The organism is Xanthomonas sp. NCPPB 2866, assembly GCF_041475745.2.
GTDB classification, from domain to species: Bacteria; Pseudomonadota; Gammaproteobacteria; order Xanthomonadales; family Xanthomonadaceae; genus Xanthomonas; species Xanthomonas arboricola.
In genome coordinates, this window is the sequence record NZ_CM192975.1 from 1084287 (window position 1) to 1309865 (window position 225579).

A 225579-nucleotide genomic window follows, 5' to 3' on the forward strand; every position below is an offset into this window, starting at 1 on the left:
TCTTCATGCTGGCGGCCATCGCCGGCCACGTGATCATCTCGCGGGTGCCGGTGATCCTGCATACCCCGCTGATGTCCGGCTCCAACTTCATCCACGGCATCGTGCTGATCGGTGCGATGGTGGTGCTGGGGCATGCCGATACCACGCTGGAAAAGGCGCTGGGATTTGTCGCAGTGATGCTGGGTGCGGGCAATGCGGCCGGTGGTTACGTGGTGACCGAGCGGATGCTGGATATGTTCAAGTCCAGCAAGAAGCCGTCGGGCGGGGACGCGCCATGAACGTCTCCACTGCCGAGCTGCTGGCATGGCTGGTGAAGTCCAGCTATCTGGTCGCGGCGACCTTGTTCCTGCTCGGGCTGCAGCGCATGGCGTCGCCGCTGACCGCGCGCAGCGGCATCCGCTGGGCCGGGCTGGGCATGCTGATCGCCACGGTGGCGACATTCTTCCTGCCCGAGCTGCATAACGTGCCGCTGATCCTGGCCGCGCTGGCGATCGGAACCGGGGTGGCGTGGTGGTCGGCCAGGAAGGTCGCCATCACCGACATGCCGCAGATGGTGGCCTTGTACAACGGCATGGGCGGCGGCTCGGCGGCGGCGATCGGGGCGGTGGAGTTGCTGCGCTTTGCCTTCTTCGCCAACCGCGACACCACCCACTGGAGCGCCCAGGCGATCGCCGAACTGGCGGCGCGGCGGCCGGACACCACCACGGTGGTGCTGGCGGTGGTGGGCTCGGGGATCGGCGCAGTGTCGCTGTCCGGGTCGATCGTGGCCTGGGCCAAGCTGGATGGCCGGCTCGACCGTCGGGTGACCTTTGCGGGCCAGCAGGCCTTCAATCTGCTGGTGGCACTGGCGGTGCTGGTGCTCGGCATCTGGGCGGCCAGCAGCCTGCAGCCGCTGGCGATCATCGCCTTCTTCGTGGTGGCGCTGGCGCTGGGTGTGTTGATGACGCTGCCGATCGGCGGTGCCGACATGCCGGTGGTGATCTCGCTGTACAACGCATTCACCGGCCTGGCGGTGGCTTTCGAAGGCTATGTGCTGGGCAACGAGGCGCTGATCATCGCCGGCATGACGGTCGGCGCGGCGGGCATCCTGCTGACGCGCCTGATGGCCAAGGCGATGAACCGGCCGATCAGCGGCGTGCTGTTTTCCAACTTCGGCGGCGGCGGGCAGGCACAGGAGATCGCCGGGGCGCAGAAGCCGATCGAGGCCGGCGACGTGGCGGCGATGATGGCGTTCGCCGAGCGGGTGGTGATCGTGCCCGGCTACGGCATGGCGGTGGCACAGGCGCAGCACAAGATCTGGGAGCTGGCGCAGCGGCTGATCGCGCGCGGGGTCAAGGTGAAGTTCGCAATCCACCCGGTCGCCGGGCGCATGCCCGGGCACATGAACGTGCTGCTGGCCGAAGCCGGCGTGCCCTACGACCTGATCGCCGACATGGACGACATCAACCCCGAGTTCGCCAGCACCGACGTGTCGCTGGTGATCGGCGCCAACGACGTGGTCAACCCGGTGGCCAGGACCGATCCGGCCAGCCCGATCTACGGCATGCCGATCCTGGACGTGGTCAATTCGAAGAACACGGTAGTGATCAAGCGCGGCAAGGGCACCGGCTTTGCCGGCATCGAGAATGCGCTGTTCTACGCCGACAACACCCGCATGCTGTACGGCGATGGCGCGGAAGCGGCCGGCGCGCTGGTCAGCGAGCTGAAGGCGCTGGACGGGGGCGGGCACTGAGGCGTCGTGCGGCTGACTTGGCGGATGAATTTGCGAAGCCACTTGGTCGAGGGGGCGGTGTTCTCGCTGCCAGTTCCTTGCAGCTGAGCCGCAGATCGGCTGCTTCACGAACGCTCTATCCGCACCATCCGGCCAGTCTTATCAGCCAGCCCGAAACAAGCCACCGAGCTTTTGAGTCACAGCAGTGCTTAGTGACAGTCAAACGCTCGGCTCTTCGAGTGCGCGGTGCCCTCACCGCTTGCGGGACACGCCGTGAATCCGTCCGTGGAGGCTCCTTGGCGGCATCCATGCCGCCAAGGGTCCCGCAACCGGCAAGGACACCGCACCAGGAAGTTGGTCGGTGGTCGAATGAAAAGCTGCCTGTTGCGATTGCAAGTCTTGCGTTGGGACGCTGAAACGTTTGCAGGTTGCTTTGTTGAGCCGCTGCCGTTACCCGGTTTGCGCTGGAAAGCCGATCGAACGCACGGTGATCCGAACAACACACACCATGCTTTGCTTGCAACCAAACCACCGACCATCTCGACAGGTCCTTGCCGGCCCATCGTCGCGGGACCTTACGCGGCATGGATGCCGCGTAAGAGCCTACATGGACGTACTTGCGGCGTGTCCTGCGATGGTGGGCCGGCAAGGGCCCTGCAGCAAACTCGCAGCGTCGAGGGCGCGGCGAGGACACCGCACCGGTTACCGGTTGCTCTGTCGAAAACCATGTACACCGACTATCTCGACTGGTCCTTGTCCGCTCACCGTCGCGGGACCTTACGCGGCATGGAAGCCGCGTAAGAGCCTACAAGGACGTACTTGCGGCGTGTCCTGCGATGGTGGGCGGGCAAGGACCCCGCCGCTAAGCCGCACAGCTCCCTGGATATCGCTGCGTCAGGAAAATAAAGCGCCAGCGCTAAGCAGGAGCGGCGTGACTTGCGCTGTGTACATGAAGCATCAGCTTCAACGGATGCCGAGTGGCAGCCGTTGCGAACGCGTCCGACTCAGCGCGCCGCCCACCACGCCAGGACCAGCGCGGCGGCATAGCACAGCAGGTCGAAACCGTTGTTGGCCAGTTGCAGCAGGGTCCAGGCCAGCCCGGTGCCCATCTTCTGTGCCGAGGTCCACGGGTCCAGGCCCAGTGCGCCACCCAGCTGCGCCGAGGCGATGCCCCAGTTGGCGCCGACGATGATCAGCGCGGTCGCCACGACCGCGATGCCGATGCGCAAGGGACCGGCGCCCAGCGTGCCCAGGCGCAGCATCCAGACGATTTCCAGCGCCACCAGCACCGCCATCCAGCCGGCCTGGTTGCCCAGCGCGAGCGCGATGAGCATCCAGGCGATCAGGGCGGTGACGCATCCCAGCAGCAGGAGCGGGGGCCAGAGCCAGTGGGCGGTTCTGGCGGACGCGGTGGTAGGCGGCATTGGAGCTCCTGACAGTGCGCACATGATAAAGCGCGCGCTGTACTTTGCGCGGTGATGGACGCGCCGATGGAATGCAGCGTCGTCGCCGGCTCCATCCCGCAACGGCAGCGGCCTTGCCGTGGTCGGCTAGAATGGCGGACTTGCGCGCATCCGCCGCGGCCCCATATCCAGCCCATGTACTCCCGTAGCAGCGAACCCGTCCAGTTCGAACGCGATTGCGATGCCGTCATGGTGCCGCAGGGCGATTCGGTGACCCTGCCCGCAGGCAGTTACGGCTATATCACCCAGGCGCTGGGTGGCAGCTACACGGTCTTTGTCGAAGGCAACCTGTTCCGCATTGCCGGCAAGGATGGCGATGCGATCGGCAAGGAGGCCCCGCCGGGGCTGGAATTGCCCGCCGATGCCAGCGACGAAGAGGTGGAGGCACTGGTGTGGCAGCAGCTGCGCACCTGCTTTGACCCCGAGATCCCGTTCAACATCGTCGATCTGGGTTTGGTCTACGAGGCGGTGGTCAGCCATCGCGAGGAAGACGATCAGCGCCGGGTGGACGTCAAGATGACCCTTACCGCGCCCGGTTGCGGCATGGGCGAGATCCTGGTCGACGACGTGCGCAGCAAGGTGGAGATGATTCCGACCATTGCCGAGGCCGACGTCGAGCTGGTCTTCGACCCGCCGTGGGGCCGGCATATGATGTCCGAAGCAGCCCGTCTCGAGACCGGCATGCTCTGACCGTCAGGCGCCATGTCCAAGAGGTGGCGCCGCGTCCTTTCGCCCGCCATACAGGAATCTTCCGGTGTCCGTGTCCTTCGCTTCCACCCGTTCCCCGTCGCCGCGCAGTGCCGACGAGCTGTCCGTGATCCTGGCCGCGCCCGGCTTCGGGCTGCATTTCACCGACCACATGGTCGCCATTTCCTGGACCAACGAGCTCGGTTGGCACGACGCGCAGGTACGCGCGTATGGCCCGCTGCAGCTGGATCCGGCCGCCTCGGTGCTGCATTACGGCCAGGAAATCTTCGAAGGCATCAAGGCCTACCGGCATGCCGACGGCTCGATCTGGACCTTCCGCCCGCAGGCCAATGGCGAGCGGCTGCAGCGCTCGGCGCGGCGGCTGGCGCTGCCGGAACTGCCGGTGGACCTGTTCGTCGAATCGCTGCGCCAGCTGGTGGCGGTGGATGCGAGCTGGGTGCCGTCGGCCCCGGAAACCAGCCTGTACTTCCGCCCGTTCATGATTGCCGACGAGGCGTTCCTGGGCGTGCGTGCGGCGCACAAGGCCTCGTACTACGTCATCGCAAGTCCCGCCGGTCCGTATTTCGCCAAGGGCGTGGCACCGGTGTCGATCTGGTTGTCCACCGAGTACGCACGTGCGGCCAAGGGCGGCACCGGTGCGGCCAAGTGCGGCGGCAACTATGCCGCCTCGCTGCTGCCGCAGCAGAAGGCCTATGCGCAAGGCTGCTCGCAGGTGCTGTTCCTGGACCCGGTGGAAGGCAAGTACATCGAAGAACTGGGCGGCATGAACGTGTTCCTGGTCTACAAGGACGGCACGCTGGTGACGCCGGAACTGTCCGGCAGCATCCTGGAAGGCATCACCCGCGACAGCATCCTGCAACTGGCACGTGATCGCGGCATGCAGGTGATCGAGCGCAAGGTCGCCATCGACGAGTGGAAGCAGGGCGTGGCGTCGGGCGAGATCACCGAGGTGTTCGCCTGCGGCACCGCTGCCGTGGTCACCCCGATCGGCGAGCTGAAAGGCGATGGCTTTGCGGTCGGCGATCTTTCCGCACCGGCCGGCGAGGTGACCATGTCGCTGCGCCAGGAGTTGACCGACATCCAGTACGGGCGCGTCCCGGACCGCCACGGTTGGCTGGTGCGTCTGTCCTGAGCCAGCGCATCGCGTCAAAGAAGGCCTCTGCGCGGTCGCGCAGGGGCCTTTTTTTTGGGGCAACGCAGCAGGTGTGTGCCAATTCCTGTCCGGATATGTCGTCAACTGGCTGAACGGTGCCGTACGGTGTCACAAATCTGATATTTAATTTTTCGAAAGTGCGAACTTCTTATTGTCCAGTCTGGTTGTAGTGCGGTAGGTTCGCTGAACGGATCGATAACAGGGGATCGGTCCGGGACCTCGGTGCTGACCTATGGAAGGCGGCACCGGCTACCACCGCTACGGCGGTTCTCTTTGATCTAGAAGGGAATTCGATGTCGAACGAGTCTTTCCGCAAGCGCCCCCGCGCACTGACCATCCTGAGCGCAGCTGCGCTGACCTCGTTGTTGCTGGCAACCCCGGCCTTTGCCGGCGAGGTGTATCTGGATGGCCTGGCCACCGCCCAAACCCACCAGAAATTCATCGTGACCTATAAGGACGGCAGCACCGCGCTGGCCAGTCCAACCGCGCTGAGCACCTCGCTGCGCACCGCCGCGCGCGCTGTTCCGGCCAAGGCCGGCAAGGCGTTGGGCCTGAACTCGGTGCGCCGCCTGGCGCTGGGACCGGAGCTGGTCAAGGCGGACCGTGCACTCGACCGTGCCGAAGCCGAGACCCTGATGCGCCAGCTGGCCTCCGACCCCAACGTGCAGAGCGTGGAAGTCGACCAGATCCTGCACGCCACGCTGACCCCGAACGACACCCGTCTGTCCGAGCAGTGGGCCTTCGGCACCACCAATGCCGGCCTCAATATCCGCCCGGCCTGGGACAAGGCCACCGGCGCCAATGTGGTGGTGGCGGTGATCGACACCGGCATCACCACCCATGCCGATCTCAACGCCAACATCCTGCCGGGCTACGACTTCATCAGCGATGCCGCCACGGCGCGCGATGGTAACGGGCGCGACAGCAATCCCGCCGACGAAGGCGACTGGTACGCCGCCAATGAATGCGGCTCCGGTATTCCCGCCGCCAACTCCAGCTGGCATGGCACCCATGTGGCCGGCACGGTGGCCGCAGTGACCAACAACACCACCGGCGTGGCGGGGACCGCCTACAACGCCAAGGTCGTGCCGGTGCGCGTACTCGGCAAGTGCGGCGGCTCGCTGTCGGATATCGCCGACGCCATCATCTGGGCCTCCGGCGGCAGCGTCAGCGGCGTGCCGGCCAACGCCAATCCGGCCGAAGTGATCAACATGTCGCTCGGCGGCGGCGGTACCTGCTCGACCACCATGCAGAATGCGATCAGCGGTGCGGTCTCGCGCGGCACCACGGTGGTGGTGGCGGCAGGCAACGATTCTGCCAACGTGTCCGGTTCGCTGCCGGCCAACTGCGCCAACGTGATCGCGGTGGCAGCCACCACCTCGGCCGGCGCCAAGGCCAGCTATTCCAACTTCGGCACCGGGATCGACGTGTCGGCGCCGGGCTCGGCGATCCTGTCCACGCTCAACAGCGGCACCACCACCCCGGGCAGCGCCAGCTACGCGTCCTACAACGGCACCTCGATGGCGGCGCCGCATGTGGCCGGCGTGGTCGCGCTGGTGCAGTCGGTCGCGCCGAGCGCACTCACCCCGGCCGCCGTGGAAACCCTGTTGAAGAACACCGCACGTGCGCTGCCGGGCGCCTGCTCGGGCGGCTGCGGCGCCGGCATCGTCAATGCCGATGCGGCGGTGACTGCCGCCATCAGTGGTAGCAATGGCGGCGGCGGTGGAGGTACCGGCAACACCCTGACCAACGGCACGCCGGTCACCGGACTGGGCGCAGCCACGGGTGCGGAACTGAACTACACCATCGCAGTGCCGGCCGGTAGCGGCACGCTGACCGTGGCGATCAGCGGCGGCAGCGGCGATGCAGACCTGTACGTGCGTGCCGGCAGTGCGCCGACCGACACCACCTACACCTGCCGTCCGTACCGCAGCGGCAATGCCGAGACCTGCAGCATCAGCGCGCCGTCTGGCACTTACTACGTGCGCCTCAAGGCGTACAGCACGTTCTCCGGCGTGACCTTGCGCGCCAGCTACTGAGGCACGTCGGCACTGCCTGGCCCCGGCCAGGCAGTGCCGATCCAATCCGCTGCACCCCATCAGCGACCTATTGCCACGTCTGCCGCATCGGCAGGCGCCGGCTGTGTGTTGCCGCTCGACCGGAATGGACATCGGTCAGTCGTCTCGCCGGGCGCCCGCGCCCGTGCACTGCCTGACCCGATCCGCAGCACGTGGAGCCGGTTCGGCCATCTCGCCGCAATTGCGGTACCTCTCAATTAAGGAACGATCGATGTCCAATGTGTCGCAACGTCGTGCGCCCACGCGCGCGCTGGTGGTTCTAGGTGTGTCCGCGCTGACTTCGCTGCTGGCAGTGCCGGCGTTTGCTGGTCAGGTCAATCTTTCCGGGCTGGATTCGCAGCCCACCCTGGACCGCTTCATCGTCAAGTACAGGGACGGTTCCAGCGCCGCGGTGAGCCCGACCTCGCTGCGCGCATCGCTCAATTCGGTCGCCACCGCCGTGCCGGCACGCGCCGGCCGTGCGCTGGGCCTGAATCACGTGCGTCGCACCGCGCTGGGGTCGGAGGTGCTCAAGACTGACCGTGGCCTGGACCGTGCCGAGGCCGAGACGCTGATGCGCCGGATCGCCGCCGACCCGAGCGTGGAGTACGTGGAAGTCGATCAGATCATGTACCCGACGCTGACCCCCAACGACACCCGTCTGTCCGAGCAGTGGGGCTTCGGCACCACCGCCTCGAGCATCAACGTGCGTCCGGCCTGGGATACCGCTACCGGCACCGGCGTGGTGGTGGCAGTGATCGACACCGGCATCACCAGCCACCCGGACCTCAACGCCAACGTACTGCCGGGCTACGACTTCATCAGCGACGCGGCGCGTGCGCGTGACAACAATGGCCGCGACAACAACCCGGCCGACCAGGGCGACTGGCGCGCAGCCAACCAATGCGGCTCCGGCGTGGCAGCGGCCAACTCCAGCTGGCACGGCACCCATGTGGCCGGCACCATTGCCGCGGTCACCAACAACAGCACCGGCGTGGCGGGGACCGCATTCAATGCGCGCATCGTGCCGGTGCGTGCGCTGGGCCTGTGCGGCGGCACCACCTCCGACATTGCCGACGCAATCGTGTGGGCATCCGGCGGCACCGTCTCCGGCGTGCCGGCCAATGCCAATCCGGCCGAAGTGATCAACATGTCGCTGGGCGGCAACGGCACCTGCTCGAGCACCTACCAGAACGCCATCAATGGCGCGGTATCGCGCGGCACCACGGTGGTGGTGGCGGCCGGCAACAGCAATGCCAACGTGGCCAACTTCACCCCGGCCAGCTGCGCCAACGTGATCTCGGTGGCGTCGATTACCTCGGCCGGTGCGCGTTCGAGCTTCTCCAACTTCGGCAGCACCATCGACATTTCCGGCCCGGGCTCGGCGATCCTGTCCACGCTCAACAGCGGCACCACCACCCCGGGCAGCGCCAGCTACGCCTCCTACAACGGTACGTCGATGGCGGCACCGCACGTGGCCGGCGTGGTGGCGCTGGTGCAGTCGGCGGCCAGCCGTCCGCTGACTCCGGCGGCGGTGGAAACGTTGTTGAAGAACACCGCGCGTCCGCTGCCGGGCGCCTGCTCGGGCGGCTGCGGTGCCGGCATCGTCAACGCGGCCGGTGCGGTCAGCCAGACCCCGTAAGACGCCTCGCGGTGCCAGCGGCCGTGCCGTTGGCACCGTGTCGTCCTGCGTGATGCGCCCGACCGTGTCAGGTCGGACATCTCCCACTGCCCCGCCGATGCGGGGCAGTGCCGTTTGCGGCGGCGCACGAGCGGGGCGGCATGGCTCCGGCAGCTGGTCAGCGCCGCAACTGGCTTAACCGGCGCTGTGGCTTGCTCGGTCTTGCCGGTGCACCAGGCTCAGGTCCGTGTCTGGGCGGTCGATAGCCTGGGCAGGTCGGCAACGACGCCAGTCGGCGCGCCCCACCACCAGGTGCGCATCCGCGCACCCCGGTCTGCACCACGACATCCTTGGGAGGGGTCGATCCATGCGTTATTTACCGTTCAAGGGGCTGCGCCATGTCGCGCTGGCCTGTGCACTGCTATGCGGCACTGCGCCTGCATTCGCTGGCGACGTCAGCCTGCAGGGGCTGGGGTCGGCATCGGCCCATCAGCGTTTCATCGTCAGCTACAAGGACAGCAGCGCCGGCAACCGTGGGCGCCTGAGTGGCTCGTTGCGCGAGATCGCCCGTGCGGTGCCGGCGCGGCGCGGGCGGGCGCTCGGCCTGTCGTCGTCGCGCTGGCTCGGGGTCGGGCCGCAATTGCTGGTGGCCGATCGCGCGCTGGACCGGGTCGATGCGGAAACCCTGATGCGTCGTCTGGCGGCCGACCCGGCGGTCAAGCGGGTGGAAGTGGACATGCTGCTGCGCCCGATGCTGGTGCCCAACGACAGCCGCCTGTCCGAGCAATGGGCGCTGGGGACCACCAGCGCCGGCATCAACGTGCGCCCGGCCTGGGACAAGGCCACCGGCAAGGGCGCGGTGGTGGCGGTGATCGATACCGGCGTGACCGCGCATCCGGAGCTGTCGGCCAATGTGCTGGCCGGCTATGACTTCATCAGCGATGCCTTCATTGCCCGCGACGGCAACGCGCGCGACACCGATGCCGCCGATCCGGGCGACTGGGCCGCGGCCAACGAGTGCGGCAGCGGCGCAAGCGCGTCCAGTTCCAGCTGGCATGGCACCCATGTGGCCGGCATCGTCGCGGCCGCCGCCAACAATGGCGCCGGCACCGCGGGCGTGGCGTTCAATGCAAAGGTGCTGCCGGTGCGCGTGCTGGGCCGTTGCGGCGGCTACCTGTCCGACATCGCCGATGCGATCGTGTGGGCCTCCGGCGGCACGGTGTCCGGCGTGCCGGCCAATCCGACCCCGGCCAGGGTGATCAACCTGTCGCTGGGCGGCATCGGTTCCTGTTCCACCACCTTGAGCAATGCGATCGCCAGCGTGGTGTCGCGCGGCACCAGCGTGGTGGTGGCTGCCGGCAACAGCAATATCGACGTATCCAAAAGCGTGCCGGCCAATTGCCCGAATGTGATCGCGGTGGCGGCGACCACCTCGGCCGGGGCCAAGGCCAGCTTTTCCAACTTCGGCCAGGGCGTGGATATCGCCGCGCCGGGGCAGGCGATTCTGTCCACGCTCAACAGCGGCAGCGCGGCGGTGGGCACCCCAGGTTACGCGGTCTACAGCGGCACCTCGATGGCGGCGCCGCATGTGGCTGGCGTGGTGGCATTGATGCAGTCGGTGGCGCTCAATCCGCTCAGTGCGGCCAGCGTCGAAGCGATGCTCAAGAGCACGGCGCGTGCATTGCCGGTGGCGTGTCCGCAGGGGTGTGGGGCAGGGTTGGTCAACGCCGATGGTGCGGTGGCTGCGGTGATCGCCTCGACCACTCTGACCAGCAATGCAGCACGCAACGGCCTGGCTGCAGCCACCGGTGGCTCGCTGTATTACCAGGTCAACGTGCCCGCAGGCACGCGCAGCCTGCGGGTGGCGCTCAGCGGTGGCAGCGGCAATGCCGATCTGTCGCTGCGTGCCGGTGCATTGCCGAGCGATACCGCCTACAACTGCCGCACTGCGGTGGTGGGCAATGCCGACAGCTGCACGCTGAGCGCGCCCGCGCCAGGGGTGTATTACGTGCGGCTCAAGGCCACGCTGGCGTTTTCGGCGGTCACGCTGGTGGCCACGTACTGAGCGTGCCCGGAGTCCTGCGCCGGTGGGGTGCAGGACTTCGGTCTTCCTTGGGGCGTGATCTTGCATCGGCCATGTGACGCCGGCGAACCCATCACGCCGCAGCGGAGGTGCGTGATCGCTGCCGCGAACCGGAGCCACCTTTGGATTTCCAGATGCCGGCTTGCGTCAGCCGGCCACGCGGCGCGGTGTCTCGCCGCGGCTAGTCGCAAACACTGCAGGGCCGCGCCTTCAATGCGGCAACGATGCCATCGCCCGGCAATTCCAGCAGCAAGCCGCGTTGCCCGGCGTTGATCCACAGCGACGGGGCATCCAGTGCACTGGCTTCGATCAGGACCGGCGCCTGGCGTTGCTGCCCCAGCGGGCTGATGCCGCCGACCTTGTAGCCGGTGCGACGCTCGGCATCGGCCACCTCCATGATGCGCGCCGACTTGCCGTTGCAGGCACTGGCCAGTTTCTTCAGCGACACCCGGCGATCGCACGGGATCACCACGCACACCGCCTGGTCGTCGACCCAGGCCATCAATGTTTTCAGCACCGTGTGCGGCGCCAGTCCCAGGGCGTTCGCCGCCTGCACGCCCTTCGCGTCGGCATCGGCCTGGTAGGCGTAGGGGTGCAACACATAGGCCACGCCGGCGGCATCCAATGCCTTGGTCGCGCGGGTGGCCTTGCTCATGGCGTCAGAGCGATTCGAAGCGGTTGGCGGCGACGTTCTTGCGCACCTTTTCCGGATTCCAGATGCGCCCGTTCATGGCGATGTACACGCCCGCCGGCAGCGACTGCACCGCGCCGACCGCGCAGCCGATGTTGAACTCGGCATCGGAGCCGCGAAAGCGCGCCGGATTGAGCGCGCCGGTCATCACGATGGTCTTGTCTGCGATCGACTGCAGCACCTTGCCGGTTTCCACCATCGAGTCGGTGCCGTGGGTGATCAGCACGTGGCGGGTCGGCTGGGCGGCGATGGTGGCGCGCACCAGTTCGCGGTCGGCATCGGTGATGTGCAGCGAATCCTTGCGGATGATCGGAATCACCGAGAAGCGGAAGGTCACGCCCAGCTCCTTGAGGATCTGGCCGATCTGCGGGTCGCCGATCTGGTAGTCCGATTTGTCGTCGAAGTAGATCTTGTCGATCGTGCCACCGGTGGTGACGATCAGGAGGTCTTCCATTGCTGCGGGTCCTTCAAACGGGCGCGGTGCAGGCCGCGCGAGGGCCGTCATGATACGACCCCGGCGCGGGTGCTGCCCAAGCGGGTCAACGTGGAGGGCGCTTGCGGCCGAAGCGCGCCGCCATGCCGGGGCCGCCCACCAATGCCACCACCAGCAGGGCCAGCAGTACTTCCAGCCAGGCCAGCCCACGTGCCTGCGGCTGGCTCCAGGCGGCCATCACGCCGTGACTGAACCAGCCCAGCGCGAACACGCCGGCCCAGAAACGCGCACGTGCGCTGCGCAGCGCCAGCGCGGCCATCAGCGCTGGCGGCAGTGCGAACACCAGCAGCGCCGCGGTGCGGTGGCGGTCGTCGTGAAACCAGCTCACGAACAGCACCGTCAGCGCGATCAGCGCGGCAGTCAGCAGCCAGTGCGTGGCACGCACGCTCATGGGCTGGCCAGGCGCCGGGCGATATCGGCCACCCGGCGACCCAGCGCACGCGCCAGCAGCGCTTCGTCCTCGCTCGGTTGCGGGTCGCCGCCGGCGCCGGAGACATGGCTGGCGCCATAGGGCGTGCCGCCGCTGGTGGTATGGCTGAGCGCCGGCTCGGTGAACGGGATGCCGACGATCAGGCAGCCGTGGTGCAGCAGCGGCAGGTGCATCGACAGCAAGGTGGATTCCTGGCCGCCGTGCATCGAGGCGGTGGAAGTGAACACGCCTGCCGGCTTGCCGGCCAGGGTGCCGCTGGCCCACTCGGCGCCCAGGCCGTCGAGGAAATGCTTCATCGGCGCGGCCATGTTGCCGAAGCGGGTCGGGCTGCCCAGCAGCAAGCCGCTGCATTCGGCCAGATCGGCCTTGTCCACGTACGGCGCGCCCTCGTCCGGCACCGGCGGGGCGCTGGTTTGGGTCACCGCCGCCACCGGCGGTACCGTGCGCAGCCGCGCGCCCATGCCCGGCACTTCGCCGATGCCGCGCGCGATCTGCCGCGCCAGCCGCGCCACCGAACCGCCACGGCTGTAATACAGCACCAGAATCTCCGCCATCGCGCATCTACCGCCTGTGTGAGTTGCCGCAGTATCGGCCAAGCCACCGCCTGCCTGCACGCCGCAGTTGCGGCAAGGCCGCGATGACGGCGCATCGGGTACCCTTGCGCGATGTTGCGCGTGAACAAAATCCACCAATGGAAAGAACGGCTGCGCGACCGCGCGCGGACGGTCAGCTTCGGGCGCTTCCTATGGCGCCGCTTTCTCGATGACCGCCTGTTCCAGGCGGCCGCCTCGCTCGCCTACACCACGGTATTTGCGCTGGTGCCGCTGGCGATCGTGGTGTTCGGGGTGCTGTCGGCGTTCCCGGCCTTCAACGAGTGGAAGGACGCGCTGACCGACTTCATCTTCAACAACTTCGTGCCCGGTGCGGCGCGCTCGGTGCAGAACTACCTCAATCGTTCGCTGGAGGATCTGGGCAAGTTCACCGTGGCCGGTATGGTCGCGCTGGTGGCCTCGCTGCTGATTACCCTGCATAGCATCGAGCAGACCTTCAACAGCATCTGGCGGGTGGCCGCCGCACGGCCGAAGGTGACACGCTTCCTGATCTACTGGACGGTGCTGACCCTGGGCACGATGCTGGCCGCCGCCTCGATGGCGATGGCCGCCTACGTGTTCGCGCTGCCGCTGTTCCGCACCACCGAAGGCCAGTGGCTGGCCGAATTCGCCTGGCGGCTGGCGCCGATGGCGGTGGAATTCGTCTGCATCGTGCTGATCTACCGCGTGGTGCCGCAGCATGGGGTACGCCTGCGGCATGCGCTGCCGGGCGCGTTGCTGGCGGTGATCCTGATGGAAATCGTCAAATGGGGCTTCGGCTTCTATCTGGGCAATTTCCAGACCTACCAGCGCATTTACGGTGCGCTGTCGGCGCTGCCGATCCTGCTGTTGTGGATCTACCTGAGCTGGGTCTCGGTGCTGCTGGGCGCCTCGCTGGCCTCCTCGATGGCGGCATTCCGCTACCAGCCCGAAGCGATGCGGCTGCCGCCGGGTTTCGAGATCTATGGCCTGCTGCGCCTGCTCGGCCGCTTCCGCCAGGCACGCATCCACGGCAACGGCCTGGATGAAGACCGCATCCTGGCGCTGGAGCCGATGCTCACCGACACGCTGATGCAGGAGTTGCTGTGCGAACTCAAACGCATCCGCCTGTTGCGCCGCGACGAGCGCGGCCAATGGCTGCTGGCGCGCGACCTGGACGTGGTGCCGCTGGCCGAACTCTACGAAAGCTGCCAGCTGCGCGTGCCGATCGAAGACCGCCCCCTGCCGTGCCGCGACGATGCCTACGGCCAGGCCGCTGCCGCTGCGCTTGAACAACTGCGCCAACCCTTGCGCAGCGTGCTGGCGCAACCGGTCGGCGACCTCTACACCCACCTTCCCGGAGACCTCCCATGACCGTGCGCCTTGTGCGCGGCGCCTGTGCGCTGCTGTTGCCGCTGTTGCTGCTGACCGCCTGCAAGCCCACCGGCGAGGGCACGCCCGCCGCTGGCGGTGCAGCGCCGGCGACCACCGCACAGACGCCGCAAAAGCCGGCCGCTCCCGCCGACCCGGCCAGCCCAACCGACACCTCGGTGGTGCAGCAGACCGCCGAGATGCCCAAGCTGTCGCTGCCGACCGTGACCGGCGAGGCCTACGACCTGGCCGCGCATCGCGGCAAGTGGGTGGTGGTCAATTTCTGGGCCACCTGGTGCGCGCCGTGCCTGAAGGAAATGCCCGAGCTGTCGGCGCTGCACACCATGCGCGACACCGTCGAAGTGGTGGGCCTGGCCTATGAAGACATCAGCAGCGCCGATATGCAGGCGTTCCTGAAGGACCACCCGGTGTCATACCCGATCGCCATCCTCGACCCGTACCAGCCGCCGCAGGACTTCGCCACGCCGCGCGGCTTGCCGATGACGTATCTGATCGGGCCGGACGGCAAGGTGGCCAAGCAGTTCCTCGGCCCGGTGACTGCACGCGACATCGAGACGGCGGTGGGCATCACCGGCAAGGCCGGCTGATGCAGGCGGCGCGCTTTACCGTCACCGGCGTGGTGCAGGGCGTGTGGTTCCGCGCCTCCACCCGCGAGCGTGCGGTTGCGCTGGGCCTGCGTGGGCATGCGCGCAACCAGCCCGACGGCAGTGTGGAGGTGGTCGCTGCCGGGCCCGCCGTCGCGCTGGATGCGCTGGAATCCTGGTTATGGCAAGGCCCGCCGGCGGCCAGGGTCGCGGCGGTGACCCGCACGCCCTGCGCGCCGCCGCCGACTGAAGAATTTGTAACTGGCTGAGTCGCTGCCAGTCGAGCAGGCCAACAGACTTGCGATGCGTCGCCGATAACCTTGTCAGCGCGATCAGGCGTGCAGGGGGAATATATGGCCGCTCCATCTCAAGATCACACCGACGGGCAGGAACTGCCTACCCGCAACCGTCGCCTGGCGCAGCTGGCGCCATGGCTGTACCTGGGCGTCCTGTCGGGCAGTGGCTGGCTGCTGTTTCTGCAGCCGCAGACCCGCGTGCTGCAGCCGGGGCAGGCGGCCACCAGCTGGCTGCTGGCCTGGATCTTCGGCGGCATCGTGATCGCTGCGGTGCTGTGGAGCCTGAAGCTCGCACGTCACGGCCTGGGCGCGTCCGCTGCCAGCTATCCGCTGTCGGCGCGTCTGCCCGATTCCTGGGCCGACGCCTACGCAGCCCTGTTGCGCCCGGCCCCCGCGGTGCCGCTGTCGGTCTCCAGGCCGGATCCCGCCGGCACCCAGCGCGGCGCAGCCTGGCACCGTTTCGGCGGCGGCATGCTCAACGTGGAGAATTTCGATCCCAACGACGCCACCCGCGCGCCCTGGGACACCCTCGATGCCCAGGCCTGCATCGCGCGTCTGGACGATCTCCGTCCGGCCTGGCAGAACGCCACCGCCAACCGCGCGCTGCAACAGGAGCGTCGCTATTGGCTGGACGTGGTGCTGTCGCTGCTCGACCACGGCGTGATGCGCCCGCTGCAGGACGGCTACCTGCCCGACACCGCCACGCTGCGCACCGAACGTTTCCTGCTTGGCGCCGATGCCGGCCCGATCGTCCTGGCCGAAGTGCCGGCACTGTTCGCACGCCGCCTGGCGCTGGCGATCGAGACCATGCCGGCCCCGCAGCGCGAGGCCGCCGGCGTCCAGTGGCGTCTGCTGCAGCAATTGCACGGTCTGGTTGCCGAGAGCCGCATGCTGGACGAGCGCTCGCAGGTCATCCAGGTGCTGGCGTGGAATCCGGATGTGGACCTAGACCAGGTCGAAGTGGCCTACATCCTGGCCGCCGAGTACCGCCAGGGCATGCGCGACTGGTTGCGCCGCGCCGCGCTGGTGCGTCTGCCCGACAGCGCGCTACGCCTGGACGAAGTGCTGCTGTCGTCCTGCAGCCCGCTCGGTGCGCAGGCCGACGACGTCGACTACATCGAAGCAATGCGCCCGCTGCACCGCGGTTTCATGCAGCTGTTCAGTCAGCGCCTGAGCCAGCTGGTGCTGCAGGCCGAGCAGGCCGAACGCCAGGCCGGCCTGTATCCCTTGCCGCGCGCCACCGCGGCCAGCGACGAGATCTCTCAGGACTGGCCGGCGTAATCGTCGATCGGTTCCAGCACGCCGTAACGTTCCTTGTGCGGCTTGCCGTCCAGTGGCGGCAGCTGCAGCGTGTCATCGGGCACCGCGGTGTCCGGGAGCCGATCCAGCAGATTGCGGATCAGGCTCAACCGGCCGCGCTTCTGGTCGTTGAAATCCACCAGCGTCCACGGCGCGTCCGGCGTATGCGTCACCTCGAGCATGCGCTCACGCGCGGCGGTGTAGGCCTCGTACTTGCTGCGTGACTGCAGGTCCACCGGCGACAGCTTCCAGCCCTTGAGCGGATCTTCCTGGCGTTCGGCAAAGCGCTGTTCCTGCTCGGCCTGATCCACGCACAGCCAGTACTTGAACAACAGGATGCCGTCGTCGACCAGCAGTTGTTCGAAGCGCGGCGCCTGCTCCAGGAACGCGTCGTATTGCGCGTCGGTGCAATAGCCCATCACCCGTTCCACGCCGGCGCGGTTGTACCAGCTGCGATCCATCAGCACCAACTCGCCGGCCGCTGGCAGGTGCGCCACATAGCGCTGGAAATACCATTGCGTGCTTTCGCGATCGTTGGGTGTCGGCAACGCCACCACCCGGCACTGGCGCGGGTTCAGATGGCTGGCGATGGCCTGGATCACACCGCCTTTGCCGGCGGTGTCGCGGCCTTCCACCAGTACCAGCGCGCGCTGGTTGGTATGCCGCAGCCAGCGCGCCATGTTGACCAGTTCCAGCTGCAGCGGTGCCAGCAACTTCTTGTAGGCCTTGCGTTTCAGGTGCGACATGCGCGTTCCAACAGCGATGGAGCGCGCAGGCTATTCGCCCAGACGTGGACGCAGTGTCGCCAGATTGCAGGGCTTGGTCCGCGCATCCAGCTGCGCACGCACGATCTTTTCCCAGGCCGTGCGGCAGGCCGAGGTGGAGCCGGGCAGGCAGAACACGAAACTGTGATTGGCCAGCCCCGCAAACGCGCGCGACTGCAGTGAGGAGGTGCCGATTTCGTCGACACTGACCGCGCGGAACAACTCGCCGAAACCGGGCATGGTCTTGTCCAGCAACGGGGTGATCGCCTCCGGCGTGCTGTCACGGCCGGTAAAGCCGGTGCCGCCAGTGATCAGGATGCCGTCGACCTGCGCATCGGCGATCCACGCAGAGACGATCGCGCGCATGCGGTAGCGATCGTCCGGACACAGGGCGCGCTCGTGCAGCACGTGACCGTCGTGAGTGAGGGCATCGACCAGATAGTCGCCGGAGCGATCATCGGCCAGCGTGCGGCTGTCGGACACCGTCAGCACGCACAGGTGCAAGGGAATGAAGTCGGGATTGGAAGGCATGCCCCAAGCCTAGCGAGCTGGAACGACCGGGTACAGCACCACGGCGTGAAGCCGCACAACATTGATTGCCAGCGGGGTTCGCTGACACTGGCAATTAGCAACTGACAGTTCGTGGCAAATCGACCAATCGCTCTCCCTGCGGGCGAGAAGGCGCAGCTTGCGCGCCACTGGTGTGCGTTCCGCCGAGCGCCCACGCGGCAAGATTGGACGCCGGTCTCCCACCGGGAGGAGGGGGTGGGGTGAGGGTACGGCGAAGCAAGATGCCTGTCGGTAGTCGCTTCGGTGAGGGCGGCAGCGCGGCCGGGGATCGGCTCCTCGGCTCGGCAGACATCCTGTCTGACTCGCCGCCGCGGCACATCCGTGTGCCGCTCTCCGCCAATCCCCGGCCACGCTGCCGCTCTGCACGTTGTTTCCATGACCTGAAAAGGTCTCGAAGAAACTCAATGACGCTTTCAAGCACCTCTCCCGCAGGGACGAGGAGGGACAGCTGGGCGCGCGTGCCTTGGAGCGCCCGCGCCGCAAGCGCGGGCCGGGGCACGGACGCGCGGGTTGGGATGGGGTACAGCGGAGGACAGCCATCGACCTTGAAAAGGCAAGCAGCCCGCTAGTCACCCAACCAACCATGTTGGCGCGCGAGTGCTTGCATCAGGTCCGCGAACCCGTCGGCAAACCCATCCATATCGAACACGCCCGACTCGCGCCGACGCTCCGCCACCCGCGCACGCAACGCACTCAACGCCGCTGGGTCAGTCGCCAACGCCACCGCCTTGGCAACGAACGCAGCGTCATCGGCCACATTCATCTCATCCAGGCCCAGATGATGATTCAGGCTGCCGGCCACGCGCGCGGCAAATGTCTCGCCGGGCGTGGTCAACACCGGGCAACCGGCCCATAAGGCATCCGATGCGGTGGTATGCGCGTTGTACGGATGCGTATCCAGGAACAGGTCCGCATGCCGGTAGCGCGCCAGATACTGCGCGTGCGGCAGCTTCGGCATGAACACCAGGCGCTGCGCAGCCACGCCTTGCGTCTGCGCCACCGCACGCAGGCGTGCATCGGCCTCGCCCGGTCCGGACAACAGCCACAGCACGCTGCCCGGCACCGCACGCAACACCGCCAGCATGCGCGCCATGCTGCGGGGATTGAGCTTGTAGCTGTTGTTGAAGCAGCACAGCACTACGCCATGCTCGGGCAAACCGCACTGCGCCCGCGACGGCGGCTCGGCGACCACGCGCGAGGTGTCCGACGGCTGAAACGCACCGTTCAGGCGCAGCACGCGCTCGCGGTAGAACGGCTCCAGCGACGGCGGCAGCGCAAACGCATCGCCCAGCACATAGTCCATCCACGGCGCGCCCGACGTGCCCGGATATGCCAGCCAGTTGAGTTGCAGCGGCGCCGGCCGCAGTGCGAACACTTCCGGGCGCCCGCCACCGCCCCACCCGCGCAGGTCGAACAGCAGATCGATGCCCTGGTCGCGGATGTGCTGCGCGGTGGCCAGGTGCCCGAGCGCGGTGACATCGTGCAGCGTGGTCGCTTGCGCCAGGCGCGCGCGGATCTCGCTGCGGTCGTCATGGCTGGTGGCGAACAGATGCAGTTGCAGCGCCGGCTGCCGGCGCTTCAGCGCTTCGAACAGCGCGACCGTCAGCAAGCCGGTGGGGTGCGCACCAAACCCGTTGGAAACGAAGCCGAGCCGCAACCCGCCCTGGCTGCGCATTGCAGTCGGCGGTAACGGGCGCAACATCGCAGCGACTGCCTGCGCGCGTGTCCGTGCACATGCCAGCTGTTCGGCAGCGCTGGCGTCCTCGCTCAGGAAGGCGAACGGTTCCACCGCGGCAGCGCCCTGCGCCACGGCACTGCGCACCTGCGCAGCGAGCGCATCCAGCTCACGCCAGTCGCACAGGCGGCGTCGCCAGTTGAGCAGTTGCGCAGCGATATACGGCTCATCGGGCAGCAACTGGTGCGCACGCGTATACGCGGCCGCGGCAGCTTCGGCCTGGCCTGCATCTTCCAATGCATGCCCCAGCCACAGCGCGATGCCCGGATGTTGCGGCACCAGGTCCGATGCCTGCTGCAACAACGCTGCCGCGTCGGCATGCCGTTGCTGTGTCCAGCGCACCCGGCCAAGCCGCGCCACCGCTTCCGGATGGCCCGGCTGCAGTGCAAGCGCGCGTTGCACCGCGGCCTCGCCTGCAACGATTGCGCCCATGCCGAGCTCGGCATCGGCCAGCATCAGCCAGGCGATGAAGTCGCCCGGCTGGCGTCGCACCGCCTCGCGCAGCTGCAGCAGCTCGCGCGGGACCTGCGCACTCACGGGCTGTCGCTCAACCGTGCCAGTTCGTCGGCCTGATGCTCGTGCAGCAGTCGTGCGATCAGTGCATCCAGATCGCCTTCGATGATGTTGGGCAGGTCGTACAGCGTCAGGCCTTCCACGCGGTGGTCGGTGATGCGGCCCTGCGGGAAGCTGTAGGTGCGGATGCGCTGGCTGCGGTCGCCGCTGCCGACCTGCAACTTGCGCGTCTGCGCTTCAGCGGCGGCCGCCTTGCTGCGTTCGGCTTCCACCAATTGCGCCTTCAGCCGCTTCATCGCCTTGTCGCGGTTGGCGTGCTGGCTGCGTTCGGTCTGGCATTCCACCACCACGCCACTGGGCACATGGGTGATGCGGATCGCCGACTCGGTCTTGTTGACGTGCTGGCCGCCGGCACCGGACGAGCGGAAGGTGTCCACCTTCAGGTCGGCCGGGTTGATCACGATCTCTTCCACATCGTCGGCTTCGGGAATGATCGCCACCGTCGCCGCCGAGGTGTGGATGCGGCCCTGCGACTCGGTCGCCGGCACGCGCTGCACACGATGGGTGCCGGATTCGAATTTCAGCCGCGAATATGCGCCGCGTCCGACCACCCGTGCCACCACTTCCTTGTAGCCGCCGTGCTCGCCGGGGCTGTCGGATTCGATTTCCACCTTCCAGCCCTGGCGCTCGGCATAACGCGCATACATGCGGAACAGGTCGCCGGCAAAGATCGCCGCCTCGTCGCCGCCGGTACCGGCGCGTACTTCCAGGAACAGGTTGCCGTCGTCGCGCGGGTCGCGCGGCACCAGCAGCAAGGCCAGTTGCGCATCCAGTTCTTCCAGGCGCGTCTGTGCGGCGGCGATCTCCTCTTCGGCCAGCTCGCGCATCTCCGGATCGTTGCGCATCGCTTCGGCCGCGCTCAGGTCGGCCTTGGCGCGCGCTTCGTCTTCCAGGGCCACGGCCACCGGCTCCAGCTGCGACAGTTCGCGCGACAGCGCGCGGAACCTGTCGTTGTTGTTGACCACATCGGGGTCGGAGAGCAGGTGCTGCAGTTCTTCGCGGCGCTCGGCCAGCGCTTCGAGCTTACGGCGCAGGGTCGGCGTCATCGGTCCTCACGATCGGGGTGGCTACAGGGGGATGTCGATAACCCGGCTTTTCCGGGAACAGCCGGTCGGCCGCGTTGGTCAAGTCCAGGTCGTTGTTGAGCGCGGCATCGCGCAGCGCGGCGGTGGGCGGATGCAGCAGCCGGTTGGTCAGCGCATGCGCCAGCTGTTCCAGTACTTCGTCGGCCGGCTTGCCGTTGTGCAATTGCTGGCGCGCCTTGGCCAGCAGTTCGTCGCGGGTGCTGTCGCCGAACGCGCGCAAGCGCTTGAGCGGCGCCTGGCGCGCGTTGGCCTGCAAGGTCTCGACATAGCGAGCCACCTGCAGGTCGATGATGGCTTCGGCCTGGTCGGCGGCTTCACGGCGGCCGCGGCGGTTGTCTTCCACCGCGCGTTCCAGGTCGTCCACCGTGTACAGGTAGGCGTCGCCGAGTTCGGCCACCGAGGCTTCAATGTCGCGCGGCACCGCCAGGTCGAACAGCAGCATCGGCTTGCGCTTGCGCGCGCGCAGTGCCTGTTCCACCTGCACCCGCGTCACGATCGGCTCGCGCGCGGCAGTGGCCGAGAACACCACGTCGGCTTCGGCCAGATGGCGGTCCAGATCGGTCAGCGGCAGGGCGTAACCGCCGTGCTGGCTGGCCAGCGTCTGCGCATGCGCAAGCGTGCGATTGGCGATCAACAAGCGGCGCACGCGGCCTTCGCTCAGATGCTTGGCCGCCAGCTCGATGGTTTCGCCCGCGCCGATCAGCAGCACGGTGGATTCGTTGAGCCGCGCGAAGGATTCCTGCGCCAATCGCACCGCGGTGGAGGCCACCGACACCGGATTGGCACCGACGCGGGTATCGGTGCGCGCCCGCTTGGCGACCGAGAAGGTCTGCTGAAACAGGCGGTCCAGCCCGCTACCCAGCGCGCCATGTGCACGGGCCACTGCCCAGGCATCCTTCACCTGGCCCAGGATCTGCGGCTCGCCCAGCACCATCGAGTCCAGCCCGGTGGCGACGCGGAACAGGTGGCGCACCGCCGCTTCCTCCTGATGCTGATAGAGGTAACCACTCAAGCCCGGCGCATGGGTTTCCAGCCAGCTCACCAGGCTGTGCGGGTCGTCGGACATCGCATACAGCTCGGTGCGGTTGCAGGTGGACAGCAGCGCGGCCTCGCGTACCTGCGGCAACGCGCGCAGGGATTCGAGCGCGCGCGGCAACGCGTCACCTGCGAACGCCGCGCGTTCGCGCAGGTCCACAGGTGCGGTCTGGTGATTCAGTCCGAGCACCCACAACGTCATTGTTCAGTTGCTTGCGATAAGCTGGCGGCCATTCAGGGCCCCATTTTACGGCCCGGTTGCCCCCGATGCCTGTACCGATTCGCATCCTGTGTGTTCTTTTGCTGGTCGCAGTCTCCGCCAGCGCCACTGCAGCACCCAAGAAAGCACCGCCCGCGCCGCCGCCCGGTCGCGCCGGCGCCACCTCGCTGGAGCCGGTGCTCGCCGGCGAATTCGCCTTGCAGGCCGGGCAGTTGGACGATGCCGCCCGCGCCTACCTGGACGCCGCCAAGGCCGAGGCCGGCGACGCCGGGCTGGCCGAACGCGCCGCCCGCATCGCGATGCTGGCCAACGACGACCCGCGTGCGATCGAGGCCCTGGCGCTGTGGCGCTCCCGCGCACCCTCGTCGATGTCCATGCGCAGTACCGAAGCCTCGCTGGCGTTGCGCCGCAACGACCTGCGTACCGCCCGCCGTGATCTGCTCGGCCTGCTCAAGGAGCCAGACCCGCGCGGCTGGCGCTTCGCCCTGATCGCCCTGGCCAATGGCGGGCGCGAGCCGGAAGCCTCCGCTGACGTGCTCGAGGACCTGGTCAAGGCCGGCGCCATCCCCAATCAGATCGAAGCCTGGCAGGAATTCGGCCGGCTCGCCCTGCGCATGGAGCGCCCGGCGCTGGCCAAGCGCATCGTCGACGAAGTGGTGCGCCGCTTCCCCGAAGAGCCGCGCGTGGCCTTGTTGCACGCCACCCAGCTGCAGCAGGAAGGCAAGAACGACGAAGCGCTGGCACTGCTGAAGAATGTCGAGCCGCAGGCGGTCAAGGATTCCGAGCTGCGTGGCGCGCTGGCGTTTGCCTACGACGCCATGGGGCAGACCGAAGCCGCCGCACGGGTGTTGTCGACCGGGCCGCAGGACACCCAGACCTACGGGCTGCGTGCCTCCATGCTGGCCAAGGAAAAGGATCGCACTGCGCTCGAGGCGCTGTACGGCGAGCTCAAGAGCAATGCCGCCAAGCCCGACCCTGACCGCCGCCTGCTGCTCGGCAAGATCGCCGAATTCCTCAAGCGCTACGACGAGGCGGTGGAGTGGTATCGCGGCGTGCCCGGCGGCCCGCAGCTGAGCGAGGCGCGCCTGCGCGCCGCCAGCGCCCTGTACGAGCTGGGCCGCAAGCCCGAGGCGCTCGCCGAAGCGCGCGCATTGCAGAGCGATGCCAGCGCCGACGACGACGCGCGTCGCGACGCCTATGTGCTCGAAGCCGAGCTGCACCAGCGCGCCGACGATGCAGCGGGCGAACTGGATGCCTTCGAGCGCGGCCTGGCCGCCTATCCGGACGACGGCGCGCTGCTGTACGCCCGCGGCCTGGCCTGGGAGCGCCGCGACGATGTCGCGCGTGCCGAGGCCGACCTGCGCAAGATCCTGGTGGCCGAACCGGAAAACGTGGCGGCGCTGAACGCGCTGGGCTACACCCTGGCCGACCGCACCACCCGCTACAAGGAAGCGCTGGCGCTGATCGACCGCGCCCGCACCGCCGACCCGGACAACCCGGCCATCGTCGACAGCTACGGCTGGGTGCTGTATCGCATGGGTCGCACCAAGGAAGCCCTGGTGCAGCTGCGCCGCGCTTGGGCGCTGGTCAAGGACCCGGAAATCGCCGCGCACGTGGGCGAGGTGCTATGGGTCAGCGGCAAGCAGGAGGAGGCACGGCGCTACTTCGATGAGGCGCGGCGTCTGGATCCGGACAACCGCGCGCTGCAACGCGCCGTGGAAAAATTCGGACTATGAGCGGGACGATCCGAACACTGGCCCTGAGCGGGCTGGTGCTGGTCGGGCTGTCGGCCTGCGTCAGCGTGCCGCGCGGGCAGGGCGGTGGCGCCGCAGTGGTCGCGCAGGTTTCCGAGGGTGCGCGGCAGGCCGAAGCTGCACGCCAGGCCTGGCTGCAGGCGCATCCGGCCTGGTCGTTCCAGGGCCGGGTGGCGATCAGCAAGGGCAGCAATGGTGGTAGTGGCCGCATCGACTGGCAGCAGGACGGTGCGCAGTATCGCGTGCAGCTCAGTGCGCCGGTAACCCGGCAGAGCTGGGTGCTCACTGGCGACACCGCCAGCGGCGCCGGACGCCTGGAAGGGCTGGAAGGTGGCCCGCGCAGCGGTCCGGATGCCGAGCAGGTGCTGCTGGAAGCGACCGGGTGGACCATCCCGGTCAACCAGATGCCGGACTGGGTGCGCGCGCTGCGCATCGCCGACGCCGGTGCCGAACGCGCCGATCTGGATGCGGCCGGGCGGCCGCGTACCGTGCAGCAGGATGGCTGGACGATCGACTTTCTCGCCTGGGCGCCGGCCGGCGCCGGGCAACCCGAGCTGCCGCAGCGCATCGAAGCCCGCAACGGCGAGGCCAAGGTGCGCCTGCTGGTCGATCAATGGACGGTATCGCCCTGATGTCCGCGGTGGAGACGGGCTGGTCGGCGTGGCCTGCGCCGGCCAAGCTCAACCTGTTCCTGCAGATTGTCGGGCGCCGCGCCGATGGCTACCACCTGCTGCAGACCGTGTTCCGGCTGCTGGACTGGGGGGACACCATTCATCTTCGTGTGCGCAACGACGGGCTGATCCGACGCATCGGCGACAGCCTGCCCGGTGTGGCGGAAGACGATGACCTGGTCATCCGGGCCGCGCGCCTGCTGCAATCCAGCGCGGGCACGCAGGCCGGCGCCGACATCCGGGTCGACAAGCGCATCCCCGCCGGCGGCGGCTTTGGCGGCGGCTCGTCAGATGCCGCCACCGTGCTGGTCGCGCTGAATGCCTTGTGGGGCCTGGGCTTGCCGGTCCAGACGCTGGCCGAGTTGGGGCTGCGACTGGGCGCCGACGTGCCGGTGTTCGTGCGCGGTCACAATGCCTGGGCCGAGGGTGTCGGCGAGCGACTGACCCCGATCGGTCTCCCGGCGGCGTCCTACGTGCTGGTCGATCCGGGAATTCACGTGCCCACCCCGGTCTTATTTCAATCACGGGAATTGACGCGGGATGCTGCGCCCGTGAAAATAGCGGACTTCGCTTCGGGTTCCCTGCTCGACAATGCGTTCGAGCCGGTCCTGCGGCGCCGTGAACCCGCCATCGAGGCAGTGTTCCAGGCGCTGTCCAGGATCGGGACGCCGCGTTTGACCGGGTCGGGGAGCGGGTGTTTCGTCGAATTCGCCACGCGCGCTGCTGCAGAGCAGGCCATGGCGCAGTTGCCGGACAACCTGAGGGCGTGGGTCGTGGAAGGTGCAGCGCACTCGCCACTGCTCGACGCGCTGGACGCGAGACAGGTTTGATGCAGGGGCGTCGCCAAGAGGCCCAAGGCACCAGGTTTTGATCCTGGCATTCGTAGGTTCGAATCCTACCGCCCCTGCCAGTTGTTGATGCAGGTCCCTCTGCAACAGCCCGCACATCCATGTGCGGGGATTCAACGAAAAGCCCGGCATTTGGTCGGCTTTGTCCAGCTCCATCATCGCCCGCACGCTCTTTGCCGCCGCCCGAGAGATCCCATGCAAGACCAACGTAACCTGCTGGTGTTCTCCGGCAATGCCAACAAGCCGCTTGCCCTGAGCATCTGCAAGGAGCTCGGCGTCCGCATGGGCAAGGCGCTGGTCACGCGCTTCTCCGATGGCGAGGTGCAGGTCGAGATCGAAGAAAGCGTGCGCCGGCAGGAAGTGTTCGTGATCCAGCCGACCTGCGCGCCGAGCGCGGAAAACCTGATGGAGTTGCTGGTGCTGATCGACGCGCTCAAGCGCGCCAGCGCCGCGTCGGTGACCGCGGTCATCCCGTACTTCGGCTACTCGCGCCAGGACCGCCGCATGCGCTCCTCGCGCGTGCCGATCACCGCCAAGGTCGCCGCCAAGATGATCTGCGCAATGGAGGCCGACCGCGTGTTGACGGTCGATCTGCACGCCGACCAGATCCAGGGCTTCTTCGACGTGCCGGTCGATAACGTCTATGCCTCGCCGCTGCTGCTGGCCGACATCTGGCGCGCCTACGGCACCGACAACCTGATCGTGGTATCGCCGGACGTGGGCGGCGTGGTGCGCGCGCGCGCCGTCGCCAAGCGCCTGGACGATGCGGATCTGGCCATCATCGACAAGCGCCGTCCGCGCGCCAACGTCGCCACGGTGATGAACATCATCGGCGATGTGCAGGGCAAGACCTGCGTGCTGGTCGACGATCTGGTCGACACCGCCGGTACCCTGTGTGCCGCCGCCGCAGCGTTGAAGCAGCGCGGCGCGCTCAAGGTGGTGGCCTACATCACCCACCCGGTGCTGTCCGGCCCGGCAGTGGACAACATCAACAATTCGCAGCTCGACGAGCTGGTGGTCACCGACACGATTCCGCTGAACGAAGCTGCGCGCACCTGCGCCAAGATTCGTCAGCTGAGCGTGGCCGAACTGCTGGCCGAGACCATTCGCCGCATCGCCTTCGGCGAGTCGGTGAGTTCGCTCTACGTCGACTGATGCCGCATTCGGTGCCCGGAGTTCCGGGTGCCGGTACCACGTCTCGCCTGGTCGCGGGTGAGACGCTTCATCGCCGCGAGGCGGTATTCCAATCTAGGTAGTGAAACAACATGGCAAAGACTCACGAAATCAAGGTCGAGCGCCGCGCGAACGAGGGGAAGGGTGCGAGCCGCCGCCTACGTCACGCTGGCGTCATTCCGGCCATCGTTTACGGTGGCGAACTCGAGCCGGTCAGCATCCAGCTCAACCACGAGCAGATCTGGCTTGCCCAGCAGAACGAGTGGTTCTACTCGTCGATCCTCGACCTGAACCTCAATGGCGACGTGCAGCAGGTGCTGCTGCGTGACATGCAGCGCCATCCGTTCAAGCAGCTGATCATCCACATCGACTTCCAGCGCGTCAGCGCCAACGAGAAGCTCAGCGCCGCCGTGCCGCTGCACTTCATCAACGAAGCGGCCTCGCCGGCCGGTAAGTCCAGCGAAGTGGTCGTGACCCATGAACTCAACGAAGTTCAGGTGGTCTGCCTGCCGAAGGATCTGCCGGAGTTCATCGAAGTGGACCTCGGTGCCCTGGAAGTGGGCAATGTGATCCACTTGTCCGAGATCAAGCTGCCGGCCGGCGTGGAAATTCCGGAACTGAAGCTGGGCAAGGAGCACGACGTGGCGGTGGTTGCTGCCAAGCACGTGCGGATCGAGGAAGAAGACGCTGCCGGTGAAGAAGGCAGCGAAGGCGCCGAGACCAAGTAAGCCGTCGGCCGATTCCTCGCGCTGCGCGGGATCGGCTGCGGTCACTGGCATGTCTGCACTCCGCCTGATTGTCGGACTCGGGAATCCCGGTCCGGAACACGCGCAAACCCGGCACAACGCCGGGTTTCGTTTCGTCGATGCCCTCGTCGAACGCCATGGCGTGCGCTGGGGGCTGGACGCCAAGTTGTTCGGCGAGACCGCAAAGGTCGAGATCGCCGGGCAATCGGTCTGGCTGCTCAAGCCGGCCACCTTCATGAATCTCAGCGGAAAATCGATCACCGCCGCGTTGCGGTTCTGGAAGATCGAGCCGGAGCAACTGCTCGTTGCACACGACGAACTGGATCTTGCGCCGGGCATCGCGCGGCTCAAGTTCGATGGCGGTCACGGCGGCCAGAATGGCCTGCGCGACACCATTCGCCTGCTGGGGCACGGTAAATTCCATCGCTTGCGGATCGGCATCGGCCATCCCGGCCACAAGGACCGCGTGGTGCCTTGGGTGCTGGGACGGGCAGGGCGCGACGACGACGCGGCAATCGGCGCTGCGGTGGACGCGGCCATCGATGTCCTGCCGCTGGCACTGCAAGGTAATTTCAACGAGGCGATGAAGCGCCTGCATACGGAAAAATAGAGAATGGGGAATCGGGAATGGGAGGAGCGTTGCTCTTGCCATTCTCGATTCCCGATTCTCCATTCACTGGAAAACCCATGGGTATCAAATGCGGCATCGTCGGCCTGCCCAACGTCGGCAAGTCGACCCTGTTCAATGCGCTGACCAAGGCGGGCATCGCTGCGGCCAATTTTCCGTTCTGCACCATCGAGCCGAACGTCGGCATCGTGCCGGTGCCGGATCCGCGCCTCAATCAACTGGCTGAGATCGTCAAGCCGCAGAAACTGATTCCGACCGCGGTCGAGTTCGTCGATATCGCCGGCTTGGTGGCGGGTGCGGCAAGCGGCGAAGGGCTGGGTAACAAGTTCCTGGCGCATATCCGCGAAGTCGATGCGATCACCCACGTGGTGCGTTGCTTTGAAAACGACGACGTCATCCATGTGAACAACAAGGTCGACCCGATCAGCGATATCGAAACCATCGATACCGAACTGGCATTGGCCGATCTGGACAGCGTGGAAAAGGCGCTCAACCGTGCCGAGCGCAGCGCCAAGGGTGGCGACAAGGATGCTGCGGCGCGCAAGCCGGTGCTGGCCAAGTTGCAGGCCGCGCTGTCCGATGGCAAGGCGGGGCGTGCAGCCGGCCTGGACGACGATGAAAAGGCGCTGGTGCGCGATCTGTTCCTGTTGACGCTCAAGCCGGTGATGTACATCGCCAATGTGCTTGAGGACGGTTTCGAGAACAATCCGCACCTGGACGCGGTGCGTCGGCATGCGTTGGCCGAAGGTGCGGAAGTGGTACCGGTCTCGGCGGCGATCGAGGAAGAGCTGTCGCAGCTCGACGACGAGGACCGCGACACCTTCCTGGCCGACCTGGGTCTGGACGAGCCGGGTCTGAATCGCGTCATCCGTGCCGCCTACAAGCTACTTGGCTTGCAGACCTACTTCACCGCCGGCGTCAAGGAAGTGCGTGCGTGGACGGTCAGGGCTGGCTCGACCGCGCCGCAGGCGGCAGCGGTGATCCATACCGATTTCGAGAAGGGCTTCATCCGCGCCGAGACGATCGGCTTCGACGACTTCATCAAGCACCGCGGCGAAGCCGGTGCGCGCGATGCGGGGCGCCTGCGTCTGGAAGGCAAGGAATACCGCGTGCAGGAAGGCGATGTGCTGCACTTCCGCTTCAACGTCTGACCGGTTGCGCGCGACCCCGATGGTCGCGCGTCTTCGGCACTGACGATCTGCTCAAAATTTTTGTTGACACCGCATGCATCCCACAGCAAAATAACGGGCTGCTTCACCCCGAACCGAATTCGCCTCATCGCGCACCGGTCCGGTAGTAAAAGCTGGAGGGATACCCAAGCGGCCAACGGGGGCAGACTGTAAATCTGCTGGCTTACGCCTTCGGTGGTTCGAATCCACCTCCCTCCACCAGTTTCATGTTGTGGCATGCAGTTCCCGGCGCGGGAGTAGTTCAACGGTAGAACCTCAGCCTTCCAAGCTGATGGTGCGGGTTCGATTCCCGTCTCCCGCTCCATTGAACGCAAATGCATGGCATAATACAAAACTCGCTCACGTAGCTCAGTCGGTAGAGCACCTCCTTGGTAAGGAGGAGGTCGAAGGTTCGATTCCTTTCGTGAGCACCACTACTCAATCGTCTTCAACTCCAAACGATTACCGAGACACGCACCCATGGCAAAAGCTAAATTTGAGCGCACCAAGCCGCACGTGAACGTCGGCACCATCGGTCACGTCGACCATGGCAAGACCACGTTGACAGCCGCGCTGACCAAGATCGGTGCTGAGCGTTTCGGTGGCGAGTTCAAGGCGTACGACGCGATCGACGCGGCGCCGGAAGAGAAGGCGCGCGGCATCACGATTTCGACCGCCCACGTCGAATACGAGTCCCCGACCCGTCACTACGCGCACGTCGATTGCCCCGGCCACGCCGACTACGTCAAGAACATGATCACCGGTGCGGCGCAGATGGACGGCGCGATCCTGGTGTGTTCGGCTGCTGACGGCCCGATGCCGCAGACCCGCGAGCACATCCTGCTCTCGCGTCAGGTTGGCGTGCCGCACATCGTGGTTTTCCTGAACAAGGCCGACATGGTCGACGACGCCGAGCTGCTCGAGCTGGTCGAGATGGAAGTGCGCGAGCTGCTCAGCAAGTACGACTTCCCGGGCGATGACACCCCGATCATCCACGGTTCGGCGCGTCTGGCGCTGGACGGCGACCAGAGCGACATCGGCGTGCCGGCGATCCTGAAGCTGGTCGAGGCGCTGGATTCGTTCATTCCGGAGCCGACCCGTGACGTCGACCGTCCGTTCCTGATGCCGGTCGAAGATGTGTTCTCGATCTCCGGCCGCGGCACCGTGGTGACCGGTCGTATCGAGCGCGGCATCATCAAGGTCGGCGACGAAATCGAAATCGTCGGCATCCGCGACACCCAGAAGACCACCGTCACCGGCGTGGAAATGTTCCGCAAGCTGCTCGACCAGGGTCAGGCAGGCGACAACGCCGGTCTGCTGCTGCGCGGCACCAAGCGTGACGACGTCGAGCGCGGCCAGGTGCTGTGCAAGCCGGGCTCGATCAAGCCGCACACCGAGTTCGAAGCCGAAGTCTACGTGCTGTCCAAGGACGAGGGTGGCCGTCATACCCCGTTCTTCAAGGGCTACCGTCCGCAGTTCTACTTCCGCACCACCGACATCACTGGCGCTTGCCAGCTGCCGGAAGGCGTGGAGATGGTGATGCCGGGCGACAACGTGAAGATGGTCGTGACCCTGATCAACCCGGTCGCGATGGACGAAGGTCTGCGCTTCGCCATCCGTGAAGGCGGTCGTACCGTCGGCGCCGGCGTGGTTGCCAAGATCATCAAGTAAGTGCCTGCATCCAGTCGCCTCGCGGCGGCTGGTGCCAAACGAATGGCGGGCCGGCTGAACCGCGGTCCGCCTTCGTTGTCTTAGGGTTTGCGGTAAACGAGTACATACGCCAGTAGCTCAATTGGCAGAGCAGCGGTCTCCAAAACCGCAGGTTGGGGGTTCGAGTCCCTCCTGGCGTGCCACTCCTCTTTCCGGCCCAGCGATTCGGGTCAGATCGGTAACTAGAGCCGGATGAATAGCAAAATCGAGCCTTCCAAAAGCGCGTCTGCTGCCAGCGCTGATATCGTGAAATACGTCATCTCCGCGCTCCTGGTGATCGCGGGGTTGTTTGTGTGGTTCTGGTTTTCTGCGCCCGAGCGCGCCACCCAGTTTGGTGCCTGGACGCCGCAGTTGCGTGCGCTGGCAGTGATCGTGGGGCTGGTGGCCGGCGCATTCGTGTTTTTGGGAACCGGCAAGGGCCGGGAAACCCGTGAATTCATGTCCGAATCCAGGTTCGAGTTGCGCAAGGTGGTCTGGCCGACGCGTCAGGAAGCCATCCGCACCACTTGGGTCGTGATTGTCGTTGTGATCATTCTGAGTTTGCTGTTGGGCGGCTTCGACTTTGTCATCCAGAAGCTCACGCAGTGGTTCCTGGCTCGTTGAGGAGAATCAAGCAGTGAAGCGTTGGTATGTCGTTCACGCCTATTCAGGCTTCGAAAAATCTGTTGCGCAGGCATTGCGTGACCGTATCGCCCGTGCCGAGATGGAAGACCGTTTTGGCGACGTCTTGGTGCCGACCGAAGAGGTCATCGAAATGCGTGCCGGCCAGAAGCGTCGGTCCGAGCGCAAGTTCTTCCCCGGCTACGTGCTGGTGCAGATCGAGACCCACGAAGAGGCCGGTATCCCGCGCATCGACAATGAAAGCTGGCACTTGGTGAAGGAAACTTCCAAGGTGATGGGGTTCATTGGCGGCACTGCCGACCGTCCGCTGCCGATTCGCGACGAAGAGGCCGATGCGATCCTGCAGCGTGTGCAGGACGGTGTCGAGAAGCCGCGTCCGAAGGTGTTGTTCGAGCCGGGTCAGATGGTGCGCGTCACCGACGGTCCGTTCAACGACTTCAATGGCGTTGTGGAAGAGGTCAATTACGAGAAGAGCAGGCTGCGGGTTGCCGTGCTCATCTTCGGTCGCTCCACGCCGGTCGAGCTCGAGTTCGGTCAGGTCGAGAAGGGCTGACACCGGCCGGGCGCCGTCTAGGCGCTCGACTTGAATGCTGCTATAGTGCGCGGCTCGCTGACCTAGCGAACCGCCGGGAACCAATGGCTGCCGCATGGCAGCCATCTGCGTGTGGTCAAAAACGTGAAGCCGGGACACGTGATTTCCCGGTCCGATGGGGAGCCTGCAGTCAAGGCGCTAGCACCCGGAGAGTATTGAAATGGCAAAGAAGATAACTGCTTACATCAAGTTGCAGGTCAAGGCCGGCCAGGCCAATCCTGCGCCGCCGGTCGGCCCTGCCCTGGGTCAGCGCGGTCTGAACATCATGGAATTCTGCAAGGCGTTCAACGCAGCGACGTCCAAGCTGGAGCCGGGTCTGCCGACGCCGGTGGTCATCACCGCGTACTCCGACCGTACCTTCACCTTCATCACCAAGAGCACCCCGGCCAGCGTGCTGCTCAAGAAGGCTGCAGGTGTGAGCTCCGGCTCCAAGCGCCCCAACACCGACAAGGTGGGCAAGGTGACGCGCAAGCAGCTGGAAGAGATCGCCAAGGTCAAGGAAGCCGATCTGACGGCAGCCGAGCTGGAAGCGGCAGTACGCACGATTGCGGGTTCTGCCCGCAGCATGGGTTTGACGGTGGAGGGCTAAGACATGGCACAGAGCAAGCGCGTTAAGGCCATTGCGGCCGCTGTCGTTCCGGGCAAGACCTATGCCTTCGAAGACGCAATCAAGATCCTGAAGACCGTGACCAAGGCCAAGTTCGTCGAGTCGATCGACGTTGCCGTGCGCCTGGGCGTTGACGCCAAGAAGTCCGACCAGCAGGTGCGCGGTTCGACCGTGCTGCCGGCCGGTACCGGCAAGAGCGTGCGCGTTGCGGTGTTCGCGCCGGCCGGTGCCAAGGCTGACGAAGCCCTGGCCGCTGGTGCCGAGGCGGTGGGCATGGACGACCTGGCCGAGAAGATGCAGGCCGGCGATCTGAGCTACGACGTGGTCATCGCCACCCCGGACGCGATGCGCGTCGTCGGTAAGCTCGGCACCCTGCTGGGCCCGCGCGGCCTGATGCCCAACCCGAAGGTCGGCACCGTGTCGGCCAATCCGGGCGAAGCGGTCAAGAATGCCAAGTCGGGTCAGGTGCGTTACCGCACCGACAAGGCCGGCATCATCCACTGCACCATCGGCAAGGCCAGCTTCGATGACGAAGCGCTGAAGTCGAACCTGCAGGCGCTGTTGCTGGACCTGATCAAGGCCAAGCCGGCTACCTCGAAGGGGACCTACCTGCAGAAGGTGTCGGTCAGCTCGACGATGGGCCCTGGCGTGACGGTCGACCAGTCCAGCCTTGCGCTGAAGTGAGTTGAGGGGTCGGGCCTGTCATGGGCCTGACCCGTCTGTGTAGTACAGCATCGTTTTTCCGGCCCGGGTCACCGTGTGCTGGGAGTCCGTTCCCTCCTTTGGGGTAACGGACATTTTGAAGGCGATCGCCGGCATGTCCGGCGGTAGCCGTCAAAGACCGCAGGCGCGGTCAGCGCAGATCGACGACGGGCATGGATGCTCGCTTTGGCAAGGAGTCGCCGTCGATGCAGCGGGATCGCTTAATCAGGTTCGCAAGAGCCGGCCGGCGTAGATGGTGTCGCCCTTCTGGAGCTTTCTGGTTTACGCGCGTCTGGGACATCCCGGATCGAGCCCACTCCAGGTCTAGAACGGCCACCAAAGGAACATCGGTCGATGTTCCCGGCTTCCAGGAAGGAGGCTGCCCTGGACCGCAACCGGCAGGAGCCGCGAGCGGAGTAGTTTGAAGCTGGGATTGGAGATTCGGCATTGGGGATTGGCAGAAGCGGCTTCATCAGCTCTCGCGAATCCCGAATCGCTAATCCCGAATCCCGGCTTTAACGGAGGAGTGCAATGGCTCTCAATCTGTCTCAGAAGCAAGAAGTAGTCGCCGAGCTGGCAGACATCGCCGCCAAGGCTCACTCCTTGATCGCCGCCGAATACGCTGGCATCACGGTCTCCCAGATGACCGCGATGCGCAAGCAGGCCCGCGAAACCGGCGTGTTCTTGAAAGTTGTCAAGAACACCCTGGCTGCGCGCGCCGTTGAAGGTACTGATTTCGCTGTCGTCGCTGACAAGCTGGTCGGTCCTTTGCTGTATGCGTTTTCGATGGAGGAGCCCGGCGCTGCCGGTCGCCTGATCAAGGAATTCGCCAAGGGCAACGACAAGTTGCAGGCCAAGGTCGTGTCCATCGGCGGGGAACTGTTCCCGGCTGGCCACGTCGACGTGTTGGCTTCGCTGCCGACCCGCGATCAGGCCCTGGCCATGCTGGCCCGCGTGCTGTCCGAACCGGCTGCCATGTTTGCCCGTGCCGTCAAGGCCGTGGGCGACAAGCAGGGTGGTGGCGACGAAGCCGCCGCGCCGGTCGCCGAGACTGCCGAAGCTTGATGTCCTAGCGTTCGCTAGAACCCCAATCCAGAAAATCATTTAAAGGTAATCACAATGTCCCTTACCAACGAACAGATCGTCGACGCCATCGCCGAGAAGTCCCTGATGGAAGTGATGGAGCTGGTCAAGGCCATCGAAGAAAAGTTCGGCGTCTCCGCCGCCGCTCCGGTCGCTGCTGCTGCAGCTGGCCCGGCTGCCGTGGTCGAAGAGCAGACCGAGTTTAACGTGGTGCTGACCAACTGCGGCGCCAACAAGGTCGGCGTCATCAAGGCCGTCCGCGCCGTGACCGGCCTGGGTCTGAAGGAAGCCAAGGATCTGACCGAAGCCGGTGGCATGCTGAAGGAAGGCGCGTCGAAGGACGAAGCCGAGAAGATCAAGAAGGAACTGACCGAAGCTGGCGCGACTGTCGAAATCAAGTAAGCAGTCCCTTGCATCGCCAGCGTTTCACGGTGATGCACTGAAGGCTGGGAGCGTAAAGCTCCCGGCCTTTGGCCGTTGATGGAAAGCCGGGATTTGAGAGGCGGAATTCGGGATTCGAAGGCAATCTTCGCGCATCCCCAATCACGCGATTCCCAATCCCCGCTTCACCGAGTTGGTAGTTGGAAGTAGCGGGAGAAGGCGTGCTGGTGCCGGCAATACCAGCGACTTCCAACTGACAATTTTGTTATTTCAGGGCCGCCGCGACGCGGCCCCCGCAGCCTAGGGTGAAGACTCATGACGTCTTATTCGTTCACCGAAAAAAAGCGTATCCGCAAGGACTTCGGCAAGCAGCGCTCGATTCTCGAAGTGCCGTTCCTGCTTGCCATCCAGGTCGATTCCTACCGCGAATTCCTGCAGGAAGACGTGGAGCCGAACAAGCGTAAGGACCTCGGTCTGCACGCGGCATTGAAGTCGGTGTTCCCGATTTCCAGCTACAGCGGCAATGCCGCGCTGGAATACGTGGGCTATAAGTTGGGTCAGCCGGTGTTTGACGAGCGTGAATGCCGTCAGCGTGGCATGAGCTATGGCGCGCCGCTGCGCGTGACCGTGCGCCTTGTGATCTACGACCGCGAGTCGTCGACCAAGGCCATCAAGTACGTGAAGGAGCAGGAGGTCTATCTGGGCGAAATCCCGCTGATGACCGACAACGGTACCTTCATCGTCAACGGCACCGAGCGCGTCATCGTCTCGCAGCTGCACCGCTCACCGGGTGTGTTCTTCGACCACGACCGTGGCAAGACCCACAGCTCGGGCAAGCTGCTGTACAGCGCCCGCATCATTCCGTACCGCGGTTCCTGGCTGGACTTCGAGTTCGACCCGAAGGACGCGCTGTTCACCCGTATCGACCGTCGCCGCAAGCTGCCGGTGTCGATCCTGCTGCGCGCGCTCGGCTACAGCAACGAAGAGATGCTGGCCGAGTTCTTCGAGATCAATACGTTCCACATCAATCCGGACGAAGGCGTGCAGCTGGAGCTGGTGCCGGAGCGTCTGCGTGGCGAAACGCTGAACTTCGACCTGGCCGATGGCGACAAGGTCATCGTGGAAGCGGGCAAGCGCATCACCGCCCGTCACGTCAAGCAGCTCGAAGCCGCCGGCGTCGCCGCGCTGGCCGTGCCGGACGACTATCTGCTCACCCGTATCCTGTCGCACGACGTGGTCGATGGCTCCACCGGCGAACTGCTGGCCAATGCCAACGACGAGATCACCGAAGACCAGCTGGCAGCGTTCCGCAAGGCCGGCGTCGATGCGGTCGGCACCCTGTGGGTGAACGATCTGGACCGCGGTCCGTACCTGTCCAACACCCTGCGGATCGATCCGACCAAGACCCAGCTCGAAGCGCTGGTCGAGATCTATCGCATGATGCGTCCGGGCGAGCCGCCGACCAAGGAAGCCGCACAGAACCTGTTCCACAACCTGTTCTTCACCTTCGAGCGCTACGACCTGTCCACGGTCGGCCGCATGAAGTTCAACCGTCGCGTCGGCCGTAAGGACGTGCTGGGCGAGTCGGTGCTGTACGACAAGAAGTACTTTGCCGAGCGCAATGACGAAGAATCCAAGCGTCTGGTCGCCGAGCACACCGACACCTCCGACATCCTGGAAGTGATCAAGGTGCTCACCGAGATCCGCAACGGTCGCGGCGTGGTCGATGACATCGATCACCTGGGCAACCGTCGCGTGCGTTCGGTCGGCGAAATGGCCGAGAACGTGTTCCGCGTGGGCCTGGTCCGCGTCGAGCGCGCGGTCAAGGAACGCCTGTCGATGGCCGAGTCCGAGGGCCTGACCCCGCAGGAACTGATCAACGCCAAGCCGGTGGCTGCGGCGATCAAGGAATTCTTCGGTTCCTCGCAGCTGTCGCAGTTCATGGATCAGAACAACCCGCTGTCGGAAGTCACGCACAAGCGTCGCGTCTCCGCGCTGGGCCCGGGCGGCCTGACCCGCGAGCGCGCCGGCTTCGAAGTGCGCGACGTGCATCCGACCCATTACGGCCGCGTCTGCACCATCGAAACCCCGGAAGGCCCGAACATCGGCCTGATCAACTCGCTGGCCGTGTTCGCCCGCACCAACCAGTACGGCTTCCTCGAGACGCCGTACCGCAAGGTGCTGGACGGCAAGGTCTCCGACGACGTCGAGTACCTGTCGGCGATCGAGGAAAACGAGTACGTGATCGCCCAGGCGAACGCGCTGACCGACGCCAAGAACATGCTCACCGAGCAGTTCGTGCCGTGCCGGTTCCAGGGCGAGTCGCTGCTCAAGCCGCCGGCCGAAGTGCACTTCATGGACGTCTCGCCGATGCAGACCGTGTCGGTCGCCGCGGCGCTGGTGCCGTTCCTGGAGCACGACGACGCCAACCGCGCACTGATGGGCGCCAACATGCAGCGCCAGGCCGTGCCGACGCTGCGTTCGCAGAAGCCGTTGGTCGGTACCGGTATCGAGCGTGCGGTTGCGCGCGACTCGGGTGTGACCGTCAATGCCTTGCGTGGTGGCGTGATCGAGCAGATCGACGCGGCCCGCATCGTGGTCAAGGTCAACGAGGCAGAAATCGGCGGCGGCACCGATGCCGGCGTGGATATCTACAACCTGATCAAGTACACCCGCTCCAACCAGAACACCTGCATCAACCAGCGTCCGCTGGTGAACGTGGGTGACGTGATCGCACGCGGCGACGTGCTGGCCGACGGCCCGTCCACCGACATTGGTGAGCTGGCGCTGGGTCAGAACATGCTGATCGCGTTCATGCCGTGGAACGGCTACAACTTCGAAGACTCCATCCTGCTCTCCGAGCGCGTGGTGGAAGAAGATCGTTACACCACGATCCACATCGAAGAACTGACCTGCGTTGCGCGCGACACCAAGCTGGGGCCGGAGGAAATTTCCGCCGACATCCCGAACGTGTCCGAGCAGGCCCTGAACCGTCTGGATGAGAGCGGCGTGGTGTACATCGGTGCGGAAGTGCGCGCCGGCGACATCATGGTCGGCAAGGTCACGCCGAAGGGCGAGAGCCAGCTGACTCCGGAAGAAAAGCTGCTGCGTGCGATCTTCGGTGAGAAGGCGTCCGACGTGAAGGACAGCTCGCTGCGCGTGCCCCCGGGCATGGACGGCACCGTCATCGACGTGCAGGTCTTCACCCGCGACGGCATCGAGAAGGACAAGCGTGCGCGTCAGATCGAAGAGTCCGAAATCAAGCGCGTCAAGAAGGACTTCGACGACCAGTTCCGCATCCTGGAAGCGGCCATCTACGCACGTCTGCGCTCGCAGATCGTGGGCAAGGTCGCCAACGGCGGTCCGAACCTGAAGAAGGGCGACAACGTCACCGACGCGTATCTGGACGGGCTGAAGAAGTCCGACTGGTTCCAGCTGCGCATGAAGGACGAAGACGCTGCCGATGCCATCGAGCGTGCGCAGAAGCAGATCCAGGCGCACGAAAAGGAATTCGAGGCACGCTTCGCCGACAAGCGCGGCAAGATCACCCAGGGCGACGACCTCGCACCGGGCGTGCTGAAGATGGTCAAGGTGTTCCTGGCAGTGAAGCGCCGCATCCAGCCGGGCGACAAGATGGCAGGCCGCCACGGCAACAAGGGTGTGGTCTCCAACGTCGTGCCGGTCGAGGACATGCCGTACATGGCCACCGGCGAGCCGGTCGACATCGTGCTGAACCCGCTCGGCGTGCCGTCGCGTATGAACATCGGCCAGATTCTGGAAGTGCATCTGGGCTGGGCCGCCAAGGGCCTGGGTCGCAAGATCCAGCGCATGCTGGAAGCCCAGGCCGCGGTCAGCGAACTGCGCAAGTTCCTGGACGACATCTACAACCACGACAGCGCGATCAATGCACAGCGCGTGGACCTGTCGCAGTTCAGCGATGAGGAGTTGCTCAACCTGGGCAAGAACCTGGTCGATGGCGTGCCGATGGCCACCCCGGTGTTCGACGGTGCCAGCGAAGCGGAGATCAAGCGCATGCTGGAACTGGCCGAACTGCCGCAGAGCGGTCAGACCCAGTTGTACGACGGTCGTACCGGCGAAGCGTTCGATCGCAAGACCACGGTCGGCTACATGCACTACCTGAAGTTGAACCACCTGGTCGACGACAAGATGCATGCACGCTCGACCGGTCCGTACTCGCTCGTCACCCAGCAGCCGCTGGGCGGCAAGGCGCAGTTCGGTGGTCAGCGCTTCGGTGAGATGGAAGTCTGGGCGCTGGAAGCCTACGGCGCGGCCTACACCCTGCAGGAAATGCTGACGGTGAAGTCCGACGACGTGCAGGGCCGCAACCAGATGTACAAGAACATCGTCGATGGTGAGCACGAGATGGTCGCGGGCATGCCGGAATCCTTCAACGTGTTGGTGAAGGAAATCCGCTCGCTGGCGATCAACATGGAACTGGAAGAGTGATCGAGCTGGATCCCGGCGCCGCGATGCGGCGCCGGGATCCGGAACGTAAGGCCCTCGGTTTCATCTCAGCTACGAAATTCCTCCGACCCGGAGATATCAAATGAAAGACCTGCTCAACCTCTTCAATCAACAGCGCCAGACGCTGGATTTCGACGCGATCAAGATCGCGCTGGCATCGCCTGACCTGATCCGTTCGTGGTCCTACGGCGAAGTGAAGAAGCCCGAAACCATCAACTACCGTACCTTCAAGCCCGAGCGTGACGGCCTGTTCTGCGCCGCCATCTTCGGACCGATCAAGGACTACGAGTGCCTGTGCGGCAAGTACAAGCGCATGAAGCACCGCGGTGTGGTCTGCGAAAAGTGCGGCACCGAAGTCACCCTGGCCAAGGTGCGTCGCGAGCGCATGGGTCACATCGACCTGGCCTCGCCGGTCGCGCACATCTGGTTCCTCAAGTCGCTGCCCTCGCGCATCGGCCTGATGCTGGACATGACCCTGCGTGACATCGAGCGCGTGCTGTACTTCGAAGCCTACGTGGTCACCGAGCCGGGCCTGACCCCGCTCGAGCGCCGCCAGCTGCTGACCGAAGAGCAGTACCTGACCGCACGCCAGGAGTACAACGACGACTTCGACGCCGCCATGGGCGCCGAGGCCGTGTACGAGCTGCTGCGCACGATCGACCTGCAGTCGGAAATGACCCGCCTGCGCGAGGAAATCGCCAGCACCGGTTCGGAAACCAAGCTCAAGCGCCTCACCAAGCGCATCAAGCTGATCGAAGCCTTCCTGGAATCGGGCAACCGTCCGGAGTGGATGGTCATGACCGTGCTGCCGGTGCTGCCGCCGGACCTGCGTCCGCTGGTGCCGCTGGATGGTGGCCGCTTCGCGACCTCGGATCTGAACGATCTGTACCGCCGCGTGATCAACCGCAACAACCGTCTGCGTCGTCTGCTTGAGCTCAATGCGCCGGACATCATCGTGCGCAACGAGAAGCGCATGCTGCAGGAATCGGTCGATGCGCTGCTGGACAACGGCCGTCGCGGCCGTGCCATCACCGGCACCAACAAGCGTCCGCTGAAGTCGCTGGCCGACATGATCAAGGGCAAGCAGGGCCGGTTCCGTCAGAACCTGCTCGGCAAGCGCGTGGACTACTCCGGCCGTTCGGTCATCACCGTCGGTCCGTACCTCAAGCTGCACCAGTGCGGCCTGCCGAAGAAGATGGCGCTGGAGCTGTTCAAGCCGTTCGTGTTCGCCAAGCTGCAGCGTCGCGGCCTGGCCACCACCATCAAGGCGGCCAAGAAGCTGGTCGAGCGCGAAGAAGCCGAAGTCTGGGACATCCTGGAAGAGGTGATCCGCGAGCATCCGGTGCTGCTGAACCGTGCGCCGACCCTGCACCGTCTGGGCATCCAGGCGTTCGAACCGGTGTTGATCGAAGGCAAGGCCATCCAGCTGCATCCGCTGGTGTGTACTGCATTCAACGCCGACTTCGACGGTGACCAGATGGCCGTCCACGTGCCGCTCTCGCTGGAAGCCCAGCTGGAAGCGCGTGCGCTGATGATGTCCACCAACAACATCCTGTCGCCGGCCAACGGCGAGCCGATCATCGTGCCGTCGCAGGACGTGGTGTTGGGCCTGTACTACATGAGCCGCGCCCTGGAGAACAAGAAGGGCGAGGGCATGGTGTTCGCCAACACCAGCGAAGTGAAACGCGCCTACGACAACCGCGTGGTGGAACTGCACGCCAAGGTCAAGGTCCGCATCACCCAGGTGGACGTGGAAGCCGACGGCAAGCGCAGCAGCGGCACCTCGATCGTGGACACCACGGTCGGTCGGGCGTTGCTGAGCGAAATCCTGCCCGAAGGCCTGCCGTTCCAGCTGGCCAACACCGAGATGACCAAGAAGAACATCTCGCGTCTGATCAACTCCAGCTACCGTCTGCTGGGCTTGAAGGACACCGTCGTGTTCGCCGACAAGCTGATGTACACCGGCTATGCCTACGCAACCCGCGCAGGCGTGTCGATCGGTATCGACGACATGCTGATCCCGGACGAGAAGAAGGGCATCCTCACCGAGGCCGAAGCCGAAGTGCTGGAAATCCAGGAGCAGTATCAGTCTGGTCTGGTCACCGCCGGCGAGCGCTACAACAAGGTCGTGGACATCTGGTCGCGTACCAGCGAGCGCATCGCCAAGGCGATGATGGACACCATCGGTACCGAGAAGGTCGAAAACGCCAAGGGCGAGACCATCGACCAGAAGTCGATGAACTCGCTGTACATCATGGCCGACTCCGGTGCGCGTGGTAGCCAGGCGCAGATCCGTCAGCTGGCCGGCATGCGCGGCCTGATGGCGCGTCCGGATGGCTCGATCATCGAGACGCCGATCAAGGCGAACTTCCGCGAAGGCCTGAACGTGCAGGAGTACTTCAACTCCACCCACGGTGCCCGTAAGGGTCTGGCCGATACCGCGCTCAAGACCGCGAACTCGGGTTACCTGACCCGTCGTCTGGTCGACGTGGCGCAGGACGTGGTGATCACCGAAGTCGATTGCGGCACCACCGAAGGGTTGATCATGACCCCGATCGTGGAAGGCGGCGACGTGGTGGAGCCGTTGAGGGAGCGCGTGCTGGGCCGTGTGGTGGCCGAGGACGTCTACCTGCCGGGCAACGACGAAGAGCCGATCGTCACCCGCAACACGCTGCTGGATGAAGCCTGGGTTGCCAAGCTGGAAGACGCCAGCGTGCAGTCGGTGAAGGTGCGTTCGACCATCAGCTGCGAGTCCTCGTTCGGTGTGTGCGCACGTTGCTACGGTCGCGATCTTGCACGCGGTCACCAGGTCAACATCGGTGAAGCGGTCGGCGTCATCGCCGCCCAGTCGATCGGCGAGCCGGGTACCCAGCTGACCATGCGTACGTTCCACATCGGTGGTGCGGCATCGCGTGCGGCGGCAGTGGACAACATCACCGTCAAGACCACCGGTTCGGTGAAGTTCAACAACCTCAAGTCGGTGGCGCACGCCAGCGGCGCGTTGGTCGCTGTCTCGCGTTCGGGCGAACTGTCCGTGCTCGACGGCCACGGCCGCGAGCGCGAGCGTTACAAGCTGCCGTACGGCGCCACCATCACCGCCAAGGACGGTGATGCGGTCAAGGCCGGACAGAGCGTGGCGAACTGGGATCCGCATAACCACCCGATCGTGTCGGAAGTGGCCGGCTTCATCCGCTTCATCGACTTCGTCGACGGCGTCACCGTCATCGAGAAGACCGACGAACTGACCGGTCTGGCCTCGCGCGAAATCACCGACCCGAAGCGTCGCGGTGCACATGCCAAGGAACTGCGCCCGATCGTGCGCATCGTCGATGGCAAGGGCAACGACCTGACGATCCCGAATACGGATCTGCCGGCCCAGTACCTGTTGCCGCCGCGCTCCATTGTCAACCTGCAGGACGGCGCCGCCGTCGGCGTGGGCGACGTGGTTGCCAAGATCCCGCAGGAAGCGTCCAAGACCCGCGACATCACCGGTGGTCTGCCGCGCGTTGCCGACCTGTTCGAAGCACGCAAGCCGAAGGATCCTGCGATCCTGGCCGAGCGCTCGGGCATCATCAGCTTCGGTAAGGACACCAAGGGCAAGCAGCGCCTGATCATCAAGGACACCGACGGGTCGGAACACGAAGAGCTGATCCCGAAGTACCGCCAGATCATCGTGTTCGAAGGCGAGCATGTGACCAAGGGCGAGACCGTGGTGGACGGCGAGCCGAGCCCGCAGGACATCCTGCGTCTGCTGGGTGTCGAGCCGCTGGCTGCGTACCTGGTCAAGGAAATCCAGGACGTGTACCGCCTGCAGGGCGTGAAGATCAACGACAAGCACATCGAGGTGATCACGCGCCAGATGCTGCGCAAGGTCGAGATCGTCGACCAGGGCACCAGCAAGTTCCTCAACGGCGAGCAGGTCGAGCGCCAGCGCGTCATCGAGGAAAATGCACGCCTGGTCAAGCGCAACGAACTGCCGGCCAAGTACGATCCGGTGCTGCTGGGTATCACCAAGGCCTCGCTGGCCACCGAGTCGTTCATCTCGGCGGCCTCGTTCCAGGAGACCACCCGCGTGTTGACCGAGGCTGCCGTGCGCGGCACCCGCGACAACCTGCGCGGTCTGAAGGAAAACGTGATCGTGGGTCGTCTGATCCCGGCCGGTACCGGCCTGGCGTATCACGCCGGACGTCGCAAGTCGTCGGGTCTGACCGACTCGGAAATGGAAACGCTGTCCGGCAAGCCGGCGGTGGCCGAACCGGTCGCAGCTGTGGCCGACGCTGGCGCGGACGAGGAGTAAGCGCTCCGACGGCGGTCGCAAGACCGCCGTAAGCCAAGCGAAAAGGAGGGCAGGAGGCCCTCCGTTTTCCGGCCTTGGATGGGCCAGCAGGGTTAGAATTCCGTGAAGTTGACGGAGTTTCGTCCTGCCAGCTATACTTCCCTGTCTCGGCGGGCCGTTTTTCGGCCTGCCTTTGTTTTCGTGCAAGGCCGTCTCGGCCTCTCAATCAGAAGAATCAACTGATGACGACGATCAATCAGCTGGTCCGCAAGCCTCGGCAAGCGACCACCTACAAGAGTGCCTCCCCGGCACTGGACAAGTGTCCGCAGCGCCGTGGCGTCTGCACACGCGTCTATACCACTACCCCGAAGAAGCCGAACTCGGCCCTGCGTAAGGTTGCCAAAGTGCGCCTGACGAACCAGGAAGAGGTCATCAGCTACATCGGTGGTGAAGGCCACAACCTGCAGGAGCACTCCGTGGTCCTGATTCGTGGTGGCCGCGTCAAGGATCTTCCCGGTGTGCGTTATCACACCGTCCGTGGTTCGCTGGACGCCGCCGGCGTCGCAAAGCGCCGTCAAGGTCGTTCCAAGTACGGCGCCAAGCGCCCGAAGAGCTAAGGAAACACTCCAATGTCCCGTAAAGGTTCTACTCCGCAGCGCACCGTCCTGCCTGATCCAAAGCATGGCAGCGAAACCATTGCCCGCTTCATCAATATGGTGATGCAAAGTGGCAAGAAGTCGGTTGCTGAGAAAATTGTCTATGGCGCGATGGACGTCATTGGCGAAAAGAATCCGAATGCCGTCGAGCTGGTGCAGAAAGCACTGGACAACGTGGCCCCGGCTGTCGAAGTTAAATCGCGTCGCGTCGGTGGTGCTACCTATCAGGTGCCCGTCGAAGTGCGCTCCTCCCGTCGCATGGCGCTGGCAATGCGCTGGTTGATCGACTCCGCGCGCAAGCGTGGCGAGAACACCATGCCGCGCAAGCTGGCTGCAGAACTGTTGGACGCCTCGGAAAGCCGCGGCGGCGCGATCAAGAAGCGCGAAGAGACGCACCGTATGGCGGAGGCGAACAAGGCGTTCGCACATTACCGCTGGTGACCTCGTGGGCCTTGGTAACGGGGCCCTTCAGCACCATCTGAGTGCTGTTTGCGACGCGTTACGCGTCGCATCCAATCCGAAGGCCGCCGAAAGGCGGCGTTCGGCCATCCGAAATCCAAGAAATTGAGAGGCTCCCCGTGGCCCGCACCACCCCTATCGAGCGTTACCGCAACTTCGGCATCATGGCCCACATCGATGCCGGCAAGACCACCACTTCCGAGCGCATCCTGTTCTACACCGGTGTCAGTCACAAGATCGGCGAAGTCCATGACGGCGCTGCAGTGATGGACTGGATGGAGCAGGAGCAGGAGCGTGGTATCACCATCACCTCCGCTGCGACCACCGCGTTCTGGTCGGGCATGGACAAGTCCATGCCGCAGCACCGCTTCAACATCATCGACACCCCCGGGCACGTTGACTTCACCATCGAAGTGGAGCGCTCCTTGCGCGTGCTCGACGGTGCGGTGTTCGTGCTGTGCGCCGTCGGTGGCGTGCAGCCGCAGTCCGAGACCGTGTGGCGCCAGGCCAACAAGTACTCCGTGCCGCGCATGGCCTTCGTCAACAAGATGGACCGTACAGGTGCCAACTTTGACAAGGTCGTCGAGCAGCTGAAGGCCCGTCTGGGTGCCTACGCCGTGCCGATGCAGGTGCCGATCGGCGCCGAAGACGGCTTCGAGGGCGTGGTCGACCTGCTCAAGATGAAGGCGATCCATTGGGATACCGCATCGCAGGGCACCACCTTCGAATACCGTGACATCCCGGCCGATCTGGTCGAGATCGCGACCGAGGCGCGTTCGTTCATGGTCGAGGCGGCTGCAGAAGCCAGCGAAGACCTGATGGACAAGTACCTCAACGAAGGCGACCTGAGCGAAGAAGAGATCCTGGTGGGTCTGCGCGAGCGCACCCTGAAGGTCGAAATCGTGCCGGTGTTCTGCGGCTCGGCGTTCAAGAACAAGGGCGTGCAGGCCATGCTCGACGGCGTCGTGCACCTGTTGCCGTCGCCGGCCGACCGTCCGCCGGTCCAGGGTATCGATGAGGACGAGAAGGAAGACACTCGTCCGGCCACCGATACCGCGCCGTTCTCGGCGTTGGCGTTCAAGATCATGACCGACCCGTTCGTGGGCTCGCTGACGTTCTTCCGTGTCTACTCGGGCACGTTGAACTCCGGCGACCAGGTCTACAACCCGGTCAAGTCGAAGAAAGAGCGCGTGGGCCGCATCCTGCAGATGCACTCCAACAATCGCGAAGAGATCAAGGAAGTGCGTGCTGGTGACATCGCCGCTGCCGTGGGTCTGAAGGACGTCACCACCGGCGACACGCTGTGTGCGCAGGACAAGGTCATCACCCTGGAGCGCATGGTGTTCCCGGAGCCGGTGATCTCGATGGCGGTGGAGCCCAAGACCAAGTCGGACCAGGAAAAGATGGGTATGGCCCTGGGCCGTCTGGCGCAGGAAGATCCCTCGTTCCGCGTCAAGACCGACGAAGAATCCGGCCAGACCATCATCTCGGGCATGGGCGAGTTGCACCTGGACATCATCGTCGACCGTATGCGTCGCGAGTTCAACGTCGAGGCCAACGTCGGCAAGCCGCAGGTGGCCTATCGCGAAACCATCCGCAAGTCCGACGTCAAGTCCGACTACAAGCACGCCAAGCAGTCCGGTGGTAAGGGTCAGTACGGTCACGTGGTGATCGAGCTGTCGCCGATGACCGAGGAAGATCGCAAGAGCGACAACGTCAAGGACGATTTCCTCTTCATCAATGACATCACCGGCGGCATCATTCCGAAGGAATTCATCCCCTCGGTCGAAAAGGGTCTGCGCGAGACGATCACCAGTGGTCCGATCGCTGGCTTCCCGGTGGTGGGCGTGAAGGTCAAGCTGGTGTTCGGCTCGTACCACGACGTCGACTCTTCAGAAATGGCGTTCAAGCTGGCCGCGTCGATGGCGTTCAAGCAGGGCTTTGCGAAAGCCAGCCCGGTGTTGCTGGAGCCGATCATGAAGGTCGAAATCGTCAGCCCGGAGGATTACCTGGGTGACGTGATGGGCGACGTGAGCCGTCGTCGTGGCGTGCTGCAGGGTCAGGACGACAGCCCGTCGGGCAAGATCATCAACGCGATGATTCCGCTCGGTGAAATGTTCGGCTACGCGACCTCGCTGCGCTCGATGAGCCAGGGGCGCGCGACGTTCTCGATGGAATTCGACCACTACGAAGAGGCACCGGCCAACATCGCCGACGCCGTCACCAAGAAGGGCTGAGTTCGCTCAGCCGCTTCTCACAAATTTTTCAATTAGAGGTAGTTAGTCATGGCAAAAGCTAAATTTGAGCGCACCAAGCCGCACGTGAACGTCGGCACCATCGGTCACGTTGACCATGGCAAGACCACGTTGACAGCCGCGCTGACCAAGATCGGTGCTGAGCGTTTCGGTGGCGAGTTCAAGGCGTACGATGCGATCGACGCGGCGCCGGAAGAGAAGGCGCGCGGCATCACGATTTCGACCGCCCACGTCGAATACGAGTCCCCGACCCGTCACTACGCGCACGTCGATTGCCCCGGCCACGCCGACTACGTCAAGAACATGATCACCGGTGCAGCGCAGATGGATGGCGCGATCCTGGTGTGTTCGGCTGCTGACGGCCCGATGCCGCAGACCCGCGAGCACATCCTGCTCTCGCGTCAGGTCGGCGTGCCGCACATCGTAGTGTTCCTGAACAAGGCCGACATGGTCGACGACGCCGAGCTGCTCGAGCTGGTCGAGATGGAAGTGCGCGAGCTGCTCAGCAAGTACGACTTCCCGGGCGATGACACCCCGATCATCCACGGTTCGGCGCGTCTGGCGCTGGACGGCGACCAGAGCGACATCGGCGTGCCGGCGATCCTGAAGCTGGTCGAGGCGCTGGATTCGTTCATTCCGGAGCCGACCCGCGACGTCGACCGTCCGTTCCTGATGCCGGTCGAAGACGTGTTCTCGATCTCCGGCCGCGGCACCGTGGTGACCGGTCGTATCGAGCGCGGCATCATCAAGGTTGGCGACGAAATCGAAATCGTCGGCATCCGCGACACCCAGAAGACCACCGTCACCGGCGTGGAAATGTTCCGCAAGCTGCTGGACCAGGGTCAGGCAGGCGACAACGCCGGTCTGCTGCTGCGCGGCACCAAGCGTGACGACGTCGAGCGTGGCCAGGTGCTGTGCAAGCCGGGTTCGATCAAGCCGCACACCGAGTTCGAAGCCGAAGTCTACGTGCTGTCCAAGGACGAGGGTGGCCGTCATACCCCGTTCTTCAAGGGCTATCGTCCGCAGTTCTACTTCCGCACCACCGACATCACTGGCGCCTGCCAGCTGCCGGAAGGCGTGGAGATGGTGATGCCGGGCGACAACGTGAAGATGGTCGTGACCCTGATCAACCCGGTCGCGATGGACGAAGGTCTGCGCTTCGCCATCCGTGAAGGCGGTCGTACCGTCGGCGCCGGTGTGGTTGCCAAGATCATCAAGTAAGTGCCTGCAATCCTGCGGCTTTAGTCGCTGGATCTGCAAGAAGGAGGGTCGGCGCAAGCCGGCCCTTTTTTTGGTCCGGGGCCAGGGCTCGCAGACGTCCTTATAGGGCAGGGTGCTTGCGCGACCACAATCACGCCGCTATAATGCGCGGCTCGGTGTCCCTGGGTAGGGCGCTGAGTTACAGCGAAAAGAACGGCAGGATGCCGCTCGTGTTCGCCAGACCGGGAAGGTCGCGTTGCATGGAGCACTCAACAACTCACATGTTGTTGACCGTGCTCTTGTTGCGCACTATACTTTTCCGTCTGGGCAGGCCGGTTTACCGGTCTGCCTCAGTTTTTGGGCGGAGGAAATGCCCTCGCTAGCAGGATGCGCGGCGATTTCATCTACGTCAGGAATATCGGGGCAGGTATCCCAGAGGCCTTGCCCGTCGCTCTTTTAACGAAGGAAGCTTCCGTCATGTCGGAACAAAAGATCCGGATTCGGTTGAAGGCGTTCGATCATCGTTTGATCGACCGTTCGGCCAGCGAGATCGTCGAAACGGCTAAGCGGACCGGCGCGCAAGTGCGTGGCCCGATCCCGTTGCCGACCAAGATCGAACGTTACACCATCCTCGTATCCCCGCATGCCGACAAGGATGCGCGTGACCAGTACGAAACCCGCACGCACAAGCGTGTGCTCGATATCGTCGACCCGAACGACAAGACCGTGGACGCGCTGATGAAGCTCGAACTCGCGGCTGGCGTCGACGTACAGATCAAGTTGACCTGAGGACTACGACCATGACGAAGAAATATTCGTTGGGCTTCGTGGGCCGCAAGGCTGGCATGAGCCGCGTCTTCACTGAAGATGGCCGCTCGGTGCCGGTTACGCTGATCGAAGCAACTCCGAACCGCATCGCGCAGATCAAGACCGTTGAAACCGACGGTTACAGCGCAGTGCAGATTACCGTTGGCGCGCGTCGCGCCGCACTGGTCAACAAGCCGGCCGCTGGTCACTTCGCCAAGGCGAAGGTGGAAGCGGGTCGCGGCTTGTGGGAATTCCGCGTTGAAGATGCGCAGCTCGGCGATTTCGCCGTCGGCGGCGAAATCAAGGCGGACATCTTCGAGGTCGGCCAGAAGGTCGACGTCCAGGGCGTCACCAAGGGTAAGGGTTTCCAGGGCACCATCAAGCGCTACAACTTCCGTATGGGCGATGCAACTCACGGTAACTCGCTGTCGCATCGCGCGCCGGGTTCGTTGGGTCAGCGCCAGACCCCGGGTCGCGTTTTCCCGGGTAAGAAGATGTCGGGCCACATGGGCGCCGTGCAGCAAAGCACGCAGAACCTGGAAGTGGTCAAGGTCGACGTCGAGCGTGGTCTGATTGCTATCCGCGGCGCCGTGCCTGGCGCAGCTGGTGGCGACGTGATCGTCCGTCCGGCGAGCAAGGCATAAGGAGAGATGACGATGGAACTCGTTATCACGGGTAGCAACAACAAGGTCTCGGTCTCCGATGCCGTGTTCGGTCGCGAATTCAGCGAAGATCTGGTTCACCAGGTCGTCGTCGCTTATCGCAATGCCGGCCGCGCTGGTACCAAGGCTCAGAAGACGCGTTCGGAAGTTGCGGGCACGACCAAGAAGTCGAAGAAGCAGAAGGGCGGCGGTGCGCGTCATGGCGCGCTGACGGCTCCGATCTTCATCGGCGGCGGCGTGACCTTTGCGGCCAAGCCGCGCAGCTTCGAACAGAAAGTCAACCGCAAGATGTACCGTGCGGCCATCTGCGCGATCTTCTCTGAGCTTAATCGCCAGGGTCGCCTGATGATCGTCGATGCGTTCGACGTCGAAACCACCAAGACCCAGGGTCTGATCGAGAAGCTGAAGGGACTGGACGTGGGCAAGCGCCCGCTGATCGTCACCGAGGAAGCGTCCGAGCACCTGTATCTGTCCGCCCGCAATCTGCCGTATGTGCAGGTGCGTGATGTGCAGGGTCTGGATCCGGTCGCTCTGGTCGGGGCCGATACGGTCGTGATCACCGCCGATGCGGTCAAGAAGGTCGAGGAGTGGCTGGCATGAGCAGCAACGAAAAAATCTTCAGCGTGCTGCGTGCTCCGCGAGTCTCCGAAAAGACCGCGCGCCTGCAGGAAATCTCCAACCAGTATGTCTTCGAAGTTTCGAACGAAGCCACCAAGGCCGATGTAAAGGCCGCGGTTGAGCAGCTGTTCGACGTCAAGGTCAAAGCGGTCAACGTGGTCAACGTCAAGGGCAAGAGCAAGTCCTTCCGTAACCGTGCTGGCAGCCGTGGCAATTGGCGCAAGGCGTACGTCCGCCTGGTTGATGGTCAGTCCATCGACGTAACGGCCAAGGCCTGAGGTCCATCCCATGCCATTGATGAAGTTCAAACCCACCTCTCCCGGCCGTCGTTCCGCCGTGCGCGTGGTCACCCCCGATCTGCACAAGGGCGCACCGCACGCGGCGCTGCTCGACTCGCAGAGCAAGTCCGGTGGTCGTAACCACCATGGCCGCATCACCGTGCGTCACGTCGGTGGTGGTCATAAGCAGCACTACCGCATCATCGACTTCAAGCGCAACAAGGAAGGCATTCCGGCGCGTGTGGAGCGGATCGAATACGATCCGAACCGTACCGCTCATATCGCCCTGCTGTGCTACGTCGACGGCGAGCGTCGCTACATCATCGCCCCCAAGGGCCTGAAGGCTGGCGATCAGGTCATTGCCGGTGCCAACGCACCGATCAAGACCGGCAATACGCTGCCGCTGCGCAACATCCCGGTCGGTACGACGGTCCACGGTATCGAGCTGAAGCCGGGTAAGGGCGCTCAGATCGCACGTGCTGCCGGTGCAGCCGTCCAGCTGGTCGCTCGCGAAGGCATCTATGCCACGCTGCGTCTGCGCTCGGGCGAAATGCGCAAGGTGCCGGTCGAGTGCCGCGCCACCATCGGCGAAGTCGGCAACGACGAGCACAACCTCGAGAAGCTGGGCAAGGCTGGCGCCAAGCGCTGGCGCGGTGTTCGCCCGACCGTTCGCGGTGCGGCCATGAACCCGGTCGATCACCCGCACGGTGGTGGTGAGGCCAAGGCTGGCCAGGGTAATCCGCATCCGGTCACCCCGTGGGGTGTTCCGACCAAGGGTTACAAGACGCGCAAGAACAAGCGCACCCAGCAATTCATCGTCCGCGATCGTAGGGGCTAATCGACCATGGCACGTTCACTTAAGAAGGGCCCGTTCGTCGATCACCACCTTGCAAAGAAGGTGGAGTCCGCTGCGGGTAGCAAGAAGCCGATCAAGACCTGGTCGCGCCGTTCGATGATCCTGCCGGAAATGGTAGGCATCACCATCGCCGTGCATAACGGCAAGAACCACATTCCGGTGCTCGTCAACGAGAATATGGTCGGCCACAAGCTCGGCGAATTTGCCGTCACCCGGACCTTCAAGGGTCACGGTGGCGACAAGAAGTCGAGCAGGTAAGGAGAGATGACGATGGAAGCGAAAGCAATCCTGCGCACCGCGCGCATCTCCCCGCAGAAGGCCCGCCTGGTCGCTGACCAGGTGCGTGGACTGTCCGCCGAACGTGCGGTCAATCTGCTGAAGTTCTCGGACAAGAAGGCTGCGCACCTGATCAAGAAGGTTGTGGAGTCGGCTATTGCCAATGCCGAGAACAATCAGGGCGCGGATGTCGACGAGCTGAAGGTCAAGACCATCATGGTTGATGAGGGTCCCTCCCTGAAGCGTTTCATGGCGCGGGCGAAAGGCCGCGGTACCCGCATCCTCAAGCGCACCAGTCACATCACTGTGATTGTCGGCGCCGCCAAGTAAGCGGAAAGGAAAAGACCATGGGTCATAAAGTTCATCCGACTGGAATTCGCCTTGGCATCGCCAAGGACTGGAATTCCAAGTGGTACGCAAGCAAGGCCGACTTCGCCGCCTACCTGGCAGCCGACCTGAAAGTGCGTGAAATGCTGCGCAAGAAGCTCGCGCAGGCAGGTATCAGCAAGATCTTGATCGAGCGCCCTGCCAAAACCGCCCGCGTGACGATCCACACCGCCCGTCCGGGCGTGGTGATCGGCAAGCGTGGCGAGGACATCGAAAAGCTGCGTAAGGAAGTGAGCGCGATGATGGGTGTTCCTGCCCACATCAACGTCACCGAAGTGCGCAAGCCGGAGCTGGATGCGCAGCTGGTCGCCGAGTCGATCGCGCAGCAGCTTGAGCGTCGCATCATGTTCCGCCGCGCAATGAAGCGCTCGGTCGGCAACGCGATGCGCTTGGGTGCCCTGGGCATCAAGGTCAATGTGGCTGGCCGCCTCAACGGTGCAGAAATTGCCCGTTCGGAGTGGTACCGCGAAGGCCGCGTGCCGCTGCACACGCTACGTGCCGACATCGATTACGGTTTTGCCGAGGCGTCCACGACGTACGGCATCATCGGCATCAAGGTCTGGATCTATAAGGGTGAGGTCTTCGACTTCTCCCAGGTTGGCCAGGAGAAGCAGGACGACAGCCCGCGCAACGATCGTAACGATCGCGGCGACCGTGGTGACCGTCCTTCGCGCCCGGCTCGTGAAGCGAGGTAACGGCAATGTTGCAACCCAAGCGAACCAAATATCGCAAGATGCACAAGGGCCGTAACGACGGCCTGGCATGGAGCGGAAACGCCGTCAGCTTCGGCGAGTACGGCCTCAAGGCAACCGCGCACGGTCAGCTGACCGCGCGTCAGATTGAAGCAGCACGTCGTACGATCAGCCGCCACGTCAAGAAGGGCGGCAAGATGTGGATTCGTGTGTTCCCCGACAAGCCGATCACCAAGAAGCCGATCGAAGTCCGCATGGGCTCCGGTAAGGGCAACGTGGAGTACTGGGTCGCGCAGATTCAGCCGGGCCGCATGATCTATGAAATCGAGGGTATTCCCGAGGATATCGCACGTGAGGCGTTCCGCCTTGCCGCCGCGAAATTGTCGGTGACCACCACTTTCGTGACCCGGACGGTGCGCTGATGGATATCAAACAACTCCGCGAGAAGTCGGCTGACGAACTGAAGGCCCACCTGACCGATCTGCGTAAGGAGCAGTTCTCGCTCCGTATGCAGCAGGTCACCGGCCAGCTGCCGAAGACCCACGATACCCGCCGGGTGCGCCGCGAGATTGCTCGCGTCAAGTACCTGCTCGGCAGCACCAAGTAAGGACGGCCGCGATGAGCGACAACAACGAAAAGCAAGCGCTGCGCACGGTCGAAGGCCGTGTCGTCAGCAACAAGATGGACAAGACGGTCACCGTGTTGGTGGAGCGCCAGGTCAAGCACCCGTTGTACGGTAAGTACATCAAGCGCTCGTCCAAGCTCCACGCACACGACGCCGACAATGCCTGCAACGAAGGCGATGTCGTGCGTGTGACCGAGATTGCTCCAATGTCCAAGACCAAGAACTGGCGGGTGGTCGAAATCGTCACCCGTTCGGCCGAATAAGGGAGATCTGAATCATGATCCAGATGCAGAGCTACCTCGATGTCGCCGACAATTCGGGTGCCAAGGAAGTGATGTGCATCAAGGTGCTGGGCGGCTCCAAGCGCCGTTACGCACACATTGGCGACATCATCAAGGTGACCGTCAAGGACGCCATTCCGCGCGGTAAGGTCAAGAAGGGCGAAGTCTACGACGCCGTCGTGGTGCGTACCCGCAAGGGTGTGCGCCGTCCCGACGGTTCGCTGATCCGCTTCGATGGCAACGCCGCTGTGCTGTTGAACAATAAGCAGGAGCCGATCGGGACCCGCATCTTCGGGCCGGTGACGCGCGAGCTGCGTTCCGAGAAGTTCATGAAGATCGTCTCGCTCGCTCCCGAAGTGCTGTGAGCGGAGGACATATACATGGCTAACCGTATCAAGAAGGGCGACCAGGTCGTCATCAACACCGGCAAGGACAAGGGTAAGCAGGGTGAAGTTGTGCGTGTGGATGGCGATCGCGTGATCGTCTCCAATGCCAACGTCATCAAGCGCCACACCAAGCCGAACCCGCAGGCGGGTGTCGCCGGCGGCGTGGTCGAGCGTGAAGCGTCGATCCATATCTCCAACGTCAATATCGTCAACCCGGCAACGGGCAAGGGCGAGCGCGTTGGCTTCAAGGTGCTGGAGGATGGACGCAAATTGCGTGTGTTCCGCTCCAGCGGTGAGGCGCTCGACGCCTGAGGAATGCGATCATGAACACTCGTCTCGAAAAGTTTTACAAGGAAAACGTGGTGCCGGCCCTGATGAAGGAATTCGGCTACACCAATCCGATGGAAGTGCCGAAGCTGGTCAAGGTCACGCTCAACATGGGCGTGGGCGAGGCGGCTACCAACAAGAAGATTCTGGAAAATGCGGTCGCCGACATGTCCAAGATCTCCGGTCAGAAGCCGGTGGTCACCAAGTCGCGCGTTTCGGTCGCATCGTTCAAGATTCGTGACGGTTGGCCGATCGGCTGCAAGACCACGTTGCGTCGCGCCAAGATGTACGAGTTTCTGGATCGTCTGATCAACATCTCGCTGCCGCGCGTGCGCGACTTCCGTGGTGTTTCGGGTCGCTCCTTTGACGGTCGTGGCAACTTCAACATGGGTGTGAAGGAACAGATCATCTTCCCGGAAATCGACTTCGACGCCGTCGACGCGATCCGCGGTATGGATATCGCCATCACCACCACCGCCAAGACGGATGCGGAAGCGAAGGCGCTGCTGGCAGCGTTCAAGTTCCCGTTCCGTAACTGACCGTCGAGGACATCCGAAATGGCAAAGACCTCCATGATCCACCGCGACATCAAGCGTGCAAAGCTGGCGAAGAAATTCGCCGGCAAGCGTGATGCGCTGAAGAAGATCCTCTCCAGTCAGGATGCGTCCTACGAAGAGAAGATCGACGCGTCGACCAAGTTGCAGAAGCTGCCGCGCGATTCGTCGCCGAGCCGCCACCGCAACCGTTGCGAGTTGTCCGGTCGTCCGCGCGGTGTCTACCGCAAGTTCGGTCTGGGTCGCAACATGCTGCGCAAGGCCACCATGAACGGCGACGTTCCTGGCCTGCGCAAGGCAAGCTGGTAACAGCATTGCCGGTCGCTCGCGGCCGGCTTGAGCAGGATGGTTCTGTTCAACATGGGAGTCCGACGCAAGTCGGGCTCTTTTGTCGTATACTTCCGCTTCTGTCTTGCCCGCACGGGCCTGGCATGGCGTAAAGGGTCCTGGCCCATCCCCAGGAAAACACAAGATTTTCGCGAAAGCGGATATCGGTGCACTCAAAGGTACTCATATGAGCATGACTGATCCCATCGCCGACCTGCTGGTACGCATCAAGAATGCGGCCGCGGTTGGTAAGCAGACGGTGAAATTGCCGTCGTCCAAGATCAAGGTCGCGATCGCCCAGGTCCTGAAGGACGAGGGTTACATCACCGACCTGCGCGTGACAGCGACCGAGAACAACAAGTCGGAGCTGGAAATCGTGCTGAAGTATTTCGAAGGCCGTCCGGTCATCGAGACCCTGAAGCGTTTCTCGCGCTCGGGTCTGCGCCAGTACCGCGGCAAGACCGAGCTGCCCAAGGTCCTGGGTGGCCTGGGTATCGCCATCATTTCCACGTCGAAGGGCATCATGACCGATGCGCAGGCTCGCGAAGCCGGCGTTGGTGGTGAAGTCCTGTGCTTCGTGGCCTAAGGGAAGGAATCGATCATGTCCCGTGTAGCCAAGAAGCCTGTCTCCCTTCCGAAGGGTGTTGAACTCAAGGTCCAGCCCGAGCTGGTCAGCGTCAAGGGCCCGAAGGGCACCCTGACCCTGCCGAAGCCGGTTGGCGTCGAAATCGCCGTTGACGGCGACGTTGCCACGCTGTCGGCCAACGAGCCGTCGCAGATCGCCATCACCGGCACCGTGCGCGCCATCCTTGCCAATATGGTCAAGGGCGTGTCCGAAGGCTTCGAGCGCAAGCTCGAGCTGGTGGGCGTCGGTTACCGTGCCGCCATGCAGGGCAAGGACCTGAGCCTGGCGCTCGGCTTCTCGCACCCGCTGGTGTTCGTGGCGCCGGAAGGCATCACGCTGTCGACCCCGACCCAGACCGAAATCGTGGTCCAGGGCGCCGACAAGCAGCGCGTCGGCGAAGTTGCCGCCAAGATTCGCGGTTTCCGTCCGCCGGAGCCCTACAAGGGCAAGGGTGTGAAGTACGCCGGTGAAGTCATCATTCGCAAGGAAGCCAAGAAGGCTTAATGGCGAGTCCCTCGCAAGAGCCCGCACATCCCTGTGCGGACTTTTGATAGGAGCGCGCTTTCCCTTCAGCTTCCGTAGGATAAATATCATGAGCATCAACAAGAACATCGCCCGTCTGCGTCGCGCAAAGTCCACCCGTTCGCACATCCGTGAACTGGGCGTCGCTCGCCTGTCGGTGCTGCGCACCGGCCAGCATCTGTATGCGCAGGTCTTCACCGCCGATGGCTCCAAGGTGATCGCTGCGGCGAACACCCTGCAGGCCGACGTCAAGGAAGGTCTGAAGAACGGCAAGAACAGCGATGCGGCCGTCAAGGTCGGCAAGCTGATCGCCGAGCGCGCCAAGGCTGCGGGCATCGAGAAGGTCGCATTCGACCGCTCGGGCTATCGCTACCATGGCCGTATCAAGGCGCTGGCCGACGCAGCTCGCGAAGGCGGCCTGCAGTTCTAAGCACTGCTGCGGATGTGGCCATCGGCCACATCCGCGTTACCGCCGGCAGGGGAGATGCCGGACCGTCCCGTTCTTTTGCAACGGTGCCGGGAACACAGCGTGACTTCACAACCATAAGCGGCTTCGAGCCGTACATACCCAATCAATCAAGGAATCAAGATGGCAGAAGAACGTGCACCGCGGGGTCGTGATCGCGACCGTAACCGCGAAGAGAAAGTCGACGATGGCATGATCGAAAAGCTGGTCGCGGTCAATCGCGTCAGCAAGACGGTCAAGGGCGGTCGCCAGTTCACCTTCACCGCGTTGACCGTGGTCGGCGATGGTCTGGGCAAGGTCGGTTTCGGTTATGGCAAGGCGCGCGAAGTGCCGGTCGCCATCCAGAAGTCGATGGAGCAGGCGCGCAAGAACCTGGCGACTGTGGATCTGAACAACGGTACCTTGTGGCATGCCGTCAAGTCCGGCCATGGCGCAGCACGCGTCTACATGCAGCCGGCGTCGGAAGGTACGGGCGTCATCGCCGGCGGTGCCATGCGCGCCGTGCTGGAAGCGGTCGGCGTCAAGAACGTGCTGGCCAAGGCGGTTGGTTCGCGTAATCCGATCAACCTGGTCCGTGCAACCCTGAAGGGTCTGTCGGAAGTGCAGTCGCCGGCCCGTGTTGCGGCCAAGCGCGGCAAGAAGGTGGAGGAGCTCAACCATGGCTAAGGACACCAACAAGACCGTGAAGGTGCGCCTGGTGCGTGGCCTGCGTGGAACCCAGTCGCGTCACCGCCTGTCGGTGCGTGCGTTGGGCCTGAATAAGCTCAACGATGTGCGTGAACTGAAGGACAGCCCGCAGGTTCGCGGTCTGATCAATACCGTTCACTACCTCGTCAAGGTTGAGGACTAATCCCATGACTTTGCATCTCAATGACCTCAAGCCCGCCGACGGCGCCCGTACCGAGCGCACCCGCGTCGGTCGCGGCATCGGCTCCGGCCTCGGCAAGACCTGCGGCCGCGGCCACAAGGGTTCGTTCGCTCGCAAGGGCGGCGGCAAGATCAAGGCCGGCTTCGAAGGCGGCCAGACGCCGATGCAGCGCCGTCTGCCGAAGATCGGCTTCCGTTCCAAGATGGCGCGTGACAGTGCCGAAGTGTTGTCCTACCAGCTGGACAAGCTGGAAGCCGGTAAGATCGACTTTGCAGCGCTGCGTGCGGCCAATCTGGTCCCGAGCCGCGCCAAGAAGGCGAAGATCGTGCTGAAGGGCGAGCTGAGCAAGAAGTTCGTGCTGAAGGGTGTCGCCGCAAGTGCGGGCGCCAAGGCAGCAATCGAAGCTGCCGGCGGCAGCGTAGAGGAGTAATCGGCAGATGGCGCAGGCTGGCATTGGTAACCTCGGTGGCGGGCTCGGCAAGTTCACGGAACTTCGCCAGCGGCTACTGTTCGTCCTCGGGGCATTGATCGTCTATCGCATCGGCTGCTATGTGCCGGTGCCGGGCGTGAATCCCGATGCCATGCTTTCGTTGATGCAGGCGCAGGGCGGCGGCATCGTGGACATGTTCAACATGTTCTCGGGCGGCGCCCTGCACCGTTTCAGTATTTTTGCGTTGAACGTGATGCCGTATATCTCGGCATCGATCGTGATCCAGTTGGCCACGCACATCTTTCCCGCCCTCAAGGCGATGCAGAAGGAAGGCGAATCCGGCCGACGCAAGATCACCCAGTATTCGCGCATCGGTGCGGTGTTGTTGGCGGTGGTGCAGGGCGGCAGTATCGCGCTGGCACTGCAGAACCAGACCGCGCCTGGTGGCGCTCCGGTGGTGTACGCGCCGGGCATGGGCTTTGTGCTCACCGCAGTGATTGCGCTGACTGCCGGCACCATCTTCCTGATGTGGGTGGGCGAGCAGGTCACCGAGCGTGGCATCGGTAACGGCGTGTCGCTGATCATCTTTGCCGGCATCGTTGCAGGCCTTCCGTCGGCGGCGATCCAGACCGTCGAGGCCTTCCGCGAAGGCAATCTGAGCTTCATCTCGCTGCTGCTGATCGTCATCACCATTCTGGCGTTCACGCTGTTCGTGGTGTTCGTCGAGCGCGGGCAGCGGCGTATCACAGTCAATTACGCACGCCGCCAGGGCGGCCGCAATGCGTACATGAACCAGACCTCGTTCCTGCCGTTGAAGCTCAACATGGCAGGCGTGATTCCGCCGATCTTCGCCTCCAGCATCCTGGCCTTCCCGGCCACGTTGTCCATGTGGTCGGGTCAGGCGGCGTCTGGCAGCGGTGTGGGTTCGTGGCTGCAGAAGATCGCCAATGCGCTCGGGCCCGGCGAGCCGGTGCACATGCTGGTGTTCGCCGCACTGATCATCGGTTTCGCGTTCTTCTATACCGCGCTGGTGTTCAACTCTCAGGAAACCGCCGACAACCTCAAGAAGTCGGGCGCACTGATTCCCGGTATCCGTCCGGGCAAGGCGACGGCTGACTATGTGGACGGCGTGCTGACGCGCCTGACCGCAGCGGGTTCGTTGTACCTGGTGATCGTCTGCCTGCTGCCTGAAATCATGCGCACCCAGCTGGGTACCTCGTTCCACTTCGGTGGTACGTCGTTGCTGATCGCCGTGGTGGTGGTGATGGACTTCATCGCGCAGATCCAGGCCCATCTGATGTCGCATCAGTATGAGAGCCTGCTGAAGAAGGCCAACCTCAAGGGTGGCTCGCGCGGCGGTCTGGCGCGCAGTTAAGTGGTACACTAGATCTTCATTGCGTGAAGACGGCCTGGTTCCCGGGCCACGATCTTCCGATCAGAAGGGCGGCTCGCGCGACGTCTCGCGCGCGGGTGTGACGAGGTGGTCCTGTGCGGGAGTAGTACAGGCGATTCGGAGAAGTTTTCTGGATCAACATCGTCCGGCGCCGGAGCGAGGGCACACTCCCCACGCCGGGTCCATGGAACTTTTGGTTCCACGGGCTTCAAAGCAATCCGAGGCCTTGCTACAATTCCGAGTTCACTTTTGATCCATCCTGCCGGATGGCGCCTGGGCGCCGTCGGGCCATCACTCAGTTGGAGAATCGCGTCATGGCGCGTATTGCAGGCGTCAACCTGCCAGCCCAGAAGCACGTCTGGGTCGGGTTGCAAAGCATCTACGGCATCGGCCGTACCCGTTCGAAGAAGCTCTGCGAATCCGCAGGCGTTACCTCGACCACGAAGATTCGTGATCTGTCCGAACCCGAAATCGAGCGCCTGCGCGCCGAGGTCGGCAAGTATGTCGTCGAAGGCGACCTGCGCCGCGAAATCGGTATCGCGATCAAGCGACTGATGGACCTGGGCTGCTATCGCGGTCTGCGTCATCGCCGTGGTCTCCCGCTGCGTGGTCAGCGCACCCGTACCAACGCCCGCACCCGCAAGGGTCCGCGCAAGGCGATCAGGAAGTAAGGGATAGATCATGGCAAAGCCAGCAGAAAAGAAAACGAAGAAGAAGATCAAGCGCGTCATCACTGACGGCGTCGCTCACGTCCACGCTTCGTTCAACAACACCATCGTCACCATCACCGATCGCCAGGGCAATGCACTGTCGTGGGCCACGTCCGGCGGCGCCGGTTTCCGTGGTTCGCGCAAGTCGACCCCGTTCGCTGCTCAGGTTGCCGCCGAAAAGGCTGGCCGCGCTGCGCTCGACTACGGCGTGAAGTCGCTGGAAGTGCGTATCAAGGGTCCGGGTCCGGGCCGTGAGTCGGCCGTGCGTTCGTTGAACAACGTGGGCTACAAGATCACCAACATCATCGACGTGACGCCAATCCCGCACAACGGGTGCCGTCCGCCGAAGAAGCGTCGCGTCTAAAGGGAGCGATAAGAAATGGCTCGTTATATCGGTCCTACCTGTAAGCTCGCCCGCCGCGAAGGCGTCGATCTTTCCCTCAAGAGCCCGGCGCGCGCGCTGGACTCCAAGTGCAAGCTTGAGCAGAAGCCCGGCCAACACGGCGCGGCTCGCAAAGGCAAGCTCTCCGACTATGCCACCCAGCTGCGCGAAAAGCAGAAGGTCAAGCGCATTTACGGTTTGCTGGAGCGTCAGTTCCGCAACTACTACAAGAAGGCCTCGACCAAGAAGGGCAACACCGGCGAGAACCTGCTGCAGTTGCTGGAAACCCGTCTGGACAACGTCTGCTACCGCATGGGCTTTGCCGTCACCCGTCCGGCCGCGCGCCAGCTGGTGTCGCACCGTGGCGTGCTGGTCAATGGCAAGTCGGTGAATCTGGCTTCGTACCAGATCAAGGCTGGCGATGCGATCACGCTGTCGGAAAAGGCACAGAAGCAGCTTCGCGTGCAGGAAGCCCTGACCGTGGCTGAGCAGCACGACATGACGCCGTCGTGGGTCGAAGTCGATTCGAAGAAGTTCAGCGGCGTGTTCAAAGCCGTTCCGGATCGCGCTGACCTGCCTTCGGATATCAACGAAGCGCTGATCGTCGAGTTGTATTCGAAGTAATTCACATTGGAGAGCCTCCCGCACCGCCGGAGGTTCGCAGGAGACCCCGCAACATGACGGTTACCGCCAACCAGGTTCTGCGCCCCCGTGGTCCGCAGATCGAACGTCTTACCGACAATCGCGCAAAGGTCGTGATCGAGCCCTTGGAGCGCGGTTACGGGCACACGCTGGGCAATGCCCTGCGTCGTGTGCTGTTGTCGTCGATCCCGGGTTTTGCGATCACCGAGGTCGAGATCGACGGCGTGCTGCACGAGTACACCACGGTCGAAGGGCTGCAGGAAGACGTGCTTGACGTCCTGCTCAACCTGAAAGACGTGGCGATTCGTATGCATAGTGGCGACAGCGCGACGCTGTCGTTGTCCAAGCAGGGTCCGGGCACGGTCACTGCGGCCGACATCAGGACCGATCACAACGTCGAGATCATCAACGGCGACCACGTGATCTGCCACCTGACCAAGGACACGGCGCTGAACATGCGCCTGAAGATCGAGCGTGGTTTCGGCTATCAGCCGGCTGCCGCGCGTCGTCGTCCGGACGAAGAGACCCGCACCATCGGTCGTCTGATGCTGGATGCGTCGTTCTCGCCGGTGCGTCGCGTTGCCTATGCCGTGGAAGCTGCGCGCGTTGAACAGCGCACCGACCTCGACAAGCTGGTGATCGATATCGAAACCAACGGCACGATCGATGCCGAGGAAGCCGTGCGCACCGCCGCCGACATCCTCAGCGATCAGCTATCGGTGTTCGGCGATTTCACCCACCGCGATCGCGGTGCGGCCAAGCCGGCTGCCAGCGGCGTGGATCCGGTGCTGCTGCGCCCGATCGACGACCTCGAGCTGACCGTGCGTTCGGCCAACTGCCTGAAGGCCGAGAGCATCTACTACATCGGTGATCTGATCCAGAAGACCGAAGTGGAGCTGCTCAAGACCCCGAACCTCGGCAAGAAGTCGCTGACCGAAATCAAGGAAGTGCTGGCACAGCGCGGCCTTGCACTGGGCATGAAGCTGGAGAACTGGCCGCCGGCCGGTGTCGCCCAGCACGGCATGCTTGGTTAATGCATCACCGCATGGGCGTCTTCGGGCGCCCATGCTGTTTTTTTACATCGACGGGCCAAAGCCCGCGGTGACATCCGGTCAAAGGACGGCCGGCTCGGACCAACCGCAGTCCATTCAACAGCGCCAGGATGGCGACAGCGTCTCTCAAGCAGTCTCAACATTCCTTAGGAAATCACACTCATGCGTCACCAGAAATCCGGTCGTAAATTCAACCGTACCAGCGCGCACCGCGAAGCCATGTTCCGCAATATGGCCGCGTCGCTGTTCAAGCACGAGCTGATCAAGACCACCTTGCCGAAGGCAAAGGAACTGCGTCGCGTCGCCGAGCCGCTGATCACCATCGGCAAGGTCGATGGCGTTGCCAATCGTCGTCTGGCGTTCGCTCGCCTGCGCGACAAGGAAGCAGTGGGCAAGCTGTTCGTCGAACTGGGCCCGCGTTACGCGACCCGTCCCGGCGGCTACCTGCGCATCCTGAAGGCCGGCTTCCGTGCCGGTGACAATGCGCCGATGGCGTATGTCGAGCTGGTCGACCGTCCGGTCGTCGCCGAGGAAGTGGCCGAGTAATCGGTTCGCCCTTCGCAAAGATTCTCGAAAAGCCCGGCTAGCGCCGGGCTTTTTTATTGCCTGTGCCGGACCATGGCGGTCGGTCTTGGTATGGGTGTTTCGGCAACAGCGCAGCGATGTGCATGGCTCAACCAGGATCAAGCTCACCGCCGCAAAGGCGGCCGTCTACGGGCGGTGTCGAGGGTCTGCAGGCCGACACATGACTGGCGACATGCATGGCTGCACCGGGCCTGCTGCCGGGCGACCTGCCCGATGCAGGCATCCGTGGTCACCGCGGCAGCGATGGCTGATAATCGGGCATTCGATCCTAGGCAAGCGGTAGCGATGAATCCATTTCGTTGGGGTTTCCGGGCGCAGTTCTTGCTGGGCTTTCTTGCCTGCGCAGGATTGCTTGCCTACGCGATCTATGTGCAGCTGCATCTTGGGCTGGAGCCATGCCCGCTATGCATCTTCCAGCGGATCGCGTTTGCGGCGCTGGCGCTGTTGTTTCTGCTGGGCGCGTTGCATGGGCCGCGCGCGGCGGGCACGCGCAAGCTCTATGGCGTGCTGAGCTTCATCGCTGCCGGCGTCGGCATGGGCATCGCGGCGCGGCATGTCTGGGTGCAGATCCGGCCCAAGGACATGATGTCCTCGTGCGGGCCGCCGTTGAGTTTCCTGAGCGAGACGATGGGGCCGTTCGAAGTGTTCCGCACCGTGCTGACCGGCACCGGCGACTGCGGCAATATCGATTGGCGCTTTCTGGGCCTGAGCATGCCGATGTGGAGCATGCTGTGGTTCGTGGGCCTGGCGCTGTGGGCGCTGTACGCCGGCTTCAGGCAGCGTGGTCCGCGCAAATTGTTCTGATCGTTTCGTTCCGGCGCTGGCCGGCGCCCGAGATTTCTGGAGTTCACGATGTCCGCTTCCCCTCATTCGTCCGTCAACCAGGCAGAGCAGTGGTCGCCGCAGAGCTGGCGGCAGCGTCCGGCGTTGCAGATGCCGGTCTACCCGGACGCCGTTGCGTTGGAACACACGCTGGGCGAGTTGCGGCAGCTGCCGCCGCTGGTGACCTCCTGGGAAATCTTTGCGCTCAAGCGCCAGCTGGCGGAGGCGCAGGAAGGCAAGCGCTTCCTGCTGCAGGGCGGCGATTGCGCCGAGAACTTCAGCGATTGCGAATCGGGCACGATCTCCAATCGCCTGAAGGTGCTGCTGCAAATGAGCCTGGTGCTGGTGCATGGCCTGCACCTGCCGGTGGTGCGGGTAGGGCGCTTTGCCGGGCAGTACGCCAAGCCGCGCTCGGCCGATACCGAAACCCGCGACGGGGTGACCTTGCCGAGCTACCGCGGCGATGTGATCAACGCGCCAGCCTTCACCGAAGCGGCGCGCGTGCCGGATCCGCAGCGCATGATCACCGCGCATTCGCGCTCGGCGATGACGATGAATTTCGTACGCGCCCTGATCGACGGCGGCTTTGCCGACTTGCACCATCCCGAATACTGGAATCTGGACTGGGTGGGGTATTCGCCGCTGGCGGCGGACTACCAGAAGATGGTGGCATCGATCGGCGATGCGGTGCGCTTTATGGAGACCTTGTCCGGCGCGGAGGTCTACAACCTCAATCGCATCGACTTCTACACCTCGCACGAGGCGCTGTTGCTGCCGTACGAGGAAGGCCTGACCCGGCAGGTGCCGCGCCAGTGGGGCTGGTTCAACCTGAGCACGCATTACCCGTGGATCGGCATGCGTACCGCCGCGCTGGATGGCGCGCATGTGGAATACCTGCGTGGCGTGCGTAATCCGATCGCGATCAAGGTAGGGCCGTCGGTGCAGCCGGATCAGCTGTTGCGTCTGATCGACGTGCTCAATCCCGAAGACGAACCCGGCCGCCTGAGCTTCATCCATCGCATGGGCGCGGCGCAGATCGCCGAGAAGTTGCCGCCGCTGCTGGAGGCGGTCAAGCGCGATGGGCGTCGGGTGTTGTGGGTGTGCGATGCGATGCACGGCAATACCGAAAGCACCGGAAATGGCTATAAAACACGGCGTTTCGACAATATCCGCAGCGAGGTCGAGTTGTCGTTCGATCTGCATGCGGCCGCCGGGACGCGGCTGGGCGGGGTGCATCTGGAACTGACCGGCGAAGACGTCACCGAATGCACCGGTGGCGCGCGCGAGTTGACCGAGCGCGATCTGGAACGCGCCTACCGCTCCAGCGTGGATCCGCGGCTGAACTACGAGCAGTCGCTGGAAATCGCAATGGCGATCGTGCGCAAGCAACAGCAGGTGGCGTCGCAGCCGCTGGGCGCGTGATGTCACCGTACGCATGACGTGATGCTCATGCCGCGTGCGGCATGATGCTGCAGCCATCCCTCTTTTCCCCCACAGGAGGAACGGTTTGACTGCCGATTGGAACGTCATCCGCGAATACGCAATCCCGCTTGGTGCCGCGCTGCTGGCGGGCATCGTCACCTGGTCGCTGATGCTGTGGCTGTTTCGCCGCATGCAGGGCCGCGACTATCGCCGTGCACGCATCATCCGCGTGGTCACGCTGCCGGCTGCCTTCATTCTGCCGCTGCTGTTTCTGGGCGTCGCCACCGAAGCGACGCCGCTATCCGGCAAGGGGCTGGCGGCAATGCAGCATCTGCTGCACGTCGGCATCGTCGGCTGCGTGACCTGGCTGTTGGTGCGCGCGGTCGCCGCCGGCGAGATGGCGATCCTGCGCAGCAACCCGATCGAGGTGTCCGACAACCTCACCGCACGGCGCATCCAGACCCAGACACGCGTGCTGAGCCGGGTGGTGATGGGCGCGGTGATCCTGCTCGGCATCTCGGTGGTGCTGCTGACCTTTCCGCAGGTGCGCCAGATCGGCAAGACGCTGCTGGCCTCGGCCGGCATCATCGGCCTGGTAGCCGGTATCGCGGCCAAGCCGGTGTTCGGCAACCTGATCGCCGGTTTGCAGATCGCCCTGACCCAGCCGATCCGGCTGGACGATGTGGTGATCGTGGAAGGCGAATGGGGCCGCATCGAGGAGATCGGCAGCTCGTATGTGGTGGTGCGGATCTGGGACGAGCGGCGCATGGTGGTGCCGTTGACCTGGTGGATCGAGCACCCGTTCCAGAACTGGACGCGCAGCAGCGCCGACCTGCTCGGTACCGCATTCCTGTGGCTGGACTACCGCACCCCGATCTCGGCGGTGCGTGCCGAGCTGGAGCGCATCTGCAAGAGCGAGCCGTTGTGGGATGGGCGCGTGTGCGTGACCCAGGTGACCGAGACCAGCGAAAGCACGATCCAGGTGCGCCTGCTGGTGAGCGCGCGCAATTCCGGCGATGCGTTCGATCTGCGCTGCATCAGCCGCGAGCGCATGATCGACTTCCTGACCCGCGAGCACCCGTACGCACTGCCCAGGATCCGCGCCGAAATCGCCGCGCAGGAAAAGCCCCCCCTGCGTGCCGCCGCGCCCATCGCCCAGGAGAGCGTACGCTCGCCCGGTGCCGAAGACGGCGAGCCTGCGACTACGGTGTAGCTGCAGGCGCGGCCGCCGGTCCGCTGGGCGCAGTCGGCGCATAGCGGGGCGCAACACGCGCCTTGCTGCGTTGTTCGTAGGCGTAGGCCAGTTCGATCAGGCGCGGCTCGCTCCAGGCACTGCCCATGAACAACAAGCCCAGCGGCAGGCCCTGGGTTTGCCCCATGGGCACGCTCAGACTGGGATAACCGGCCACCGCAGCCGCACCATAGCCGGCTCCGGGAAAGGTATCGCCCTTGACCAGGTCGGTGACCCAGGCAGCACCGGTGGTCGGCACGATCAGCGCGTCCAGGCGATTGGCCTGCAGCGCGGCGTCGATGCCGTCCGGCCCGGCCAGCCGTTTGGCAGTGGCGCGGGCCGTGAGATACGCGGCATCGTCCAGTCCGGCCGCGGCCTGCGCTTGCTCGAACAGCTCCTGTCCGAAGTAGGGCATCTCGCGCTGCGCGTGGCTGCGATTGAAGGCGATCAATTGCTCCAGGCTCGACACCGGCGCGGCGTGGCTGCGCAGATACGCGTTCAGGCCGGCCTTGAACTCGACCAACAAGACCGTTTGCTCGGCGGCATCCCACTGGCCCTCGGTTGCCAGGCTGGTTTCGATCACGGTGGCGCCGGCGGCGCGCAGCGTCTGCACGGCGCGCTCCAGCGTGGCGGCAATGGCCGGATCTTCGCGCAAGGGATTGCGCAGCAGGCCCAGGCGGGCGCCGCGCAGGCCATCGGGTCTGAGATGCGCCAGATAGTCCGGTGTGGACGTCGGTGCAGTGCGCGCGGCCGGATCCTGCGGGTCGGGCGCGGCAATCGCCTGCAGCACCGCCGCCGCATCGGCGACGCTGCGCGTCATCGGGCCGGCGGTGTCCTGGGAGGCCGAGATCGGAATGATGCCGTCGCGGCTGACCAGGCCCACGGTCGGTTTGAGCCCGACCAGGCCGTTCACCGAGGCCGGGCAGGTGATGCTGCCGTCGGTTTCGGTGCCGATGCCGACCGTGGCCAGGCTGGCGGCGATCGCCGCGCCGGTGCCGGCACTGGAGCCGCAGGGATTGCGATCCAGCGCGTACGGATTGCGGGTCAGCCCGCCGCGTGCGCTCCAGCCGGAGCTGGACTTGGTGGAGCGGAAGTTGGCCCACTCGCTCAGGTTGGTCTTGCCCAGGATCACCGCGCCAGCGGCGCGCAGGCGCTGCACCAGAAACGCATCGCGGCCGGGCCTGAAATCGGCCAATGCCAGCGAGCCGGCGCTGTTAACCATCGGCAGCGCATCGATGTTGTCCTTGAGCAGTACCGGAATGCCATGCAGAGGCCCGCGCACATGGCCAGCGCGGCGTTCGGCGTCCAATGCACGAGCGTCGGCTTCGGCCTGCGGGTTGAGTTCGATCACCGAATTGAGAGTGGGCCCGGCGCGATCGATGGTGGCGATACGCTGCAGGTACGCGCGGGTCAGGTCCAGGCTGCTGATCGTGCCGGACGCCATGCGTGCCTGCAGGCCGACGATGTCGGCGTCGATCAGATCGTCTTGCCTGGCAGTGGCTGCGTTGGCACCGACCGGGGTCAGGCTTTCGGTATGCGCACAGCCGCACAGCGCAAGCAGCAGCGCGAAGGACAAGGTGGTGGATCGCATTGGCGGTGTTCCCCGGGGACTATTCGCAGGCTAACGGCGCTGCGGCGGGGTGACAATGTGTATGACATGCCCGCAGACGGGCAGGGGGGGCTCAGCGGCGCCGGCGCTTGATCAGATCGCGTGCCAGCACGCCGACCACGATCAGATTGATCGCTAGCACGCCCCAGGCGGTCCAGCCGGGATGGCGGACGATGGCGTAGATATCGAAAGGCAGGTAGATGGCCGCCGACAGGCAGCCCAGCAGTGACGCCCAGGCCTTGGCACGCCACAGACCCCAGGCTTCCACCACGTGCAACAGGCCATAGGCCAGCATTGCGGCAGCAGCCAGATGGACGGCGTCGGGACTGATGGTCTTGAGCAACGACGGCAGTGCGCCGTGGTCGGGATCCAGGTTGAAGCGGCGGATCAGTGTGCTGACCGCGTTCTGCAGCGGGAGCGGGCCCAGAATTTCCAGGCCCGTCGCCGCCAACAGCGCAAGCGTCCCCTTGACCGCCTCTAGCAAGGCGATCACATGCAGCCCCGGATGCGCACGCGGATCCGGGCTGTAGGGCGTGTTGCTCACGAAGATGGACGTCCCGTGTTTAGCCGGAACGGCCAGCGCGCTTGCGGTCGCTTTCGGTGAGGAACTTCTTGCGCAGGCGGATTTCCTTCGGGGTGACTTCCACCAGCTCGTCGTCCTCGATGAAGTCCAGTGCCTGCTCCAGCGTGTACTTGATCGCCGGGGTCAGCTTGATCGCATCGTCCTTGCCCGAGGCGCGCATGTTGGTCAGCGGCTTGGTCTTGATCGCGTTGACGGTCAGGTCGTTGTCCTTGGAGTGGATACCGACCAGCTGACCTTCATACACGTTGTCGCCTTCGGCAGCGAACAGGCGGCCACGCTCTTCCAACGGCCCCAGTGCATAGGCCGGGGTGGCGCCCGCTGCGTTGGCAATCATCACGCCGTTCTGACGCTTGGCGATCGCGCCCTGTTCCTTCGGACCGTAATGGTCGAACACGTGGAACAGCAGGCCCGAGCCCTGGGTCAGGGTGCGGAACTCGTTCTGGAAACCGATCAGGCCACGCGCCGGGATCATGTAATCCAGGCGCACGCGGCCCTTGCCGTCCGGCTCCATGTTCTTCAGCTGGCCCTTGCGGGTGCCCAGCTTTTCCATCACGCCGCCCTGGTGCTGTTCTTCAATGTCCACCACCAGCTGTTCGATCGGCTCCATCTGCTTGCCGTCGATTTCCTTGATGATGACCTCCGGGCGCGACACGGCCAGCTCGTAGCCTTCACGACGCATGTTCTCGATCAGCACCGACAGGTGCAGTTCGCCACGGCCGGAGACCAGGAACTTGTCGGCGTCGGAGCCTTCCTCGACCTTCAGTGCCACGTTGTGCACCTTCTCGCGGTCCAGACGGTCGCGCAGCTGGCGGCTGGTCAGGAACTTGCCGCCGGACAGGTCCTTGTTGCCGGCGAACGGCGAGTTGTTGACCTGGAAGGTCATCGAGATGGTGGGCTCGTCCACGGTCAGCGCCGGCAGCGCTTCCGGGGCGTCGAGCGCACACACGGTGTCGGAAATGGTCAGCTCGGCCACGCCGGAGATGGCGACGATGTCGCCGGCCTCGGCGGTGTCCTGCTCGATGCGCTCCAGGCCGAGGAAGCCCAGCACCTGCAGCACCTTGCCCTGGCGCTTCTTGCCTTCGCGGTCGATCACGCTGACCGGCATGTTCTTCTTCAGCACGCCGCGCTGGATGCGGCCGATGCCGATCACGCCGACGAAGTTGTTGTAGTCGAGCTGACTGATGCGCATCTGGAACGGGCCGTCCGGATCCACGTCCGGTGCCGACACGTGCTGCATGATCGCTTCGTACAGCGGGGTCATGTCGCCGTCGCGCACGCTCGAATCCAGGCTGGCGTAGCCGTTCAGGGCGGAGGTGTAGACGATCGGGAAGTCCAGCTGCTCGTCGGTTGCGCCGAGCTTGTCGAACAGGTCGAACACCTGGTCGATGACCCAGTCCGGGCGTGCGCCGGGACGGTCGATCTTGTTGACCACGACGATCGGCTTGAAGCCCATCGCGAACGCCTTCTGGGTGACGAAGCGGGTCTGCGGCATCGGGCCGTCCATCGCATCGACCAGGATCAGCACCGAGTCCACCATCGACAGCACGCGCTCGACTTCGCCACCGAAGTCGGCGTGTCCCGGGGTGTCGACGATGTTGATGCGGTTGCCGTTCCAGGTGATGGCCGTGTTCTTGGCCAGGATCGTGATGCCACGCTCCTTTTCCTGGTCGTTGCTGTCCATCACGCGCTCAGCCAGCACGGTGCGTTCGGACAGGGTGCCGGACTGCTTCAGCAGGCAGTCGACGAGGGTGGTCTTGCCATGGTCAACGTGCGCGACGATGGCGATATTGCGGAGTTTTTCGATAGACATGCGGAAAGGGCCCCTGTCTGGCGCCAGTCTTGAGATGAGGTAAGCCCGACATTATAGCGGTTTCGTTGCCGTGCCGTTGCGTTCGGCCGCCGAGCGGTCCAAAACGCCCATTCAGCTAGCCCGGACACCCCCGACGATGGTCCAACCTGCACGGCCGCCTGCACGCCCGGGTGTATTCTAATGGGCTGTCATACACCCTGAAACCTGCAAGGATTTCCATGTCCCTGATTGCCCATTTCGACACCACCCGCGGCCCGATCGCGGTCGAGCTGTTCGCCGACAAGGCCCCGTTGACCGTTGCCAACTTCGTCAACCTGGTCCAGCGCGGCTTCTACGACGGCCTGAGCTTCCACCGCGTCATCGCCGACTTCATGATCCAGGGCGGCTGCCCGGAAGGCTCCGGCCGCGGCGGTCCGGGCTACCGTTTCGAGGATGAAGCCAACAACGGCGTCGGCCACGAGCGCGGCGTGCTGTCCATGGCCAATGCCGGCCCCAACACCAACGGCAGCCAGTTCTTCATCACCCACACCGCCACCCCGTGGCTGGACGGCAAGCACACCGTGTTCGGCAAGGTCACCCAGGGCCTGGACGTGGTCGATGCCGTCGCCCAGGGCGATGTGATCAACAAGGTGACGATCGAAGGCGATACCGACGCCGTGCTGGCCGCCAAGGCCGACCGTGTCGCGGAGTGGAACAAGATCCTCGCCGCCTGATGTCTTTCCCCCGAACGGCCGCCCGGTGCGGCCGTTCGTCTGTCACTGCGCGCCGCCAGGCCCTGCGCCACGCCAGCGTGCACCTCCACCCATGTTTTTTAGCAGAGGAAACTCCCCATGAAAGCACCTGTTCGTGTTGCCGTGACCGGCGCTGCCGGCCAGATCGGCTATGCCCTGCTGTTCCGCATCGCCTCCGGCGAAATGCTGGGCAAGGATCAGCCGGTGATCCTGCAATTGCTGGAACTGTCCAATGAAAAGGCCCAGGCCGCGCTCAAGGGCGTGATCATGGAGCTGGAAGACTGCGCATTCCCGCTGCTGGCCGGTGTGGTCGGCACCGACGACGCCGAAGTGGCGTTCAAGGACATCGACGTCGCCCTGCTGGTCGGTGCGCGTCCGCGCGGCCCGGGCATGGAGCGCAAGGACCTGCTGCTGGAAAACGCCAAGATCTTCACCGCGCAGGGCGCGGCGTTGAACAAGGTCGCCAAGCGTGACGTCAAGGTGCTGGTGGTCGGTAACCCGGCCAACACCAATGCGTACATCGCGATGAAGTCGGCGCCGGATCTGAACCCGAAGAATTTCACCGCCATGCTGCGTCTGGACCACAACCGTGCGCTCAGCCAGCTGTCGCAGAAGCTCGGCAAGCCGGTCGGCGGCATCGAGAAGCTGGTGGTCTGGGGCAACCACAGCCCGACCATGTACCCGGATTACCGTTTCGCCACCGCCGATGGCGCGTCCATCGGCGATGCGATCAACGACCAGGAATGGAACGCGTCCACCTTCATCCCGACCGTGGGCAAGCGCGGCGCCGCGATCATCGAAGCGCGCGGCCTGTCCTCGGCTGCGTCGGCCGCCAACGCAGCCATCGATCACGTGCGTGACTGGGTGCTGGGCAGCAACGGCAAGTGGGTGACGATGGGCGTGCCGTCCGACGGCTCCTACGGCATCCCGGAAGGCGTGATCTTCGGCTTCCCGGTGACCACCGCCAACGGCGAGTACACCCTGGTCAAGGATCTGCCGATCGACGACTTCAGCCAGAAGTACATCGACAAGACCCTGGCCGAGCTGGAAGAAGAGCGCAGCGGCGTGTCGCATCTGCTGGGCTGAGTTTCTCGCCTTGCTGTTGTAACGAAAACGCCGGGCAATGCCCGGCGTTTTTTATGTGGCGCTTGTGCGATGCTCCCGGCTCAGGCCAGGCCTTCGGCCTGCAGTGCGGCCTGCACATCGGCATCGTCCAGCATGCGCTGCACGAATGCATCTACCGCGCTTAGGCCACTGAGGTCCACGCCCACCTTCTGCGCCCATCGCAGCGTTACGAACAGATACGCATCGGCGCCGGTGTGGGTGTCGCCTGCCAGCCAGTTGCGTCCCTGCAGATGCGTGTCGACACGTTCGTACAAGCTGCGCAGCTTGCTGCGTGCGTCGTCATGGCTGCGCGCAATCAGCGCGTCGTCCTGCAGATAGGCGGTGCTGCCGAAGATCGGCTTGAAGGCCGGATGCACATCCGCATTGGCGAAGGCGATCCAGCGATTGATCTCTGCGCGGCTGCGCGCGGTGCCATCGCCGGATAGACCGGTGAGCGGCGCAATGTCGGCGATGTAGTTGAGGATGGCGGCGTTCTGGGTCAGTGCCCAGTCGTCGACGACCAACAGCGGCACAGCACCGGCCGGGTTGAGGCGCAGATATTCGGGGGATTTCATCGTGGCGGCGTCGACCACCTGCAGATCGAAGGGCAGCCCCGACCAGCGCAGCACGATGTGATCTGCCAGCGAACATGCGCCCGGCTTGGTGTACAGCTTCATGAGAATTTCCGCACAAGAACGAAGACGCAAGCTTAGCGGCAACGCGTGAGTGCGTGGGCAGCGTCAGGATGCGGTGCGCGGGCGCAGCTTCTGTACGCGATAGAACGTGTGGTCGCCGATGGTGGCCACCTGATAGGCATTACGCCAGCTCGGGCTTGCGATCGCGCTTGCGGCAAAGTGACTGGCGCCCGGCACGATTTCCTTGCGTTGCCCCACCGGCAGCGCCCAGTTGCGCTCTGCAGCCAGTGCCACATCCAGCGCCTTGTTCCAGGCATCGTCGTTTTTCAGCTGCGTCCCCGGAGCCACGATGGTGGGCGCGAACTGCTTGCGTGCAGTGACCACCTGACACATCGAGTCGCCCCACAAGCCGCTGTCCAGCCGACGCAACGCAACTTCGGCGACGGCTTGCTGGCCGCGCAAGGTCTGATCACGCGCTTCCAGGTACACGGTGGTGCTCAAGCACAACGAATCTGCAGCCGGCTGCGGCAACAACTGCGACAGCCAAAGTATCCAAACCAGTTTCATATAACTCCTTGCTCCGTATGGGCCGATCCGCAGAGCATCCAAGGTGGATGCACCAGTACAGAGGGCTTGGCGTCATGGGGAGGCGACCTGCCACGGGTCGCCCGGTCTCCGGCGAAAGAAGATCTACCGGAGGTGCCCGCCAAATGCGGCGGGTCAAAAAGTTGGCGCAAGGTAGGCGTCGATCACAGAATCGCGGCTGAATAGGCGGGGTTGACGGGTGTGATTGCTTGCTGCGTCTGCGGCTTGGTTCGATGACACCAGCGCGACGCATCCGTCGTGTGCGTCGCATCGCGCTGGCGACAGTGGATGCCGCAACAGATCTCGATACGGTGCGCGTGCGCTGTTGCGCCTGCGCAATGGCTCGAGACGTGCAATGCGTTGCACTTAGGCTATGCATGCAATGCCATCTGCAGTCTGCGCTACACGTCATCGTCACTGAGGGATGTGCTTGCGTATCGCCGCTTCCTACTGCAGCGGGGATGTGTCGAGATGCGAACGCGGGGTGCATAAAGGAGCTTTCAGTGCATGGTGCTTGATGCTGTCCGGATCATGCATCGAGCGCTCGCATGTGCATCGTAGAACGCGGTGTTGTAATCACTAGAGGAGGCGTCCGAGGTGCTCGATGCGCGTTGATGGTGGCGAGTGAACACGAAGCGCCACGACGGTATTGGCCCTCGCATCGCATCACCAAGTCGCGCGCCAGGCTTGCATATGCATCGTGCACAAATGCGTCAGCGGAATTTTAAACGGCTTGTAGTGGCTGCGACGATATGCAGCCGAGATCGTCAAAATCATCGATCACGATTCCTTCGACGGTATCGGTGGCACAGCGGCGTTGGCCATGCGGCAATCGCAGTGCGCGCTTGCTAACGCTGTTGCTATTCGCAGTGCACATGTTCGAACGCATCAGGCGTGTTGAATCACACGCATCAAGTTCAACATGGTGCGAAACAATCTCATGCAGACATGCAGACATGCAGACATGCAGACGAGCAGACGAGCAGACGAGCCGGTACGCAACTGCGCCAGATACGGAGCCAATTTGGTGAGCGTCGGCAATGTCAGGGCCAGTGCTGCGATGACCGCCAAGGGCAGCAACTGATCGCGCCGCCACTTCAGCGCAGCTAGTGGCGATGCAGTCGTGGCAGCCGTATGCGCGTAAGGCTGCAATGCGTTGCGTAACCACCATGCCGACAGCACGGCAATACTGCTGACCAAAGCGACCACCATCAACGCAGTCGACGCGGCGGCAGGCGTGCCGCCTTCAGAACCAGGCTGATCGCGGCGCTGACCAAGAGCGCGGCCAGCCCGCTGCCGATCGGACGCAGCGCACTGACGCCGCGCGTGCCACGCCAGGACCAGTGGCCCAATCCCAGCAAGGTGTTCTGTGCGACGTCGCCGACTGCATAAGCGGCGCGGAAGGGCAGGCTGAGCAGCAATACGCTGATCAGGCGGACATCGGCGGGAAGTGGATGCGATGCAGCGATGTAGTCGGCGTCGCGGGCATGCCCGGTTTATCGCCGAGCTGCGACAGGAAAAAGAATGGACTGCGCTGCACCGATCAGCGGCGCTCACGGGGTTGGGCGCCAGGTCGATGGCAGCGTTAGCGCCTGCATCGATCCGGCGCATATGGATTCCGGCGCCGGCATCTCATGGGTGAACCGGTCATCGCTTCATCACCGCCGCCACCGGCGTTGACGTCGCGCCAGCCCCGCTCCATGACGCTCGCAAAGAGGTTGGTGCGGGTATCGCGCTCAGGCTGCTGTGACGTTCAGCGCATTGCGGCAACGCGTGTTACAACTTCGCCGCCAGTCGGCAGGCCTGATCGATCGCACGCTTGGCGTCCAGTTCGGCGGCGACATCCGCACCGCCGATCAGATGCGGTTGCTGCCCGTTGGCCTGCAGCGCGGCCAGCAGGTCGCGGCGCGGTTCCTGCCCGGCGCAGACTACTACCGTGCCGACATCGAGCACTTGTTCGGCGCCGTCCACGCGGATCCGCAGTCCGGCGTCGTCCACGCCCAGATATTCCACGCCGCCCAGCATCTTGACCCCCTTGGCCTTGAGCGTGGCGCGGTGGATCCAGCCGGTGGTCTTGCCCAGGCGCGCGCCGGGTCTGCCGGGGCTGCGCTGCAGCAGCCAGACCTGGCGGGCCGGGTGCTCGGGTTGCGGCCTGGCCAATGCCCCAGCCGTTTCGAAGCTGGGGTCCACGCCCCATTCGGCCATCCAGCGTGCAGGGTCCAGCGACGGCGATGGCCCTGTGTGCACGAGAAATTCGCCGACATCGAAGCCAATCCCGCCGGCCCCGATGATCGCGACCTTGTTGGCAGCGACATGGCGGCCCAGCACCACGTCCAGATAGCTCACGACCATCGGGTGATCGGCGCCGGGGAAGTCCACCTTGCGCGGCTCGATGCCGGTGGCCAGCACAATCTCGTCGAAGTCTTTCAGGTCTGCCGCTTCGACCCGGGTATTCAGGCGCAGCTGCACCCCGGTCGCATCGATGCGGTGGCCGAAGTAGCGCAGCGTCTCGTTGAATTCTTCCTTGCCCGGGATGCGCCTGGCGACATTGAATTGCCCACCGATTGCATCGCCCGCATCGAACAAGGTGACGCGATGGCCGCGCTCGGCGGCCACCGTCGCGCAGGCCAGGCCGGCCGGGCCGGCACCGACCACCGCAATACGCCTGGGATTGGGTGTCGGTGCGTAGATCAGTTCGGTTTCGTGCGCTGCGCGCGGGTTGACCAGGCAGCTCGCCAGCTTGTTGTCGAACACATGATCCAGGCAGGCCTGATTGCAGGCGATGCAGGTATTGATGGCGTGCGACTGGCCGGTGCGTGCCTTGTTGGCCCACTGCGGGTCGGCCAGCAGCGGGCGCGCCAGCGACACCATGTCGGCGGCGCCGTCGGCCAGGATGCGCTCGGCCACTTCGGGCATGTTGATGCGGTTGGTGGCCACCACCGGAATACGCAGGTGCGGCTTGAGCTTGGCGGTCACACCGGCAAATGCGGCGCGCGGTACCGAGGTGGCGATGGTCGGGATGCGTGCCTCGTGCCAGCCGATACCGGAATTGATGATGGTCGCGCCCGCCGCTTCGATCGCCTGCGCCTGCGTCAGGATGTCCTGCCACTGGTTGCCGCCTTCGACCAGGTCCACCAGCGACAGCCGGTAGATGATGATGAAGTCCGGCCCGCACGCCTCGCGGATGCGTCGCACGATCTCCACCGCAAAGCGCATGCGCTTGGTCGCATCGCCACCCCAGGCATCGTTGCGCTGGTTGGTGCGCGCAGCGGTGAATTCGTTGATCAGATAGCCTTCCGATCCCATCACCTCCACGCCGTCGTAGCCGGCGTCGCGGGCCAGCCGCGCCGCACGCGCGTAGGCGGCGACCTGACGATCCACCGCACGTGCCGATAGCGCGCGTGGGGTGAACGGGTTGATCGGCGCCTTGAGCCTGGACGGTGCCACCGACAGGGGGTGATAGGCGTAGCGCCCGGCATGCAGCAGCTGCAGGCAGATCTTCGCCCCGTGCGCATGCACCGCCCGGGTGACCTGACGATGCGGGCGCACCTCCCACGGCCACGACAGCTTGCCGCCGAACGGCTTGAGCCAGCCCACCACGTTCGGCGAAAAGCCGCCGGTGACGATCAAGCCGACCCCGCCGGCAGCGCGCTCGGCGAAATACGCGGCCAGTTTGGGGAAATCGCGCGCCCGGTCTTCCAGACCGGTGTGCATCGAGCCCATCAGGACGCGGTTGCGCAGTTGCGTGAATCCCAGATCGAGCGGTGCGAACAGGTGCGGGTAGGACGAGACGGACGGGCCGGTGGCGGGCGACATGGTGTGGATACGCTGGCGTACGGAGTGCGCACGATGCAGGCAAACGGGCCTGGCGGCAAGTCTTGACCCGCCTGTACGGCGCAATCGGCGGTTTCGGAGGGGAGGGCGGTACGGTTGGCCTGCACATCGGGCCGTATCTCAGTGGAGGCGCCCATGTCTGCCAAGCGCAACCAATGGCGCGAAGAAGACGCCCCTGCTGGCCCGCTGGCTGGCTGAGACTCGAGCCGCACTTGCCGACTTCTTGATCAGTGCTGTCAGCTGGGCGGCCGCGCTCCAGCGCCGCGCGGGTCGCGGGGGCGAGTCTCTGTCGAGCGGGGCTGATCCGCCCGCGCCGCTGCCGCGGAACAGATCGCCTCGCATTACAGGAAACGGCTCTGCGATCGGGCCTGCGCCCCAGCAGCGAGGCGGACCGCACGATCAGGGTGCCCTCCCGCCTTGCCGCTGGGTCACGTGCGCGCGCTGGGGCCGTGCTGCCTTCTTCCTCTGCAAGCCAACGGCCCGTGCCCGCTGCGGCAGCCGGACTCAAGCGGTAACGGCGATCACCAACCCGCCAGTACCAGCTTGCCGATCGTGCTGCCGCTTTCCAGCCGTCGGTGCGCCTCGCGCAATTGCTGCGCATTGATCGGCGACAGCGTTTCGGTATGGGTGGTGCGCAATTCGCCCGCATCGATCAAGCTGGCGGCACGGTTGAGGATGCGGTGTTGCTCGACCATGTCCTCGGTTGCGTAGCGGGCACGGGTGAACATCAGCTCCCAGTGGATGCCGATGCACTTGGCTTTGTAGGGATCGCCGATCGACAGCGGGCCGCGCGGCTCCACGATCAAGCCCACATGCCCCTGCGGTGCCAGGATCTCGCCCAGTTGCTCCCAGTAGCGGTCGGTGTCGGCCAGGTTGAGTGCGGCGTCCACGCTCTGCATTCCCAAGGCCTGCAACTGCGGCTGCAGCGGTTGGTGATGGTCGATCACATGCTGGGCGCCCATCTGTCGCACCCATTCGATGGTTTCCGGCCGCGAGGCGGTGGCGATCACGCTGAAGCCGGCATGTCGCGCCAGCTGGATCGCGATCGAGCCCACGCCGCCCGCGCCACCGATGATCAACACGTGCTTGCCGCGATTGCGCGCGCCGTCGAAAGAGAACGGCATGCGCTGGAACAGCAGCTCCCAGGCGGTCAACGTGGTCAGCGGCAGAGCCGCGGCCTGGGCGAAGCTGAGCGAGGTGGGCTTGCAGCCGGCGATGCGCGCATCGACCAATTGGTATTGCGCATTGCTGCCCGGTCGGCCGATGTCGCCCGCGTAATACACCTCGTCGCCGACCGCGAACGCGGTGACCTCGGGGCCTACCGCTTCGACGACGCCGGCCGCGTCGTAGCCCAGGATCTTCGGCGCATCCAGCGTCTGTGGCTTGGGTGCACGCACCTTGGTGTCGACCGGATTGACCGAGATCGCCTCGACGCGAACCAATAAGTCATACCCCGAAGGAGCCGACGGGGCCGGAAGTTCCATGTCAAGCAGTGCGGCGGGATCGTCGATTGGAAGATGACGGGTGATGACGACAGCTTTCATCGGGTCGCTCCATGTGGGGAGTTCAGGGTGCGTTGTGAAGCTGTCGCGCCGCAACCACTGACCCCACAATTCAGCTCGGACGGGGCCTGGCGTTCACCAATGTGGTTTTCGCATCACTGTGCAGCCCGCCGGAAAGGTGGATCCGCCAGCGTATTCAACTGGCTTAATTGGGCTGCGGTTCATGCAGGTCGAATGTGCAAACTGAGTGCGCGGTCCTTCCCTTCATGAAACTGTATACGTAGTATTGAAAGGGATCGCCGGCCCTGGTGATTGCTTTCACATGTTATATGACCGTTAACGCGATCTTCACTGAAGCCGGCTTAATCTGCGCCCCGATGGCTCTGGATGTGACGAGCATCTTTACCAAGAACAACGCCTCTATCGGTTTTATCTCCCAAAGAAGGAGCTGTATACACATGAACAAGAAAATTCTCACTGCCGCGTTGCTCGGCGGTCTGGCGGTTGCCCAGGCTGCTTCCGCGCAGGAGTTCGATGACCGTTGGTACCTGACCGGTAGCGCTGGCTTCAACTTCCAGGACAGCGATCGTCTGACCAATGATGCCCCGTTCGTCACCCTGGGTCTGGGCAAGTTCGTCAGCCCGAACTGGTCGATCGACGGCGAGCTGAACTATCAGAACCCGAACTTCGATGCCAACCAGGATCAGAACTGGAGCCAGTACGGCATCTCGTTCGACCTGCGTCGCCACTTCATCCAGGAAGGCCGCGGCTGGAACCCCTACCTGCTGTTCGGTCTGGGCTACCAGCGTTCGGAAGAAGAATTCGACGCGACCCCGAACCCGGTTTCGCCGGGCCAGCAGAAGGACGGCAACTTTGCCGCCAAGGCTGGTGTCGGTCTGCAGACCACCTTCGACAAGCGCGTCGCCGTGCGTGCCGAGTTGGCCTACCGCGCTGACTTCAACGACCAGAGCGTTGCTGCTCCGCAGGAAGACTGGTTCGGCGACGTGCTGGCTTCGGTCGGCGTCGTGATCCCGTTGGGACCGGCTCCGTCGACCGCTCCGCCGCCGGCTCCGGCTCCGGTTGCTCCGAGCTGCGCAGACCTGGATGACGACGGTGACGGCGTCAACAACTGCGACGACAAGTGCCCGGCTTCGCAGCCTGGCCAGACCATCGGTCCGGACGGTTGCCCGGTGCCTGTGTCGATCGATCTGAAGGGCGTGAACTTCGACTTCAACAAGTCGACCCTGCGTCCGGACGCCGTCTCGATCCTGAGCGAAGCGACCGAGATCCTGAAGCGTTACCCCGACCTGAAGGTTGAGGTTGCTGGTCACACCGACTCGAAGGGTACCGACGAGTACAACCAGAAGCTGTCCGAGCGTCGTGCGACCACCGTGTACGACTACCTGACCAAGAACGGCGTTGATGCGTCGCGTCTGGTTGGTCCGATCGGCTACGGCGAGAGCCGTCCGATTGCTCCGAACACCAACCCGGATGGTTCCGACAATCCGGAAGGCCGTGCGAAGAACCGTCGTACCGAGCTGAACGTCCAGAACTAATTGGACCGCTAGCTGTTGCATACAAAACCCGGCCTTGCGCCGGGTTTTGTCTTTGTGGGGACCGCGAAACCTGCGCCTGGACGGTGCAAATCCTGTCTGCGTTGCCATCCAGGCACGTTTCCGGTTGAAACGGCGTTCATCGCTGCCTACACTCGCCGCGTCAACACCACACTCATAATTGGAAGAACCCGATGCTGCGTACCGCTACGGCTGGATTGCTTTGTCTCGCCTTGATTCCCGCCGCCTACGCCGCTCCGAACTGCGCCGGCAGCACGGTGTCCCAGCCGCTGCCGTTGCCCGCCACCGTCATTGCGCCGGCGGCCGCCGAGTTCTACACCCGTAGCGTGCAGCTGGGCATGCCCACCGGCGTGCTGGCACAGCCTTACACCACCGAGCAGTCGGTGGACCGCGTGCTGCTGCGTCTGCGCGTGGAAGGCTGCCAGGATCTGGCCAAGGTCATTCCGCCCGGCGGCACCGTCAATCCGAACGATCCGGCCGCCTACAAGGCCACCACCGCGTTCGACAACACGCCGTGGCGCTTTGACATGAGCCAGAACGGCAAGCGCATGACCGCCGAAGAATTCGATGCCTGGATGAAGGCGCGCGGCGTGCGTGTGGTCAAGGCACGCCCGGTGGCTGCGCCGGCTCCGGCTGCTGCCGCAACCGCAACGCCTGCGGCCGACGCCAAGTCGGTCGAAAACAAGTAAGCAACGCGGTCGGGACGGCATGACCCGGCGGCCTGCGCCGGCGACGTCCCGGCAGCGCACGCGTGGTCCGGCGGGCGCATCGCGCGCCTCCGGTACGACCACTGCGACCACCGCGCCACGCCACGGGCTGGCGCGCGTGCTGTCCAAACTGGGCGTGTGTTCGCGTACCGAAGCGGCGCGCTGGGTCGCCGACGGGCGGGTCAGCGTGGCCGCGCGCGTAATACGCGATCCCGAATATCCGATCCGCGCTGATCAGCACTCCACCATCTGCGTCGACGGACAGCCATTGGCCGGCCCGGCGCGTTGCTACCTGATGCTCAACAAGCCGCGTGGCGTGGTCACCACCGCGCGCGACGAGCAGGGCAGGGACACGGTGTATCGCTGCTTTGATGGTGCCGGCTTGCCGTGGATCGCCCCGGTCGGGCGCCTGGACAAGGCCAGCGAAGGCCTGCTGCTCTTCAGCAACGATCCGCAATGGGCCGCCACGGTGACCGACCCGATGACCGGGCCGGACAAGACCTATCATGTGCAGATCGATTGCCGCCCGAGCGCTGCGCAACTGGCGCAGCTGCAGGCCGGCGTGGTCGATCCCGATCCGGACGGCGAGGGCGTACTGCTGCGCGCCAAGCGGGTCGGCGTGCTGCGCGAAGGCGAGCGCAATGCGTGGCTGGAGATCGTGCTGGACGAAGGCCGCAATCGGCAGATCCGCCGCTTGTTGGCCGCGGTGGAGATCGGCGTGCTTCGGTTGGTGCGGGTGGCGATCGGCTCGCTGGCGATGGGCGAGCTGGGCAAGGGTGCGTGGCGGATGCTCAGCCCAGCGGAAGTCAGTGCGCTGACGGCGGCTCCCGCCAGCGCGCCAGACGCGCGCTGAGCAAGGCGCTCACCACCTCGACGGCGCGGGCGTCGCCGGCACCGTTGGCATCGTGGCGTCGGCCCTTGGCATGATTGCAGCCGGCACAGGCCAGGGCGAGATTGCGCGCTGCATTGGCATCGTCGCCGACCAGCGCACACAGGGCCGCCGCCGCGCGACGGCCGAACCAGGCCTGCGGGACCACGTGTTCCAGCGTGGTGTGCCCGAGCGGTTCGCCATCGGCGCGCAGTTGCAGGCGCCGACGGCAATGTAGGCAGCGGGTTTCCCAGTTGCCATCCAACAGCTGCGCCTGGGTATCGGTCTGCGCCGCGAGCAGCAGCCGTTGGCGCAGCACCGAGCGCATCAGTGCTGGATGACGTCCAGTTCGCGGCCGATCTTGATGAACGCGTCGATCGCCTGATCCAGCTGCTCGCGGGTGTGCGCGGCGCTGATCTGGGTGCGGATACGCGCCTGGCCCTTGGGCACCACCGGGAAGAAGAAGCCGATCGCGTAGATGCCTTCTTCCAGCAGCCGCTCGGCGAATTTTTGCGCCAGCGGCGCGTCGTAGAGCATTACCGGGCTGATCGGGTGCACGCCCGGCTTGAGGTCGAAGCCGGCAGCGGTCATGCGCTCGCGGAAGTAGCGGGTGTTGTCGACCAGCTGCGTGCGCAGCTCGCCGGCGGCTTCCAGCATCTGGAAGGCCTTGATGCCGGCAGCCACCACATGCGGCGGCAGCGAGTTGGAAAACAGGTATGGGCGCGAGCGCTGGCGCAGCAGTTCGATGACTTCGCGCTTGGCGGTGGTGAAGCCGCCCAGGGCGCCGCCCATCGCCTTGCCCAGCGTGCCGGTGATGATGTCGATCTGGTCCAGCACGCCCTTGACCTCGGCCGAGCCGCGGCCGCTGGCGCCGAGAAAGCCGGTGGCATGGCATTCGTCGATATGCACCAGCGCGTTGTATTTGCGGGCGAGGGCGGTGATCTCGTCCAGCGGGGCGATGAAGCCGTCCATCGAGAACACGCCGTCGCTGGTGATCAGCTTGGTCTTGCAGCCGGCCGCATCGGCGGCCTGCAGCTGCGCTTCCAGATCGGCCATGTCGCAGTTGGCGTAGCGGAAGCGCTTGGCCTTGCACAGGCGCACGCCGTCGATGATGGAGGCGTGGTTGAGCGCGTCGGAAATGATCGCGTCCGCTTCGCCGAGCAGCGGTTCGAACAGGCCGCCGTTGGCATCGAAACAGGCGGCGTAGAGGATGGTGTCCTCGGTGCCGAAGAAATCGGCGATGGTGCGCTCGAGCTGCTTGTGCAGGTCCTGGGTGCCACAGATGAAGCGCACCGAGGCCATGCCGAAGCCGTGCGTATCCAGCGCGTCCTTGGCGGCCTGGATGATGTCCGGGTGGTCGGCCAGGCCCAGATAGTTGTTGGCGCAGAAGTTGAGCACGCTGCGGCCATCGGCCAGGGTGATCCGCGCCGACTGCGGGCCGGTGATGATGCGCTCGGACTTGAACAGGCCCTGGGACTGGATGGTTTCCAGTTCGGCGGCGTAATGGGCGGTCAGCGCAGCAGGAGCGTTGGTCATGGCGGTCGCAGTGGCAAGAGACGCATGATTTTAACGATCACGGTGGCATACCACTACGTCATGCAAAATCGGCATAAGGTGCGGCCTTGATGTCATTTCACCGCCTGCGTGCCGCTGCGCAGCATGGCATGCTTGCTGTTCAGCTGCGCCCCAACGGTTTGGAGATTGCTGTGACCCACCCCCGCTTCCGTCTTATGGCGACCGTGTTGTGCAGCCTGCTGGTCCTGGCCGGCCCGGCTGGCGCGCGCGACATCGGCCTGCTCAATGTCAGTTACGACCCCACCCGCGAGTTCTACCGCGACTACAACAGCGCCTTCGCCGCGCAGTGGAAGCAGCAGCATCCGCAGGACACCGTCACGGTGGAGACCTCGCATGGCGGCTCCGGCAAACAGGCAAGGGCGGTGATCGACGGCATCGAGGCCGATGTGGTCACGCTGGCGCTGGCCTACGACGTCGATGCGATCGCCGAGAAGGCCAAGCTGATCGACAGTGACTGGGAAAAGCGCCTGCCCGACAACAGCGCGCCGTACACCTCGACGATCGTGTTCCTGGTGCGCAAGGGCAACCCGAAGAACATCCACGATTGGCCGGACCTGCTGCGCTCCGGCGTGGCGGTGGTGACGCCCAACCCCAAGACCTCCGGTGGCGCGCGCTGGAATTACCTGGCCGCCTGGGCCTACGCCGACCATATCTTCAAGGGCGACCGCGAGCGCATCTTGCGCTACATGCAGGCGCTGTTCCGCAACGTGCCGGTGCTCGATACCGGTGCGCGCGGCGCCACCACCACGTTCGTGCAGCGTGGCATCGGCGATGTGCTGCTGGCCTGGGAAAACGAGGCGCTGCTGGCGCGCGAAGAGCTGGGCAAGGACAAGTTCGAGATCGTGGTGCCCAAGCTGTCGATCCTGGCCGAGCCGTCGGTGGCGCTGGTCGACAAGAATGTCGACAAGCACGGCACCCGCGAGGTGGCCGAGGCCTATCTGCGTTACCTGTATGCGCCGGAAGGGCAGAAGCTGGCGGCCAAGCATTTCTATCGGCCGCGCCATCCGGAATTTGCCGACCCTGCCGACCTGGCACGGTTCCCGGACATCAAGCTGGTAACCATCCAGGACGCGTTCGGGTCGTGGGACAAGGCGCAGCAGGAACACTTCGCCGACGGTGGCGTGTTCGATCAGATCCAGGCAAAAAAATAGGCGATGCCGATGTCGGTTGCACCCCACCCAGCGCCGTCACCGCGCCGACGCGTGATGCCGGGGCTGGGCTTGAGTCTTGGAATCACGCTGACCTGGCTGGGACTGATCGTGCTGATCCCGCTGCTGGGCATCTTCATCAAGACCAGCGGGCTGGGCTGGGATGGGCTGTGGCGGGTGTGGAGCGAGCCGCGCGTGCTGTCGGCGCTGCGGGTGAGCTTCGGCACCGCGTTCGCGGCCGGCGCCTTCAATGCGGTGATGGGCACCTGGGTGGCCTGGGTGTTCGTGCGCTACAACTTTCCAGGCAAGCGCCTGTTCGATGCGGTGATCGACCTGCCGTTCGCATTGCCGACCGCGGTGGCCGGCATCGCGCTGACCGCGTTGTACGGCGGCAACGGCTGGGTCGGGCGCTGGCTGGAGGCGATCGGCATCAAGGTGGCCTACACGCAGTTGGGCATCGTGCTGGCGCTGGTGTTCGTCGGGTTGCCGTTCGTGGTACGGGTGGTGCAGCCGGTGCTGGCCGAGAGCGAGCGCGAGCTGGAAGCGGCCGCGGCCACGCTGGGCGCATCGCGCTGGCAGACAGTGTGGCGAGTGGTGCTGCCTGGGCTCTGGCCGGCAGTCCTGACCGGGTTTGCGCTGGCCTTCGCGCGTGGTGTGGGTGAGTACGGCTCGGTGATCTTCATCGCCGGCAACCTGCCCAATTCGACCGAGATCGCGCCGCTGCTGATCACCATCCGGCTGGAGGAATTCGACTATGCCGGCGCCACCGCGATTGCCGCGGCGATGCTGCTGCTGTCGTTCGTGATCCTGCTGGTGGTCAATACGCTGCAGGCACGCCTGCTGCGCTATCAACGGAGGACTGCATGAACGATGCTGTTTCGCCGCTGCCTGCCATGTTGCACACCCGCCAAATGACCGAACAGGCCCGCCGCATCACCGACTCGGCCACCAACGAGCCGCGTTGGGTGCAGTGGTTGATGATTGCGGGGGCGCTGCTGTTCCTGCTGGCGTTCCTGCTGCTGCCGCTGGTGCTGGTGTTTGCCGAGGCGCTGCGCGGCGGCTGGGAGACCTTTCTGCGCGCGATCGTCGACCCGGATGCATTGTCGGCGATCAAGCTGACCCTGATCGTCACTGCCATCGTGGTGCCGCTGAACCTGGTGTTCGGCGTGGCGGCGGCGTGGGCTGTCAGCAAGCACCAATTCCCCGGCAAGCGCTTGCTGATCAGCCTGATCGACCTGCCGTTCTCGGTGTCACCGGTGGTGGCGGGCCTGATCTTCGTGCTCATTTTCGGCCGCAGCGGCTGGGCGTGGCCGTTGATCGACGAAGGCTGGCGACTGCAGTTGCCGTTTTTTGGCGAGTTGCTGATCCAGTTGCCGCGCATCGTGTTTGCGTTGCCCGGCATCGTGCTGGCGACGACCTTCGTCACCTTTCCTTTCATCGCGCGCGAGCTGATGCCGTTGATGGAGCAGCAGGGCAGCGATGAAGAACTGGCCGCCTTGAGCCTGGGCGCGAACGGCTGGCAGATGTTCTGGCGGGTGACCCTGCCGAACATCCGCTGGGGCCTGCTGTACGGCGTGTTGCTGTGCGCAGCGCGTGCGATGGGTGAGTTCGGTGCGGTGTCGGTGGTGTCCGGGCATATCCGCGGGCGCACCAACACGCTGCCCCTGCATGTGGAAATTCTCTACAACGAATACGCCTATAGCGCCGCGTTCGCGTGTGCCTCGTTGCTGGCACTGACCGCGCTGCTGACGCTGGCGCTGAAGACGTACCTGGAATGGCGGCACGGCGATTCGCTCGCCGCCAACCACCGACATTGAGGTGAACATGGGCATCCGCATCCACCGCCTGCGCAAGCAGTTCGATACGTTCACCGCGCTGGACGACATTACCCTGGACGTGCGCCAGGGCGAGTTGCTGGCCTTGCTGGGCCCGTCCGGTTCGGGCAAGACCACCCTGCTGCGGATCATGGCCGGGCTGGAGCATGCCGATGGCGGGCAGGTGCTGTTCGGCGACGAAGACGCCACACGCATGAGCGTGCAGTCGCGCCGGGTCGGCTTCGTGTTCCAGCACTACGCGCTGTTCAAGCATATGGACGTGTTCGAGAACATCGCCTTCGGCCTGCGGGTGCGGCGCGGCAACGAGCGCTGGGCCGAAGCGCGTATCCGCGCACGGGTGGAGGAGCTGCTGGCGCTGGTGCAGTTGCAGGGCCTGGAGCAGCGCTACCCCACCCAGCTGTCCGGCGGCCAGCGGCAGCGTGTGGCGCTGGCGCGTGCGTTGGCGATCGAGCCTCGCGTGCTGCTGCTGGACGAGCCGTTCGGTGCGCTGGATGCGCAGGTGCGCCGCGATCTGCGCCGCTGGCTGCGCGAGCTGCACGAACGGACCGGCCTGACCACGGTGTTCGTCACCCACGATCAGGAAGAAGCGCTGGAGTTGGCCGACCGGGTGGCGATCCTCAACCGTGGCCGCATCGAGCAGCTCGACACGCCGGCGATGATCTACGACAAGCCGGCCTCGCCGTTCGTGTACTCCTTCGTGGGAGCGGTGAACCGTATTCCCGGCGTGCTGGCGCAAGGCCAGATTCAAGTCGCCGGGCATGCCTTGCCGGCGGCGAATGCCGCGCTGGCGGCCGGCCCGGTAGAGGTTTACGTGCGGCCGGAAGATCTGGTGCCGGACGATGCCGGCTGGCCGGCCACGGTGGCCTGGTCCCAGCGCAGCGGGGCGCGTCTGCGTCTGCGTGCAACGCTGGAGCCGGCAGGCAACGAGGTGGAAGTGGAGCTGCCGGCATCGGCGGGCAGCTTTCAGCCCGGGCAACAGCTGCGGCTGGCCGCGCGGCATTACGGTGTGTTTCCGGTCTGATTTGGGCTGGCTGGCGCCAGCCAGGAATGGTGAATCGGGAATAGGGAATTGGAACTAGTGGTCGGCAGCGGTGCGCATTGCTGTTGCGAATTCCTAACTCCCAATCTCCACTCCCGGCCCATCAAGATTCCGCGCCGGCGGTCGATGAGACAGAACGCTGACCAGCGTCATCTGCGCTCGAGCGTGTGCGCTGGGTCAAGCGAGCGCGACGTGTATGTTGCGCTGCAATGACAGTTGGACTAAGAAGTCATGGCAGGCCCGCCTTGCGCAATCCGACCGCCCATCGTTCCAGGAGATGTCCATGAAGCCGTCCTCGCTCGCGTGTTGTCTGTCGTTGCTGTTGCTCGGTGTGGTGCCGTTGGCACAGGCGCAGGACGAAGAAGCCCCCGCTTCTCCCTTCAGCGGCACCTTTGCGGTGACCAGTGACTATCTGTTCCGCGGTATTTCGCAGACCAATGAAGAGCCCGCCTTCCAGGCCGGACTCACCTACAAGACACCATTCGGCCTGTACATCGGCACCTGGACGTCCAACGTCGACTACGGCGCCGGCGATCCGGATTGGGAAGTGGATGGCTTTGTCGGCTACAACACCGATCTGGGCACCAATTTCAATTTCGATGTGATGGTCAATCGCTACCAGTATCTGGGAGCGGGCGCGTCCAATTACGCCGAGTTGATCACCAAGACCACGTTTCTGAAAACCTATAGCCTCACCGTTGCCTACACCAACGATCTCTACGGCACCAAGACCGATGGCTACTACTACGCGCTGGATGCCAACTGGTCGCTACCCTACGACTTCACCTTCGGCGCGCATGCGGGGCACAGCGTCTATACCTCGTCGCTGAGTCAGGTGGACCACGACTACAACGACTTCGGCGTGAATGTCGGCAAGGCCTTCGGTCCGCTGGGCCTGAGCGTTGGCTACTACGACACCAGCGAGGCGGCGGAATTCGGCTTCGGTCGGCAGAATTCGCAGAACCATCTGGTTGCGACTGCGACGGTCACCTGGCCGTGATGCCGTGATGGCAATCGCTTGAACGGCGGCTCTAACGACTCGGCCGTGCAGTGGTAGTGGTGGGCGGCAACAAGAGTTGATGCCCGGGTTCTTCAGTGTCTAAATTTGAAGGACACCGAGGCTCAAATCTCGTTTGTTTTGTCTTTGAGCGATGCATCGTGTGGATGGATCACTTGCGGAGCGGCTGATCTGCTGCGTGGCTGCAGGGCCCTTGCCCGTCCACCCTCGCAGGACACGCCGCAAGGACGTCCCTGTAGGCTCTTACGCGGCATCCATGCCGCGTAAGGTCCCGCGACGGTGAGCGGGCAAGGACCAGTCGAGATGGTCGGTGCGCACGGTAGGAGCAGTGCTTGGTGCGCGCTGTTCGACAATGGTGTGCAGGCTCAATATCCAATGTAGGTTGGGCGAAGCGTTTTCTTATGCGGTCACAGACTATTTCTCTGGTGCGGTGTCCTTGCCGGTTGCGGAACCCTTGGCAGCATGGATGGATGCCGCCAAGGCGCCTGCATGGATGAATTCACCGCGTGTCCCGCGAGCGGCAAAGGCGCCGCGCCCTCAACCAGTGAGTTTTGCCTGCTGCGTAGCCAGTGCTCTGAAGATGGACATGCAAAAGGCGCCTTGCGGCGCCTTTTGCGTTGAAGCGTATTGGCCGATCAGTTCCAGCTCAACACGACCTTGCCGGCCTTGCCTTCTTCCATCAGGTCGAAGCCCTTCTGGAAATCGTCGATCGGCAATTGGTGGGTCAGCACCTTGTGTAGCGGGAAACCCGACAACACCAGTTGCGTCATCTTGTACCAGGTCTCGTACATCTTGCGGCCGTAGATGCCCTGCACGGTGAGGCCCTTGAAAATGATCTTGTCCCAGTCGCAACCGGCGCCGCGCGGCATGATGCCGAGCATGGCGATCTTGCCGCCGTGGTACATGCAATCGAGCATGTCGTTGAAGGCGCGCGGGTTGCCGCTCATTTCCAGGCCCACGTCGAAGCCTTCCATGTGCAGGTCGGCCATGACCTCCTTGAGCGAGGTCTTGGACACGTTGACCACGCGCGTGGCGCCCATGTCGGCCGCCAGCTTGAGGCGGAAGTCGTTGACGTCGGTGACCACCACGTTGCGCGCACCAATGTGCTTGCAGATGCCGGCGGCAATGATGCCGATCGGTCCGGCGCCGGTGATCAGCACGTCCTCGCCGATCACATCGAATTCCAGCGCGCAGTGCGCGGCGTTGCCGTAAGGGTCGAAGAACGCGGCCAGCTCCGAGGGAATCTGGTCGGGGATCGGCCACAGGTTGCTGGCCGGCATCACCATGTACTCGGCGAAGGCGCCGTTGACATTGACGCCGATGCCGACCGTGTTGGGGCACAGGTGCGGGCGGCCGCCACGGCAGTTGCGGCAATGTCCGCAGACGATGTGGCCTTCGGCCGACACGCGTTGGCCGACCTGGTAGCCGGTCACCGCCGAACCGAGCTCGGCCACGCGGCCGACGAACTCATGGCCGATGGTCAGGCCGGGCTTGATGGTGCGCTGGCTCCACTCGTCCCATAGGTAGATATGCAGGTCGGTGCCGCAGATTGCGGTCTTTTCCAGCTTGATCAGCACCTCGTTGGGGCCGGGGCTGGGAACGGCGACCTGTTCCAGCCAGATGCCCTTGTTTGCTTCGCGCTTGACCAGCGCCTTCATCGTCTGCGCCATCTGGCGGGACCTGCTGAGTGAAAGTAAGACGGCGATTATATGCGGCGCGAGGTCGGGGCCATGCGGCGGTGCGGGAAGTGAGTGATGTCGGCTGACCCGGTTCATGGCGGGGTAGGGCCGGTGCCGTCCGTTTCCCCTCGGGAGAAGGTGGCGCGCAGCGCCGGATGAAGGGGCGCCTCAGAGATCTGTCGCCGCCTGCGATGGCAGGCGCGTCGCCACGCGTCGCCAGGGTGAATGATCGGCGTCACCCTCACTCTCACCCTCAACGCCTCCGCTCCGCGCCCCTGCCCGCACCCGCGGCGGGACGCTCCAAAGCACGCGCGCCTGGGTGCGCAAGCCGTGTCTTCTCGCCCGAGGGGAAGGGCGAGAAGACTCAGAACTTCACATCCAGACTCATGAAGTACTGCCGCGGTGCGCCGACCACCATGGTCTGGTTGTAGCCATCCGGATCGGAGGCGACATAGCCGTTGGTGCCGGTGCTGGCGAAATAGCGCTTGTCGGTGAGGTTGGTGATGTTGAGCGCCAACGCCACATCGGCCACCCCGCCCACGCGACCGAAGTCGTAGCGCGCGCCGGCATTGAACAGCCAGTACGAGGGCACCTGCGAATCGTTGAGGAAGGTGATGTAGCGCTTGTCGACGTACTTGCCGTCCAGATCCAGGCGCAGGTTGCCGAGCTGGTAGCTGGCGCTGGAGGAGAACATCAACGCGGGGATACCAACCACGTCCTTGCCGGAGGTGGCGACCACGCCGTTGTTGAGGTAATCGTCCTGGTAGCGCGAGCGGTTCCACGACAGCGAGTTCAACCAGCTCAGGCCCTCCACCGGGCGCCACATCAAGGCCAGATCGGCACCCGCGCTATGCACGGCGCCGACGTTGCTCAGGATCGCCGCGCAGGTCTGCACGGCGGTACACGGCGAGGTGGTCAACAAGCGGTTGGAGAACTTGGTGAAGTAGGCATCGGCCGACAGCTGGAACTGCGCATCCTGCACGCGGTAACCCACCTGCACGGTCTGTGATTCCTCCGGTTCCAGCGTGGAACGGCTGCGGTCAAAGGCCGCCTGCGAGGTGCCGAACGGAGTGAAGCCGAACGCGGCGATGTTCTTGCTGTAGGAGGCGTACAGGTCCTGGCGCTCGTCCAGCTTGTAGTTCACGCCGACCTGCGGCAGGAAGTTGTCTTCGGCGCGGATGCGGCCCTGTGCCAGTGCGGTGGTCGGCACCAGCGATTGCGCGCGCGTGGTGGTGCTGAGCGCCTTCGCGCCGTAGTTGAGGGTCAGCCGATCGTCGAGCAGGCGCACGGTGTCCTGCAGGTACAGCATGCGGGTCTGGGTGGTGTAGCGCTGCAGGAAATCGCGACGGAATGGGGTCTGCGCTTCATACACGTTGTACAGCGAGGTATAGCCTTCATTGCCGAGCGCGAAGTAGTTGCGCTGCTGCGTGGTGCGTGCGTTTTCCGCCCACAGGCCCACTTCCACATCGTGGTTGCCCCACGCCCATTTCAAGGCGCTGGTGCCGCCGAAACGATCCAGCCCGTAGTCGGTGGTGCGCATTGACAGCGGCACCTGCGCAGAGGTGCGTACATACGGCGTCACCCACTGACCTTCGCCACGATTGCCGTGGTAGTAGCCGGTGGCATCCAGGGTGGCGCCGCCGAACACGAACGTGCCCGACAGCCCGGCCAGGTTGTCGCGGCGCAGGCCGCCACCAGCGTAGTAGCTGGCATCGAGCCAGCTGTAATCGTCCGGCAGCCCGGCCAGCGATTGCGGATAGCCGTTGGCCACGCCGCTGGTGGCCCCGGTGTTCTGATACGCACGCGCCATCTGCACGGCGGTGGCCCAATCCGGCTGCAGGTAGTCGTAGTCCCAGCCCAGTGCGCGCTGGCTGGTCAACGACAGGTCCATGTAGTCGTATTCCTTGCGCCGCGAGGTATCCACGAACAGGCTCAGACGGTTGCCGTCGCCCCACTGGTAGACGGTCTTGAGGTTGGCCTGCTCGGACTGCTGGTCGCCGAAGCCCTTCCATTTGTCGGTGCTGGCATTGGCATAGGACAGGTACGCCGACAAGCCGTTGCGATCGCCGGTGTCGCCGCGCACGAAGGTGCGGCGCGTGGCATCGCTGCCGACCGTCTGCACCAGGCGCAGGCCCGGCGTGCTCTGCGGGTCGGCGGAGTAGAACTGCATGGTGCCGCCAAGGTTGGTGTTGGACGCAGTGCCCAGCGCACCGGCGCCTTGCGCGATTTCCACCGAGCCGAGGTTTTCCGAAATGATGGCGCGGGTGATGTGCAGGCCGTTGGTGACGCCGTAGCTCATGTTGCCGAGCGGAATGCCATCGAGCGTGTAACCCAGCCGGCTCTGATCGAAGCCGTGCAGGGTGACCTGCGAGGACCACTCGTAGGTGCCGAACGGATCGGCCGACTGGAACTGCACGCCCGGCAGTTTTTCCACTGCCTTGAAGGCGCTGCTGCCCGGGGTCAGCTGCTCGATGTCCTGCCGGCTGATGCGCTGGACCTGGCGGGTGCTGCCTTGCGACACCACGTTGATCGCATCCAGCTGGGTGGCGTTGGTGGCGGCATCGGCAACGCTGGCCGGGGCATCGGCTACCGGCGCATTTGCACCGGCAATCGGATCGGCCGCCGGTGTGGCAGCAGAGGCGATGGCGGGGAGCAGCGCGGCCAGGGCAAGCGCCAGCGGAGTGACATGAAAACGGCGAGCGGAAGTCATGGGGGAATCCTGTTCGAGCACGGCTGAGGGCAACGCGCGGTGCAGGACCGGCGTTTCGCGACGCAGGGTGTCAACGACGTATGAAACATTGATGACGGTGGCTGTCGCAAAACTGTCGTGCTTGCCCGCTATACGTGTCGTACCCAGCCGCACTGCGCGGCGACGTACACGTATTTCCTGCAGGTTCCGTAGCCATGACGTCCTCCCCCTCGCGCCGCGATTTCCTCAAGCGCGTCGCCGCGCTGACCGCCGCCGGCGCCATGCCGTCCTCGATCGGCCGCGCACTCGCGCTGCCGGCCAACTCGCGCACCGGCACGCTGCGCGACATCGAACACGTGGTGATCTTGATGCAGGAAAACCGCTCCTTCGATCATTACTTCGGTGCGCTGCGCGGCGTGCGCGGCTTCGGCGATCCGCGTCCGTTGCAGCTGCGCGACGGTCACCCGGTATGGAGCCAGCCGGCCGCCGATGGTCGTCGCCTGCTGCCGTTCGCCTTCGATTCGCAAGACACCTGCGCACCGTTGATCAAGAGCCTGGATCACTCGTGGAAAGCCGGCCACGGGCAGGACCCGGCGCGCTGGGCCGAGTACGACGCCTGGGTGCCGTACAAGGGCGAATTGACGATGGGATATTTCCAGCGTCACGACATCCCGTACTACCACGCACTGGCCGATGCGTTCACCATTTGCGATGGCTATTTCTGTTCGTTGCACGGGCCGACCAATCCCAATCGCATGTACCTGTTCACCGGCACCAGCGGCCCGAGCGTGGGCAATCTCGGCGCGCAGGCGGTGACCAATGCCGACGACGGCAACTGGACTGCCGACATGGCGCGCGACAAGCCCGGTTATGCGGCGATGGACTGGACCACCTATGCGCAGCGCCTGCAGGCCGCAGGTGTGGACTGGCGCGTGTACCAGGAGTACGACAACTTCGGCTGCAACTCGCTGGCGTATTTTTCGCACTACCGCGATCTGCACCCAAGCGACGAACGCTATCGACGCGCACGTGCCTGCGTGCCCGGGTCCACTGCAGACAATGCCGCCACCACGCAGGCCGAGCATCTGATCGCTGCAATCGCCGCCGACGTGCAGGCCGATCGCTTGCCGCAGGTGTCCTGGATCGTGCCGCCCACCGCGTACTGCGAGCATCCGGAAGCGCCGCCGGCCTATGGCGAATCGCTGGTGGCGCGCCTGATCGATGCGCTCACCGCCAATCCGCAGGTGTGGGCGAAGACCGCGCTGATCATCAACTACGACGAGAACGACGGCTTCTTTGATCACGTGCCCGCAGCGCTGCCGGCTTTGGATGCGCGCATGGGGCGCAGCAATGTCGAGACGCGCGGGGAGGTGTACGAGGGCGTGCCGATGGGGCTGGGTATCCGCGTGCCGATGCTGGTGATCTCGCCCTGGACGCGCGGCGGCTGGGTCAATTCGCAGGTGTTCGATCACACCTCGGTGCTGCGCTTGCTGGAACGCCGCTTTGGTGTGGCCGAGCCGAACATCAGCCCGTGGCGTCGCGCGGTCAGCGGCGATCTGACCAGCGTGTTCGATTTCCGCAAGCCGGACGATTCGGCACTCAGCGCATTGCCGTCGGTCGACGACTACCGCGCGCGCACCGCCGCGGTGCGCAACAAGCCGCTACCGGTGCCGCCGGCCCAGGCCAGCATGCCGCGGCAGGAGCCGGGACAACGTCCGGCGCGCGCGTTGCCGTATGCCTTGCAGGTGCATGCGCGCGAGCAGGGCGACGGCGGCGTGCAGCTGCAGTTCGTCAACAGCGGCGCTGCGGCAGCCGCGTTCAACGTCTACACCAGCGCTGCGAGCGGCGGCCCGTGGTACTACACCGTGTTGCCCGGCACCCGCCTCGACGATGTGCCGGTCGGCGCTGCGCACAACGGCGGCTATGCGCTGAGCGTGCATGGACCCAATGGCTTCCTGCGCGAATTCGCCGGCGACCTCGCTGCGTCCGGGACGCAATCGGCTGCGCCATGGTTGGAGGCGCGGCAAGACGGCGAGGTGCTGGTGCTGGACATCGGCAATGCCGGGCAGCAGCCGTGCACGCTGCAACTGCGCGCGCTGGACTACGCAGACCCGACCGCGCGCTCGCTGCACCTGGCTGCAGGTCAGCGCCAGACCGTGCGTCTGGCGCTTGCTGCCAGTGATCACTGGTACGACGTGGTGCTGGAACAGCCGGGCGCGGCATTCCGCCGCCGCCTGGCCGGGCATCTGGAAACCGGCAGGCCCAGCCGCAGCGATCCGGCATTCGGGCGCGCCTGAGCCGGCGCCGGGGGCGCACCGGTGATGGACGCGCAGGGGAGGCGGGTTGTTCTGGCCTCGACGGCAACCCAGCGTCGGTGGGCTGCAACGGGATCTTCGATCCGGCGATGACCCGCACGATCGCCGTGGATAGCCGGTATTTGCCATGGGTCATGCCGGAAGCCGCTCCGGCACCGCAGCTGTTGCAGGAACTCGACATGCGCTGACGCGGGCGGCCGGCACCGCAGCGGGAGGGGTTATCATGCGCTCCCGTTTCGCTGCGGCGAGCCGGCCCCTTCCCCAAGGAATCTCTCGCGCATGCGCATCCTGCTTGCCCGTCACGGCGAGACGCCGTGGAACGCCGAAGGCCGTTACCAGGGCCAGATCGATATTCCGCTGTCGCCGGTCGGCGAAGGCCAGGCCGCCGCCCTCGGCGCGCGTCTGCAATCGTTGGAGATCACCCGCGCGGTGGCATCGCCGCTGTCGCGTGCGCAGGCCACCGCCAGGCTGGCGCTGGGCAGCAACCGCGAAAGCCTGCTGCAGACCGATGCAGACCTGCAGGAAATCGCCCACGGCGAATGGGAAGGCCTACTGGCCAGCGAGATCAACGACAAGGATCCGGCACGTCTGCGCGCCTGGCGCGACGAGCCCGATACCGTGCTGATGCCCGGCGGCGAGTCCCTGCGGCAGGTGCTGGACCGCAGCTGGCGCGGCCTGGCGCGCGCGGCCGAAGGCCTGGGCGCGGCCGATACCTTGCTGGTGGTCGCGCACGATGCGGTCAACCGCGTGATCCTGTGCAAGATCCTGGGCCTGCCGCTGTCCCGGCTGTGGACCTTCCGCCAGGCACCGACCACGCTCAACCTGCTCGAAGGCGAGGACGTGGATCACCTGGAAGTGGTGCGGCTCAACGACTGCGCGCACCACACGCCGTTTTTTGGTGAAGCCAAGCATCGGGCGCTGTAAGACAACGCCCGGCACGGACGCTGGATGAGATCGTGGCCTGTGATATCGGCACAATTGCCAGGTGGCCCAGGGCGCTTCGCTACGCTGTTTTTGGCAGCGTGTCCGGCCTGTTGGCGCTGGGAGCGTTCTCCGACTTCATTCCTGCGCCTTTCCTGTCCGGTCGGGCCTGGATAGCGCCGATGTTGCTGCTGGGAAGCGGTCTGACGGTATCGATCGTCGCGCCGGCCTATCGCATCGGCGGGTGGAAGGCGGTCGTTGGCAAGCAGCTGTTCAACACCGTGCTGGCGCTCTGCCTGGCGCCGCCGCTCTTGGGATTGCTGTGCTGGCTGGTGCTGGCCAGAGGTGGGCCCTGGGTCTACACCCGCATTGCCGGTGTCGATTTCGAAGAGACGCATGTCATGCAGACCGCCGCCATGCCCGGCGCGCGAGCGTGCAAATACCGGTTGAGTGGCGGGCCGCTCGCGCATCGTTTTCCGGGCCATCTGTGCATCGACGAAGCGCAATATCGGCGTCATCCCGAGCAGCGCGTCTCGGTGCTGTTGCGCGGTCAACGCTCCGTGTTGGGCATGCGCATTGCGTCCATTTCCGATGTCCCCTGACTGCGGGCGACAGCGCTCCTCCAGTTGCTGGCTGAGGCGCGCGCACCCTGTCGGCCCATGCGACGGTGCGCGATCTGCCGGCGTGCCTGGTGATATGCGCTGCGCGCCGGCAAACGGCGATAATGCGGTTCTTCTCGCGCAGCCCTGACCGTGAACGCAACCGACTCCCTCTCCGACTGGCTCGCCTACATCGAGCAGCAGCATCCGCAGAACATCGCCATGGGCCTGGAGCGCGTGCGCGAGGTCGCTGCGCGGTTGCAGATTGAAGCGCCAGCCAGGCATGTCATTGTCGTAGGCGGCACCAATGGCAAAGGCTCCACCGTGGCCTTTATCGAGGCGATCGCGCAGGCCGCCGGCTGGAAGGTGGGCACCTACACCTCGCCGCATCTGCTGCGCTACAACGAGCGCGTGCGCATCGACGGCAACGAGGCCGGCGACGCGCAACTGGTGGACGCCTTTGCCGCCGTCGAAGCGGCGCGTGGCCAGACCGCGCTGACGTATTTCGAATACGGCACGCTGGCGGCGCTGTGGCTGCTGCAGCGCTCCGGGCTGGACCTGGCGGTGCTGGAAATCGGCCTGGGCGGGCGCCTGGACGCGGTCAACATCATTGATTCGGATGTGGCGGTGATTACCACCGTGGATATCGATCACACCGATTGGCTGGGCGAAGACCGCGAGACGATCGGCACCGAGAAGGCCGGCATCATCCGCGCCTGGAAGCCGGTGGTGCTGGGCGAAATCGACCCGCCGTCGAGCGTGTTGCGGCGGGCCTACCAGTTGGGCGCCAATGCGATCCGCGCCGGCAGCGACTATTTCTTCGAGCCGATCGAGGCGCAGCACTCCGACGCGCCGCAGTGGCGCTGGCGCGATGTCGCGGTGACCCTGGAGCTGCCGATGCCGGCCTTGCAGGCGCCGGTGCAACTGGCCAACGCGGCCGCGGCGATCGCCGCGTTGCAGGCCTTGCCGGTGGAACTGCCCGATGCCGCCTGGGCGCAGGGCATTGCCAATGCACGGGTGGCCGGGCGCCTGCAGCGCAGCGACATCGATGGCGTGCAGGTGCTGCTGGATGTCGGCCACAACCCGCAGGCCGCGCGCGCACTGGCCAATGCGCTGGGCGCGCAGGCGCACACCGGCAGCACCCATGCGATCTACGCCGCATTGGCGGACAAGGATGTGCTGGGCGTGGTGGAGGCGGTGGCCGCGCAGGTCGACCATTGGGCCCTGGCCGGGCTGGACGGTGCGCGGGGGCAGTCGGCGCAGGCCTTGCAGGCCCGTCTGCAGGGCAGTGCCGCAGCGCAGGCGGCCTGCCATGGCGATGTGGCGGGCGCACTGCGCGCGGTGCTGGCGCAGGCCTCACCGGGCGATCGGGTGCTGGTGTTCGGCTCGTTTCATACCGTTGCCGACGCCCTAAGCGCACTTCGTTCAGTCCACTCGGGTCGGTAGCCCGGCTGCGGCCTTATAATCGCCGCGGCACCCCGCCACGCCGCCTCTCGTCTCTCTACGTGGATACTGCTCTGAAACAGCGACTGATTGGCGCCATCGTTCTGGTGGCGCTTGCCGTGATCTTCCTGCCGATGCTGGTCAAGGGCCCTGCGCCGTCGAGCGGCGTGGCCGATGTGCCGCTGGAGGCGCCTGCCGCACCGGCCAATGGCCAGTTCGAAACCCGCGAATTGCCGCTGGTCACCCCGGGCGATGCGCCTGCCGGTGGCGCGCTGGGCATGCGCGGCGCCGCCTCGGCGCCGGCTGCGGTGCAGGACAACCCGGACGCGGCCGATCTGGCCAACCCGTCCAGCGCGCCGTCGGCGCCTGAGGTGGCGGCCGGCAACTACGCGGTCAACTTCGGCGCCTACGCCACCAGCGCCGACGCCGACGCGGTGCTGGCGCGGCTCAAGCAGGCGCAGCTGCCCGGCTTCAGCGAAAAGACCCAGATCAACGGCCGCCCGGCCTGGCGCGTGCGCGTGGGGCCGTATGTCGACCAGGCGCAGGCCGAATCGGCGCGCCTGCAGGCGGTAAAGGTGCGCAGCGACGTCAACGCCCAGGTGGTGACGCTGGATGCCAACGCCGCCGCGCCAGCGCCTGCAGCCAGCACACCGACGCCGGCACCGGCCCCGGCCGCAAAACCCAGCAGCAGCGTGGCCGCCGCCAGCACCGCCGCACCGACCAAGACCGAAAGCCTGCCGCCAGAGCCGGCCAAGCCGGTGGCCGCCGCGCCCAAGCCGGCCGAAGCGCCCAAGCCCGCTCCGGCCAAGCCGGAGGTGGCGAAAACGGAGCCGGCCAAGCCCGAGCCGACCAAGCCGGTCGTCGCGGCGCCCGCCGCGCCGGCAGCCCCTGCGGCCAGTTCGGTCGGCTTTGCGGTGCAGCTGGGCGCCTTCGGGCGCGCCGAAGACGCCGACGCCTTGCGCGACCGCGTGCGCGCCGCCGGTTTCAGTGCCTTCGTCGAACAGGTGCGGACCGACAAGGGCGCGCTCAACCGCGTGCGGGTCGGCCCGGTGGCCAACCGTGGCGATGCCGAACAGTTGCGTGCGCAGGTGGCGGCCAAGGTCGGCATTTCCGGCATGGTGCGTCCGCATCCGTAAACGACTGCGCCGCCAACCGGCGGGCGCGGTACATGCCGGAGATCGGCATGACGGTTGGTTCGCTACGCGCAGTGCGGCTCGTCCGCAGCCCGCCCGATCGCCGCTTGCGTGGTATCGCCAGCGGCGAGCGGATTTCCTGATCGCCTCACACCCATGGAGGGGAGCGCAATGAACACCGAGCCAGGTTGGACCAGCGGCGCACGCGCCGCGCGGAGAAGTGGGCAATGATCGACATGGTGCTGGGCGTCATCATCCTGGTGTCGGCCCTGTTGGGCCTGCTGCGCGGGTTTGTCGCCATCGTGGTCGGCACGCTGTCGTGGTTGCTGGCCGGCTGGGCGACATTCCAGTTCGGCGGCCCGGCTGCACGCTGGATCGCCGACGGCAAGCATCCGTCGGCCACCGAATCGTTTGGCGGCTACGCGATGGTGTTCGTCGGCGTGCTGATCACCGTGGCGGTGATCGGCATGGTGATCCGTGCCGGGGTGGATGCGGTGCGCCTGGGCGGGATGGACCGCATGCTCGGGTTCGGCCTGGGTCTGGTGCGCGGCGGTTTTCTGGCCAGCGTGCTGGTGCTGCTGATGAGCTTCACGCCGCTGCCGCGCGAGCCGTCCTGGCGCCAGTCGATGCTGATGCCGATGCTGTCGCCGGGCGCGAGCTGGATGCGGGCGCAACTGCCGGCCTGGCGGATGCCATCCATGGACATGCCATCAATGGAACTCGGCAACTTGCCAACGGAGTTGGGGAAGTTGCCCTCGGCAGGCGATAATACGGACCTGGGCAAGGCGCTGTCCGGGTCCGGTCTGAGCGACACCATCACGCGTGCGCTCGGGCAACCCGGCAAAGCTGCCAGCGACGGACGCGATCCGGCGCAGGCGATGCCGGCCAATATCGATCCGGCGCAGGTTCGCGGCGGAGAAAGCGACCCGGCTCGGGTCGAGTCCCAAGGCCAGGCACGGCCCCCTTCACAGTAACGGCGCAAGCCGTAGCGGAGAACGCGCACCATGTGTGGCATCGTCGGTATTGTCGGCAACCAGAACGTCGCCGGGCAGCTCTATGACGGCCTGACCGTCCTGCAGCATCGTGGGCAGGACGCCGCAGGCATCGCCACCGCAGACGGCACGCGCCTGCGTGTGCAAAAGGCCAACGGGCTGGTACGCGACGTCTTCGACGAAAAGAAGATGGCAGTGCTGGAAGGCCGGGTCGGCATCGCGCATTGCCGCTACCCGACCGCAGGCTCGGAAGGCATGGACGAGGCGCAGCCGTTCTACGTCAACTCGCCCTACGGTATCGCGCTGGCGCACAACGGCAACCTGATCAACACCGAGGCCTTGCGCCAGCAGGTGTTCGAAGCCGACCGCCGCAACATCAACACCGATTCGGACAGCGAAGTGCTGCTGAACGTGTTCGCCTACGAGCTGGACGCGCAGCGCATGCTGACCCCGGAAGCGGCGATCCGCGCGGTGGCCGGCGTGCATCGCCGTTGCAAGGGCGGCTATGCGGTGGTCAGCGTGGTGCTGGGCCTGGGCCTGGTGGCCTTCCGCGACCCGCATGGCATCCGTCCGCTGGTGCTGGGCAAGCGCGAGCATGCCGAAGGCACCGAATACATCGTTTCCTCCGAATCGGCCGCGCTGGACATCCTCGGCTACCAGCGCGTGCGCGACGTGCGCCCCGGCGAGGCGATGGTGATCACCGCGCGCGGCGAGCTGTTTTCGGAAGTCTGCGCTGCGCCAACCGTCAACGCGCCGTGCATCTTCGAGTACGTGTACTTCGCGCGTCCCGACTCGATGATCGACAACATCTCGGTGCACAAGGCGCGCATGCGCATGGGCCTGAAGCTGGGCGAGAAGATCCTGCGGCTGCGCCCGGACCACGATATCGACACCATCATCCCGATCCCGGACACCTCGCGCGATGTGGCGCTGGAGATGTCCAACGTGCTCGGGGTGAAGTACCGCGAGGGCTTCGTCAAGAATCGCTACGTGGGCCGGACCTTCATCATGCCGGGGCAGGGCGAGCGGCAGAAATCGGTGCGGCGCAAGCTCAATCCGATCCACCTGGAGTTCCGCAACCGCGTGGTGCTGCTGGTCGACGATTCGATCGTGCGCGGCACCACCAGCCGGCAGATCGTGCAGATGGCGCGCGATGCCGGTGCGCGCAAGGTGTATCTGGCCTCGGCCGCGCCGCCGGTGCGTTACCCCAATATCTACGGCATCGACATGCCGGCGGCCGAAGAACTCATCGCGCATGGCCGCAGCGAGCTGGAAATCCAGGAATTTTTGGGCTGCGACTGGCTGATCTACCAGGATCTGGAAGACCTGGAAGTGGCCGTGCGCGAAGGCAACCCGGACATCCAGCAGTTCGATTCCTCGTGCTTCAACGGCGAGTACATCACCGGCATCGAACCGGGCTATTTCGAACGCATCCAGCAATTGCGCTCGGACGATGCCAAGAAGCGTCGCCGCGCGTGAGGCAGTGCGGTAGCGCTGCAGCTCGGCGCTACCCAGACGTGGCCTAGAGCCGCAGTGCCACGCAGGAGTACCTGCGTGGCGATCGCGCGATTTGATTGCTGCCGATCGACAGGCGGGTGCGCTGCGCTGGTTCGATAGTGGCGCCAGCCGCTGGTTGTACGCAGATCGCACCTGCGACGGCTGCGTAGGGATCTCGATCGCCGCTGCAGATCGAAGCGCCAGTTGTCGATCTGGCGGCTACCGCAACGACGGAGTGATGGACACGATGGATCTTCTGCAAGCCGCACATGCCTGCCTGCAAGCGGCCGATCCGCTGGAGAAGGTCGCGTTGACGCAGCGACATGCGGCCGCGTTCCGCGCCGGTGCGTTGCCGTTGCCACCGCCGCAGGCGGCGCCTCCGGAGCCGATCCGCATGCCTGGCCGACCTGCAAGGCCGGTGCTGGTGCATCCGCGCGAGGTGCCGCGGCGCGGGCTGGGCAACCCGGAAGGCCGCGCCGCCTTTATCCACGCCATCGCGCATATCGAGCTCAACGCCATCGACCTGGCCTGGGATGCGGTGTATCGCTTCCGTGGGTTGCCGGCGGCGTTCTATGCCGACTGGGTTGGCGTGGCCGACGACGAATCGCGCCACTTCATGCTGCTGCGCGCGCGATTGCACGACCACGACCACGACTACGGCGACTTCGCCGCGCACAACGGCCTGTGGGAAATGTGCGAGAAAACCGCACATGACGGCCTGGCACGCATGGCGCTGGTGCCGCGCGTGCTGGAAGCGCGCGGGCTGGATGTGACACCGGCGATGATCGTCAAGCTGCGCTCGCTCGGCGATACCGCCACTGCCGAGGTGCTGGACACCATCCTGCGCGAAGAAGTGGCGCATGTGGCGGCCGGCTCGCGCTGGTACCGCTGGTATTGCGCGCAGGCCGGCATCGAGCCGCGCGCGCGCTTCAAGGCGCTGCTGCACGAGTACGCCGGCGGTTACCTGCATGGCCCGTTCAATCTGCAGGCGCGGCTGCTTGCCGGCTTCGATGAGGACGAACTGGCCGATCTGGTGGAGCAGGCCGGCTGAGCCGCTGGTGGTGAATGTGTGGGCGGGCTGCAGTGCGCGATCTGTTGATCGCCATTTGCGGAGCAGATTGAATTGGCTCGCACCGGTTCCACGCTGGGTGATGCGCGTTTGCAGCCTCGCTCATGAAGTACCGAGCGCATTGCGCGGCAGAACGATCGCAGCGCACTGGGGCGATGCGCATCGCATCCCTTCGTCATGACATCGTGCCCCGCGCCTAGCTACCGCCAAGCGCAACACGCCATCTGCGCGGCAACGCGCGTTCGATCACCGGACTGTGCGCTGGGTCCTCCCGCACAGCTGCCGGAATCGCATCCATTCAACGGCAGACATCACAAAACCGTAATTTTCTTTTGTAACAACTTGCAATCGGCACGGACCGACGCGCCTTAATGGCGTCCCGGGGACAGGGGCCCGGTGTTTCACATCTGTTACTTCCATGTCTAAGGAGAGAGAGACGATGAAGTCGAAGTCGATGTGCACCACGGTGGGTCTGATCGCCATGTGTCTGGCCGGTTCGGCTGCCGCTGCCGGCACGCCGCTGTATCAATCCGGCCCTGCGTTGAGCCGCAGCGCAAGCGCTACTGCCACTGCCGAACCCTCGTTGCAGCGCCTGCTCAGCGCACCGTCCACCGCCAACGCGCAGGTGGTCCAGCTTGACGCCGGTGCCGTCACCGCCTCGGAAAAACTGCTGGAACTGCAGCTGGATGGCCAGACCGTCACCGCCACCCAGGCCAAGGTCGATGCGCTGGAAGGCGGCGATAGCGTGTGGTACGGCAATCTCGGCCCGCGCGCCGGCACCCGTGCCCGCACGCTGTCGGGTGTGGATCCGCTGAACTCGGCCATCCTGGTACGCAGCGGCGATACCGTCACCGGCACCATCCGCTACGCCGGCAAGCTGTATCGGCTGCGGCCGCTCGCCGATGGCCGCCACGTGCTGGTGCAGGTGGAAGAAAGCCGCCTGCCGCAGGAACACCCTGCCGAATACAGCCTGCTGCCGAAGATCGACATGCCCAGCGACGGGCGCGTCACCGCGGCCGCCGCATCGTCGGGCAGCCCGGCGACCATCCGCGTGCTAGTAGTGGCCACCAATCAGGCGGTGACCGCCTACGGCGGCAACATGCAGTCGCTGGTGCAACTGGCAGTGGCCGAGGCCAACCAGGGCTACATCAATAGCAATGTCGGCATCACCTTGCAGCTGGCGCGTTACGAGACCACCAGCTACAGCGAAACCGGCAATTTCACTACCGACCTGCAGCGCTTCCGCGTAACCAACGACGGTTACATGGACAGCATCCACACCAGCCGCAACACCTACACCGCCGATGTGGGCGTGATCGTATTGAACAACAGCAGCTACTGCGGCCTGGCATCGGGCATCGGCTCCACCGCAGCGACTGCGTTTGCTTCGGTGTACTGGGACTGCGCCACCGGCTATTACAGCTTCGCGCATGAAATTGGCCATCTGCAGAGCGCCCGTCACGACGCCACCAACGACCCCAGCACCTCGCCATATGCCTATGGGCACGGTTATCGCTACGGCAACAGCTGGCGCACCATCATGGCCTACGACTGCAGCAGCAGCTGCCCGCGCCTGAACTACTGGTCCAACCCCAACATCAGCTACAACGGCGTGCCCATGGGCAACGCCAGCACCGCCGACAACCAGCGCGTGCTGGTCAACACCAAGGCCACCATCGCCGGCTTCCGCTGAGGACAAAGCCGATCGTTCCGTCGTCGGGCCCGGCACGCAGGTGCCGGGCCTTTGCCGCTACACGCAGGCGCAGCGATCGCGCAGACTAGAGGCACTGCCGGCAGCTGCCGGCGTGTCCTGCGGAGCGGAGCACCCATGTCCAAGTCCCTGCGTTATGCGGCGCTGTGCCTGGTCGCGCTGGCAGTTGCCGGCTGCAAACAGCAACCTGCCGACCCGGCCCCTGCGCCACCCAAACCGGCGGTGTCCGCGCCGGCAGCCACGACCGCCAACGATGCCCGCGCCCGCGCGCTGGATGTGCTGGAAACCCGCCTGCAGAACGACCATTTCTATCCGGACAACTGCATCAGCATCGTCGACGAAGACGACGCTGAGCCCTCAGCGGATGCGTTCGACTTCGCAGTGCGCGAGCGGCATGGCAACGAGTGCCCCGGCGATCCGCAGACCAACCCGGTGCGCGATCGTTTCCGCGTGCAGGCCGATGGTACGGTGCTCTGGTACGACATAGTCAACGCCGACTTTGTCGACTACGCCGAACATGCGCGCAGCATGCAGTGAGGCTTCTGGAGACTGCAGGGACCGTGCGGTTGCGTATCAGCAGGCTGGCGCGATCAGGCGTGCCGACAGCGCGTCGACGCATCTATCTGCATTCCAGTACGGATGAGCAGCACACCGAGCGTGCGCAGGCCTGAGTTCGAAACCACGGCGCTCGCCTCCATGTGCCCATCGCGGTATGTCGCTTGCAAAAGGGTTCCGGGCGAGCGGCCTGCGTCGAGCTGGCCGCTCGCTACTTGCTGTCAGCCACGTTGAAGCGTCAGCTGCTCCAGCGACACGCCGTCGGCATCCACATGCAATATCGAGCCTTGTTCGTACCAGTCGCCCAGCACGATGCGCGTGCAGGTCTGGCCACCGGCCTGCAGGGTGTGGATTGCAGGGCGATGGGTGTGACCATGGATCAGGCGGTCCAGGCCATACCGCACGAAGGTAGCCTCCACCTCGGCCGGGGTGACATCGGTGACGGTCTCGAAGCGCGATTGGTCGCCCTGCTTGAGTTCTGCATGACGCGCCTGGCTGGCAGCGCGCGCCTGCTGCGCGAAGGCCACCCGCGCGGCGAGCGGCTGCGCCAGGAACTGCGCCTGAAAGACCGGATCGCGCGTCTGCGCACGGAACGCCTGGTAGGCGGTGTCGTCGGTGCACAGCAAATCGCCATGCATCAGCAAGGTCGGGTGTCCGTACAAATCGACCACACTGGGGTCGGGCAGGATGCGGAAGCCCGCGCGTTGCGCATACGCCTCGCCAACCAGGAAGTCGCGGTTGCCCGGCATGAAGAACACCGGCACTCCGCTATCGGCCACCGCATGCAGCGCCACGGCCACCGCATCGGCAGCGGTCGATGGCGTGTCATCGCCGATCCAGGCTTCGAACAGATCGCCAAGGATGTAGAGCGCGTCGCTACCGGGCACCTGCGTGCGCAGGAAGTCCAGAAACAGCTCGGTGATCGCCGGCCGGGCCGGATCCAGATGCAGGTCGGAAATGAACAGGGTCGTCATCGCGCCATTGTACGGCGGGAGCGCGGCACGGGAATCGGGAATGGGGAATCGGGAATCGGGAATCGGGAATCGGTGGAGCGTTGCATCGCCGAGCGAGTGCCGGGTGAACGGCTGGCTGCGGCAAGAGAGGATCGCTGGCCTTGTAGGGCAGATGTCGCGATGACAGCGCTCAATCCTCAGCCGAGCAACACCGGCAATCCCCACAGCGACAGGCTGGCCAGCAGCACGCCGATCGCGGTGGCAGCGAGGACATCGCTGGGATAGTGCAGGCCCAGCACCACGCGCGACAGCGCCACGCCGGCCGAGAACGGCACCAGCAGGGGCGCCAGCCACGGGTAGTAGGCCAGTGCCACGATGCTGAAGGACACCGCGTGCAAGGTGTGGCCGGACGGAAAACTGAACTCGTCCAGCGGCGCCACCCAGGCGCGGATGCGCACATCGGCCGCATACGGGCGTGGCCGACGCGTCCAGCGCTTGAGTGATTTGTACAAGGTCAGCGCGAGCACGCCGGTGGCGGCCATGTGCGCGGATGCACGCACGCCGTCCATGCCGTCGAGCAGCACCAGCAAGCCCATCAGGCTGTACCAGAACACCCCATCGCCGAGCCGGCTGATGGTGGCGAATGCGCGCCGCACCGGGTGGCGACGGCACCAGTGGTTGGCGCGCCGGCACCAGCGCGCTTCGTGACCGCGCAGAAGTTCAAGCCGCGTTGCCGACATAACGCCCCCGTGCCGCAGTGATGCCCATCAGCAAGGCCTCGAAGTCGGAGACCACGTTGTCCGGATGCAGTTTCTTCATCGCCTGTGCGGCCGCCGCACCCTGGCGCTGGCGCAGCGCATCGTCGTTGGTGAGTGCGACGGCCGCCTGGATGAACGCCTCGTCGTTCTCCACTGCCGCACCGCTGTGGCCGCTGCGCAGATACTCGCGTGCGGCGCCGTAGTCGAAGGCCACGGTGGCCACACCACTGGCCATCGCCTCCAGGGTCACGTTGCCGAAGGTCTCGCTGCGGCTGGGGAACAGGAACAGATCGCCGCTGGCGAAGTGGCGCGCAAGCGCCTCGCCGCGCTGGATGCCGCAGAAGATGAAGTCCGGATTCTCGTGCGCGATTTTTTCGCGTGCCGGGCCATCGCCCACCCAGACGAAGCGCGCCTTCGGGCGGATCTGCTGCAGCTTGCGGAAGGCGCGAATCGCCAGCGGCAGATTCTTTTCGTTGGCGATGCGTCCGACATAGATCGCGGCGAAGCCTTCGCCCTCGATGCCCCATTCGGCACGCAAGGCCGGATCGCGCCGGGCCGGATCGAACTGCTGGCTGTCCACCGCGCGTGCCAGCAACTGCACGCGCTGGAAGCCGCCGTCGCGCAGGAACTGCTGCAGCTCGCGCGTGGGTACCAGGGTCGCCTCGGCCTGATTGTGGAAGCGGCGCATCCAGCGCAGCGCAGTGCCCTGCAGCCAGGCGGCACCGTAGTCGGGCAGGTACTCGTCAAACCGGGTATGGAAGCCGGTGGCGACCGGAATGCCGAGCCGGCGTGCGGCACGCATCGCCGACCAGCCCAACGGGCCTTCCGTGGCCACATAGACCGCATCCGGTTGCGTGATTTGCCAATGACGAACGAGGCGTTGGGTTGCCGGCAATCCGAATTTCAGTCCCGGGTAGCGCGGCAGCGCCGCGCCGCGCACCAGCAGGGCGGTGGCCGCATCGGTATCGCCGTTCTGCCGTGGACGCACCACGTCCACCTGGTGTCCGCGTGCGCACAGGCCGGTTTCCAGCCCGTGCACGGTCAGCGCAACACCGTTGACTTCGGGGGGATAGGTTTCGGTAACGATCGCGTAGCGCATGCCCGTTCTCCGGTTTTCGCTAGCTTCCGGGAGGGCGATGGCATGGATGTTGCGCGGATAAGTCGCGGCGGTGACAAGTGCGACGGGATTAGGAATTCGGGATTGGAGATTCGCAGAAGCGGTCTTCGCGCATCTGGGCGAGTACGCAATGCATCACGTGCCGCGGTCAACGAATCCCGAATCCCGAATCCCAAATCCCGCCTGAGGCCGCAGGCCTCAGGTCACAAACGGTTTGAACGCGATCCCCAGCCCGGCCATGCTCTCGACTTCGCCGATCAGGTCGGCGCGCAGCAGCGGGCGCGAGTCGATCCAGCTTTGCGACAGGATCAACGACAGGCGGGTGTCATCGGCGGTGAGTTCCAGGGTCGGAATCGGGTCCGATTCATGTGCGCGGTGCAGCAGCACCGCCAGCCGTAGCAGCGCGGCCTTGCGCCGGGTCGGCAGCAGCAGGCGGTCCGGCAGCGCATCGAACGCGGTCTTGGGCACGTTGCGCCGGTGCGTGCGCACCAGTGATGCCAGCACCTGCTGCTCCTGGCGCGAGAAACCGGCGATGTCCGAGTGCTCCAGGATGTAGCTGCCGTGCACGTGATACTGGCTGTGCGCGATGATCAGGCCCAGCTCGTGCAGGCGCGCAGCACGGCGCAACACCTGCGCGTCGTCGCCATCCAGCTGCCAGGATTCGCAGACCTGGTCGAACAGCCGGCAGGCCGTGGCTTCCACGCGCTGCGCCTGCACTTCGTCGATGCCGTAGCGTTGCACCAGCGAGGCCACCGAGCTGTCGCGCGGGTCGTTCTCGCCGCCGCGGCCGAGCATGTCGTAGAGGATGCCTTCGCGCATCGCCGCCTTGCTGACCATCAGCTTCTCCAGCCCCAGGGCCTGGAACGCCGCTTCCAGCACCAGGATGCCGCCGGCGATGATTGGCCGGCGTTCGGCGGCCAGGCCAGGCAACTGGATGTCCTCGATGCGCTTGGCCTTGAGCAGTTCATCGCGCAGCGCCGGCAGCGCCTCGGCGGTGATTGCGCCCTTGGTGAGCTTCATCGCCGCACAGATCTCGCCGATGGCCTTGTGCGTGCCGGACGAGCCGATCGCCTCGTGCCAGCCCAGCGCCTTGTACTGATTGGCGAACTGCTGGAATTCGGTGCCGATCTCGGTCAGCGCATCCTTCCATTTCTTCTTCGACAGCTTGCCGCCGGGAAAGAAGCGGCGCGTGCTGGCGATGCAGCCGGCCTGCAGGGACTCGCGTTCCAGGGTCTGGAATCCGCGGCCGATGATGAACTCGGTCGAGCCGCCGCCGATGTCGATCACCAGCCGGCGTTGATCGGGCTTGGGCGGTTGCGCATGCGCAACGCCGAGATAGATCAGGCGCGCTTCCTCGCGTCCGCTGACCACTTCGATCGCATGCCCGAGCGCGGTTTCGGCCGGCATCAGGAACGCCTGCGGCGAGCGCAGCTGACGCACCGTGTTGGTGGCCAGCGCGCGCACGCGCAACGACGGCACTTCCCGGATGCGCTGGCCGAAGCGCGCCAGGCATTCGAGCGCGCGCTGGCGCGCTTCGTTGGAGAGGCCACCCTTGCCATCCAGGCCGTCGGCCATGCGCACGGTTTCGCGCAGACGATCGACCACGCGCAGCTGACCCATCAGGTAGCGCGCAATGACCATGTGGAAGCTGTTGGATCCTAAGTCGATGGCGGCGAGGAAATCGCCATCGCGCAGGGGCGGGATCGTGGGGGAGGGCATTGGCATGGGCGCATGGTAGCCGATGGGCCGTTGGCCCCGTGAGGGGCCACGCCCGCGCCGCTTTCAGATCCGCTCGAGCAAGGTCATCTGCGCCGAATGGGCCGGCTCGCCAGGGCCTGGTAGGCGTTTGTGATAGACGCCGTCGGCATCCAGCTCCCAGGCGTTGACGTTGTCGTCCAGGTAGTTCTGCAGCACTTCGCGGTAGACGCGCTTGGCCAGATCCGGGTCCAGGATCGGGAAGCAGGTCTCCACGCGCCGCAGCAGGTTGCGCTCCAGCCAATCGGCGCTGGCGCAATACAACTCTGCCGCGCCATCGTTGCCGAACCAGTACACGCGGCTATGTTCCAGAAAACGCCCCACGATAGAGCGCACGCGGATATTGTCGGACACGCCGGGAACGCCCGGGCGCAGCGTGCAGGCGCCGCGCACGATCAGGTCGATCTGCACACCGGCTTGCGAGGCGGTATACAGCGCACGCACGACCTGCGGCTCGTTGAGGGCATTCATCTTGGCGATGATGCGGCCCGGGCGGCCGTTGCGGGCCAGCCGCGTTTCGCGCTCGATCCGCTTCAACACGCCGGCGTGCAGGGTGAAGGGCGACTGCAGCAACTGCTCCAGCTTCATGCGCGGGGCCAGCCCGGACAACTGCTGGAACAGCATGTGCACATCGTTGCCGATTTCCACATCCGCAGTGATCAGGCTGATGTCGGTGTACAGGCGCGCGGTGCCGCTGTGGTAATTGCCGGTGCCCAGATGCACATAGCGTTTGAGCTTGCGTCCCTCGCGGCGCACGATCAGCAGCATCTTGGCGTGCGTCTTGAAGCCGACCACGCCGTACACCACCTGCACGCCGGCTTCCTGCAGCTTGTCGGCCAGGCCCAGGTTGGCCTCTTCGTCGAAACGCGCGCGCAGCTCCACCACCACGGTGACGTCCTTGCCGTTGCGCGCGGCCAGGATCAGCGCATCGACGATCAGCGAGTCCTTGCCGGTGCGGTACAGCGTCTGCTTGATCGCCAGCACGTTCGGGTCGACCGCGGCCTGGCGGATCACGTCCAGCACCGCGGTGAACGCATCGAAGGGGTGATGCAGCAGCACATCGCCCTTGCTGACGATCTCGAAGATGCCGTCGTTGTCGCGCAGGGTGCGCGGATTGAACAACGGATACTTCAGTTCGGGGCGCTGCACCAGATCGTAGACCTGGGTGACGCGGCTCAGGTTGACCGGCCCGACGATGCGGTACACCGCGTTTTCGTTCAGGCCGAAGTTCTGCAGCAGGGTGCGCATGATCGGCGCCGGGCAGTCGTGCGCGATCTCCAGGCGCACCGCCGGGCGATAGCCGCGGGTGACCAGCTCGTCGCGCAAGGCCAGCGCCAGGTTCTCGACCTCTTCCTCGTCCACCACCAGTTCGGAGTTGCGGGTGACGCGGAACTGATACGAGCCCTTGACCTGCATGCCGGGGAACAGCTCGTCGACGAACTCGGACAGCACCGAGGACAGGAACACGAAGCTCTGCGCGCCCTCCGGCGACAGGCTCGCCGGCAGCTGGATGATGCGCGGCAACGAGCGCGGCGCACGCACGATGGCCAGATGACCGGCGCGCCCGAATGCGTCCTGGCCCTCCAGCACCACCACGATGTTCAAGGTCTTGTTGAGGATCTTCGGAAACGGATGCGCCGGGTCCAGCCCCAGCGGCGACAGCACCGGCATGATCTCGTTGCGGAAGTACGCCCGCAGCCAGCGCTTCTGACGCGAGGTCCAGGCCGTGCGGCTGAGCACGGCCACGCCGGCATCTTCCATCGCCGGGCGCAGCACTTCATTCCACGCGTGGTACTGCTGTTCGACCAGCTTGGCGGCGCGGTCGTGCACCGCGTTGAGGATGGCGGTCGGGCTCAGGCCATCCGGCGCCGGCGGCAGGCCGAACTCCTGCGCATGCCGCACGGTGGCGGCGCGGATCTCGAAGAATTCATCCAGGTTGGTGCAGGAAATGCACAGGAACCGCAGCCGTTCCAGCAATGGCACCTGCTCGTCCAACGCCTGTGCCAGCACCCGGAAATTGAAGTCCAGCTGCGACAGTTCCCGGTTGATGTACAGCGCCGGATCGCGCAACGGATCGGTGGCGATGTCCTCGGAAGGTGTGACGTCGTGCAGTTCTTTGGCGTGGCCCATTGGAATCGGTCATCAAGACGGAGATGGTGTGCGGCGTGGCAGCGCGCCAGAGGCAGCGCAGGCGATGTAGCGCGTCGTGCGCGCGTGCATCGCACCGCGGTGCGGCGCGCACCTCTTACATATCACGCCGAACGTGACAGTGGCAGGGACTGATCGCGCTGCACGACGCGCGCAGCGACAAAATGGCATGAGAATTCGCTCCCGCGTCCGACTTCGCTTTCGATTTCCAGACGCGCCTGGTGCAGTCCCAGGATGTGCTTGACGATCGACAGTCCCAGCCCGGTGCCGCCACTCTCGCGCGAGCGGCTGCTGGAGACGCGATAGAAGCGCTCGGTGATGCGCGGCAGATGCGAGGCGGGAATGCCGTAGCCGGTGTCGCGCACCGCCAGGGCCGCGCCATCGCCTTCGCGCACGAAGCGGATCGTCACCGTGCCGCCGCCGGGCGTGTAGCGCACCGCATTGGTGACCAGGTTGGAGAAGGCGCTATGCAATTCCTTGTTGGAGCCGAGCAGGTCCACGCCGGCCTCGTCGAACACCTCCACGGTGTGGCGACCCTGGCTGTGCGCTTCGGCCTCGCGCCGCAGCGTCGACAGCATCGGCGCCATCGCCACGTGTTCCTCGCCGAGTTCTTCCTGCGATTCCAGCCGCGACAGCGTCAGCAGGTCTTCGACCAGTTGCGCCATGCGCTGCGACTGCTTGCGCATCTCGGCCAGCATCGGGCCCGAATCGGGAAAGTCTTCCGGGTCGAGCATGTCCAGATAGCCGTGCACCACCGTCAATGGCGTACGCAACTCGTGCGAGACGTTGGCCACGAAGTCGCGGCGCACCTGCTCCAGCCGCAGCAGCTTGCTGACATCGCGTGCCACCAGCAGCCAGTAATCGTCGGAATAGGGGATCAGGCGCAGGTTCAGGCGCAGGTCCGGGTCCACCGGCGAGGCGGCGTCGAGCATGGGTTCGGCATTGCGGCCGGCCGCCAGCCAGTGCGCCAGCGGCAACGGCTGCAACCGCTCCACCACCGACACGCCCATGTCGCCCGGATGATGCAGCCCCAGCAGTCCGCCCGCGGCCCGGTTGAACCACTGCACGCGCTGGCTGTTGCGATCCACCACCACCACCGCATCCGGCAGCGCCTGCGCGGCGGCGCGGTAGGTGCGCAGCATCTCGATCAGGCGACGCTTGCGCGCGCGCATTTCGGCCTGGCTGCGATAGAGCAGGCGATCCAGCTCGTTCCAGGCGCCGATCCCGGCGGCGGGCTCGGCACGCTGGCGCGCGGTCAGGCGCTGCAGCACCTGACGCAGCCGCCAGTAATGCCAGGCCAGCACCCCCAGCGCGGTCAGCGTCAACGCCATCCACACATGCTCGATCAGCACGCCGACCAGCACGGCAGCGCCCAACAACAGCGCGAGAGTGCCGAGCGTCTTGAGCCAGGCGGAACGGATATGTTGAGGCATGGAAGGCGTTACCACGGAGCGTCAGGTGGGCGTGCGAGCCAGCCCAGCGTCAGGGCCGACCGGCTGTGCGGCAAGCACTAGGTTGCCGAAGAGAAACGGTAGCCCGAGCCACGCACGGTCTGCACCATGTTTTCCAGGCCGAACGGTTCCAGCGTCTTGCGCAGGCGGCGGATGTGCACGTCGATGGTGCGTTCTTCCACATACACGCTGCCGCCCCAGACATGATCCAGCAGCTGGGTGCGGGTATACACGCGCTCGGGATGTGTCATGAAAAAGTGCAGCAGGCGGTATTCTGTCGGGCCGATCGGCACCGGTGCGTCGCCGGCAAACACCCGGTGCGCGGCGCCGTCGATGCGCAGCCGGCCCACCGCCACGCTGCCGTCCTCGTCGTCCTCGCGGGTGCGGCGCATCACCGCACGGATGCGCGCCAGCAGCTCGCGCGCCGAGAACGGCTTGACCACGTAATCGTCGACCCCGGCTTCCAGGCCACCGACGCGGTCGTTCTCTTCGCCGCGCGCGGTCAGCATGATGATCGGAATCTCGCGGGTCAGCTGTTCCTTGCGCCAGCGCCGCGCCAGATCCAGCCCGCTGGTGCCTGGCAACATCCAGTCCAGCAGGATCAGGTCCGGTACGCGGTCGGCGATGGCGGTCTGCGCCTCGCGGGCATCGCCGGCATGGATGGGTTCGAACTCGCCTTTGCGCAGCGCGAACGCCACCATGTCGCGGATCGCGGGTTCGTCGTCGACGATCAGAATGCGTTTTTGCACGCGGGGCTTACCGTCTGGCTTTGGTTGATCGCCAGTAGACTACGGTTTTGTGACTCTAATGTGACATGCCTGACGACAGCCGCCGCGGCCGAAGCGGCCTGTACCGCTGGTAGGCGCGGTGCTGAACCCGTCGGCACGTGCCCGAATGACCGCTGCGCCAACCGTCACATGCGCTAGCGCGTCGACAGATCCGGGTCGCGGATGCCTTGCCGGCGCAGCTCCAGCACGGTCGGCGTGATCGCCGCGATGCGTGCATCCACCCGCGCCCGTGTCACATAGTCGAGATCTTTCTTCTTCAGCGCTTCCAGCTGGATCAGCGCCTGTTCCGGGCGTCCGTTCAAGTACGCAGCTTCGGCATAGGCCTCGCTGGCGCGCAGATGGTCGCCGGACAGCTCGCAGGCGCGCGCGTAGGTCTGTTGCAACAGGGGATCTTCGCTGCTGCGATGCAGGAGCGGCTCCAGCACCTGGCGCGCGCGCTGGCCGGACTCCTTGCTGGCCTGCTCGTTGAGCGCGCCGGCATAGGTCAGCGCCACCGCGCGGTTGTTCGGCAGTTGCTTGAGCAGCGCGTCGAAACGCGCATTGGCCACCTCGCGCTGGCCCACCCGCGCCTGCGCCTCGCTCAGCCCCAGCGTCAGCCACAGGTTGTCCGGGTGCGTTTCCAGCAGGCTGGTCAGTTCGGCCACCGGCTCGCCGGGCCGGCCGCCGCTGTTGCGCAGGCGTGCCAGCGCCAGCCCGTAGCGCTGCGCATCGGTCAGGCCGTGCTTGGCACTGCGGCGCAGGGTCTCGTATTCGCGGATGGCCGCATCCGGCGTGGTGGCGCTGAGCACGCGCAGGCGTTCCTTGGCCCAGTCGAAGTTCTGCTGGTCGCCGCTGCGGCTCAGCGCATCCACCGGCAGCCGCAGCGCATACGGCAGCAGTGCGTTGCCGTTGCGGCTCAGCGGTTCGGACAGCGACGGGTCGGCCGGGTCCACCCGTTCCTGGCGCGTGCCGCCCGGCACCGAGGTGGTCAGCACCACGGTGTTCTTCTTCATCTGCTCGGCGCGCGCCTTGGCCTCGCTGATGCGGGTGACCGTGACCGGGTGGGTCTGCAGAAAGTCCGGCGCGCTGTAGCCGCCTTCGTTGGCGCGCATCGCCACCGACATGCGCTCGAAGAAGCCGGCCATCGCATCCACGTCGTAGCCGCTGCGCACCAGCGTGCGGATGCCCAGCCGGTCGGCCTCGGATTCGTTGGAGCGGGTGTAGTCGATCTGGCGCTGCTGCATCAGCCCCATCGCACTGGTGATGCCGGCCATGGTGGCATCGCCCTTGGAATTGCCGCCGGCCTGTTGCGCGGCGACCACCGCCGCCAGCATGCCGAGCAGGATCGGGATCTGGTCGCGCTGCGCCCGTTCCACCCCGCGCAGCACATGCTGCTGGGTGACGTGGGCGATTTCGTGCGACAGCACCGCGGCCACCTCGTCCTCGCGCTCTGCGGTCAACACCAGCCCGGCATTGACCGCGATATAGCCGCCCAGCGTGGCGAAGGCGTTGATCTGGCGGTCGCGCAGCATGAAAAACGTAAACGGCTGCTGCGGCTGGTCGCTGTTGGCGCCGAGCCGGGTGCCCATGGTCTGCAGCCAGTCGGTGATCAGCGGGTCGTCCAGCACGTAGTCGTAATTGCGCAACTCGGCCAGCATCATTTTGCCGTACTCGGCCTGGCGCGCCGGGGTCAGCAGCTCGCCGGCAGACGAGCCGATGTCGGGCAGGCGGTTTTCCTGCGCGGGTGCCACCCCGATGGCAACGGCCAGCGTGAGGGCGGTGGCGAGCGGTAGCAGGCGCAAGTGGAACTCCCAGGTGGTGCGCGGAGCATGCGGGCAGCACGGCGCGATGGCGTGAATCATCGGTTAATCCACAGTGTTGCGGTGACGACATGGAAATTCCAGTCGCCCGGTACCATTGTCAGACCTCAGACCAACCACGGAGTTTCCCGTGAGCCAAGACACCAACGTGCAGGATGCGGCCAGCGGCCCGCAGATCACCCTGTATTCCTCCGCGATCTGCCCGTACTGCGTGGCGGCCAAGAACTTCCTCAAGAGCAAGGGCCGGACCTGGACCGAGGTGCGCATCGACCTGGACCCGGCCGAGCGCAACAAGATGGTTGCGCTGGCCAAGCGCACCAGCGTGCCGCAGATCTTCGTCGGCGACGTCCATGTGGGCGGCTACGACGACATGATGGCGATGCACCGGGCCGGCAAGCTCGAGCCCTTGCTGGCCGGCAACACAGGCGGCCAGGCATGAGCGAGACCGGCAGCGGCAGCGACGACCGGCTGCGCGAGTTCACCGAATTCCGCCAGCGCATGAACCAGCGCATCCTGGCCGAGCCCAACCAGGTGGTGCGCCGGTTCTTCGCGCTGGACACCCAGACCTACCAGGCGGGCGCGCTGGACGTGAAGACCAAGGAACTGCTCGGCCTGGTCGCCTCGATGGTGCTGCGCTGCGACGACTGCATCAGCTACCACGTCGCCCAGTGCAAGGAGGCTGGCGTGACCCGTGAGGAATTCTTCGAAACCTTCTCGGTCGGCCTGGTGGTCGGCGGCTCCATCGTCATCCCGCATCTGCGTCGCGCGGTGGACTTCCTCGACCAGCTCGACGGCGGCGCCCCGGCACCGGAGCAGCACGCGCACGGGTGATTGGGGCGGGAGTGGTGATTCGGGATTCGGGATTCGTAACGGCGGGCGAGGGCGCGTGCCGCCTGTTGTTGGCGGCCTTGCGTTGAGGTGGTCCGATTTGGGCACCGGCCGCTGGCTGGGACGGCAGGTGCTTTCAGGCAGCTGCACCGAAGTTGTGCCTGCAGGCGGTGGTACACGCGGCCGTTTCTGCGGCCATTCGCTGCACCGAATGGCTGCTGCGCGCATCCGGGGCTCTTAGACCAAGGTCGGTTTGGGCGCCTTCACCGGCATCGGGCATAATTGCCTGTGAAACCTCCTTGCGCCGCTCTGCCGGGTATTGCGGCTGGCGCTCCCCCCTTCAAGTTCGGAAACCCAACGTTATGACGCAGACAATCACGGTCATCCGCGGCGACGGTATCGGCCCGGAGATCATGGATGCCACGCTGTTCGTGCTCGACGCGCTGCAGGCTGGCCTGACCTACGAGTACGCCGACGCTGGCCTGGTCGCGCTGGAAAAGCATGGCGATCTGCTGCCCGAGTCCACCCTGGCCTCGATCACCAAGAACAAGGTGGCCCTGAAAAGCCCGCTGACCACCCCGGTCGGCGAGGGCTTCAGCTCGATCAACGTCGCCATGCGTCGCAAGTTCGACCTGTACGCCAACGTGCGTCCGGCCAAGTCGTTCCCCAACACCAAGTCGCGTTTCGCCGATGGCGTGGACCTGATCACGGTGCGTGAGAACACCGAAGGCGCCTACCTGAGCGAAGGCCAGACCGTGTCCGAGGACGGCGAGACCGCGTTCTCCGGCGCCCGCGTCACCCGCAAGGGCTCCGAGCGCATCGTGCGCTACGCCTTCGACCTGGCGCGCGCCACCGGCCGCAAGAAGGTCACCGCGGTGCACAAGGCCAACATCATCAAGTCGACCTCGGGCCTGTTCCTGAAGGTGGCACGCGATGTGGCCACGCAGTACCCGGAAATCGAATTCCAGGAAATGATCGTCGACAACACCTGCATGCAGCTGGTGATGCGTCCTGAGCAGTTCGACATCATCGTGACCACCAACCTGTTCGGCGACATCATCTCCGACCTGTGCGCCGGTCTGGTCGGCGGCCTGGGCCTGGCCCCGGGCGCCAACATCGGTGTGGACGCGGCAATCTTCGAGGCCGTGCACGGCTCGGCGCCGGATATCGCAGGGCAGGGCAAGGCCAACCCGTGCGCGCTGCTGCTGGGTGCCGCGCAGATGCTGGACCACATCGGTCAGCCGCAGAACGCCGAGCGCCTGCGCGAAGCGATCGTGGCCACCCTGGAAGCCAAGGATTCGCTGACCCCCGACCTGGGCGGCACCGGCAACACCATGGGCTTCGCCAAGGCCATCGCCAGCCGCCTCTGAGCGACACGGCGACAGCAAAAAAAGGGCGCCCAGGCGCCCTTTTTTTTGCGTTGAGTCCAGGGATTTGGGGAGTCGCTCTTACGAATCCCCAATCCCGACGCTCGATTCCCCACTCAATTCCGCGACTGCAGCTTCGACAGCAGGCGCAGGAACTCGATGTACAGCCACACCAGCGTCACCATCAGGCCGAACGCGCCATACCACTCCATGTGCTTGGGAGCGCCCTGTTCGACACCGCTTTCGATGAAGTCGAAGTCCAGCACCAGGTTCAGTGCAGCCACCACCACCACGAACAGGCTGAAGCCGATGCCGATCAGGCCCGAGTCGTGGATGAAGGGGATGCGCACGCCGAACAGGCCCAGCACGATGGTCGCCAGATACACCAGCGCAATGCCGCCGGTGGCTGCCACCACGCCCAGCTTGAAGTTCTCGGTGGCCTTGATCATGCCGCTGCGATAGGCAAACAGCAGCGCGAACATGGTGCCGAAGGTCAGCAGGACCGCCTGGAACACGATGCCGTTGAAACGCGCCTCGTAGACTGCCGAGATCGAGCCCAGGAAGAAGCCTTCCACCAGCGCGTACAGCGGCGCAGTGACTGGGGCCCAGGTCGGCTTGAAGCTGGTCGCCAGCGCGAACACCAGCCCGCCGATCGCGCCGGCGATCATGTACAGCCGCGCGGCAGGCAACGGAGCGCCATCGGCCCCGATCGACTGCGACCAGGCGAAGGCGGCGGTGACCACTGCCATCAGCAACAGCAGGCCGGTCTTGTTGACGGTGCCGTTGAGCGTCATCGCCTGACCATCGCGGGTGACTACCGAGCCGGAACCGAGGTCGAGGAAGGTGGATTCCCGAAGGGCGGGATTGCCGCTACGCATGCGTGTTCTCCATGAAATGTAGATGCCTGCCGACTTGGCGAGCGATGCCGCGAGGATACCGGATCGTCCGATTTACACAGAGTGATTGACAGCAAGGCCAATCATTCCCAAAATAGCCGACCTTTCCAGCCTTCGGGATTGAAAGGTCCCGCCGGGGTATAGCGCAGTCTGGTAGCGCGCCTGCTTTGGGAGCAGGATGTCGGGGGTTCGAATCCCTCTACCCCGACCATTCCGAGCTCTTGACGGCGTGGGAATGCGAAGTTCGGTCCGGGCGCCCGTAGCTCAACCGGATAGAGCACCGGCCTTCTAAGCCGGCGGTTACAGGTTCGAGTCCTGTCGGGCGCGCCATCGGCGGTGCGGTAGGAAGTAGGTTTCAGTGGTGGCTGTAGCTCAGCTGGTTAGAGTACTGGATTGTGATTCCAGATGTCGGGGGTTCGAGTCCCCTCAGCCACCCCACTGATTGCAGGAAAAGTTGGACCCGATGCATCGCGGGGTGTTGCAACGACGCAAAAACGCGCATACAATGTGCGACCAGTTTCAGGGCCGTTAGCTCAGTTGGTAGAGCAGTTGACTCTTAATCAATAGGTCCAAGGTTCGAATCCTTGACGGCCCACCAAACAAAAGCACTTAGGCATCCGCCTAGGTGCTTTTCTTTTTGTGCTGAGGAAAAGATGACGCAAGGAATCGGCTGCAGCTTCGCTGTCGTCTCGGTCGGCGGCCGCAGCAGCGCAGTGCCGATCTCGGCCGGGCACGATGTCTGGCTTGTGTCAGGTGCGCAATCGCCACCGGTCGTCGCTGCCCGGTCGAGCGAGCGCACATGAGGCCTCCTGTGTCCGGAGCATTGCGGCATTCGATTCTGGGCCAGGTTGGCGTCTTCGCGATCGTCGGTCCTCCGCTCGGCGGGCTGCTGGGCCTGGTGCTGTTGACCCAGTTCGACCTGCTGACCGCGTTGTTGATCGTTGCCTGGTCCTACGGCCTGGTGTTGCCGGTCATTGCCTGCGCCGCGGCGGGATGGCTGTGTGCGCGCATCTGTGCCTGGCGGTACCGTGGGCGCCGGCCCAACCTGCTGGTCCACGTTGGCATCGGTGCGTTGAGCGGTCTGCTCTCGACCGGGGTGATCGTGCTGCTGCTGGCGATCATCGGCGGCTGGTCGATGATGTCCGACCGCACGGTCATGCTGACGCTGCTGCAGTGTGGTCTGGCGGCAGGTGGTGCCTGCGCCGTGCTTGTCTGGCTGATGTGGTCGCGCCTGGCAGTGTCGCCTCGCGCGAGGTGACGGGGGCCGCCAGGCAACGTCCATCGGCACGCGCAGGAAGAGGTTCTTTGCTGCCCTGGATGGCGCTGACGCCCCGAAGCGATGCGCTACGCCGGATCGGCGATGGGCAACTGCAGCCGTGGCCGCTTACGGCGATGCGGCGGGCGCCGGCGCCGCGCTCTGCTGCATGCGTGGGAACGCCAGCGTAAAGCGCGCGCCCTGGCCGGGCGCCGATGTCACTTCCACAAAGCCACCTGCCTGACGGACTGCGCTGTACACCTGCGCCAGTCCCAGGCCCGCGCCTTTGTCGGCATCCTTGGTGGTGAAATACGCTTCGAACAGGTGCGCCTGCACGTGCGCATCCATGCCATGCCCGTTGTCGGCCACGGCGATGGTGACGTAGCGCCCGGCCGGCCTGGCCAGGCTGGCCTGTTCTTCAGCGACCACGGCGTCGCCGGTCTCCACGCGAATGACGCCGCCACCCTGGCAGGCATCGCGGGAGTTGATCACCAGGTTCAAGATGGCGCGTTCCACCGTGTGGCGATCGACCATTGCGCAGCATCCACCTTCGGTGGTGCGCAGCTGCAATTGCAGATCCGCGCCGATCACCTGTTCGAGCAGGGGGCCGAGCTGTTCGGTCAAGGCCGCCAGGTCCACCGATTCCGGGCTGTACGGATATTGCCGCGAAAACCCGACCAGGCGCTGTGCCATGACCGAGCCATGTTGAAGCGCCGCGTCGGCCACGCTCAACAGCTTGGCATCGTGCGCATCGATCCTGGCGCGCTGTACCACCAGTTCGATGGCCGAGGTTGCCGCCTGCAGCACGTTGTTCAAATCGTGCACCACGCCGGCCAGCAGTTGTCCTACCGCTTCGCCCTTTTGCGCCTGCTCGGAAATCTTTTCGGCAGCGCTCTGTGCGGCGCGCGCAATGTCCAGATCGCCTTCGATGCGCTCTTGCAGGTCGCGCAGGCTGTGCAGTTCGCTCGACAGCGAATGTTCGCGCGCGCGCGCCAGGCGCAGCACGCCGCTGGAAAACGCGCGCTCTGCGGCCAGGGTCGAATCCAGTGTGCGAAACGCGGTCTCCAGCGCACGGCGGTCGGAAATGTTCCTGCTCACTGCCAGGATTGCTTCGACCTTGCCAAGCGCATCGAACAGCGGGCTGGTGACGACCTGCCAGATCTGGCGCACGCCGGCGAAGTTCACGCCGGCGGCCTCGAATTCCTGGATCGAACCGGCACGGGAGCCGGCGATGGCCGCATCCACCAGCCCGGCTGCCTCCGCTGGCCACAGGTCGCGCCACTTCCGCGCGATCAGTTGATCCTGATGACTGGCGCCAAGCTCGGTCAGGCCATTGACGTTGATGGCCGTAATCCGCCCATCGAGGTCGATCTCCTTGATGCAGTCGCGGGACAGGGCCACGATCTGCCGATACCGATCTCTCATCGCGATGACTGCCTCTACTGGTGTTAACGGAATTTTAGCGAACCTAGGCTTTACCCAGCGCTAGCGGGGCGGAAGGTACGCCGCTGGGCCGGGTGGCATGATGAATGCATTTACCTTTAGTGTGTCGGATTCAGGGCCGCCTTGCATCGTGCTGCCCGTGCGGGCGGCAGGCACGCAAGCCGGCTCCTGTTTCTACCAGCCGCATCGCCCTCGCGATGCTTTTTCTTTCCCGGCATCCCTGCAACAATGGCCGGGCTGGCAGCATCGCGAAAGTGGCGGAATTGGTAGACGCACCAGATTTAGGTTCTGACGCCGCAAGGCGTGGGGGTTCGAGTCCCCCCTTTCGCACCAATGCAGTGCGGCCGTGCGTGTTCCGGCCGCTTCCCGCCGCAGGCCTGGGGGCTTTCCATTGCGCGGCGCAGTGACGCGTATTCCGCTGGCAGCGGCCGCCGTTATCGGCGAAACTACAAGGCTCGGCGGCTTTCTCGCCATCCGTCAACCCGCATCTTCCATCTCGTGCCGACGCTTGTGCAGTCGGTGGCAGGAGTCAACATGCAAGCATCGATCGAATCCACCGGCAATCTGGAACGCCGCCTGACCTTCACCCTGCCGCAGGAGCGCCTGGAGACGCATGTCGGTGGCCGCCTGCGCGAACTTGCGCGGACCACGCGCATCAAGGGTTTCCGCCCGGGCAAGGTACCCACCAAGGTCATCGAGCAGCGCTTCGGTCAGCAGGTGCGTGCCGAGGCGATGGAAGGCCTGCTGCGTGAGACCTTCGATTCGGCGGTGCGCGAGCATTCGCTGCGTCTGGCCGGCAACCCGCGTATCGACCAGGGCGAGAGCGATTTCGACTTCGTCGCCACCTTCGAAGTGGTGCCGGATTTCGGCGATATCGACGTGGCCAAGCTGTCGGTGGTGCGTCATACCGCCGAAGTGACCGATGCCGACATCGATCAGATGATCGAGAACCTGCGTCTGCAGCGCCGCACCTGGAACCCGGTCGAGCGCGGCGCGCAGGTCGGTGACCTGGTGGCGCTGGAGACCTGGTCGCAGGCCGGCGACGAGCGTCTGCCCGCCGAAGGCGTGGAAACCGGCAGCAGCGTGCTGGGCTCGGGCGTGATGTTCGACCAGATCGAAAAGGGCCTGGAAGGCCTGGCCAAGGGCGAAGACAAGACCCTGACCATCGACTTCCCGGCCGAGTGGCGCGTGCCGCAGCTGGCCGGCAAGACCGTGCAGGTGCACGTCAAGGCGGTCGAGGTCTCCGAGCCGGTGCTGCCGGTGGTGGACAAGGAGTTCATCAAGAGCTTCGGCGTGAAGAGTGGCGATGCCGAGCAGTTCCGCGCCGACATCCGCACCAACCTGGAGCGCGAGCTCAAGGGCGCGCTGATGAACCGCCTGCGTCGCGAAGTGGGCGAGCAGCTGATCGCCGCCTATGCGCACGTGGAAATGCCGCCGCGCCTGGTCGAGAACGAAGCCCGTTCGATGCTGGCGCAGCAGGTCGAGCAGGTCCGCCGCAGCGGCCGCAACCCGGGCGAGATTCCGGCCGATGCCCACCAGGGTTTCATGGACGCGGCTGCCAAGCGCGTGCTGGTCGGTCTGCTGGTGGGCGAGGTGGCCCGTCGCAACGAGCTGCGCCTGGAATCCAAGCGCGTCAGCGAAACGCTGCGTCTGATCGCCTCGACCTACGAAGAGCCGGAGCAGGTCATTGAGATGTACCGCAACGACCCCCAACTGATGAGTGGACTGCAGAGCCGTGTCATGGAAGAGCAGGTGATCGACTGGATCGCCGAGCGCGCCCAGCACACCGAGCAGTCGCTGTCGTTCCAGGACGCCATTCGGGTCTAAGGTAAGCGACCGCGTGACACCAACCCGCATCCCGATGGCTGGGATGCGGATGTCAAACCCGGGCATCGGCGCAAGCTGCTGCCACTACAGGAAGACTGATGAGCATTGTGACCAAAGCCCTGAACCTGGTGCCGATGGTGGTCGAACAGACCAGCCGCGGCGAGCGTGCGTATGACATCTACTCGCGTCTGCTGAAGGAGCGTCTGATCTTCCTGGTCGGTCCGATCGACGACCACATGGCCAACGTGATCGTGGCCCAGCTGCTGTTCCTGGAAGCGGACAACCCGGAAAAGGACATCAGCATCTACATCAATTCGCCCGGCGGCGTGGTCACCGCCGGCATGGCGATCTACGACACCATGCAGTACATCAAGCCGGACGTGAGCACCATCTGCGTCGGCCAGGCCGCCTCGATGGGCGCGCTGTTGCTGGCATCGGGTGCGGCCGGCAAGCGCTATGCGCTGCCGAACTCGCGCGTGATGATCCACCAGCCGCTGGGCGGCTTCCAGGGCCAGGCCACTGATATCGACATCCATGCGCGTGAGATCCTGACCCTGCGTTCGCGTCTGAATGAGATCCTGGCCAAGCACACCGGCCAATCCCTGGAGACGATTGCGCGCGATACCGAGCGCGACAACTTCAAGAGTGCGGTCGATGCGCAGGCCTATGGCCTGGTTGACCAGGTGCTGGAACGCCGTCCGGAAGAGTCGATCCAGCCGTCTTGATCGCCAGATTGCTGAAATTGCAGGAAAAACCGGCAGGGTCGGGCTGGGCGGATGTCCTCCCGACCCTGTGCTATTCTCGAAATCGAACCCCCGTGCATCGGGTGGGGTAACTGGGTAACAGAAGCATGAGCGAAGACCGCCAAGGTCGTTCCGGCGACAGCAACAAGATTCTCTACTGCTCGTTCTGCGGTAAGAGTCAGCATGAAGTCCGCAAGCTGATTGCCGGTCCCAGCGTATTCATCTGCGATGAGTGCGTTGAGCTGTGCAACGACATCATCCGCGAGGAACTCGAAGAGAAGGCGCAGTCGGCACGCTCCAGTCTGCCCAAGCCGCGCGAGATTCTCGAGGTGCTGGATCAATACGTGATCGGGCAGTTGCGCGCCAAGCGCACGCTCGCCGTGGCGGTGTACAACCACTACAAGCGTATCGAGAGCCGCAGCAAGAACGATGACGTCGAGCTGGCGAAATCCAACATCCTGCTGGTCGGTCCGACCGGCTCGGGCAAGACGCTGCTGGCCGAAACGCTGGCGCGCCTGCTCAATGTGCCGTTCACGATCGCCGATGCCACCACGCTGACCGAAGCCGGCTATGTCGGTGAGGACGTGGAAAACATCATCCAGAAGCTGCTGCAGAAGTGCGACTACGACGTCGAGAAGGCCCAGCAGGGCATCGTCTACATCGACGAAATCGACAAGATCTCGCGCAAGAGCGAGAACCCGTCGATTACCCGCGACGTGTCCGGCGAAGGCGTGCAGCAGGCGCTGCTGAAGCTGATCGAAGGCACGGTGGCTTCGGTGCCGCCGCAGGGCGGTCGCAAGCATCCGCAGCAGGAATTCCTGCAGGTCGACACCAAGAACATCCTGTTCATCTGCGGCGGCGCGTTCGCCGGGCTGGACAAGGTGATCCAGCAGCGTTCCAACGACGCTGGCGGCATCGGCTTTGGTGCCAAGGTCAAGAGCAGTGAGCGCAAGCAGGAAGTCGGCAAGATCCTGGCCGAGGTCGAGCCGGAAGATCTGATCAAGTTTGGCCTGATCCCCGAGTTCGTCGGCCGCCTGCCGGTGGTCGCCACGCTCGAGGAACTGGACGAGCCGGCGCTGATCAAGATCCTGACCGAGCCCAAGAACGCCATCACCAAGCAGTTCAAGAAGCTGTTCGACATGGAAGGCGTGGAGCTGGAGTTCCGCCCCGACGCGCTGTCGGCGATCGCCAAGAAGGCGCTCAAGCGCAAGACCGGCGCGCGTGGTCTGCGCACCATCGTCGAATCGGTGCTGCTGGACACGATGTACGAGCTGCCCTCGCAGGAAAATGTCAGCAAGGTGGTGGTGGACGAGTCGGTGATCGAGCACAAATCCGAGCCGTATCTGATCTACCAGGCGCAACCGGCGCCCGCCAAGGCCGCGTCCGGCGACTGAGGCCTGGATGCCGTCGCGCCGGGCCCCGGCCTCGCTCGCGGATAAAGGGTTTCCGAACGCTACTTGCAACACCTGGCCGATGGCCCCATAACGGGGCCATCGGCTTTTTTTACGCCCCAAAACCCCCATTCCTGCGGAGCGCCCCATGGCCCAGTCCCAACCAGAAGTTCTCGATCTGCCGGTGTTGCCGCTGCGCGACGTGGTGGTGTTTCCGCACATGGTGATTCCGCTGTTCGTCGGCCGTGACAAGTCGATGCGCGCGCTGGAAAAAGCCATGGAGGCGGACAAGCGCATCCTGCTGGTTGCGCAGAAGTCGGCCGAAACCGACGACCCGACCGCCAGCGACCTCTATACCGTCGGCACGCTCGCGCAGGTGCTGCAGCTGCTCAAGTTGCCCGACGGCACCATCAAGGTGCTGGTCGAAGGTCTGTCACGGGTCACCGTCGACAAGGTCGTCGAGCTGGATGGCGCATTGCAGGGCCAGGGCATCGAGATCGAAGCCAGCGACGCGCGTGAGCCGCGCGAAGTGGAAGCCATCGCGCGTTCGCTGATGTCGCTGTTCGAGCAGTACGTCAAGACCAACCGCAAGCTGCCGCCGGAGCTGCTGCAGACCCTGGCCGGCATCGACGAGCCGGGGCGTCTGGCCGACACCATCGCCGCGCACATTGGCGTGCGCCTGGCCGACAAGCAGCGCCTGCTGGAAATCACCGAGATCGGCGAGCGGCTGGAGCTGCTGGTCGGGCTGGTGGACGGCGAGATCGACGTGCAGCAGCTGGAAAAGCGCATCCGCGGCCGCGTCAAGTCGCAGATGGAAAAGAGCCAGCGCGAGTACTACCTCAACGAGCAGATGAAGGCGATCCAGAAGGAGCTGGGCGATCTGGACGATGCGCCGGGCGAGCTGGAGGAGCTGGCGCGCAAGATCGCCGAGGCGGGCATGCCCAAGCCGGTCGAGACCAAGGCCAAGGCCGAGCTCAACAAGCTCAAGCAGATGTCGCCGATGTCGGCCGAAGCGGCCGTGGTGCGCAACTATCTGGACTGGCTGCTGGGCGTGCCGTGGAAGAAGCGCACCAAGGTCCGCAAGGACCTGAAGGTCGCAGAGGACACCCTGGACGCCGATCACTACGGCCTGGACAAGGTCAAGGAACGCATCCTCGAGTACCTGGCCGTGCAGTCGCGCGTGAAGCAGATGAAGGGGCCGATCCTGTGCCTGGTCGGGCCGCCGGGCGTGGGCAAGACCTCGCTCGGGCAATCGATCGCCAAGGCGACCAACCGAAAGTTCGTGCGCATGAGCCTGGGCGGTATCCGCGACGAGGCCGAGATCCGTGGCCATCGCCGGACCTATGTCGGTTCGATGCCCGGCCGCCTGGTGCAGAACCTCAACAAGGTCGGCAGCAAGAATCCGCTGTTCCTGTTGGACGAGATCGACAAGATGTCGATGGACTTCCGTGGCGACCCGTCCTCGGCGCTGCTGGAGGTGCTCGATCCGGAGCAGAACAACTCCTTCAACGACCACTACCTGGAAGTGGACCTGGACCTGTCGGAGGTGATGTTCGTCGCTACCTCCAACTCGCTCAACATTCCCGGTCCGTTGCTGGATCGCATGGAAGTCATCCGCATCCCCGGCTACACCGAGGATGAGAAGCTCAACATCGCCATGCGTTACCTGGTGCCCAAGCAGATCAAGGCCAACGGCCTGAAGCCGGAAGAGATCGAGATCGGCAGCGATGCGATCCAGGACATCGTGCGTTACTACACGCGCGAATCGGGCGTGCGTAACCTCGAGCGCGAAGTGGCCAAGATCTGCCGCAAGGTGGTCAAGGAGATCGCGCTTGCCGGCCCGCAGCCGGATGCCAAGAAGGTGGTCGCCAAGAAGGGCAAGCCCAAGGCCCTGGTCACGGTCAACGCGAAGAATCTCGACAAGTATCTGGGCGTGCGTCGCTTCGATTTCGGCCGTGCCGAAGAAGAGAACGAAATCGGCCTGGTCACCGGCCTGGCCTGGACCGAAGTCGGCGGCGAGCTGCTGCAGGTCGAGTCCACGCTGGTGCCGGGCAAAGGCAACCTGATCCTGACCGGTCAGCTTGGCAACGTCATGAAGGAATCGGCATCGGCCGCCTTGTCGGTGGTGCGTTCGCGCGCCGAGCGACTCGGCATCGACGTGGATTTCCTGCAGAAGCAGGACGTGCACGTGCATGTGCCCGATGGCGCGACACCGAAGGATGGCCCGAGCGCCGGTATCGCGATGGTGACCTCGCTGGTGTCGGTGTTGACCAAGGTGCCGATCCGCGCCGATGTGGCGATGACCGGCGAGATCACCTTGCGTGGTCGCGTGTCGGCGATTGGCGGCCTGAAAGAAAAGTTGCTGGCAGCGTTGCGCGGTGGCATCCGCACCGTGTTGATCCCCGACGAGAATCGCAAGGATCTTGCCGACATCCCGGCCAACGTCACGCGCGATCTGAAGATCGTGCCGGTCAAGTGGATCGACGAAGTGCTGGATCTCGCGTTGGAACGTCCGTTGGCACCGAAGAAGGCGGGCAAGGAAAAGGCCCGCAAGACGGCTTCGCGGGTTGCGGTCCGCGGCAAGTCGCGCACTACTCCCGGTACTCGCGTCAAGCACTAAAACCGCTTGTCTAAACCCAGGCAAAACAAGCCAAAACCCGCGTCGTTATTGGGTTTTGGCTTGCGTGCGGTTGGGGGCGCTGGTATAAATGCACGACTCGTGGGCGCGGCAAATTGTGATGCGTCATGCGATACCACTTGTGTCGGGTTCTTCGCTAACGGCAAGAGCGCCGATTGTCGATTCCGCGGCATCTGCCGCAAAGGGAGTTTCAAGAATGAATAAAACCGAATTGATCGATGGCGTTGCCGCTGCCGCTGACATCTCCAAGGCTGAGGCCGGCCGCGCTGTTGACGCGGTTGTGAGCGAAATCACCAAGGCGCTGAAGAAGGGCGATGCCGTCACCCTCGTCGGCTTCGGCACCTTCCAGGTCCGCGCGCGCGCTGAGCGTACCGGCCGCAATCCGAAGACCGGCGACAGCATCAAGATCGCTGCTTCGAAGAATCCTGCATTCAAGGCTGGCAAAGCCCTGAAGGATGCAGTAAACTAATCGACTCGCTAGGGTGCTTAGCTCAGCGGTAGAGCGTCTCCCTTACACGGAGAGGGTCGGGGGTTCGAAACCCTCAGCACCCACCATTAAGCACCAGGCAAATGTTTCAAGCGCGGAGCGGTAGTTCAGCTGGTTAGAATGCTGGCCTGTCACGCCGGAGGTCGCGGGTTCGAGTCCCGTCCGCTCCGCCAGTTATACCGAAGCCCCTGAGCGATTGGGGGCTTCGTTTTCTCCACCGGATTCGCATTGCGGAAATGGTGGAGAAGCAGCAGTCCAAGTTTAAAGCGGAGCGGTAGTTCAGCTGGTTAGAATGCTGGCCTGTCACGCCGGAGGTCGCGGGTTCGAGTCCCGTCCGCTCCGCCAGTTATACAAAGCCCTCGGCTCCGTGCCGGGGGCTTTTTTTTGGCCGCTATGGCGGCAATTGCGCGCCGAAAGCCATGTCGGATCCGGTGCGGTGCGGGATTGGGCTGGGTGCCCGGCGTCAGGCGCGTTACACTGCGCGGCTCGCCCACAGGCCGTGATTTGCCAATGCTGCAGAAACTTCGCGACAAGACGTCAGGCTGGATCGCTACCGCCATCCTGGGGTTGCTGATGATTCCGTTCCTGTTCGTCATCGACAACAGCTATCTTGGCGGCATTGGCGCCAATAACGTGGCCAAGGTGCAGGCACCGCCGACATGGTGGAAATCGGCGCCGTCGTGGTGGCCGGTTTCGCTGCTGTGGCAGCACCATGAAATCAGTACGCAGGATTTCCGCGCCCGCTTCGAGCAGGCGCGCATGCAGGAGCGGCAGCGCCAGGGCGAGAATTTCGATCCGCGCACGTTCGAATCCCGCGAAAACAAATTGCAGGTGCTCGACCAGTTGGTCGACGAGCAAGTCGTGCGTCTGGGTGCCGAAGATGCCGGCATCGTGATCGGCGATGCGACGGTGCGCGATTACATCGCCGGCATTCAGGCATTCCAGGTCGACGGCAAATTCAGTCCCGACCAGTACCGCGCTGCACTTGCGCAGGGCACGCCGCCGCGCACGCCGGCGCAGTTCGATGCGTTGGTGCGCGACAGCCTGCAGCAGTCGGTGATTCCGCAGGCGATTGCCGAGTCGGGCTTTGCGACCAAGGCCGAGTTCGAGCGCTTGCTCAAGCTGATGGGCGAAACGCGTGACGTGCAGCTGGCCATGCTGCCGCCACCGGCCGCCGATACGGCGCCGGTCAGCGATGCACAGATCAAGCAGTGGTACGACGGGCATACCCAGGATTTCCGTCAGCCGGAGACGGTGACGATCGAGTATGTCGAACTCGATGCCGCCAAGTTGCCGCCGGCAACCGCCGCTGACGAGGCGACGCTGCGCAAGCGCTACGACGAAGAGAAGGCGCGTTTTGTCGAGCCTGATCAGCGTCTGGCGTCGCACATCCTGATCACCGCCGGTAGCGATCCTGCCGCGCAGAAAGCCGCCGAGGAGAAAGCGGCCAAGCTGGCTGCGGAAGCCAAGCAGCCCGGCGCCGATTTTGCCACGTTGGCCAAAGCCAATTCGCAAGACCCTGGTTCCAAGGGCGCTGGTGGCGATCTTGGCTGGGTCGAGAAGGGCACGATGGTCAAGCCGTTTGAAGATGCCTTGTTCTCGATGAAGGCTGGCGAGGTGGTCGGCCCGATCAAGAGCGAGTTCGGTTACCACGTGATCCAGCTGCGCGAGGTCAAGGGCGGCCAGGGCAAGTCGTTCGAGCAGGTGCGCGATCAGCTTGCCGCCGAGCAGCTCAAGGCCGATGCCGACAAGGCATTTACGGATGTGAGCGGCAAGCTGGTGGATCAGGTCTACAAGAATCCCACCGCGCTGGAGCCGGCAGCCAAGCAGGTCGGTCTGCCGGTGCAGACGCTGGGTCCGTTCTCGCGCGCCGATGCGAGCGGTATTGCGGCCAATCCGGCGGTGCTGCGTTCGGCATTCTCCGAAACGCTGGTGCAGGACGGCACGGTGAGCGATCCGATCACCATCGGTCCGAACCACAGCGTGGTGTTGCGTGTGACCAACCACACCGCCGAGGCGGCCCTGCCGTTGGACAAGGTGCGCGAGAAGGTGATCGCCGCCGTCCGCGCGGACCGCACCGAGAAGGCCGCCGCAGCGGCTGCCGACGCGTTGCTGGCACGTGTGCAGAAAGGCGAGACCCTGCAGGCGCTGGCCGCCAGCGAGAAGTTGCAGGTGCAGCCGATCCCGGGCTTGCCGCGCACCGCGCCGATTCCGACGCCGGCGGCAAACCGCGCCATCTTCAGCGCGCCGCGTCCGACCGACGGCAAGCCGTCGGTGGGCAAGGTGGAGCTGGATGGCGGGCGCTTTGCGGTGTTTGTCATCAGCAAGGCGACCCCGGGCGACCTGAAGCAGATGCCGGCCGAGCAGCAGACCATGCTGCGCGAGCAGCTGAGCCAGATCGACGGCAACAATGCGGCGCAGGCGTACGTCAAGGAAATGCGCAAGCGCTACAAGATCCAGATCGAAGAGGCGCAGCTGTAACCGCTGCTGTTCGACTGGTGGAGAAAGAGCCCGGGGAACCGGGCTTTTTCTTTGGCCGATGCCGTTGTGCGCAGGTGCCAGTGTTCGTGTGGGGTATCCCGCCGCTGGCGCTGCGGCGAGTCTGTGGTTGCGTGGACCAGGCACTGGATTCCCGCAGCAACTGGCTAAGACACTGCGATGGCCCGCCGCAACTGATCTGACGTCGTGCGTATTGCCATCCGTTTGGGATAGGTCTGCCGGGGTTGCGGATTTCGCGCGTCAGGATTGCAGGCGTGCGGTTGCGAAGACGTGCGTCATTCAACGTGCTGATCTGCCGAGCCAATCTGCCAGGCCAGAAAAGCCAGTGTCGGGTTGCGCGTTTGGTGCGCCTACGGGTGGCTGCCTGTCGGTTGGCGGCAGACGCTGCAAGCGCGCTCGATCAACTGCGATGTCGGTCGGCTTGCAACGATAGCGGGCCAATCGGCTGCGAGTACGCCCGTTTCCGATTCCATACGGCGTCGCAAGCAGCGCACGCAAAAGGTAAGTGTCAGGCGCTCTCTTCGCAGCCGACCTACTCCTGCGCAGCGCGGCGCTCAACTTCCCCGTGCAAGGTCGACGAAAAGCATGCCGCTGTGGTGTCAGCGGCGCCGGAACGGCGCCGGACGCAGGCGGCTTAGGTCAGGGTGTGTCTTCGAACGACAACACCATGCCGGGCTTCAGCACGGCACGCTTGTCCAGGCCATTGCTGGTCAGCAGTGTCGTGACGGTCACGCCGTAGCGGCGTGCGATGGCCCAGGCGGATTCGCCGTTGCGGACCGTATGCGTGGTGCGCGCCTGTGGCCTGGAGGCATCCGTCGTCGCGGCGGCAACGACCGTGGGAGTGGCAGCGCTGTTGTCCGCAGTGCTGCCCGTGTCGGCAGATGCGACCACGGCGCCTGTCGCACCTGGCTGCACAGGTGCGATCGGGGCGAGCACGTGCACGCCGCGCGGCGCGGCGCGGGCGCTGGCCAGCGCCGGATTCAGCCGGGCCAGTAACTGCGGCTCGATGTCACGTTGTCCGGCAAAGGCGTTGAGGCTGGTGCCGGCCGGCAATGCATGTTCGGTGAGTACCGGTACCGGGCGATCGAGCGAGGTCAGCAGATTGCCCTGCTGCTGCGCATGGTCCAGCACACAGGCCAGCGCGTGCAGCTTTTCCACGTACTCGTAGGTGACCTTGGACATGCCGGGCAATTCGGACGGGCGAGCGTTCTGCGCGTTCATGCCGGCCGTGCGCATGGCCTGCAGCACGCGATACTCGCCCGCGTTGTAGGCCATCAGCGCCAGGCGCCAATCGCCGCCGAACATGCCATACAGCGTCTTGAGATAACGCACCGCCGCCGTGGTGGAGTCCACTGCCGAGAGGCGTCCGTCGTATTGCGCGCCAACCGGCACATGGTGGTTGCGCGCAGTGGTAGCGATGAACTGCCAGAGGCCGGCGGGGCCACTGCCGTTGCGGGCGCCCGGGCGATAACCGCTCTCGACGAACGGAATCAGCGCAAATTCGGTCGGCATGTCGGCTTCGCGCAATTCATCGACCACGTAGCCGAACAGCGGCAAGACATCCTGTGCGTCGTCTGCCAGACGGGCCGGCGCGCGCGAGAAATGTTGTTCCCAGCGGGTATCGCTATGTTCGCTGTCGCAGCCTGGATCGGCGCGACCGTCCAGGAACGACGAAAAGATCTCCCGACCGTTGCGCACCTGGGGTGTGGCGGTCTGGGCGATCGAGCTCTCTGCGGGTTTGGAGCGGCTTGCGTCGTTGGACGATGCGGCTGCGGGTGCGATGACCGCTGATGCGGTCAGCACTGCCAGAAGCAGGCGCCTCATGCGCGAAATTCGTCTTTCCAGCGCCGAAGTTCGGCGAAAACGTCAACTTCAGAGGAAATTGCCCCACCTGCGCGAGATGCCACCGCAGCGCGGATTTCGGGACTGCTGGTGCGTAAGAACGGATTGGTGGCCAGTTCACTCTTGAGCGAAATCGGCAGGGTAGGACGGGCTGCATGACGCATGGCCTGGGCTTCCTGTTGACGGCGCTGCAAGGCAGCGTTGGTGGGATCGACGTGCAGCGCAAAGACCGCATTGGCCAAGGTGTATTCATGGCCGCAACACACGAGTGTTTCGCCAGGCAGGGAGGCCAGGCGCTGCAACGCGTCGAACATCTGAGGAGCGGTACCTTCGAACATCCGCCCACAGCCTAGGCTGAACAGGGTATCACCGCTGAACAGATGGCGTTCGGTGACGAAGGCGATATGGCTGCTGGTATGGCCGGGCACTTCCAGCACATCGAAGCTGTTGCCAAGCAGGCTCAAGCGATCACCCTGGCCCACCCGGTGGGCATCTGCCGGGATGCGTTGGTCGGCCGGACCGTACAGTGCAAGGTCCGGCCAACGCTGCTGCAGCGCTGCCACGCCGCCAATGTGGTCGGCATGGTGGTGGGTCAGCAGGACGGCGCTGGGGCTGAAGCCTTCGCGCTCTGCGGCGGCGAACACCGGCTCGGCTTGGCCCGGATCGACGATGACTGCGCGGCCATCGCTGGCGACCAGCGCCCAGATGTAGTTGTCGTCGAATGCGGGCAGGGCGGTCAGTCGCATAGAATTGGGACCATGCCTGCCACGCCATTCTCCCGTCAAGCTGGCGTCTCATCCTGGTTTGAAACAGGTGCAGGGCGCAGCCTGCTCCTGCTGGAGCGCAAATTGGCGCTTGCGGCGTTGCAAACGCGTCCCTCGCAGCCCTGGTTGTGGCTGACGCCGACGCCCGAGCTGCCGCCGCGCGAGCTGCTGCAAGGGCGCGGGCTGCGGCTGACTCGCAGCGCTGGCCGCTTTGCGGGCGATGCGCGTTGCGCCATGCCGTTTCCGTTGCCGACCGAAAGCCTGCAGGCCATCGTGGTGCAGCATGCGGTGGTGGGCGGCGCGGCGGAATTCCTGGCCGAATGCGAGCGGTTGCTGATGCCGGGCGGGCGGCTATGGCTGTTCACGCTCAATCCGCTGAGCCCGTACCGCTTTCGCTGGGCGCGGCGCGGTCCGGTGGCGCTGCGGCCGGATCGCTGGCGGCTGCTGGCGCAGCGTGCGGGGCTGCAATGCGTGGAGACCGAGCGCTACCTGGGGCCGATCTGGCGCACCGGGCGTGGCGTTACCGGCACCGATCGCGCACCCTGGCGCGCGGTGTATCTGCTCGAAGTGGAAAAGCGCGCCGCCGCTTCGATCGGGCCGACCCCGATCGCGATGCCCTCGCGCTGGCCGCAGCCTGTAGCCACGATCTGACGACCGACCACTTTCCAAACACCAGAAGCTGATGAAATCCATTGAAGTGCATACCGACGGCTCCTGCCTCGGCAATCCCGGGCCGGGCGGTTGGGCGGCCCTGTTGCGTTACAACGGCCGCGAGAAGGAATTGTCCGGCGGCGAAGCCACATCCACCAACAACCGCATGGAGTTGATGGCGGCAATCATGGCGCTGGAAACGCTCACCGAGCCATGCCAGATCGTGCTGCATACCGACTCGCAATACGTACGCCAGGGCATTACCGAGTGGATGTCCGGCTGGGTGCGCCGCGGTTGGAAAACCGCCGGCGGCGACCCGGTCAAGAACCGTGAACTGTGGGAGCGCCTGCATGCAGCCACGCAACGCCACAGCATCGATTGGCGCTGGGTGAAAGGCCACAATGGTGACCCGGACAACGAGCGCGTCGACGTGCTCGCCCGCAGTCAGGCCATCGCCCAGCGCGGTGGCAGCGCAACCGCGTAAGCAATCAGCAAGAGGATTCATGCGTCAGATCATTCTCGATACCGAAACCACCGGCCTGGAATGGCGCAAGGGCAACCGCGTCGTCGAAATCGGTGCGGTGGAGCTGCTGGAGCGGCGTCCGAGCGGCAACAACTTCCATCGCTACCTGAAGCCCGATTGCGATTTCGAACCGGGTGCGCAGGAAGTGACCGGGTTGACCCTGGAGTTCCTGGCCGACAAGCCGCTGTTCGCCGATGTGGTCGAGGAGTTCCTGGCCTACATCGACGGCGCGGAGCTGATCATCCACAACGCCGCGTTCGATCTGGGCTTCCTGGACAACGAGCTGTCGCTGCTGGGCGACAACTACGGCCGTATCGTCGATCGCGCCACCGTAGTGGATACCCTGATGATGGCGCGCGAGCGCTATCCGGGGCAGCGCAACTCGCTGGATGCCTTGTGCAAGCGCCTGGGCGTGGACAACTCGCATCGCCAGTTGCATGGCGCCTTGCTCGATGCGCAGATCCTGGCCGATGTGTACATCGCGCTGACCTCGGGCCAGGAAGAAATTGGCTTTGCCAGCGCCGATGCCGGCCAGCGCAGCGAGCATGGGGAGGGCATGATCACCTTCGATCCGGCGTTGCTGTTGCCGCGCGCACGGGTGGTGGTGACCGCGTCGGAGTCGCAGGCGCACGAGGCGCGCTTGGCTTACCTGCGCAAGAAGGCCGGACGCGCGTTGTGGGATGCGCCGGTTGAAGAGGTGGCTGCTGCCGGGTAGTGCGGCTGTCGGCAACGGGTGTCCGGCTGTCGCGCGGGGCGGCGATGTAGTGGGGGGTGCAGTGCGCCGCTGAAGCCTGGCGATTCTGGGCGTGAGTAGCGCGCACATGATGGCTGCCGTGCGGGTTCGATGCCCGTGCTTTGCGCGGCTAACAGCTACTTCAATCCGGTCTATTGCGGAGCGCGATGAGCTTGCTCTTGGCTGTAGGCCGGTGATCTGCGGCCTGGCTGCAGGGCCCTTGCCCACCCACCATCGCGGGACACGCCGCAAGTACGTCCGTGTAGGCTCTTACGCTGCATCCATGCCGCGTAAGGTCTCGCGACGGTGGGCGGGCAAGGACCCGTCGAGATGGTCGATGTGCATGGTATTTAACCAGGCAGCCGACTCCTGCTCTGGTGCAGCGCTCTTGTCGGTTCCGGGACCCTGGGCGGCCTGGATGCTGCAAGCGAGTCTTCAGGGCTAGATTGACGGCGTGGTTCGCAGGCGGTGAGGACACCGTACCCTGGACCGACCAAGCGTTTGTCTGCATCCAACCATATGCGACCAACGAAATTCTGCGCTCACCGCCAGCCGGGCGCTCGTTAGGTCTTGTTGGCCGCTTTCAGTAGCTGCGCACCAGGATCGCAGTGATGTTGTCCGAGCCGCCGCCATCGAGTGCGGCGGCGACCAGGCATTCGACACATTCCTGCGCGCTGCAATCGGCCTGCGACAGAGTCGCGGCGATCGCGGCATCGTCGACTTCTTCGGTGAGACCGTCGCTGCACAGCAGCAGTTGCATGCCGGATTTGAGCTCACCCTGCATGGTGGCGACATTGAGGTGGACCGGATCGGTGACGCCCAGCGCCTGGGTCACCACATTGCGATGCGGATGCGCGCGCGCCTGTTCGCTGGTTAGCGTGCCCTGGGCGATCAGTTCCTGCACATAGCTATGGTCCTGGCTCAGCTGCGCCAGCCGGCCGTCGCGCCACAGATATGCGCGGCTGTCGCCGACCCAGGCCACTTCGAAGCGCTGGCCCAGCACGCGCGCGGCGACGACGGTGGTGCCCATCGGCAAGGTGTCGTTGCAGCGACGCGAGGTCTTGATGATCTCTTCGTCGGCGATGCGTACCGCCTGGGCCAGCGGGGTGCCGGCGCGCACCTCGCGCACGATGGTTTCGCGTGCCAGGGCGCTGGCCACCTCGCCACAGGCATGCCCACCCATGCCATCGGCCACCAGCCACAGCCCCAGCTCGCTGTCGCCGTAGTACGTGTCCTCGTTGAGGTCACGGCGCAGGCCGACATGGGTAAGGTGTCCGAATTCGAGCATGGGGGCGGGTCGCCAAGGAAGGAGGTGCGTGACCATCATCGCGGGGCAGCCGGCCCGCAGCAACACGCCGATCGCGGGTGCCGCAGGGCGGGTTCACGCCCGGACCTTCGATCGTGCCGGCGATGCCGGCTCGGGCCGCTTGTGGCTGGGCGCCGGTGCCCGTATGATGCACGGCCCCGGGACACTGGGGACCATCTGGAGAGGTGGCAGAGCGGTTGAATGTACCTGACTCGAAATCAGGCAGGCGTTTATAGCGCCTCGGGGGTTCGAATCCCCCCCTCTCCGCCAGATTGAGGCGAGCAGTTGTGCCAGTGCCGCGTGAGTTTCGCCGGCGGCATTGGGGGGTGAGAAGCCCCGGGTTCGACAGACAGCAGCGCTGTCTGCACGGCGAAGCCGCCCGCAGGGCGAAGGCACGAAGTGCCGAGTGAATCCCCCCTCTCCGCCAGATTCGCATCAGCCCCCGCAAGGGGGCTTTTGTTTATGTGTCGCCGCCGCGCGCTGCTGTGCTGGCTACAATCCGCCCGATATCCGTTGGAGGCCTGTCATGTCCGAGATCCTGGTGCCCGTGTCCTTTGGTGAGCTGCTCGACAAGATCGCGATCCTGCAGATCAAGTCCGAGCGCATGAGCGACCCCGTCAAGCTGGCCAACGTGCGCAGCGAGCTGTCCGCGCTGGAGACCAGCTGGATGGCGCATCCGGCCGCCGGCCACGACATCGTGCGTCTGCGTGCGGCGCTCAAGGCCGTCAACGAGCGGCTGTGGGTGATCGAGGACGACATCCGGCTCAAGGAGCAGTCGCAGACCTTCGACGACAGCTTCGTGCAGCTGGCGCGCAGCGTCTATATCGAAAACGACGAACGCGCGCGCATCAAGAAAGAGATCAACCTGGCGCTGGGTTCGTCGTACGTGGAAGAGAAGTCGTATCAGGACTACCGCGCTAGTGGTGTCTGAGAGCCGCTGACCGCAGGTCTGCGTAGCCGATACACGTGGTGGTCGGTGGGTGCGCGGGGCTTTCTGGTGCGCCGCCACACTTCGAGTCGGCCGGCACCGCGGTGATTGGCTGCCGCGGACGTGAGCCGGCGGTGTTTGGCTCGTGCTTCCCGGCTGTCCTGGGCGTCTGCACCGCGGCGCAGCGCGCAGCTGCGCAACGATTGAACGCCTGTTCGAGCGACGATCCGACGCCGATTCTCAGCGCGGATGATCGCTGCGATAACGCTCGAATGCGGCGATCGCATCGTCCACGGTGATCAGCGCCATCACCTCGTCGAACTCGATCTTGGTGCCCCATTTCAGCTGGTCGGCCGGCTTGCCCAGGTATTTGCGGGCGGCCGCGTCGTAACGGTCTACGCAATAGCGCACGTCCGAGTAAGGGCCGCTGCGCAGCGGGTTGCTGGCCGCATGCAGGCCGAGCACCTTGGTGCCCATCGCGTTGGCGATGTGCATCGGCCCGGAATCGGGGGTGACCACCAGCTCTGCGCGGGCGAGCAGGGCGGGGAGTTGTTTGAGCGTGTCCTTGCCGACCAGGTCCAGCAACGGCGTGCGCGCGGCTGCGACGATGGCATCGGCGGTGCTGCGTTCCAGCTCGCTGCGGCCGCCGCACAGCACGACCCGCCAGCCTTGCGCTGCAGCGTGGTCGGCCAGCGCGGCATGGCGGTCGGGATACCAGTTGCGGCGTGCGTGGCTGGAGCACGGCGAAATCATCAGCACCGGGCGGCCATCGTCGTCCCATTGCGCGCGTGCCCAGCGATGCGCCTCGTCGGGAACCGGCAAGTCCCAGCGCACCTGGGTCTGGGTCAGGCCGAGTGGCTGCGCGAAGCTGCCGATGGCGTCGAGCACGTGGATGCCGGGGCGGTCGGCGATGCGCTCGTTGACGAACAGGCCGTGCAGGTCCTTGGAACGGCTGCGGTCATAGCCGATCCGCCGCTGCGCCGGTACGAAGGCCGACAGCACATTGGCGCGCAAGGCCACCTGCATCTGCAGCAGCGCATCGAAGCGACCCAATGGCGCCAGCGAGCGGCGGAGCGCGCGCATGCCGGCCACGCCGGTGCGCTTGTCGTAGGCATGGAACTGCACGCCGGGCAGGCCGTCGAGCAATTTCAGCCCGGCCTTGTCGATGATCCAATGCAGCTGGCTTGCCGGAAATCCCGCCTGCAGGGTGCGCACCAGCGGCACCACATGGGTGACGTCACCCAGGGCGGACAGGCGCAGCAGGCATAACGAAGCGGGCGTAGAAGCCATGGTGTTGTTAGACTCGATAGATGGTTTCTTTCGACGCCACTGAAGCGCTGGCGCCGTACCGCGAAGGCCGCGGCTATGGCGCCATTCTGTTCGACCGCGAACGGCTGCGGCAAGCCGATGCCGGGCTGTTTTCGCCGCAACGCTGGGGCGACAGGGCACGGCCGGTCGATGAAGGCGGGCGGGGTGGGGCGTGGTTCGTGGATGCGCCGTTCGGTCACAGCGTGTTGCGGCAGTACCTGCGCGGCGGCATGGCCGCGCGCGTGAGTCGCGATCACTATCTGTGGAAAGGCGCCGGGCGCACGCGCAGCTTTGCCGAGTTCCGACTGATGCGCGAACTGCTCAAGCGCAAGTTGCCGGTGCCGCGCCCGTTGGCGGCCTGTTATCTGCGCGAGGGGCTGAGCTATCGCGCTGCCTTGTTGATGGAGCGCCTGGAGAACGTGCGCTCGCTCGCCGATCATGCGCAGGTCGCCGGGCGCGGTGCGCCATGGGAAGAAACCGGGCGGCTGATCGCGCGCTTTCATCGCGCCGGCCTGGATCATGCCGATCTCAACGCGCACAACATCCTGTTCGATGCCGGCGGGCATGGCTGGTTGATCGATTTCGACCGCGGCGTGTTGCGCATTCCGGCCACGCGCTGGCGCGAACGCAATCTCAAGCGCCTGCATCGCTCGCTGCTGAAATTGCGCGGCAACCGCAGCCGCGAAGAGGTCGACAAGGATTACGAGCGCCTGCACCGCGCCTACGAACTGGCCTGGGGCCGGGGCTACTGATGAACTGGGCATTGCGGGTGCAAGGGGTCGGCAATGCGTCGGCGGTGGCGCTCGGTTCGCCGATGGCCACCATCGAGCGCGCCGGCGCGCCGTGGCTGACCATCGATTGCGGCAGCGAAGGGCTGACTACCTACCAGGCACAGTACGGTCATCTGCCGCAGGCGGTCTTCATCACCCATGTGCACCTGGACCACGTCGGCGGGCTGGAACGGCTGTTCGTGGACAGTTATTTCTCCCAACGCCGCGGGCGCACGCGCCTGTACGTGCCGGCGCCGGTGGTGCCGTTGCTGCAGCGGCGGATCGCCGACTACCCCAACGTGCTGGCCGAGGGCGGCGCGAACTTCTGGGATGCCTTCCAGCTGGTGCCGGTCGGCGACGCGTTCTGGCACGACGGGGTGCGGCTGGAAGTGTTCCCGGCGCGCCACCACTGGCCGGAGACCGCCTACGGGCTGCGGCTGAAGGGGGCGCTGGTCTGGAGTGGCGACACCCGGCCGATCCCGGAAATGATGGCCCGTTATGCCGATGACAGCGAGCTCATCGCGCATGACTGCGGCGTTCACGGCAACCCGTCGCATACTGGGGTGGACGATTTGGAGCGGGAATACCCGCAGGACCTGTTGAACCGCATGCTGCTGTACCACTACGCCAGCGACGCCGACGGCGACGTGCTCCGCGCACGCGGTCATCGCGTGGCCGTGCCTGGTCAACATCTGCCGCTGGCGGAGCCGACTGCCGCCATGGTGCCCTGATGGGCGCCCTGCTGTTGCCGAACCTGACCGCCGCGCCGATGCAGGACCGCTATGGCCGGCCGCTGCGCGACCTGCGCCTGTCGGTCATCGAGGCCTGCAATTTCCGCTGCGGTTACTGCATGCCGGCCGATCGCGTGCCCGACGACTACGGATTCGATGCGCAGCAGCGCCTGAGCTTCGATCAGCTGGAAACGCTGGTGCGTGCCTTCGTCTCGGTCGGCGTCACCAAGGTACGCCTGACCGGTGGCGAGCCACTGTTGCGTCGCGATCTGCCCAGCCTGATTGCGCGCCTGACCACGATCGAGGGCATCGAGGATCTGGCGCTGACCACCAACGGCACCTTGCTCGCCCGTCAGGCGGTGGCGCTGCGCCAGGCCGGGCTGCGCCGGATTACCGTCAGCATGGACGCGCTGGATCCGGAGCTGTTCAGACGCATGAGTGGCAACCGTGGCGAGATCGCGCAGGTGCTGGCCGGTATCGCCGCTGCCGAGCAGGCCGGCTTCCAGCGCCTGAAGATCAACTGCGTGGTGCAGCGTGGCGTCAACGAAGATCAGGTGCTGCCCCTGGTGGAGCACTTCCGTGGCAGCGGCCATGTGCTGCGCTTCATCGAGTTCATGGATGTGGGCAGTTGCAATGGCTGGACCGCCGATGCGGTGGTGACTTCGGCGCAACTGCACGCGCGCATCCACGCGCGCTGGCCATTGCTGCCGCTGGATGCCAATTACACCGGCGAAGTGGCGCAGCGGCATGCATTTGCCGATGGCGCCGGCGAGGTGGGTTTTGTCAGTTCGGTCAGCGTGCCGTTCTGCGGCGACTGCCAGCGCGCACGCGTGTCGGCCGACGGGCAGTTGTACACCTGCCTGTTCGCCAGCCAGGGCCATGACCTCAAGCCGGCCCTGGCCGAGGGTGAGCATGGATTGTCCGAGCATCTGCGTGCGCGCTGGAGCGTGCGTGGCGACCGCTACAGCGAGGTGCGCGCATCGACACCGCGCCGTGGCAAGCCGGTGGAGATGTTCCTGATCGGCGGGTAAGGCACTGCTGTTCCATCCAGGCGCCCCGTTCACCGAGAATGTCGCATCCTGAGCGCCTGTCATCGTGTCGTTTCCCATGCCTGCAAAATCCCGTTCCGCACGCCTGACCCACCTGGACGATTCCGGACTGCCCACGATGGTGGATGTCTCGGACAAGGCGGTCACCGCGCGCAGCGCCACCGCGCAAAGCCGGGTGCGTTTTCCGGCCGCCGTCGCCGCGCAGTTGCGCGCCAACGGCTTGCGCAGCGCCAAGGGCGGCATCGTGGAAACCGCGGTGATCGCCGGCACCATGGCGGTCAAACGCACGCACGAGTTGATTCCGTTCTGCCATCCGTTGCCGATCGATGCCTGCCGGTTCGAGATCGACTGGGCGGGCGAGCAGCTGCTGGACATCCGTTGCACGGTGCGCTGCGTGCATCGCACCGGTGTGGAAATGGAAGCGCTCACCGGCGCCAGCGTGGCGGCCCTGACGGTCTACGACATGTGCAAGGCGTTGTCGCACAGCATGAGCATCGGCCCGACCAGGTTGGTGTCCAAACGTGGTGGCAAGCGCGATATCGGAGCAAGCCAATGAGCACGACAGTGACAGTGCTGTATTTCGCCAGCCTGCGTGAGGCAGCAGGCATTGCCAGCGAGCAGGTGCAATCGCAGGCGCAGGACCTGCGCGCGCTATATGCCGAACTCGATACGCGCCATGGCCTGCGCTGGACGCCGGCGCAGCTGCGCGTGGCGGTGGATGGCGCGTTTGCGCGCTGGGAGGACGGCGTGCGCGATGGCAGTGAAATCGTGTTTATTCCGCCGGTGTCGGGAGGTTGAGTATGAGCGAGCAGACTTCCGCCCTCTTTGCGCTTTCCGAGGTGCCTTTGCCGGTCGACAGCTTGCGCGCTGCGCTGGAGCACCCGCATGCCGGCGCATTCGCCAGTTTCGAAGGCTGGGTACGCGACCACAATGAGGGCCGCAGCGTGGCCGGGCTGCGTTACGAGGCCTACGCCGCACTGGCGCAGGCCGAAGGCCAGCGCGTGCTCGACGAGGCAATGGGTCGGTTTGCCATCGTCAACGCCTACTGCGTGCACCGCGTGGGCGAGCTGCGCATCGGCGACATGGCGGTATGGGTCGGCGTCAGCGCGGCGCATCGCGGCGCCGCATTCGATGCCTGCCGCTTCATCATCGACGAGGTCAAGGCGCGCGTGCCGATCTGGAAGCACGAACATTACCTGGAAGGCGATGCCGGCTGGCTGCATCCGGAGTCGCAGACGCAGTAGCGCGTCTTGCAGGTCAGGCGCTGCGGGAACATCAAGAGATCAGTTGGTGTCCGCCGGTTGAGCGCGCCGGAAAGTGCCTGACGCTGCGCATATTTCCGAGCCATCGCTGCAGCCGGTGCAAATCACTGGCCAGCCTTGAGCATGGCCGCAAAGTGCCGCGTCGCAGTGGCGGCTTCACACCGTCAGCATTACGCGCCGAATGCGTGCGGCATCTGTCGATGCGCCATCAGTCTGGGTTGGGGTGGTGTCCCCGCCGGTTGACCTCGGCGCCCGCATCAATCGATACCGTTGCTGCCTTCCGGCCCTGGCGGGATTTTCGATCTAGCGTCGCGAGGGACCGACGGGGCCACCATAAGACGTGGGTCACTGGCGTGACCCTGGATCCATGCAATCGCATTGCAGGATCATGAAACTGGCGGAGAGAGGGGGATTCGAACCCCCGAAGCGCGGTTTAGACGCTTACACACTTTCCAGGCGTGCTCCTTCAACCACTCGGACACCTCTCCGTACCTGCCGTGCGACCAGGTCGTCGGCAGGAGCGGGATTCTAGCCGCCACGGGCGCCATTAACAAGGTAAAGGATCTGCCGGTCGGGCGTGACGGTGCCAGCGCAGGTGTCTGGCCGGCCCCCGACGCTGTCCGGCAGTCCTCCGGTGGGTGGCGACGCCGGGGCGCACGGCCGCTGAACGATCCACTTGACGTGCCGTGGCACAATATCGGTTCAGAGGAAGCTGGTTGCCCGATGTCTTATCTTGTTCTCGCCCGCAAGTGGCGCCCGAAGCGTTTTGCCGAACTCGTAGGCCAGGAACACGTGGTCCGCGCGCTCAGTAACGCGCTCGACAGTGGGCGTGTGCACCACGCATTCCTGTTCACCGGCACCCGCGGCGTGGGCAAGACCACAATCGCGCGCATTTTCGCCAAATCGCTGAACTGCGAGACCGGCACCAGTGCCGATCCGTGCGGCCAGTGCCCGGCCTGCCTGGATATCGACGCCGGCCGCTACATCGACCTGCTGGAAATCGACGCCGCGTCCAACACCGGTGTGGACGATGTGCGCGAGGTGATCGAGAACGCCCAGTACATGCCCTCGCGCGGCAAGTTCAAGGTCTATCTGATCGACGAAGTGCACATGCTCTCCAAGGCGGCGTTCAATGCGCTGCTGAAGACGCTGGAAGAGCCGCCCGAGCACGTGAAGTTCCTGCTGGCCACCACCGACCCGCAGAAGCTGCCGGTGACCGTGCTGTCGCGCTGCCTGCAGTTCAATCTCAAGCGGCTGGACGAAGACCAGATCCAGGGCCAAATGACCCGGATCCTGGCCGCCGAGCAGATCGAATCGGATCCATCGGCGATCGTGCAGCTGTCCAAGGCCGCCGACGGCTCGCTGCGCGACGGTCTGTCGCTGCTCGATCAGGCCATTGCCTATGCCGGCGGCGCGCTGCGCGAGGACGTGGTGCGTACCATGCTCGGCACGGTCGATCGCACCCAGGTCGGCGCGATGCTGCAGTCGCTGGCCGACGGCGATGGCGCGCGCCTGATGCAGGTGGTCGCCGCGCTGGCCGAGTTCTCGCCCGACTGGAGCGGCGTGCTGGAGGCGCTGGCCGAGGCCTTGCACCGCATCCAGGTGCAGCAGTTGGTGCCGTCGGTGGCATTCGTCGGCGATGGCATCGACCCGACTGCCTATGCCGCGCAGCTGCGGCCGGAAGTGGTGCAGCTGTGGTACCAGATGGCGCTCAATGGCCGTCGCGATCTGTATCTGGCGCCGAGTCCGCGCGCCGGTTTCGAGATGGCGGTGCTGCGCATGCTGGCCTTCCGCCCAGCGGCGGCAGTGCCGGCTGGCGGCAGCGACGATGGACGTGGTGCCAGCGCCGGCGGTCATGCGCGTTCTGCGGCAACTGGCGTGCAGGCCGCCGCGCCGGTGGCAGCCGCACCAGCACCCGCAGCGGTGGCGAAACCGGCCGACCTGGAGGCCGCGCCTGCTGCCGTGGCTGCGGTCGCCGCGCCGGCGCCGGTCGCTGCTGCGCCCGCGCCTGTCGTGGTGCTGCCCGCTGCGCAGGCATCGACCGATAGCCGCCCATCGACAGCTCCCACGCGCAGCGACGACACGCCGCCCTGGGCGATGGACGATGCGCCGGTGCGTGCCAACACTGCCCCCGTCACTGCGGCGGCGCCCGTGCTGGCGCCGGAGGCGGCAATGGCGCCACCCGCAGCAGGCGATACGGCGTTGCCCGCTGCGGCTGCGCCCGAAGCGGCGATGGCAGTTGCCGCAGCGGCTGAGGTGCCTGCATCTGCAGCGGCGGTGATGTCGAGGCCATCGGTTGCCGCACCCTCCATATCGGCACCGGCACCGGCACCGGCATCGGCATCGGCATCGGCATCGGCAACCGATCCGTCGCCCCTGCTCGACAACGGCCACATCGCCGACGCCGAGCAATGGCTGGATCTGGTCACCCGCAGCGGCTTGAATGGCCCCTCGCGACAGCTCGCCGCCAATGCCGCCTTCATCGGCCATCGCGACGGCGTGTTGCGCCTGGCGCTGGCACCGGGCTTCGAATACCTCAATTCCGAGCGTTCCATCGCCAACCTTGCGCAGGCACTCGCGCCCGAGTTGGGAAATACGCCGCGCATCGTCATCGAGACCGGCAACGCCGATGTCGAGACCCTGCACGAGCGGGCCAGTCGCCAGAAAGGCGAGCGCCAGAGCGCGGCCGAAACAGCGTTCATGAACGACCCGAACGTGCAGCAGCTGATTCAGCAGCAAGGCGCGCGCGTCGTCCCCGATTCCATCCGCCCTTACGACGAGTAACGACACATGCGTGGGAACATTGCCCAATTGATGCAGCAGGCGCAGAAGATGCAGGAAAACCTGCAGCGCGCCCAGGAAGAACTGGCCAAGCTGGAAGTCACCGGCACCGCCGGCGGCGGCATGGTCAGCGTGACGCTGACCGGCGCCAAGGAGTGCCGCAAGGTCCGCATCGACCCGAGCATCCTCTCTGACCAGGAAATGGCCGAGGACCTGATCGCCGCCGCCTTCAACGACGCCTCCAACAAGATCGACGCCGAATCCAAGGACCGCATGGGCTCGGCCACTGCCGGCATGCAGCTGCCGCCGGGCATGAAGTTGCCGTTCTGAGCGAGGGGATTCGGGAGTCGGGATTGGGGATTGGCTGGAAGCGAGATCCGCTTCTGCATTTGCGAATCCCAAATCTCCAATTCCCAATCCCGGCCACCCAATGTCCTCTCTTCTCGAACAACTGATCGAGGCCTTCCGGGTATTGCCGGGTGTGGGCCAGAAATCGGCCCAGCGCATGGCCTACCACGTGCTCGAACGCGAGCGCGAGGGTGGCCGCCGCCTGGCTGCGGCGCTGGCCAATGCGGTGGAAAAGGTCGGCCATTGCGTGCAATGCCGCGACTTCACCGAGGCGGAGATCTGCGCGATCTGTGCCAGCAGCAGCCGCGACCGGCAGCAGCTGTGCGTGGTGGAATCGCCGGCCGATCGCCTGGCGATCGAACACGCCACCGGCTACCGTGGGCTGTACTTCATCCTGCAGGGCCGGCTGTCGCCGCTGGACGGCATCGGCCCGCGCGAGCTGGGCCTGGACCGGCTCGGCGAGCGTCTGGCCACCGGTGAGGTCACCGAGATGATCATCGCCACCAATGCCACCGTGGAAGGCGAGGCGACCGCGCATTACCTGGCGCAGCTTGCCCGCCAGCATGCGGTGCGCCCGAGCCGGCTCGCGCAGGGCATGCCGTTGGGCGGCGAGCTGGAATACGTCGATCGCGGCACCTTGTCGCATGCCTTTGGCACCCGGGGTGAGGTGCTTTGAGGGCGGGGATTGGGGAGGCGGGATTGGGGATTGGCAAAAGCAAAACATCACAAGCGCGCGGTAAGCTCTTGCCAATCCCTCATGACCAATCCCCAATCCCCACCCATGACCGACACCATCTTCGGCAAGATCATTCGTCGCGAAATCCCGGCCAACATCGTCTATGAAGACGACGAGGTGCTGGGCTTTCAGGACATCGCACCGCAGGCGCCGGTGCATGTGCTGTTTATTCCCAAGCAGCATGCGATTCCCACGCTGGACGATGTGCCGCCGGAGCAGGCGCTGTTGGTGGGCAGGCTCGCACTCGCTGCAGCGTCGTATGCACGCGAGCAGGGGCTGGCGCAGGACGGCTATCGCATCGTGATGAACTGCCGCGAGCATGCCGGCCAGACGGTGTTCCACATTCATCTGCATCTGCTGGCCGGCGCGCCGCTGGGACGGTTCGGCACGCCCTGACCTGGTTACACGATCGAGCGCATCAGCGCCTGTTCGAGCAGCCGTATCGCATAAGCAAAAACGCCGCTCCCTGCGAGCGGCGTTTTTGCGTGTCACTGACTCAGCGGTCGATTACCACCAGCCGCGGCCCCAGCCCCAGCCGCCGCCCCAGCGCGGGCCCCACGGGTCGCCCCACGGGCCGTACGGGTAGGCCGGCACCACATCCACCTCGCGCACGACCGGCCACAGGTAGACCACGTCGGCATTCACCTTTGGCAGCTTGTAGTCGTACTCGCCGATCTTGGTGGTTTCGTAGCCTTCGATCTTGCCGATGAAGGTCACTTCGCGGCCGGGCTCGAACACGGCCGGGTCGTAAAAGCCCGAGCGGCAAGCCAGGAAGCGGCCATCGCTGGCGTCCACGGCGTTGCGGTCCGGACGGCCACTGGCATTGAGCGGACGCGAGATCAGCTCGAAGCAGGTCTGGCCCTGCCCGGGCTTGGTCTGGATGATCTTGCCGCCCCAGCGCACCGACGTGCCGACCTGGGCGCTGGCGGTGGAATCGCTCGGACTGACCGTAGGGAACTGACCCTGCAGCGGCTTGGGCGCGGTCGCGCAGGCGGCGAGCCCGAGCACGGCGACAATGGGAAGAAGAAAGCGGGTACTCATGAGGAAGCTCCGGTTCGCGGGCGATGCTGCTGCAGATCTTTGAGGAGTGAGGCGCTGTCCGAATCAGCGCCAGCGTAGCGCGCGGCAGCGAAACGTTGGCTGAGTGCCAACAATGCCGGATTCGGGTGTGAACGGGCGACACGTTGCGCCCAGGCAATGGCCGGTTCGTGCGGTTCGCGGGCCAGGCCGAGCTTGCCGTAGCGACGGCCCAGGCGATGCCAGGCGCGCAGCAGCGGGTCGCGTTCACGCTCGCCGCGCGCCAGCAGCCAGCCCATCCACGCCAGCGCGCTGACCGCAAACACGCCGAAGATGGCGGCCAGCTGCGAGCTGTCCAGGCGATCGATGCCGAAGGGTTGCAGCAGCCGTTGCTGGCGGTCGGCGTCGAAGGACAGCACCAGATCGTTCCAGCCGCGGCGCAGCAGGTCGCTGACCTGGCCCAGGCTGGCCCACATGCCGAGCTGGGCGAAATTGTCGCCCGCGCCGACCTGCACGCGGTCTTCCAGCGTGTCGTAGATGCGTTCCGGCGCCACCGCCGCGGTGGGGTCCACGCGTACCCAGCCGCGCCCGGCCAGCCAGACTTCGGTCCAGGCATGCGCATCCATGCGCCGCACCACCCAGTAATTGCCAAAGCCGTTGTAGGTGCCGCCGGCATACCCGGTGACCACGCGCGCCGGGATGCCGGCCGCTCGCATCAGCACCACGAACGAAGAGCTGAAGTGCTCGCAGAACCCGGCCTTCTGCTGGAACAGGAATTCGTCGACGCTGTTGCGGCCCAGCAGGGGGGTATCCAGGGTGTAGGCGAAGTCGCGGGTGATCCACTGCAGCGCGCGCTGCACCACGGCATCGTCGTTGCTGCCGGCTTCCGCGCGCCATTGCCGTGCCAGCGCGAGCGTACGTGGATTGAAGCCCGGCGGCAGGGCGAGGGCGCGCTTGCGCAACTGGTCGGGCAGGTCGGTGTCGAAGCGTGCCGGTGGCGCCGATTGCAGCTCCCAGCGGGTCAACGCACTCAATGGCCGCTGCGCGAACAGTTCGTAGTCGGGTGACAGCTCGGCATTGGCCACCGCCTGCGTGGGCAGGTCCAGCGACACCAGCTGGCGACGATCGGTGGGCTCGTAGTCCAGGCGATAGCGATAGCGCTGCGGCCCGGCGGTGACCGAGGCGGGTTGGCCGCGGCCGGTCCAGCGCGCGCGCTGCCAGGTCCGGCCATCGAAGTCCCACATCACCGGCCCGCGCCAGTAGCGTTGCTGCGGCGGTGGCGCGTTGCCGGTGAACTGCACGCGCAGCGCCGGGCTGTCGTCGGCCATCAGGTCGATCCATTCGCCCGGCGACATGTTGTCCGACAGGCCGGGCCGTGACAGCGCGCGCTCGGGCACGCCCCACAGCGGCGAGCTCAGGCGCGGCAGCAGCCAGAACGTGGCCAGGGCCAGCGGCACGCCGATGGCGACCAGCTTGCCGATGCCGCGCAACTGCATCCGCAGCGCAGGCGTGGCGGTGCGGTGTTCCTCGTCGGCCAGCCGCTGCATGCTCAGCAGCGCGCTCACCACCGCCAGCAGCGCCAGCCCCATCGTCGCCGGCCCCTGGTCGAGCAGAAACGCCGCGAACGGGGCGAACAACGCAAAGCCGAGCAGGCTGCGCGCATCGCGCAAGGTGCGCAGCTCGGAGGCCTTGATCGCCAGCATCGCGGCCAGCACCGCGCAGCCGGTGTCGCGACCGAAGCGCATGCCGATCTGCCAATACACCGCACCCAGCATCGCCACCACCAGCAACAGCCGCACCGGTGCAATCACGGTGCCGCGCCAGCTCAGCACCCCGACCAGCACGGCGGCCACGGCAATGGTGCCGGCGAGCGGGCCAGGCAGCTGCAACAGCAACGGTGCCAGCGCCAGCCAGCTGGTGACCAGCACCCAGGCGCGGCTGGCCTGGGTGATCGGGACGGACGGCTCAGTCATGGGGAAGCAGGGCCAGGGCGCGCAGACACAGGTGATGGTGGGCCGGACCTTGTGCAGGCCCCAGCGGCGGTTGGCCCGGCAACAGCAAGCGGTAGCGCCGCCCGTCGCGCTCGGCCAGGTTGACCCAGCGGGCAAGCCGCGCGATGCGGCGCTCGTACGGCAACGCGTTGAGCGTGCGCCAGTCCAGCGTGACTTCGATGCCCAGCGGCTGCTCGTATTCGCGCACCAGCAGGCTGTCGCGGCGTGCCGAGTGCTTCCAGGAAATCGTGCGTGGCGCATCGCCGGCGCGATACGGGCGCAGTTGGTGCAGTTCCTCGCCTTGCGGGTGCAGGCGGGTCTGGTTGGGCGATCCGGCGCCCTCGGGCAATGCCGGCCCCTGTTCCTCGGGCCTGGGATAGGCCAGCAGCGGTGTCTCCGGCCAGACCCACGACCAGGCGCGCACCAACCCCAGTGGCTGGGTGCTGGACAGGCGGATGCGTTCGATGTCCTGCCAGCCGCGCCGCTCGGTGGGCACCGGCAGGTCGACCTCGGCCATGTCGTGCTCGAGCAACGCACAGAAGCCGCTGCTGTCCAGGTGATCCAGGCGCAGCCCACGCCGTGCGCGGCTGTCGCGACGTGCCAGCGACACCCGCATGCGCAACGGTTCGCCGGCGACCACCGGTTCGGCCGACACCGCCTCGACGCGCAGTGCCGACAACTGCAGGTGCGCCATGATGCTGCTGGCAATCCCGGCGGTGGCCAGCAACAGCGCCAGCAGCAGGGCCGGGTTGTTGTTGTAGTTCAAGGCGCCCAGCAGCATCGCCAGCAGCAAGGCGGTGACGAACAGCCCGAAGCGCGTCGGCAGCACGTAGATGCGCCGCCGATCCAGCACGATCGGCAAGGCCTCCGCGCCCCGCGGACGCGCCAGCAGGCTGAGTCGGCGACCGATGCCGCGCACGTGCGCACGCACCTGGGGTCAGTCCACCGGCACGCTGTGCAGCAGCGCCTTGGCCAGCGCCGGCCCGGACGAGGATTCGGCTTCCGGCACCAGCCGGTGCCCGGCCACCGCCACGAACAACGCCTGCACGTCTTCCGGCAGCACGTGCTCGCGCCCGAGCAGCAGCGCGTAGGCCTTGGCCGCGCGCAGCAGCGCGATGCCGGCGCGCGGCGACAGCCCCACGCGCACCCCGGCGTGCTGGCGGCTGCGCAGCAGCAAGGCCTGCACATAGCCGATCAGCGCATCGCTGGTATGGATCTGGCCCACCACCGTGCGCAGCGCCACCACGTCGGCGTCGCTGAGCTGCGGTGCGGCCTGGGCGATCAGCTCGCGTCGATCCACGCCCGACAGCAACGCGCGCTCGGCGTCGGCGCTGGGGTAGCCCAGGCTGAGCCGCAGCAGGAAGCGATCCAGTTGCGAGTCCGGCAGCGGAAAGGTGCCGGACAGATCGACCGGGTTCTGCGTGGCGATCACGAAGAACGGCTCCGGCAACGCATGGGTGACGCCGTCGAGCGTGACCTGCTGTTCGGCCATGGCCTCCAGCAGCGAGCTTTGCGTACGCGGCGGGGCGCGATTGATTTCGTCGGCCAGCAGCACGTTGGTGAACACCGGGCCTGGATGGAACTGGAACTGGCGCGAGGCGGCGTCGTAGACCGACACGCCCAGCACGTCTGCCGGCAGTAGGTCGGAGGTGAACTGCACGCGCTGGAAGCCCAGCCCCAGGCTGGAGGCCATTGCGTGGGCGAGGGTGGTCTTGCCCAGGCCGGGCAGGTCTTCGATCAGCAGATGTCCGCCGGACAGCAGTGCCACGAACGCCAGGCGCACTTCCTGCGCCTTGCCCAGCAGCAGTGAATTGACCTGGTCTTGTGCGCGCCGCAGCGATTGGCGCAGCGCATCGGTTAGCATTTCCGTGGAACGCAGCGGTGTCGACATCACAATTCCGTAGGTGGAAGAAGAGTGCACAGGGCAATGCAAGGGGACCAACGCGCACATCGCACCTTCGTGATCCTGTGGACACTGGCGACGGCCGTCAAGCTGTTGATCGCCGCGCGGCTGCCGCTGTTCGTCGACGAGGCGTTCTACTGGCAGGAAGGCCAGCATCTGGCCGCCGCGTATTCGGATCTGCCGGGCATGACCGCCTGGCTGGCGCGGCTGGGCGTGGAACTGGGCGGGCATCATCTGCTGGCGCTGCGCCTGCCGTTTCTGGCCATTGCCGCGCTGATTCCCTGGTTGATCGCGCATATCGCCACGCGCTGGTTCGGCTCCACGCTGGGCTGGCAGGCCGGCAGCCTGACCCTGCTGATGCCGTTGTCGGCCACGCTTGGCATTCTGGCGGTGCCGGATGTGCCGATGGCGCTGGCGGCGGTGCTGTGCATGGATGCCGGCGCGCGGCTGCTGCGCGAGGTCGATGCCACCAGTGCGCTCGAGCTCGCCATCGGCCTGGTGATCGGCGCGCTCAGTCATTACCGCTTTGCCGGGGTGATCGGGGTGGGCTGCATCGCGCTGCTGTGCATTCCGCAGGGGCGCGCGGTCATGCGCGACCCGCGCATCTGGATGGCGCTGACGGTGGGTGCGGTGAGCTGGCTGCCGCTGCTGTTCTGGAATACCGAGCATGACGAGGCCGGGCTGCGCTTCCAGCTGGTCGACCGGCATCCCTGGCGCTTTCAGATCACCGGGCTGTGGTTCTTGCTGATACAGGCGGTGCTGGTGACCCCGCTGCTGGCCTGGGCGATGCTCAAGGTCGGCCTGGCCGGCACGCGCGCCGGTGGCGGTTCGCGTGCGCAATGGCGGTATTTCGGCCTGCTGGGCGGGATTTCGACCGTGGCGATCTTCGTGCTCGGCTTCTTCAGCGATGCCGAGCGGATCAGCTTCCACTGGCCGCTGCCGGGCTACCTGGCCTTGCTGGTGGCGGTGCCGGTGATCCTGATGCGTTGGCCGCATACGCTGCGTCGCGCGGCCTGGGCGATTGCGCTGCTCGGCACCCTGGGTGCGTACGGCTATTACCTGGCCGTGTCGGTGCCCTCGATTCGCGCGCATGCGGCCGGCGAAAAATACTATCCGCGCAACTTTGCCGGGTGGAAGGATCTGGCGCGCGCGGTCGAGCTCCGGCTCGCGCAGATGCCGCCGGGCACGCGCGTGCTGGCGGAAAACTTCAAGGTCGGTGCCGAGCTGGGCTTTCAACTGCACGATGCCAACGTGGAAGTGCTGCGCGCGGAGTTGAACGACAAGCACGGACGCAGCGCGCAGTTGCAGCAGTGGGGGCTGCTCAGCGACGGCACGCGCACCGGGCCGCGGCTGCTGGTGCTCTCGCCCAGCGATCAGCGCTACCGCGACCTGTTGAAGCGCTATCACGACATCTGCGAGATGGTCGGGCCGCTGCCGCCGCCCACGGTTGTGTCCACCGATCACGGCTACCAGCGCTTCCTGCTTTTCGCGCTGCCGGCGCAACGCCAGCCCGGGCCGTGCATCGCCCCGGCGATGGCCTGGATCGACACGCCGCTGCCGGACGTGCGCGTGTCCGGGCAGGTACAGGTGCGCGGCTGGGCATTCAAGGACGGCGTCGGGCTGTCGCAGGTGGAACTGCTGCTGGACGGGCGCCCGGTCGCGCAGGCCGAGTACGGCGCGCGGCTGGATGTGCGCCCCTACTGGAAGATCTCCACCGACCCGCAGCACCCCAACGTCGGTTTCAACGCCACCTTCGACACGCATGCGCTGCCGCCGGGCACGCATTGGCTGGGACTGCGCCTGCATGGCCACGACGGCAGCGTCGAGGACTGGTGGGAACAGCCCATCACCGTTTCCGCACCTTAGATCACGCAATGACCGACGCCATGACTGTTGCCCCTCCCGTGCCTTTGCCCGGGATCCGAATCGCCGTGCTGGTGCCCTGCCATAACGAGGCGGCGACGGTCGCCACGGTGGTCACTGCGTTTGCCGCTGCCCTGCCGGGCGCGGCGATCCATGTGCTGGACAACAATTCCAGCGATGCCACCGCGACGATCGCCGCAGCGGCAGGCGCGCAGGTGTGCCGCGTGGCGCTGCAGGGCAAGGGCAATGTGGTGCGGCGTGGATTTGCCGATGTGGAAGCGGACATCTATGTGCTGGTCGATGGCGATGCGACTTACGATGCGGCCGCCGCACCGGCGCTGGTGCGCAAGCTGATCGACGAAGGCCTGGACATGGTGGTCGGCGCGCGCCGCGATCAGCAGCAGGCTGCGTATCGGCCCGGTCATCGCGTCGGCAACGTGTTGCTGACGCGGTGCGCGGGGCTACTGTTCGGACGCAGTTTCGACGACATGCTGTCCGGCTATCGGGTGTTCTCGCGGCGCTACGTCAAATCCTTCGCTGCGCATGCGCAGGGATTCGAAACCGAAACCGAACTGGCCGTGCACGCATTGCAGCTGCGCATGCCGGTGGCCGAGGTCGAAACCGCCTACGGTGTGCGCCCGGAGGGCTCGCAAAGCAAGTTGAATACCTGGCGCGATGGCTGGCGCATCCTCACCACCATCGCCAAGTTGTTCAAGGCCGAGCGGCCGTTGTTGTTCTTCTCCATCGGCTTTGTGCTTAGCGCCACGTTGTCGATCGTGCTGGCGATTCCGTTGTTCGAAACCTATTTCCAGACCGGGCTGGTGCCGCGGTTTCCCACGGCGATCCTGTGCGTGGCGCTGATGCTGCTGGGTTTCCTGTTGCTGGCGTGCGGGCTGATCCTGGATACGGTCACGCGCGGACGCGTCGAGGCCAAGCATCTGGCGTATCTGGCCGAGCCGGGCGTCGCCACTGTTGTCGCTGCGCGTGCACCTGGAGCCGCCCGCTGATGGCAGCCATCGCGACATCGACGCCGGTGGGTCGGCGACAGCGGCTGTTGGGCTGGGCCGATCGCCATTTCGGCTTTCATTCACCACGCCAGATCGCCGCGGCGGTGACGGCGGTCGTGCTGCTGGGTGCGCTGCTCTCGCTTGGGCTGGGCCAGGACGCCAACTGGGACCTGCGCAACTACCACCTCTATATCGGCGATGCCTGGGCGCACGACCGGCTGGGCGTGGATCTGGCGCCGGCGCAGATGCAGAGTTACTTCAGCCCATTGCTCGATGTGCTGCATGCCTGGCTGATGCTGCAGCTTCCCGGGCCGGTGGCCGGGCTGCTGCTGGGCGGCTTGCATGCGCTGGTGTTCGTTCCGGTGGCGGCAGTGGCATGGCGCGTATTGGCCGGGCAAACGCGGCGCGCGCAGTGGGCACCGCTGCTTGCAGTGGCCGGCATGTGCAGCGCGGTGTTTCTGTCCGAGCTCGGCGGCACCATGGGCGACACCGCCAGCGCGATCCCGGTGCTGGCGGCGCTGGCGCTGGTGTTGTCGGCGCAGGCGCGGGCGCGGCAGGGCGCGCATGCGGTGCATCGATGGGCCATCGCCGGCGCACTGATCGGCCTGGCCGTCTCGCTCAAGCTCACCAATGCGCTCTACGCGTTGGCGCTGGTGCCGGCGGTCCTGTGCGATGGCGGGCGCCTGCGCTCCCGCGTGCTGGGCCTTGGTGTGCTTTCCGGCGTTGCGGCGCTGGTGTTGGTGCTGGTGGCCGGGCCCTGGTATTGGCAGGTCTGGCAGCACCTGGGCAATCCGCTGTTTCCGCAGTTCAACGGAGTCTTCAAATCGCCGCTGGCGCAGCCGGTGTCGATCGCCGATGTGCGGTGGTTGCCGCGCAATCTCGGCGAGCAGCTGATCTGGCCGCTGCTGTTTACCTTCAAGCCGCAGCGGATCGGCGATCTCGGTCTGGTGCAGGCCGGTTGGGCGGTGCTGTATGCGGTGACGCTGGTCGCTGCAGGGCGCGGGTTGCTGCGTCGGCCGGTGCGGCAGGTCGGGCTGGATCGCTCGGCCGTGGTCCTGCTGGTGTTCTTCGGCGTTGCGTACGCGCTGTGGCAGGCCATTTTCAGCATCCATCGCTATCTGGTGGTGCTGGAGCTGCTTGCGCCGTTGGTGCTCTGGATCGTGTGCGGGCACGCATTTGCCGCACGCGCCGATCGCAAGGCGGCCTGGTTGATCGGGCTATGCGCCCTGGTTGCGGTGGTTGGGTGGAAGGATTGGGGGCATGAAGCCTGGGCACGCGACAGCTTCCAGGTACAGCAGCCGGCGATGGGCGAACCTGCCGCCTCCACGGTGTTGCTGGTCGGCGACGAGCCGCAATCCTGGCGGGTGTCGCTGCTTCCGCGGCAGGCGCGTTATATCGGTGTGGCGACGAATATCGCCGAGACCGACCAGTACCGGCAGCGCGTGCGCACGCTGATTGCCGAGCGGCCGCAGCTCTACGCCGTGCTGGGCGCGGCGCGCGACAAGCAGCAGCTGCGGATCGACCGGATGAATCGCTGGGCGCAGCAACTGGGCTGGAGCGTGCAACCGCAATGCACGCGCCTGCGCTGGTTGATCGCGCGCGGACTGCGTGCCGAACTGGATGCATCGCAGCCGGGCCGCTGCGTGCTCCACGTTGCCAAGGGCAGGGCGCTGGACATCGCCGCCGCCGACCGTGCCGTGCGCGAGGCCGCGCAGCAGCGCCTGGCCGCGTACGGGCTGACGCTGGACCCTGCGCGCTGCCGCACGCTGTCCTCGCATGTGGGGCAGGCTGATTATCCGTATCAGTTCTGTGAGTTGACTCGGCCCGGTTAGGGCTGCGTGCCTGGGTGCAGGGATTGGGGATTGGGGATTCGAGATTCGAGATTCGAGATTCGAGATTCGAGATTCGAGATTCGAGATTCGAGATTCGAGATTCGAGATTGGGGAGTTTTGCTTGTGCCCGATCTTTTCTGTGCGTGCGCGGTCTTCACTCTTGGCCGCATGGCAATTCTTATGGGATCTCGAACCCCGCCTGCCGCAGCAGCCGTGCCAGCGCGATCAGCGGCAGACCGACCAGGGCAGTGGGGTCTTGCGAGCGAATGGCGTCGAACAGGCTGATCCCGAAGCCCTCGCACTTGAAGCTGCCGGCGCAATCCAGCGCCGGCTCGGCGGCCAGGTAGCGGTCGATTTCGGCGGGCATCAGCGGGCGCAGCTGCACCTCGGTCAGGTCCAGCGCGTGCGCAGTGCGGCCAGGGCCGACCAGACTCACTGCCGTATGGAAGCGCACCACGCGGCCGGACATCGCGGTCAGCTGCGCATGCGCCCGCTCCAGCGTGCCTGGTTTGCCCAGGGCCAGGCCGTCCAGGTCGGCGACCTGGTCCGAACCGATCACCCAGGCGTCGGGCGCCTGCACAGCCACCGCTGCTGCCTTTTCGGCAGCCAGCCGGCTGGCCAGCGCGTCCGGGCGCTCCCCAGGCTGCGCCTGCTCGTCGACCTCCGGCCGGGCGGTGCTGAACTCCAGGCGCAGCCGGCCGAGCAGCTCGCGTCGATAGACAGAGGTGGAGGCAAGAATCAGGCGTGGCATCATGGGGCGCTGCACAGGACGGGCAGGGAAGTCTGCCAGCGTTGGCGCCTTGCGAGGCGCGTGAATAGGGGTATTTGACAGGGCGTCGGCGGGTCTTTAACATTCTGCGGCTTATGTCCGCGAACGTACCCGAAATGCTGGATGCTTGGCGGATGGTCGTAGCGCGCAGGCGCTTCGATGGCCGCATCCCGCTCTCTGCGATGACCCGCCTGCAAGGGAGCTTGGTCGATACCGAGGGCGAGTGTGTCTATTCGCTCCAGTTCGATCATGACGACCTGTTGAAGGTCGCCTATGTCGAACTCAGTGTCGATGTCGAGCTTCCGCTGGCCTGCCAGCGCAGCCTGCAGCGTTTTCTGTATCCGGTGCAAATCAGACAGCGTCTTGGTTTGATCCGTGACGAAGCCGACGAAGCTGCGTTGCCGGCCGAGTACGAGGCCTTGCTGGTGCCGGAAGATGGCATGCTGCGGGCCGCGGATCTGGTCGAGGACGAACTGGTGCTGTCGATACCGGTGGTGCCGATGGCGCCGGGTAGCGAAGCCGTCGAGGCCGAGTGGGTTCCGACCCAGGAAGAGCAAGACAAGGCCAGTCCGTTCGCGGCGCTGGCAGCGTTCAAAAAACAGTAACCGCCGCTGTGAAGGGCGGAAAGACAGGTCGGCGCGGGCGTGAAGCGTCCTGTTCGACTCGACAGACAAGTTATCGAACTTAAGTTGGAGCAATCCCATGGCTGTGCAGAAATCCCGAGTTACCCCGTCGCGTCGCGGCCAGCGTCGTTCGCACGATGCCCTGACCGCCAAGCAGCTGTCGACCGATCCGACCAGCGGCGAGATCCATCTGCGCCACCACATCACCGCTGACGGTTACTACCGTGGCAAGAAGGTGATTGCGACCAAGTCGTCGGCCGTCCAAGAAGATTGATTCGTGGCACCCGGCGCGTTCGACGCTGCCGGGTGACCCTCGCTTCTTCCGGAGCCGCCGACCACCGCGGCTCTTGCAACAGGGAACAGTATGAGCAAGCGGATCTATTCCAGGATCGCGGGCACGGGTAGCTATTTGCCCGAAAAGGTGTTGACCAACGACGACATGTCCAAGATCGTCGACACCAGCGATGAATGGATCTTCTCGCGCACTGGTATCCGTGAGCGTCACATCGTCGCCGACGACCAGACCACCAGCGACCTGGCGTATTTCGCCTCGCTGAAGGCGATGGAAGCGGCCGGCGTCACCGCCGACGAGCTCGACCTGATCGTCGTCGGCACCACCACTCCGGACCTGATCTTCCCGTCCACTGCCTGCCTGTTGCAGGCGCGGCTGGGCAATGTCGGGTGTGGCGCGATGGACGTCAACGCCGCCTGCTCGGGCTTTGTCTATGCGCTCAGCGTGGCCGACAAGTTCGTGCGCAGCGGCGATGCCAAGACCGTGCTGGTGGTGGGCGCCGAAACCCTGACCCGCATCGTCGACTGGACCGACCGCACCACCTGCGTGCTGTTCGGCGATGGCGCTGGCGCGGTCGTGCTCAAGGCCGACGAAGACACCGGCATCCTCAGCACCCATCTGCATGCCGATGGCAGCAAGAAAGAGCTGCTGTGGGATCCGGTCGGCGTGTCGGTGGGCTTCGGCGAAGGCAAGAACGGCGGCGGCGCGTTGCTGATGAAGGGCAACGACGTGTTCAAGTACGCGGTCAAGGCGCTGGATTCGGTGGTCGACGAGACCCTGGCCGCCAATGGCTACGACAAACACGACCTGGACTGGCTGATTCCGCACCAGGCCAACCTGCGCATCATCGAAGCCACCGCCAAGCGGCTGGATCTGCCGATGGAGCAGGTGGTCGTCACCGTGGATCGCCACGGCAATACCTCCTCGGCCTCGGTGCCGCTGGCACTGGACGAAGCGGTCCGCTCCGGCCGCGTGCAGCGGGGTCAATTGCTGCTGCTGGAAGCGTTCGGTGGTGGATTTACCTGGGGCTCGGCGCTGCTGCGCTACTGAGTTCCGCAGGCAGCGCCGCGTCCGCCGGCGATGCCTGACAGCGTCAGGGACGGACCCGTTATGGCAGAACCCATCGTCATCGCCGGACAGCGCGTCTGGCTGAAGCAGTACCGCCGCGACAGCCGGGCGGTCTCGCTCGGAGCACTCAACTTCGTCGCCCGCCGCTGGGGCCTGGACGCCTTGCGCCCACCGCCGCACCGTGGTGGCGATGCCGCGCGCGATCTGGAAGCGCGCCGGCTCGGCGAACTGCAGGCGCAGGCGGTGAATGTGCCGCGCGTGGTCGGTTGCGGGCAGGCGGCCCTGGTGCTCAGCGACAACGGCCGTTCCTTTGCCAGCTGCCTGCGCGAGGCCGACGCGCCCGAGCGCGACCGCCTGATCGCGCTGGCGGTAGCGGCCATTGCCGCTGCCCATCGCGATGGCGCGTATTTCGGCCAGCCGCTTCCGCGCAACATGACCTTCGACGGGCAGGCGGTCGGCTTCATCGATTTCGAAGAAGACCCGCTGGAAGTGATGGACCTGGCTCAGGCCCAGGCGCGCGACTGGCTGGTGTTCGGCTACGGCGTGGCCAGGTACTACCGCGGCCGCCGCGAGGTGCTGCAGCGGTTGATGACGGGCGCCTTCGATGCGGCCGGCCCGGCGGTGGCGGCGCATGCGCACGTGGTGACCGGGCGCCTGCAGCGGTTTGCGCAGCTCACCGGTCGCCTGGGGCGCTCGGCCGGGGCGCTGGCGCGCGCCATCCTGGCCATCCACGCGGCGACCTCCCTGGCCGTGGTGCTGGTACTGGTGATGTGCGTGGACTGGCTCGCCGATGGCGAAATGGACTTGCTCAACGCCTTGCTGTAAGTGTGCCGGCGGTCGCGCCGGACGGGCCTTGCATACGCGGCAGTACAGACGCCGGGGCGATTTCGCACGTATCATCCCGGCTCGATTTTTGTAGGCAGCAACGCGTGACCGAATCCACTCTCGCCTTCGTGTTCCCCGGCCAGGGCTCGCAGTCCCTGGGCATGCTGGCCGAACTGTCCGAGCTGCATCCGCAGATCCGCGAAACCTTCGCCGAAGCCTCCGAAGGCGCCGGCGTCGACCTGTGGGCGCTGTCCCAGGGCGGCCCGGAAGAGATGCTCAACCGCACCGAGTACACCCAGCCGGCCTTGCTGGCCGCTGGCGTGGCGGTGTGGCGGCTGTGGAATGCGCAGCGCGGGCAGCGCCCGGCGGTCCTGGCCGGGCACAGCCTGGGCGAATACACCGCGCTGGTCGCTGCCGGCGCGCTGTCGCTGCACGACGGCGCGCACCTGGTGCGGCTGCGCGGCCAGTTCATGCAGGCCGCCGCGCCGGCCGGTGTCGGCGCGATGGCGGCTGTGCTGGGCGCCGAGGATGCGCTGGTGCTGGAGGTCTGTGCCGAGGCGGCCGGCAGCCAGGTGGTGGTGCCGGCCAATTTCAACTCGCCCGGTCAGATCGTGATCGGCGGCGATGCGGCGGCGGTGGATCGCGCGCTGGCCCTGCTGGCCGAGCGCGGCGTGCGCAAGGCGGTCAAACTGGCGGTGAGCGTGCCCTCGCATACCCCGTTGATGCGCGATGCCGCCAACCAGCTCGCCGAAGCGATGGCCGGACTGAGCTGGCACGCGCCGCAGATTCCGGTGGTGCAGAACGTCGATGCGCGCGTGCACACCGGCAGCGATGCGATCCGCCAGGCGCTGGCCGAGCAGCTGTACCTGCCGGTGCAGTGGACCGGCTGCGTGCAGGCGCTGGCCGCCCAGGGCATCACCCGGGTCGCCGAATGCGGCCCCGGCAAGGTGCTGAGCGGGCTGATCAAGCGCATCGACAAGAGCCTGGACGCCCGTCCGCTGGCCACGCCTGGCGATTACGCCGGCGCGCTCGAGGCGTGGACGCACTGATTCGACGCACCTGCCGGCGCTGCCGGCAGCCCTCACCGTTCGCGGCTGCGGTCGCGAGCTCCCCACTCGAGGAACAGCATTCATGAGCAAGCCTCTGCAGGGCGAGATCGCCCTCGTCACCGGTGCCAGTCGCGGCATCGGCGCGGCCATCGCCGATACGCTGGCCGCCCAGGGCGCCACCGTGATCGGCACCGCGACCTCGGCCTCCGGCGCTGCGGCGATCGGCGCGCGCCTGGCTGCCCAGGGCGGCCACGGCCGCGAGCTCAACGTCACCGACGCTGCGGCGGTCGATGGCCTGATCGATGCGATCGGCAAGGAATTCGGCGCGATCTCGATCCTGGTCAACAACGCCGGCATCACCCGCGACAACCTGTTGATGCGGATGAAGGACGACGACTGGCAGGCGATCATCGACACCAACCTGACCAGCGTGTTCCGCACCTCCAAGGCAGTGATGCGCGGCATGATGAAGGCGCGCAAGGGCCGCATCGTCAACATCGCCTCGGTGGTGGGCGTGACCGGCAACCCCGGCCAGACCAACTACGCTGCGGCCAAGGCCGGCATCATCGCGTTCTCCAAGTCGCTGGCCAAGGAAATCGGCTCGCGCGGGGTCACCGTGAATGTGGTGGCGCCCGGCTTCATCGATACCGACATGACCAAGGCGCTGCCCGAGGAGGCCAAGGCCGCCCTGCTGCAGCAGATCGCGCTCGGGCATCTGGGCGCGCCGGACGACATCGCCAACGCGGTGGCATTCCTGGCCGGCCCGAGCGCCGGTTACATCACCGGTGAGACCCTGCACGTCAACGGCGGCATGTACATGCCGTGAGCGTGCGGCGCCGGGAGGCGCTAAGTGGCTGATCGGCCGGGACTTGTGATGCAATGCAAGGCTCGGTCGCTTCCACTACACTATCCAACGCGGCCATCGCAGCCCGATGGCGTTTTTTTCGTACCACCACTACTCCATCTGGAGCGATATCCCCAATGAGCACCATCGAAGAACGCGTCAAGAAAATCGTCGTCGAACAACTCGGCGTCAAGGAAGAGGAAGTCACCACCAGCGCATCGTTCGTCGATGACCTGGGTGCCGACTCGCTGGACACCGTCGAGCTGGTGATGGCGCTGGAAGAAGAGTTCGAGTGCGAGATCCCGGACGAAGAGGCTGAGAAGATCACCTCGGTCCAGCAGGCGATCGACTACGTCAAGGCTCACGTCAAGAGCTGATGCGTTGTTCCTGACGGCGGTGGCGTGCGTCAAGCCGCTGCTGCGTCAGACATTCCATGGGGCCGCTGATGCGGCCCTGTGTTTTTCAAGCGTCATCCGCAAACTGCAAGCACCGTCCGTTCCGTGGTGAGGAGATCTGCAATGAGTCGTCGTGTTGTCGTTACCGGCATGGGCATGGTGTCGCCGCTGGGCAATGATCTGGCCACCAGCTGGGATGGAATCATCCACGGGCGCTCAGGCATCGGCCCGATCACGCAGATCGATGCCTCGCAGTTCACCACCAAGATCGCCGGCGAGATCAAGAATTTCGACCCCACGCTTTTTGTGTCCGCCAAGGACGTCAAGAAGATGGATTCGTTCATCCATTACGGTGTCGGTGCCTCGTTCATGGCGCTAGACGACTCCGGCCTGGAAATCGACGAAAGCAATGCCGAACGCGTTGGCGCCATTCTCGGCTCCGGCATCGGCGGGCTGCTCGGTATCGAAGAGCAGACCATCAAATTCCATGAGGGCGGCGCGCGCAAGATTTCGCCGTTCTATGTGCCCAGCACCATCATCAACATGCTGCCGGGCCAGGTGAGCCTGATCAAGGGCCTGAAAGGCCCGACCTTCTCGGCCGTATCGGCCTGCGCCACCTCCAACCATTCGATCGGCACCGCGATGCGCATGATCCAGCATGGCGACGCCGATGTGATGCTGGCCGGCGGCGCCGAGCGCGGCTCCTCGCCGAGTTCGGTGGGCGGCTTCTGCGCGATGAAGGCCATGTCCACCCGCAACGACGACCCGACCGGCGCCTCGCGTCCGTGGGACAAGCAGCGCGATGGCTTCGTGCTGGGCGACGGTGCCGGCGTGCTGGTGCTGGAAGAGTACGAACACGCCAAGGCGCGTGGCGCACGCATCTATGCAGAACTGGTCGGCTTCGGCGCCAGCTCCGACGCCTTCCACATGACTGCACCCAGCGAAGACGGCGAGGGCGCGGCGCGCAGCATGGCCGCGGCGATGCGTGATGCCAAGCTCAATCCCGAGCAGATCGGCTACCTCAACGCGCACGGCACCTCCACGCCGCTGGGCGATCTGGCCGAAACCCTGGCGATGAAGCGCGCGCTGGGCGACCACGCCTACAAGACCATGGTCAGCTCGACCAAGTCGATGACCGGCCACCTGCTCGGCGCGGCCGGCGGCGTGGAAGCGATCTTCTCGGTGATGGCGCTGCATACCGGCATCATTCCGCCGACCATCAATCTGGAAGAGCCCAGCGAAGGCTGCGACCTGGATTACGTGCCGAACGTGGCGCGCGAGGTGCAGGTGGATGCGGTGATGTCCAACGGCTTCGGCTTTGGCGGCACCAACGGCACGCTGGTGTTCAAGCGCGTCTGACGTCCCGGCGTTGGTGTACCGCGAACAATGCTTCGCGGTACACGCCGCACGCAGGTTACGGCGGTCGGGCAGGGCGCGTGTACGCGGCCGAACGTCGCTCCGCGAGCTGATCCTTCTCTCCATGTGTGCCCTGCCTCTCTCGCAGGGCGGCGCCTCTTAGCACCCCACGCCCAACCGGCCGATGACGCTCACCAGACCCCTGCACGCCGACATCGACCTGCTGGCGCTGCATCGGCTGGCGCCGCAGCGGTATCCGGCACTGCTCGAATCCACCGCCTCCGGCACCGCGCACGGTCGCTGGGATGTGCTGCTGCTTGCAGACGGCGCACGCCTGCGGCTGGATGCCGATGGGCGCACGCGCGACGGCGATGGACGCGTGCTGGACGGCGGCTTTCTGCAGGCATTGGATGCGGCCTGGCAGGCCGAGCGCGTGCCGCACGATGCGACCAGCCCCTGGCCGTTTCGCGGCGGCTGGGCGGTATTGCTGGACTACGAACTGGCCGCGCAGGTCGAACCGATTCTGCAGTTGCCCACGCGCAGCGATGGCCTGCCGAGCGCACTGGCCTTGCGTGCGCCCGCCGCGGTGCTGCGCGACCGGGTACAAGGCCGCTGCATCGCGCTGGCCGAGCCGGGCCGCGAGGATCTGCTGACCCGCATCGTCGAGGACATCGCCGCCTGCGCCGCATTGCCACCATTGCCCGGCTGGGTCGGGCCGCTGGCTGTCGATGAGGACGCGCCGGAGCGCTTCACCGATGCAGTGGAGCGCGTGCTCGATTATCTGCGCGCCGGCGATGTGTTCCAGGCCAATATCTCGCGCGCCTGGCATGCGAGGTTCGCTGCGGCGGTCGATCCGGCGGCGTTGCATGCGCGCCTGCGCGCGGCCAATCCCGCGCCGTTTGCCGGCCTGTTTGTTGCGGCAGGACGCGCGGTGGTGAGTTCCTCGCCGGAGCGGCTGGTGTCGGTGCAGGGCGATGTGGTGCAGACGCGCCCGATCGCCGGTACCCGTGCGCGCTTTGTTGGCGACGACGATGCCGCACGCATCCGCGAGCTGGTCGGCCATCCGAAGGAGCGCGCCGAGCACGTCATGCTGATCGACCTGGAGCGCAACGACCTGGGACGCATCTGCGCGCCCGGCACGGTGGAGGTGGACGAGCTGATGGGCGTGGAAAGCTACGCGCACGTGCACCACATCGTCAGCAATGTACGCGGCCGTCTGCGCGCCGACGTCACTCCGGGCGAGGCGATCGCCGCGGTGTTTCCCGGCGGCACCATCACCGGTTGCCCGAAGGTGCGCTGCATGCAGATTATCGCCGAGCTCGAACGCACCGCGCGGGGCGCCTATACCGGCGCATTCGGCTGGCTCAATCGCGACGGCGACATGGATCTGAATATCCTGATCCGCACCGCCGAGGTGGCCGGGGAGCAGGTGCATTTCCGCACCGGCGCCGGGATCGTGGTGGATTCGGACCCGCAGCGCGAACTGGACGAGACCCGCGCCAAGGCGCGCGGCGTGCTGCGCGCCTTCGACCAGGCATGAGCGCTTCAACGGGACATCACCGGCGCGCGGTATCCTGCGCGGCGCTGGGGCAATGACGAGGTGCGTGTGGCGGTGACTGGCAAACGTGGATGTCTGGCTGTGCTGGGCACGGCCCTGTTGCTCGTGGCGCTGCTGGCGATTGCGGGGCTGGTGGCGTGGCGGCATTACCTGCACTTTGCCGAGACACCGGTGAGCGCGAGCGCGCCCAGCGTGGTGATTGCGCCCGGCGATTCGCTCAAGGCCACGTTGCGCAAATTGCGCGCCGCCGGCGTGGCGCAGGGCACCGATCTGGAATGGCAGTTGCTCGCGCGCCAGGTCGATGCGGCCGGCAAGCTCAAGGTGGGCGAATACGCGCTGGCGCCGGCGCTGTCGCCGCGCGAGCTGCTCGAACGCATGCGCCAGGGCCGGGTGATCCAGTACCGCTTCACCATCGTGGAAGGCTGGAACTTCCGCCAGCTGCGCGCCGCGATCGCCACCGCCACGCCGCTGCAGCAATCCATCGCTGCGCTGGACGATGCGGCGTTGATGGCGCGGCTGGGGTTCGCCAACCAGCACCCGGAAGGGCGCTTCCTGCCGGAAACCTATCTCTACCAGCGCGGCGACAGCGATCTGGACGTGCTCAAGCGTGCCCACCTGGCCATGGACAAGGCGCTGGCGCAGGCCTGGGAGCAGCGTGCGCCGGATCTGCCGCTCGGCTCGCCGGAACAGGCCTTGATCCTGGCCTCGATCATCGAAAAGGAAACCGCGCTGGGCTCGGAGCGCCCGTTGATTGCCGGCGTGTTCCTGCGCCGCCTGCAGTTGGGCATGAAGCTGCAGACCGACCCCACCGTGATCTACGGCATCGGCAGCAGTTACGACGGCAATATCCGCCGCCGCGATCTGACCACCGATACGCCGTACAACACCTACACGCGTACCGGCCTGACCCCGACGCCGATCGCCATGCCCGGCCGTGAGGCCTTGCTGGCGGCGGTGCGTCCGGCGCCGGGGAACGCCCTGTACTTCGTGGCGGTCGGCGATGGCACCGGCGCGCATGCGTTCTCGGCCACCCTGGCCGAACACAATGCCGCGGTGGCGCGTTACCTGCAGCGCCGTCGCCTGCCGCAACCGGAGTCCACTCCATGACCACTGCGTTTTCACCCTGGCAGCAGCGCGCCTACGACCAGGCGCTGGCGGCACTGGACGCCGGCCGGCTCGGGCACGGCCTGCTGATCTGCGGGCCGGATGGTCTGGGCAAGCGTGCGGTGGCGCTGGCGCTGGCCGAGCATGTGCTGGCCAGTTCGCCGGACCCGGCGCTGGCGCAGCGCAGCCGGCAGCTGATCGCGGCCGGAACCCACCCGGACCTGCAGCTGATCTCGTTCATTCCCAACCGCACCGGCGACAAGCTGCGCACCGAGATCGTGATCGAGCAGGTACGCGAAATTTCGCAAAAGCTCTCGCTGACCCCGCAATACGGCATTGCCCAGATCGTGATCGTCGACCCGGCCGATGCGATCAATCGCGCCGCCTGCAACGCCTTGCTCAAGACGCTGGAAGAACCCTCGCCGGGGCGCTACCTGTGGTTGATCAGCGCGCAGCCGGCGCGCCTGCCGGCGACCATCCGCAGCCGCTGCCAGCGTCTGGAATTCAAGCTGCCGCCCGCGCACGAGGCGCTGGCCTGGCTGCTGTCGCAAGGTGTCGACGAACGGGCTGCACAGGAAGCGCTGGATGCCGCACGCGGTCATCCGGGGCTTGCGGCGCAGTGGCTGCGCGAGGACGGCCTGGCGGTGCGCCGTGCGGTGGCGCAGGACCTGGAGCAGATCGCCGCCGGGCGCGCCAGCGCAGTGGATATCGCGCAGCGCTGGACCAACGACGGCCAGGCCGACCAACGTCTGCGCCACGCGGCAGACCTTGCGCTGGCACAGGCATCGGCCGGCTTGACCGATCCATCGCGGTTGCACAAGCTGGCGACCTGGTTCGACGCTGCCAATCGCACCCGCGACCTGCTGCGCACCACCGTCCGCGCCGATCTGGCGGTGACGGAATTGTTGCTGGCCTGGCGCGAGGGAGAGCGTCCGGCACGTTCTAGGGGAACTCGATGAGTGCAATGAATGCACGCCAGGGCATTTTGTCGCTGGCGTTGAAGGACAAGCCGGCGCTCTACAGCGCCTACATGCCGTTCGTGAAAGGCGGCGGCATCTTCGTACCCACGCCCAAGCGCTACATGCTCGGCGACGAAGTCTTCCTGCTGCTGACCCTGCCGGACTCCAGCGAACGCCTGCCGGTGGCCGGCAAGGTGGTCTGGACCACCCCGGCCGGCGCGCAGGGCAACCGCGCCGCCGGCATCGGCGTACAGTTCCCGGATGGCCCGGAAGGCGAGGGCGTGCGCAACAAGATCGAGATGTTGCTGGCGGGCCTGACGACCTCGGACAAGCCGACGCATACGATGTGAGGCAGTGTGCGGGTGCGCGTGATCGCCGTCGTGTTGGACGCGGGGCATCGAAGCTGCGCGTCGGGCGTTTGAACGGCGCCGAATCGAACGCCGCGTCATCGCTGCCAGCTAGCGCGGATGCCGCGCCCGGTCACCGGAACGCGGCGTTTTCGACCGCATCATCATCGCAGTGGATGAACCTGTTGACGATCGCCGCAGCTGCCCTATAATGTGCGGCTCGCGTCATCGGGCGGTTAGCTCAGCGGTAGAGCATTGCCTTCACACGGCAAGGGTCACAAGTTCGAACCTTGTACCGCCCACCATCGAAACCCAGCAACAGCAAGGGTTTCAGCGCGAGAAGAAGAGCCGGCCATGGGCCGGCTTTTTTGTTGTCCTGCAGTGTCCTGCAAAGCCTGGGCACCTGGCTCGGTTGAAGTGCTGGTATGGACGTGGCCGATGCCGTCGAATCGTCGTTGTCGCCGACATCCGTGCGAGTCGAGTGCATGGCCTGTTGATTCAGTGATTTGTTCAAGTCGCTGACAGCCGTGTTCATCCGGTTGTGCCTGCTTGTTGCAGGCTCGGGAACGAATCGCCATCCTGCAATCCCCCGCGTTGAAGAAGGAGTGGCGATGAAGGCGCTGCTTGGAAGTGCTCTGGTTGCAATGATGCTGCTGGCGGGCTGTGCCCGTGACGTGGGCGAGCAGTACGTGGGCAAGTGGGTCAACATGAAGTCGGAGAAGAACGTGCTCAGCATCGAGCACAACGGCGAGAGCTTCATCATTCGCGACACCACGCCGGAGCTGCTGGGCGGTGGCGTCAAGACCAGGAATCATCCGGCGATCTTGAACAAGGGCGTGCTGCAGGTATCCAACGCCGATGGCACGGTCAACTACGCGATCGACCAGGCGACCGGGCACCTGAGCACGGGCGATACCGAATACACACGGGTCAAGTGATCGCTGCGCGCTCGCCCGCAGCTGCATCTCAAGCAGGCGATGCCGACGCGTGCGCCTGCATCCAGCGCCACAACGTCGTGCGCGAGACGCCGAGCGCCTGGGCGGCGAGGGCGCGATTGCCGTTTGCGCGATCGAGCGCTGCGCGGACCGCTGCGGCAGTGAGTTGCATGCGCGAGGTTGCAAGATCGCTGTGTTCGGGGGGCGCCACGTTGCCGTCAATGCGCATGTCGAACAACTCGGGTGCCCAGCGTTGCAATTGATCCAGGTCCAGGCTGTCGTGCGGTTGGGCCTTCCAATGGATGCACAGGCGTTCGACCAGGTTGCGTAGTTCGCGCACGTTGCCCGGCCAGGTGTGCTGTTGCAGCCGCTGCAGCGCTGCTGGAGACAATGGCGACGGCAGCGCGCCGAGTTGCTGGAAGTAATGTGCCAGCAACAAGGCGATCTCGTGGGGGCGATGACGTAGCGGCGGCAGGGCGATGCGTAACGCCGCCAGGCGATAAAAAAGGTCGCGGCGGAAGCGCCCCTGTTCGACCAGGGCCTGCAATGGCTGCAGGCTGGCGGCGATGACGCGTACGTCGACGGCGACCGGCAGTGTGGCGCCGACACGCAGCACTTCGCGCTCTTCCAGCACGCGCAACAGGCGTGTCTGCAGCGGCATCGGCAGTTCGCCGATCTCGTCGAGAAACAGCGTGCCGTCCTGCGCGGCTTCGATCAGGCCGACATGGCCGCCGCGGCGTGCGCCGGTAAAGGCGCCGTCGCTGTAGCCGAACAATTCCGCTTCCAGCAGCGATTCGCTGATGGCGCCGCAGTTGATGGCGACGAAACGGCCGCGTCGTCGGCTGCCGGCATGCAACTGGCGCGCGACCAGTTCCTTGCCGGTGCCGGTCTCGCCGCTGATCAATATGGTGCCCGGATGCGGGGCGTACAGCTGCACCAGCTCGCGCACATGCGCGATTGCGGCGTCTTCGCCAAGTAATGCGTCGGTGCGCCGCACCCGGCGCGTGCCGGTGCGGCTGCCGCCGCGCTCGTTACCGGGGGCGGTACCCAGCGCGATGGCGTGTTCGAGCGCCAGGCGGACCGAATCTGCCGAATACAGCAGCACGCCGGGCAGACCGGCCTGCTCGGCGAAATCGATCGCCATGCCGGTGCCGACGATGACCTGGATGCCGCTGGCGCGCAGGTCGGCAATGCAGTCGCGCGCGTCTTCGGCGGTGACGAAGCGGCGGTGCTCGATGTCGAGGTCGAAGCTGTCCTGGAAGGCGCGGAACGAGGGAACGTCGGTGGCATGGGTGACCACGCCAATGCGCGGTGCGATGCGGCGTGCGCGCGCCAGCGCTTCCATCAGATCGAACCCGGTGGCCTGGATCGGCGCCAGTGGCAGTGCGAGCCGGCTACGCAGATAGGCGGCATTGGAGCCACCGGCGACCAGTACGTCGCAGCGCTCGCGGCGCAGGCGCTGGCCGATGACCTCCACCGCCTCGGCAAAACCGAGGTTGACCTGCTCGATGCGCGCGCGCTGGTCGAACTCGGGGATGACGTCGGCCAGCAGGCCGGTCAGGCGAGAGACGCTGACGGTCCAGATGACCGGTGGAGAGGGCTCCATCGGCTCGGTAAACCTGGGGCTGCGCATCGTTGGTGCCACGTTGCAAGGATGTTGCATGCTGCTCGTTGCGTTGCAGGTTTGCAACATGTGTGTCGTTCTGGCCAAATCGAATCAATGACTTGGCGTTGGCATGCCATTTGCGCCTAATCCCGTATCCCAACCCTGGAATCGCCATGACGTCCTCACCCACCGCTTCCGCCGGCATGCGCTTCCGCGCTGCGCTGGCTGCCGAATCGCCGCTGCAGGTGATCGGTGCGATCAATGCCAACCATGCGCTGCTGGCGCAGCGTGCCGGCTACCAGGCCATCTACCTGTCTGGCGGCGGTGTAGCGGCCGGTTCGCTGGGGCTGCCGGACCTGGGCATCAATACGCTGGAAGACGTGCTGATCGACGTGCGCCGCATCACCGATGTCTGCGAGCTGCCGCTGCTGGTGGATGTGGACACCGGCTTCGGGCCGAGCGCGTTCAATATCGAGCGCACCATCAAGTCGCTGATCAAGGCGGGCGCAGCCGGCTGCCATATCGAGGACCAGGTCGGCGCCAAGCGTTGCGGGCATCGGCCGGGCAAGGAGATCGTCAGCCAGGCCGAAATGGTCGACCGGGTCAAAGCGGCGGCCGATGCCAAGACCGATGCGGCGTTCTTCCTGATTGCGCGCACCGATGCGATCCAGATGGAAGGCGTGGATGCGGCGATCGAACGTGCGATCGCCTGCGTGGAAGCCGGTGCCGACGGCATCTTTGCCGAAGCCGCGTACGACCTGGACACCTACAAGCGTTTTGTCGATGCAGTGGGCGTGCCGGTGCTGGCCAACATCACCGAATTCGGCAAGACACCGCTGTTCACGCGCGACCAGCTTGCGCAGGCCGGTGTGGCGATCCAGCTGTTTCCGCTGTCGGCATTCCGTGCGGCCAACAAGGCGGCCGAGGCGGTCTATACCGCGATTCGGCGCGACGGCCATCAGCAGGCCGTGCTGGACACCATGCAGACGCGCGAAGAGCTGTACGAGCGCATCGGCTACCACGGCTACGAGCAGCGCCTGGACGCGTTGTTTGCACGCAAAGGCGCATGATCGTGCCTTGCTGCGTGCAGGTTCCGCAACTTCATCCGTGACACCGCAACACGACACCGTTTGGGAGCGCATCGCATGAACGACACCGTCAATCCCGGCTTCAAGCCGAAAAAATCCGTCGCACTGTCCGGCACTGCTGCAGGCAACACCGCGCTGTGCACGGTGGGCCGCAGCGGCAACGATCTGCATTACCGTGGCTACGACATCCTGGATCTGGCCACCACCAGCGAGTTCGAGGAAATTGCCTACCTGCTGGTGCACGGCAAGCTGCCCAACAACGGCGAACTGCGCGGCTACAAGGCCAAGCTGCGTTCGCTGCGCGGCGTGCCGGCGGCAGTGAAAACCGCACTGGAGCAGCTGCCGCCGTCGGCGCATCCGATGGACGTGATGCGCACCGGGGTGTCGGTGCTGGGTTGCCTGCAGCCGGAGAAGGACGATCACAATCATCCTGGCGCGCGCGATATCGCCGACAAGCTGATGGCCTCGCTGGGATCGATGCTGCTGTACTGGTACCACTACAGCCACAACGGCAAGCGCATCGAGGTGGAAACCGACGACGACTCGATCGGCGGGCACTTCCTGCATCTGCTGCACGGGTTTGCGCCGAAGGACTCGTGGGTGCGTGCGATGCACACCAGCCTGATCCTGTACGCCGAACACGAGTTCAACGCGTCCACGTTTGCAAGCCGGGTGATCGCCGGCACCGGCAGCGACATGTACAGCGCCATCGCCGGCGGCATCGGCGCATTGCGCGGCCCCAAGCATGGTGGCGCCAACGAGGTGGCCTTCGAGGTGCAGAAACGCTACGACACCCCGGACGAGGCCGAGGCCGACATCAAGGCGCGTGTGGAACGCAAGGAAGTGGTGATCGGCTTCGGGCACCCGGTCTACACCGTGTCCGATCCGCGCAACAAGGTGATCAAGGAGGTGGCGCGCGAACTCTCTGACGAGCAGGGCAGCCGCAAGATGTACGACATCGCCGAGCGCCTGGAGACGGTGATGTGGGACATCAAGAAGATGTTCCCCAACCTGGATTGGTTCAGTGCGGTCAGCTACCACATGATGGGCGTGCCGACGGCGATGTTTACGCCGCTGTTCGTGCTGGCGCGAACTGCCGGGTGGAGCGCGCACATCGTCGAGCAGCGCATGGACGGCAAGATCATTCGTCCCTCGGCCAATTACACCGGCCCGGAAGATCAGGTCTTCGTACCGCTGGATCAACGCTCCTGAGGACGCGCCAGCGGTTGGCTTGATCCATCACGATCGCCTTCGTTCAACGAAGGCGATCAGACGATGGCAACCGCAACGAGAGATGGCAATCCCCCTACACGCCGGAAATCCTGAATCCGATTCCCGATTCCCGATTCCCGATTCCCGATTCCCGAATCCCGAATCCCGAATCCCGAATCCCGAATCCCGAATCCCGAATCCCAAATCCCAAATCCCAAATCCCAAATCCCAAATCCCAAATCCCAAATCCCAAATCCCAAATCCCAAAATACCCCCGCCCGCTTCGATATCGCCAGCCATGAACAGCCAGTACCGCAAGCCCTTGCCGGGCACCTCGTTGGACTACTTCGATGCACGCGCCGCCGTGGATGCGCTGCAACCCGGCGCCTATGCAACGCTGCCGTACACCGCACGTGTGCATGCGGAGAATCTGGTGCGGCGCGCCGAACCGCAGATGCTGGAGGCCTACCTGCGCCAGCTGATCGAGCGCAGGCGCGACCTGGATTTTCCGTGGTTTCCGGCGCGTGTGGTCTGTCACGACATCCTGGGGCAGACTGCGCTGGTCGACCTGGCCGGGCTGCGCGATGCGATCGCCGAGCAGGGTGGCGACCCGGCGCAGGTCAACCCGGTGGTGCCGGTGCAGTTGATCGTAGATCACTCGCTGGCGGTGGAATACGCCGGTTTCGACAAGCAGGCCTTCGCCAAGAATCGCAGCGTGGAAGATCGCCGCAACGCCGACCGCTTCCACTTCATCGAATGGACCAAGCGCGCATTCGAAAACATGGAAGTGATTCCGCCGGGCAACGGGATCATGCATCAGATCAATCTGGAGAAGATGTCGCCGGTGATCTACACGCTCGACGGTGTGGCGTTCCCGGATACCTGCGTAGGCACCGACAGCCACACCCCGCATGTGGATGCGCTGGGTGTGATCGCGGTGGGCGTGGGCGGGCTGGAAGCGGAAAACGTGATGCTGGGGCGCGCCTCGTGGATGCGCCTGCCCGACATCATCGGTGTGGAACTGCTGGGCCGGCCGGCGCCCGGCATCACCGCCACCGACATCGTGCTGGCCCTGACCGAGTTCCTGCGTCAGCAACGTGTGGTCGGTGCCTATCTGGAGTTCTATGGGGCCGGCGCCAGCGCGCTGACCATCGGCGATCGCGCAACCATCTCCAACATGACGCCGGAGTTCGGTGCCACTGCGGCGATGTTCTATATCGACCAGCAGACGCTGGATTACCTGCGCCTGACCGGGCGCGAGGACGCACAGATCGCCTTGGTGGAGACCTACGCACGCCACACCGGCCTGTGGGCGGATGACCTGGTCACAGCGCAGTATGAGCGTGTGCTGCAGTTCGACCTGTCGAGCGTGGTGCGCAACATGGCCGGGCCGTCCAATCCGCACAAGCGCGTGGCCACCAGCGAGCTGGCCGAGCGCGGCATTGCCGGCGTCTGGGAGGAAGTATCGGGCCAGATGCCCGATGGCGCGGTGATCATCGCGGCAATCACCTCGTGCACCAATACCTCCAACCCGCGCAATGTCATTGCCGCGGGCTTGCTGGCGCGCAATGCGAATGCACGCGGATTGACGCGCAAGCCCTGGGTGAAAAGTTCGCTGGCGCCGGGCTCCAAGGCGGTGCAGTTGTACCTGGAAGAGGCCGGGTTGCTGGGCGAGCTGGAACAATTGGGTTTCGGCATCGTCGCGTTTGCCTGCACCACCTGTAATGGCATGAGCGGCGCGCTGGACCCTGCGATCCAGCAGGAGATCATCGAACGCGATCTGTATGCCACCGCGGTGTTGTCGGGCAACCGTAATTTCGACGGGCGCATCCATCCGTATGCGAAGCAGGCGTTTCTGGCATCGCCGCCGTTGGTGATTGCCTATGCCATCGCCGGCACGGTGCGCTTCGATATCGAAAAGGATGTGCTGGGCATCGATGCCGATGGCGTGCCGGTGACGCTCAAGGACCTGTGGCCGAGCGATGCGGAGATCGATGCGGTGGTGGCGCGCAGCGTCAAGCCGGAGCACTTCCGCAGCGTCTACGACCCGATGTTCAAGCGCAGCGTGGGGCAGGGCATCCAGGTGAGCCCGTTGTACGACTGGCGGCCGGCCAGCACCTACATCCGGCGCCCGCCGTACTGGGAAGGCGCGCTTGCCGGTGCACGCAGTTTGCAGGGCCTGCGCCCGTTGGCGGTGCTGGGCGACAACATCACCACCGACCATCTGTCGCCGTCGAATGCGATCCTGGCCGGCAGCGCGGCAGGCGAATACCTGGCGCAGATGGGCGTGCCGGAGGAAGACTTCAATTCCTACGCCACCCATCGCGGCGATCACCTTACCGCGCAGCGCGCCACCTTCGCCAACCCCAAGCTGGTCAACGAAATGGCGGTGATCGATGGACAGGTCACCGCCGGTTCGCTGACGCGGCTGGAACCGGAAGGGCAGGTACTGCGCATGTGGGAGGCGATCGAAACCTACATGATGCGCAAGCAGCCGCTGATCATCATTGCCGGTGCCGATTACGGGCAGGGCTCCTCGCGCGACTGGGCTGCCAAGGGCGTGCGTCTGGCCGGGGTGGAGGTGATCGTGGCCGAAGGCTTCGAGCGGATTCACCGCACCAACCTGATCGGCATGGGCGTGTTACCGCTGGAGTTTAAGCCGGGCACCGACCGCAAGACGCTGGGCATCGATGGCAGCGAAACCTTCGATGTGGTCGGCGAGCGCACGCCGGGCGCCACGCTGACGCTGTCGATCCATCGGCGCAACGGCGAGCAGGTGCAGGTGCCGGTCACCTGCCGCCTGGACACCGCCGAGGAAGTGTCCATCTACGAGGCGGGCGGCGTGCTGCAACGGTTTGCGCAGGATTTTCTTGAGAGCCGGGAATCGGGAGTCGGGAATCGAGATTTGTTGAAAGCGACATCAGTACCGCAAGCGCACTAGCGTCCATGGCCCCTGCCGTGGGTCTGCCACCCAATCCCCATTCTCCAATCCCCAATCCCGGCCCTCCCATGACCCCGCTCCCCCAACTCCGCATCCCGGCCACCTACATGCGTGGCGGCACCAGCAAGGGCGTGTTCTTTCGCCTGCAGGATCTACCCGCTGCCGCGCAGCAGCCCGGGCCTGCGCGCGATGCGTTGTTGCTGCGGGTGGTCGGCAGCCCCGATCCGTATGGCAAGCAGATCGATGGCATGGGTGGGGCGACCTCCAGCACCAGCAAGAGCGTGATCGTGTCGGCCAGCACGCGTGCCGGGCACGATGTGGACTACCTGTTCGGGCAGGTGTCCATCGACAGCGCGTTCGTGGACTGGAGCGGCAACTGCGGCAACCTGTCGGCGGCGGTGGGGCCGTTTGCGATCGCCAATGGCCTGGTCGATGCCGCGCGGGTGCCGCGCGACGGCGTGGCAACGGTGCGGATCTGGCAGGCCAATATCGGCAAGACCATCGTGGCGCATGTGCCGATGACCGATGGCCAGGTGCAGGAAACCGGCGACTTCGAACTGGATGGGGTGACCTTTCCTGCCGCCGAAGTGCAGCTGGAATTTCTCGACCCGGCCGACGATGCCGAAGGCGAGGGCGGGGCGATGTTCCCCACCGGCCAGCTGATCGATCAGCTGGAGATTCCCGGCCTGGGCACGATCGCCGCAACGCTGATCAATGCCGGCATCCCGACCATCTTCGTCAACGCGCGCGACCTGGGCTATACCGGTACCGAGCTGCAGGAAGCGATCAATGGCGACCCGCGTGCATTGACGATGTTCGAGACCCTGCGTGCGCACGGCGCGGTGCGGATGGGCTTGATTGCGAAGGTGGAAGACGCAGCGACGCGGCAGCACACGCCGAAGGTGGCGTTCGTGGCGCCGCCGGCCGATTACACCGCCTCCAGCGGCAAACCGGTGCACGCTGCCGAGCTCGATCTGCTGGTGCGCGCGATGTCGATGGGCAAGTTGCATCACGCCATGATGGGCACCGCCGCGGTGGCGATCGGCACCGCGGCCGCCGTGCCCGGCACCCTGGTCAATCTGGCAGCGGGCGGCGCGGCGCGTTCTGCGGTGCGTTTCGGGCATCCCTCCGGAACCTTGCGCGTCGGCGCCGAGGCGCAGCTGGTGGATGGCCAGTGGCAGGTGACCAAGGCACTGATGAGCCGCAGTGCGCGGGTGCTGATGGAAGGCTGGGTGCGGGTGCCGTTCGATGACGCCGGGGTCGGCTGATCGCCCGCTGAGACCGGGCAGGCCCCAACGTACAAATTGCATGCGCGTGTTGCATTAATTCGAACGCCTTTTCGAATTCGGAAAACTTTTTCGCACGCGCTCTGCCAAATTTGTGTAAATCGTGTTAATTCTGTTGCAACGCGGCATGCAGATCAGGCCGCTCCGCCAACCGAATTCGGAGTCTTCCCATGTCCGCCAGCCGGTCGCTCAAGATCAGCGCGCTCGCCGTTGCCGTTGCTTCCCTTCTCCCGCTTCATGCCGCTGCCCAGCAGGCGCCCGGCGACGACGGTGTCGTGCGCCTGGACGCGGTCAAGGTCACGGTCGAGCGCCGCTCGGAAGATTCCAAGGACGTACCGGTCTCGGCATCGGTGCTGCGTCCGGAATTCCTGGATGCCATCTCCACCAGCGGCTCGGATATCCGCGTGCTCGCGGGCAAGGCGCCCAGCCTCAACATCGAGTCGTCCAACGGCCGTGTATTCCCGCGCGTGTACATCCGCGGCTACGGCAACACCGACTTCAACACCTATGCCTCGCAGCCGGTGTCGCTGATCTATGACGACGTGGTGCAGGAAAACGCATTCCTGAAGGGCTTCCCGATCTTCGATCTGGAAGGCCTGGAAGTGCTGCGCGGCCCGCAGGGCACGCTGTTCGGCCGCAACACGCCGGCCGGCGTGGTCAAGTTCAACTCGGTCAAGCCGGCCATCGGCGCCAATGACGGCTACGCCAGCCTGTCCTACGGCACCTACGGCACCATGACCCTGGAAAGCGGCCTGAGCATCGCCATGGGCGACCATTGGGCGGCGCGTCTGTCCACGCTGGGCCAGCGCCGCGACGACTGGGTGGAAAACCGCGATGGCCGCGATCTGGAAGGCTATACCGACTCGGCCGTGCGCCTGCAGCTGCTGTATCAGGCCAGCGACGATTTCAGCGCCTTGTTCAACGCGCATGCGCGTCACCTGGACGGCACCGCGCGCTTGTTCCGCGCCAACATCATTCAGCCCGGCACCAACCAGCTGGTGGACGGCTTCGACGAAGAGAAGTCCTTCATCGACGGCGCCAACAACCAGGAACTGCAGACCTACGGCGGCAGCGCCAATCTGACCTGGGACCTGGGCGACATCGCGCTGCACTCGATCACTGCCTACGAAGGCATCGGCAAGTACTACAGCCGCGGCGATATCGACGGCGGCTTCGGCGCGGTGTTCGCACCGCCGTCCGGCCCGGGCGTGATTCCGTTCCCGGTGGAAACCGCCGGCGGCATCAAGAGCCTGGACCAGTACAGCCAGGAACTGCGTGCCGAATCGCAATACGAAGGCCCGCTCAACTGGCAGGCCGGCCTGTACTACTTCCACGACGACGTGGAAGGCGAAAACTACACCTACAACACCTTCAGCGGCGGCGATCTGGCCAGCTACCAATTGACCCGTCAGCGCAATACCTCGTGGGCAGCGTTCGGCTCGTTGAACTACGCGGCCACCGATCGCCTGAACCTGCGCGCCGGCATCCGCTACACCTACGACAAGAAGACCTTCGACGTGCTGGCGCTGGACCGCGTCACGCTGGTCGAGCCGTCCAGCGGCGAGACCGACAACTCCAAGGTCACCGGCGATCTGGCGGCCACCTTCGCCATCAACGATGACGTCAACGTGTACGCCCGTGCCGCACGCGGTTTCCGCGGCGCCAGCTTCGGCGTGCCCTCGGGCACCGCGCCGCTGACCGTGGCCGAGCCGGAGACGGTGGATTCGTTCGAGATCGGCATCAAGTCCGACCTGTTCGACAACCGCGCGCGTCTGAGCTTTGACATCTACGATTTCCGCGTCAAGAACCAGCAGCTCACCGCAGTGGGCGGCGTCTCCAACGACGTGCGCCTGCTCAACGCCGACAAGACCAAGGCGCGCGGCGCCGAGTTCGACTTCGAAGCGCTGCTCACCCAGAACCTGCGCGTCACCGCCGGCGGCGCCTACAACTGGACCCGCATCGACGACCCGACCCTGTCGGTGGGCGTGTGCCGCACCTGCACCGTGACCGACCCGCTCAATGCGGCCGGCAATGCCATCATCGACGGCAACGACCTGCCGCAGGCTGCCAAGTGGATGGCCAACGCCACCCTGCGTTACGGCATCCCGATGGGCAACGACGGCGAGCTGTTCTTCTACACCGACTGGTCCTACCGCAGCGAAGTGAACTTCTTCCTGTACGACTCCAAGGAGTTCACCGGCCAGCCGCTGGTCGAGGGCGGCGCCAAGATCGGCTACAACTGGGGCGCGGGCACGTATGAGTTGTCGGTGTTCTGCCGCAACTGCACCAACCAGATCCGCGTGACCGGTGCGATCGACTTCAACAACCTCACCGGCTTCATCAACGACCCGCGCATCGTCGGTGCGCAGTTCCGCGCCAACTTCTGATCGGCGTCGTGGTGTAGCACTATCGAACCGCCGGCCAACATGCCGGCGGTTTTTTTATGGTCGCAGGAGTGGATGCATGCAGCGGAGATGGCGAAACATGTGGTGGATGCTGGGGCTGTGGTGTGCGTCGGCAGTGGCATGGGCGCAGACGCCTGCCGCCACTGCAGCGCAGCCAACGCCCACATCGACGTCGACGTCCCCCGAGTTGCTGGTGGTCTCCACCGATATCGGCGACGACATCGACGATGCGTTTGCGCTCGGGCTGTTGCTGCGTAGCCCGCAGCTGCATGTGCTGGGCATCGCATCGGCCTGGGGCGACACCAGCGTGCGTGCGCAGTTGCTGCAGCGCCTGTTGCAGCAGGCCGGGCGCAGCGAGATTCCGTTGGCGGTGGGCGCACGCACCACCAGCGCGATCCCCTTCAGCCAGGCGCGCTGGGCCGCCAGGGGACAGTTGCCCGGCAAGCTGCCGGATGCGGCGGCGATGATCCTGCAGCAGGCGCGCCTGCACCCTGGCAAGGTGACCTTGCTGGTATTGGGGCCGATGACCGACGCCGCAGTGGCGCAGCAGCGCGACCCGGCCGGCTTTGCCAAGCTCAAGCGTATCGTGGCGATGGGCGGGTCGGTACGCGTCGGCTATGGCAAGTCGGCCTATCGTCCGGCCAGCGCGCCGGCGCCGGAGTACAACATCCTGGCCGATGTGCCGGCGGCGCAGCGGGTGTTCGCGGCCGGCGTGCCGATCGTGTTGCTGCCCTTGGACGCCACCCAGATCACGCTGGAAGAACCCGAGCGCATCGCCTTGTTTGCACATGGCGATGGGCTCACCGATGCGCTCACCCAGCTGTATTACCAGTGGCGCAATACCGACCAGCCCTGGGCCAGCGCCACGCCGACCCTGTTCGACGCAGTGCCGGTGGCCTGGCTGCTGCGCCCCGACCTGTGCCCGACCACGCCGCTGCATCTGGACGTCGATGCGCAGGGCTACACCCGCGAAGGCGCAGGCACGCCGAACGTGCAGGCCTGCCTGCGCGCGGACAAGCCGGCGTTGATCGACCTGTACATGCGCACGGTGCTGCAGTTGCGCTAGGAGTGGCTATCAAGATGTGGTGAGCGCCGGCTTGGTGGCGAGCGCAGTGGTTTTATTGGCCGTACTTTGGGATGCAGTCAAAAGCCTGGTTGGTCGTGTGCGCGGTGCCCTCACCGCTCGCGGGACACGCCGCAAGTACATCCTTGTAGGCTCGGTGGCGGCATCCATGCCGCCACACGGTCCCGCAATCGGCGAGGACACCGCACCAGAAAATGCGTCGGTTGCTTGGTTGAACGCCTGCTAGTTGCTCTGCTTGTGATGGAACGTTTGTTCGACGCACCATCCTCCGAACAATGCACGCCATGCCCTGTGTGCGCCCCTGCACACCGACCATCTCGACTGGTCCTTGCCCGCCCACCGTCGCGGGACCTTACGCGGCATGGATGCCGCGTAAGAGCCTACATGGACGTACTTGCGGCGTGTCCTGCGAGGGTGGGCGGGCAAGGGCCCTGCAGCCAAGCCGCAACTCAGCGGCCTGCCATGGACTGGTGTCAAACCATTGCGCTCACCACTGGTCGGGCGCGCCGGTGCCGTCGCAGCGCTGGCCCGATGGCGCATCATCGCCGCCCATCGGCAAGTCCTTGCGTCGCCCCATGCCGCCATCGGTGAAGTGAACGGCATCGCTATACTTGCGTCCTCAGTCATGGGGTAGTGCGAATGGACAGCCGGGAATCAGGGATGAAGCGGTCGGGTACGCGGCGCATGTTGCTGTGGGTGGTCTTGCTGGGCGTGGCGATCGGCGCGGTGGCGTGCAAGCGCAACGAAAGCGGCCAGCTGCCTGCCGCCAGCGGCGAGGCGATCAAGGCCGACAAGCAGGCCATCACCGGTTTCGCGCTGGCGCGCGCCTATCCCGACCAGACCAGCGACGGCCTGTCGCTGGCGCTGGAATTCTCGCGGCCGTTGGTGGGCACGCAGGACTTCGATGCGCTGGTGCGTTTCGAGGAAAAAGTCGGCACCGGCGACAGCAGCTGGACCCTGTCCGACGACGGCAAGACGCTGCGCTACCCGTACGTGGAAGCGGCCAAGGACTACACCGTGCTGGTCGACGCCAACCTGCTGGCCGCCGATGGCAGCCGCCTGGGCAAGCCGCTCAAGCAGAAGGTCTACACCGGCGCGCTCAAGCCAGTGGCCGGGTTCGCTTCGCAAGGCAGCGTGCTGCCGGCACGCGAGAGCCGCGGTCTGCCGGTGGTGTCGGTCAACGTGCCGGAAGTGGACGTGGAGTTCCTGCGCGTGCGCGAGAAGTCGCTGCCGGCGTTCTTCCAGCAGTTCCAGCGCGGCGGTCGTCGCGGCAGCTGGGAGCTGGAGAGCGAATATAACGACAAGCAGCCGTTGTCCAAGCTGGCCGACCCGGTCTACGTCAATCGTTTCATTCTCGGCGGCAAGCAGAACGAGCGCGTGCTGACCTACCTGCCCACGCAGGACATCAAGGAGCTGCAGGAACCGGGCCTGTACTTTGCGGTGATGAAGCGTGCCGGCAGTTTCGACAATGGCTTCGATACCGCCTTCTTTACCGTCAGCGACATCGGCCTGCACACGCGCGCCTACAAGGACAAGCTGTTCGTGCACACCGCCTCGCTGCAGAGCGGCGAGCCGATCAAGAACGTGGAAGTGCGCGTCCTCGATGCCAAGGGCGAGCTGTTCCTCAAGGGTGCCACCGACGGCAACGGCAATGCGCTGCTCAACTACACGCTCGATGCCGGCCACGTGCTGGTGGCGCGCAGCAAGACCGATATCTCGGTGCTGCCGTTCAACCAACCGGCGCTGGACCTGAGCGAATTTGCGGTGGCCGGGCGCGAGAGTGCCTGGTTCGACGTGTTCGCCTGGGCCGGCCGCGACCTGTATCGCCCTGGCGAGACCATGCGCGTGTCGGCGATCCTGCGCGACAACGACGGCAAGCCGACCAAGCCGCAACCGGTGTTCCTGCGCCTCAAGCAGCCGGACGGCAAGACCTTCCGCGAGACCAAGCTGCAGCCGGGCGAGCAGGGCTATTTCGAGTTCAGCCAGCAGATTCCGGCCGATGCGCCGACCGGCCGCTGGCAGGTGGAATTCCGCACCGATCCGGCCAGCAAGGACGCCGTGCAGGGCATGACCGTGCGCGTGGAAGAGTTCCTGCCCGAGCGCATGAAGCTGGATCTGGACAGCACCCAAAAGACCCTGAGCGCCGGCCAGCCGTTCACGCTGGTCGCCAATGCCGCGTACCTGTATGGCGCGCCGGCCGATGGCAACCGTTTCACCGCCAAGCTTGCGGTCAGCGTCGAGCAGCATCCGCTCGAGTCCTTGCCGGGCTGGTTCTTCGGCGACCCCACGCTGGAGCTGCCGCGCGACGCCAAGGACGTGATCGACACCGAGTTCGGCAGCGATGGCGTGTTGCGCGAAGACATCGCGCTGCCTGCCGAAGCCAAGCCGGTCAGCACGATTGCGGCGGTGGTCTCGGGCAGTGTGTACGAGACCGGCGGGCGTACCGTCACCCGCAGCGTCAAGCGCGTGCTGTGGCCGGCCAAGGCGCTGGTCGGCGTACGCCCCCTGTTCGACGACAAGGACGGCACCGACGCCAACGGCACCGCGCGCTTCGAAATCACCCGCGTGGATGCCGATGGCAAGCCGCAACCGGCCAAGGGCCTGAAGGCCACGCTGGTGCGCGAGCTGCGCGACTACCACTGGAACTACACCGACGACCACTGGGATTACGACTTCACCCGCCGCTTCGAGAACAAGGACACGCGCACGCTCGACATCGCCAGCGGCAACGCCAAGCTCGAGGTCCCGGTGGAGTGGGGCGAGTACCGCCTGGACGTGTTCGACCCGTCCACCGGGCTGACCACGCGCTACCCGTTCCGCGCCGGCTGGAGCTGGAACGACGAAAACCGCGGCCTGGACGCGCGCCCGGACAAGGTCAAGCTGGCCTTGGACAAGACTGCCTATCGCGCCGGCGACACGCTCACCGTCACGCTGACCCCGCCGCATGCCGGCAAGGGCGTGCTGCTGGTGGAAAGCGACAAGCTGCTGTACGTGCAGGACATCGACGTCAAGCCGGGCAGCAGCTTCGAAATCCCGGTGACCGACGCGTGGGAACGCCACGATGTCTACGTCACCGCGTTGGTGTTCCGCGGCGGCAGTGCGCCGAGCAAGATCACCCCGGCGCGCGCGGTGGGCGTGGCGTATGTGCCGATGGACCGCAAGGCGCGACGCGTGGCAGTGGGCCTGGCTGCGCCCAAGCAGATGCGCCCCGAGCAGGCGTTGCCGGTGACGGTGAGCGTGCCCGAGCTGGCCGGCAAGGCGGCGCACGTGACCATCTCGGCAGTGGACGTGGGCATCCTCAACATCACCCGCTTCCCGGTGCCCGATGCCAACGCGCAGTTCTTCGCGCAGCGTCGTCTGGGCACCGATGCCTACGACATCTATGGCCGCGTGATCGAGAGCTTCGAAGGCGCCAGCGGCAAGCTCAAGTTCGGCGGCGACATGGCGCTGGAAGCCTTGCCGCAGGCCAAGCGCCCGACCGCGCGCGTGCAGACCGTGGACCTGTTCTCCGGCTCGGTGAAGCTCGATGCCAAGGGCAATGCGCGCGTGCAACTGCCGGTGCCGGATTTCAACGGCACGCTGCGGGTGTCGGCGTTGGTGTATTCGGATACGCGGTTCGGCAACCACGCGGTGGAAACCGTGGTGCGCGCCCCGATCCTGGCCGAGGCCAGCATGCCGCGCGTGATGGCACCGGGCGACCGCAGCACGGTGACGCTGGATGTGCAGAACTTCACCGGCAAGCCGGGCGAGTTCAATGTGCGCGTGGACGGGATCGGCCCGCTGGCCATCGCCGAGGCGGCGCGCAGCGTCAAGCTTGGTGTGGATGCCAAGCAGACGCTGAGCTTCCCGCTGAGCGCCACCGAAGGCTATAGCGTGGCCAAGGTGCGCGTGCGTGTAGACGGCAACGGCTTCAAGGCCGACCGCAGTTACGACCTGCCGGTGCGTGCCGGCTGGCCGCAGGTATTGCGTGCGCAGACGCGCGTGCTCGATCCGCTGGCGCCGATCACCCTGGACAGCGGCTTTGCCGATGGCCTGATGGCCGGCTCGGTGACCGCGCGCATGGTGGTCAGCCCGCTGCCGCCGATTCCGTTCGCCAGCGCCCTGCAGGGTGCGTTGGACTATCCGTATGGCTGCGCCGAGCAGACCACCAGCAAGGGCTATGCCGCACTCTTGCTCGACGATGCCACCGCCAGGACGCTGGGCACCAAGGGGCTGGAGGCGGCCAAGCGCCGCGAGCGCATGGAAGGCGCATTCGGTCGCCTGGCCTCGATGCAGATCGCCAGCGGGCATTTTTCGATGTGGGGCGACGACGGTTACGTCAATCCGGGCCTGACCCCGTACATCGCCGAGTTCCTGCTCGACGCCAAGGATGCCGGCTTTGCGGTGCCCGACAACGTGCTGCAGAAGGCGCTCAATCGACTCAGCGAGGACCTGCTGTCCGGTGGCAACGAGTTCTACGGGCAGGACCGCCGCGATAGCCTGAAGTTCGCCAACCAGGCCTGGTCCGGCTATGTGCTGGCACGCGTCAACCGCGCGCCGCTGGGCACGCTGCGCGCGTTGTACGACAACCAGCGCGACAAGGCATTGACCGGCTTGTCGCTGGTGCATCTGGGCGCGGCATTGTCGCTGCAGGGCGACACCAAGCGTGGGCAGGCGGCGATCAAGGCGGGTTTTGCCAAGGACAGCAGCGAGCGTCCGCCGTACTTCGCCGATTACGGCAGCGCGATCCGCGACGATGCCTTGATGATGGCGTTGCTGCACGAGCGTGGCTTGTCCAAGCCCGAGTACGACACCCGCGCAGTGGCATTGGGCCGGGCGCTGGATGCACGCCGCGCCACCGGCTGGCTGTGGCTGAGCACGCAGGAGCAGGTGGCGCTGGCGCGCTTGGGCAAGGCCTTGATGGTCGGGCAGGGCAAGCAGGTGTCCGGTACCTTGACTGTTGGCGGCGAGACGCAGGAGATTGCGCCGGTACGCCTGTTCGGGCACAGTTTCGACAGCGCCGCCCTGGCGCGCGGCGTGCAGTTCGCACCGCAGGGCGAGGCACCGATGTACGCCAGCCTGGAAGTGGCCGGCATCCCGCGCAGCGCGCCGGAGCCGGACACGCGCAACCTCAGCGTGGAGCGCAGCTGGTACACCACCGACGGTAAACCCTGGACCCCGCGTGCATTGAAGGAAGGCGAAGCGCTGATCGTGCGCGTCACCATCACCGCCAACAGCGACATGCCGGACGCGCTACTGACCGACCTGCTGCCGGCCGGCCTGGAGATCGAGAACTTCAATCTCGGCGATGCCAAGCAGTGGGCCGATGTGGTGGTGGACGGCATCGGCATCAGCGAGCGTTCCAGCGCCGCCGACGTCAAGCACGAAGAGTTCCGCGACGACCGTTACGTGGCCGCGCTGGCGCTGTCCTCGGGCAGCAAGGCGCAGTTGTATTACCTGGTGCGCGCAGTCACCCCGGGCACTTACACGGTGCCGCCATCGTTGGTGGAAGACATGTACCGCCCCGAGCTGCGCGGCGTGGGGCGCAGCACGCCAGCGACGATGACGGTGGTGCAGCCGTAGGACAACAAGGTAGGAGCGCGCTCGCGCGCGATGGGGCGTTACCGGTAACGCCCCATCGCGCGCAAGCGCGCTCCTACGCCAGCGCTTCTTCGTTTACGGCGGCATCGCTGCGCACTGTCTTTTCGATGCGATGTAAGCGACACGCAAGGATCGTTGGGAAAGACGATCTGCGCACCGTGGCTCGTTACCTTATCGCCAACCCGCTACGCACCGGACTGGTCGAGCGGGTCGGCGACTATCCATTCTGGGATGCAATCTGGCTGCCGTAGGAGCGCGCTTGCGCGCGATTGGGCGTCACCGGGAAAGCCTCATCGCGCGCAGGCGCGCTCCTACGCCAGCGCTTCTTCGCTTACGGCGACATCGCTGCGCACTGTCTTTTCGATGCGATGCCAGCGACATGCAGGGGTCATTTTTGCTGGCTACGGTGGCGTGCTTTCTCACAGGCGCGGCATTCCCGCTGCGCGATCTCGGGATTCCATGCAGCGCTCCGATTCGTACCGTTTGCACTTGTCCGTTCTCGCCGTTGCCATTGCGGCGTGTTCGCCAGCCTCGCAGGCATGCGCCAACGAGTGGGCGGCTATTGCAGCCGACGTCTCTGCTCAAATGTCTGCTGCGGCCATGACCGCGACCGCGGGCGCATCAGCGAGCGCAGCTACAACTACAGCTGCACCTACAGCTAATAATGACGAGGCATCCACGCCTGAGGCTGAAGTTGCGACTGCAAGGCAACGTTCTCCATTGCCAGTAGATGCATCCGCTGATTCCATAGACCCTGCATCCCCTGCATCCCCTACATCGGCACAAGGCGAGGCATCCACTAGCGACGCATCGGCCACCACCAAAACCGGCGTGCAGACCCTCGATGCCATGCAGGTCACCGGCGTGCGCCGTGCCAATGCTGCCGCGGTGGAAAGCAAGCGCGCGGCAACCAATATCACCGATGTGATCAGCGCCACCGATGTGCGCGCCTTGCCCGACAGCACCATCGTCGAAGCGCTGCGCCGCGTGCCCGGCCTGTCGGTATTGCCGGCCACCGACAACGAGCATCCGCGCGACGAGGCCGCTACACCGGTACTGCGGGGCCTGGGCCCGTCCTACAACAACGTCACCATCGACGGGCTGACCATTGCCTCGCCCGGCACGCCGAACGGCACGCTCGGCTCGATCACCCGCGGCGTGCGTCTGGACCTGCTGCCGGCATCGATGGTCAGCGAGTTGCAGGTGGTCAAGACCTTCACGCCCGACCTGGACCCCAATGCAACGGGCGGGGCGATCAACCTCAAGACGCGCAGCGCCTTCGAAAACGGCGGCAAGCCCTTCTTCAGCGCCGAAGCGGCGCTGGGCCACGCCAACGATGTCGGCAAGCCGCGCGATCAGGACGACCCCGGCTATCGCCTGAACGCCACCGGCAGCCGCACCTTCGGCAGCGAGCAGCAATACGGGGTCACCCTGTCGGCCAACTACCAGACGCTGAGCAGCTATACCGAAACCCATATGACCACCGACACGGTGCATTACGGGTTCTACGACAACAACGGCGTGCTGCAGACCGGCGCCAATCTCGGCAATGGCTGGGCGGTGCCGCAGCAGGACAAGTACTGGTACGTCCAGAACCAGCGCGACCGCTATGGCGTCACCGGCAAGTTCGAAGTGCATCCCAGTGCCGCGCTGGAAGCCTATGCAACGGCCGGCTACTACTATTTCAAGGACAACATGGAGCGCAACGAGGTCATCATCGACCCGCGCAACCGTGGCCAGGTATTCAATCAGACCGCCAGCTCCGGCAGCTACCCCGGCGGCGACATCGAGGTGGGTTACTCGAACCAGATCGTCACCACACGCACCAAGGTCGCGCAGCTGGGCACGATCTGGCGGCCCACCGATCGGCAACAGTTTTCCGCGCGCGGCGCGTGGTCGGATGCGACCTACGACGAGCCGATCCGCATGATCAAGTACGCTACCGGCATCACCCGCGCCGCAGCGGTACCGGTGGGCCAGACCGGCAGCGGTGTGACCATCAATGCCACGCCCAACTACGCATTCAATTACGACACCTCCGGCTTCGATCAGCGCTTCGGGGTGTCGCCGCAGGCCTACAACGATCTGGGCAACTACAGCCTGTCGTACTGGCGCCCGGACTACAAACGCACCGCGGCCGATCGCATCCTCACCGGCCGGCTGGATTACGGTTTCAACCAAGGCGAGAGCGATCAGGGCATCGGCTTTGCCGCGGGCGTGTCGTACACCACCGACAAACCGTCCTACGACATCTATCGCGTCGAATATCAGCCCAATACCAGTGCGCCGGCGTTTGGCCTGGCCGATGTGGCGGGTACCGGCCGGGCGCCGATGCGCTACGCCGGCCTGAACCTGATCACCATCGATCCAGACAAGGCCAATCGCGCATTGGCTGCAACGCCGTTGAGCGCGTTCAACAGCACCGACCAGCAGGCCTTCAGCAATCAGGACAACTTCACCCATACCGAAAAGACCTTCGGCAGCTATGGCCTGATCAGCTATCGCAGCGAGCGTTTCAATGTGCAGGGCGGTCTGCATTTCGACAGTACCAGGCTCGATACGGTCGGCCGCCAGCGGCAGCTGGATGCCGCGACCAACCGCTATGTGTATGTCGATAACCCGACCAGTGCCGATTACCACTATCTGCTGCCCTCGGCCATCATGACCTACCACCTGACAGATGCATTGGACCTGCGCGCCGGCGCAAGCCGTACGCTCGGCCGCCCGCCATACGATGCGTATGCGGCGCGCACCTCGATCGGCTTCGTCAACACGGCCGATGCCGGCAACCCGAATGCGCAAGGCGTCACCGTCACCATCGGCAACCCGGACATCAAGCCGCGCGTGTCCAATAACCTGGATCTGTCGCTGGAATGGCGCCTGCCCGGCGATTTCGACGCGTTCGCGTCCACGGCCGTGTTCGACAAGCGCATCCAGGACGAGATCTTTACGCTGTCGCGCACCGACAGCTTCACCTTCGACGGCACCACTTACGCCAACGCGCTGATCAGCACGCCGGCCAATGCCGCCAAGGCGCGTATCCGCGGGGTGGAGTTCAACGGCATCGTCAACACCTTGGCGCCGATCGCACCGTGGCTGAGTGGGGTCGGTTTCAGTGCAAACTTTGCGGTGCTCGATGGCAGCCTGGATGTGCCCTACAGCGTTGGCAGCGGCAGCAATGTGAGCCAGCGCGAGCGCAAGCTCGACAACCTGGTCGGGCAGCCCGACTACACCGCCAATGCCACGCTGTTCTACAACAGCGGCGGGCTGGAGCTGCGCGCGGCCTACAATCGTCAGGGCAAGGCCTTGCGTGCCATCGTCAGCAATATCGACTGGCAGGACCTGTATTGGTCGCCGCGTTCGCAGCTGGATTTCACCGCGACCTATGCGATCAGCAAACAGCTCAGCCTGATCGGCCAGGTCAGCAACCTCACCCATAGCCGCATCACCAGCGTGACCGGCCCGGGGCAGAACCTGCTCAAGGACAGCTATTCGGTGCCTACGACGTATTGGTTCGGTCTGCGCTTTACGCCGACGTTCTAGGCGCGGCGAAGCTGGCATGGCGAGCAGAGCTCGGGTAGGTGCGCGCGGTGCGTGGAAATCAGGATGTGCACCTGGCAGGGCGCCATGCTGAGTACCCGCCGCGCCTACCTGACCGACACGCAATAGTTCTGTTAATCCCTTCAAGCGGAGTTGTTCGATGACCTTACGTACTGCCGCCACCGTCGCGGCCATGCTGTGCGCGGCACTGGCCACCCATGCGAGCGCGGCGCCCACCGGCGTGGCCGCAATCCAGGCCCGGCTGACCAATCCTGCCGGCGGCATCGTGGTGGTGGCTCATCGCGGTTGCCACGCGCCGGCACCGGAGCATGGGTTCAAGGACAGCGCACCGGAGAACTCGCTGGCCGCGCTGGAGCGCTGCATCGCCATCGGTGCCGACGTGATGGAGACCGATGTGCGGCGCGCCGCCGACGGCACACTGGTGATGCTGCACGACGCCACCGTGGACCGCACCACCGACGGCACCGGCAAGCTGTCCGAGCTGACCTTGGCCGACCTGCAAAAATTGCGGCTGCGCAGCGACGAAGGTGGCGCGCAGGCGCCGCTGACCGACCAACGCGTGGTCACGCTCGAGCAGATGCTGGCCAGGTCCAAGGGCCACATCCTGCTCAACCTGGACGTCAAGGATGCGATCTACGTGCAGGTGGTCGATGCGGTTGCCCGTGCCGGCATGCAGCACCAGGTGATCGTCAAGGCCGAAGCCGGTATCGCCACGCCGCCGCTGGCGGCGATGCTGCCGTTCGACAAGGTGTATTTCTTCCCGATCCTGATCAACGCCCATGGCACTGCCGACCTGGCCGCGATCGCCACTGCGCAGACACGCAACGCGCATCCGGTCGCGTTCGAGCTGCCCAAGATGCCAGCAGCGCAATTGCCGGCGTTGGTTGCAGTGAGCAAGGCACACAAGGTGCGGCTGATGGTCAACTCGCTGTGGGAAGGCTTCATCGCCGGGTACGGCGGCGACGCCGATGCCGCGCGCGATCCTGACAAGGTGTGGGGCCGCCTGTACCGCGAAGGCGTGTCGATCATCCAGACCGATGCGCCGGAAGCCTTGCTGCGCTATCGCGCGTCGCTGGAGCAGCGGTGAGCGTCGCGTTGCATCATCGCATGCAGCTGGCCTGCGACGGGAGCGGATGTCGCCGCGCAATGTGATCCGTGGAACTGCGGCGGTGGTGTTGCCGTTATAGTCAGCGTTCGTTTGCACGCAAGGGCGTCTGCATGCCGCTCGATACATCCCTGCGCCGACTCACGCCGCATGTCGTCTGGTTGTTGGTGCTGCTGGTCGCGCTGCAGGTGCGTGATGTGGCCAAGGCCCTTGGTTTTCCAATCCCGAAAATTCCGGTGCCTTACGGCGGTGGGATTCTCGACAATCTGCTCAGCGTAGTGCTCGTGCTCGTCGCAGCGGCGTTGCTGCGTCCTGGCATGCCAGGCGAGCTCGCGGCGCGTCTGGGGTTGCGTTGGAACGGCTTACGCGGCCCGGCGCTGACGTTGCTGGCCACACTGCCGTGTTGGCTGGGGCTGTGGACGCAGTCCAGCTCGGTCGGCACCGACGATCTGCTTGGCCTGCTCTGGTTGGCGCTGCTGTTTCCGCTAGCGGAAGAAATCGTGTTTCGCGGTTTCGGTTTCGTCTTTGCCTGCCGTGCGCTGGCCTGGCGTCCGGCAGTCGCGGCGCTGGTGCAGGCGGTTGTGTTTGGCGGTGTGCATTGGCTCGGGGCCGGCGGTGGAGGTGGCGAGGCGTTGCTGATCTTCGCCATTACCGGTATCGGTGCGCTGCTGTTTGCCATCGTGGACGCGCAGGATGGCTACACGATCTGGAGCGGCTGGGTGTTGCATGTCTCGCTCAACGCGGCCTGGACGGTCTTTGCGGTCTCCGATTCGGCGGCCAGCGGCTGGCTCGGCATTGCGTTGCGCCTGTCTGCGGTATTCCTGGCGATGGGGCTGCTGCGGCTGTTCGTAAGGCCGCGTCGCTCGCCGCACGTGGACGTGGTGGGCTAGCGCACCAGTCGTCGCGCAAGCAGGAGCGTGCAGTCACGTTGATCGCTCAACGCCGCAGCTTGCCGCGCGCGATGGTGGCCGAAATGCGTTTTGCCCTGCATCCTTGGCAGGATGGATGAGCAGCAGCAGCACGCGCAGGCAAGGATCGACCAGACGCAGGAACGCGTCGCTGGCAAGGAGGGTGTTGCCCGGCGTGGCCGGCGCTGGTTGACGGGGCTACGCTGGAGCGCCGTGGCCCTGTTGTCTGCGGTGTTGCTGCTGGACCTGGCCTTCCCACTGCCACTGCCCAGATCACGGGACACCTCCACGCTGGTGGTGGCACGCGATGGCACGCCGCTGCGCGCGTTCGCCGACCGCAACGGGGTGTGGCGTTATCCGGCCAGCCCGCAGAGTGTGTCGCCGCTGTATCTGCAGGCGCTGCTCAATTACGAGGACCGCTGGTTCTGGCGCCATCCCGGGGTCAATCCGTGGGGCCTGCTGCGTGCCGGCGGGCAATGGATCGGGCAGGGGCGCATCGTCTCCGGCGGTTCGACGCTGACCATGCAGGTGGCGCGCATCCTCGACCCGCATACGCGCACGCCGTGGGGCAAGGCCAAGCAGCTGCTGCGCGCGCTGCAGCTGGAAGCGCACCTGAGCAAGCGCGAGATTCTGACGCTGTATCTGGAGCGCGCGCCCTATGGCGGCACCATCGAAGGCGTGGAAGCGGCCAGCTGGGCGTACCTGGGCAAGCCGGCCAGGGCCTTGTCGCAGGCCGAGGCTGCGCTGCTGGCGGTATTGCCGCAATCGCCCAGCCGCCTGCGCCCGGATCGCCATCCCGAGGCCGCGCAACGCGCGCGCGACAAGGTGCTCGATCGCATGGTGGAGCTGGGCGTGTGGTCGCGCGCGCAGGTGGACGATGCGCGGATCGAGCCGGTGGTGACGCGTTCGCTCAAACCGCCGTTGCATGCGGCGCTGCTCGCGCAGCGGTTGCACAGTGCGCAACCGCGCGCGGCACGCATCGTGACCACGCTGGATGTGGAGCTGCAGCGCACCCTGGAAGAACGCGTCACCACATACTTTTCGCAGCTGCCCGAGCGCACCTCTGCGGCATTGCTGGTGGTGGACAACGCCACCATGGAAGCGCGCGCATACGTGGGCTCGGCCAGCTTCGGCGATCGCAAGCGGCTGGGGCATGTGGACATGGTGCAGGCCTGGCGCTCGCCCGGTTCCACGCTCAAACCGTTCCTGTACGGCATGGCGCTGGACGATGGGTTGATCCACTCCGAAAGCCTGTTGGTGGATGCGCCGCAGAGTTTTGGCAGCTACCGGCCCGGCAATTTCGATGCGGCCTTCAATGGGCCGGTGAGCGCGGCAACGGCGTTGCGGTTGTCGCTGAACGTGCCGGCGGTGGACCTGCTCGACCGGATCGGCCCGGCACGGTTTGCTGCGCGGCTGTCCAATGCCGGGATCGAGCTGCGCTTTGCGCACGGCAGCGTGCCCAATCTGGCGTTGATACTGGGCGGTACCGGCGCGCAATTGCAGGAACTGGTCTGTGCATTTGCGGCGCTCAATCGTGGCGGCATCGCCGGGCGCGTGCGCTATACGCCGGACGATCCGCGCATCGAACGTCGGCTGATGTCGCCGGGTGCGGCCTGGATCGTGCGCGAGATCCTGCAAAGCAATCCGCGGCCCGGGTACGGCAGCGGCACCTTCGACACCGCCACGCGCCCGGGCGTGGCCTGGAAGACCGGCACCAGCTACGGCTACCGCGATGCCTGGGCGATCGGCGGCACGCGTCGCTACACGGTCGGGGTGTGGGTGGGGCGTCCGGACGGTACGCCGCTGCCGGGCCAGTACGGCGCCGTCACCGCGTTGCCGCTGATGTTCGAAGTCATCGATGCCTTGCCGCGCAGCGCCGGCGATAGCGCGCCGGTGCCGATGCCAGCCACCGTGCAGGCGCTGGATATCTGCTGGCCGCTCGGCGGCGCCGCCGATCAGACACCACCGGCGCAATGCGCACGCCGTGCCGACGCCTACGTGCTCGATGGCGCAGTACCGCCCACCTTTGCCGAGCGCGATGCGCGGCTATGGCAAAGCGGTCAGCTGCATTTCGATGTGGATGCGCGCAGTGGCCAGCGGCTATCGCAGGAATGCAGCCAGGCGCATGAGCGCGTGCCGCATGCAGTGGCGCGCTGGCCGGCATTGGTCTCGCCCTGGCTCAGTACAGCCGAGCGCAATGCTGCGCAACTGCCGCCACTTGCGGCGGACTGTCTGCCCGATGGGCGCATGACCGGTGGCGGCGTGCTGCGTATCGACGGGCTGAGCGATCGCGCCACGCTGGCGCGTGCCAATGCCACCTCGCGTCCGGTGCGCCTGCAGCTGCGTGCCCTGGGCAGCGACGCGCGCATCGACTGGTTGCTGGATGGCCGCTGGATCGCACAGACCAACGGACGCCAGGGATTTCAGCGCGAATTTGCCGAGGTAGGCACGCATACGCTCACCGCAATGGCCAGCGACGGTGCCTGGACGCAGCTGCGCTTTCGCGTATTGCGCTGACCGCGCACGTGCTGCTTCCGACCAGTGCAAACACCCGTAGGAGCGCACCTGGGCGCGACTGGGCGTTACCGGGAATGCCACGTCGCGCCCGGGTGCGCTCCTACCGCCGCAGGCAACCACACAGCATCCTGCGGCATAGAAAACAGACAGGGCGCTCGAGGCGCCCTGTTTGCTTAAATCATCGAGTCGATTTCAACTTTCAACGTCACCGTGAATGTCGATACCGATCATCGCTCGCAACGCATCGCTGCATTGCAGTCACTCGGCTCACTCGCCGATCCAGCCTTCCAGCAGGTCGGCGAACTCGTCGGCGTGCTCTTCTTCCTGGGCCAGGATGTCTTCCAGGATGCGCTTGGTGGTGGTGTCCTTGTCGCCGATGAAATCGATCATCTCGCGGTAGCTGTCGATGGCGATGCGCTCGGCGATCAGGTTTTCCTTGACCATGTCGCGCAGGTCGCTGCCTTCCTTGTATTCGGCATGCGAGCGCTTGGTCAGCGTGTCCGGATTGAGGTCCGGTTCGCCGCCCAGCTGCACGATGCGCTCGGCGAGCCTGTGTGCGTGCGCCTGTTCCTGCTGCGCATGCTCCAGGAACTCGCCCTTGACCGCGTCGGCAAGCATGCCCTTGGCCATGAAGTAGTGGCGGTAATACCGCAGGGTGCACACGTATTCGGTGGCCAGTGCGGTGTTGAGCAGCTCGATCACCGCCTCGCGGTCGGCGTGGTAGCTCTCGGTGATGGCACCGTCTTCGATGCTCTGGCGTGCGCGGCTGCGCAAGGTGGCGGTATCGGTGATGCCGTCGGGGAGTTGCTTGGCTGGCTGGTTAGACATGGCTGGCCGGTTTCCTTCTGAGTGGTTGGGGGGAATCAATGCATCAATCGGGCAGGTGCTGCAGTACGTAATCGGCGGCGGACACCTTGAATTCGCCGGGTTCTTCGACGAACAAGGCCTTGACCACGGCGTCGTCGGCATACAGTGCGTAGCGGCGCGAGCGCAGGCCCATGCCCGAGCCGCTGGCGTCGATCTCCAGGCCCAGTGCGCGGGCCAGTTCGGCGTTGCCGTCGGGCAGCAGGTGCAGGCCGTCGGGGATCAGCTGGCTGCGGCCCCAGGCCTGCATCACGAACGGGTCGTTGACCGCGGTGCACAGCACCTCGATGCCGCGTTTGCGGAATGCGTCGAAGTGCTCCACATAGCCCGGCAGGTGCTTGGCCGAGCAGGTCGGGGTAAAGGCGCCCGGCACCGCGAACAGCAGCACCTTGCGGCCGGCGAACAGGCTGTGGGTGTCCACCGCCTCGATGCCCTCGCGCAGGCGTTTGAGCACGACTTCGGGAATGCGGTCACCAACGTGGATGGTCATGGGGCGGGGCTCCTGCGGCTGAACGAAGTCTAGAAAGGGGCGAGGGAAAAGCGCGTCAACGCGCTTGAAATCCGCAGCGGCACGCCTATCTGACGCACATGGCCGGCGCAACGGCGCGCGCCGCGGCAGCCGGCCCCTCACCCAACCTTTTGGAGGCTCGCAATGAACATCGTTCGTTATCCCCAGTGGCCCACCCATGCGCTGCAAAACGAGATCAAGCACGTGTTCGACCGCTTCTTCGAGCAGAACGGCGACACCGACGAATCGGCGGTAGTGACCGCGCAGTGGGTGCCGCGCGTGGACATCAAGGAAGAGGACAACCACTTCGTGCTGTATGCCGACCTGCCGGGCATCGACCCTGGCCAGATCGAGGTGCAGATGGACAAGGGCATCCTGTCGATCAAGGGCGAGCGTAAGGGCGAGTCCAGCACCGAGACCGAGCGCTTCTCGCGCATCGAGCGCCGCTACGGCAGCTTCCACCGCCGCTTCGCGCTGCCTGACAGCGCCGACCCCGACGGCATCACCGCGACCGGGCACAACGGTGTGCTGGAAATCCGCATCCCCAAGCGCCCGGCGGCCACCCCGCGCCGCATCCAGGTCGGCAACGGCCAGGACCCGGCCGGCAATACGGTGCAGTAAGGCAGCAAAACCTGGAGCGGAGCGGCATGCTTCGCTTCCCGGCGGCAACCGCACCGTAGAATAGGTGCGGTTGCCCGCCCGGCTGCGATATGACTGGCTCGTGGCCTCGGCTGCGGGCCGTTTTTTTCAGAGGTGATTAGATGGAATTCAAGGATTACTACGCAACGCTGGGCGTGGAGCCCAGCGCGGGCGATGCGGAGATCAAGACCGCCTACCGCCGGCTGGCGCGCAAGTACCACCCCGACGTCAGCAAGGAGGCCGGCGCCGAAGACAAGTTCAAGGCGATCAACGAAGCGTACGAGGCGCTGCGTGACCCGGCCAAGCGCAAGGCCTACGACCAGCTCAAGGCGCAGGGCTTCCGCCCGGGCGACGAGTTCCAGGCCCCGCCCAGCTACGGCGGTGGGCAGGGCTACGACTACGAGGAAGTGTTCGGCAACGGCGGCGCCGGTGGCGGCTTCAGCGATTTCTTCGAAAGCCTGTTCGCCGGCCAGCGCGGCGGCCGTCCGCGTGGTCCGGGCGCCGGCCCTGGTGCAGGCGCGGGTCCGCAGGCGCGCGGCGACACCCGCGCCAAGCTGGCAGTGCCGTTGGAAGCGGTGTATGCGGGCGACAGCGTGCGCATCACCATCAACGGCAAGCAGCTGGATGTGCGCGTGCCCAAGGGCGTGCAGCCCGGCCAGGTGATCCGCCTGAGCGGGCAGGGCAACGGCGGCGGCAACCTGCTGCTGGAGATCGAATACGCCGCGCACCCGCAGTTCGAGGTGGACGGGCGCAACATCCTGTACACCCTGCAGGTCATGCCCTGGCAGGCGGCACTGGGCACCACCATCAGCGTGCCGACCCTGGGCGGGTCGGTGGAGTTGAAGGTGCCGGCCGACTCGGACGCCGGGCGCAAGCTGCGCCTGCGCGGCCGCGGCCTGCCAGGCACCACGCCGGGCGACCAGATCGTGGAGCTGGAAATCCTGGCCCCGGCCCCCACCGACGATGCGCAGAAGAAGGCCTACCGCAACCTGGCCAAGGCGTTCGGCGAATCGGTGTAGGCCGCGTGGGTCGAGCGGGAAATGGGTGAGGGTTCGGCAGGCAGGTGGTGTGCCAGTGAACGTCGATCTGCGCGGTTGAATCGCCGCCGTCCCCTCATCCGGCGCTATGCGCCACCTTCTCTTGATGGGAGAAGGGAGCAATCGCCCTCTTTGTGGAGGGATTGGGGTGGGGGTTCGGCAGGCGAGTAGTGCGCCGGTGAACGTCAATCTGCGGCGTTGGATCTCCGCCGTCCCCTCATCTGGCGCTTTGCGCCACCTTCTCCCGATGGGAGAAGGGAGCAATTGCCTCTCCTGTGGTGAGGGATTGAGGGCAGGGCAGCATGCACGCGATGCAGCGGTGAACGACCTTCTGCGGCGTTGTTGAATCCAGTTGCCCCCTGTGCAACGTAGTACGCGTTGCACAGCACAACAGCAACGCGTCACCGGATCAACGCCTCGCAACAGCATCGCCGGGCGCACCGCCTGGCCCAGCTACCGAAAGCGCGGCCGGCGCACTACACTCGCCGCGCATACTAGGGGAAACACATGGCACGCATTCTGATCGTCGACGACTCGCCGTCGCAGCTGCTGGGGATTCAGCGCATCGTCGAGAAGCTGGGGCACGAAACCATCACCGCAACCGATGGTGCCGCCGGCGTGGAAGCGGCCAAGTCCTCGTTGCCGGATCTGGTGCTGATGGATGTGGTGATGCCCAACCTCAACGGCTTCCAGGCCACGCGCACGCTCAAGCGCGAGCCGACCACCCAGCACATCCCGGTGATCCTGGTAACCACCAAGGACCAGGACACCGATCGCATGTGGGGCATGCGCCAGGGCGCACGCGCCTACATCACCAAGCCGTTCTCCGAAGACGAGTTGCTGGAAGTGATGGAGCGCGTGTTCAACCAGAAAGACGAACCGCCGACCGTCTAAGCGCGCCGGCGAGGTACGACCGGGGCGCGGTTTCGCTCCGCAGTGCGATAAGCCGGCGCTGACCGCGGCTGGCGCGATCGACGAAGGCCTGCTTGATCCAGCTTCGCGCAGCGTGGAATCGGTAGACCGGTTGGCGCCGCGCGCCCGCGCGCATCTCGCGGCCACCGGCAGCAACGCGCATCGAAGGGCGTTCACCCTCCGGCCTTGCCTGACTCCCCAACAGCCCGGGCCAGCACGCCAGCCTCTCTCCGGCCCCCAAGGATCGCGTCGACACGTGCCCCGACCGGTCCACGCCCTGCCATCGTCCGATTTCCCCCGCCCGATCCACCCCAGCGGCTAAACCGGGATGCGCCAATCGGGGCCTTTCAAAACGGTCGGTCTGCCCCATCTAGTAGAATCATCGAATCACACAACACGGCGGCACTGCGGGACTGGCCCGCACAGCCCCTCGATCATGGAGCGTGCATGGCCTGGAACACACCCGGCAACAAGGGCGGAGACGGCCCGGACCCCAACCGTCGCAGGTCCTGGGGCCCGCGCGGTGGTGGCAACGGTGGTGGCTGGGGCAATCTGCCCGCCCCGTTGAAGGAGCTGTTCGATGGCGGCGTGGGGCGCTGGATCTTGGTCGCGGTGGTGCTGATGGTGCTGTTCTCCAGCTTCCAGCTCATCGGCGAGCAGCAGCGTGGCGTGGTGCTGCGCTTCGGCCAGTTCTCGCGCATCCTGCAGCCCGGCCCCAACTTCAAGCTGCCCTGGCCGGTCGAGTCGGTGCGCAAGGTCAACGCCACCGAGATCAAGACCTTCAGCAACCAGGTGCCGGTGCTGACCCGCGACGAGAACATCGTCAACGTCTCGCTCAACGTGCAGTACCAGATCAGCGACCCGCGCAAATACCTGTTCGGTTCGCGCAATGCCGACCTGGTGCTGGAGCAGGCCGCGCAAAGCGCCGTGCGTGAGCAGGTGGGTCGTTCCGACCTCAATACCGTGCTCAACAATCGCGGCCCGCTGGCCATCGCCTCCAAGGACCGCCTGCAGGCGGCACTGGATGCTTACAACACGGGTCTGTCCGTTACCGGTGTGACCCTGCCGGACGCGCGTCCGCCGGAAGAAGTGAAGCCGGCCTTCGACGAGGTCAACGGCGCCCAGCAGGTGCGTGAGCGCCTGATCAACGAGGCCCAGGCCTACGCCGCCAAGGTGGTGCCCGAGGCACGCGGCCAGGGTGCGCGCACCCGGACCGGCGCCGAAGGCTACAAGCAGGCGGTGATCTCCAAGGCCGAGGGCGACGCCGATCGCTTCACGCTGTTGCAGGAGCAGTACGCCAACGCCCCCGAGGTCACGCGCAAGCGCCTGTGGCTGGAAACCGTGCAGAAGGTGCTGTCGGAGAACCGCAAAGTGATCGGCAGCGATGGCCGCCAGGTCATCTATGTGCCGCTGCCGGCCGACGCCAGCAAGTCCGCCAGCAACAGCGGCACTGCGGGCAACGGCAGCATGCCGTCGATGGTGCCGCAGGATGTGCTGTTGAATCCGCCGCAAACCAGTGGCGGCAGCGAGGGCATCCGCAATCCGGAGCGCGGCCCGCGCCCGACCGGCCGTGAGGGAACCGAATAATGAAGAATTCGCTAGTCATCGGCCTGATCGTCGCCGTGTTGCTGACCCTGATGGGCTCGGTGTTCGTGGTCCGCGAGGACCAGACCGCCATGGTGCTCAACCTGGGCCGTGTGGTGCGTGCCGACCTCAAGCCCGGCCTGCACTTCAAGATCCCGGTGGTGGAGTCGGTGCGCGTGTTTGACCGCCGCTTCCAGGTGCTGGACACCGCCCCGGCGCGCTACTTCACCGCCGAGCAGAAAGACGTCAGCGTAGACTTCTTCGCCATCGGCTACATCTCCGATGTGCGGGCGTTCTATCGCGCCACCGGTGGTGAGGAGTCGGTCGCCAATTCGCGCCTGGCCCCGATCATCACCGATTCGCTGCGCAACCAGATCAACTCGCGCACCCTGCAGCAGCTGGTCTCCGGCGACCGCAGCGAGTTGATCGCCAACCAGCTCAAGGGCATCAACGGCGCGATCAAGGGCCTGGGTATGCAGATCACCGACCTGCGCATCAAGCAGATCGACCTGCCGACCGACAGCCAGGTGATCACCGACGTCTACGAGCGCATGCGCGCCCAGCGCAAGCAGGAAGCCAGCAAGCTGCGCGCCGAAGGCGAGGAGCAGGCCCTGACCATCCGCGCCCAGGCCGACCGCGAGTCCACCGTGATCGTGGCCGACGCCGAGCGCGATGCGCAGAAGCTGCGCGGCGAAGGGGATGCCGACGCCGCCCGCATCTACGGCCAGGCCGGTGCCAAGGATCCGTCGTTCTACGCGTTCTACCGCAGCCTGGAGGCGTACCGCGGCTCCATGACCGACGGCAACGGCGTGGTGGTGCTGGACAAGAACGACCCGTTCCTGCAATACCTCAAGAGCGATCGTTGATCGCTCTGCGCTGAATCGACAACGCCCGCGGAATGCGGGCGTTGTCGTATGTGCCTCTCGCTGCCGCGCCCCCCACCGTAGGAGCGCACCCGGGCGCGACGGGCATGCCCGGTAAGGCAATCGCGCCCAGGTGCGCTCCTACGCATGGCGCGCGTCGGCCGATGGATCGGGCGCATGGCGCTTCGTGCACTGTGATGCCCATGGGTATGTCCGTAATCCGCAGCTGCCTGGAGCGCTTGTCACGTCGTGTTGTCCAGACTCGGCCCGGTAGGAGCGCACCTGGGCGCGACTGGCATGCCCGGTAAGGTAATCGCGCCCAGGTGCGCTCCTACGCAGGGCGTGCGTCAGCCGATGGATCGGGCGCACGGCGCTTCGTGCACTGTGATGCTGACGGGTATGTCCGGAATCCGCAGCTGCCTGGAGCGCCTCTCCCGTCGTGTTGACCAGACTCGGCCCGGTAGGAGCGCACCCGGGCGCGACGGGCCCTATCGGCGGACCCCGCTGATTGCCGTTGATAGCCAGTCGCCATATGGATTCCCCCTAGCGCAGAACGCGGCAACCGCCGATATCCCGCGTGGTCCAAGGCCGTCAGCATCGCGGTATGGCCAACATCGACTCCCCAGGGCATCGCGCGCTGCGCCGCGGCAGGCAGTCTTCGCCCAACAGCGTGTACCTATTGACCACCACGACATGGCAGCGTCGCGCCGTATTCGCAGATTTTTTGCTTGCAGCAACCGCCTGCCGGGCATTCACCGCAGCAACGCCTTGCGATGCCAGGCTGCTGGCCTGGGTGTTGATGCCGGATCACGCACATTGGCTGTTGCAGCTGGGGAGCGTCACCGCGTTGGCCGACGCCGTGTCCCGTATGAAAGCGTGCGTAGCGCGTTCGGTGAACGATCAGCGGCAGCATCACGCACCGGTCTGGAGCCGCAGCTACCATGACCACGCGTTGCGCAAAGACGACGACCTGCACGCAGCCGCGCGTTACCTCATCGCCAATCCGCTCCGGGCCGGGCTGGTCACCCACGTCGGTGATTATCCGTTCTGGGACGCAATCTGGCTCTGAGCGTCGAGCCGCGAGCAAGGCCTGCATGCCCACCGTTTGCCGCGCGCCGCCGCGTAGGAGCGCACCTGGGCGCGACCGGCTTTATCGGGAATGCCTGTCGCGCCCGGGTGCGCTCCTACGGGTGGGTTTGTCGGGGGTTGCCTGTCGTGGATCGGGCGATGGTGCTTTGGGTGGTCTGCCGGTTTGACTAGGCTCGCCACGTTGCCGCGTAGGAGCGCACCCGGGCGCGACTGGCTTTACCGGGAATGCCCGTCGCGCCCGGGTGCGCTCCTACGCGGGGCGCGTGGAGGGCGCTGACGCGGCACACTGCAGTTCCCCACGCTGTCCTGGTGTTGCTGATGCATGAGTTTCTGTCCGCGTTATGCCTGATCGCCGTCATCGAAGGCCTGCTGCTGTTTGCCGCGCCCACCGCCTGGAAGCGCATGGTCGAGCAACTGTTCAGTCTGCCCACCGCGCAATTGCGTGTGATTGGTGGTGTGACGCTGGTGCTGGGCGCGATTGCACTGTGGATCGTGCGTCACTGAGTGGGTGGTCCATTCCGACCGCAACGGGCAGCGTAGGAGCGCACCTGGGCGCGACGGCGTTACCGGGAATGCCGGTCGCGCCCTGGTGCGCTCCTACCAGCCATTGGGATTGTCGCTACGGCGATACCCCAGGCTAGGGGCCCGCAGCGCTCGGAGCACCGCGCAACCAACGGCCAGCCGCAATCTGACCAGCCCCCGGTCCGCCGGCCGCCAGGGGTAGTGCACGTCACCGGAAACCCGGATAATGCACAAAAGCCGGCCGGGCACGCTCACACAGGGCACCTCGTTCGGCTTTTTCCGTGTCAGGGCTTCACGCGCCGCTGCAACGCTCCCCGATGGAGCCGCGCGCCAGGTGGCGCCGCCAGCCGTGAACCGGTCCCATCCCGCGGCCCCGATGGCCGCAGCAAAACTCAGGAGTTCACCCGTCATGGGTCAGTCAGTTGTCGTGCTCGGTGCCCAGTGGGGCGATGAAGGCAAAGGCAAGATCGTCGATCTGCTTACCGAAGAGATCGGTGCGGTGGTCCGCTTCCAGGGTGGCCACAATGCCGGCCACACGCTCGTCATCAACGGCAAGAAGACCGTCTTGCATCTGATTCCGTCCGGCATCCTGCGCGACGACGCGCTGTGCCTGATTGGCAATGGCGTGGTGATCTCCCCGGCCGCGCTGATCAAGGAAATCAGCGAGCTGGAAGGTGCCGGCGTGGAAGTGCGCTCGCGCCTGAAGATCTCCCCGGCCGCGCCGTTGATCATGCCGTACCACATCGCCCTGGATCAGGCGCGCGAGAAGGCCGCCGGCGGCAAGGCCATCGGCACCACCGGCCGCGGTATCGGCCCGGCGTACGAAGACAAGGTCGCCCGCCGCGGTATCCGCATCGCCGACCTGCATTACCCGCCGCAGCTGGAAGAGCTGCTGCGCACCGCGCTGGATTACCACAACTTCGTGCTGACCAAGTACCTGGGCGTGGAAGCGGTGGACTTCCAGAAGACCTTCGACGAAGCGCTGGCCTTCGGCGACTACGTGCAGCCGATGAAGTCGGACGTGGCCGGCATCCTGCACGACCTGCGCAAGCAGGGTAAGCGCGTGCTATTCGAAGGCGCGCAGGGCGCGTTGCTGGACATCGACCACGGCACCTATCCGTACGTCACCAGCTCCAACACCACCGTCGGCGGCGCACTGGCCGGCACCGGCGTGGGCGCCGATGCGATCGACTACGTGCTGGGCATCGCTAAGGCCTACGCCACCCGCGTGGGTGGCGGCCCGTTCCCGACCGAGCTGGACGATGAAGTGGGCCAGGGCATCCGCGACCGCGGTGCCGAATACGGTGCCTCCACCGGCCGCCCGCGCCGCTGCGGCTGGATGGACATCGTCGCGCTCAAGCGTGCGGTGGCCATCAACGGCATCTCCGGCCTGTGCATCACCAAGCTCGACGTGCTCGACGGCATGGAAAAGCTCAAGGTTTGCATCGCCTACGAATACCGCGGCAAGCGTACCGAATACGCCCCGCTGGACGCGCAGGGCTGGGAAGAGTGCACCCCGGTGTACCTGGAGTTCCCGGGCTGGACCGAAAACACCCACGGCATCACCGAGTGGGACAAGCTGCCGGTGGCCGCGCGTGCCTACCTGCGCGCGCTGGAAGAACTGGCCGGCTGCCCGATCTCGATCGTCTCCACCGGCCCGGATCGTGACCACACGATGGTGCTGCAGGATCCGTTCGCCTGATCGGCTGACGCCAGACGCGGCATCGTCCAACGGCCCGGCTTGTCCGGGCCGTTGGCATTTGAGGATTGCTGAGATTTGCCATGACTTCCGGCGGTGCCTGCGGGCACTGTTCCGGCGGATCATCCGCGGCCTGGCGCCGCTTGCCTGCCCACTTCGCCCACATCGAGAATTTCCCATGCGTCTTCCCCTGGTGACCGCCATCGCACTGGCCCTGGTCGGTACAAGTCCGGCTGCCTGCGTGCTCGCCGCCGCGCCCGCGCCGACGAGCGCCGCCGCCTCGTCCATCACCACCCAGTTGCCGCGTACGGCCAAGCCCACGCATTACGCGGTGGAGATCACGCCGCACGCCGACAAGATGACGTTCGACGGCAAGGTCGCCATCGACGTCAGCGTGCTGCAGGCCACCGACCGCATCGTGTTGCAGGCGGCCAACCTGAGCTTGGCGCGCGGCACGCTCACGCAAAAAGGCGGCAAGCCGCGAGCTGCCAAGGTCAGCACCGATGCCGAGGCGCAGACCGCCACGTTCGCGTTCGACAAGCCGCTGGCAGTGGGCGAGTACGTGCTGTCCATCGACTACAGCGGCGTGATCAACACGCAGGCCAACGGCTTGTTCGCGCTGGATTACACCACCGCGCAAGGTGCGCGCCGTGCGTTGTTCACCCAGTTCGAAAACTCCGATGCGCGCCGCTTCATTCCCTCCTGGGACGAGCCCAACTTCAAGGCCACCTTCGACCTGGCGATCAATGCGCCGGCCGGGCAGATGGCGGTGAGCAACATGCCGGTGGCCTCGTCCAGGCCGGGCGCAAACGGGCGCACCCGCATCGCGTTCCAGACCTCGCCCAAGATGTCCACGTACCTGCTGTTCGTCAGCGTGGGCGATTTCGAACGTGCCACCGTCACCGCCGACAACGGCACCGAGATCGGCGTGATCGCGCAGAAGGGCAAGGTGGACCAGGCGCAGTTCGCGCTGGAATCCGGCCGCGACGTGCTGCACGAATACAACGCCTACTTCGGCATCCCGTACCCGCTGCCCAAGCTGGACAACATCGCCGCGCCCGGGCGCAGCCAGTTCTTCAGCGCCATGGAAAACTGGGGCGCGATCTTCACCTTCGAATACTCGTTGTTGCTGGATCCGGCGGTGGCCAACATCGACACCAAGCAAGGCGTGTTCACCGTCGCCGCGCATGAGATCGCGCACCAGTGGTTCGGCAACCTGGTGACCATGGCGTGGTGGGACGACCTGTGGCTCAACGAAGGCTTCGCCAACTGGATGGAAGCGCGCACCACGGCAAAACTGCATCCGGAATGGGATATCGACAAGACCGGCCCGGCGCTGAAGAGCCGCGCGGCGATGCGGCGCGATGCGTATGCAACCACCCACCCGGTGGTGCAGCACGTGGCCACCGTGGAGCAGGCCAGCCAGGCCTTCGACGCCATCACCTACCAGAAGGGCGAGGCGGTGATTGCCATGCTGGAAGACTACGTCGGCTCCGATCGCTGGCGCACCGGCGTGCGCAGCTACATCAAGCAACACCAGTACGGCAACGCGGTGACCGACCAGCTGTGGCAGCAGATCGACGCGGTGGCCCCGGGCAAGCAATTCACCCAGGTGGCGCACGACTTCACGCTGCAGCCGGGCGTGCCGTTGATCAAGGCCAGCAGCCGCTGCGTCGGCGGCCAGACCGCGGTGACGCTGGAGCAGGGCGAGTTCACGCTGGACCGCCCCGACAAGCAGCCGTTGCGCTGGCATGTGCCGGTGGTCCTGCGCAGCGGCAATGGCGCGCCAGTGCGCGTGCTGGTAGACGGCACGGCGCAGGTGCAGGTGCCCGGCTGCGACGCACCGGTGGTGGTCAATGCCGGGCAAAAGGGCTACTTCCGCACCTGGTATGCGCCCGCGCAGTTCAAGGCGCTGACCACCAGGTTTGCCGCGCTACCGGTGGTGGACCAGGTGGGCGTGTTGAACGATACAAATGCACTGGCCGGTGCCGGCATGCAGGCGCAGGCCGACGTGCTGGATCTCACCGCCCAGGTGGCGGCAGGCGCATCGCCCGATGTCTGGGACATGGTGGCCAGCATCTACGACGATGTGGATGGCAGCTTCGAGCGCGACCCGGCTGCGCGCGCCACGTGGCGTGCCTATGCCGTGCCGCGGCTGTCGGCCGAATTCGCAACGCTGGGCTGGGACAACCGCGATGGCGATTCGGCGCAGATCCAGCAGTTGCGTACCCGCCTGGTCGCCACCCTCAGCGACATGGGCGATGCCGCCGTGATCGCCGAGGCGCGCCGGCGCTTTGCCGCCTTTCAGGCCAACCCCGCCTCGCTGTCGCCGGAGCTGCGCGACAGCGTGCTGGGCGCGGTTGCGCACAATGCCGACGCCGCCACCTGGGACGCCTTGCATGCCTCGGCCAGGCAGGAAACCTCGTCGATGGTGCGCGACACCTATTACGACTTCCTCTCCATGCCTAACGACGAGGCGCTGGCCAGGCGCGCGCTGGAACTGGCGTTGACAGCCGAGCCGGGCGCCACCACCGGTGCGAGCATGATCGACCGGGTCGCTTCCCGGCACCCGGAGCTTGCCTTCGACTTCGCGGTGGCGCATCGCACGCAGGTGGACACCCTGGTGGATTCCACCTCGCGTGCCCGCTACTACCCCGGCCTGGGCATGGACTCGGCCAAGCTTGCCACCGCCGACCGGATCAAGGCGTATGCCGAGCAGTACATCGCGCCGACCTCGAGGCAGGCCGCAGACAACGCCATCAACACGATCCAGACGCGGGTGAAGCTGCGGGCGGCCTCGCTGCCGCAGATCAAGGCGTGGTTGAAGGCGCGCAAGCGCTGAGTGTTGCGGTTATCGCAGCACAGGAAACAGCCCGGTCTTGCCGGGCTTTTTCTTTGCCGCGCCGGCAGTCACCTAGAGGTGGGAGCGAGGTTGCCGAGCAGCGTGACGCCGGCATCGTGGCGTCCGGGAAGACCATCGCCTGGGACGACATGCGTGGCCATCTGGAAAAGCGCATGGCCGGCGAGCCGGCAAAGCGGCCCACGGCCCGAACTAGCCCGATAGCAAGGCGCGTATCGCGCTGGCACCGGAGGTTGCACAGGATCTTGAGCGGATCTTCGACCAGCTCCAGCGCCATGAGGCCGCACATGTCGCAGCACGCCTGCACGAGGTCATTGCGGCAATCGATGTGCTGGAAACCAATCCGCTGATCGGCTGACCGGCCGGCGGCGACAAGCGCGAACTGGTGATCGGTCACGGCGCGCACGGCAATCTGGCGCTGTACTGTCATGTCGCGCAGATCGACACGGTGTTTGTGCTGGCCGTTCGCTCGCAACGTGAGGCGGGCTTTGCGGGGCCGTGATGCCCGTTGTTCCCTCATCGCCGTAGCCAAGGCAGACGTCGCCGCGTCATGCTCCAAATGCACCATCGATCGTATGCATCGCCCCGGTGACAAAGCTCGCTTCCGGGCCGGCCAGCCAGGCCACCATGCCGGCCACTTCGTCGGCACGGCCGTGGCGTTTGATCGCCATGAAGCTGTGCATCAGGTCTTTCATCGGCCCGTTTTCCGGGTTGGCATCGGTATCGATCGGGCCCGGTTGCACCACGTTGATGGTGATGCCGCGCGGCCCGAAGTCGCGGGCCAGCCCGCGCGCCAGCCCTTGCAGCGCGGATTTGCTCAGCGCGTAGGACGCCATGCCGGGTAGCGGCATGCGGTCGCCGTTGACCGAGCCGATCACGATGATCCGCCCGCCGGGCGGCATCTGCCGCGCTGCCTCCACGGCGGCATGGTAGGGCGCGTGCACGTTGATGCGGAACAGCCGGTCCACCGCGTCCGGATCCTGATCCAGCGCATCGCCGAACAACGCAATGCCGGAATTGACCACCAGCACATCCAGCGGCCCGCTGCGGCGTACCGTGGCGATGACCGCATCGCGGTCGGCGCTGTCGGCCAGCACCGCGGTGCTGCCGGTGTCACCGGCCAGGCGCTGCGCCGCCTCGGCAGAGCCGGCATAGGTAAACGTCACCCGTGCGCCCTCGGCCACGAAGCGCCGCACGATGGCGGCCCCAATCCCCCGGCTGCCACCGAGCACCAATACCGACTTGTCTTTGAACGCTGACATGCATCACCTCGCAATTAATGTAGCGAGTAATACATAATAGTTTTCGCCTGCCGTCAAGGATTTTGTAACTATGACTACAGAAACCCCCCGAGCCCGCGGCCGGCCGCGGGCATTCGACCCGGACCAAGCGGTCGCCACCGCGCAGCAGCTGTTTCATGCGCGCGGCTACGACGCACTGAGCGTGGCCGACCTCACCCAGGCACTGGGCATCAACCCGCCCAGTTTCTACGCCGCCTTCGGCAGCAAGGCCGGCCTGTATGCGCGCATCCTCGACCGCTACGCGCAGACCGGGGCCATCCCGTTGCCACAGATCCTGGACACCGCCCGCCCGCTGGCCGACGCACTGGCCGACGTACTAGAGCAGGCCGCGCGCTGCTACGCCGCAGACCCCGCCGCCACCGGCTGCCTGGTGCTGGAAGGCACGCGCAGCAACGACGCGCAGGCGCGCGAGGCGGCGTGCGGTTTTCATGTCGCCGCCCAGGAGTTGATCCGCTCCCACATCGCCAAGCAGCGCCCGCACGACGCCGACCGGCTGGCGGATTTCGTCAGCACCACCATGGCCGGGCTGTCCGCCAGCGCCCGGCATGGGCAGAGCCTGGAGCGTCTGCTGGCGAGTGCGCGCTTGGCGGGGGAGGCGCTTCGGGTGGCGCTACGGGGAATTGGGTGAGCGTGTCTGGCTTTCGCCGTTGAGCGGTAGACCCTCGTTTAGTCAGAGCGCTTAGCGAAGACTGCTTGCAAAAACAGCTCGCCCGCTGGATATTCCATATTCCGGAATATGGAATAAGGTGGGTTCGGCTGTGGAACTGAAGCCACAGGATCTAGTGGTGCTGTACAAGCAGGTCGCCCAGGCGGGCCAGGTCTGGACGTATGCATCCCTTGGAGAAGCGCTGGGCATGAGCCCTTCTCAGGTGCATCGCAGCGTCAAGCGCGCGGTGGCATCCGGCTTGGCGCTGGAAAAAAGTCGCGGCGAGTGGGAGACGGTGCGCACGGCGCTGCACGAGTTTGCGGTCCACGGCGTGCGTTACGCCTTTCCTGCCGTCATCGGGCCGCTAAGGCGTGGCATTCCTACGGCCTTCGGCGTGCCCCCACTGTCCACTGCCATTTCCAGCTCCCCAGGAGATGCACCGGTGTGGCCAAGCGCGCAGGGCACGGCCAAAGGCCCCAGCTTGTCGCCGTTGTCGGCAGGTGCGCCCAACGCTGCGCTGGCCGACCCTGCCTTGCACCAACTTCTGGCGCTGCAGGACGCCCTACGCAGCGGGCGTGCCCGCGAGCGCACGCTGGCAGCAAGCTATCTCAAACAATTGCTGAGGCTTGGCGATGCGCTCTGACGATCCTAATTTGCCGCACCTGCTTGTGATTGCGAATGCATTGGGCGAGCTTTGCGAACACGTAGTCTTCCTCGGTGGAGCAGTTGTTGGCCTGCTGGTATCCGATCCATTGGCTGAAAACGTCCGCGCCACCTATGACGTCGATGCGGTAGTCAATCTTGATTGGTCCCGGTTCCGCGGTATCGAGGCGCGTGTGGAGTCGCAGGGCTTTGCGCGCGAGATGCAGAGCGGCGTCGTCTGCCGCTGGGTACACGAAGCGTCGGGCGTCCTCTTCGACCTGATGCCGGTGGATGCCGGCGTGCTTGGCTTCTCCAACCGCTGGTACGCCCATGCTGTAGAGACGGCCCAAGTGGTGGCCTTGAGCGATCGCCTGTCCATCCGCTTGGTGACAGCCACAGCATTCGTGGCTACCAAGCTCGAAGCCTTCGTTACCCGAGGCAACAGTGACTTCCTTTCCAGTCACGACCTGGAGGACGTCCTCAATGTCGTCGATGGCCGGGCCGAGCTGGTGGAAGAGTTTGCCGTGGAGCATGCAGACCTTCGGCATTGGGTCGCCGACGTGTTTGTGGGGTTAGTGGATAACCCGGCGTTTGTGAACGCGTTGCCGGGATTGGTCGCCGAACCGGAGCGCGCAAGCGTCGTGCTTCAGCGCCTACGCACCATTGCATCAGCGTAGCTGCGACATCCTCGGCTTAGGTCTGCAAGGAAAACCTTGAAGCACCGCCGCCCGCTTGCGATGATGCGTTGCACTTGCAACGCACAAGGCTTGGTATGAAATCCGCATCTCTTCCGTGGCCTTGGGTCGACCACGCATTACATTTGTGATGGCATGACATACGCTTCATCGGTGCGCCTGTGCCACTTAAACACTTCGTCAAGGTAAATATTATGGCTCAGGCTGATACCTTGGTCGCGCTAGTAAAAGCTGCCAGTAGCGGCGATCAACCATTTTTTCGAAAATCGACCGAGGCTTTGATTCAGGAAGAGCGAAGCAAGGGGCACAGAATCCTAGCTGATCGCTTGGAGAAAGCATTACGAGCGTCCTCTCATCAAGCCGCACTCTTTCAACAATCTACGCATGCTACGCGCCAAACGCAGAACGCAGGTGTTGCGCAGAAGGATCTGGTTGCTGAATTGACGCCAGAACGCTCACTAGAAAGCTTGATGCTTGCCAATAGCGTTCGTGAGCAATTGCGAGAACTTGTCGAGGAGCAGCATCGCGCAGAGTTACTTCATGCTCACGGCTTAAGTCCAAGACATCGAGTTCTACTGGCTGGTTCGCCGGGAAACGGTAAGACATCTGTCGCCGAAGCTCTGGCCTTTGAATTGATGGTTCCGCTGATTGTTGTGCGTTATGAATCGTTAATTGGAAGTTATCTGGGTGAGACTTCTGTTCGATTGAAGGCCTTACTCGATTACGCCCGGACTCGGCGTTGTGTGCTGTTCTTCGACGAATTCGAAACACTGGGTAAAGAGCGTGGCGACACTCATGAGACCGGCGAGATCAAGCGCGTCGTGAGCTCTTTGTTACTTCAACTCGATGATCTTCCAGACTATGTCGTTGTGGTTGCGGCAAGTAATCATCCAGAACTGCTAGATAGGGCTGTTTGGCGCCGTTTCCAGGTTCGGCTGGAACTGCCAGTTCCAACGCGAGCCCAGTTGACTGCGTTCGTTGCCTCTGTTAGTGAGCGCAGTAGCGTCAATTTTGGCTGGGCGGCTGAGACTATTGCAAAGCGGCTCCTAGGGTTGAGCTTTTCAGAGGCGGAAGAGTTTTGCCTTGGGGTAGTCAGGCGAGCAGTAATGGATCGTAAGGTGGATAATGCCAAGGCTATTGTATTTTCTAAACTGGAGCAATGGAAGCAACGTTTGAAACCAATTAATAAAGAGGCATTAAAAGAGGCGCTAGACGAATAAGGCACAAGGAGATGGTATGCCTGCTGAATACTTGCCGCTGCTAGTTTTTCCTGACAAACGAATAATTCAGCCAGAAAAGGGGAGGGGTTTTCCACTGGGTAAGCAGAGTTTGCCCGGACATAGTGCGCAGGTGGTCCGCATTGGTAATCAAATCGGACAGCTAGAGCAGGAGTTTGCAAGTTATCAGGCAAGTCTGACGGGCGCACTAGCTGGATTAGAGCCTGAAATGGTATTGGTCATAGAAATTATTGGACGTCTTGATGACTTCAAACAGGCAGTCGAGGCGGCTGGACTGGAATGGCTGGGAGAGACCGAGCTAGATGATCTGGAGCCCAATGATGAACACTTCTATGATGCAGATGATGCTGGTGAACGAAAGGTTAAGCCACTGAGTGGGCGAATTTTTTTGACCGTGAGTACCGTGGCCGGTATGCAGGAGGTTCTCGCGCTCTGGGGACGGTGGAAAGAAAAAAATGAGTTTCCCCATGGAAAGACTAAATGGAAGGCGGTCTTTGAGCAATTGAATGTTCTGCGCCGTTGGGGTGTCGAGGAAACACTTGTCGAGACAGGAATGATTGGCCGGTGGCATGATCTCCTTGATCCTATTAATCCTGACCAAAAAATCACCTTCCAGGTCGAGCTCTTTTATCGAAAAAATGAGCGGAAGCGGCGAGCTAATGAAGTTGTCACTCGATCTCTTCTCGAGTCCTTAGGCGGTAGAGTTATTTCTGAATTTATTGATATGCCGGAAATTGCGTTTCATGCAGTTAAAGCTGAGTTGCCTGCTCGCGCGATTCGGTCGCTGCTGGATCAAATGGCTGCAGACGCAGACACCGACATCCAGCTATTCAAATTTGCCGGCATCATGTATTTCCGACCCACCGGGCAGAGCCTTGCAGAATCGGGAGATGGAGAAGGCGAGCCTGCCATTTTTCCTCAGAGTCTCAGTGATCTTCCACCAGTCGCTGCGCTTCTCGATGGCGCTCCACTTCAACTGCATGAGGCTCTGAAAGGCCGTCTAGTGGTAGATGATGTTTTTGGCTTGGAAGCTACCTACCAACCCGGCGAGCGGAAGCATGGTACCGCTATGGCGTCCTTGATTATTCATGGAGATCGAAGTAATCAGGAGTCCGTGCCGCTGAGTCGTAAGTTGTATTGCATTCCGGTAATGCAGCCCGATCCTCGGAGTCGTGACAATGATGAGCATATGCCTGACGAAGTATTTTTTGAAGACCGTATCTACATAGCCGTTCGGCGTATGTTCGAAGGTGCTGGAGCTTTGCCTCCTCAAGCGCCCGGAATTAAAGTAATTAATATCTCCCTTGGTGATGCTGCAAGAGAATTCATCCATGCACCCAGTCCATGGGCAAGGCTGCTTGATTGGTTGGCTTATCGGTATCGTGTGCTGTTCTGCGTCAGTGCTGGAAATTATTGCGAGGAGATTGATCTCGGGCTAAATCATCAGCAATTCTTAGCAATTTCTGACGACGAAAAAATAAAGACCGCCATCAAGGCGGTGTCACTTAATCTGTCCTCCCGGCGTCTGCTTTCGCCAGCTGAGGCTATCAATGCCATCACAGTAGGTGCTGCTCACGTTGATGATTCAGGTGAAGGTTATCTACAGTTTGGGCAGCGGCTCGATGTGTTGCCTTCTCAAGCCTTGTTGAGCCCTGTTACACGCCTAGGTTTCGGTTTCCGTCGTTCCATTAAGCCGGATATCTTAATGCCGGGAGGCAGGCAGCTCTACAATGCTCCTTTGCTAGCTAGATCATCATTATATGGCATTGATAAATCCATCGCCGCTCCAGGTCAGAAAGTAGCGCTGGATAGTAGAAGCCAGGGCGTGCTGAACAATGAAGCGTTCTCGCGTGGCACCAGTAATGCGACTGCGTTGGCAACACGTGGCGCTGTGCGCCTATACGACATGTTGGACAGGCTTCGCACTGACGAGAGCGAGGATATTCCCGAAGCGCTGATGTCTGTGTTGTTGAAGGCGTTACTAGTTCATGGTGCCAAGCAAGATGAAACTGGTAAGCAGCATATCGAGCAAGCACTTAAAAACGTACGTAACTCGAGTAGGTTCAAGCAGGTAACCACGCGCTACCTTGGTTATGGTGCAGTAGATATGGATCGTGTGCTTACCTGCACGGCCCAGCGAGCAACAGTCCTAGGTTGTGGAGAAATTCGGGATAGCGAAGTGCATGAGTACGCTTTTCCTATCCCTGTCGGATTTTCATCTCAGAAGGTCTGGCGGCGGTTAGTTATAACCTTGGCGTGGCTGACGCCGATCAATCCTGATCATCGTAACCTTCGGGAAGCAAAACTCATGCTAGAGCCTGGTGGCGGAGGTTGGTCTAGCCAAGTCCTAAAGCTGGACCGGCAGGATGGAGACCACAATCAGGTTGAACGTGGCACCGTGCAACATGAAGTGCTTGAAGGAAAGAAACAGATCCAAGCTTTCGAAGATGGCGAGACACTACGAATCCGGGTTATCTGCAAGAAGGACGCGACTGAACATCTTGATGCCGCTATTCCGTACGGGCTAGCCGTCACGCTTGAGGCGAAGGAAGATATTCCGATCTATCAACAGATTCGCACCCGTATAAAGCAGTCTGTGCGCGTCACTGCTGGCGTTAATGGGTGATCACAACAGCTCTTTCAATAAATCGCTTATTGCGTGGGGCTAGCGTGAGTAATGGCAGCGGTGCATGTTCGCGGCTCTACAAAATAACGAATTGGGAGATATGTACGACTCGCGGCTAAATTAATTCAGGTGAGCTCTGCTAATTTAGGCCGCTTGACTGGTTGTGCCGTTGGCTGCAATATCGGGCTCCGGAGCCTCGAAACTCCGCTTACAGCGGTACCCACCTCCGACAAACCGGTGGGTTTTTTGTGCCTGCAAACTTTGTAGGCGCAACCGACGTGATGCTCTGCGTCGGGAGGGCGGCTAATACAACACCCGCAAGGGGAATACGCCCGCCGGCTGTAAGCGGTTTCGAGCCTCCCGACTTCCCGTCCGTCGCCTTGTGGCGGGCGGGCTGATTCCATGGAATGAGGAGCAGGCCATGTCGGACGTTGTACGCGATGTGCAGTCACACCCAGGCTACTACCTGCCAGAAGGCGCGCAGTACCGCTTGCAGCAGCTGCGCGACCACATGCGCTTTCTGGCGCGTTTGGCGCAGCCGCGCACACCAGCGGAAGAGCAGGCGCGACAGCCTGCCATCTGCATGGACGAGTTGGCGTTCTGCCTTGAACTGCTGGCCGAGCAAGTGACGCAGGCAATGGCGCAGGTGCAGTGGCCCGCGCACCTTGGGCCCGATGCTACTGACAACGCCACCGACGCAGGGGAGGCTGCAAGAGCCGATTAGCAACGGCCTTGCCGCGCACACGGAAACAGGCAATGGCCGATATGTAGACGGTGCGTTTGCCTTCGGCCTCAAGCGGAGCAGGTGGATGCGCTGGAACAGTTGCTGACCATCGCCGCCCATGGCGATGTGATCGCTGCCGGTAACGCTGATCGGCTGGAACGCTGCACCTCAGTGTCGGCCAGCTGTATCTGCAGTGCGCTGTTATCCGGGAAAGGCGATCAGTATTCCGCCAGTGAGCCGGTATACCAATATGCTTTGCCTTTGATCGTGCGATTGTCGAACTTGAGCGTGCCTCGCTTGCCCATGATTTCAAGCGTGAACGACGGCGGCAAGTCGGTGCGTCCGGTGTTGGTGAAAACGATGCGCATGTGGTTGGCAGTTGGCTTGAAGTACCACTGCGTGCTTTCCGATGGAAGCCCGCGTGATGCAATGTCCGGCCAGGTCATGACCAGGCCGCCGATGCCATCAGGATCGCCTCCGCTATAGACCAGAAAGCTGTAGCCAGCGGTATCTGTTTCAAACGACAGGACATCGCCGGTGGCGGCAGCGGACGTACTTGTCAGCAGGGCGATCAACAAGATCAGACTGGTCCATAAACTGCGCATGTGTGTTTTCATCGTTCGCCCCTGCGATGGATGTCTATTGTTTGCCGAGTCGCTACGGGTAGGCATAAGGGCCCACGATCCAGGACGCATTGCCTGGAATAACGCGCTTGCCAACAGTCAGGCGACCACTTCTGCCCTCTATCTCGACGGTAAAAGATGGGGGATATTTAGGATCACCTGGATTGACGAATTTGGCGCCTGCGCGGGTGTGTTCCTTATCCATGTGGTATTTCACACCGGTGAAAGGCAGGTCCCTGTGTGCATAGCCGGGCCAGCGAATCATGGCGCCGGCAATGCCGTCGTTTTCCTTGCTTCCACCACCGACATACAGTTCGACTTCGTATGTGTTGTCAGCGCTTCGAAAGGTGACCACCGTACTTGTGGCCAGTGCAGGAGTGCTGGTAAACGCAAACGCCAGGAGCAGCGTCAGCAGCAGAGCCACCTTGGGTGTGATTCGATTTCGCATGCGACATCCTTCCTTGGTATGAAGCTGGATCTTATCTGATCGAAATACTGTAGCCGGCACAGGCGCACAGCATCAGCTGTGCAATTGCCCACTTACTACGCCGAATGAAGCGGCCGATCACACCGGCGCAGACTTCAAAATCCCCGACAGACTCTCGCGCAGGATCAGCTGCAGATGCATGCGGTTGAGCTCCATGCCGCTGGTCATCACGCTGTGTAGGCCGCCGCACATGGCGGCGACGGCGAAGACGCGGGCCTGGAATTCCTGTTCGCTGCTGGCCGGGTCGGCGTGGCCGCGCAGCAGGCGTTTGAGCAGGGCACTGAGGTGTTCGATCAGCGATGCGCTCTGCCGGCGCATGAAGGCGGCCAGCACTGGGTCGCGCAGGGTGGCCAGGTGCAGTTCCAGGTCGATGCGGGTGCGCTTGATGTTGATTTCCTGCAGCAGCCATTCTTCGAGCAGGCCGGCGATGAAATCCACCACGTGCACGTTAGCCGGGCGTTCCACCAGCCACATCTGGCGGATGGCGCGCATGTAGTTGCGCTCGAGCAATGCGCGCACCAGCGCGTCCTTGTCTTCGAAACGTTGCAGCAGGCTGCCACAGCTGACCTTGGCGCGCTCGGCGATCAGTTCGAAGCTGGTGGCGCTCAGGCCGATGACGTCGATGCACTGCTCGGTGGCGTCCAGGACCTCTTCCAGCAGCAGTTCTTCGCGCTCTTTTGCCGTGCGCAGCAACAGGACGTTGGACATGGGCAGCAGGGTGTCGGGGGGCTGCAGTATACCGGCGCGGCGTTACCCATCCGTTGCGTTCGCTTGTTGCCGTGCCATCAGTCATGCATGCGCGTGCGTATTGAAACACCGGTCACAGATGCGCTGGTCGACCATGTTTTCACGGCGGCTGTGCGACACGTGAGGTCGACGTTGTGCAGGAGAAGCATGTGAGTGAGAACAGTGCGGTAGCCGGTGTCTCGGCGCAGTGGCCGGCGCGGTTGTGGGTGGTGCGGCATGGGCAAAGCGCGGGCAACGTGGCGCGCGATGTGGCCGAGTCCAACGGCTCGGCCTTGATCGACCTGGAGCACCGCGATGCGGATGTGCCGTTGTCGGCGCTGGGCGAGCGCCAGGCCGAGGCGTTGGGGGCGTGGATGGCCGGTTTGCCCGAGCACGAGCGCCCGACGCTGATCCTGAGTTCCACCTACGTGCGTGCGCGCCAGACCGCCGCTGCGGTGGCGCGTGCGCTGGGGCAGCCGGCCGATTCGGTCAGCGTGGACGAGCGTTTGCGCGAGAAGGAATTCGGCGTGCTCGACCGTTACACCACGGCCGGCATTCTTGCGTCCTTTCCGGAGCTGGCCGAGCAGCGCAAGCTGGTGGGCAAGTTCTACTTTCGCCCGCCCGGTGGCGAGAGCTGGTGCGATGTGATCTTCCGCCTGCGCGGGGTGGTGGGTGACCTGCAGCGCAACCATGTGGGCGCGCGGGTGCTGATCGTGGGGCATCAGGTGATCGTCAATTGCTTCCGCTACCTGATCGAGCGGATGGACGAGGCCACCATCCTGGGCATCGACCGCGAGGGAGATGTACCCAATTGTGGCGTCACCGAATACGCGGCTGCGGCCGATGGGCAATCGCTGGAGTTGCTGCGTACCAAGTTCGTGCCGCCCGAGCTGGCCGACGAGCCGGTGACCACCGAGTCCGACCGCCCGGCCGGGGCGCGCTGATGGCCACCCCGCGCGTGCGCTCGCTCACCGCGGCTGCCTTGCGGTCGATGCCGTTGCCGGCCCCGGGTGGCGACAAGGAGCAGCGCGGGCGCGTGTTGATCGTGGGCGGCTCGATGCGCGTGCCCGGTGCGGTGCTGCTGGCCGGCGAGGCCGCGCTGCGCACCGGTGCGGGCAAGCTGCAGATCGCCACCGCCGCCAGTGTTGCGCCGGGCATGGCCTTGGCGGTGCCGGAGGCGCTGGTGCTGGGGTTGGCGCAAAACGGGCAGGGTGAGATCGTGCGTGGGCATCGCGCGCTGGACGGGGCGATGGCGGCCTGCGATGCGGCAGTGATCGGGCCGGGGATGGCGTCGTCGGCCACCACCACGGCGATGGTCAGGCGTGCCGCCGAGCAGGCGGTGTGCACCTTGGTGCTGGATGCCGGTGCATTGTCGCGTGGCCTGCGGGCGCCGATCGGGCGGCCCTTCGTATTGACGCCGCATGCGGGCGAGATGGCGACCCTGGCCGGCGACGACAAGGCGGCGGTGGAAGCGGCGCCGGGCGCGTACGCGCTGAAGTTTGCGCAGAAGCTGCGCAGCGTGGTGATCGTCAAGGGCGCGGACAGTTTTATTGCCGGCCCGGATGGAGTGGTGTGGATGCATCGCGGGGGCGCGTCCGGGTTGGGCACGTCCGGGTCTGGCGATGTGCTGGCCGGGTTGATTGCCGGGTTTGCCGCGCGCGGCTGCGATGCGTTGACCGCTGCGTTATGGGGCGTGTTTGTGCATGCGGCGGCGGGCAGGCAGTTGGCCAAGCGGATTGGGCCGGTGGGATTTTTGGCGCGCGAACTAGGGTTGGAAGTGCCTGCGATTTTGAATCGGTTGGCACGCCGCTGATCAATGCTCGTCGCGTTGATGCCGCGCGCGGACCAGAAGCCCCTCTCCAGCGGGAGAGGGGCTGGGGTGAAGGTGCGTTTGCTGAAGGCGTGGGGCTGTCTTTCCAGTTGGGGTTTAGGTTGTTGCCTTGATTGCAGGGGCGGGTTGCACTCTGAGCAGACGTATCCGCATCCGGACCTTCGGGCCACCTTCTCCCGAGGGGAGAAGGGAAGGTCCGGCGATGAAGGATGCATGGTTGCGCTCGTTTGTTGCGCGATGGTGCGCCGCGTTGGTCGGTTAGGCTTGGTCACCAACCTGGGAGGGTGTACGGTGAAGCGAACGATTGCGTGGTCGATGGTGGGGGTTCTGGGAGTTTGGGGCGCTGCGACTGAAACGGTGTTGGCCTCTGTAGCAACAACAGCAACAGCATCGGCATCAGCATCAGCAGCAACAACGCCGATTCCGGTGCCGGCATCGACGGCATCTGCATCCACGCCCGCATCGAAGGCGGTGGAAGCTGCAGTTGCGGATGCTGCTGCTCCGCCAGCAGCACCCGCCGGCGCACTACGCGTTTACACCTCCGCCCAAGGCGCCACGCAGCAGATGCGTGTCAGCACTGTCGATGCGCCCAGGGCCGGGCATGCGTTGACCGAGAAGGAGAACTCCATCTTCGTCAATCCGCAGCGGCGCTTCCAGGAGGTGCTGGGCATCGGCGGGGCGATCACCGATGCCAGTGCCGAGACCTTCGCCAGGCTACCCAAGCCTGCGCAGCGCGCATTGCTCACTGCCTACTACGACCCGCAAAAGGGCATCGGCTATACGCTGGCGCGCACCACCATCCACAGTTCGGATTTCAGCAGCGGCAGCTACACCTACATCAAGGACGGCGATGCGGCGCTGAAGAGCTTTTCGGTCAGGCACGATCAGCGTTATCGCATCCCGATGCTGCGCCAGGCCATTGCGGCGGCCGGCGGCAAGTTGACGACATTCGCCAGCCCGTGGAGCGCGCCGGCCTTCATGAAAGACAGCAATAACATGCTCAAGGGCGGCAAGTTGCTGCCCGCGTATGCGCAGGCCTGGGCCACCTACTACACGCGCTTTATTGCGGCCTACGAAAAGGCCGGCATCCCGATCTGGGGCATCAGCCTGCAGAACGAGCCGATGGCGTTGCAGACCTGGGAGTCGATGGTGTTTTCCGCCGAGGAAGAGCGCGACTTTTTGAAGAACCACCTCGGTCCGACGATGGAGCACGCCGGCTATGGCGACCGCAAGATCATCGTGTGGGACCACAACCGCGACATGATGCTGCACCGCGCGCACGTGATCTTCGACGATCCGGAAGCGGCCAGGTATGCCTGGGGCATGGGCTTCCACTGGTACGAGACCTGGGCCGGGTTCGCGCCGATGGTGGAGAACGTGGCGGCGGTGGCGCAGGCGTACCCGGACAAGCCGCTCTTGCTGACCGAAGCGGCGGTGGAAAAGTTCGACCCGGCAAGGTTGCAGTACTGGCCCAACGGCGAGCGCTATGGCACCGCCATCATCAACGATCTTAATCACGGTGCGGTGGGCTGGACCGACTGGAACATCCTGCTCGACCAGCACGGCGGGCCGAACCACGTGGGCAATTACTGCTTTGCGCCGGTGCATGCCGACACGCGCACCGGCGAAGTGATCTACACGCCGAGCTATTGGTATATCGGCCACTTTTCCAAGTTCATCCGCCCCGGTGCGCGGCGGGTGAGCGCGGCCAGCAGCCGCAGCAATCTGGCAACGACGTCCTTTCTCAACACCGATGGCAGCCTGGCGACGGTGGTGATGAATGCCAGCGATGTGGCGATTCGTTACAACCTGTATGTAGGCGACGCATCGAGTGAGCTGGAGATCCCGGCGCATGCAATCCAGACGGTGGTGATGACGCAATAAGCGCGGGCCGTGGGCGGAGCATTGTTGGGGTTGCTTACCCTCATCCGCCCTTGGGGCAGCTTCTCCCGGCGGGAGAAGGGGGGCTTCGCATGATCGAAGCCGTCTTTGCGTAGCTGGTCGAACTACCTTGCGGTTCGGTGGTGCTGATGCACCAGCATTCGAGACTGCCGCCACTACCAAAAGCGCCATTGAAGAAAACCCTGCGGACCGCTGCGCGTGCAGCGATCGGCAGGGTTCTAGTGGCATTACGCGAAAAAACGCGCTTTCAGCTTGCTTACGACAGCAGCAAGCCGCCGGTCGCGCCGAATACTTCGCCCGTCACATAGCTGGACTCCTGCGAGGCCAGGATCACATACAGCGGCGCCATCTCCACCGGCTGGCCGGCACGCTTGAGCGGGGTTTCCGAGCCGAACTCGGGAATCTTTTCCGGCGGCTGGCCACCGCTGGGTTGCAGCGGGGTCCACACCGGGCCCGGGGCGACGGCGTTGACGCGGATGCCCTTCTCGGCGACCTGCTGAGCCAGGCCCTTGGTGAAGTTGACGATGGCCGCCTTGGTGGACGCGTAGTCCAGCAGCGTCGGCGAGGGCTGGTAGGACTGGATCGAGCCGGTGTTGATGATGGATGCGCCCGGCGGCAGGTGCGGGATGGCCGCCTTGCACAGCCAGAACATCGCGTACACGTTGGTCTTGTAGGTGGAGTCGAACTGCTCGGTGGTGATGTCGGCGATGTCTTTCACTGCAGTCTGCTTGCCGGCGATATTGACCAGCAGATCCAGCCCACCGAGCTCCTTGACCGCGCGTTCGACCAACTGGTTGCAGAAAGCCTCATCCTTGAGATCACCAGGGATGCTGATCGCCTTGCGGCCTTCGGCCTCGATCAACTTCACCACCTCCGCAGCGTCCTGCTCTTCTTCCGGCAGGTAGTTCAGCACGATGTCCGCGCCTTCGCGCGCATAGGCGATTGCAGTGGCGCGGCCAATGCCCGAGTCGGCGCCGGTGATCAGCGCCTTGCGGCCCTTCAGGCGGCCGAAGCCCTGGTAGCTCTGCTCGCCGTGGTCGGCCCTTGGCTGCAATGCATGGATGGTGCCCGGTGCTTCCTGGGTCTGCTCGGGGAACTTGGGCTGCGGAAACTGGGTGAGCGGGTTCTGCATTTCGTACTGGTTCTTGGTGCTGGACATGCGCTGGCTCCTGCAGTGGGGGATGGCAGGGCCGCAGCGTGCTGCGGCCGATGCGGAGCAGTCTGGAAACCACGGCGATGCGTGCGGGTGAACGAATGTTGTGCATGATGTGAACGCGCCACGCAGATGGCGCGCGTGCGGTGCTACTGCGCCGTACACGCAGGCCACGACCGGGAGGACCGCAATGCAGTGTGTAGGGATCGATGGCGCCGGCAGCGGCTGGCTGGCGGTGTGGCAGGCCGGCGATGGATTGCAGTTTGCCGGCTACCCCACGGTGGCCGCGGTGGCGAGCGCGTTGGGGGACGTCGCTGTGCTGGGCGTGGACATTCCGATCGGTCTGAGCGAGCACGCGCCCCGCGCTGCGGATGTGCAGGCGCGGCGTTTTGTGGGTGGGCGCCGCGCATGCAGCATCTTTGCCGCGCCATTGCGCGGCATGCTGCATGCACCCACGCAGGTGGAAGCGTCTGCGTTGCATCGGGTGCTGGACCACGACGGGCAGCGTGGCTTTGGCGTGCAGTCGTTTGCGCTGCTGTCGAAGATTCGCGCCTGGGACGATGCCTTGCGCGCCGATCCGGCGTGGGCGGAGCGCGTGTTCGAAGTGCACCCGGAAGTGTCGTTCGCCGTGCTCGCCGGCGGGCACGGCCTGGCGGCAGGCAAGAAGAGCAATGCGGGCCACCAACAGCGCGCCGCCTTGCTGGGCCAATTCTATGGCGCCAGGCAGGTGGCCGCGTTGCTGGAGCGCGTGCCGCGTGCGCTGGCCAAGCCGGACGATGTGCTCGATGCCCTGGTGGCCTGCTGGAGCGCGCAGCGCATTGCCGCAGGTACCGCCGGCAGCCTGCCGGCGGTGGTGGAGCGTGATGCCTGCGGGCTACGCATGGGCATCCACTACTGACTCAGCGCGTCTGCGTCGACATCGAATACGGCCGCTGCGCCGGATCGGTGGCCCATTGCGTGTTCGGCGTGGCCTGCATGCGGAAGCGCAACTCGCCGCCGGCCTGGATTTCTTCGTGCGTGAGGTAGGCGCGGGTCAGCGGCTGGCCGTTGAGGGTGACGCTGCCGACGTAGCTGCGCGCCTTGCTCAGGCCATCGGCAATCACGCTGAAGCGCTTGCCATTGGGCAGCTTGAGCGTGGCGCGCGGCAGGAACGGGCGGCCGATGATGTACTGGTTGCTGCCCGGTGCCACCGGATAGAAGCCCAGCGTGGTGAACACGTACCAGGCCGACATCTGGCCGAGGTCGTCGTTGCCGGCCAGGCCCTCTGGACCGGCGTGATACTGGGTGTCCATGATCTGGGTCAGCCGTGCCTGGGTGCGCCAGGGCTGGCCGGCGTAGGCGTACAGATAGGCGACGTGGTGGCTGGGTTCGTTGCCGTGCGCGTACCAGCCGATCAGGCCGGTGATGTCTTCCATATGCGCGAACACCTTGGGGTCGACCTTGGCATCGAACACCGCATCCAGGCGCGCCAGCAGTTTGTCGCCGCCGCCATGTGCGGCGGCAAGCCCGGCGACGTCCTGCGGCACATACCAGGAGTATTGCCAGGCATTGCCTTCGGTGTAGTCGCTGCCGTAGCCGCTAGTGGATGGATCGAATGGTTCGCGGAAGTTGCCGGCACGCGTGCGTGCACGCATGTAGCCTGTAGCGGGATCGAAGGCGTGTTTCCAGTTGCCGGCGCGCTTGCTGAATTCTGCGGCGATGGCGGGCTTGCCAAGCTTGTCGGCCATGCGCGCGATGGTCCAGTCGTCGAAGGCGTATTCCAGCGTCTTGGAGGCCGCTTCGCCTTCTTCGTCGATGGGCACGTAGCCCAGCTCGCGGTACTGCGCGATACCGTCGTAGGGGCCGTAGTTGGCGCTGGCGACCATGGCATCGAGCGCTTCGTTGGCATCGAAGCCGCCGATGCCTTTCATGTAGGCATCGGCAATCACCGGCACGGCGTGGTAGCCGATCATGCACCAGGTTTCCAGGCCGTGGAACGCCCAGACGGGCAGGATGCCGTAGGCGCTCTCGCGGCGTGAGGCGAGCAAGGAATTGACCATGTCGCTGCTGCGTTGCGGCGGCTGCACCAGGGTCAGCAGCGGATGCAGGGCGCGGTAGGTGTCCCAGAGCGAGAAGGTGGAGTAGTTGGTCCAGCCACGCGCCTGATGCACGGCATTGTCCGGCCCGCGGTACTGGCCATCGCTGTCCATGAACAGGGTGGGGCCGAGCAGGGTGTGATACAGCGCGGTGTAGAGCTGGGTGCGTTGTTGCGGCGTGCCTTGCGCGTCGATCGCCGACAGCGCCTGTGTCCATTGCGCGCGCGCATCGGCGCGCACGCGGTCGAAATCGAAATCGGGCACTTCCGCATCGAGATTGGCGATGGCGCCGGCCTCGCTGACCGGCGACAGCGCAACCTTGACCACCAGCGGCGTGCCATCGTTGGCGACGTCGAACACGCCGACCAGCTGCCGGCCTTCGATCTGTGCGCGCTGCGCGGGGTTCTTCTCGCCTGGCGGCGGAAAGCCCTTGTATGGGACGTCCTGCTCGGTGTCGTGCAATTGGGTGGCGGTGAGCGGGCGCGAAAAGCGCATGGCGAAATACAGCTGGCGGCCGGGTGCCCAGCCGCGGGTTTCGCGAAAGCCGGTCACGGTGCCATCGCCGCGTACGCGCAGCCGCGACCACTGCACCTTGCCGGGGTAGTCGTACAGGCTGGTGCGCAGGTCCACCAGCACATGCGCCGGCGTGCCCTTGGGGAAGGTGTAGCGATGCACACCCACACGCGCACTGGCGGTGAGTTCGGCGCGGATGTTGCGGTCTTTCAAGGTCACCGCGTAATAGCCGGGTTGCGCCTGCTCGCTGGCATGGTCGAACTGCGCGGTGTAGCCGCTACCCGGCGTGGCGGCGTCGCCGCGTTCGAGTTTGATCTGGCCGGTCTGCGGCATCAGCAGCACATCGCCCAGGTCCGAATGCCCGGAGCCGGAAAAGTGCGTGTGCGAAAAGCCGACAATCGTGGTGTCGCCATGCCGGTAACCGGCGGCCCAGCCATAGGCTTCCTTGCGTGGCTTGATCTGCGTATCCGGGCTCAGCTGCACCATGCCGAACGGCAGCGTGGCGCCGGGATAGGTGTGGCCTTCGCCACCGGTGCCGATCAACGGGTCGACCGCGCTGAAACCCGCGTCGTCCCCACGTGGCGCCGCATTGCCGGCAAAGCTGACGCAGGCGGCAAGCAGCGCCAGCCAACGCAGGGGAGAGAAGGCGATTGAGCGATGCTGCATGCGAACGGTTCCAGGCGGATGCAGCGCCGGACCGTAGCACAGCTGTCGGGCCTGATCGCATGACGTCCATGCCTGCATCGTTGAGCTCGCTAACCCGTGCGCGGTTGGCCGCGGTGATGCGTGTGCCTGTCTTTGAGAGGTTGCCGGCGTTGCGCGCAGGAGACAGCGGATGCGCAGGTTGGTCGCCTTTCTGCACGGAACGAGCGCAATGCCAGCAACTGCGAGAGAGCATGCGAATGCGGGGCTTCGGCAGCGGGCAATCGCAACGGCAGGCTGCTGAAATCGTACAAACCGTCCGCATATCACCCCGATGGATCTGTTCGATACTCCCACCGCGCCCGTGCAGCTGCTGCACGATACGCAGGGCGGCGTGCGCTACTGGCCGCAGCTGCTGGCGCCTGCCGTGGCGCAGCAGTGCTTTGCCGCGTTGCGCCAGGCGACCGACTGGCGCAGCCAGCGCCGCGAGATGTACGACCGTGTGGTGGAGGTGCCGCGCCTGCTGGCATCGTATCGGCTGGACGCACCGCTGCCGCCCGGGCTGCCGTTGCAGGCGCTGCTCGATGCGGTGCAGGCCGTGTTGCCCGCGCCGTACAACGCGGTGGGCCTGAATCTGTATCGCGATGGCCGCGACAGCGTGGCGATGCATCACGACAAGCTGCAGACGTTGCTGGCGCCGCATCCGATCGCATTGGTGTCGCTGGGTGCGACGCGGCGG

Annotated in this window: 201 protein-coding genes, 16 tRNA genes, 1 other RNA gene and 4 pseudogenes (2 of these 222 running past the window's edge); 170 read left to right on the top strand and 52 right to left on the bottom strand. The window is 65.2% G+C overall.

Features of this window, described 5'->3' with window-relative positions:
* Together ACCQ04_RS04600 and ACCQ04_RS04605 are read left to right on the top strand one after the other, a co-directional pair.
* A protein-coding gene (locus ACCQ04_RS04600; RefSeq protein WP_046346232.1) for an NAD(P) transhydrogenase subunit alpha part 2 crosses the window boundary here: on the top strand, positions 1 to 278 show its 3' portion. 28 nt of this gene lie to the left of the window's left edge; only the last 278 of its 306 coding nucleotides appear in the window; its start codon lies off the left edge, out of view; the stop codon is at positions 276 to 278.
* Positions 275 to 1732 carry an NAD(P)(+) transhydrogenase (Re/Si-specific) subunit beta gene (locus tag ACCQ04_RS04605; RefSeq protein ID WP_226426762.1) on the top strand — a complete coding sequence of 486 codons (1458 nt, stop codon included), beginning with the start codon at positions 275 to 277 and terminating at the stop codon, positions 1730 to 1732. Before ACCQ04_RS04600 ends, ACCQ04_RS04605 begins: the two co-directional genes overlap by 4 nt.
* Positions 1733 to 2715: 983 nt before the next feature.
* Here the strand turns inward: ACCQ04_RS04605 and ACCQ04_RS04610 are convergent.
* On the bottom strand, positions 2716 to 3135 hold the full coding sequence (locus ACCQ04_RS04610) for a hypothetical protein (RefSeq protein ID WP_024940819.1): 420 nt from the start codon (positions 3133 to 3135) through the stop codon (positions 2716 to 2718).
* 174 nt (positions 3136 to 3309) lie between these two features.
* Here ACCQ04_RS04610 and sufT point away from each other — a divergent pair, with 174 nt between their 5' ends.
* The 5 genes from sufT to ACCQ04_RS04635 all read left to right on the top strand — a co-directional run bounded on the left by sufT (position 3310) and on the right by ACCQ04_RS04635 (position 10778).
* Positions 3310 to 3864 carry a putative Fe-S cluster assembly protein SufT gene (gene sufT / locus ACCQ04_RS04615; protein WP_016900709.1) on the top strand — a complete coding sequence of 185 codons (555 nt, stop codon included), beginning with the start codon at positions 3310 to 3312 and terminating at the stop codon, positions 3862 to 3864.
* A gap of 64 nt (positions 3865 to 3928) precedes the next feature.
* Positions 3929 to 5014 (top strand): branched-chain amino acid aminotransferase, encoded by a 1086-nt coding sequence (locus ACCQ04_RS04620; protein ID WP_039523741.1) that lies wholly within the window; start codon positions 3929 to 3931, stop codon positions 5012 to 5014.
* 314 nt (positions 5015 to 5328) lie between these two features.
* A complete protein-coding gene (locus ACCQ04_RS04625; protein WP_024938591.1) occupies positions 5329 to 7074 on the top strand; it encodes a S8 family peptidase in 1746 nt (581 codons plus the stop codon).
* Between the two features lie 250 nt (positions 7075 to 7324).
* Positions 7325 to 8734 (top strand): S8 family peptidase, encoded by a 1410-nt coding sequence (locus ACCQ04_RS04630; RefSeq protein WP_102252730.1) that lies wholly within the window; start codon positions 7325 to 7327, stop codon positions 8732 to 8734.
* 346 nt (positions 8735 to 9080) lie between these two features.
* The gene (locus tag ACCQ04_RS04635) at positions 9081 to 10778 is read left to right on the top strand and encodes a S8 family peptidase (RefSeq protein WP_372358696.1); all 1698 of its coding nucleotides are present in this window, start codon (positions 9081 to 9083) and stop codon (positions 10776 to 10778) included.
* Between the two features lie 199 nt (positions 10779 to 10977).
* Here ACCQ04_RS04635 and ybaK read toward each other — a convergent pair whose 3' ends face one another.
* From ybaK to wrbA, 4 genes are all read right to left on the bottom strand, one after another.
* Entirely contained in the window at positions 10978 to 11451 is a 474-nt protein-coding gene (gene ybaK / locus ACCQ04_RS04640; RefSeq protein ID WP_226426760.1) for a Cys-tRNA(Pro) deacylase, read from the bottom strand.
* Positions 11452 to 11455: 4 nt separating this feature from the next.
* Entirely contained in the window at positions 11456 to 11941 is a 486-nt protein-coding gene (locus ACCQ04_RS04645) for an asparaginase domain-containing protein (RefSeq protein WP_016900703.1), read from the bottom strand.
* An 85-nt stretch (positions 11942 to 12026) separates the two neighbouring features.
* Positions 12027 to 12371: a DUF2069 domain-containing protein gene (locus tag ACCQ04_RS04650; protein WP_047128204.1), complete on the bottom strand. Its 345-nt coding sequence runs from the start codon at positions 12369 to 12371 to the stop codon at positions 12027 to 12029.
* Positions 12368 to 13024, bottom strand: a complete 657-nt coding sequence (gene wrbA, locus ACCQ04_RS04655; protein ID WP_024938586.1) for an NAD(P)H:quinone oxidoreductase — start codon at positions 13022 to 13024, stop codon at positions 12368 to 12370. Before wrbA ends, ACCQ04_RS04650 begins: the two co-directional genes overlap by 4 nt.
* Positions 13025 to 13075: 51 nt before the next feature.
* Here wrbA and ACCQ04_RS04660 point away from each other — a divergent pair, with 51 nt between their 5' ends.
* The 4 genes from ACCQ04_RS04660 (at position 13076) to ACCQ04_RS04675 (ending at position 16532) form a co-directional block, all read left to right on the top strand.
* Positions 13076 to 14353: a YihY family inner membrane protein gene (locus ACCQ04_RS04660; protein ID WP_024938585.1), complete on the top strand. Its 1278-nt coding sequence runs from the start codon at positions 13076 to 13078 to the stop codon at positions 14351 to 14353.
* A complete protein-coding gene (locus ACCQ04_RS04665; protein ID WP_024938584.1) occupies positions 14350 to 14958 on the top strand; it encodes a TlpA family protein disulfide reductase in 609 nt (202 codons plus the stop codon). Before ACCQ04_RS04660 ends, ACCQ04_RS04665 begins: the two co-directional genes overlap by 4 nt.
* Positions 14958 to 15224: an acylphosphatase gene (locus ACCQ04_RS04670; RefSeq protein ID WP_102581937.1), complete on the top strand. Its 267-nt coding sequence runs from the start codon at positions 14958 to 14960 to the stop codon at positions 15222 to 15224. Before ACCQ04_RS04665 ends, ACCQ04_RS04670 begins: the two co-directional genes overlap by 1 nt.
* Positions 15225 to 15308: 84 nt before the next feature.
* Entirely contained in the window at positions 15309 to 16532 is a 1224-nt protein-coding gene (locus ACCQ04_RS04675) for a hypothetical protein (RefSeq protein ID WP_226426759.1), read from the top strand.
* On the opposite strand, the gene ppk2 is transcribed toward ACCQ04_RS04675, so the two are convergent.
* The 5 genes from ppk2 to hemA all read right to left on the bottom strand — a co-directional run bounded on the left by ppk2 (position 16514) and on the right by hemA (position 22514).
* A complete protein-coding gene (gene ppk2 / locus ACCQ04_RS04680; RefSeq protein ID WP_226426758.1) occupies positions 16514 to 17296 on the bottom strand; it encodes a polyphosphate kinase 2 in 783 nt (260 codons plus the stop codon). The genes ACCQ04_RS04675 and ppk2 overlap by 19 nt on opposite strands.
* 30 nt (positions 17297 to 17326) lie before the next feature.
* A complete protein-coding gene (gene moaB / locus ACCQ04_RS04685) occupies positions 17327 to 17845 on the bottom strand; it encodes a molybdenum cofactor biosynthesis protein B (protein ID WP_024938580.1) in 519 nt (172 codons plus the stop codon).
* Positions 17846 to 18449: 604 nt separating this feature from the next.
* Positions 18450 to 20156, bottom strand: a complete 1707-nt coding sequence (locus ACCQ04_RS04690; RefSeq protein WP_226426757.1) for an O-linked N-acetylglucosamine transferase, SPINDLY family protein — start codon at positions 20154 to 20156, stop codon at positions 18450 to 18452.
* Positions 20153 to 21238: a peptide chain release factor 1 gene (gene prfA / locus ACCQ04_RS04695; RefSeq protein ID WP_167708500.1), complete on the bottom strand. Its 1086-nt coding sequence runs from the start codon at positions 21236 to 21238 to the stop codon at positions 20153 to 20155. The genes ACCQ04_RS04690 and prfA overlap by 4 nt, the downstream gene beginning before the upstream one ends.
* The gene (hemA, locus tag ACCQ04_RS04700) at positions 21216 to 22514 is read right to left on the bottom strand and encodes a glutamyl-tRNA reductase (RefSeq protein ID WP_054591840.1); all 1299 of its coding nucleotides are present in this window, start codon (positions 22512 to 22514) and stop codon (positions 21216 to 21218) included. Before hemA ends, prfA begins: the two co-directional genes overlap by 23 nt.
* 65 nt (positions 22515 to 22579) lie before the next feature.
* Between hemA and ACCQ04_RS04705 the strand changes: the two genes are divergently transcribed.
* The 55 genes from ACCQ04_RS04705 to ACCQ04_RS04975 all read left to right on the top strand — a co-directional run bounded on the left by ACCQ04_RS04705 (position 22580) and on the right by ACCQ04_RS04975 (position 66756).
* On the top strand, positions 22580 to 24268 hold the full coding sequence (locus tag ACCQ04_RS04705; RefSeq protein ID WP_065031997.1) for a tetratricopeptide repeat protein: 1689 nt from the start codon (positions 22580 to 22582) through the stop codon (positions 24266 to 24268).
* Complete coding sequence (lolB, locus tag ACCQ04_RS04710; protein WP_154831526.1) at positions 24265 to 24918, top strand: lipoprotein insertase outer membrane protein LolB; 654 nt, start codon at positions 24265 to 24267, stop codon at positions 24916 to 24918. Before ACCQ04_RS04705 ends, lolB begins: the two co-directional genes overlap by 4 nt.
* Complete coding sequence (ispE, locus tag ACCQ04_RS04715; protein ID WP_179464649.1) at positions 24900 to 25787, top strand: 4-(cytidine 5'-diphospho)-2-C-methyl-D-erythritol kinase; 888 nt, start codon at positions 24900 to 24902, stop codon at positions 25785 to 25787. The genes lolB and ispE overlap by 19 nt, the downstream gene beginning before the upstream one ends.
* Before the next feature lie 3 nt (positions 25788 to 25790).
* Positions 25791 to 25867, top strand: a tRNA-Gln gene (locus ACCQ04_RS04720).
* 133 nt (positions 25868 to 26000) lie between these two features.
* The gene (locus tag ACCQ04_RS04725; protein ID WP_002811729.1) at positions 26001 to 26960 is read left to right on the top strand and encodes a ribose-phosphate diphosphokinase; all 960 of its coding nucleotides are present in this window, start codon (positions 26001 to 26003) and stop codon (positions 26958 to 26960) included.
* A 110-nt stretch (positions 26961 to 27070) separates the two neighbouring features.
* Positions 27071 to 27706 carry a 50S ribosomal protein L25/general stress protein Ctc gene (locus ACCQ04_RS04730; protein WP_016900688.1) on the top strand — a complete coding sequence of 212 codons (636 nt, stop codon included), beginning with the start codon at positions 27071 to 27073 and terminating at the stop codon, positions 27704 to 27706.
* Positions 27707 to 27755: 49 nt separating this feature from the next.
* Positions 27756 to 28334, top strand: a complete 579-nt coding sequence (gene pth, locus ACCQ04_RS04735; RefSeq protein WP_102252621.1) for an aminoacyl-tRNA hydrolase — start codon at positions 27756 to 27758, stop codon at positions 28332 to 28334.
* Between the two features lie 77 nt (positions 28335 to 28411).
* Complete coding sequence (ychF, locus tag ACCQ04_RS04740; RefSeq protein WP_054591844.1) at positions 28412 to 29503, top strand: redox-regulated ATPase YchF; 1092 nt, start codon at positions 28412 to 28414, stop codon at positions 29501 to 29503.
* 154 nt (positions 29504 to 29657) lie between these two features.
* Positions 29658 to 29743 (top strand) — tRNA-Tyr (locus tag ACCQ04_RS04745).
* A gap of 29 nt (positions 29744 to 29772) precedes the next feature.
* Positions 29773 to 29846, top strand: a tRNA-Gly gene (locus ACCQ04_RS04750).
* Between the two features lie 33 nt (positions 29847 to 29879).
* Positions 29880 to 29955, top strand: a tRNA-Thr gene (locus ACCQ04_RS04755).
* 46 nt (positions 29956 to 30001) lie between these two features.
* A complete protein-coding gene (gene tuf / locus ACCQ04_RS04760; protein ID WP_003486726.1) occupies positions 30002 to 31192 on the top strand; it encodes an elongation factor Tu in 1191 nt (396 codons plus the stop codon).
* A 106-nt stretch (positions 31193 to 31298) separates the two neighbouring features.
* Positions 31299 to 31374: transfer RNA gene (locus tag ACCQ04_RS04765), tRNA-Trp, on the top strand.
* A 49-nt stretch (positions 31375 to 31423) separates the two neighbouring features.
* On the top strand, positions 31424 to 31834 hold the full coding sequence (gene secE, locus ACCQ04_RS04770; protein WP_016900684.1) for a preprotein translocase subunit SecE: 411 nt from the start codon (positions 31424 to 31426) through the stop codon (positions 31832 to 31834).
* A 13-nt stretch (positions 31835 to 31847) separates the two neighbouring features.
* On the top strand, positions 31848 to 32405 hold the full coding sequence (nusG, locus tag ACCQ04_RS04775; RefSeq protein WP_047128216.1) for a transcription termination/antitermination protein NusG: 558 nt from the start codon (positions 31848 to 31850) through the stop codon (positions 32403 to 32405).
* A 199-nt stretch (positions 32406 to 32604) separates the two neighbouring features.
* On the top strand, positions 32605 to 33033 hold the full coding sequence (rplK, locus tag ACCQ04_RS04780; RefSeq protein WP_046345810.1) for a 50S ribosomal protein L11: 429 nt from the start codon (positions 32605 to 32607) through the stop codon (positions 33031 to 33033).
* A gap of 3 nt (positions 33034 to 33036) precedes the next feature.
* On the top strand, positions 33037 to 33735 hold the full coding sequence (gene rplA, locus ACCQ04_RS04785; protein ID WP_016900681.1) for a 50S ribosomal protein L1: 699 nt from the start codon (positions 33037 to 33039) through the stop codon (positions 33733 to 33735).
* 549 nt (positions 33736 to 34284) lie between these two features.
* Positions 34285 to 34818, top strand: a complete 534-nt coding sequence (gene rplJ / locus ACCQ04_RS04790; protein WP_016900680.1) for a 50S ribosomal protein L10 — start codon at positions 34285 to 34287, stop codon at positions 34816 to 34818.
* Between the two features lie 54 nt (positions 34819 to 34872).
* The gene (gene rplL / locus ACCQ04_RS04795) at positions 34873 to 35238 is read left to right on the top strand and encodes a 50S ribosomal protein L7/L12 (protein ID WP_008574194.1); all 366 of its coding nucleotides are present in this window, start codon (positions 34873 to 34875) and stop codon (positions 35236 to 35238) included.
* Positions 35239 to 35532: 294 nt separating this feature from the next.
* Positions 35533 to 39684, top strand: a complete 4152-nt coding sequence (rpoB, locus tag ACCQ04_RS04800) for a DNA-directed RNA polymerase subunit beta (RefSeq protein WP_024938570.1) — start codon at positions 35533 to 35535, stop codon at positions 39682 to 39684.
* A gap of 100 nt (positions 39685 to 39784) precedes the next feature.
* Positions 39785 to 43999, top strand: a complete 4215-nt coding sequence (rpoC, locus tag ACCQ04_RS04805; RefSeq protein WP_024938569.1) for a DNA-directed RNA polymerase subunit beta' — start codon at positions 39785 to 39787, stop codon at positions 43997 to 43999.
* 221 nt (positions 44000 to 44220) lie between these two features.
* Positions 44221 to 44595, top strand: a complete 375-nt coding sequence (gene rpsL / locus ACCQ04_RS04810; RefSeq protein WP_002811712.1) for a 30S ribosomal protein S12 — start codon at positions 44221 to 44223, stop codon at positions 44593 to 44595.
* Between the two features lie 12 nt (positions 44596 to 44607).
* Entirely contained in the window at positions 44608 to 45075 is a 468-nt protein-coding gene (rpsG, locus tag ACCQ04_RS04815; protein ID WP_005993356.1) for a 30S ribosomal protein S7, read from the top strand.
* A 137-nt stretch (positions 45076 to 45212) separates the two neighbouring features.
* Complete coding sequence (gene fusA / locus ACCQ04_RS04820; RefSeq protein ID WP_046345811.1) at positions 45213 to 47330, top strand: elongation factor G; 2118 nt, start codon at positions 45213 to 45215, stop codon at positions 47328 to 47330.
* A gap of 48 nt (positions 47331 to 47378) precedes the next feature.
* Positions 47379 to 48569 (top strand): elongation factor Tu, encoded by a 1191-nt coding sequence (gene tuf, locus ACCQ04_RS04825; RefSeq protein ID WP_003486726.1) that lies wholly within the window; start codon positions 47379 to 47381, stop codon positions 48567 to 48569.
* Positions 48570 to 49025: 456 nt separating this feature from the next.
* Entirely contained in the window at positions 49026 to 49337 is a 312-nt protein-coding gene (gene rpsJ / locus ACCQ04_RS04830; protein WP_003486723.1) for a 30S ribosomal protein S10, read from the top strand.
* Between the two features lie 11 nt (positions 49338 to 49348).
* A complete protein-coding gene (rplC, locus tag ACCQ04_RS04835; protein ID WP_005993363.1) occupies positions 49349 to 49999 on the top strand; it encodes a 50S ribosomal protein L3 in 651 nt (216 codons plus the stop codon).
* Between the two features lie 12 nt (positions 50000 to 50011).
* Positions 50012 to 50617, top strand: a complete 606-nt coding sequence (rplD, locus tag ACCQ04_RS04840; RefSeq protein WP_024938567.1) for a 50S ribosomal protein L4 — start codon at positions 50012 to 50014, stop codon at positions 50615 to 50617.
* On the top strand, positions 50614 to 50913 hold the full coding sequence (gene rplW / locus ACCQ04_RS04845) for a 50S ribosomal protein L23 (RefSeq protein ID WP_002811694.1): 300 nt from the start codon (positions 50614 to 50616) through the stop codon (positions 50911 to 50913). The genes rplD and rplW overlap by 4 nt, the downstream gene beginning before the upstream one ends.
* A gap of 10 nt (positions 50914 to 50923) precedes the next feature.
* A complete protein-coding gene (rplB, locus tag ACCQ04_RS04850; RefSeq protein ID WP_003486715.1) occupies positions 50924 to 51751 on the top strand; it encodes a 50S ribosomal protein L2 in 828 nt (275 codons plus the stop codon).
* A gap of 6 nt (positions 51752 to 51757) precedes the next feature.
* On the top strand, positions 51758 to 52027 hold the full coding sequence (rpsS, locus tag ACCQ04_RS04855) for a 30S ribosomal protein S19 (protein WP_005993369.1): 270 nt from the start codon (positions 51758 to 51760) through the stop codon (positions 52025 to 52027).
* A 12-nt stretch (positions 52028 to 52039) separates the two neighbouring features.
* Entirely contained in the window at positions 52040 to 52375 is a 336-nt protein-coding gene (gene rplV / locus ACCQ04_RS04860) for a 50S ribosomal protein L22 (RefSeq protein WP_002811686.1), read from the top strand.
* 17 nt (positions 52376 to 52392) lie between these two features.
* Positions 52393 to 53127 (top strand): 30S ribosomal protein S3, encoded by a 735-nt coding sequence (rpsC, locus tag ACCQ04_RS04865; protein ID WP_024938565.1) that lies wholly within the window; start codon positions 52393 to 52395, stop codon positions 53125 to 53127.
* 5 nt (positions 53128 to 53132) lie between these two features.
* Positions 53133 to 53546, top strand: a complete 414-nt coding sequence (gene rplP, locus ACCQ04_RS04870; protein ID WP_011036127.1) for a 50S ribosomal protein L16 — start codon at positions 53133 to 53135, stop codon at positions 53544 to 53546.
* Positions 53546 to 53731 carry a 50S ribosomal protein L29 gene (gene rpmC, locus ACCQ04_RS04875; protein ID WP_006450638.1) on the top strand — a complete coding sequence of 62 codons (186 nt, stop codon included), beginning with the start codon at positions 53546 to 53548 and terminating at the stop codon, positions 53729 to 53731. Before rplP ends, rpmC begins: the two co-directional genes overlap by 1 nt.
* An 11-nt stretch (positions 53732 to 53742) precedes the next feature.
* Positions 53743 to 54012, top strand: coding sequence for a 30S ribosomal protein S17 (gene rpsQ, locus ACCQ04_RS04880; protein ID WP_016900663.1), 270 nt, complete (start codon positions 53743 to 53745; stop codon positions 54010 to 54012).
* A 14-nt stretch (positions 54013 to 54026) separates the two neighbouring features.
* Positions 54027 to 54395, top strand: a complete 369-nt coding sequence (rplN, locus tag ACCQ04_RS04885; protein ID WP_003486699.1) for a 50S ribosomal protein L14 — start codon at positions 54027 to 54029, stop codon at positions 54393 to 54395.
* Between the two features lie 15 nt (positions 54396 to 54410).
* On the top strand, positions 54411 to 54728 hold the full coding sequence (gene rplX, locus ACCQ04_RS04890; protein WP_003486696.1) for a 50S ribosomal protein L24: 318 nt from the start codon (positions 54411 to 54413) through the stop codon (positions 54726 to 54728).
* An 11-nt stretch (positions 54729 to 54739) separates the two neighbouring features.
* Positions 54740 to 55282 carry a 50S ribosomal protein L5 gene (gene rplE / locus ACCQ04_RS04895; RefSeq protein ID WP_010371090.1) on the top strand — a complete coding sequence of 181 codons (543 nt, stop codon included), beginning with the start codon at positions 54740 to 54742 and terminating at the stop codon, positions 55280 to 55282.
* Positions 55283 to 55300: 18 nt separating this feature from the next.
* Entirely contained in the window at positions 55301 to 55606 is a 306-nt protein-coding gene (rpsN, locus tag ACCQ04_RS04900) for a 30S ribosomal protein S14 (protein ID WP_005917137.1), read from the top strand.
* A gap of 205 nt (positions 55607 to 55811) precedes the next feature.
* Entirely contained in the window at positions 55812 to 56210 is a 399-nt protein-coding gene (gene rpsH, locus ACCQ04_RS04905) for a 30S ribosomal protein S8 (protein ID WP_010371096.1), read from the top strand.
* 15 nt (positions 56211 to 56225) lie between these two features.
* Complete coding sequence (gene rplF, locus ACCQ04_RS04910; RefSeq protein ID WP_024938564.1) at positions 56226 to 56753, top strand: 50S ribosomal protein L6; 528 nt, start codon at positions 56226 to 56228, stop codon at positions 56751 to 56753.
* Positions 56754 to 56841: 88 nt separating this feature from the next.
* The gene (gene rplR, locus ACCQ04_RS04915; RefSeq protein WP_016900655.1) at positions 56842 to 57201 is read left to right on the top strand and encodes a 50S ribosomal protein L18; all 360 of its coding nucleotides are present in this window, start codon (positions 56842 to 56844) and stop codon (positions 57199 to 57201) included.
* Between the two features lie 159 nt (positions 57202 to 57360).
* Positions 57361 to 57903, top strand: a complete 543-nt coding sequence (rpsE, locus tag ACCQ04_RS04920) for a 30S ribosomal protein S5 (protein WP_003486682.1) — start codon at positions 57361 to 57363, stop codon at positions 57901 to 57903.
* A complete protein-coding gene (rpmD, locus tag ACCQ04_RS04925) occupies positions 57896 to 58087 on the top strand; it encodes a 50S ribosomal protein L30 (protein ID WP_024938563.1) in 192 nt (63 codons plus the stop codon). The genes rpsE and rpmD overlap by 8 nt, the downstream gene beginning before the upstream one ends.
* A 4-nt stretch (positions 58088 to 58091) precedes the next feature.
* Positions 58092 to 58535: a 50S ribosomal protein L15 gene (gene rplO, locus ACCQ04_RS04930; protein WP_226426755.1), complete on the top strand. Its 444-nt coding sequence runs from the start codon at positions 58092 to 58094 to the stop codon at positions 58533 to 58535.
* 7 nt (positions 58536 to 58542) lie between these two features.
* Positions 58543 to 59910 carry a preprotein translocase subunit SecY gene (secY, locus tag ACCQ04_RS04935; protein WP_016900648.1) on the top strand — a complete coding sequence of 456 codons (1368 nt, stop codon included), beginning with the start codon at positions 58543 to 58545 and terminating at the stop codon, positions 59908 to 59910.
* A 332-nt stretch (positions 59911 to 60242) separates the two neighbouring features.
* Positions 60243 to 60599 carry a 30S ribosomal protein S13 gene (gene rpsM / locus ACCQ04_RS04940; RefSeq protein WP_003486672.1) on the top strand — a complete coding sequence of 119 codons (357 nt, stop codon included), beginning with the start codon at positions 60243 to 60245 and terminating at the stop codon, positions 60597 to 60599.
* Positions 60600 to 60609: 10 nt separating this feature from the next.
* On the top strand, positions 60610 to 61002 hold the full coding sequence (gene rpsK, locus ACCQ04_RS04945; RefSeq protein WP_003486671.1) for a 30S ribosomal protein S11: 393 nt from the start codon (positions 60610 to 60612) through the stop codon (positions 61000 to 61002).
* Positions 61003 to 61017: 15 nt separating this feature from the next.
* Positions 61018 to 61644: a 30S ribosomal protein S4 gene (gene rpsD, locus ACCQ04_RS04950; RefSeq protein ID WP_024938562.1), complete on the top strand. Its 627-nt coding sequence runs from the start codon at positions 61018 to 61020 to the stop codon at positions 61642 to 61644.
* Positions 61645 to 61697: 53 nt separating this feature from the next.
* Positions 61698 to 62696 carry a DNA-directed RNA polymerase subunit alpha gene (locus ACCQ04_RS04955; RefSeq protein ID WP_002811635.1) on the top strand — a complete coding sequence of 333 codons (999 nt, stop codon included), beginning with the start codon at positions 61698 to 61700 and terminating at the stop codon, positions 62694 to 62696.
* Positions 62697 to 62876: 180 nt separating this feature from the next.
* Complete coding sequence (rplQ, locus tag ACCQ04_RS04960; protein WP_003486665.1) at positions 62877 to 63260, top strand: 50S ribosomal protein L17; 384 nt, start codon at positions 62877 to 62879, stop codon at positions 63258 to 63260.
* A gap of 324 nt (positions 63261 to 63584) precedes the next feature.
* Entirely contained in the window at positions 63585 to 64103 is a 519-nt protein-coding gene (locus ACCQ04_RS04965) for a disulfide bond formation protein B (RefSeq protein ID WP_024938561.1), read from the top strand.
* Between the two features lie 48 nt (positions 64104 to 64151).
* Complete coding sequence (locus ACCQ04_RS04970) at positions 64152 to 65543, top strand: class II 3-deoxy-7-phosphoheptulonate synthase (RefSeq protein WP_046345812.1); 1392 nt, start codon at positions 64152 to 64154, stop codon at positions 65541 to 65543.
* Between the two features lie 85 nt (positions 65544 to 65628).
* Positions 65629 to 66756: a mechanosensitive ion channel family protein gene (locus ACCQ04_RS04975; RefSeq protein ID WP_226426754.1), complete on the top strand. Its 1128-nt coding sequence runs from the start codon at positions 65629 to 65631 to the stop codon at positions 66754 to 66756.
* Here the strand turns inward: ACCQ04_RS04975 and ACCQ04_RS04980 are convergent.
* The 3 genes from ACCQ04_RS04980 to typA form a co-directional block, all read right to left on the bottom strand.
* Complete coding sequence (locus ACCQ04_RS04980) at positions 66746 to 68350, bottom strand: amidase (RefSeq protein ID WP_226427131.1); 1605 nt, start codon at positions 68348 to 68350, stop codon at positions 66746 to 66748. The two genes, ACCQ04_RS04975 and ACCQ04_RS04980, sit on opposite strands and share 11 nt — an antisense overlap.
* 106 nt (positions 68351 to 68456) lie before the next feature.
* Positions 68457 to 68876 (bottom strand): DUF2127 domain-containing protein, encoded by a 420-nt coding sequence (locus ACCQ04_RS04985; protein ID WP_026064834.1) that lies wholly within the window; start codon positions 68874 to 68876, stop codon positions 68457 to 68459.
* A 70-nt stretch (positions 68877 to 68946) separates the two neighbouring features.
* Positions 68947 to 70776: a translational GTPase TypA gene (gene typA / locus ACCQ04_RS04990; protein ID WP_016904579.1), complete on the bottom strand. Its 1830-nt coding sequence runs from the start codon at positions 70774 to 70776 to the stop codon at positions 68947 to 68949.
* A gap of 218 nt (positions 70777 to 70994) precedes the next feature.
* On the opposite strand from typA, the gene ACCQ04_RS04995 reads away from it, so the two are divergent.
* Entirely contained in the window at positions 70995 to 71489 is a 495-nt protein-coding gene (locus tag ACCQ04_RS04995) for a peptidylprolyl isomerase (RefSeq protein ID WP_102252625.1), read from the top strand.
* A gap of 117 nt (positions 71490 to 71606) precedes the next feature.
* A complete protein-coding gene (locus tag ACCQ04_RS05000; RefSeq protein WP_024938556.1) occupies positions 71607 to 72593 on the top strand; it encodes a malate dehydrogenase in 987 nt (328 codons plus the stop codon).
* 80 nt (positions 72594 to 72673) lie between these two features.
* Here the strand turns inward: ACCQ04_RS05000 and ACCQ04_RS05005 are convergent, their stop codons facing one another.
* The 5 genes and pseudogenes from ACCQ04_RS05005 to ACCQ04_RS05025 form a co-directional block, all read right to left on the bottom strand.
* Positions 72674 to 73288: a glutathione S-transferase family protein gene (locus tag ACCQ04_RS05005; RefSeq protein ID WP_184611210.1), complete on the bottom strand. Its 615-nt coding sequence runs from the start codon at positions 73286 to 73288 to the stop codon at positions 72674 to 72676.
* A gap of 63 nt (positions 73289 to 73351) precedes the next feature.
* Positions 73352 to 73813: a cell wall hydrolase gene (locus tag ACCQ04_RS05010; RefSeq protein ID WP_016905076.1), complete on the bottom strand. Its 462-nt coding sequence runs from the start codon at positions 73811 to 73813 to the stop codon at positions 73352 to 73354.
* Between the two features lie 1002 nt (positions 73814 to 74815).
* Positions 74816 to 75282, bottom strand: a pseudogene (locus ACCQ04_RS05015) (MFS transporter); the annotation flags it as partial.
* A gap of 325 nt (positions 75283 to 75607) precedes the next feature.
* Complete coding sequence (locus ACCQ04_RS05020) at positions 75608 to 77647, bottom strand: NADPH-dependent 2,4-dienoyl-CoA reductase (protein WP_226426753.1); 2040 nt, start codon at positions 77645 to 77647, stop codon at positions 75608 to 75610.
* 539 nt (positions 77648 to 78186) lie between these two features.
* Entirely contained in the window at positions 78187 to 79209 is a 1023-nt protein-coding gene (locus tag ACCQ04_RS05025; RefSeq protein ID WP_026064741.1) for a zinc-binding alcohol dehydrogenase family protein, read from the bottom strand.
* 416 nt (positions 79210 to 79625) lie between these two features.
* Between ACCQ04_RS05025 and ACCQ04_RS05030 the strand changes: the two genes are divergently transcribed.
* The 3 genes from ACCQ04_RS05030 to ACCQ04_RS05040 all read left to right on the top strand — a co-directional run bounded on the left by ACCQ04_RS05030 (position 79626) and on the right by ACCQ04_RS05040 (position 82301).
* Positions 79626 to 80723: an OmpA family protein gene (locus ACCQ04_RS05030; protein ID WP_024938552.1), complete on the top strand. Its 1098-nt coding sequence runs from the start codon at positions 79626 to 79628 to the stop codon at positions 80721 to 80723.
* 191 nt (positions 80724 to 80914) lie between these two features.
* The gene (locus ACCQ04_RS05035; protein WP_024938551.1) at positions 80915 to 81430 is read left to right on the top strand and encodes a hypothetical protein; all 516 of its coding nucleotides are present in this window, start codon (positions 80915 to 80917) and stop codon (positions 81428 to 81430) included.
* 19 nt (positions 81431 to 81449) lie between these two features.
* A complete protein-coding gene (locus ACCQ04_RS05040; RefSeq protein WP_102255752.1) occupies positions 81450 to 82301 on the top strand; it encodes a pseudouridine synthase in 852 nt (283 codons plus the stop codon).
* Here ACCQ04_RS05040 and ACCQ04_RS05045 read toward each other — a convergent pair.
* Positions 82255 to 82644, bottom strand: coding sequence for a hypothetical protein (locus ACCQ04_RS05045; protein ID WP_024938549.1), 390 nt, complete (start codon positions 82642 to 82644; stop codon positions 82255 to 82257). The genes ACCQ04_RS05040 and ACCQ04_RS05045 overlap by 47 nt on opposite strands.
* A complete protein-coding gene (gene kbl, locus ACCQ04_RS05050) occupies positions 82644 to 83852 on the bottom strand; it encodes a glycine C-acetyltransferase (protein WP_046345819.1) in 1209 nt (402 codons plus the stop codon). The genes ACCQ04_RS05045 and kbl overlap by 1 nt, the downstream gene beginning before the upstream one ends.
* An 89-nt stretch (positions 83853 to 83941) precedes the next feature.
* Between kbl and ACCQ04_RS05055 the strand changes: the two genes are divergently transcribed.
* From ACCQ04_RS05055 to ACCQ04_RS05075, 5 genes are all read left to right on the top strand, one after another.
* A complete protein-coding gene (locus ACCQ04_RS05055; protein WP_104553636.1) occupies positions 83942 to 85042 on the top strand; it encodes a sulfate ABC transporter substrate-binding protein in 1101 nt (366 codons plus the stop codon).
* 3 nt (positions 85043 to 85045) lie between these two features.
* A complete protein-coding gene (cysT, locus tag ACCQ04_RS05060) occupies positions 85046 to 85906 on the top strand; it encodes a sulfate ABC transporter permease subunit CysT (RefSeq protein ID WP_046345821.1) in 861 nt (286 codons plus the stop codon).
* Entirely contained in the window at positions 85903 to 86856 is a 954-nt protein-coding gene (gene cysW, locus ACCQ04_RS05065) for a sulfate ABC transporter permease subunit CysW (RefSeq protein WP_226426752.1), read from the top strand. The genes cysT and cysW overlap by 4 nt, the downstream gene beginning before the upstream one ends.
* A 7-nt stretch (positions 86857 to 86863) precedes the next feature.
* A complete protein-coding gene (locus ACCQ04_RS05070; RefSeq protein WP_016902217.1) occupies positions 86864 to 87895 on the top strand; it encodes a sulfate/molybdate ABC transporter ATP-binding protein in 1032 nt (343 codons plus the stop codon).
* Positions 87896 to 88196: 301 nt separating this feature from the next.
* Positions 88197 to 88913: a TorF family putative porin gene (locus tag ACCQ04_RS05075; protein ID WP_039530470.1), complete on the top strand. Its 717-nt coding sequence runs from the start codon at positions 88197 to 88199 to the stop codon at positions 88911 to 88913.
* 653 nt (positions 88914 to 89566) lie between these two features.
* On the opposite strand, the gene tdh is transcribed toward ACCQ04_RS05075, so the two are convergent.
* Both tdh and ACCQ04_RS05085 read right to left on the bottom strand, forming a co-directional pair.
* On the bottom strand, positions 89567 to 90601 hold the full coding sequence (gene tdh / locus ACCQ04_RS05080) for an L-threonine 3-dehydrogenase (protein WP_172641694.1): 1035 nt from the start codon (positions 90599 to 90601) through the stop codon (positions 89567 to 89569).
* 373 nt (positions 90602 to 90974) lie between these two features.
* The gene (locus ACCQ04_RS05085) at positions 90975 to 93320 is read right to left on the bottom strand and encodes a TonB-dependent receptor (RefSeq protein WP_226426751.1); all 2346 of its coding nucleotides are present in this window, start codon (positions 93318 to 93320) and stop codon (positions 90975 to 90977) included.
* 194 nt (positions 93321 to 93514) lie between these two features.
* On the opposite strand from ACCQ04_RS05085, the gene ACCQ04_RS05090 reads away from it, so the two are divergent.
* The 11 genes and pseudogenes from ACCQ04_RS05090 (at position 93515) to ACCQ04_RS05140 (ending at position 105516) form a co-directional block, all read left to right on the top strand.
* Positions 93515 to 95596, top strand: coding sequence for a phosphocholine-specific phospholipase C (locus ACCQ04_RS05090; RefSeq protein WP_372358697.1), 2082 nt, complete (start codon positions 93515 to 93517; stop codon positions 95594 to 95596).
* A gap of 3 nt (positions 95597 to 95599) precedes the next feature.
* A pseudogene (locus ACCQ04_RS05095) lies at positions 95600 to 95802 on the top strand (S46 family peptidase); the annotation flags it as partial.
* A gap of 91 nt (positions 95803 to 95893) precedes the next feature.
* Positions 95894 to 96538: a histidine phosphatase family protein gene (locus ACCQ04_RS05100; RefSeq protein WP_016902223.1), complete on the top strand. Its 645-nt coding sequence runs from the start codon at positions 95894 to 95896 to the stop codon at positions 96536 to 96538.
* Positions 96539 to 96648: 110 nt separating this feature from the next.
* The gene (locus ACCQ04_RS05105) at positions 96649 to 97137 is read left to right on the top strand and encodes a hypothetical protein (protein ID WP_221198894.1); all 489 of its coding nucleotides are present in this window, start codon (positions 96649 to 96651) and stop codon (positions 97135 to 97137) included.
* A gap of 150 nt (positions 97138 to 97287) precedes the next feature.
* Positions 97288 to 98580 (top strand): bifunctional tetrahydrofolate synthase/dihydrofolate synthase, encoded by a 1293-nt coding sequence (folC, locus tag ACCQ04_RS05110; protein WP_226426749.1) that lies wholly within the window; start codon positions 97288 to 97290, stop codon positions 98578 to 98580.
* Between the two features lie 59 nt (positions 98581 to 98639).
* Complete coding sequence (locus ACCQ04_RS05115; protein ID WP_226426748.1) at positions 98640 to 99713, top strand: SPOR domain-containing protein; 1074 nt, start codon at positions 98640 to 98642, stop codon at positions 99711 to 99713.
* Between the two features lie 224 nt (positions 99714 to 99937).
* Positions 99938 to 100684, top strand: a complete 747-nt coding sequence (locus ACCQ04_RS05120) for a CvpA family protein (protein ID WP_016902227.1) — start codon at positions 99938 to 99940, stop codon at positions 100682 to 100684.
* A gap of 30 nt (positions 100685 to 100714) precedes the next feature.
* Entirely contained in the window at positions 100715 to 102181 is a 1467-nt protein-coding gene (gene purF / locus ACCQ04_RS05125) for an amidophosphoribosyltransferase (RefSeq protein ID WP_016902228.1), read from the top strand.
* A gap of 265 nt (positions 102182 to 102446) precedes the next feature.
* Positions 102447 to 103250, top strand: coding sequence for a ferritin-like domain-containing protein (locus ACCQ04_RS05130; protein WP_102252689.1), 804 nt, complete (start codon positions 102447 to 102449; stop codon positions 103248 to 103250).
* 457 nt (positions 103251 to 103707) lie between these two features.
* Entirely contained in the window at positions 103708 to 104961 is a 1254-nt protein-coding gene (locus ACCQ04_RS05135) for a zinc-dependent metalloprotease (protein WP_226426747.1), read from the top strand.
* A 135-nt stretch (positions 104962 to 105096) separates the two neighbouring features.
* Positions 105097 to 105516, top strand: a complete 420-nt coding sequence (locus tag ACCQ04_RS05140) for a hypothetical protein (RefSeq protein WP_167762984.1) — start codon at positions 105097 to 105099, stop codon at positions 105514 to 105516.
* 239 nt (positions 105517 to 105755) lie between these two features.
* Here the strand turns inward: ACCQ04_RS05140 and lpxH are convergent, their stop codons facing one another.
* From lpxH to ACCQ04_RS05180, 8 genes are all read right to left on the bottom strand, one after another.
* Complete coding sequence (lpxH, locus tag ACCQ04_RS05145; RefSeq protein ID WP_226426746.1) at positions 105756 to 106508, bottom strand: UDP-2,3-diacylglucosamine diphosphatase; 753 nt, start codon at positions 106506 to 106508, stop codon at positions 105756 to 105758.
* Between the two features lie 176 nt (positions 106509 to 106684).
* On the bottom strand, positions 106685 to 107227 hold the full coding sequence (locus ACCQ04_RS05150) for a phosphatase PAP2 family protein (RefSeq protein ID WP_024938413.1): 543 nt from the start codon (positions 107225 to 107227) through the stop codon (positions 106685 to 106687).
* On the bottom strand, positions 107208 to 108344 hold the full coding sequence (locus ACCQ04_RS05155) for a glycosyltransferase family 4 protein (protein WP_226426745.1): 1137 nt from the start codon (positions 108342 to 108344) through the stop codon (positions 107208 to 107210). Before ACCQ04_RS05155 ends, ACCQ04_RS05150 begins: the two co-directional genes overlap by 20 nt.
* A 216-nt stretch (positions 108345 to 108560) precedes the next feature.
* Complete coding sequence (gene ppx / locus ACCQ04_RS05160; RefSeq protein WP_024938415.1) at positions 108561 to 110081, bottom strand: exopolyphosphatase; 1521 nt, start codon at positions 110079 to 110081, stop codon at positions 108561 to 108563.
* A 63-nt stretch (positions 110082 to 110144) separates the two neighbouring features.
* A complete protein-coding gene (gene ppk1 / locus ACCQ04_RS05165; protein WP_024938416.1) occupies positions 110145 to 112247 on the bottom strand; it encodes a polyphosphate kinase 1 in 2103 nt (700 codons plus the stop codon).
* 122 nt (positions 112248 to 112369) lie between these two features.
* Positions 112370 to 113698, bottom strand: a complete 1329-nt coding sequence (gene phoR, locus ACCQ04_RS05170; RefSeq protein WP_039523856.1) for a phosphate regulon sensor histidine kinase PhoR — start codon at positions 113696 to 113698, stop codon at positions 112370 to 112372.
* 77 nt (positions 113699 to 113775) lie between these two features.
* Positions 113776 to 114465, bottom strand: a complete 690-nt coding sequence (phoB, locus tag ACCQ04_RS05175) for a phosphate regulon transcriptional regulator PhoB (protein WP_002806631.1) — start codon at positions 114463 to 114465, stop codon at positions 113776 to 113778.
* A 173-nt stretch (positions 114466 to 114638) separates the two neighbouring features.
* The gene (locus tag ACCQ04_RS05180; RefSeq protein WP_492012030.1) at positions 114639 to 116285 is read right to left on the bottom strand and encodes a M48 family metalloprotease; all 1647 of its coding nucleotides are present in this window, start codon (positions 116283 to 116285) and stop codon (positions 114639 to 114641) included.
* A gap of 148 nt (positions 116286 to 116433) precedes the next feature.
* Here ACCQ04_RS05180 and grxC point away from each other — a divergent pair, with 148 nt between their 5' ends.
* The 3 genes from grxC (at position 116434) to ACCQ04_RS05195 (ending at position 118501) form a co-directional block, all read left to right on the top strand.
* Positions 116434 to 116742 carry a glutaredoxin 3 gene (gene grxC / locus ACCQ04_RS05185; RefSeq protein ID WP_016902239.1) on the top strand — a complete coding sequence of 103 codons (309 nt, stop codon included), beginning with the start codon at positions 116434 to 116436 and terminating at the stop codon, positions 116740 to 116742.
* Positions 116739 to 117134 carry a carboxymuconolactone decarboxylase family protein gene (locus tag ACCQ04_RS05190; protein ID WP_046345833.1) on the top strand — a complete coding sequence of 132 codons (396 nt, stop codon included), beginning with the start codon at positions 116739 to 116741 and terminating at the stop codon, positions 117132 to 117134. The genes grxC and ACCQ04_RS05190 overlap by 4 nt, the downstream gene beginning before the upstream one ends.
* 359 nt (positions 117135 to 117493) lie before the next feature.
* On the top strand, positions 117494 to 118501 hold the full coding sequence (locus ACCQ04_RS05195) for an isocitrate dehydrogenase (RefSeq protein WP_005998180.1): 1008 nt from the start codon (positions 117494 to 117496) through the stop codon (positions 118499 to 118501).
* Between the two features lie 113 nt (positions 118502 to 118614).
* Here ACCQ04_RS05195 and ACCQ04_RS05200 read toward each other — a convergent pair whose 3' ends face one another.
* The gene (locus ACCQ04_RS05200; RefSeq protein WP_039523860.1) at positions 118615 to 119376 is read right to left on the bottom strand and encodes a Bax inhibitor-1/YccA family protein; all 762 of its coding nucleotides are present in this window, start codon (positions 119374 to 119376) and stop codon (positions 118615 to 118617) included.
* Positions 119377 to 119528: 152 nt separating this feature from the next.
* Here ACCQ04_RS05200 and ACCQ04_RS05205 point away from each other — a divergent pair.
* The 5 genes from ACCQ04_RS05205 (at position 119529) to ACCQ04_RS05225 (ending at position 120652) form a co-directional block, all read left to right on the top strand.
* A tRNA-Pro gene (locus ACCQ04_RS05205) sits at positions 119529 to 119605 on the top strand.
* Between the two features lie 42 nt (positions 119606 to 119647).
* Positions 119648 to 119724, top strand: a tRNA-Arg gene (locus tag ACCQ04_RS05210).
* A 31-nt stretch (positions 119725 to 119755) separates the two neighbouring features.
* Positions 119756 to 119832: transfer RNA gene (locus ACCQ04_RS05215), tRNA-His, on the top strand.
* 84 nt (positions 119833 to 119916) lie between these two features.
* A tRNA-Lys gene (locus tag ACCQ04_RS05220) sits at positions 119917 to 119992 on the top strand.
* Between the two features lie 201 nt (positions 119993 to 120193).
* Positions 120194 to 120652 carry a hypothetical protein gene (locus ACCQ04_RS05225; RefSeq protein ID WP_255618439.1) on the top strand — a complete coding sequence of 153 codons (459 nt, stop codon included), beginning with the start codon at positions 120194 to 120196 and terminating at the stop codon, positions 120650 to 120652.
* A 126-nt stretch (positions 120653 to 120778) separates the two neighbouring features.
* Here ACCQ04_RS05225 and ACCQ04_RS05230 read toward each other — a convergent pair whose 3' ends face one another.
* Positions 120779 to 122074, bottom strand: coding sequence for a sensor histidine kinase (locus tag ACCQ04_RS05230; protein WP_226426742.1), 1296 nt, complete (start codon positions 122072 to 122074; stop codon positions 120779 to 120781).
* 266 nt (positions 122075 to 122340) lie between these two features.
* Between ACCQ04_RS05230 and ACCQ04_RS05235 the strand changes: the two genes are divergently transcribed.
* From ACCQ04_RS05235 to ACCQ04_RS05280, 10 genes are all read left to right on the top strand, one after another.
* Positions 122341 to 122425, top strand: a tRNA-Leu gene (locus tag ACCQ04_RS05235).
* 201 nt (positions 122426 to 122626) lie between these two features.
* On the top strand, positions 122627 to 123919 hold the full coding sequence (gene tig, locus ACCQ04_RS05240; RefSeq protein ID WP_024938422.1) for a trigger factor: 1293 nt from the start codon (positions 122627 to 122629) through the stop codon (positions 123917 to 123919).
* Between the two features lie 98 nt (positions 123920 to 124017).
* Positions 124018 to 124644 (top strand): ATP-dependent Clp endopeptidase proteolytic subunit ClpP, encoded by a 627-nt coding sequence (clpP, locus tag ACCQ04_RS05245; protein ID WP_002806026.1) that lies wholly within the window; start codon positions 124018 to 124020, stop codon positions 124642 to 124644.
* Positions 124645 to 124769: 125 nt separating this feature from the next.
* Positions 124770 to 126056: an ATP-dependent Clp protease ATP-binding subunit ClpX gene (gene clpX / locus ACCQ04_RS05250; RefSeq protein ID WP_003483788.1), complete on the top strand. Its 1287-nt coding sequence runs from the start codon at positions 124770 to 124772 to the stop codon at positions 126054 to 126056.
* A 145-nt stretch (positions 126057 to 126201) separates the two neighbouring features.
* Complete coding sequence (lon, locus tag ACCQ04_RS05255; protein ID WP_016904733.1) at positions 126202 to 128673, top strand: endopeptidase La; 2472 nt, start codon at positions 126202 to 126204, stop codon at positions 128671 to 128673.
* A gap of 214 nt (positions 128674 to 128887) precedes the next feature.
* On the top strand, positions 128888 to 129160 hold the full coding sequence (gene hbs, locus ACCQ04_RS05260; protein WP_024938423.1) for a non-specific DNA-binding protein Hbs: 273 nt from the start codon (positions 128888 to 128890) through the stop codon (positions 129158 to 129160).
* Between the two features lie 11 nt (positions 129161 to 129171).
* Positions 129172 to 129246, top strand: a tRNA-Val gene (locus ACCQ04_RS05265).
* Between the two features lie 28 nt (positions 129247 to 129274).
* Positions 129275 to 129351: transfer RNA gene (locus ACCQ04_RS05270), tRNA-Asp, on the top strand.
* 95 nt (positions 129352 to 129446) lie between these two features.
* Positions 129447 to 129523 (top strand) — tRNA-Asp (locus ACCQ04_RS05275).
* A 165-nt stretch (positions 129524 to 129688) separates the two neighbouring features.
* Positions 129689 to 131659, top strand: a complete 1971-nt coding sequence (locus ACCQ04_RS05280; protein WP_226426741.1) for a peptidyl-prolyl cis-trans isomerase — start codon at positions 129689 to 129691, stop codon at positions 131657 to 131659.
* A gap of 657 nt (positions 131660 to 132316) precedes the next feature.
* On the opposite strand, the gene ACCQ04_RS05285 is transcribed toward ACCQ04_RS05280, so the two are convergent.
* Positions 132317 to 133501 carry a lytic transglycosylase domain-containing protein gene (locus ACCQ04_RS05285; RefSeq protein WP_226426740.1) on the bottom strand — a complete coding sequence of 395 codons (1185 nt, stop codon included), beginning with the start codon at positions 133499 to 133501 and terminating at the stop codon, positions 132317 to 132319.
* Positions 133498 to 134265 (bottom strand): hydroxyacylglutathione hydrolase, encoded by a 768-nt coding sequence (gloB, locus tag ACCQ04_RS05290; RefSeq protein WP_184455170.1) that lies wholly within the window; start codon positions 134263 to 134265, stop codon positions 133498 to 133500. The genes ACCQ04_RS05285 and gloB overlap by 4 nt, the downstream gene beginning before the upstream one ends.
* 12 nt (positions 134266 to 134277) lie before the next feature.
* Between gloB and ACCQ04_RS05295 the strand changes: the two genes are divergently transcribed.
* From ACCQ04_RS05295 to dnaQ, 3 genes are read left to right on the top strand one after another with little or no spacing between them, the layout of a single operon-like run.
* Positions 134278 to 134934 (top strand): hypothetical protein, encoded by a 657-nt coding sequence (locus ACCQ04_RS05295; protein WP_024938427.1) that lies wholly within the window; start codon positions 134278 to 134280, stop codon positions 134932 to 134934.
* Between the two features lie 31 nt (positions 134935 to 134965).
* On the top strand, positions 134966 to 135418 hold the full coding sequence (gene rnhA / locus ACCQ04_RS05300; RefSeq protein WP_226426739.1) for a ribonuclease HI: 453 nt from the start codon (positions 134966 to 134968) through the stop codon (positions 135416 to 135418).
* 19 nt (positions 135419 to 135437) lie between these two features.
* Entirely contained in the window at positions 135438 to 136172 is a 735-nt protein-coding gene (dnaQ, locus tag ACCQ04_RS05305) for a DNA polymerase III subunit epsilon (protein ID WP_226426738.1), read from the top strand.
* A 601-nt stretch (positions 136173 to 136773) separates the two neighbouring features.
* On the opposite strand, the gene ACCQ04_RS05310 is transcribed toward dnaQ, so the two are convergent.
* Positions 136774 to 137478 carry a PP2C family protein-serine/threonine phosphatase gene (locus ACCQ04_RS05310; RefSeq protein WP_024938430.1) on the bottom strand — a complete coding sequence of 235 codons (705 nt, stop codon included), beginning with the start codon at positions 137476 to 137478 and terminating at the stop codon, positions 136774 to 136776.
* A gap of 197 nt (positions 137479 to 137675) precedes the next feature.
* Here ACCQ04_RS05310 and ACCQ04_RS05315 point away from each other — a divergent pair.
* Both ACCQ04_RS05315 and ACCQ04_RS05320 read left to right on the top strand, forming a co-directional pair.
* A tRNA-Ser gene (locus tag ACCQ04_RS05315) sits at positions 137676 to 137766 on the top strand.
* Between the two features lie 256 nt (positions 137767 to 138022).
* Positions 138023 to 138427 (top strand): DUF6165 family protein, encoded by a 405-nt coding sequence (locus ACCQ04_RS05320; protein WP_184551514.1) that lies wholly within the window; start codon positions 138023 to 138025, stop codon positions 138425 to 138427.
* Between the two features lie 237 nt (positions 138428 to 138664).
* Here ACCQ04_RS05320 and ACCQ04_RS05325 read toward each other — a convergent pair whose 3' ends face one another.
* Positions 138665 to 139714, bottom strand: a complete 1050-nt coding sequence (locus ACCQ04_RS05325) for a glycosyltransferase family 9 protein (RefSeq protein WP_126965173.1) — start codon at positions 139712 to 139714, stop codon at positions 138665 to 138667.
* A 20-nt stretch (positions 139715 to 139734) separates the two neighbouring features.
* Here ACCQ04_RS05325 and ACCQ04_RS05330 point away from each other — a divergent pair, with 20 nt between their 5' ends.
* The 6 genes from ACCQ04_RS05330 to ACCQ04_RS05355 all read left to right on the top strand — a co-directional run bounded on the left by ACCQ04_RS05330 (position 139735) and on the right by ACCQ04_RS05355 (position 143526).
* Positions 139735 to 140484, top strand: a complete 750-nt coding sequence (locus ACCQ04_RS05330; protein ID WP_024938433.1) for a 3-deoxy-D-manno-octulosonic acid kinase — start codon at positions 139735 to 139737, stop codon at positions 140482 to 140484.
* Positions 140484 to 141233 carry an MBL fold metallo-hydrolase gene (locus ACCQ04_RS05335; protein ID WP_226426737.1) on the top strand — a complete coding sequence of 250 codons (750 nt, stop codon included), beginning with the start codon at positions 140484 to 140486 and terminating at the stop codon, positions 141231 to 141233. The genes ACCQ04_RS05330 and ACCQ04_RS05335 overlap by 1 nt, the downstream gene beginning before the upstream one ends.
* The gene (gene moaA, locus ACCQ04_RS05340) at positions 141233 to 142264 is read left to right on the top strand and encodes a GTP 3',8-cyclase MoaA (RefSeq protein ID WP_016902534.1); all 1032 of its coding nucleotides are present in this window, start codon (positions 141233 to 141235) and stop codon (positions 142262 to 142264) included. Before ACCQ04_RS05335 ends, moaA begins: the two co-directional genes overlap by 1 nt.
* A gap of 76 nt (positions 142265 to 142340) precedes the next feature.
* Positions 142341 to 142838, top strand: coding sequence for a cyclic pyranopterin monophosphate synthase MoaC (moaC, locus tag ACCQ04_RS05345; protein ID WP_024938436.1), 498 nt, complete (start codon positions 142341 to 142343; stop codon positions 142836 to 142838).
* Complete coding sequence (locus tag ACCQ04_RS05350; protein WP_024938437.1) at positions 142835 to 143080, top strand: MoaD/ThiS family protein; 246 nt, start codon at positions 142835 to 142837, stop codon at positions 143078 to 143080. The genes moaC and ACCQ04_RS05350 overlap by 4 nt, the downstream gene beginning before the upstream one ends.
* Positions 143077 to 143526, top strand: a complete 450-nt coding sequence (locus tag ACCQ04_RS05355; protein ID WP_226426736.1) for a molybdenum cofactor biosynthesis protein MoaE — start codon at positions 143077 to 143079, stop codon at positions 143524 to 143526. The genes ACCQ04_RS05350 and ACCQ04_RS05355 overlap by 4 nt, the downstream gene beginning before the upstream one ends.
* A 247-nt stretch (positions 143527 to 143773) precedes the next feature.
* On the opposite strand, the gene ffs is transcribed toward ACCQ04_RS05355, so the two are convergent.
* Positions 143774 to 143870, bottom strand: an RNA gene (ffs, locus tag ACCQ04_RS05360) — signal recognition particle sRNA small type.
* Between the two features lie 69 nt (positions 143871 to 143939).
* A tRNA-Ser gene (locus tag ACCQ04_RS05365) sits at positions 143940 to 144032 on the bottom strand.
* 235 nt (positions 144033 to 144267) lie between these two features.
* Between ACCQ04_RS05365 and dnaX the strand changes: the two genes are divergently transcribed.
* The 4 genes from dnaX (at position 144268) to ACCQ04_RS05385 (ending at position 147805) form a co-directional block, all read left to right on the top strand.
* Positions 144268 to 146328, top strand: coding sequence for a DNA polymerase III subunit gamma/tau (dnaX, locus tag ACCQ04_RS05370; protein WP_372358698.1), 2061 nt, complete (start codon positions 144268 to 144270; stop codon positions 146326 to 146328).
* A gap of 6 nt (positions 146329 to 146334) precedes the next feature.
* Positions 146335 to 146655 carry a YbaB/EbfC family nucleoid-associated protein gene (locus ACCQ04_RS05375; RefSeq protein WP_005913896.1) on the top strand — a complete coding sequence of 107 codons (321 nt, stop codon included), beginning with the start codon at positions 146335 to 146337 and terminating at the stop codon, positions 146653 to 146655.
* Positions 146656 to 146755: 100 nt separating this feature from the next.
* Complete coding sequence (gene recR / locus ACCQ04_RS05380; protein ID WP_016902529.1) at positions 146756 to 147349, top strand: recombination mediator RecR; 594 nt, start codon at positions 146756 to 146758, stop codon at positions 147347 to 147349.
* 105 nt (positions 147350 to 147454) lie between these two features.
* A complete protein-coding gene (locus ACCQ04_RS05385) occupies positions 147455 to 147805 on the top strand; it encodes a histidine triad nucleotide-binding protein (protein ID WP_016902528.1) in 351 nt (116 codons plus the stop codon).
* A 111-nt stretch (positions 147806 to 147916) separates the two neighbouring features.
* On the opposite strand, the gene ACCQ04_RS05390 is transcribed toward ACCQ04_RS05385, so the two are convergent.
* The 4 genes from ACCQ04_RS05390 to ACCQ04_RS05405 are packed head-to-tail and all read right to left on the bottom strand — an operon-like array spanning position 147917 to position 152308.
* The gene (locus ACCQ04_RS05390) at positions 147917 to 148450 is read right to left on the bottom strand and encodes a Slp family lipoprotein (protein WP_024938444.1); all 534 of its coding nucleotides are present in this window, start codon (positions 148448 to 148450) and stop codon (positions 147917 to 147919) included.
* A complete protein-coding gene (locus ACCQ04_RS05395; RefSeq protein WP_226426735.1) occupies positions 148447 to 150399 on the bottom strand; it encodes a transglutaminase TgpA family protein in 1953 nt (650 codons plus the stop codon). Before ACCQ04_RS05395 ends, ACCQ04_RS05390 begins: the two co-directional genes overlap by 4 nt.
* On the bottom strand, positions 150392 to 151348 hold the full coding sequence (locus ACCQ04_RS05400; RefSeq protein WP_039515942.1) for a DUF58 domain-containing protein: 957 nt from the start codon (positions 151346 to 151348) through the stop codon (positions 150392 to 150394). Before ACCQ04_RS05400 ends, ACCQ04_RS05395 begins: the two co-directional genes overlap by 8 nt.
* A gap of 6 nt (positions 151349 to 151354) precedes the next feature.
* A complete protein-coding gene (locus ACCQ04_RS05405) occupies positions 151355 to 152308 on the bottom strand; it encodes an AAA family ATPase (RefSeq protein ID WP_016902524.1) in 954 nt (317 codons plus the stop codon).
* 36 nt (positions 152309 to 152344) lie between these two features.
* Between ACCQ04_RS05405 and ACCQ04_RS05410 the strand changes: the two genes are divergently transcribed.
* From ACCQ04_RS05410 to ACCQ04_RS05420, 3 genes are read left to right on the top strand one after another with little or no spacing between them, the layout of a single operon-like run.
* Positions 152345 to 154186, top strand: a complete 1842-nt coding sequence (locus tag ACCQ04_RS05410) for a glycosyltransferase family 39 protein (protein ID WP_226426734.1) — start codon at positions 152345 to 152347, stop codon at positions 154184 to 154186.
* A gap of 8 nt (positions 154187 to 154194) precedes the next feature.
* Positions 154195 to 155190: a glycosyltransferase gene (locus tag ACCQ04_RS05415; RefSeq protein WP_226426733.1), complete on the top strand. Its 996-nt coding sequence runs from the start codon at positions 154195 to 154197 to the stop codon at positions 155188 to 155190.
* A complete protein-coding gene (locus tag ACCQ04_RS05420; protein ID WP_226426732.1) occupies positions 155190 to 157022 on the top strand; it encodes a hypothetical protein in 1833 nt (610 codons plus the stop codon). Before ACCQ04_RS05415 ends, ACCQ04_RS05420 begins: the two co-directional genes overlap by 1 nt.
* A 178-nt stretch (positions 157023 to 157200) precedes the next feature.
* On the opposite strand, the gene ACCQ04_RS05425 is transcribed toward ACCQ04_RS05420, so the two are convergent.
* Positions 157201 to 157776 carry a Maf family protein gene (locus ACCQ04_RS05425; protein ID WP_226426731.1) on the bottom strand — a complete coding sequence of 192 codons (576 nt, stop codon included), beginning with the start codon at positions 157774 to 157776 and terminating at the stop codon, positions 157201 to 157203.
* 110 nt (positions 157777 to 157886) lie between these two features.
* Here ACCQ04_RS05425 and ACCQ04_RS05430 point away from each other — a divergent pair, with 110 nt between their 5' ends.
* The 14 genes from ACCQ04_RS05430 to ACCQ04_RS05495 all read left to right on the top strand — a co-directional run bounded on the left by ACCQ04_RS05430 (position 157887) and on the right by ACCQ04_RS05495 (position 169149).
* Positions 157887 to 158396, top strand: a complete 510-nt coding sequence (locus tag ACCQ04_RS05430) for a YceD family protein (protein ID WP_046341941.1) — start codon at positions 157887 to 157889, stop codon at positions 158394 to 158396.
* A gap of 97 nt (positions 158397 to 158493) precedes the next feature.
* Positions 158494 to 158688, top strand: coding sequence for a 50S ribosomal protein L32 (gene rpmF / locus ACCQ04_RS05435; RefSeq protein WP_003483870.1), 195 nt, complete (start codon positions 158494 to 158496; stop codon positions 158686 to 158688).
* A gap of 90 nt (positions 158689 to 158778) precedes the next feature.
* Positions 158779 to 159756 carry a beta-ketoacyl-ACP synthase III gene (locus ACCQ04_RS05440; RefSeq protein ID WP_024938452.1) on the top strand — a complete coding sequence of 326 codons (978 nt, stop codon included), beginning with the start codon at positions 158779 to 158781 and terminating at the stop codon, positions 159754 to 159756.
* Between the two features lie 60 nt (positions 159757 to 159816).
* Positions 159817 to 160599: a BUD32 family EKC/KEOPS complex subunit gene (locus ACCQ04_RS05445; protein WP_226426730.1), complete on the top strand. Its 783-nt coding sequence runs from the start codon at positions 159817 to 159819 to the stop codon at positions 160597 to 160599.
* A gap of 104 nt (positions 160600 to 160703) precedes the next feature.
* Complete coding sequence (gene fabD, locus ACCQ04_RS05450) at positions 160704 to 161648, top strand: ACP S-malonyltransferase (RefSeq protein WP_039523903.1); 945 nt, start codon at positions 160704 to 160706, stop codon at positions 161646 to 161648.
* 82 nt (positions 161649 to 161730) lie between these two features.
* On the top strand, positions 161731 to 162474 hold the full coding sequence (gene fabG / locus ACCQ04_RS05455; RefSeq protein WP_226426729.1) for a 3-oxoacyl-ACP reductase FabG: 744 nt from the start codon (positions 161731 to 161733) through the stop codon (positions 162472 to 162474).
* A gap of 155 nt (positions 162475 to 162629) precedes the next feature.
* Positions 162630 to 162869 (top strand): acyl carrier protein, encoded by a 240-nt coding sequence (gene acpP, locus ACCQ04_RS05460; protein ID WP_002814322.1) that lies wholly within the window; start codon positions 162630 to 162632, stop codon positions 162867 to 162869.
* 141 nt (positions 162870 to 163010) lie between these two features.
* Complete coding sequence (fabF, locus tag ACCQ04_RS05465; protein ID WP_024938455.1) at positions 163011 to 164246, top strand: beta-ketoacyl-ACP synthase II; 1236 nt, start codon at positions 163011 to 163013, stop codon at positions 164244 to 164246.
* Between the two features lie 181 nt (positions 164247 to 164427).
* On the top strand, positions 164428 to 165783 hold the full coding sequence (locus ACCQ04_RS05470; RefSeq protein WP_226426728.1) for an aminodeoxychorismate synthase component I: 1356 nt from the start codon (positions 164428 to 164430) through the stop codon (positions 165781 to 165783).
* 60 nt (positions 165784 to 165843) lie between these two features.
* Entirely contained in the window at positions 165844 to 166908 is a 1065-nt protein-coding gene (gene mltG, locus ACCQ04_RS05475) for an endolytic transglycosylase MltG (protein ID WP_154831558.1), read from the top strand.
* Positions 166905 to 167864, top strand: coding sequence for a DNA polymerase III subunit delta' (locus ACCQ04_RS05480; RefSeq protein ID WP_226426727.1), 960 nt, complete (start codon positions 166905 to 166907; stop codon positions 167862 to 167864). The genes mltG and ACCQ04_RS05480 overlap by 4 nt, the downstream gene beginning before the upstream one ends.
* Positions 167861 to 168214 carry a PilZ domain-containing protein gene (locus tag ACCQ04_RS05485; protein WP_024938459.1) on the top strand — a complete coding sequence of 118 codons (354 nt, stop codon included), beginning with the start codon at positions 167861 to 167863 and terminating at the stop codon, positions 168212 to 168214. Before ACCQ04_RS05480 ends, ACCQ04_RS05485 begins: the two co-directional genes overlap by 4 nt.
* 227 nt (positions 168215 to 168441) lie before the next feature.
* Positions 168442 to 168516, top strand: a tRNA-Val gene (locus ACCQ04_RS05490).
* 306 nt (positions 168517 to 168822) lie between these two features.
* Positions 168823 to 169149: a hypothetical protein gene (locus tag ACCQ04_RS05495; protein WP_039523911.1), complete on the top strand. Its 327-nt coding sequence runs from the start codon at positions 168823 to 168825 to the stop codon at positions 169147 to 169149.
* A gap of 28 nt (positions 169150 to 169177) precedes the next feature.
* On the opposite strand, the gene prpR is transcribed toward ACCQ04_RS05495, so the two are convergent.
* On the bottom strand, positions 169178 to 170779 hold the full coding sequence (gene prpR, locus ACCQ04_RS05500; protein ID WP_226426726.1) for a propionate catabolism operon regulatory protein PrpR: 1602 nt from the start codon (positions 170777 to 170779) through the stop codon (positions 169178 to 169180).
* 146 nt (positions 170780 to 170925) lie between these two features.
* Here prpR and prpB point away from each other — a divergent pair, with 146 nt between their 5' ends.
* The 12 genes and pseudogenes from prpB to pbpC all read left to right on the top strand — a co-directional run bounded on the left by prpB (position 170926) and on the right by pbpC (position 194439).
* Positions 170926 to 171822 (top strand): methylisocitrate lyase, encoded by an 897-nt coding sequence (prpB, locus tag ACCQ04_RS05505; protein ID WP_104568847.1) that lies wholly within the window; start codon positions 170926 to 170928, stop codon positions 171820 to 171822.
* A gap of 75 nt (positions 171823 to 171897) precedes the next feature.
* On the top strand, positions 171898 to 173052 hold the full coding sequence (gene prpC / locus ACCQ04_RS05510) for a bifunctional 2-methylcitrate synthase/citrate synthase (protein WP_226426725.1): 1155 nt from the start codon (positions 171898 to 171900) through the stop codon (positions 173050 to 173052).
* Positions 173053 to 173350: 298 nt separating this feature from the next.
* On the top strand, positions 173351 to 175993 hold the full coding sequence (gene acnD / locus ACCQ04_RS05515) for a Fe/S-dependent 2-methylisocitrate dehydratase AcnD (RefSeq protein ID WP_226426724.1): 2643 nt from the start codon (positions 173351 to 173353) through the stop codon (positions 175991 to 175993).
* Between the two features lie 68 nt (positions 175994 to 176061).
* A complete protein-coding gene (prpF, locus tag ACCQ04_RS05520; RefSeq protein ID WP_226426723.1) occupies positions 176062 to 177261 on the top strand; it encodes a 2-methylaconitate cis-trans isomerase PrpF in 1200 nt (399 codons plus the stop codon).
* A 188-nt stretch (positions 177262 to 177449) separates the two neighbouring features.
* Positions 177450 to 179666: a TonB-dependent receptor gene (locus ACCQ04_RS05525; protein WP_226426722.1), complete on the top strand. Its 2217-nt coding sequence runs from the start codon at positions 177450 to 177452 to the stop codon at positions 179664 to 179666.
* Positions 179667 to 179772: 106 nt separating this feature from the next.
* Positions 179773 to 180750, top strand: coding sequence for a nucleoside hydrolase (locus ACCQ04_RS05530; protein ID WP_102581901.1), 978 nt, complete (start codon positions 179773 to 179775; stop codon positions 180748 to 180750).
* 678 nt (positions 180751 to 181428) lie between these two features.
* Positions 181429 to 186330: an alpha-2-macroglobulin family protein gene (locus tag ACCQ04_RS05535; protein ID WP_226426721.1), complete on the top strand. Its 4902-nt coding sequence runs from the start codon at positions 181429 to 181431 to the stop codon at positions 186328 to 186330.
* Positions 186331 to 186491: 161 nt separating this feature from the next.
* Positions 186492 to 186599 (top strand): annotated as a pseudogene (locus ACCQ04_RS05540) (REP-associated tyrosine transposase); the annotation flags it as partial.
* Positions 186600 to 187095: 496 nt separating this feature from the next.
* On the top strand, positions 187096 to 189891 hold the full coding sequence (locus tag ACCQ04_RS05545) for a TonB-dependent receptor (protein ID WP_372358772.1): 2796 nt from the start codon (positions 187096 to 187098) through the stop codon (positions 189889 to 189891).
* Positions 189892 to 190048: 157 nt separating this feature from the next.
* Positions 190049 to 190996 carry a glycerophosphodiester phosphodiesterase family protein gene (locus ACCQ04_RS05550; RefSeq protein WP_226426719.1) on the top strand — a complete coding sequence of 316 codons (948 nt, stop codon included), beginning with the start codon at positions 190049 to 190051 and terminating at the stop codon, positions 190994 to 190996.
* A gap of 131 nt (positions 190997 to 191127) precedes the next feature.
* The gene (locus ACCQ04_RS05555; RefSeq protein WP_226426718.1) at positions 191128 to 191904 is read left to right on the top strand and encodes a CPBP family glutamic-type intramembrane protease; all 777 of its coding nucleotides are present in this window, start codon (positions 191128 to 191130) and stop codon (positions 191902 to 191904) included.
* 111 nt (positions 191905 to 192015) lie between these two features.
* Positions 192016 to 194439 (top strand): penicillin-binding protein 1C, encoded by a 2424-nt coding sequence (pbpC, locus tag ACCQ04_RS05560; protein WP_372358699.1) that lies wholly within the window; start codon positions 192016 to 192018, stop codon positions 194437 to 194439.
* A gap of 267 nt (positions 194440 to 194706) precedes the next feature.
* Here the strand turns inward: pbpC and ACCQ04_RS05565 are convergent, their stop codons facing one another.
* Positions 194707 to 195267: a ferritin-like domain-containing protein gene (locus ACCQ04_RS05565; protein ID WP_024938597.1), complete on the bottom strand. Its 561-nt coding sequence runs from the start codon at positions 195265 to 195267 to the stop codon at positions 194707 to 194709.
* Between the two features lie 43 nt (positions 195268 to 195310).
* A complete protein-coding gene (locus ACCQ04_RS05570; protein WP_016903926.1) occupies positions 195311 to 195793 on the bottom strand; it encodes a peroxiredoxin in 483 nt (160 codons plus the stop codon).
* 162 nt (positions 195794 to 195955) lie between these two features.
* Between ACCQ04_RS05570 and ACCQ04_RS05575 the strand changes: the two genes are divergently transcribed.
* The 10 genes and pseudogenes from ACCQ04_RS05575 to ACCQ04_RS05620 all read left to right on the top strand — a co-directional run bounded on the left by ACCQ04_RS05575 (position 195956) and on the right by ACCQ04_RS05620 (position 207518).
* Positions 195956 to 196432: an Hsp20/alpha crystallin family protein gene (locus ACCQ04_RS05575; RefSeq protein ID WP_226426716.1), complete on the top strand. Its 477-nt coding sequence runs from the start codon at positions 195956 to 195958 to the stop codon at positions 196430 to 196432.
* 140 nt (positions 196433 to 196572) lie between these two features.
* Positions 196573 to 197469 carry a DnaJ C-terminal domain-containing protein gene (locus ACCQ04_RS05580; protein WP_054590856.1) on the top strand — a complete coding sequence of 299 codons (897 nt, stop codon included), beginning with the start codon at positions 196573 to 196575 and terminating at the stop codon, positions 197467 to 197469.
* 525 nt (positions 197470 to 197994) lie between these two features.
* A complete protein-coding gene (gene pilH / locus ACCQ04_RS05585; protein WP_024938599.1) occupies positions 197995 to 198381 on the top strand; it encodes a twitching motility response regulator PilH in 387 nt (128 codons plus the stop codon).
* Between the two features lie 465 nt (positions 198382 to 198846).
* Positions 198847 to 199986 (top strand): FtsH protease activity modulator HflK, encoded by a 1140-nt coding sequence (hflK, locus tag ACCQ04_RS05590; protein WP_024938600.1) that lies wholly within the window; start codon positions 198847 to 198849, stop codon positions 199984 to 199986.
* The gene (hflC, locus tag ACCQ04_RS05595) at positions 199986 to 200849 is read left to right on the top strand and encodes a protease modulator HflC (RefSeq protein ID WP_039523939.1); all 864 of its coding nucleotides are present in this window, start codon (positions 199986 to 199988) and stop codon (positions 200847 to 200849) included. Before hflK ends, hflC begins: the two co-directional genes overlap by 1 nt.
* A 601-nt stretch (positions 200850 to 201450) precedes the next feature.
* Positions 201451 to 201915, top strand: a complete 465-nt coding sequence (locus ACCQ04_RS05600; protein WP_065046697.1) for an REP-associated tyrosine transposase — start codon at positions 201451 to 201453, stop codon at positions 201913 to 201915.
* Positions 201916 to 202253: 338 nt separating this feature from the next.
* Positions 202254 to 202439: a DUF2065 domain-containing protein gene (locus ACCQ04_RS05605; protein ID WP_039524090.1), complete on the top strand. Its 186-nt coding sequence runs from the start codon at positions 202254 to 202256 to the stop codon at positions 202437 to 202439.
* Between the two features lie 427 nt (positions 202440 to 202866).
* Positions 202867 to 204159, top strand: coding sequence for an adenylosuccinate synthase (locus tag ACCQ04_RS05610; RefSeq protein WP_024938603.1), 1293 nt, complete (start codon positions 202867 to 202869; stop codon positions 204157 to 204159).
* 175 nt (positions 204160 to 204334) lie between these two features.
* On the top strand, positions 204335 to 206998 hold the full coding sequence (locus tag ACCQ04_RS05615; RefSeq protein WP_372358700.1) for a M1 family metallopeptidase: 2664 nt from the start codon (positions 204335 to 204337) through the stop codon (positions 206996 to 206998).
* 232 nt (positions 206999 to 207230) lie between these two features.
* Positions 207231 to 207518: pseudogene (locus tag ACCQ04_RS05620) on the top strand (type II toxin-antitoxin system RelE/ParE family toxin).
* 46 nt (positions 207519 to 207564) lie between these two features.
* Here the strand turns inward: ACCQ04_RS05620 and bdcA are convergent.
* Positions 207565 to 208278, bottom strand: a complete 714-nt coding sequence (gene bdcA / locus ACCQ04_RS05625; RefSeq protein WP_047128275.1) for an SDR family oxidoreductase — start codon at positions 208276 to 208278, stop codon at positions 207565 to 207567.
* 70 nt (positions 208279 to 208348) lie between these two features.
* Between bdcA and ACCQ04_RS05630 the strand changes: the two genes are divergently transcribed.
* The 6 genes from ACCQ04_RS05630 (at position 208349) to ACCQ04_RS05655 (ending at position 214888) form a co-directional block, all read left to right on the top strand.
* The gene (locus ACCQ04_RS05630; RefSeq protein ID WP_212580862.1) at positions 208349 to 208945 is read left to right on the top strand and encodes a TetR/AcrR family transcriptional regulator; all 597 of its coding nucleotides are present in this window, start codon (positions 208349 to 208351) and stop codon (positions 208943 to 208945) included.
* 130 nt (positions 208946 to 209075) lie between these two features.
* Positions 209076 to 209606 (top strand): hypothetical protein, encoded by a 531-nt coding sequence (locus ACCQ04_RS05635; RefSeq protein ID WP_039407243.1) that lies wholly within the window; start codon positions 209076 to 209078, stop codon positions 209604 to 209606.
* Positions 209596 to 210282 carry a hypothetical protein gene (locus ACCQ04_RS05640; RefSeq protein ID WP_047125824.1) on the top strand — a complete coding sequence of 229 codons (687 nt, stop codon included), beginning with the start codon at positions 209596 to 209598 and terminating at the stop codon, positions 210280 to 210282. Before ACCQ04_RS05635 ends, ACCQ04_RS05640 begins: the two co-directional genes overlap by 11 nt.
* A 212-nt stretch (positions 210283 to 210494) precedes the next feature.
* Positions 210495 to 211520: an AAA family ATPase gene (locus ACCQ04_RS05645; protein WP_372358701.1), complete on the top strand. Its 1026-nt coding sequence runs from the start codon at positions 210495 to 210497 to the stop codon at positions 211518 to 211520.
* A gap of 16 nt (positions 211521 to 211536) precedes the next feature.
* Positions 211537 to 214164 (top strand): S8 family peptidase, encoded by a 2628-nt coding sequence (locus ACCQ04_RS05650; RefSeq protein WP_372358702.1) that lies wholly within the window; start codon positions 211537 to 211539, stop codon positions 214162 to 214164.
* Between the two features lie 421 nt (positions 214165 to 214585).
* Positions 214586 to 214888 (top strand): XAC0095 family protein, encoded by a 303-nt coding sequence (locus tag ACCQ04_RS05655; protein ID WP_047125821.1) that lies wholly within the window; start codon positions 214586 to 214588, stop codon positions 214886 to 214888.
* A gap of 218 nt (positions 214889 to 215106) precedes the next feature.
* Here the strand turns inward: ACCQ04_RS05655 and ACCQ04_RS05660 are convergent, their stop codons facing one another.
* The 3 genes from ACCQ04_RS05660 to ACCQ04_RS05670 form a co-directional block, all read right to left on the bottom strand.
* Entirely contained in the window at positions 215107 to 215505 is a 399-nt protein-coding gene (locus ACCQ04_RS05660) for a hypothetical protein (protein ID WP_146092859.1), read from the bottom strand.
* Positions 215506 to 215545: 40 nt separating this feature from the next.
* Positions 215546 to 215959, bottom strand: coding sequence for a hypothetical protein (locus tag ACCQ04_RS05665; protein ID WP_372358703.1), 414 nt, complete (start codon positions 215957 to 215959; stop codon positions 215546 to 215548).
* Between the two features lie 117 nt (positions 215960 to 216076).
* Entirely contained in the window at positions 216077 to 216706 is a 630-nt protein-coding gene (locus ACCQ04_RS05670; RefSeq protein WP_005920554.1) for a TetR/AcrR family transcriptional regulator, read from the bottom strand.
* A 173-nt stretch (positions 216707 to 216879) separates the two neighbouring features.
* Between ACCQ04_RS05670 and ACCQ04_RS05675 the strand changes: the two genes are divergently transcribed.
* The 3 genes from ACCQ04_RS05675 to ACCQ04_RS05685 all read left to right on the top strand — a co-directional run bounded on the left by ACCQ04_RS05675 (position 216880) and on the right by ACCQ04_RS05685 (position 220439).
* Complete coding sequence (locus tag ACCQ04_RS05675; RefSeq protein ID WP_184615420.1) at positions 216880 to 217668, top strand: histidine phosphatase family protein; 789 nt, start codon at positions 216880 to 216882, stop codon at positions 217666 to 217668.
* Positions 217668 to 218537 carry an NAD(P)H-hydrate dehydratase gene (locus ACCQ04_RS05680; RefSeq protein WP_226426707.1) on the top strand — a complete coding sequence of 290 codons (870 nt, stop codon included), beginning with the start codon at positions 217668 to 217670 and terminating at the stop codon, positions 218535 to 218537. Before ACCQ04_RS05675 ends, ACCQ04_RS05680 begins: the two co-directional genes overlap by 1 nt.
* Before the next feature lie 321 nt (positions 218538 to 218858).
* Positions 218859 to 220439 carry a glycoside hydrolase family 30 protein gene (locus ACCQ04_RS05685; protein ID WP_372358773.1) on the top strand — a complete coding sequence of 527 codons (1581 nt, stop codon included), beginning with the start codon at positions 218859 to 218861 and terminating at the stop codon, positions 220437 to 220439.
* 274 nt (positions 220440 to 220713) lie between these two features.
* Here the strand turns inward: ACCQ04_RS05685 and ACCQ04_RS05690 are convergent, their stop codons facing one another.
* Positions 220714 to 221616 carry an SDR family oxidoreductase gene (locus ACCQ04_RS05690; RefSeq protein WP_226426705.1) on the bottom strand — a complete coding sequence of 301 codons (903 nt, stop codon included), beginning with the start codon at positions 221614 to 221616 and terminating at the stop codon, positions 220714 to 220716.
* Positions 221617 to 221800: 184 nt separating this feature from the next.
* Between ACCQ04_RS05690 and ACCQ04_RS05695 the strand changes: the two genes are divergently transcribed.
* Positions 221801 to 222508 (top strand): DUF429 domain-containing protein, encoded by a 708-nt coding sequence (locus ACCQ04_RS05695; RefSeq protein WP_226426704.1) that lies wholly within the window; start codon positions 221801 to 221803, stop codon positions 222506 to 222508.
* Position 222509: 1 nt separating this feature from the next.
* Here the strand turns inward: ACCQ04_RS05695 and ACCQ04_RS05700 are convergent, their stop codons facing one another.
* Positions 222510 to 224864, bottom strand: a complete 2355-nt coding sequence (locus ACCQ04_RS05700) for a GH92 family glycosyl hydrolase (protein ID WP_226426703.1) — start codon at positions 224862 to 224864, stop codon at positions 222510 to 222512.
* A 310-nt stretch (positions 224865 to 225174) separates the two neighbouring features.
* On the opposite strand from ACCQ04_RS05700, the gene ACCQ04_RS05705 reads away from it, so the two are divergent.
* Positions 225175 to 225579, top strand: the 5' portion of a protein-coding gene (locus tag ACCQ04_RS05705; RefSeq protein ID WP_065031929.1) for an alpha-ketoglutarate-dependent dioxygenase AlkB family protein. It continues 225 nt past the right edge of the window; 405 of the gene's 630 nt are visible here — the first part of the coding sequence; the start codon lies at positions 225175 to 225177; its stop codon lies off the right edge, out of view.

What these genes read in the sequence shown, in the direction of transcription:
- rplR (WP_016900655.1), top strand. Translation starts at nt 56,842, where the DNA reads ATGAGCATCAACAAGAACATCGCCCGTCTGCGTCGCGCAAAGTCCACC.
- ACCQ04_RS05325 (WP_126965173.1), bottom strand. Translation starts at nt 139,714, where the DNA reads ATGGCTTCTACGCCCGCTTCGTTATGCCTGCTGCGCCTGTCCGCCCTG.
- rpsK (WP_003486671.1), top strand. Translation starts at nt 60,610, where the DNA reads ATGGCAAAGCCAGCAGAAAAGAAAACGAAGAAGAAGATCAAGCGCGTC.
- ACCQ04_RS05310 (WP_024938430.1), bottom strand. Translation starts at nt 137,478, where the DNA reads ATGCTCGAATTCGGACACCTTACCCATGTCGGCCTGCGCCGTGACCTC.
- ACCQ04_RS05030 (WP_024938552.1), top strand. Translation starts at nt 79,626, where the DNA reads ATGAACAAGAAAATTCTCACTGCCGCGTTGCTCGGCGGTCTGGCGGTT.
- ACCQ04_RS05040 (WP_102255752.1), top strand. Translation starts at nt 81,450, where the DNA reads ATGACCCGGCGGCCTGCGCCGGCGACGTCCCGGCAGCGCACGCGTGGT.
- ACCQ04_RS05230 (WP_226426742.1), bottom strand. Translation starts at nt 122,074, where the DNA reads ATGAGAGATCGGTATCGGCAGATCGTGGCCCTGTCCCGCGACTGCATC.
- dnaX (WP_372358698.1), top strand. Translation starts at nt 144,268, where the DNA reads ATGTCTTATCTTGTTCTCGCCCGCAAGTGGCGCCCGAAGCGTTTTGCC.
- ACCQ04_RS05020 (WP_226426753.1), bottom strand. Translation starts at nt 77,647, where the DNA reads ATGTCGCCCGCCACCGGCCCGTCCGTCTCGTCCTACCCGCACCTGTTC.
- pth (WP_102252621.1), top strand. Translation starts at nt 27,756, where the DNA reads ATGTCTGCACTCCGCCTGATTGTCGGACTCGGGAATCCCGGTCCGGAA.
- ACCQ04_RS05395 (WP_226426735.1), bottom strand. Translation starts at nt 150,399, where the DNA reads ATGACTGAGCCGTCCGTCCCGATCACCCAGGCCAGCCGCGCCTGGGTG.
- phoR (WP_039523856.1), bottom strand. Translation starts at nt 113,698, where the DNA reads ATGCCTCAACATATCCGTTCCGCCTGGCTCAAGACGCTCGGCACTCTC.
- ppk1 (WP_024938416.1), bottom strand. Translation starts at nt 112,247, where the DNA reads ATGGGCCACGCCAAAGAACTGCACGACGTCACACCTTCCGAGGACATC.
- ACCQ04_RS05695 (WP_226426704.1), top strand. Translation starts at nt 221,801, where the DNA reads ATGCAGTGTGTAGGGATCGATGGCGCCGGCAGCGGCTGGCTGGCGGTG.
- ACCQ04_RS04605 (WP_226426762.1), top strand. Translation starts at nt 275, where the DNA reads ATGAACGTCTCCACTGCCGAGCTGCTGGCATGGCTGGTGAAGTCCAGC.
- rnhA (WP_226426739.1), top strand. Translation starts at nt 134,966, where the DNA reads ATGAAATCCATTGAAGTGCATACCGACGGCTCCTGCCTCGGCAATCCC.
- ACCQ04_RS04675 (WP_226426759.1), top strand. Translation starts at nt 15,309, where the DNA reads ATGGCCGCTCCATCTCAAGATCACACCGACGGGCAGGAACTGCCTACC.
- pbpC (WP_372358699.1), top strand. Translation starts at nt 192,016, where the DNA reads ATGGATGAGCAGCAGCAGCACGCGCAGGCAAGGATCGACCAGACGCAG.
- ACCQ04_RS05610 (WP_024938603.1), top strand. Translation starts at nt 202,867, where the DNA reads ATGGGTCAGTCAGTTGTCGTGCTCGGTGCCCAGTGGGGCGATGAAGGC.
- ACCQ04_RS05200 (WP_039523860.1), bottom strand. Translation starts at nt 119,376, where the DNA reads ATGCGTAGCGGCAATCCCGCCCTTCGGGAATCCACCTTCCTCGACCTC.
- ACCQ04_RS05445 (WP_226426730.1), top strand. Translation starts at nt 159,817, where the DNA reads ATGGCAGAACCCATCGTCATCGCCGGACAGCGCGTCTGGCTGAAGCAG.
- ACCQ04_RS05550 (WP_226426719.1), top strand. Translation starts at nt 190,049, where the DNA reads ATGACCTTACGTACTGCCGCCACCGTCGCGGCCATGCTGTGCGCGGCA.
- rpsQ (WP_016900663.1), top strand. Translation starts at nt 53,743, where the DNA reads ATGAGCGACAACAACGAAAAGCAAGCGCTGCGCACGGTCGAAGGCCGT.
- fabG (WP_226426729.1), top strand. Translation starts at nt 161,731, where the DNA reads ATGAGCAAGCCTCTGCAGGGCGAGATCGCCCTCGTCACCGGTGCCAGT.
- ACCQ04_RS05645 (WP_372358701.1), top strand. Translation starts at nt 210,495, where the DNA reads ATGGCTCAGGCTGATACCTTGGTCGCGCTAGTAAAAGCTGCCAGTAGC.
- hflK (WP_024938600.1), top strand. Translation starts at nt 198,847, where the DNA reads ATGGCCTGGAACACACCCGGCAACAAGGGCGGAGACGGCCCGGACCCC.
- rplB (WP_003486715.1), top strand. Translation starts at nt 50,924, where the DNA reads ATGCCATTGATGAAGTTCAAACCCACCTCTCCCGGCCGTCGTTCCGCC.
- ACCQ04_RS05665 (WP_372358703.1), bottom strand. Translation starts at nt 215,959, where the DNA reads ATGCGAAATCGAATCACACCCAAGGTGGCTCTGCTGCTGACGCTGCTC.
- secY (WP_016900648.1), top strand. Translation starts at nt 58,543, where the DNA reads ATGGCGCAGGCTGGCATTGGTAACCTCGGTGGCGGGCTCGGCAAGTTC.
- moaB (WP_024938580.1), bottom strand. Translation starts at nt 17,845, where the DNA reads ATGCCTTCCAATCCCGACTTCATTCCCTTGCACCTGTGCGTGCTGACG.
- ACCQ04_RS05405 (WP_016902524.1), bottom strand. Translation starts at nt 152,308, where the DNA reads ATGTCGACACCGCTGCGTTCCACGGAAATGCTAACCGATGCGCTGCGC.
- ispE (WP_179464649.1), top strand. Translation starts at nt 24,900, where the DNA reads ATGGACGGTATCGCCCTGATGTCCGCGGTGGAGACGGGCTGGTCGGCG.
- rpsD (WP_024938562.1), top strand. Translation starts at nt 61,018, where the DNA reads ATGGCTCGTTATATCGGTCCTACCTGTAAGCTCGCCCGCCGCGAAGGC.
- lolB (WP_154831526.1), top strand. Translation starts at nt 24,265, where the DNA reads ATGAGCGGGACGATCCGAACACTGGCCCTGAGCGGGCTGGTGCTGGTC.
- ACCQ04_RS05120 (WP_016902227.1), top strand. Translation starts at nt 99,938, where the DNA reads ATGATCGACATGGTGCTGGGCGTCATCATCCTGGTGTCGGCCCTGTTG.
- ACCQ04_RS05430 (WP_046341941.1), top strand. Translation starts at nt 157,887, where the DNA reads ATGTCCGCGAACGTACCCGAAATGCTGGATGCTTGGCGGATGGTCGTA.
- ACCQ04_RS05330 (WP_024938433.1), top strand. Translation starts at nt 139,735, where the DNA reads ATGGTTTCTTTCGACGCCACTGAAGCGCTGGCGCCGTACCGCGAAGGC.
- tig (WP_024938422.1), top strand. Translation starts at nt 122,627, where the DNA reads ATGCAAGCATCGATCGAATCCACCGGCAATCTGGAACGCCGCCTGACC.
- ACCQ04_RS05130 (WP_102252689.1), top strand. Translation starts at nt 102,447, where the DNA reads ATGGATCTTCTGCAAGCCGCACATGCCTGCCTGCAAGCGGCCGATCCG.
- rpsN (WP_005917137.1), top strand. Translation starts at nt 55,301, where the DNA reads ATGGCAAAGACCTCCATGATCCACCGCGACATCAAGCGTGCAAAGCTG.
- ACCQ04_RS05580 (WP_054590856.1), top strand. Translation starts at nt 196,573, where the DNA reads ATGGAATTCAAGGATTACTACGCAACGCTGGGCGTGGAGCCCAGCGCG.
- ACCQ04_RS05335 (WP_226426737.1), top strand. Translation starts at nt 140,484, where the DNA reads ATGAACTGGGCATTGCGGGTGCAAGGGGTCGGCAATGCGTCGGCGGTG.
- rplD (WP_024938567.1), top strand. Translation starts at nt 50,012, where the DNA reads ATGGAACTCGTTATCACGGGTAGCAACAACAAGGTCTCGGTCTCCGAT.
- sufT (WP_016900709.1), top strand. Translation starts at nt 3,310, where the DNA reads ATGTACTCCCGTAGCAGCGAACCCGTCCAGTTCGAACGCGATTGCGAT.
- ACCQ04_RS05495 (WP_039523911.1), top strand. Translation starts at nt 168,823, where the DNA reads ATGAAGGCGCTGCTTGGAAGTGCTCTGGTTGCAATGATGCTGCTGGCG.
- fabF (WP_024938455.1), top strand. Translation starts at nt 163,011, where the DNA reads ATGAGTCGTCGTGTTGTCGTTACCGGCATGGGCATGGTGTCGCCGCTG.
- ACCQ04_RS05350 (WP_024938437.1), top strand. Translation starts at nt 142,835, where the DNA reads ATGAGCACGACAGTGACAGTGCTGTATTTCGCCAGCCTGCGTGAGGCA.
- ACCQ04_RS05565 (WP_024938597.1), bottom strand. Translation starts at nt 195,267, where the DNA reads ATGTCTAACCAGCCAGCCAAGCAACTCCCCGACGGCATCACCGATACC.
- ACCQ04_RS05285 (WP_226426740.1), bottom strand. Translation starts at nt 133,501, where the DNA reads ATGAGGCGCCTGCTTCTGGCAGTGCTGACCGCATCAGCGGTCATCGCA.
- dnaQ (WP_226426738.1), top strand. Translation starts at nt 135,438, where the DNA reads ATGCGTCAGATCATTCTCGATACCGAAACCACCGGCCTGGAATGGCGC.
- rplP (WP_011036127.1), top strand. Translation starts at nt 53,133, where the DNA reads ATGTTGCAACCCAAGCGAACCAAATATCGCAAGATGCACAAGGGCCGT.
- ACCQ04_RS05375 (WP_005913896.1), top strand. Translation starts at nt 146,335, where the DNA reads ATGCGTGGGAACATTGCCCAATTGATGCAGCAGGCGCAGAAGATGCAG.
- hbs (WP_024938423.1), top strand. Translation starts at nt 128,888, where the DNA reads ATGAATAAAACCGAATTGATCGATGGCGTTGCCGCTGCCGCTGACATC.
- ACCQ04_RS05390 (WP_024938444.1), bottom strand. Translation starts at nt 148,450, where the DNA reads ATGAGTACCCGCTTTCTTCTTCCCATTGTCGCCGTGCTCGGGCTCGCC.
- ACCQ04_RS05155 (WP_226426745.1), bottom strand. Translation starts at nt 108,344, where the DNA reads ATGCGCTACGCGATCGTTACCGAAACCTATCCCCCCGAAGTCAACGGT.
- ACCQ04_RS05010 (WP_016905076.1), bottom strand. Translation starts at nt 73,813, where the DNA reads ATGAAACTGGTTTGGATACTTTGGCTGTCGCAGTTGTTGCCGCAGCCG.
- rpsL (WP_002811712.1), top strand. Translation starts at nt 44,221, where the DNA reads ATGACGACGATCAATCAGCTGGTCCGCAAGCCTCGGCAAGCGACCACC.
- rplJ (WP_016900680.1), top strand. Translation starts at nt 34,285, where the DNA reads ATGGCTCTCAATCTGTCTCAGAAGCAAGAAGTAGTCGCCGAGCTGGCA.
- ACCQ04_RS05420 (WP_226426732.1), top strand. Translation starts at nt 155,190, where the DNA reads ATGGCAGCCATCGCGACATCGACGCCGGTGGGTCGGCGACAGCGGCTG.
- ACCQ04_RS04610 (WP_024940819.1), bottom strand. Translation starts at nt 3,135, where the DNA reads ATGCCGCCTACCACCGCGTCCGCCAGAACCGCCCACTGGCTCTGGCCC.
- ACCQ04_RS04955 (WP_002811635.1), top strand. Translation starts at nt 61,698, where the DNA reads ATGACGGTTACCGCCAACCAGGTTCTGCGCCCCCGTGGTCCGCAGATC.
- rplF (WP_024938564.1), top strand. Translation starts at nt 56,226, where the DNA reads ATGTCCCGTGTAGCCAAGAAGCCTGTCTCCCTTCCGAAGGGTGTTGAA.
- moaA (WP_016902534.1), top strand. Translation starts at nt 141,233, where the DNA reads ATGGGCGCCCTGCTGTTGCCGAACCTGACCGCCGCGCCGATGCAGGAC.
- prpC (WP_226426725.1), top strand. Translation starts at nt 171,898, where the DNA reads ATGAACGACACCGTCAATCCCGGCTTCAAGCCGAAAAAATCCGTCGCA.
- ACCQ04_RS05035 (WP_024938551.1), top strand. Translation starts at nt 80,915, where the DNA reads ATGCTGCGTACCGCTACGGCTGGATTGCTTTGTCTCGCCTTGATTCCC.
- rpsE (WP_003486682.1), top strand. Translation starts at nt 57,361, where the DNA reads ATGGCAGAAGAACGTGCACCGCGGGGTCGTGATCGCGACCGTAACCGC.
- ACCQ04_RS05055 (WP_104553636.1), top strand. Translation starts at nt 83,942, where the DNA reads ATGTCATTTCACCGCCTGCGTGCCGCTGCGCAGCATGGCATGCTTGCT.
- rpmC (WP_006450638.1), top strand. Translation starts at nt 53,546, where the DNA reads ATGGATATCAAACAACTCCGCGAGAAGTCGGCTGACGAACTGAAGGCC.
- ACCQ04_RS04630 (WP_102252730.1), top strand. Translation starts at nt 7,325, where the DNA reads ATGTCCAATGTGTCGCAACGTCGTGCGCCCACGCGCGCGCTGGTGGTT.
- ACCQ04_RS05135 (WP_226426747.1), top strand. Translation starts at nt 103,708, where the DNA reads ATGAAGTCGAAGTCGATGTGCACCACGGTGGGTCTGATCGCCATGTGT.
- ybaK (WP_226426760.1), bottom strand. Translation starts at nt 11,451, where the DNA reads ATGAGCAAGGCCACCCGCGCGACCAAGGCATTGGATGCCGCCGGCGTG.
- ACCQ04_RS05415 (WP_226426733.1), top strand. Translation starts at nt 154,195, where the DNA reads ATGACCGACGCCATGACTGTTGCCCCTCCCGTGCCTTTGCCCGGGATC.
- ACCQ04_RS05225 (WP_255618439.1), top strand. Translation starts at nt 120,194, where the DNA reads ATGAGGCCTCCTGTGTCCGGAGCATTGCGGCATTCGATTCTGGGCCAG.
- rplA (WP_016900681.1), top strand. Translation starts at nt 33,037, where the DNA reads ATGGCACAGAGCAAGCGCGTTAAGGCCATTGCGGCCGCTGTCGTTCCG.
- ACCQ04_RS05025 (WP_026064741.1), bottom strand. Translation starts at nt 79,209, where the DNA reads ATGAAAGCTGTCGTCATCACCCGTCATCTTCCAATCGACGATCCCGCC.
- ACCQ04_RS05700 (WP_226426703.1), bottom strand. Translation starts at nt 224,864, where the DNA reads ATGCAGCATCGCTCAATCGCCTTCTCTCCCCTGCGTTGGCTGGCGCTG.
- ACCQ04_RS05005 (WP_184611210.1), bottom strand. Translation starts at nt 73,288, where the DNA reads ATGAAGCTGTACACCAAGCCGGGCGCATGTTCGCTGGCAGATCACATC.
- ACCQ04_RS05655 (WP_047125821.1), top strand. Translation starts at nt 214,586, where the DNA reads ATGTCGGACGTTGTACGCGATGTGCAGTCACACCCAGGCTACTACCTG.
- ACCQ04_RS04995 (WP_102252625.1), top strand. Translation starts at nt 70,995, where the DNA reads ATGTCCCTGATTGCCCATTTCGACACCACCCGCGGCCCGATCGCGGTC.
- cysT (WP_046345821.1), top strand. Translation starts at nt 85,046, where the DNA reads ATGCCGATGTCGGTTGCACCCCACCCAGCGCCGTCACCGCGCCGACGC.
- typA (WP_016904579.1), bottom strand. Translation starts at nt 70,776, where the DNA reads ATGTCTATCGAAAAACTCCGCAATATCGCCATCGTCGCGCACGTTGAC.
- ACCQ04_RS05320 (WP_184551514.1), top strand. Translation starts at nt 138,023, where the DNA reads ATGTCCGAGATCCTGGTGCCCGTGTCCTTTGGTGAGCTGCTCGACAAG.
- ACCQ04_RS05680 (WP_226426707.1), top strand. Translation starts at nt 217,668, where the DNA reads ATGGCCACCCCGCGCGTGCGCTCGCTCACCGCGGCTGCCTTGCGGTCG.
- kbl (WP_046345819.1), bottom strand. Translation starts at nt 83,852, where the DNA reads ATGACCAACGCTCCTGCTGCGCTGACCGCCCATTACGCCGCCGAACTG.
- ACCQ04_RS05485 (WP_024938459.1), top strand. Translation starts at nt 167,861, where the DNA reads ATGAGTGCAATGAATGCACGCCAGGGCATTTTGTCGCTGGCGTTGAAG.
- ACCQ04_RS05690 (WP_226426705.1), bottom strand. Translation starts at nt 221,616, where the DNA reads ATGTCCAGCACCAAGAACCAGTACGAAATGCAGAACCCGCTCACCCAG.
- rpoB (WP_024938570.1), top strand. Translation starts at nt 35,533, where the DNA reads ATGACGTCTTATTCGTTCACCGAAAAAAAGCGTATCCGCAAGGACTTC.
- pilH (WP_024938599.1), top strand. Translation starts at nt 197,995, where the DNA reads ATGGCACGCATTCTGATCGTCGACGACTCGCCGTCGCAGCTGCTGGGG.
- ACCQ04_RS05650 (WP_372358702.1), top strand. Translation starts at nt 211,537, where the DNA reads ATGCCTGCTGAATACTTGCCGCTGCTAGTTTTTCCTGACAAACGAATA.
- ACCQ04_RS05190 (WP_046345833.1), top strand. Translation starts at nt 116,739, where the DNA reads ATGAGCGAGACCGGCAGCGGCAGCGACGACCGGCTGCGCGAGTTCACC.
- moaC (WP_024938436.1), top strand. Translation starts at nt 142,341, where the DNA reads ATGCCTGCAAAATCCCGTTCCGCACGCCTGACCCACCTGGACGATTCC.
- bdcA (WP_047128275.1), bottom strand. Translation starts at nt 208,278, where the DNA reads ATGTCAGCGTTCAAAGACAAGTCGGTATTGGTGCTCGGTGGCAGCCGG.
- rpsG (WP_005993356.1), top strand. Translation starts at nt 44,608, where the DNA reads ATGTCCCGTAAAGGTTCTACTCCGCAGCGCACCGTCCTGCCTGATCCA.
- rpmF (WP_003483870.1), top strand. Translation starts at nt 158,494, where the DNA reads ATGGCTGTGCAGAAATCCCGAGTTACCCCGTCGCGTCGCGGCCAGCGT.
- ACCQ04_RS05470 (WP_226426728.1), top strand. Translation starts at nt 164,428, where the DNA reads ATGACGCTCACCAGACCCCTGCACGCCGACATCGACCTGCTGGCGCTG.
- secE (WP_016900684.1), top strand. Translation starts at nt 31,424, where the DNA reads ATGAATAGCAAAATCGAGCCTTCCAAAAGCGCGTCTGCTGCCAGCGCT.
- tdh (WP_172641694.1), bottom strand. Translation starts at nt 90,601, where the DNA reads ATGGCGCAGACGATGAAGGCGCTGGTCAAGCGCGAAGCAAACAAGGGC.
- ACCQ04_RS05195 (WP_005998180.1), top strand. Translation starts at nt 117,494, where the DNA reads ATGACGCAGACAATCACGGTCATCCGCGGCGACGGTATCGGCCCGGAG.
- tuf (WP_003486726.1), top strand. Translation starts at nt 30,002, where the DNA reads ATGGCAAAAGCTAAATTTGAGCGCACCAAGCCGCACGTGAACGTCGGC.
- prpB (WP_104568847.1), top strand. Translation starts at nt 170,926, where the DNA reads ATGACGTCCTCACCCACCGCTTCCGCCGGCATGCGCTTCCGCGCTGCG.
- rplK (WP_046345810.1), top strand. Translation starts at nt 32,605, where the DNA reads ATGGCAAAGAAGATAACTGCTTACATCAAGTTGCAGGTCAAGGCCGGC.
- ACCQ04_RS05640 (WP_047125824.1), top strand. Translation starts at nt 209,596, where the DNA reads ATGCGCTCTGACGATCCTAATTTGCCGCACCTGCTTGTGATTGCGAAT.
- lpxH (WP_226426746.1), bottom strand. Translation starts at nt 106,508, where the DNA reads ATGACGACCCTGTTCATTTCCGACCTGCATCTGGATCCGGCCCGGCCG.
- prfA (WP_167708500.1), bottom strand. Translation starts at nt 21,238, where the DNA reads ATGACGCCGACCCTGCGCCGTAAGCTCGAAGCGCTGGCCGAGCGCCGC.
- ACCQ04_RS05085 (WP_226426751.1), bottom strand. Translation starts at nt 93,320, where the DNA reads ATGACTTCCGCTCGCCGTTTTCATGTCACTCCGCTGGCGCTTGCCCTG.
- rpsS (WP_005993369.1), top strand. Translation starts at nt 51,758, where the DNA reads ATGGCACGTTCACTTAAGAAGGGCCCGTTCGTCGATCACCACCTTGCA.
- ACCQ04_RS05670 (WP_005920554.1), bottom strand. Translation starts at nt 216,706, where the DNA reads ATGTCCAACGTCCTGTTGCTGCGCACGGCAAAAGAGCGCGAAGAACTG.
- ACCQ04_RS05440 (WP_024938452.1), top strand. Translation starts at nt 158,779, where the DNA reads ATGAGCAAGCGGATCTATTCCAGGATCGCGGGCACGGGTAGCTATTTG.
- ACCQ04_RS04725 (WP_002811729.1), top strand. Translation starts at nt 26,001, where the DNA reads ATGCAAGACCAACGTAACCTGCTGGTGTTCTCCGGCAATGCCAACAAG.
- ACCQ04_RS05045 (WP_024938549.1), bottom strand. Translation starts at nt 82,644, where the DNA reads ATGCGCTCGGTGCTGCGCCAACGGCTGCTGCTCGCGGCGCAGACCGAT.
- tuf (WP_003486726.1), top strand. Translation starts at nt 47,379, where the DNA reads ATGGCAAAAGCTAAATTTGAGCGCACCAAGCCGCACGTGAACGTCGGC.
- ACCQ04_RS04670 (WP_102581937.1), top strand. Translation starts at nt 14,958, where the DNA reads ATGCAGGCGGCGCGCTTTACCGTCACCGGCGTGGTGCAGGGCGTGTGG.
- ACCQ04_RS04730 (WP_016900688.1), top strand. Translation starts at nt 27,071, where the DNA reads ATGGCAAAGACTCACGAAATCAAGGTCGAGCGCCGCGCGAACGAGGGG.
- ACCQ04_RS05525 (WP_226426722.1), top strand. Translation starts at nt 177,450, where the DNA reads ATGTCCGCCAGCCGGTCGCTCAAGATCAGCGCGCTCGCCGTTGCCGTT.
- ACCQ04_RS05600 (WP_065046697.1), top strand. Translation starts at nt 201,451, where the DNA reads ATGGCCAACATCGACTCCCCAGGGCATCGCGCGCTGCGCCGCGGCAGG.
- ACCQ04_RS05140 (WP_167762984.1), top strand. Translation starts at nt 105,097, where the DNA reads ATGTCCAAGTCCCTGCGTTATGCGGCGCTGTGCCTGGTCGCGCTGGCA.
- clpX (WP_003483788.1), top strand. Translation starts at nt 124,770, where the DNA reads ATGAGCGAAGACCGCCAAGGTCGTTCCGGCGACAGCAACAAGATTCTC.
- ACCQ04_RS05385 (WP_016902528.1), top strand. Translation starts at nt 147,455, where the DNA reads ATGACCGACACCATCTTCGGCAAGATCATTCGTCGCGAAATCCCGGCC.
- rpsC (WP_024938565.1), top strand. Translation starts at nt 52,393, where the DNA reads ATGGGTCATAAAGTTCATCCGACTGGAATTCGCCTTGGCATCGCCAAG.
- rplQ (WP_003486665.1), top strand. Translation starts at nt 62,877, where the DNA reads ATGCGTCACCAGAAATCCGGTCGTAAATTCAACCGTACCAGCGCGCAC.
- lon (WP_016904733.1), top strand. Translation starts at nt 126,202, where the DNA reads ATGGCCCAGTCCCAACCAGAAGTTCTCGATCTGCCGGTGTTGCCGCTG.
- ACCQ04_RS05075 (WP_039530470.1), top strand. Translation starts at nt 88,197, where the DNA reads ATGAAGCCGTCCTCGCTCGCGTGTTGTCTGTCGTTGCTGTTGCTCGGT.
- acnD (WP_226426724.1), top strand. Translation starts at nt 173,351, where the DNA reads ATGAACAGCCAGTACCGCAAGCCCTTGCCGGGCACCTCGTTGGACTAC.
- rplL (WP_008574194.1), top strand. Translation starts at nt 34,873, where the DNA reads ATGTCCCTTACCAACGAACAGATCGTCGACGCCATCGCCGAGAAGTCC.
- ACCQ04_RS05425 (WP_226426731.1), bottom strand. Translation starts at nt 157,776, where the DNA reads ATGATGCCACGCCTGATTCTTGCCTCCACCTCTGTCTATCGACGCGAG.
- ACCQ04_RS04970 (WP_046345812.1), top strand. Translation starts at nt 64,152, where the DNA reads ATGTCCGCTTCCCCTCATTCGTCCGTCAACCAGGCAGAGCAGTGGTCG.
- recR (WP_016902529.1), top strand. Translation starts at nt 146,756, where the DNA reads ATGTCCTCTCTTCTCGAACAACTGATCGAGGCCTTCCGGGTATTGCCG.
- hemA (WP_054591840.1), bottom strand. Translation starts at nt 22,514, where the DNA reads ATGACGTTGTGGGTGCTCGGACTGAATCACCAGACCGCACCTGTGGAC.
- purF (WP_016902228.1), top strand. Translation starts at nt 100,715, where the DNA reads ATGTGTGGCATCGTCGGTATTGTCGGCAACCAGAACGTCGCCGGGCAG.
- ACCQ04_RS05280 (WP_226426741.1), top strand. Translation starts at nt 129,689, where the DNA reads ATGCTGCAGAAACTTCGCGACAAGACGTCAGGCTGGATCGCTACCGCC.
- rplO (WP_226426755.1), top strand. Translation starts at nt 58,092, where the DNA reads ATGACTTTGCATCTCAATGACCTCAAGCCCGCCGACGGCGCCCGTACC.
- prpF (WP_226426723.1), top strand. Translation starts at nt 176,062, where the DNA reads ATGACCCCGCTCCCCCAACTCCGCATCCCGGCCACCTACATGCGTGGC.
- rplW (WP_002811694.1), top strand. Translation starts at nt 50,614, where the DNA reads ATGAGCAGCAACGAAAAAATCTTCAGCGTGCTGCGTGCTCCGCGAGTC.
- ACCQ04_RS05000 (WP_024938556.1), top strand. Translation starts at nt 71,607, where the DNA reads ATGAAAGCACCTGTTCGTGTTGCCGTGACCGGCGCTGCCGGCCAGATC.
- ACCQ04_RS05605 (WP_039524090.1), top strand. Translation starts at nt 202,254, where the DNA reads ATGCATGAGTTTCTGTCCGCGTTATGCCTGATCGCCGTCATCGAAGGC.
- ychF (WP_054591844.1), top strand. Translation starts at nt 28,412, where the DNA reads ATGGGTATCAAATGCGGCATCGTCGGCCTGCCCAACGTCGGCAAGTCG.
- ppk2 (WP_226426758.1), bottom strand. Translation starts at nt 17,296, where the DNA reads ATGTCGCACCTGAAACGCAAGGCCTACAAGAAGTTGCTGGCACCGCTG.
- ACCQ04_RS04635 (WP_372358696.1), top strand. Translation starts at nt 9,081, where the DNA reads ATGCGTTATTTACCGTTCAAGGGGCTGCGCCATGTCGCGCTGGCCTGT.
- hflC (WP_039523939.1), top strand. Translation starts at nt 199,986, where the DNA reads ATGAAGAATTCGCTAGTCATCGGCCTGATCGTCGCCGTGTTGCTGACC.
- ACCQ04_RS05660 (WP_146092859.1), bottom strand. Translation starts at nt 215,505, where the DNA reads ATGAAAACACACATGCGCAGTTTATGGACCAGTCTGATCTTGTTGATC.
- rplX (WP_003486696.1), top strand. Translation starts at nt 54,411, where the DNA reads ATGGCTAACCGTATCAAGAAGGGCGACCAGGTCGTCATCAACACCGGC.
- ACCQ04_RS04625 (WP_024938591.1), top strand. Translation starts at nt 5,329, where the DNA reads ATGTCGAACGAGTCTTTCCGCAAGCGCCCCCGCGCACTGACCATCCTG.
- rpsJ (WP_003486723.1), top strand. Translation starts at nt 49,026, where the DNA reads ATGTCGGAACAAAAGATCCGGATTCGGTTGAAGGCGTTCGATCATCGT.
- ACCQ04_RS05575 (WP_226426716.1), top strand. Translation starts at nt 195,956, where the DNA reads ATGAACATCGTTCGTTATCCCCAGTGGCCCACCCATGCGCTGCAAAAC.
- ACCQ04_RS04660 (WP_024938585.1), top strand. Translation starts at nt 13,076, where the DNA reads ATGTTGCGCGTGAACAAAATCCACCAATGGAAAGAACGGCTGCGCGAC.
- ACCQ04_RS05630 (WP_212580862.1), top strand. Translation starts at nt 208,349, where the DNA reads ATGACTACAGAAACCCCCCGAGCCCGCGGCCGGCCGCGGGCATTCGAC.
- rpmD (WP_024938563.1), top strand. Translation starts at nt 57,896, where the DNA reads ATGGCTAAGGACACCAACAAGACCGTGAAGGTGCGCCTGGTGCGTGGC.
- ACCQ04_RS05070 (WP_016902217.1), top strand. Translation starts at nt 86,864, where the DNA reads ATGGGCATCCGCATCCACCGCCTGCGCAAGCAGTTCGATACGTTCACC.
- ACCQ04_RS04705 (WP_065031997.1), top strand. Translation starts at nt 22,580, where the DNA reads ATGCCTGTACCGATTCGCATCCTGTGTGTTCTTTTGCTGGTCGCAGTC.
- rpoC (WP_024938569.1), top strand. Translation starts at nt 39,785, where the DNA reads ATGAAAGACCTGCTCAACCTCTTCAATCAACAGCGCCAGACGCTGGAT.
- ACCQ04_RS05615 (WP_372358700.1), top strand. Translation starts at nt 204,335, where the DNA reads ATGCGTCTTCCCCTGGTGACCGCCATCGCACTGGCCCTGGTCGGTACA.
- ACCQ04_RS05555 (WP_226426718.1), top strand. Translation starts at nt 191,128, where the DNA reads ATGCCGCTCGATACATCCCTGCGCCGACTCACGCCGCATGTCGTCTGG.
- cysW (WP_226426752.1), top strand. Translation starts at nt 85,903, where the DNA reads ATGAACGATGCTGTTTCGCCGCTGCCTGCCATGTTGCACACCCGCCAA.
- ACCQ04_RS05535 (WP_226426721.1), top strand. Translation starts at nt 181,429, where the DNA reads ATGAAGCGGTCGGGTACGCGGCGCATGTTGCTGTGGGTGGTCTTGCTG.
- ACCQ04_RS04965 (WP_024938561.1), top strand. Translation starts at nt 63,585, where the DNA reads ATGAATCCATTTCGTTGGGGTTTCCGGGCGCAGTTCTTGCTGGGCTTT.
- rpsH (WP_010371096.1), top strand. Translation starts at nt 55,812, where the DNA reads ATGAGCATGACTGATCCCATCGCCGACCTGCTGGTACGCATCAAGAAT.
- acpP (WP_002814322.1), top strand. Translation starts at nt 162,630, where the DNA reads ATGAGCACCATCGAAGAACGCGTCAAGAAAATCGTCGTCGAACAACTC.
- gloB (WP_184455170.1), bottom strand. Translation starts at nt 134,265, where the DNA reads ATGCGACTGACCGCCCTGCCCGCATTCGACGACAACTACATCTGGGCG.
- ppx (WP_024938415.1), bottom strand. Translation starts at nt 110,081, where the DNA reads ATGCCCTCCCCCACGATCCCGCCCCTGCGCGATGGCGATTTCCTCGCC.
- rplE (WP_010371090.1), top strand. Translation starts at nt 54,740, where the DNA reads ATGAACACTCGTCTCGAAAAGTTTTACAAGGAAAACGTGGTGCCGGCC.
- ACCQ04_RS04665 (WP_024938584.1), top strand. Translation starts at nt 14,350, where the DNA reads ATGACCGTGCGCCTTGTGCGCGGCGCCTGTGCGCTGCTGTTGCCGCTG.
- ACCQ04_RS05530 (WP_102581901.1), top strand. Translation starts at nt 179,773, where the DNA reads ATGCTGGGGCTGTGGTGTGCGTCGGCAGTGGCATGGGCGCAGACGCCT.
- rplV (WP_002811686.1), top strand. Translation starts at nt 52,040, where the DNA reads ATGGAAGCGAAAGCAATCCTGCGCACCGCGCGCATCTCCCCGCAGAAG.
- rplN (WP_003486699.1), top strand. Translation starts at nt 54,027, where the DNA reads ATGATCCAGATGCAGAGCTACCTCGATGTCGCCGACAATTCGGGTGCC.
- prpR (WP_226426726.1), bottom strand. Translation starts at nt 170,779, where the DNA reads ATGCGCAGCCCCAGGTTTACCGAGCCGATGGAGCCCTCTCCACCGGTC.
- rpsM (WP_003486672.1), top strand. Translation starts at nt 60,243, where the DNA reads ATGGCGCGTATTGCAGGCGTCAACCTGCCAGCCCAGAAGCACGTCTGG.
- rplC (WP_005993363.1), top strand. Translation starts at nt 49,349, where the DNA reads ATGACGAAGAAATATTCGTTGGGCTTCGTGGGCCGCAAGGCTGGCATG.
- ACCQ04_RS04650 (WP_047128204.1), bottom strand. Translation starts at nt 12,371, where the DNA reads ATGAGCGTGCGTGCCACGCACTGGCTGCTGACTGCCGCGCTGATCGCG.
- ACCQ04_RS05480 (WP_226426727.1), top strand. Translation starts at nt 166,905, where the DNA reads ATGACCACTGCGTTTTCACCCTGGCAGCAGCGCGCCTACGACCAGGCG.
- ACCQ04_RS05410 (WP_226426734.1), top strand. Translation starts at nt 152,345, where the DNA reads ATGCAAGGGGACCAACGCGCACATCGCACCTTCGTGATCCTGTGGACA.
- ACCQ04_RS05100 (WP_016902223.1), top strand. Translation starts at nt 95,894, where the DNA reads ATGCGCATCCTGCTTGCCCGTCACGGCGAGACGCCGTGGAACGCCGAA.
- clpP (WP_002806026.1), top strand. Translation starts at nt 124,018, where the DNA reads ATGAGCATTGTGACCAAAGCCCTGAACCTGGTGCCGATGGTGGTCGAA.
- ACCQ04_RS05090 (WP_372358697.1), top strand. Translation starts at nt 93,515, where the DNA reads ATGACGTCCTCCCCCTCGCGCCGCGATTTCCTCAAGCGCGTCGCCGCG.
- ACCQ04_RS05570 (WP_016903926.1), bottom strand. Translation starts at nt 195,793, where the DNA reads ATGACCATCCACGTTGGTGACCGCATTCCCGAAGTCGTGCTCAAACGC.
- ACCQ04_RS05295 (WP_024938427.1), top strand. Translation starts at nt 134,278, where the DNA reads ATGCCTGCCACGCCATTCTCCCGTCAAGCTGGCGTCTCATCCTGGTTT.
- ACCQ04_RS04645 (WP_016900703.1), bottom strand. Translation starts at nt 11,941, where the DNA reads ATGGAAGACCTCCTGATCGTCACCACCGGTGGCACGATCGACAAGATC.
- ACCQ04_RS05150 (WP_024938413.1), bottom strand. Translation starts at nt 107,227, where the DNA reads ATGTCGGCAACGCGGCTTGAACTTCTGCGCGGTCACGAAGCGCGCTGG.